This is a genomic window from Mesorhizobium sp. M0047, from assembly GCF_040323315.1.
GTDB lineage: Bacteria > Pseudomonadota > Alphaproteobacteria > Rhizobiales > Rhizobiaceae > Mesorhizobium.
Window position 1 is genome coordinate 1 of record NZ_JAMYUW010000002.1, and the last position, 226,006, is coordinate 226,006.

At 62.9% G+C, this 226,006-nt stretch carries 212 protein-coding genes, 2 tRNA genes and 1 pseudogene (1 of these 215 cut by a window edge); 104 read left to right on the top strand and 111 right to left on the bottom strand.

The genetic code is table 11. The features are described from left to right. Window positions 1–145: 145 nt before the first annotated feature. Window positions 146–1,783 (top strand): copper resistance CopC/CopD family protein, encoded by a 1,638-nt coding sequence (locus NKJ89_RS01775; RefSeq protein WP_352599364.1) that lies wholly within the window; start codon window positions 146–148, stop codon window positions 1,781–1,783. Window positions 1,784–1,925: 142 nt separating this feature from the next. Then, window positions 1,926–3,353: an NADP-dependent phosphogluconate dehydrogenase gene (gnd, locus tag NKJ89_RS01780; RefSeq protein ID WP_352599366.1), complete on the top strand. Its 1,428-nt coding sequence runs from the start codon at window positions 1,926–1,928 to the stop codon at window positions 3,351–3,353. Window positions 3,354–3,362: 9 nt separating this feature from the next. On the opposite strand, the gene NKJ89_RS01785 is transcribed toward gnd, so the two are convergent. After that, the gene (locus NKJ89_RS01785) at window positions 3,363–4,418 is read right to left on the bottom strand and encodes a LacI family transcriptional regulator (RefSeq protein WP_352599368.1); all 1,056 of its coding nucleotides are present in this window, start codon (window positions 4,416–4,418) and stop codon (window positions 3,363–3,365) included. A gap of 392 nt (window positions 4,419–4,810) precedes the next feature. Between NKJ89_RS01785 and NKJ89_RS01790 the strand changes: the two genes are divergently transcribed. From NKJ89_RS01790 to mgrA, 7 genes are all read left to right on the top strand, one after another. Next, window positions 4,811–6,049, top strand: a complete 1,239-nt coding sequence (locus tag NKJ89_RS01790) for an ABC transporter substrate-binding protein (protein ID WP_352599370.1) — start codon at window positions 4,811–4,813, stop codon at window positions 6,047–6,049. Between the two features lie 76 nt (window positions 6,050–6,125). Continuing rightward, window positions 6,126–7,013, top strand: a complete 888-nt coding sequence (locus NKJ89_RS01795; protein WP_023760791.1) for a carbohydrate ABC transporter permease — start codon at window positions 6,126–6,128, stop codon at window positions 7,011–7,013. After that, a complete protein-coding gene (locus NKJ89_RS01800) occupies window positions 7,010–7,948 on the top strand; it encodes a carbohydrate ABC transporter permease (RefSeq protein WP_352599372.1) in 939 nt (312 codons plus the stop codon). The genes NKJ89_RS01795 and NKJ89_RS01800 overlap by 4 nt, the downstream gene beginning before the upstream one ends. Before the next feature lie 5 nt (window positions 7,949–7,953). Further along, window positions 7,954–9,051 carry an ABC transporter ATP-binding protein gene (locus tag NKJ89_RS01805; protein WP_352599374.1) on the top strand — a complete coding sequence of 366 codons (1,098 nt, stop codon included), beginning with the start codon at window positions 7,954–7,956 and terminating at the stop codon, window positions 9,049–9,051. Between the two features lie 52 nt (window positions 9,052–9,103). Next, window positions 9,104–9,850 carry a sugar phosphate isomerase/epimerase family protein gene (locus NKJ89_RS01810; RefSeq protein WP_352599376.1) on the top strand — a complete coding sequence of 249 codons (747 nt, stop codon included), beginning with the start codon at window positions 9,104–9,106 and terminating at the stop codon, window positions 9,848–9,850. Window positions 9,851–9,861: 11 nt separating this feature from the next. After that, window positions 9,862–11,004: a Gfo/Idh/MocA family protein gene (locus tag NKJ89_RS01815; protein WP_352599378.1), complete on the top strand. Its 1,143-nt coding sequence runs from the start codon at window positions 9,862–9,864 to the stop codon at window positions 11,002–11,004. Window positions 11,005–11,117: 113 nt separating this feature from the next. Further along, the gene (gene mgrA, locus NKJ89_RS01820; protein ID WP_352599379.1) at window positions 11,118–12,164 is read left to right on the top strand and encodes an L-glyceraldehyde 3-phosphate reductase; all 1,047 of its coding nucleotides are present in this window, start codon (window positions 11,118–11,120) and stop codon (window positions 12,162–12,164) included. 82 nt (window positions 12,165–12,246) lie between these two features. Here mgrA and NKJ89_RS01825 read toward each other — a convergent pair whose 3' ends face one another. Further along, window positions 12,247–13,344: a S1 family serine peptidase gene (locus NKJ89_RS01825; protein WP_352599380.1), complete on the bottom strand. Its 1,098-nt coding sequence runs from the start codon at window positions 13,342–13,344 to the stop codon at window positions 12,247–12,249. A gap of 349 nt (window positions 13,345–13,693) precedes the next feature. Here NKJ89_RS01825 and NKJ89_RS01830 point away from each other — a divergent pair, with 349 nt between their 5' ends. Further along, window positions 13,694–14,788, top strand: coding sequence for a trypsin-like serine peptidase (locus NKJ89_RS01830; RefSeq protein ID WP_352599382.1), 1,095 nt, complete (start codon window positions 13,694–13,696; stop codon window positions 14,786–14,788). A 154-nt stretch (window positions 14,789–14,942) separates the two neighbouring features. Next, a complete protein-coding gene (locus NKJ89_RS01835; RefSeq protein WP_502904071.1) occupies window positions 14,943–16,766 on the top strand; it encodes an MORN repeat-containing protein in 1,824 nt (607 codons plus the stop codon). A gap of 150 nt (window positions 16,767–16,916) precedes the next feature. Here NKJ89_RS01835 and amrB read toward each other — a convergent pair whose 3' ends face one another. From amrB to NKJ89_RS01860, 5 genes are all read right to left on the bottom strand, one after another. Next, window positions 16,917–18,629: an AmmeMemoRadiSam system protein B gene (gene amrB / locus NKJ89_RS01840; protein WP_352599386.1), complete on the bottom strand. Its 1,713-nt coding sequence runs from the start codon at window positions 18,627–18,629 to the stop codon at window positions 16,917–16,919. Window positions 18,630–18,784: 155 nt separating this feature from the next. Beyond that, entirely contained in the window at window positions 18,785–21,811 is a 3,027-nt protein-coding gene (locus tag NKJ89_RS01845) for a hypothetical protein (RefSeq protein ID WP_352599388.1), read from the bottom strand. Window positions 21,812–21,813: 2 nt separating this feature from the next. Then, window positions 21,814–22,515, bottom strand: coding sequence for a DUF4760 domain-containing protein (locus NKJ89_RS01850; RefSeq protein WP_352599390.1), 702 nt, complete (start codon window positions 22,513–22,515; stop codon window positions 21,814–21,816). Continuing rightward, window positions 22,512–22,880: a hypothetical protein gene (locus NKJ89_RS01855; protein ID WP_352599392.1), complete on the bottom strand. Its 369-nt coding sequence runs from the start codon at window positions 22,878–22,880 to the stop codon at window positions 22,512–22,514. Before NKJ89_RS01855 ends, NKJ89_RS01850 begins: the two co-directional genes overlap by 4 nt. Window positions 22,881–22,999: 119 nt before the next feature. Further along, window positions 23,000–25,204, bottom strand: coding sequence for a caspase family protein (locus NKJ89_RS01860; protein ID WP_352599394.1), 2,205 nt, complete (start codon window positions 25,202–25,204; stop codon window positions 23,000–23,002). 264 nt (window positions 25,205–25,468) lie between these two features. Between NKJ89_RS01860 and NKJ89_RS01865 the strand changes: the two genes are divergently transcribed. Then, complete coding sequence (locus tag NKJ89_RS01865) at window positions 25,469–25,873, top strand: Fur family transcriptional regulator (RefSeq protein WP_023760778.1); 405 nt, start codon at window positions 25,469–25,471, stop codon at window positions 25,871–25,873. 32 nt (window positions 25,874–25,905) lie between these two features. Here NKJ89_RS01865 and polA read toward each other — a convergent pair whose 3' ends face one another. Next, window positions 25,906–28,863, bottom strand: a complete 2,958-nt coding sequence (gene polA / locus NKJ89_RS01870; protein ID WP_352599823.1) for a DNA polymerase I — start codon at window positions 28,861–28,863, stop codon at window positions 25,906–25,908. Window positions 28,864–29,278: 415 nt separating this feature from the next. Between polA and NKJ89_RS01875 the strand changes: the two genes are divergently transcribed. From NKJ89_RS01875 to NKJ89_RS01895, 5 genes are all read left to right on the top strand, one after another. Further along, entirely contained in the window at window positions 29,279–30,664 is a 1,386-nt protein-coding gene (locus tag NKJ89_RS01875; protein ID WP_352599396.1) for a M20/M25/M40 family metallo-hydrolase, read from the top strand. A 147-nt stretch (window positions 30,665–30,811) separates the two neighbouring features. Further along, window positions 30,812–31,432, top strand: coding sequence for a ribonuclease D (locus tag NKJ89_RS01880; RefSeq protein WP_352599398.1), 621 nt, complete (start codon window positions 30,812–30,814; stop codon window positions 31,430–31,432). A gap of 96 nt (window positions 31,433–31,528) precedes the next feature. Further along, window positions 31,529–31,729: a hypothetical protein gene (locus NKJ89_RS01885; RefSeq protein ID WP_023760775.1), complete on the top strand. Its 201-nt coding sequence runs from the start codon at window positions 31,529–31,531 to the stop codon at window positions 31,727–31,729. A gap of 370 nt (window positions 31,730–32,099) precedes the next feature. Beyond that, window positions 32,100–34,376 carry a transglycosylase domain-containing protein gene (locus tag NKJ89_RS01890; RefSeq protein ID WP_352599400.1) on the top strand — a complete coding sequence of 759 codons (2,277 nt, stop codon included), beginning with the start codon at window positions 32,100–32,102 and terminating at the stop codon, window positions 34,374–34,376. A 51-nt stretch (window positions 34,377–34,427) separates the two neighbouring features. Then, entirely contained in the window at window positions 34,428–35,180 is a 753-nt protein-coding gene (locus tag NKJ89_RS01895; RefSeq protein WP_352599402.1) for an SDR family NAD(P)-dependent oxidoreductase, read from the top strand. A gap of 13 nt (window positions 35,181–35,193) precedes the next feature. On the opposite strand, the gene NKJ89_RS01900 is transcribed toward NKJ89_RS01895, so the two are convergent. After that, entirely contained in the window at window positions 35,194–36,114 is a 921-nt protein-coding gene (locus NKJ89_RS01900; RefSeq protein WP_352599404.1) for a zinc-binding dehydrogenase, read from the bottom strand. 117 nt (window positions 36,115–36,231) lie between these two features. Here NKJ89_RS01900 and NKJ89_RS01905 point away from each other — a divergent pair, with 117 nt between their 5' ends. Next, window positions 36,232–37,032 carry an AraC family transcriptional regulator gene (locus tag NKJ89_RS01905; RefSeq protein WP_023760771.1) on the top strand — a complete coding sequence of 267 codons (801 nt, stop codon included), beginning with the start codon at window positions 36,232–36,234 and terminating at the stop codon, window positions 37,030–37,032. Here the strand turns inward: NKJ89_RS01905 and NKJ89_RS01910 are convergent. After that, window positions 37,029–38,813 (bottom strand): cation:proton antiporter domain-containing protein, encoded by a 1,785-nt coding sequence (locus NKJ89_RS01910; RefSeq protein WP_352599407.1) that lies wholly within the window; start codon window positions 38,811–38,813, stop codon window positions 37,029–37,031. The two genes, NKJ89_RS01905 and NKJ89_RS01910, sit on opposite strands and share 4 nt — an antisense overlap. Window positions 38,814–39,038: 225 nt before the next feature. Then, window positions 39,039–39,488, bottom strand: a complete 450-nt coding sequence (locus NKJ89_RS01915; RefSeq protein ID WP_023760768.1) for a baeRF12 domain-containing protein — start codon at window positions 39,486–39,488, stop codon at window positions 39,039–39,041. A 415-nt stretch (window positions 39,489–39,903) separates the two neighbouring features. On the opposite strand from NKJ89_RS01915, the gene cysG reads away from it, so the two are divergent. From cysG to NKJ89_RS01940, 5 genes are all read left to right on the top strand, one after another. Beyond that, window positions 39,904–41,355 carry a siroheme synthase CysG gene (gene cysG / locus NKJ89_RS01920; RefSeq protein ID WP_352599409.1) on the top strand — a complete coding sequence of 484 codons (1,452 nt, stop codon included), beginning with the start codon at window positions 39,904–39,906 and terminating at the stop codon, window positions 41,353–41,355. After that, on the top strand, window positions 41,352–41,657 hold the full coding sequence (locus NKJ89_RS01925; protein ID WP_352599411.1) for a DUF2849 domain-containing protein: 306 nt from the start codon (window positions 41,352–41,354) through the stop codon (window positions 41,655–41,657). Before cysG ends, NKJ89_RS01925 begins: the two co-directional genes overlap by 4 nt. Before the next feature lie 42 nt (window positions 41,658–41,699). Next, complete coding sequence (locus NKJ89_RS01930; protein WP_352599413.1) at window positions 41,700–43,370, top strand: nitrite/sulfite reductase; 1,671 nt, start codon at window positions 41,700–41,702, stop codon at window positions 43,368–43,370. Continuing rightward, a complete protein-coding gene (locus NKJ89_RS01935; RefSeq protein WP_352599415.1) occupies window positions 43,345–44,109 on the top strand; it encodes a phosphoadenylyl-sulfate reductase in 765 nt (254 codons plus the stop codon). Before NKJ89_RS01930 ends, NKJ89_RS01935 begins: the two co-directional genes overlap by 26 nt. 167 nt (window positions 44,110–44,276) lie before the next feature. Beyond that, the gene (locus NKJ89_RS01940; protein ID WP_023760763.1) at window positions 44,277–44,810 is read left to right on the top strand and encodes a DUF934 domain-containing protein; all 534 of its coding nucleotides are present in this window, start codon (window positions 44,277–44,279) and stop codon (window positions 44,808–44,810) included. Window positions 44,811–44,833: 23 nt separating this feature from the next. On the opposite strand, the gene NKJ89_RS01945 is transcribed toward NKJ89_RS01940, so the two are convergent. After that, entirely contained in the window at window positions 44,834–45,106 is a 273-nt protein-coding gene (locus NKJ89_RS01945; RefSeq protein ID WP_023760762.1) for a hypothetical protein, read from the bottom strand. Window positions 45,107–45,220: 114 nt separating this feature from the next. On the opposite strand from NKJ89_RS01945, the gene NKJ89_RS01950 reads away from it, so the two are divergent. Beyond that, the gene (locus tag NKJ89_RS01950; protein WP_136618515.1) at window positions 45,221–45,841 is read left to right on the top strand and encodes a DJ-1/PfpI family protein; all 621 of its coding nucleotides are present in this window, start codon (window positions 45,221–45,223) and stop codon (window positions 45,839–45,841) included. 130 nt (window positions 45,842–45,971) lie between these two features. On the opposite strand, the gene NKJ89_RS01955 is transcribed toward NKJ89_RS01950, so the two are convergent. Together NKJ89_RS01955 and NKJ89_RS01960 are read right to left on the bottom strand one after the other, a co-directional pair. Beyond that, window positions 45,972–46,994 (bottom strand): fatty acid desaturase, encoded by a 1,023-nt coding sequence (locus tag NKJ89_RS01955; protein WP_352599417.1) that lies wholly within the window; start codon window positions 46,992–46,994, stop codon window positions 45,972–45,974. 186 nt (window positions 46,995–47,180) lie between these two features. After that, entirely contained in the window at window positions 47,181–47,381 is a 201-nt protein-coding gene (locus NKJ89_RS01960) for a hypothetical protein (protein WP_352599419.1), read from the bottom strand. Window positions 47,382–47,618: 237 nt separating this feature from the next. On the opposite strand from NKJ89_RS01960, the gene grpE reads away from it, so the two are divergent. Continuing rightward, window positions 47,619–48,254 carry a nucleotide exchange factor GrpE gene (grpE, locus tag NKJ89_RS01965; protein WP_023760758.1) on the top strand — a complete coding sequence of 212 codons (636 nt, stop codon included), beginning with the start codon at window positions 47,619–47,621 and terminating at the stop codon, window positions 48,252–48,254. A gap of 116 nt (window positions 48,255–48,370) precedes the next feature. After that, the gene (locus NKJ89_RS01970) at window positions 48,371–49,003 is read left to right on the top strand and encodes a trimeric intracellular cation channel family protein (protein ID WP_352599421.1); all 633 of its coding nucleotides are present in this window, start codon (window positions 48,371–48,373) and stop codon (window positions 49,001–49,003) included. A 78-nt stretch (window positions 49,004–49,081) separates the two neighbouring features. On the opposite strand, the gene olsB is transcribed toward NKJ89_RS01970, so the two are convergent. From olsB to NKJ89_RS02000, 6 genes are all read right to left on the bottom strand, one after another. Next, entirely contained in the window at window positions 49,082–49,957 is an 876-nt protein-coding gene (gene olsB, locus NKJ89_RS01975; protein WP_023760756.1) for a l-ornithine N(alpha)-acyltransferase, read from the bottom strand. A 181-nt stretch (window positions 49,958–50,138) separates the two neighbouring features. Continuing rightward, a complete protein-coding gene (locus NKJ89_RS01980) occupies window positions 50,139–52,424 on the bottom strand; it encodes an ATP-binding protein (RefSeq protein WP_352599423.1) in 2,286 nt (761 codons plus the stop codon). 143 nt (window positions 52,425–52,567) lie between these two features. Continuing rightward, a complete protein-coding gene (acuI, locus tag NKJ89_RS01985) occupies window positions 52,568–53,557 on the bottom strand; it encodes an acrylyl-CoA reductase (NADPH) (RefSeq protein ID WP_023760754.1) in 990 nt (329 codons plus the stop codon). Window positions 53,558–53,612: 55 nt separating this feature from the next. Then, window positions 53,613–54,110 carry a signal peptidase II gene (lspA, locus tag NKJ89_RS01990; RefSeq protein ID WP_023760753.1) on the bottom strand — a complete coding sequence of 166 codons (498 nt, stop codon included), beginning with the start codon at window positions 54,108–54,110 and terminating at the stop codon, window positions 53,613–53,615. A 13-nt stretch (window positions 54,111–54,123) separates the two neighbouring features. Further along, window positions 54,124–54,981 (bottom strand): TrmH family RNA methyltransferase, encoded by an 858-nt coding sequence (locus NKJ89_RS01995; RefSeq protein WP_352599425.1) that lies wholly within the window; start codon window positions 54,979–54,981, stop codon window positions 54,124–54,126. Beyond that, complete coding sequence (locus NKJ89_RS02000; protein ID WP_352599427.1) at window positions 54,982–56,073, bottom strand: RsmD family RNA methyltransferase; 1,092 nt, start codon at window positions 56,071–56,073, stop codon at window positions 54,982–54,984. 136 nt (window positions 56,074–56,209) lie between these two features. Here NKJ89_RS02000 and NKJ89_RS02005 point away from each other — a divergent pair, with 136 nt between their 5' ends. The 3 genes from NKJ89_RS02005 to NKJ89_RS02015 all read left to right on the top strand — a co-directional run bounded on the left by NKJ89_RS02005 (window position 56,210) and on the right by NKJ89_RS02015 (window position 57,803). Beyond that, a complete protein-coding gene (locus NKJ89_RS02005) occupies window positions 56,210–56,899 on the top strand; it encodes a helix-turn-helix transcriptional regulator (protein WP_352599429.1) in 690 nt (229 codons plus the stop codon). Window positions 56,900–56,973: 74 nt separating this feature from the next. Further along, complete coding sequence (locus NKJ89_RS02010; RefSeq protein WP_352599431.1) at window positions 56,974–57,369, top strand: VOC family protein; 396 nt, start codon at window positions 56,974–56,976, stop codon at window positions 57,367–57,369. Continuing rightward, window positions 57,366–57,803 carry an EVE domain-containing protein gene (locus NKJ89_RS02015; protein ID WP_352599433.1) on the top strand — a complete coding sequence of 146 codons (438 nt, stop codon included), beginning with the start codon at window positions 57,366–57,368 and terminating at the stop codon, window positions 57,801–57,803. Before NKJ89_RS02010 ends, NKJ89_RS02015 begins: the two co-directional genes overlap by 4 nt. Here the strand turns inward: NKJ89_RS02015 and lhpI are convergent. From lhpI to sppA, 4 genes are all read right to left on the bottom strand, one after another. Continuing rightward, window positions 57,800–58,765, bottom strand: a complete 966-nt coding sequence (lhpI, locus tag NKJ89_RS02020) for a bifunctional Delta(1)-pyrroline-2-carboxylate/Delta(1)-piperideine-2-carboxylate reductase (protein WP_352599435.1) — start codon at window positions 58,763–58,765, stop codon at window positions 57,800–57,802. The two genes, NKJ89_RS02015 and lhpI, sit on opposite strands and share 4 nt — an antisense overlap. Window positions 58,766–58,802: 37 nt before the next feature. Then, window positions 58,803–59,159: a DUF1049 domain-containing protein gene (locus tag NKJ89_RS02025; RefSeq protein WP_352599437.1), complete on the bottom strand. Its 357-nt coding sequence runs from the start codon at window positions 59,157–59,159 to the stop codon at window positions 58,803–58,805. A 56-nt stretch (window positions 59,160–59,215) separates the two neighbouring features. Continuing rightward, the gene (locus tag NKJ89_RS02030; protein WP_006200394.1) at window positions 59,216–59,500 is read right to left on the bottom strand and encodes an integration host factor subunit beta; all 285 of its coding nucleotides are present in this window, start codon (window positions 59,498–59,500) and stop codon (window positions 59,216–59,218) included. Window positions 59,501–59,582: 82 nt separating this feature from the next. Then, window positions 59,583–60,539, bottom strand: coding sequence for a signal peptide peptidase SppA (sppA, locus tag NKJ89_RS02035; protein ID WP_023760746.1), 957 nt, complete (start codon window positions 60,537–60,539; stop codon window positions 59,583–59,585). A 404-nt stretch (window positions 60,540–60,943) separates the two neighbouring features. Between sppA and lptC the strand changes: the two genes are divergently transcribed. From lptC to ptsN, 6 genes are all read left to right on the top strand, one after another. Beyond that, window positions 60,944–61,657 carry an LPS export ABC transporter periplasmic protein LptC gene (lptC, locus tag NKJ89_RS02040; RefSeq protein ID WP_352599439.1) on the top strand — a complete coding sequence of 238 codons (714 nt, stop codon included), beginning with the start codon at window positions 60,944–60,946 and terminating at the stop codon, window positions 61,655–61,657. After that, entirely contained in the window at window positions 61,644–62,228 is a 585-nt protein-coding gene (locus tag NKJ89_RS02045; protein ID WP_352599441.1) for an LptA/OstA family protein, read from the top strand. Before lptC ends, NKJ89_RS02045 begins: the two co-directional genes overlap by 14 nt. Continuing rightward, window positions 62,228–63,046, top strand: coding sequence for an LPS export ABC transporter ATP-binding protein (lptB, locus tag NKJ89_RS02050; protein WP_023760743.1), 819 nt, complete (start codon window positions 62,228–62,230; stop codon window positions 63,044–63,046). Before NKJ89_RS02045 ends, lptB begins: the two co-directional genes overlap by 1 nt. A 201-nt stretch (window positions 63,047–63,247) precedes the next feature. After that, the gene (gene rpoN / locus NKJ89_RS02055) at window positions 63,248–64,774 is read left to right on the top strand and encodes an RNA polymerase factor sigma-54 (RefSeq protein ID WP_352599443.1); all 1,527 of its coding nucleotides are present in this window, start codon (window positions 63,248–63,250) and stop codon (window positions 64,772–64,774) included. 265 nt (window positions 64,775–65,039) lie between these two features. Further along, on the top strand, window positions 65,040–65,624 hold the full coding sequence (gene hpf / locus NKJ89_RS02060) for a ribosome hibernation-promoting factor, HPF/YfiA family (protein ID WP_352599444.1): 585 nt from the start codon (window positions 65,040–65,042) through the stop codon (window positions 65,622–65,624). Between the two features lie 104 nt (window positions 65,625–65,728). Then, window positions 65,729–66,193, top strand: coding sequence for a PTS IIA-like nitrogen regulatory protein PtsN (gene ptsN / locus NKJ89_RS02065; RefSeq protein WP_013529589.1), 465 nt, complete (start codon window positions 65,729–65,731; stop codon window positions 66,191–66,193). A gap of 64 nt (window positions 66,194–66,257) precedes the next feature. Here the strand turns inward: ptsN and NKJ89_RS02070 are convergent, their stop codons facing one another. Next, entirely contained in the window at window positions 66,258–66,512 is a 255-nt protein-coding gene (locus NKJ89_RS02070) for a BQ00720 family protein (RefSeq protein WP_023760740.1), read from the bottom strand. A gap of 65 nt (window positions 66,513–66,577) precedes the next feature. After that, window positions 66,578–67,003 (bottom strand): Hsp20 family protein, encoded by a 426-nt coding sequence (locus NKJ89_RS02075; protein ID WP_023760739.1) that lies wholly within the window; start codon window positions 67,001–67,003, stop codon window positions 66,578–66,580. Between the two features lie 316 nt (window positions 67,004–67,319). On the opposite strand from NKJ89_RS02075, the gene NKJ89_RS02080 reads away from it, so the two are divergent. Continuing rightward, window positions 67,320–68,261: a nucleoside hydrolase gene (locus NKJ89_RS02080; protein WP_352599446.1), complete on the top strand. Its 942-nt coding sequence runs from the start codon at window positions 67,320–67,322 to the stop codon at window positions 68,259–68,261. Between the two features lie 56 nt (window positions 68,262–68,317). Here NKJ89_RS02080 and NKJ89_RS02085 read toward each other — a convergent pair whose 3' ends face one another. The 8 genes from NKJ89_RS02085 to NKJ89_RS02120 form a co-directional block, all read right to left on the bottom strand. Then, window positions 68,318–68,932 carry a LysE family translocator gene (locus tag NKJ89_RS02085; RefSeq protein ID WP_352599448.1) on the bottom strand — a complete coding sequence of 205 codons (615 nt, stop codon included), beginning with the start codon at window positions 68,930–68,932 and terminating at the stop codon, window positions 68,318–68,320. Window positions 68,933–69,091: 159 nt separating this feature from the next. Continuing rightward, window positions 69,092–70,543: an amidase gene (locus tag NKJ89_RS02090; RefSeq protein WP_352599450.1), complete on the bottom strand. Its 1,452-nt coding sequence runs from the start codon at window positions 70,541–70,543 to the stop codon at window positions 69,092–69,094. 1 nt (window position 70,544) lies between these two features. Beyond that, window positions 70,545–71,450 (bottom strand): ribokinase, encoded by a 906-nt coding sequence (locus NKJ89_RS02095; protein ID WP_352599452.1) that lies wholly within the window; start codon window positions 71,448–71,450, stop codon window positions 70,545–70,547. 155 nt (window positions 71,451–71,605) lie between these two features. Further along, window positions 71,606–72,088 (bottom strand): hypothetical protein, encoded by a 483-nt coding sequence (locus NKJ89_RS02100; protein WP_023759630.1) that lies wholly within the window; start codon window positions 72,086–72,088, stop codon window positions 71,606–71,608. Beyond that, window positions 72,063–72,575, bottom strand: coding sequence for a hypothetical protein (locus NKJ89_RS02105; RefSeq protein WP_023759631.1), 513 nt, complete (start codon window positions 72,573–72,575; stop codon window positions 72,063–72,065). The genes NKJ89_RS02100 and NKJ89_RS02105 overlap by 26 nt, the downstream gene beginning before the upstream one ends. After that, window positions 72,542–72,934, bottom strand: a complete 393-nt coding sequence (locus NKJ89_RS02110) for a hypothetical protein (protein WP_352599454.1) — start codon at window positions 72,932–72,934, stop codon at window positions 72,542–72,544. The genes NKJ89_RS02105 and NKJ89_RS02110 overlap by 34 nt, the downstream gene beginning before the upstream one ends. A gap of 22 nt (window positions 72,935–72,956) precedes the next feature. Beyond that, on the bottom strand, window positions 72,957–73,427 hold the full coding sequence (locus NKJ89_RS02115; RefSeq protein ID WP_023759633.1) for a hypothetical protein: 471 nt from the start codon (window positions 73,425–73,427) through the stop codon (window positions 72,957–72,959). Window positions 73,428–73,649: 222 nt separating this feature from the next. Then, on the bottom strand, window positions 73,650–74,525 hold the full coding sequence (locus tag NKJ89_RS02120; protein WP_352599456.1) for a methylated-DNA--[protein]-cysteine S-methyltransferase: 876 nt from the start codon (window positions 74,523–74,525) through the stop codon (window positions 73,650–73,652). A gap of 113 nt (window positions 74,526–74,638) precedes the next feature. Between NKJ89_RS02120 and NKJ89_RS02125 the strand changes: the two are divergent. Further along, window positions 74,639–74,737: pseudogene (locus tag NKJ89_RS02125) on the top strand (class I SAM-dependent methyltransferase); the annotation flags it as partial. A gap of 34 nt (window positions 74,738–74,771) precedes the next feature. Here the strand turns inward: NKJ89_RS02125 and NKJ89_RS02130 are convergent. Next, window positions 74,772–75,266: a DUF2244 domain-containing protein gene (locus tag NKJ89_RS02130; RefSeq protein WP_352599458.1), complete on the bottom strand. Its 495-nt coding sequence runs from the start codon at window positions 75,264–75,266 to the stop codon at window positions 74,772–74,774. 22 nt (window positions 75,267–75,288) lie between these two features. On the opposite strand from NKJ89_RS02130, the gene nth reads away from it, so the two are divergent. Continuing rightward, window positions 75,289–76,083 (top strand): endonuclease III, encoded by a 795-nt coding sequence (nth, locus tag NKJ89_RS02135; protein WP_352599460.1) that lies wholly within the window; start codon window positions 75,289–75,291, stop codon window positions 76,081–76,083. A 17-nt stretch (window positions 76,084–76,100) separates the two neighbouring features. Here nth and NKJ89_RS02140 read toward each other — a convergent pair whose 3' ends face one another. Then, complete coding sequence (locus NKJ89_RS02140) at window positions 76,101–76,556, bottom strand: DUF2214 family protein (protein WP_352599461.1); 456 nt, start codon at window positions 76,554–76,556, stop codon at window positions 76,101–76,103. Window positions 76,557–76,754: 198 nt separating this feature from the next. On the opposite strand from NKJ89_RS02140, the gene NKJ89_RS02145 reads away from it, so the two are divergent. Together NKJ89_RS02145 and NKJ89_RS02150 are read left to right on the top strand one after the other, a co-directional pair. Then, entirely contained in the window at window positions 76,755–77,288 is a 534-nt protein-coding gene (locus NKJ89_RS02145; RefSeq protein ID WP_352599463.1) for a GNAT family N-acetyltransferase, read from the top strand. 184 nt (window positions 77,289–77,472) lie between these two features. Further along, on the top strand, window positions 77,473–78,573 hold the full coding sequence (locus NKJ89_RS02150) for an OmpA family protein (protein ID WP_352599465.1): 1,101 nt from the start codon (window positions 77,473–77,475) through the stop codon (window positions 78,571–78,573). 159 nt (window positions 78,574–78,732) lie between these two features. Here NKJ89_RS02150 and NKJ89_RS02155 read toward each other — a convergent pair whose 3' ends face one another. Further along, on the bottom strand, window positions 78,733–79,209 hold the full coding sequence (locus NKJ89_RS02155; RefSeq protein ID WP_352599467.1) for an NUDIX hydrolase: 477 nt from the start codon (window positions 79,207–79,209) through the stop codon (window positions 78,733–78,735). Between the two features lie 126 nt (window positions 79,210–79,335). Then, window positions 79,336–79,605, bottom strand: a complete 270-nt coding sequence (locus NKJ89_RS02160) for a hypothetical protein (protein WP_245266640.1) — start codon at window positions 79,603–79,605, stop codon at window positions 79,336–79,338. 155 nt (window positions 79,606–79,760) lie between these two features. Here NKJ89_RS02160 and NKJ89_RS02165 point away from each other — a divergent pair, with 155 nt between their 5' ends. Further along, window positions 79,761–79,973 (top strand): hypothetical protein, encoded by a 213-nt coding sequence (locus NKJ89_RS02165; protein ID WP_156938556.1) that lies wholly within the window; start codon window positions 79,761–79,763, stop codon window positions 79,971–79,973. Then, complete coding sequence (locus NKJ89_RS02170; RefSeq protein WP_023759644.1) at window positions 79,973–80,548, top strand: invasion associated locus B family protein; 576 nt, start codon at window positions 79,973–79,975, stop codon at window positions 80,546–80,548. Before NKJ89_RS02165 ends, NKJ89_RS02170 begins: the two co-directional genes overlap by 1 nt. Window positions 80,549–80,646: 98 nt before the next feature. On the opposite strand, the gene coaBC is transcribed toward NKJ89_RS02170, so the two are convergent. The 3 genes from coaBC to ubiE all read right to left on the bottom strand — a co-directional run bounded on the left by coaBC (window position 80,647) and on the right by ubiE (window position 84,631). Continuing rightward, window positions 80,647–82,116: a bifunctional phosphopantothenoylcysteine decarboxylase/phosphopantothenate--cysteine ligase CoaBC gene (coaBC, locus tag NKJ89_RS02175; protein WP_352599469.1), complete on the bottom strand. Its 1,470-nt coding sequence runs from the start codon at window positions 82,114–82,116 to the stop codon at window positions 80,647–80,649. A gap of 93 nt (window positions 82,117–82,209) precedes the next feature. Next, window positions 82,210–83,784, bottom strand: coding sequence for a 2-polyprenylphenol 6-hydroxylase (gene ubiB / locus NKJ89_RS02180; protein ID WP_352599471.1), 1,575 nt, complete (start codon window positions 83,782–83,784; stop codon window positions 82,210–82,212). 70 nt (window positions 83,785–83,854) lie between these two features. Continuing rightward, window positions 83,855–84,631 carry a bifunctional demethylmenaquinone methyltransferase/2-methoxy-6-polyprenyl-1,4-benzoquinol methylase UbiE gene (ubiE, locus tag NKJ89_RS02185; RefSeq protein ID WP_352599473.1) on the bottom strand — a complete coding sequence of 259 codons (777 nt, stop codon included), beginning with the start codon at window positions 84,629–84,631 and terminating at the stop codon, window positions 83,855–83,857. A 133-nt stretch (window positions 84,632–84,764) separates the two neighbouring features. Here ubiE and NKJ89_RS02190 point away from each other — a divergent pair, with 133 nt between their 5' ends. The 3 genes from NKJ89_RS02190 (at window position 84,765) to NKJ89_RS02200 (ending at window position 87,301) form a co-directional block, all read left to right on the top strand. Then, window positions 84,765–85,739 carry an adenosine deaminase gene (locus tag NKJ89_RS02190; RefSeq protein ID WP_023759648.1) on the top strand — a complete coding sequence of 325 codons (975 nt, stop codon included), beginning with the start codon at window positions 84,765–84,767 and terminating at the stop codon, window positions 85,737–85,739. A gap of 146 nt (window positions 85,740–85,885) precedes the next feature. Continuing rightward, a complete protein-coding gene (upp, locus tag NKJ89_RS02195) occupies window positions 85,886–86,515 on the top strand; it encodes a uracil phosphoribosyltransferase (protein ID WP_023759649.1) in 630 nt (209 codons plus the stop codon). A gap of 222 nt (window positions 86,516–86,737) precedes the next feature. Beyond that, entirely contained in the window at window positions 86,738–87,301 is a 564-nt protein-coding gene (locus NKJ89_RS02200) for a TIGR02281 family clan AA aspartic protease (RefSeq protein WP_352599475.1), read from the top strand. Here the strand turns inward: NKJ89_RS02200 and deoA are convergent, their stop codons facing one another. From deoA to NKJ89_RS02230, 6 genes are all read right to left on the bottom strand, one after another. Beyond that, a complete protein-coding gene (gene deoA / locus NKJ89_RS02205) occupies window positions 87,302–88,621 on the bottom strand; it encodes a thymidine phosphorylase (protein ID WP_352599477.1) in 1,320 nt (439 codons plus the stop codon). Beyond that, complete coding sequence (locus tag NKJ89_RS02210) at window positions 88,621–89,430, bottom strand: purine-nucleoside phosphorylase (RefSeq protein WP_352485547.1); 810 nt, start codon at window positions 89,428–89,430, stop codon at window positions 88,621–88,623. The genes deoA and NKJ89_RS02210 overlap by 1 nt, the downstream gene beginning before the upstream one ends. A gap of 13 nt (window positions 89,431–89,443) precedes the next feature. Then, window positions 89,444–89,836: a cytidine deaminase gene (gene cdd / locus NKJ89_RS02215; protein WP_352599479.1), complete on the bottom strand. Its 393-nt coding sequence runs from the start codon at window positions 89,834–89,836 to the stop codon at window positions 89,444–89,446. 63 nt (window positions 89,837–89,899) lie between these two features. Continuing rightward, window positions 89,900–90,871 (bottom strand): ABC transporter permease, encoded by a 972-nt coding sequence (locus tag NKJ89_RS02220; protein WP_352599481.1) that lies wholly within the window; start codon window positions 90,869–90,871, stop codon window positions 89,900–89,902. A 1-nt stretch (window position 90,872) separates the two neighbouring features. Continuing rightward, window positions 90,873–92,012, bottom strand: a complete 1,140-nt coding sequence (locus tag NKJ89_RS02225; RefSeq protein ID WP_352599483.1) for an ABC transporter permease — start codon at window positions 92,010–92,012, stop codon at window positions 90,873–90,875. Further along, the gene (locus NKJ89_RS02230) at window positions 92,009–93,541 is read right to left on the bottom strand and encodes an ABC transporter ATP-binding protein (protein ID WP_352599485.1); all 1,533 of its coding nucleotides are present in this window, start codon (window positions 93,539–93,541) and stop codon (window positions 92,009–92,011) included. The genes NKJ89_RS02225 and NKJ89_RS02230 overlap by 4 nt, the downstream gene beginning before the upstream one ends. A gap of 215 nt (window positions 93,542–93,756) precedes the next feature. Between NKJ89_RS02230 and NKJ89_RS02235 the strand changes: the two genes are divergently transcribed. Next, on the top strand, window positions 93,757–93,966 hold the full coding sequence (locus NKJ89_RS02235; protein ID WP_352599487.1) for a SlyX family protein: 210 nt from the start codon (window positions 93,757–93,759) through the stop codon (window positions 93,964–93,966). A gap of 24 nt (window positions 93,967–93,990) precedes the next feature. Beyond that, entirely contained in the window at window positions 93,991–94,374 is a 384-nt protein-coding gene (locus NKJ89_RS02240; protein WP_352599489.1) for a hypothetical protein, read from the top strand. A 16-nt stretch (window positions 94,375–94,390) separates the two neighbouring features. On the opposite strand, the gene NKJ89_RS02245 is transcribed toward NKJ89_RS02240, so the two are convergent. The 4 genes from NKJ89_RS02245 to NKJ89_RS02260 form a co-directional block, all read right to left on the bottom strand. Then, window positions 94,391–94,852 (bottom strand): GNAT family N-acetyltransferase, encoded by a 462-nt coding sequence (locus NKJ89_RS02245; protein WP_352599491.1) that lies wholly within the window; start codon window positions 94,850–94,852, stop codon window positions 94,391–94,393. Window positions 94,853–94,964: 112 nt separating this feature from the next. Next, the gene (locus tag NKJ89_RS02250) at window positions 94,965–95,954 is read right to left on the bottom strand and encodes a BMP family lipoprotein (protein ID WP_352599493.1); all 990 of its coding nucleotides are present in this window, start codon (window positions 95,952–95,954) and stop codon (window positions 94,965–94,967) included. Window positions 95,955–96,166: 212 nt separating this feature from the next. Then, window positions 96,167–96,826 carry a peptide-methionine (S)-S-oxide reductase MsrA gene (gene msrA, locus NKJ89_RS02255; protein WP_352599495.1) on the bottom strand — a complete coding sequence of 220 codons (660 nt, stop codon included), beginning with the start codon at window positions 96,824–96,826 and terminating at the stop codon, window positions 96,167–96,169. Window positions 96,827–96,859: 33 nt separating this feature from the next. Next, window positions 96,860–97,180: a hypothetical protein gene (locus NKJ89_RS02260; protein WP_352599497.1), complete on the bottom strand. Its 321-nt coding sequence runs from the start codon at window positions 97,178–97,180 to the stop codon at window positions 96,860–96,862. 403 nt (window positions 97,181–97,583) lie between these two features. On the opposite strand from NKJ89_RS02260, the gene NKJ89_RS02265 reads away from it, so the two are divergent. Together NKJ89_RS02265 and NKJ89_RS02270 are read left to right on the top strand one after the other, a co-directional pair. Continuing rightward, a tRNA-Ser gene (locus NKJ89_RS02265) sits at window positions 97,584–97,673 on the top strand. 174 nt (window positions 97,674–97,847) lie between these two features. Then, window positions 97,848–98,072 (top strand): alkylphosphonate utilization protein, encoded by a 225-nt coding sequence (locus NKJ89_RS02270; protein ID WP_352599825.1) that lies wholly within the window; start codon window positions 97,848–97,850, stop codon window positions 98,070–98,072. 536 nt (window positions 98,073–98,608) lie between these two features. On the opposite strand, the gene NKJ89_RS02275 is transcribed toward NKJ89_RS02270, so the two are convergent. Continuing rightward, complete coding sequence (locus NKJ89_RS02275; protein ID WP_352599499.1) at window positions 98,609–98,800, bottom strand: hypothetical protein; 192 nt, start codon at window positions 98,798–98,800, stop codon at window positions 98,609–98,611. An 88-nt stretch (window positions 98,801–98,888) separates the two neighbouring features. Here NKJ89_RS02275 and kdpF point away from each other — a divergent pair, with 88 nt between their 5' ends. The 7 genes from kdpF to NKJ89_RS02310 all read left to right on the top strand — a co-directional run bounded on the left by kdpF (window position 98,889) and on the right by NKJ89_RS02310 (window position 107,132). Next, window positions 98,889–98,978, top strand: a complete 90-nt coding sequence (kdpF, locus tag NKJ89_RS02280) for a K(+)-transporting ATPase subunit F (protein WP_023759665.1) — start codon at window positions 98,889–98,891, stop codon at window positions 98,976–98,978. A 19-nt stretch (window positions 98,979–98,997) separates the two neighbouring features. After that, window positions 98,998–100,701 (top strand): potassium-transporting ATPase subunit KdpA, encoded by a 1,704-nt coding sequence (gene kdpA, locus NKJ89_RS02285; protein ID WP_352599501.1) that lies wholly within the window; start codon window positions 98,998–99,000, stop codon window positions 100,699–100,701. 7 nt (window positions 100,702–100,708) lie between these two features. Beyond that, window positions 100,709–100,924 carry a hypothetical protein gene (locus NKJ89_RS02290; protein ID WP_352599503.1) on the top strand — a complete coding sequence of 72 codons (216 nt, stop codon included), beginning with the start codon at window positions 100,709–100,711 and terminating at the stop codon, window positions 100,922–100,924. Beyond that, window positions 100,921–103,014: a potassium-transporting ATPase subunit KdpB gene (gene kdpB / locus NKJ89_RS02295; protein ID WP_352599505.1), complete on the top strand. Its 2,094-nt coding sequence runs from the start codon at window positions 100,921–100,923 to the stop codon at window positions 103,012–103,014. The genes NKJ89_RS02290 and kdpB overlap by 4 nt, the downstream gene beginning before the upstream one ends. 75 nt (window positions 103,015–103,089) lie before the next feature. After that, a complete protein-coding gene (gene kdpC, locus NKJ89_RS02300) occupies window positions 103,090–103,659 on the top strand; it encodes a potassium-transporting ATPase subunit KdpC (protein ID WP_352599507.1) in 570 nt (189 codons plus the stop codon). A 54-nt stretch (window positions 103,660–103,713) separates the two neighbouring features. After that, window positions 103,714–106,443: a DUF4118 domain-containing protein gene (locus NKJ89_RS02305; RefSeq protein WP_352599509.1), complete on the top strand. Its 2,730-nt coding sequence runs from the start codon at window positions 103,714–103,716 to the stop codon at window positions 106,441–106,443. Then, entirely contained in the window at window positions 106,440–107,132 is a 693-nt protein-coding gene (locus NKJ89_RS02310) for a response regulator transcription factor (RefSeq protein WP_352599511.1), read from the top strand. The genes NKJ89_RS02305 and NKJ89_RS02310 overlap by 4 nt, the downstream gene beginning before the upstream one ends. A gap of 11 nt (window positions 107,133–107,143) precedes the next feature. Here NKJ89_RS02310 and NKJ89_RS02315 read toward each other — a convergent pair whose 3' ends face one another. The 7 genes from NKJ89_RS02315 to NKJ89_RS02345 form a co-directional block, all read right to left on the bottom strand. Then, a complete protein-coding gene (locus tag NKJ89_RS02315; RefSeq protein WP_352599513.1) occupies window positions 107,144–108,580 on the bottom strand; it encodes an MFS transporter in 1,437 nt (478 codons plus the stop codon). A 202-nt stretch (window positions 108,581–108,782) separates the two neighbouring features. Continuing rightward, on the bottom strand, window positions 108,783–109,280 hold the full coding sequence (locus tag NKJ89_RS02320; protein ID WP_352599515.1) for a DUF992 domain-containing protein: 498 nt from the start codon (window positions 109,278–109,280) through the stop codon (window positions 108,783–108,785). Between the two features lie 92 nt (window positions 109,281–109,372). After that, the gene (locus tag NKJ89_RS02325) at window positions 109,373–109,849 is read right to left on the bottom strand and encodes a DUF992 domain-containing protein (RefSeq protein WP_352599517.1); all 477 of its coding nucleotides are present in this window, start codon (window positions 109,847–109,849) and stop codon (window positions 109,373–109,375) included. A 204-nt stretch (window positions 109,850–110,053) separates the two neighbouring features. Continuing rightward, window positions 110,054–110,896 carry a tetratricopeptide repeat protein gene (locus NKJ89_RS02330; RefSeq protein WP_352599519.1) on the bottom strand — a complete coding sequence of 281 codons (843 nt, stop codon included), beginning with the start codon at window positions 110,894–110,896 and terminating at the stop codon, window positions 110,054–110,056. Window positions 110,897–111,036: 140 nt separating this feature from the next. Continuing rightward, entirely contained in the window at window positions 111,037–111,315 is a 279-nt protein-coding gene (gene rpsU / locus NKJ89_RS02335; protein WP_023810129.1) for a 30S ribosomal protein S21, read from the bottom strand. Window positions 111,316–111,638: 323 nt separating this feature from the next. Next, complete coding sequence (locus NKJ89_RS02340; protein ID WP_352599521.1) at window positions 111,639–112,025, bottom strand: SET domain-containing protein; 387 nt, start codon at window positions 112,023–112,025, stop codon at window positions 111,639–111,641. Between the two features lie 192 nt (window positions 112,026–112,217). Continuing rightward, on the bottom strand, window positions 112,218–112,586 hold the full coding sequence (locus tag NKJ89_RS02345) for a YrdB family protein (RefSeq protein WP_352599523.1): 369 nt from the start codon (window positions 112,584–112,586) through the stop codon (window positions 112,218–112,220). Window positions 112,587–112,805: 219 nt separating this feature from the next. Between NKJ89_RS02345 and NKJ89_RS02350 the strand changes: the two genes are divergently transcribed. From NKJ89_RS02350 to NKJ89_RS02385, 8 genes are all read left to right on the top strand, one after another. Continuing rightward, on the top strand, window positions 112,806–114,059 hold the full coding sequence (locus tag NKJ89_RS02350; RefSeq protein WP_127416521.1) for a sarcosine oxidase subunit beta: 1,254 nt from the start codon (window positions 112,806–112,808) through the stop codon (window positions 114,057–114,059). Further along, complete coding sequence (locus tag NKJ89_RS02355) at window positions 114,059–114,481, top strand: hypothetical protein (RefSeq protein WP_352599525.1); 423 nt, start codon at window positions 114,059–114,061, stop codon at window positions 114,479–114,481. Before NKJ89_RS02350 ends, NKJ89_RS02355 begins: the two co-directional genes overlap by 1 nt. An 11-nt stretch (window positions 114,482–114,492) precedes the next feature. Next, window positions 114,493–114,804: a sarcosine oxidase subunit delta gene (locus NKJ89_RS02360; protein WP_023759679.1), complete on the top strand. Its 312-nt coding sequence runs from the start codon at window positions 114,493–114,495 to the stop codon at window positions 114,802–114,804. Further along, complete coding sequence (locus NKJ89_RS02365) at window positions 114,801–117,794, top strand: sarcosine oxidase subunit alpha (RefSeq protein WP_352599527.1); 2,994 nt, start codon at window positions 114,801–114,803, stop codon at window positions 117,792–117,794. Before NKJ89_RS02360 ends, NKJ89_RS02365 begins: the two co-directional genes overlap by 4 nt. After that, window positions 117,787–118,371, top strand: coding sequence for a sarcosine oxidase subunit gamma (locus tag NKJ89_RS02370; protein ID WP_023759681.1), 585 nt, complete (start codon window positions 117,787–117,789; stop codon window positions 118,369–118,371). Before NKJ89_RS02365 ends, NKJ89_RS02370 begins: the two co-directional genes overlap by 8 nt. 58 nt (window positions 118,372–118,429) lie before the next feature. Further along, window positions 118,430–118,660, top strand: coding sequence for a hypothetical protein (locus NKJ89_RS02375; RefSeq protein ID WP_023759682.1), 231 nt, complete (start codon window positions 118,430–118,432; stop codon window positions 118,658–118,660). 77 nt (window positions 118,661–118,737) lie between these two features. Beyond that, window positions 118,738–119,523: a ThuA domain-containing protein gene (locus NKJ89_RS02380; RefSeq protein WP_352599529.1), complete on the top strand. Its 786-nt coding sequence runs from the start codon at window positions 118,738–118,740 to the stop codon at window positions 119,521–119,523. Window positions 119,524–119,571: 48 nt separating this feature from the next. Next, window positions 119,572–120,621 carry a Gfo/Idh/MocA family protein gene (locus NKJ89_RS02385; protein ID WP_352599531.1) on the top strand — a complete coding sequence of 350 codons (1,050 nt, stop codon included), beginning with the start codon at window positions 119,572–119,574 and terminating at the stop codon, window positions 120,619–120,621. Window positions 120,622–120,662: 41 nt separating this feature from the next. Here the strand turns inward: NKJ89_RS02385 and NKJ89_RS02390 are convergent, their stop codons facing one another. The 5 genes from NKJ89_RS02390 to NKJ89_RS02410 all read right to left on the bottom strand — a co-directional run bounded on the left by NKJ89_RS02390 (window position 120,663) and on the right by NKJ89_RS02410 (window position 124,314). Beyond that, window positions 120,663–120,911: a DUF680 domain-containing protein gene (locus NKJ89_RS02390; protein ID WP_352599533.1), complete on the bottom strand. Its 249-nt coding sequence runs from the start codon at window positions 120,909–120,911 to the stop codon at window positions 120,663–120,665. Window positions 120,912–121,058: 147 nt separating this feature from the next. Beyond that, window positions 121,059–121,703, bottom strand: a complete 645-nt coding sequence (locus NKJ89_RS02395; RefSeq protein WP_352599535.1) for a TetR/AcrR family transcriptional regulator — start codon at window positions 121,701–121,703, stop codon at window positions 121,059–121,061. Window positions 121,704–121,942: 239 nt separating this feature from the next. After that, entirely contained in the window at window positions 121,943–122,977 is a 1,035-nt protein-coding gene (locus NKJ89_RS02400) for a phosphotransferase family protein (protein ID WP_352599538.1), read from the bottom strand. Beyond that, on the bottom strand, window positions 122,974–123,459 hold the full coding sequence (locus NKJ89_RS02405; RefSeq protein WP_263495443.1) for a MaoC family dehydratase: 486 nt from the start codon (window positions 123,457–123,459) through the stop codon (window positions 122,974–122,976). Before NKJ89_RS02405 ends, NKJ89_RS02400 begins: the two co-directional genes overlap by 4 nt. Before the next feature lie 39 nt (window positions 123,460–123,498). Further along, a complete protein-coding gene (locus NKJ89_RS02410) occupies window positions 123,499–124,314 on the bottom strand; it encodes an SDR family oxidoreductase (RefSeq protein ID WP_352599541.1) in 816 nt (271 codons plus the stop codon). A 115-nt stretch (window positions 124,315–124,429) separates the two neighbouring features. Between NKJ89_RS02410 and NKJ89_RS02415 the strand changes: the two genes are divergently transcribed. The 5 genes from NKJ89_RS02415 (at window position 124,430) to NKJ89_RS02435 (ending at window position 129,313) form a co-directional block, all read left to right on the top strand. Then, complete coding sequence (locus NKJ89_RS02415; RefSeq protein ID WP_352599544.1) at window positions 124,430–125,671, top strand: acyl-CoA dehydrogenase family protein; 1,242 nt, start codon at window positions 124,430–124,432, stop codon at window positions 125,669–125,671. A gap of 283 nt (window positions 125,672–125,954) precedes the next feature. Continuing rightward, a complete protein-coding gene (locus tag NKJ89_RS02420; RefSeq protein ID WP_352599547.1) occupies window positions 125,955–127,118 on the top strand; it encodes a glycosyltransferase family 87 protein in 1,164 nt (387 codons plus the stop codon). Continuing rightward, window positions 127,111–128,100, top strand: a complete 990-nt coding sequence (locus tag NKJ89_RS02425; protein WP_352599549.1) for a glycosyltransferase family 2 protein — start codon at window positions 127,111–127,113, stop codon at window positions 128,098–128,100. Before NKJ89_RS02420 ends, NKJ89_RS02425 begins: the two co-directional genes overlap by 8 nt. Further along, entirely contained in the window at window positions 128,097–128,906 is an 810-nt protein-coding gene (locus NKJ89_RS02430; protein ID WP_352599552.1) for a ChbG/HpnK family deacetylase, read from the top strand. Before NKJ89_RS02425 ends, NKJ89_RS02430 begins: the two co-directional genes overlap by 4 nt. Beyond that, window positions 128,903–129,313: a GtrA family protein gene (locus NKJ89_RS02435; RefSeq protein WP_352599554.1), complete on the top strand. Its 411-nt coding sequence runs from the start codon at window positions 128,903–128,905 to the stop codon at window positions 129,311–129,313. Before NKJ89_RS02430 ends, NKJ89_RS02435 begins: the two co-directional genes overlap by 4 nt. Before the next feature lie 36 nt (window positions 129,314–129,349). On the opposite strand, the gene NKJ89_RS02440 is transcribed toward NKJ89_RS02435, so the two are convergent. The 3 genes from NKJ89_RS02440 to NKJ89_RS02450 form a co-directional block, all read right to left on the bottom strand. Next, window positions 129,350–132,481 (bottom strand): efflux RND transporter permease subunit, encoded by a 3,132-nt coding sequence (locus tag NKJ89_RS02440; RefSeq protein ID WP_352599556.1) that lies wholly within the window; start codon window positions 132,479–132,481, stop codon window positions 129,350–129,352. Further along, a complete protein-coding gene (locus NKJ89_RS02445; RefSeq protein ID WP_352599559.1) occupies window positions 132,478–133,641 on the bottom strand; it encodes an efflux RND transporter periplasmic adaptor subunit in 1,164 nt (387 codons plus the stop codon). Before NKJ89_RS02445 ends, NKJ89_RS02440 begins: the two co-directional genes overlap by 4 nt. A 193-nt stretch (window positions 133,642–133,834) precedes the next feature. Then, window positions 133,835–134,662, bottom strand: coding sequence for a MurR/RpiR family transcriptional regulator (locus NKJ89_RS02450; protein WP_023759697.1), 828 nt, complete (start codon window positions 134,660–134,662; stop codon window positions 133,835–133,837). A 234-nt stretch (window positions 134,663–134,896) separates the two neighbouring features. Here NKJ89_RS02450 and NKJ89_RS02455 point away from each other — a divergent pair, with 234 nt between their 5' ends. From NKJ89_RS02455 to NKJ89_RS02515, 13 genes are all read left to right on the top strand, one after another. After that, window positions 134,897–135,736, top strand: coding sequence for an N-formylglutamate amidohydrolase (locus tag NKJ89_RS02455; RefSeq protein ID WP_352599562.1), 840 nt, complete (start codon window positions 134,897–134,899; stop codon window positions 135,734–135,736). A gap of 53 nt (window positions 135,737–135,789) precedes the next feature. Further along, complete coding sequence (locus tag NKJ89_RS02460; protein ID WP_352599565.1) at window positions 135,790–137,352, top strand: amino acid permease; 1,563 nt, start codon at window positions 135,790–135,792, stop codon at window positions 137,350–137,352. Window positions 137,353–137,440: 88 nt separating this feature from the next. Beyond that, complete coding sequence (locus tag NKJ89_RS02465; RefSeq protein WP_352599568.1) at window positions 137,441–138,811, top strand: glutamine synthetase family protein; 1,371 nt, start codon at window positions 137,441–137,443, stop codon at window positions 138,809–138,811. 179 nt (window positions 138,812–138,990) lie between these two features. Next, window positions 138,991–140,379 (top strand): aldehyde dehydrogenase family protein, encoded by a 1,389-nt coding sequence (locus NKJ89_RS02470; RefSeq protein ID WP_352599570.1) that lies wholly within the window; start codon window positions 138,991–138,993, stop codon window positions 140,377–140,379. Window positions 140,380–140,420: 41 nt separating this feature from the next. After that, window positions 140,421–140,909 carry a DUF2569 domain-containing protein gene (locus NKJ89_RS02475; RefSeq protein WP_352599572.1) on the top strand — a complete coding sequence of 163 codons (489 nt, stop codon included), beginning with the start codon at window positions 140,421–140,423 and terminating at the stop codon, window positions 140,907–140,909. 33 nt (window positions 140,910–140,942) lie between these two features. Beyond that, window positions 140,943–142,115 carry an iron-containing alcohol dehydrogenase gene (locus NKJ89_RS02480; RefSeq protein ID WP_352599574.1) on the top strand — a complete coding sequence of 391 codons (1,173 nt, stop codon included), beginning with the start codon at window positions 140,943–140,945 and terminating at the stop codon, window positions 142,113–142,115. A gap of 242 nt (window positions 142,116–142,357) precedes the next feature. Beyond that, a complete protein-coding gene (locus tag NKJ89_RS02485; RefSeq protein ID WP_352599577.1) occupies window positions 142,358–143,464 on the top strand; it encodes an ABC transporter substrate-binding protein in 1,107 nt (368 codons plus the stop codon). A 63-nt stretch (window positions 143,465–143,527) separates the two neighbouring features. Continuing rightward, entirely contained in the window at window positions 143,528–144,442 is a 915-nt protein-coding gene (locus NKJ89_RS02490) for an ABC transporter permease (RefSeq protein WP_502904072.1), read from the top strand. Continuing rightward, window positions 144,439–145,230, top strand: a complete 792-nt coding sequence (locus tag NKJ89_RS02495) for an ABC transporter permease (protein WP_352599579.1) — start codon at window positions 144,439–144,441, stop codon at window positions 145,228–145,230. Before NKJ89_RS02490 ends, NKJ89_RS02495 begins: the two co-directional genes overlap by 4 nt. 11 nt (window positions 145,231–145,241) lie before the next feature. Then, window positions 145,242–146,306, top strand: a complete 1,065-nt coding sequence (locus tag NKJ89_RS02500) for an ABC transporter ATP-binding protein (protein ID WP_352599582.1) — start codon at window positions 145,242–145,244, stop codon at window positions 146,304–146,306. Window positions 146,307–146,593: 287 nt separating this feature from the next. After that, the gene (locus NKJ89_RS02505) at window positions 146,594–148,144 is read left to right on the top strand and encodes a cation:proton antiporter (RefSeq protein ID WP_352599584.1); all 1,551 of its coding nucleotides are present in this window, start codon (window positions 146,594–146,596) and stop codon (window positions 148,142–148,144) included. An 88-nt stretch (window positions 148,145–148,232) separates the two neighbouring features. Next, window positions 148,233–149,135: an endonuclease/exonuclease/phosphatase family protein gene (locus NKJ89_RS02510; protein WP_352599586.1), complete on the top strand. Its 903-nt coding sequence runs from the start codon at window positions 148,233–148,235 to the stop codon at window positions 149,133–149,135. Further along, the gene (locus NKJ89_RS02515; RefSeq protein WP_352599588.1) at window positions 149,132–149,977 is read left to right on the top strand and encodes an EamA family transporter; all 846 of its coding nucleotides are present in this window, start codon (window positions 149,132–149,134) and stop codon (window positions 149,975–149,977) included. The genes NKJ89_RS02510 and NKJ89_RS02515 overlap by 4 nt, the downstream gene beginning before the upstream one ends. Window positions 149,978–150,282: 305 nt before the next feature. Here the strand turns inward: NKJ89_RS02515 and NKJ89_RS02520 are convergent, their stop codons facing one another. The 13 genes from NKJ89_RS02520 to NKJ89_RS02580 form a co-directional block, all read right to left on the bottom strand. Beyond that, the gene (locus NKJ89_RS02520) at window positions 150,283–150,597 is read right to left on the bottom strand and encodes a Dabb family protein (protein ID WP_352599589.1); all 315 of its coding nucleotides are present in this window, start codon (window positions 150,595–150,597) and stop codon (window positions 150,283–150,285) included. Window positions 150,598–150,607: 10 nt separating this feature from the next. Then, the gene (locus NKJ89_RS02525; RefSeq protein ID WP_352599591.1) at window positions 150,608–152,236 is read right to left on the bottom strand and encodes a GMC family oxidoreductase; all 1,629 of its coding nucleotides are present in this window, start codon (window positions 152,234–152,236) and stop codon (window positions 150,608–150,610) included. A gap of 12 nt (window positions 152,237–152,248) precedes the next feature. Continuing rightward, window positions 152,249–153,010 (bottom strand): 3-ketoacyl-ACP reductase, encoded by a 762-nt coding sequence (locus NKJ89_RS02530; protein WP_352599593.1) that lies wholly within the window; start codon window positions 153,008–153,010, stop codon window positions 152,249–152,251. Further along, window positions 153,007–154,509, bottom strand: coding sequence for a GMC oxidoreductase (locus NKJ89_RS02535; RefSeq protein ID WP_352599595.1), 1,503 nt, complete (start codon window positions 154,507–154,509; stop codon window positions 153,007–153,009). Before NKJ89_RS02535 ends, NKJ89_RS02530 begins: the two co-directional genes overlap by 4 nt. A 5-nt stretch (window positions 154,510–154,514) precedes the next feature. Next, window positions 154,515–155,630 (bottom strand): ABC transporter ATP-binding protein, encoded by a 1,116-nt coding sequence (locus NKJ89_RS02540; RefSeq protein WP_352599598.1) that lies wholly within the window; start codon window positions 155,628–155,630, stop codon window positions 154,515–154,517. 4 nt (window positions 155,631–155,634) lie between these two features. Beyond that, window positions 155,635–156,579 carry a carbohydrate ABC transporter permease gene (locus NKJ89_RS02545; RefSeq protein ID WP_352599601.1) on the bottom strand — a complete coding sequence of 315 codons (945 nt, stop codon included), beginning with the start codon at window positions 156,577–156,579 and terminating at the stop codon, window positions 155,635–155,637. Next, window positions 156,576–157,532 carry a carbohydrate ABC transporter permease gene (locus NKJ89_RS02550; RefSeq protein ID WP_352599603.1) on the bottom strand — a complete coding sequence of 319 codons (957 nt, stop codon included), beginning with the start codon at window positions 157,530–157,532 and terminating at the stop codon, window positions 156,576–156,578. Before NKJ89_RS02550 ends, NKJ89_RS02545 begins: the two co-directional genes overlap by 4 nt. 89 nt (window positions 157,533–157,621) lie before the next feature. Further along, a complete protein-coding gene (locus tag NKJ89_RS02555; RefSeq protein ID WP_031260305.1) occupies window positions 157,622–158,875 on the bottom strand; it encodes an ABC transporter substrate-binding protein in 1,254 nt (417 codons plus the stop codon). A 58-nt stretch (window positions 158,876–158,933) separates the two neighbouring features. After that, window positions 158,934–160,445: an aldehyde dehydrogenase family protein gene (locus NKJ89_RS02560; RefSeq protein WP_352599605.1), complete on the bottom strand. Its 1,512-nt coding sequence runs from the start codon at window positions 160,443–160,445 to the stop codon at window positions 158,934–158,936. Window positions 160,446–160,454: 9 nt separating this feature from the next. Continuing rightward, window positions 160,455–161,231 (bottom strand): enoyl-CoA hydratase/isomerase family protein, encoded by a 777-nt coding sequence (locus NKJ89_RS02565; RefSeq protein WP_352599607.1) that lies wholly within the window; start codon window positions 161,229–161,231, stop codon window positions 160,455–160,457. Beyond that, entirely contained in the window at window positions 161,224–162,825 is a 1,602-nt protein-coding gene (locus tag NKJ89_RS02570; protein ID WP_352599609.1) for an acyl CoA:acetate/3-ketoacid CoA transferase, read from the bottom strand. The genes NKJ89_RS02565 and NKJ89_RS02570 overlap by 8 nt, the downstream gene beginning before the upstream one ends. Then, entirely contained in the window at window positions 162,822–163,838 is a 1,017-nt protein-coding gene (locus tag NKJ89_RS02575) for a Gfo/Idh/MocA family protein (protein ID WP_352599611.1), read from the bottom strand. The genes NKJ89_RS02570 and NKJ89_RS02575 overlap by 4 nt, the downstream gene beginning before the upstream one ends. Then, window positions 163,835–164,893, bottom strand: a complete 1,059-nt coding sequence (locus NKJ89_RS02580; RefSeq protein WP_352485531.1) for a LacI family DNA-binding transcriptional regulator — start codon at window positions 164,891–164,893, stop codon at window positions 163,835–163,837. The genes NKJ89_RS02575 and NKJ89_RS02580 overlap by 4 nt, the downstream gene beginning before the upstream one ends. Before the next feature lie 244 nt (window positions 164,894–165,137). Here NKJ89_RS02580 and NKJ89_RS02585 point away from each other — a divergent pair, with 244 nt between their 5' ends. After that, window positions 165,138–166,292: a dihydrodipicolinate synthase family protein gene (locus tag NKJ89_RS02585; RefSeq protein WP_352599613.1), complete on the top strand. Its 1,155-nt coding sequence runs from the start codon at window positions 165,138–165,140 to the stop codon at window positions 166,290–166,292. Between the two features lie 126 nt (window positions 166,293–166,418). On the opposite strand, the gene NKJ89_RS02590 is transcribed toward NKJ89_RS02585, so the two are convergent. Together NKJ89_RS02590 and cpdR are read right to left on the bottom strand one after the other, a co-directional pair. Continuing rightward, a tRNA-Val gene (locus NKJ89_RS02590) sits at window positions 166,419–166,493 on the bottom strand. A gap of 116 nt (window positions 166,494–166,609) precedes the next feature. Continuing rightward, window positions 166,610–166,972, bottom strand: coding sequence for a cell cycle two-component system response regulator CpdR (gene cpdR, locus NKJ89_RS02595; RefSeq protein ID WP_006199474.1), 363 nt, complete (start codon window positions 166,970–166,972; stop codon window positions 166,610–166,612). A gap of 162 nt (window positions 166,973–167,134) precedes the next feature. Here cpdR and NKJ89_RS02600 point away from each other — a divergent pair, with 162 nt between their 5' ends. Next, window positions 167,135–168,076, top strand: coding sequence for an N-formylglutamate amidohydrolase (locus NKJ89_RS02600; protein ID WP_352599615.1), 942 nt, complete (start codon window positions 167,135–167,137; stop codon window positions 168,074–168,076). Between the two features lie 392 nt (window positions 168,077–168,468). Then, window positions 168,469–169,242 carry a histidinol-phosphatase gene (gene hisN / locus NKJ89_RS02605; RefSeq protein WP_023759724.1) on the top strand — a complete coding sequence of 258 codons (774 nt, stop codon included), beginning with the start codon at window positions 168,469–168,471 and terminating at the stop codon, window positions 169,240–169,242. Between the two features lie 57 nt (window positions 169,243–169,299). On the opposite strand, the gene NKJ89_RS02610 is transcribed toward hisN, so the two are convergent. Continuing rightward, the gene (locus NKJ89_RS02610) at window positions 169,300–170,277 is read right to left on the bottom strand and encodes an alpha/beta fold hydrolase (RefSeq protein WP_023759725.1); all 978 of its coding nucleotides are present in this window, start codon (window positions 170,275–170,277) and stop codon (window positions 169,300–169,302) included. A gap of 471 nt (window positions 170,278–170,748) precedes the next feature. Here NKJ89_RS02610 and NKJ89_RS02615 point away from each other — a divergent pair, with 471 nt between their 5' ends. From NKJ89_RS02615 to NKJ89_RS02630, 4 genes are all read left to right on the top strand, one after another. Next, window positions 170,749–171,216 (top strand): Hsp20 family protein, encoded by a 468-nt coding sequence (locus tag NKJ89_RS02615; protein ID WP_023759726.1) that lies wholly within the window; start codon window positions 170,749–170,751, stop codon window positions 171,214–171,216. A 299-nt stretch (window positions 171,217–171,515) separates the two neighbouring features. After that, window positions 171,516–172,004 (top strand): Csu type fimbrial protein, encoded by a 489-nt coding sequence (locus NKJ89_RS02620; protein WP_352599617.1) that lies wholly within the window; start codon window positions 171,516–171,518, stop codon window positions 172,002–172,004. A gap of 67 nt (window positions 172,005–172,071) precedes the next feature. Further along, on the top strand, window positions 172,072–172,773 hold the full coding sequence (locus NKJ89_RS02625) for a fimbrial biogenesis chaperone (RefSeq protein ID WP_352599829.1): 702 nt from the start codon (window positions 172,072–172,074) through the stop codon (window positions 172,771–172,773). 171 nt (window positions 172,774–172,944) lie between these two features. Next, entirely contained in the window at window positions 172,945–175,155 is a 2,211-nt protein-coding gene (locus NKJ89_RS02630; protein WP_352599619.1) for a fimbria/pilus outer membrane usher protein, read from the top strand. Window positions 175,156–175,174: 19 nt separating this feature from the next. On the opposite strand, the gene NKJ89_RS02635 is transcribed toward NKJ89_RS02630, so the two are convergent. After that, complete coding sequence (locus NKJ89_RS02635; RefSeq protein ID WP_352599622.1) at window positions 175,175–176,104, bottom strand: Csu type fimbrial protein; 930 nt, start codon at window positions 176,102–176,104, stop codon at window positions 175,175–175,177. A gap of 146 nt (window positions 176,105–176,250) precedes the next feature. Continuing rightward, a complete protein-coding gene (locus NKJ89_RS02640; RefSeq protein ID WP_352599625.1) occupies window positions 176,251–177,300 on the bottom strand; it encodes a threonine aldolase family protein in 1,050 nt (349 codons plus the stop codon). A 487-nt stretch (window positions 177,301–177,787) separates the two neighbouring features. On the opposite strand from NKJ89_RS02640, the gene gltB reads away from it, so the two are divergent. After that, on the top strand, window positions 177,788–182,539 hold the full coding sequence (gene gltB / locus NKJ89_RS02645) for a glutamate synthase large subunit (protein ID WP_352599627.1): 4,752 nt from the start codon (window positions 177,788–177,790) through the stop codon (window positions 182,537–182,539). A gap of 140 nt (window positions 182,540–182,679) precedes the next feature. Then, the gene (locus tag NKJ89_RS02650; RefSeq protein ID WP_352599629.1) at window positions 182,680–184,134 is read left to right on the top strand and encodes a glutamate synthase subunit beta; all 1,455 of its coding nucleotides are present in this window, start codon (window positions 182,680–182,682) and stop codon (window positions 184,132–184,134) included. 30 nt (window positions 184,135–184,164) lie between these two features. Here the strand turns inward: NKJ89_RS02650 and NKJ89_RS02655 are convergent, their stop codons facing one another. Both NKJ89_RS02655 and NKJ89_RS02660 read right to left on the bottom strand, forming a co-directional pair. Continuing rightward, window positions 184,165–185,379: an SGNH/GDSL hydrolase family protein gene (locus NKJ89_RS02655; protein ID WP_352599631.1), complete on the bottom strand. Its 1,215-nt coding sequence runs from the start codon at window positions 185,377–185,379 to the stop codon at window positions 184,165–184,167. Window positions 185,380–185,456: 77 nt separating this feature from the next. Continuing rightward, window positions 185,457–186,677, bottom strand: a complete 1,221-nt coding sequence (locus NKJ89_RS02660) for a lytic murein transglycosylase (RefSeq protein ID WP_352599633.1) — start codon at window positions 186,675–186,677, stop codon at window positions 185,457–185,459. 208 nt (window positions 186,678–186,885) lie between these two features. Here NKJ89_RS02660 and galU point away from each other — a divergent pair, with 208 nt between their 5' ends. Next, window positions 186,886–187,788: a UTP--glucose-1-phosphate uridylyltransferase GalU gene (gene galU / locus NKJ89_RS02665; RefSeq protein ID WP_023759737.1), complete on the top strand. Its 903-nt coding sequence runs from the start codon at window positions 186,886–186,888 to the stop codon at window positions 187,786–187,788. A gap of 53 nt (window positions 187,789–187,841) precedes the next feature. Here galU and NKJ89_RS02670 read toward each other — a convergent pair whose 3' ends face one another. After that, window positions 187,842–189,635, bottom strand: a complete 1,794-nt coding sequence (locus NKJ89_RS02670; protein WP_352599635.1) for an outer membrane beta-barrel protein — start codon at window positions 189,633–189,635, stop codon at window positions 187,842–187,844. A 249-nt stretch (window positions 189,636–189,884) separates the two neighbouring features. Between NKJ89_RS02670 and NKJ89_RS02675 the strand changes: the two genes are divergently transcribed. After that, complete coding sequence (locus NKJ89_RS02675) at window positions 189,885–190,886, top strand: KpsF/GutQ family sugar-phosphate isomerase (RefSeq protein WP_352599831.1); 1,002 nt, start codon at window positions 189,885–189,887, stop codon at window positions 190,884–190,886. Window positions 190,887–190,890: 4 nt separating this feature from the next. Here the strand turns inward: NKJ89_RS02675 and NKJ89_RS02680 are convergent, their stop codons facing one another. From NKJ89_RS02680 to NKJ89_RS02740, 13 genes are all read right to left on the bottom strand, one after another. Beyond that, complete coding sequence (locus NKJ89_RS02680; protein ID WP_352599637.1) at window positions 190,891–191,355, bottom strand: NfeD family protein; 465 nt, start codon at window positions 191,353–191,355, stop codon at window positions 190,891–190,893. 76 nt (window positions 191,356–191,431) lie between these two features. Further along, window positions 191,432–192,382, bottom strand: coding sequence for an SPFH domain-containing protein (locus NKJ89_RS02685; protein ID WP_352599639.1), 951 nt, complete (start codon window positions 192,380–192,382; stop codon window positions 191,432–191,434). An 88-nt stretch (window positions 192,383–192,470) separates the two neighbouring features. After that, window positions 192,471–193,715 (bottom strand): NAD(P)/FAD-dependent oxidoreductase, encoded by a 1,245-nt coding sequence (locus NKJ89_RS02690; protein WP_352599641.1) that lies wholly within the window; start codon window positions 193,713–193,715, stop codon window positions 192,471–192,473. 63 nt (window positions 193,716–193,778) lie between these two features. Continuing rightward, window positions 193,779–194,843, bottom strand: a complete 1,065-nt coding sequence (hemH, locus tag NKJ89_RS02695) for a ferrochelatase (RefSeq protein WP_352599643.1) — start codon at window positions 194,841–194,843, stop codon at window positions 193,779–193,781. Window positions 194,844–194,979: 136 nt separating this feature from the next. Continuing rightward, window positions 194,980–197,028: a 5'-nucleotidase C-terminal domain-containing protein gene (locus NKJ89_RS02700; protein ID WP_352599645.1), complete on the bottom strand. Its 2,049-nt coding sequence runs from the start codon at window positions 197,026–197,028 to the stop codon at window positions 194,980–194,982. A gap of 217 nt (window positions 197,029–197,245) precedes the next feature. Further along, the gene (locus NKJ89_RS02705) at window positions 197,246–197,623 is read right to left on the bottom strand and encodes an Omp10 family outer membrane lipoprotein (protein WP_352599647.1); all 378 of its coding nucleotides are present in this window, start codon (window positions 197,621–197,623) and stop codon (window positions 197,246–197,248) included. Window positions 197,624–197,709: 86 nt separating this feature from the next. Continuing rightward, window positions 197,710–199,155 (bottom strand): homospermidine synthase, encoded by a 1,446-nt coding sequence (locus NKJ89_RS02710; RefSeq protein WP_352599649.1) that lies wholly within the window; start codon window positions 199,153–199,155, stop codon window positions 197,710–197,712. A 128-nt stretch (window positions 199,156–199,283) separates the two neighbouring features. Next, window positions 199,284–200,222, bottom strand: a complete 939-nt coding sequence (locus NKJ89_RS02715) for a heme-dependent oxidative N-demethylase family protein (RefSeq protein ID WP_352599651.1) — start codon at window positions 200,220–200,222, stop codon at window positions 199,284–199,286. Beyond that, window positions 200,219–200,506: a YciI family protein gene (locus NKJ89_RS02720; protein ID WP_352599653.1), complete on the bottom strand. Its 288-nt coding sequence runs from the start codon at window positions 200,504–200,506 to the stop codon at window positions 200,219–200,221. The genes NKJ89_RS02715 and NKJ89_RS02720 overlap by 4 nt, the downstream gene beginning before the upstream one ends. A gap of 14 nt (window positions 200,507–200,520) precedes the next feature. Continuing rightward, complete coding sequence (locus NKJ89_RS02725) at window positions 200,521–201,183, bottom strand: aminotransferase class IV family protein (RefSeq protein ID WP_352599655.1); 663 nt, start codon at window positions 201,181–201,183, stop codon at window positions 200,521–200,523. Continuing rightward, window positions 201,132–202,277, bottom strand: a complete 1,146-nt coding sequence (locus NKJ89_RS02730; protein WP_352599657.1) for an aminodeoxychorismate synthase component I — start codon at window positions 202,275–202,277, stop codon at window positions 201,132–201,134. The genes NKJ89_RS02725 and NKJ89_RS02730 overlap by 52 nt, the downstream gene beginning before the upstream one ends. Before the next feature lie 218 nt (window positions 202,278–202,495). Then, window positions 202,496–203,275: a helix-hairpin-helix domain-containing protein gene (locus tag NKJ89_RS02735; RefSeq protein ID WP_352599659.1), complete on the bottom strand. Its 780-nt coding sequence runs from the start codon at window positions 203,273–203,275 to the stop codon at window positions 202,496–202,498. Between the two features lie 360 nt (window positions 203,276–203,635). Then, complete coding sequence (locus NKJ89_RS02740; RefSeq protein ID WP_502904075.1) at window positions 203,636–205,468, bottom strand: M3 family oligoendopeptidase; 1,833 nt, start codon at window positions 205,466–205,468, stop codon at window positions 203,636–203,638. Window positions 205,469–205,643: 175 nt separating this feature from the next. Between NKJ89_RS02740 and NKJ89_RS02745 the strand changes: the two genes are divergently transcribed. Continuing rightward, complete coding sequence (locus NKJ89_RS02745) at window positions 205,644–207,179, top strand: sigma-54-dependent transcriptional regulator (RefSeq protein WP_352599661.1); 1,536 nt, start codon at window positions 205,644–205,646, stop codon at window positions 207,177–207,179. A gap of 367 nt (window positions 207,180–207,546) precedes the next feature. Beyond that, window positions 207,547–209,376 carry a peptidoglycan L,D-endopeptidase MepK gene (mepK, locus tag NKJ89_RS02750; RefSeq protein ID WP_352599663.1) on the top strand — a complete coding sequence of 610 codons (1,830 nt, stop codon included), beginning with the start codon at window positions 207,547–207,549 and terminating at the stop codon, window positions 209,374–209,376. Between the two features lie 209 nt (window positions 209,377–209,585). Here the strand turns inward: mepK and NKJ89_RS02755 are convergent, their stop codons facing one another. Further along, on the bottom strand, window positions 209,586–210,224 hold the full coding sequence (locus NKJ89_RS02755) for a 2-dehydro-3-deoxy-phosphogluconate aldolase (protein ID WP_352599665.1): 639 nt from the start codon (window positions 210,222–210,224) through the stop codon (window positions 209,586–209,588). Between the two features lie 259 nt (window positions 210,225–210,483). On the opposite strand from NKJ89_RS02755, the gene trhO reads away from it, so the two are divergent. From trhO to NKJ89_RS02770, 3 genes are all read left to right on the top strand, one after another. Beyond that, complete coding sequence (gene trhO / locus NKJ89_RS02760; protein WP_023759757.1) at window positions 210,484–211,404, top strand: oxygen-dependent tRNA uridine(34) hydroxylase TrhO; 921 nt, start codon at window positions 210,484–210,486, stop codon at window positions 211,402–211,404. Between the two features lie 120 nt (window positions 211,405–211,524). After that, window positions 211,525–212,262, top strand: a complete 738-nt coding sequence (locus NKJ89_RS02765; protein ID WP_023759758.1) for a tellurite resistance TerB family protein — start codon at window positions 211,525–211,527, stop codon at window positions 212,260–212,262. A 307-nt stretch (window positions 212,263–212,569) separates the two neighbouring features. Then, window positions 212,570–213,325, top strand: a complete 756-nt coding sequence (locus NKJ89_RS02770; protein WP_023759759.1) for an SDR family oxidoreductase — start codon at window positions 212,570–212,572, stop codon at window positions 213,323–213,325. Here the strand turns inward: NKJ89_RS02770 and NKJ89_RS02775 are convergent, their stop codons facing one another. Both NKJ89_RS02775 and NKJ89_RS02780 read right to left on the bottom strand, forming a co-directional pair. Continuing rightward, complete coding sequence (locus NKJ89_RS02775) at window positions 213,326–213,700, bottom strand: YciI family protein (RefSeq protein ID WP_352599666.1); 375 nt, start codon at window positions 213,698–213,700, stop codon at window positions 213,326–213,328. A 58-nt stretch (window positions 213,701–213,758) separates the two neighbouring features. After that, window positions 213,759–214,943: a pyridoxal phosphate-dependent aminotransferase gene (locus tag NKJ89_RS02780; RefSeq protein ID WP_352599668.1), complete on the bottom strand. Its 1,185-nt coding sequence runs from the start codon at window positions 214,941–214,943 to the stop codon at window positions 213,759–213,761. Window positions 214,944–215,026: 83 nt separating this feature from the next. On the opposite strand from NKJ89_RS02780, the gene NKJ89_RS02785 reads away from it, so the two are divergent. The 4 genes from NKJ89_RS02785 (at window position 215,027) to denD (ending at window position 218,032) form a co-directional block, all read left to right on the top strand. Next, window positions 215,027–215,713 (top strand): GNAT family N-acetyltransferase, encoded by a 687-nt coding sequence (locus NKJ89_RS02785; protein ID WP_352599670.1) that lies wholly within the window; start codon window positions 215,027–215,029, stop codon window positions 215,711–215,713. Window positions 215,714–215,740: 27 nt separating this feature from the next. Then, the gene (locus NKJ89_RS02790) at window positions 215,741–216,751 is read left to right on the top strand and encodes a cation diffusion facilitator family transporter (protein WP_502904073.1); all 1,011 of its coding nucleotides are present in this window, start codon (window positions 215,741–215,743) and stop codon (window positions 216,749–216,751) included. A 74-nt stretch (window positions 216,752–216,825) separates the two neighbouring features. Next, window positions 216,826–217,038, top strand: a complete 213-nt coding sequence (locus NKJ89_RS02795) for a hypothetical protein (protein WP_023759764.1) — start codon at window positions 216,826–216,828, stop codon at window positions 217,036–217,038. Window positions 217,039–217,054: 16 nt separating this feature from the next. Continuing rightward, a complete protein-coding gene (gene denD, locus NKJ89_RS02800) occupies window positions 217,055–218,032 on the top strand; it encodes a D-erythronate dehydrogenase (protein WP_352599672.1) in 978 nt (325 codons plus the stop codon). Between the two features lie 24 nt (window positions 218,033–218,056). On the opposite strand, the gene NKJ89_RS02805 is transcribed toward denD, so the two are convergent. From NKJ89_RS02805 to NKJ89_RS02820, 4 genes are all read right to left on the bottom strand, one after another. Continuing rightward, window positions 218,057–219,238: a nickel/cobalt transporter gene (locus NKJ89_RS02805; protein ID WP_352599673.1), complete on the bottom strand. Its 1,182-nt coding sequence runs from the start codon at window positions 219,236–219,238 to the stop codon at window positions 218,057–218,059. After that, window positions 219,235–219,903, bottom strand: coding sequence for a DUF1007 family protein (locus NKJ89_RS02810; protein ID WP_352599675.1), 669 nt, complete (start codon window positions 219,901–219,903; stop codon window positions 219,235–219,237). Before NKJ89_RS02810 ends, NKJ89_RS02805 begins: the two co-directional genes overlap by 4 nt. An 87-nt stretch (window positions 219,904–219,990) precedes the next feature. Then, the gene (locus NKJ89_RS02815; RefSeq protein ID WP_352599677.1) at window positions 219,991–220,890 is read right to left on the bottom strand and encodes a LysR family transcriptional regulator; all 900 of its coding nucleotides are present in this window, start codon (window positions 220,888–220,890) and stop codon (window positions 219,991–219,993) included. 2 nt (window positions 220,891–220,892) lie between these two features. Beyond that, on the bottom strand, window positions 220,893–222,089 hold the full coding sequence (locus tag NKJ89_RS02820; protein WP_352599679.1) for an amidase: 1,197 nt from the start codon (window positions 222,087–222,089) through the stop codon (window positions 220,893–220,895). Between the two features lie 540 nt (window positions 222,090–222,629). Here NKJ89_RS02820 and odc2 point away from each other — a divergent pair. Both odc2 and NKJ89_RS02830 read left to right on the top strand, forming a co-directional pair. Next, window positions 222,630–223,763, top strand: coding sequence for an ornithine/lysine decarboxylase (gene odc2, locus NKJ89_RS02825; protein WP_352599681.1), 1,134 nt, complete (start codon window positions 222,630–222,632; stop codon window positions 223,761–223,763). Window positions 223,764–223,859: 96 nt separating this feature from the next. Next, on the top strand, window positions 223,860–224,459 hold the full coding sequence (locus tag NKJ89_RS02830) for a GNAT family N-acetyltransferase (RefSeq protein WP_352599683.1): 600 nt from the start codon (window positions 223,860–223,862) through the stop codon (window positions 224,457–224,459). A gap of 95 nt (window positions 224,460–224,554) precedes the next feature. On the opposite strand, the gene NKJ89_RS02835 is transcribed toward NKJ89_RS02830, so the two are convergent. The 3 genes from NKJ89_RS02835 to NKJ89_RS02845 all read right to left on the bottom strand — a co-directional run. Next, complete coding sequence (locus NKJ89_RS02835; RefSeq protein ID WP_023759773.1) at window positions 224,555–224,839, bottom strand: SCP2 sterol-binding domain-containing protein; 285 nt, start codon at window positions 224,837–224,839, stop codon at window positions 224,555–224,557. 198 nt (window positions 224,840–225,037) lie between these two features. Beyond that, window positions 225,038–225,553, bottom strand: a complete 516-nt coding sequence (locus tag NKJ89_RS02840) for a hypothetical protein (protein WP_023759774.1) — start codon at window positions 225,551–225,553, stop codon at window positions 225,038–225,040. Window positions 225,554–225,638: 85 nt separating this feature from the next. Further along, a protein-coding gene (locus tag NKJ89_RS02845; protein WP_352599685.1) for a hypothetical protein crosses the window boundary here: on the bottom strand, window positions 225,639–226,006 show its 3' portion. It continues 58 nt past the right edge of the window; the window shows 368 of its 426 coding nt (coding positions 59–426); its start codon lies off the right edge, out of view; the stop codon is at window positions 225,639–225,641.

Below are 226,006 nucleotides of genomic sequence, written 5' to 3' on the forward strand. Positions count from 1 at the left end.
CCGCCGGGGCTCACCACCCCGGGCGGCCCCTCCTGCTGCTGCCCCCCCCAAAACCCCCCGCCCCCCCCCCCAGCGGCCCCAAAAAAAAACTCCCCCCCGGGGGCGCGCGCCCCAGCCCCCCGCCGCTATCTCTTGTGGCGGTGACATGAGCACGACATCCATTCTGCAGACGGCTTCCATGGCCGGCCACCGCGCCGGCCGGCTTGTCGTCGGCTTGTTGTCGCTGATCGTGTTTCTTGCCGTCATGGCAGGGCCGGATCAGGCCCTCGCCCATGCCGCGCTGATCAAGACCGATCCGGCCGACGGCGCAGTGCTGGAACAGGGGCCGGCACAGTTCTCGCTCACCTTCAGCGAGCCGGTCTCGCCCCTGGTGCTGACCCTTGTGCGGCCCGATGGCACGCCAGTTCCGCTGACTGCCTTCCGTCTCAACGACCAGACGGTCGAAATCGACAACCCGCAGGGGCTCGCACCCGGCACGCATGTCTTGAGCTGGCGCGTCATTTCCGCCGACGGCCATCCGGTCGGCGGCTCCCTGCTGTTTTCCATCGGCGCGCCAAGTGCGCCGCCGGCGGTGTCCGAAGCTGTTGACTGGTCGCTGCGATCGGCGATCTGGGTCGGCAAGGTCTTTCTCTACATCGGGCTCTTGCTCGGCGTCGGCGGCGCCTTTGCCCTCGCCTGGCTGGCCCGGGATGCCCACGCGGGACAGCGCTTCATCGCGGCTGCAATCTTGGGCGGGTTGATCGCGGCACCGCTGTCGCTCGGCTTGCAGGGGCTTGATGCGCTTGGGGCACCACTCTCCCGCCTGGCGCAACCGCTCATCTGGCGGATCGGGCTGGGCACCAGCTTCGGCTGGACAGTGCTGGTCGCACTGATCGCCCTGGGGCTTGGCCTGCTGTCGCTGGCCGGACCGCGCGTGGCATCCAGGCCATTTGCGCTGGCCGGCCTGACCGGCGTGGGTGTCGCGCTTGCCGCCAGCGGCCATGCCAGTGCCGCCGAGCCGCAATGGCTGACGCGGCCAATGGTGTTCCTGCACGGCGTAGGCATTGCCTTCTGGGCCGGCGCGCTGGTGCCGCTCGGCCTGGCGCTGAAGGGGCAATCGGCGGAGGCCGCGCCATTCCTACGTGCGTTTTCTAGGCTGATCGTGCCGGTAGTGGCCGCGCTAGCAGCTGCCGGTGTCGTGCTTGCCGTCATCCAGGTGCAAACGCCCTCGGCGCTGGTCAACACCGCCTATGGCTGGCTGCTGTTGGTCAAGCTCGGGCTGCTGGTCTTTCTCTTCACGCTCGCCGCCGTCAATCGCTGGAAACTCACTGCGGCGGCCGAGGCCGGATCGATGGAGGTGCAACGCAGGCTCTCCCACTCGATCGGCGTCGAACTGCTGATCGTGCTGGCTATCTTCGGCGTGGCCGCGGGCTGGCGTTTCACGCCGCCGCCACGGGCACTGGCGATCGCCGCGGCGCAACCGGCCTCGGTTCACATCCATGCGCTGCAAGCGATGGCCGATCTCAGCATCACGCCCGGCCATGCCGGACCAGTTGTCGCCTCGATGATCATCATGACCGGCGATTTCGGACCGCTCGACGCCAAGGAGGTGACGCTGGTGCTGTCGAAGCCCGATTCCGGCATCGAGCCGCTGAAGCGCGCGGCGACCAAGCCCGGCGACGGCAGCTGGCGCGTCGACAATCTCGTCATACCGGTGCCCGGCCGATGGACGGTGCGCATCGACATTCTGGTGTCGGACTTCGAGTTGGTAAAGATCGAGGCGCCAATCGACATCAGGCCCTGACCGCCAGGCGCTCTCAAGGCCAAACTCATCATGGTCTGCTGCAACACAATTCGGCAAGGCGGTTGACGCGACCCGAAAGGCCCGTCAATCATCCCGACAAAATTGCGGGCTGCAATCAACAAACCCGAAGGGTAGGAAAACGATGGAAAAAGCCGAAATCGGCCTGATAGGCCTTGGCACGATGGGCTCCAACCTGGCGCTCAACATCGCCGAGCACGGGCATCGCATCGCCGTCTTCAACCGCACCAGGGCGCGCACCGACGCTTTCGTCGAAAATGCCGGCGCGCTCAGGAGTAGGGTGGTGCCCTGCTACAGCCTGGAAGAGCTTGCCGCCGCCATCCGTCCACCGCGCCCGATCATCATCATGGTGCTGGCCGGCAAGCCGGTCGACGAACAGATCGCCGCCTTGCGCGGCGTGCTGTCGGCCAACGACATCGTCATTGATGCCGGCAATGCCAATTTCCGCGATACGATGCAGCGCTTCGCCGAGCTTTCCGGCTCGGACCTCACCTTTATCGGCATGGGCGTGTCCGGCGGCGAGGAGGGCGCGCGCCACGGACCGTCGATCATGGTTGGCGGCACGGAGGACTCCTGGAAGCGTGTCGAGAAGGTGCTGACCGCGATCTCCGCCAAGTTCAAGGACGAACCGTGCGCGGCATGGCTTGGCACGGACGGCGCCGGGCATTTCGTAAAGACCATCCACAATGGCATTGAATATGCCGACATGCAGATGATCGCCGAAATCTACGGCATTCTGCGCGACGGCCTTGGCATGGGACCTAAGGACATCGGCACGGTGTTTTCCAACTGGAACAAGGGCCGGCTCAATTCCTACTTGATCGAGATCACCGCCAAGGTGCTGGCCGCCGACGATTCCAAGACCGGCAAGCCGGTGGTCGACATCATCCTCGACCGTGCCGGCCAGAAGGGCACCGGCAAATGGTCGGTCATCGAGGCGCAGCAGCTCGGAATACCGGCGACCGCGATCGAAGCGGCGGTGGCGGCGCGCGTGCTGTCGTCTATCAAGGACGAGCGGCTGGCGGCGGAAAAGGCCTATGGCAATATCGGCGTGACCAGGATTTCCGGTGACAGGGATGCCTTGTTGAAAGACCTCGAACTGGCGCTGTTCGCAGGCAAGATATCAGCCTATGCGCAAGGTTTCGCTGTGATGAGCGGCGCCTCCAAGGAATTCAACTGGAACCTGCCGATGTCGACCATCGCCAAGATCTGGCGCGCCGGCTGCATCATCCGCTCGCAGATGCTCGACACCATGGCGGAAGCCTTCAGCAATGGCGGCGCCTCGACAAATCTTCTGATGGCGCCGGCCTTTATCTCATTGATGCAGGAGGCGCATCCGTCGCTGCGTCGTATCGTGGCAGGGGCATCGGAGGTCGGTTCGCCGGTGCCGGCGCTGTCTTCCGCACTTGCCTATTTCGACAGTTACCGCCAGGGCCGCGGCACCTCGAACCTGATCCAGGCTCAGCGCGACTTCTTCGGCGCGCATGGTTTTGAACGCGTCGACGATGCGGGCGCGTTCCACGGGCCGTGGGGCAGCGGAGCGGCTGGCTAGCATCGCGGGTTAGGCGGGCACTGGCGAGCTGAACGCCTGGACGTCGCCGGCGACGACAAGGCTCTGCAAAGAGCCTGGTGCGGCGCCGCCAATCAAGCCGAGCACCGAGCGGGCAAGTTCGGAGCCAGCCAACCGGAAATTCTCGTTGACGACCAGCAATTCCCTTCGGAACAGGTGCAGCAGGTCCGACGACTGCTTCGATACGACATCGACATCGCGGCCGAGCTTGAGACCGGCATCCTCGATGCCGGCGACGATGGCCAGCGTCGCCGCGGCGGCGCTGCTGACGAAGCCGTCCGGCCTGACATCACGGCGCATCACCTGAGCCGTCCTCATCCTGATCTGCTCGATCGTGTGATCGATGGAAACGGTGTTGAACGGAATTTCGTTGGCGCCGACCTCGCTTAGCGCATCGGCAAAGCCGTTCAACGTATGGCCATAGTAGGTCAGTCCGGGCGGTGGCGACAGAAGTGCCAGCCTGCGCCGGCCTATGCTCGCCAACCGGCGCACGGCTGCACTCGCGAACGCATGGTTGTCGAAGTCATGGTAGGGGTGCACGAGACCCATGTCGGTACGGCCATGCGTGGCAAAAGGCATGCCGTGCTCAAGCATATAGCGGGCGCGCGGATCGTTGGGCTGGGTGCGTGAGATGATGACGCCGTCGGCCGAGCCGGTCTCGACCAGATAGCGGATCGGCTCCATCGGATCCTGCGAGCGCGAATAGGGCGTAACGATCAGGTGATAGGGCGTTTCGGCGAGCACTTCCGAAACGCCGTAGATGATATCCGAGACGAAGCTCATGATCTCGCGATCGGTGTTGAGCACCAGGCTGATGACATTGGTCCGGCCGGTGCGCAGGCGCACGCCAGCGCGGTTCGGCCGATAGCCGATCTGCTTGGCAACGAGTTGGACGCGGCGCCTGGTTTCGGCGCCGATTTCCGGGGCATCCTTCAGGGCGCGCGACACGGTGGTGACGCCGAGCCCGGTCATGAAGGCAAGCGTTTTCAGCGTCGGTCGCCCCTGCGCCGACGCTTCCTCGTTCTTTTCCGTACGCCGTCTGTCCATTCGTCCCGCCCGTCAGGCGCATAGCAGCCGTAGGCCGGGCCGGCAATCATCGTCATTGCGATATGGTATGCGTTCCAGCCCAGCGAGGCTTCAATATACTGAAACGTTACAGATTGCCAATGTCGAGGTGCCGGCCACTCATGGCAAGGTAGACGCCCGCTTTGCGAAACCCACTGGGAATCCAGAAGAAATCGCCCTCGTCATCGGTTTTGCCGACTCTTACGCACCATTTTGGCATTTTGCACCGCAGCAAGCCATGTTGCAGTGCACATCTCATGCGAATTTGTTCGCCACTCGAAAAAATGTCGAACTCACTTGGTTCATGGGTTGCGCAGACCGCGCAATTCCCGTATCGAAAATCTGTAACGTTTCAGATTCTGGGAGGAACCGAAATGCGCTATAAACTTTTGACCGCTGCGCTGGCGGCGACAGCCGCACTGCAGTTCGCTGGTCCGGCCGCCGCAACCGACCTGGAGGTCACCCATTGGTGGACTTCAGGCGGTGAGGCCGCGGCTGTCGCCGAGTTGGCCAAGGCTTTCGACGCCACCGGCAATCACTGGGTCGACGGCGCCATCGCCGGCTCCGGCGGCACGGCGCGGCCGATCATGATCAGCCGCATCACCGGTGGCGATCCGATGGGTGCCACCCAGTTCAATCATGGCCGGCAGGCTGAAGAACTGGTTCAGGCCGGCCTGATGCGCGACCTCACCGATGTCGCCACCAAGGGCAAGTGGACGGAAGTCGTGCGGCCGAAGAGCCTGCTCGACAGCTGCACCATCGACGGCAAGATTTATTGCGTGCCGGTCAATATCCATTCCTGGCAGTGGCTGTGGCTGTCGAACGAGGCCTTCGAGAAGGCCGGCGTGCCATTGCCGAAGGACTGGAATGAATTCGTTGCGGCAGCGCCCGCGCTGGAGAAGGCGGGCATCGTCCCGCTCGCCGTCGGCGGACAGGCCTGGCAATCCTCAGGCGCCTTCGACGTGCTTCTGGCAGCGGTCGGCGGCACAGACACCTTCCTCAAGGTCTACAAGGACAAGGACGCGACTTTTGCCGCCGGGCCCGAAGTAGCCAAGGTCTTCAAGGCTGCGGACGATGCCCGCAAGATGGCAAAGAACACCAATGTGCAGGACTGGAACCAGGCGACCAACCTCGTCATCACCGGCAAGGCAGGCGGCCAGATCATGGGCGACTGGGCACAGGGTGAGTTCCAGGTTGCCGGCAAGACCGCAGGCAAGGACTATACGTGTCTGCCAGGGCTGGGGCTGAACGAAGTCATCGCCACAGGCGGCGACGCGTTCTACTTCCCGCTGCTGAAGGATGCCGACAAGTCCAAGGCGCAGGAGGTGCTGGCCGAAACGCTGCTCGATCCCAAGACGCAGGTTGCCTTCAATCTCAAGAAGGGTTCGCTGCCGGTACGCGGCGACGTCGATCTCAACGCCGCGAACGACTGCATGAAGAAAGGCCTCGCGATCCTCGCCAAGGGCGCCGTCATACCATGGACGGACCAGTTGCTTTCACAAGACACCCAGAAGCAGAAGGAAGATCTCTTCGCCGAATTTTTCGCCAAGCCGGACTTGACCGTGGAAGAGGCGCAGAAGCGCTTCGCCGCCCTCATCGCTTCGGCGGACTGACGTTGAAGTCTATTCACCTCGCTCCCGGCCGTAACAGGGCCGGGAGCGGACCGTCCTTACCCAGCCGGCTGACGACATGAGCAAGAGCGAACGCCCCAACCCGCTGTTCCGCAACCTCAATGCGAAGGTCGCCTCGATCCCGATGATCCTAACCGCGATGGCGGTTTTCGTCGGCGGTACCGTTTGGACGGTACTCTACTCCTTCACCAATTCGAAGCTCTTGCCGCGGCTGAATTTCGTCGGACTTGACCAATATTACCGGCTGTGGGCGACGCCACGCTGGCTGATCTCGATCGAGAACCTGCTAATCTACGGCGCGATCTCACTGGTGTTCTCACTGGTCGTCGGCTTCCTCCTTGCCGCGCTGCTCGACCAGAAGATACGCTTCGAGGACACGTTCCGGACCATCTTCCTCTATCCCTTTGCGCTCTCGTTCATCGTTACCGGCCTAGTATGGCAGTGGCTGCTCAACCCGGACTTCGGCATTCAGCATGTGGTGCGGGGGCTGGGCTGGGAGAGCTTCAGCTTCGACCCGCTCTACAATTCCAGCATCGTCATCTACGGCATATCGATCGCGGCACTCTGGCAAGGCACAGGGCTCATCATGTGCCTGATGCTGGCGGGATTGCGTGGCATTGATGAGGACATCTGGAAAGCCGCGCGGGTGGATGGGATACCGATGTGGAAAACCTATCTGTTCATCGTCATCCCGATGATGCGGCCGGTCTTCATCACCACGCTCGTCATCATCGCGTCCGGCATCGTGAAGGTCTATGATCTCGTCGTGGCCCAGACCAGCGGCGGCCCGGGCATCGCCTCCGAAGTGCCTGCCAAATACGTCTATGACTATATGTTCTTCGCCCAGAACCTCGGCCAGGGTTTTGCCGCCTCGACCATGATGCTGCTTTCGGTGGTGATCGTCATCGTGCCTTGGGCCTATCTCGAATTCGGGCGGCGCAAATGAACATTGCAAACACCACCGCTGAGACAAGCGTTGCCGCCGGCGCGCGCCGGGACATCATCGGCCCCTACGGCCCGAAGCCGCGCCGCATGATGTCGCGCCGCAACATCTTTCTCTACGGCACATTGTTTGTCATGGCGGCCTACTACCTGTTGCCGCTCTATGTGATGGTCGTCACCTCGCTCAAGGGCATGCCGGAGATCCGGCTCGGCAACATCTTTTCGCCGCCACTCGAGATCACCTTCGAGCCTTGGGTCAAGGCGTGGTCGACCGCCTGCACCGGCCTCAACTGCGACGGGCTTTCGCGCGGCTTCTGGAATTCGGTGCGCATCACCGTGCCGTCGGTGCTGCTGTCGATCGCCATCGCCTCGGTGAACGGTTACGCGCTGGCCAACTGGCGCTTCAAGGGCGCCGACACATTTTTCGTCATCCTGATCGTCGGCGCCTTCATCCCTTATCAGGTGATGATCTATCCGATCGTCATCATCCTGCGCGAGATCGGCCTCTATGGGAGTCTCAGCGGGCTGGTGATCGTCCATTCCATTTTCGGCATGCCGATCCTGACGCTGCTTTTCCGAAATTATTTTGCCTCGATGCCGGAAGAGCTGTTCAGGGCGGCGCGCGTCGACGGGGCAGGCTTCTGGGGCATCTTCCTGCGGATCATGCTGCCGATGTCGCTGCCGATCTTCGTCGTGGCCATCATCCTGCAGGTGACCGGCATCTGGAACGACTTCCTGTTTGGCGTCGTCTACACCCGCCCCGATACCTATCCGATGACGGTGCAGCTCAACAACATCGTCAACTCGGTGCAAGGCGTGAAGGAGTACAATGTCAACATGGCCGCCACCATCCTCACCGGGCTCGTGCCGCTCGTCGTCTACTTCATTTCCGGTAAGCTTTTCGTGCGGGGCATCGCCGCCGGCGCGGTGAAGGGATGACGGCGATGACGGCAGCCAACGGCACCAGCGTTTCTATCCAGGACCTGTCGCTGAATTTCGGTGTGGTGACTGTCCTGGAGACGCTCAATCTCGACGTCGCCGAGGGCGAGTTCATCGTGCTGCTCGGGCCTTCCGGCTGCGGCAAGTCGACCTTGCTCAACTGCATAGCCGGCCTGCTCGACGTTTCCGAAGGCCGCATCTTCATCAAGGGCAAGAATGTCACCTGGGAAGAGCCCAAGGACCGCGGCATCGGCATGGTCTTCCAGTCCTACGCGCTCTACCCGCAAATGACGGTAGAGAAGAACCTGTCCTTCGGCCTGCGTGTCGCCGGCACGCCGAAAGACGAGATCGCCAAGCGCATCGCACGGGCCGCCGAAATCCTGCAGATCGAGCCGCTGCTGCAGCGCAAACCGGCGGCGCTCTCCGGCGGCCAGCGCCAGCGCGTGGCGATCGGACGGGCGCTGGTGCGCGATGTCGATGTTTTCCTGTTCGACGAGCCGCTCTCCAACCTCGATGCCAAGCTGCGGGCCGAGTTGCGCGTCGAGATCAAGCTGCTGCATCGCAAGTTGCAGAACACCATGATCTACGTCACCCACGACCAGATCGAGGCGATGACGCTGGCCGACCGTATCGCGGTGATGAAGGGCGGCGTCATCCAGCAGCTTGATGCGCCGCAGACCATCTATAACAGGCCGGTCAACCGCTTCGTCGCCGGCTTCCTCGGCTCGCCGGCGATGAACTTCATCAACGGCCGTCTTGAAGACGCCGACGGCGGTTGGCGGTTCGTGGCCGACTCTCTCGAGATACCACTCGGCACTTATGACTTTGCCGGTCCTCCAGCCGCCGGCCCTGCCGTATTCGGTATCAGGCCCGAGCATGTCAGCCTCAACAGCGGCACGGGCTGGCCGTTCTCGACCGCCGCCAATGTCGAGGTGGTCGAACCGATGGGCTCCGACACGCTGGTCTGGCTGAAGCTTGCCCAGCAGAATTTCAGCGTCAGGGTGACCTCGGAACGCACGCCGAACAACGATGAGGCGGTAACGATCGGCTTCGATCCGATGCGGGCCTCGCTTTTCGACGCCGCAACCGGCAATCGCATCTAGCTCTCGACAACCATCCTTCCAGCGACAATCCCAAGCAAAACGGACAGAGACGATGAACTGGTCATTCCAACTTTACAGCGCCCGCAATTTCCAGCCCTGGGAAGGTGTGCTCGCCACGCTCGGCAAGCTCGGCTACACCCAGGTCGAAGGCTTTGGCGGCGTCTATGATGATCCCAAGGCCTTTCGCGCTGAACTCGACAAGAACGGGCTCGCCATGCCGACGGGACATTTCTCGATCGACGCGCTCGAGAACGATTTTGATGGCGTGCGCAAGATTGCCGACACGCTTGGCATCAAACTACTGATCTGCCCTTTTCTGATGCCCGATCAGCGGCCATCCGACGCGGCCGGCTGGCGCGGCTTCGGCGAGCGGCTGGCCAAGGTCGGCGACGCCGCGAAAAGGGCTGGCTACGGCTTTGCCTGGCACAACCATGATTTCGAGTTCAAGAAACTCGCCGACGGATCGGTGCCGCAGGATCTCATCCTCACGGCGGCGCCCGACATCAGCTGGGAGATGGACGTCGCCTGGGTGGTGCGCGGCGGCGATGATCCGCTGCCCTGGATCGATAAGCACGGCAAGCGCATCAGCGCCGTCCATGTCAAGGACATGGCCAAGCCGGGCGAGGGGCTGGATGAGGATGGCTGGTCGGATGTCGGCCATGGCATCATCGACTGGGCCGGCCTGATCAAGGTGCTGCGCGCCAAGACTGCCGCCCAATATTACGTCATGGAACAGGACAACCCCAACGACATCGAGCGCTTCGCCCGCCGCTCCATCGCAGCCGTCAAGACCTACTAGGAGCAATCAGCATGGCAAAGAAACTTGGCATCGGCGTCATCGGCTGCGGCAACATCTCGAAGGCGTATTTTTCACTGGCGCCGCTGTTTCGCGGCATTGAGATGCGCGCTTGCGCCGACATCAACATGGATGCGGCGAAGGCGCGGGCGAAGGAGTTCAAGCTGCGCGCCGAGACCGTCGACGGGCTGCTGAAGGCTGATGACATCGACATCATCGTCAACCTGACCATCCCGGCGGTGCACTACGAGGTGTCGAAGCAGATCCTCGACGCCGGTAAGCACGTCTATTCGGAAAAGCCGTTCGTGCTGTCGGTCGAGGAAGGACTCGACCTGAAGAAACGCGCCGAGGCGAAAGGCCTTCGCATCGGCTCGGCTCCCGACACATTCCTGGGCGGCGCGCATCAACTGGTCCGCGACTTGATCGACACCGGCAAGCTCGGCAAGATTACCAGCGGCACCTGTCACGTCATGGGCCACGGCATGGAGCACTGGCACCCCAATCCCGATTTCTTCTTCCAGCCAGGCGCAGGTCCGGTGCTCGACATCGGACCGTACTACATCACCAATCTGATCCAGCTGATCGGACCGGTGAAGCAGGTCGCTGCCTTCGCAACGACGCCGGCCAAGGAACGCACGATCAGTTCAAAGCCGCGCGCGGGTGAAAGGATTCCGGTCAACACGCCGACGACCATCCATGGCCTGCTGGAGTTCGAAAACGGTGCCGTGGTGACGCTCAACACCAGCTGGGACGTTTGGGCTCACGGCCATGCGCCGATGGAACTCTACGGTGAAGGGGGTACGGTGTTCGTGCCTGATCCAAACTTCTTCGGTGGCGACGTGCGCTTCACTAACTCGGCCAAGCCGGTCAAGAAGGTGCCGAAATGGTCGCATCCGTTCGGCGTTCCCAACGAAATGCATTCGCAAGGCATGATGGCCAATTACCGCACATCAGGCCTCGCCGACATGGCGGTGGCGATCGCGGAAGGCAGGCCGCACCGCTGCTCGATGGAACTGGCGCTGCATGCCGTCGATGTGATGACCGGCCTGCTGCGCTCCGGCGAAACCGGCAAGTTCGTCGCCATGCAGACCACCTGCGAACGGCCGGCCGCACTTGGCGTCAAGGAAGCGAAAGAGCTCTTGGCAAAGAAGAAGTAGGCAGCGCACCTCAACCCTCTCCCCGTTCCGACGGGGAGAGGGTAAGGGTGAGAGCGAAGCCTGCTCGCTGCGTTGCCGCGATGCCTGGCTTGCTTCCGTTTGAGGATTTTCCGATGCCCTACATGCCCGCCGAAACCCGCTACGAGAAAATGATCTACAATCGCTGCGGCCGCTCCGGCCTGAAGCTGCCGGCGATCTCGCTGGGGCTATGGCACAATTTCGGCAACGACACGCCGCACCGCACGAAGCAGGCGATCGCGCGCAAGGCCTTCGACCTGGGCATCACGCATTTCGACCTCGCCAACAATTACGGCCCGCCGCCCGGCTCGGCCGAGACCGCTTTCGGTGAAATACTGCGCACCGATTTCGCCGTCTACCGCGACGAGCTAATCATCTCGACCAAGGCCGGCTATGAGATGTGGGCCGGCCCTTACGGCGAATGGGGCGGGCGTAAATATGTGCTGGCCAGCCTCGACCAGAGCCTGAAGCGGATGGGACTCGACTATGTCGACATCTTCTATTCGCATCGTTTCGACCCGGATACGCCGCTGGAAGAAACCATGGGCGCGCTCGACCATGCCGTGCGCTCCGGCAAGGCACTCTATGCCGGCATCTCGTCCTACAATTCGCAGCGCACGCGCGAGGCCGCCGATATATTGAAGCAGCTTGGCACGCCTTGCATCATCCACCAGCCGAGCTATTCGATGCTGAACCGCTGGGTGGAGGACGACGGCCTGCTCGATACGCTCGAAGGGCTCGGCGTCGGCTCCATCGTGTTCTCGCCGCTGGCGCAAGGCATGCTCACCAACAAATATCTTGGCGGTATTCCTGATGGCAGCCGCGCCTCTCAGGGAAAGTCGCTGAAGACAACTTTCATCAACGACAAGACCATCGCCAGCATCAAGGCGCTCGACGCCATCGCCGGCAAGCGCGGGCAGACGCTGGCGCAGATGGCGCTGGCCTGGGTGCTGCGAAAGGGCAAGGTGACCTCGGCGCTGATCGGCGCCAGCCGGCCGGAGCAGGTCGAGGACTGTGTAGGCGCGCTCAAGGTGCTCGACTTCAGCGACGCCGAACTCGCCGAGATCGATACCTATGCGCGCGAATCCGACATCAATCTGTGGGCGGCTTCGGCCGAGCGCAAAGGTCCGCCGAGGAAATAAACCCGCTTGATAAGCCGGCAAAATAAAAACGGCGGGAACTCCCGCCGTTTTTCATGTGAACGCGAGGCAAGGTAGCCATGGTTCAGGGCGCCTTCGGCTTCTGAGCCGTGCCCAGCCCCGCCTTGGGTTTTGCAGGCGCGGAAGCAGAAGTTTTCATCTTCGCCTCGATCCAGCCGGTGTAGTTGGCCAGCCGGGTGTAAATACCATAAGCGTCCTTGTGGCCGCAGGCCGCACTGCCGTCAGCCGGGCCTTCGCCCCAGCTGACGATGCCGACCTGAACCGGGCCGCCGGTGCCGGTCATGAACAGCGGGCCGCCGCTGTCGCCGTTGCAGGCATCGCGCACGCCGCTCGTGGTGCCAGCGCAGATCATGTTGCCGGTCAGCGGGTCGGTCATGTCGGCGGCGATCGCATTGGCGGCCGCGTCGATGCCTTTTTCCGAATAGCGCATACGGTGGGACAGATCGCCAAGTGCTGCCTTCAGGTCATGCGCATAGATGGCCTTGATGCCGCTGTTGCAAGCGGTGTTCGGCTCTAGATCGAGGTCGGCAACCATCAGCGTAGTCGGGAAGGTGCCATCCTGCATCTTGCCCCAGCCGGTGACCGTTGTCTTGCCGGTATCGGGCGTTGCGTCATGGGTGACCTTGATGGTCGGCGCATCGGCCGGTTCAGCAAGCCGGAGCAGGCCGAGGTCGTTGTCGAGAGTCTGCTCGCTGTAGCCTTCGTTGACGATAACCTCCACCACCTTGTGGCGTTTACCCTCGCTTAGATCGGTGGCGCCGGTCAGCACGGTGACGCTCTCCGGCGAAATCGGTCGACTCTCGTCGTTGAGACAGTGTGCCGCCGTCAGCACCCATTGCGGTGCGATCAGGCTGCCGCCGCAGAACTGGGCATTGGCTTGCGAGACCGGGTTCTCGTCCAGCCTGTCGGTGGTGAGCAGCGCCACCTGAAATGGATAGGCGCCCTTTTTTGCCTGGTTGCCGCCATAGACGCGGTCGGCGCCGTCGGGGTTCTCCGCCGCGGCCTTCGCTCTTGCATCGGTCACCCTCTTCATTGGCGAAACCGCCGCTTCGGGCTTGGCGGCAGCTTCGTCCGCCTGCGTGGAGTTGGCGCCCGCAAGGGCGGCAGCGATGCCGAGCAACGACGCGGCGGCGATCGGCTTGAACCGATGGATAATGTGCACCTGAAATCCTCCTGAGACACGTTCCCGAACGAGCCAGCCCCGGTGCATGATCAACGAAACAGTCGCCGGCAAGCAGGCGTTGCTTCGCGGACCGCGTTCCCGTGCGGAACCCACTCAAAACCCTATAGCCCCCCACGGGCTACGTGGAAGCGATTTGTCATTCCAATGTTGTATTAATTTAGGCAATATATCTGTGCGGGGTGTCTTTGGCGGGGCCTTCGATAGACCGTATGGGGTGATGATCAGGTTCAGGCGCCGGTAATCAGGCCCGTTTTTCGGCTTCACCACGATCTCGACAATATTTCTATATCTTGATCCAGTCCTTGCTGACTTTTGGGAGAGTCTCACCATGACAAAACTGACAAACGTACTTATTGCGTCCGCATTGCTTTCCACCGCAATGTGGGTGGTGCCGGTTTTCGCCGCCGATCCTGGCTCGGCCAGTGCCGGCAATGGCGAAAGCATGCGAGACGTGATTTCAGGCGACTACAAGCCAGGGCGGGCAAAGCCAATCGCGCCGCCGAAGCTGACTGACGAGGACAGCCGCGCCGCGCCGCTTGCTGACGAAGCAACGGCTGTCAAATCCTATGGCATCGTCGGACGGTCCGCCGATGGCAAGGAGATCAAGATCGAGCCGAGCGAAGCGCTGAGGGATCTTATCATCAAGGAACTGAATGCTCCGGCCAATGGAAAAGACGGGGCTGAGCGGAAGACCGAGGATCCGGATCTCGGCGAAGGCGAAGCCGGCCGCCAGGTTTTCGGCACCGACGATCGAGAGCAGGTCAAGAACACCAAGACCTATCCGTTCTCGGCGATAGGCTATCTCGAAGCCAAGTCGGCGAAGACGGGCAGTTATGGCAGCTGTTCGGCAACGCTGATCGGCCCGCGCACGGTGCTCACGGCGGCGCACTGCCTCTACAGCCATGAGGATAAGGACTGGCTCTCCGAGTATCTGTTCGTGCCGGGCCTCAATGGCAGCACCGCCGATGACGCACCGTTCGGCGCCTTCGCCTTTGAAAGCGCCTATGTGCTGCAAGGCTTCATCGACAACTACCAGGGCTATTATGGCTCCGTGATCCCGTGGGATCTTGGCATCATCACGCTGAAGGAGGATGTCGGCACCAACCTCGGCTGGCTGGGCTACGCCAACTATGACGATCTCGGCGACTTCACGGCCAACCTCGTCGGCTATCCCGGCGACAAGCCAATGGGTACGATGTGGAAGGCAAACTGCGAAGTGCAGGCCGAGAACATCGCCCCGGAATATTTCCAGTATGATTGCGACACGTTCCCTGGATCGAGCGGCAGCTCGGTTTATGCCTATGACAACAACTCCAAGCAGCGCATCATCACCGGCGTCAACGTGGCGGAAAGCCCCGACGCGAACACAGCCGTTCGCTTAAACGCTGCCAACATCCAGTGGATCAACAGCCTGTATAAATAATCGCTGCGCATTCGCAGGGGAAAGGCGGCGGAGCAATCCCGCCGCCTTTTGCTTGGCGGCACTTCCGCTGCGGTTCTCTTGCACGAGGCTGGTTCGCCGACTACGCTTGAACGGCCAAGAGGTTGGCATCCAAAGGGGTTTTGGGATGGTGCGGGTGAAGGTAGTGTTGGCGATCGCGGCCGCGTCGATGCTGGTCGCATTGATGCTTTCGCCAGCCTTCGCCGATCCGGCCGCCGCACCAGCCGCTGGCGTCTGGGCGGAACGGGTGCAGATCCTCTACCAGGCAGACACGCGCTCCGTGCTGCGCAGGACGGTACGGGTGTGGGATTTCCATCCGGAAAAGGGCCTCGACTTCGTCTGGGAGCCGGCGGCGGGCCGGTCGCCTGACCGGACGATTGCCGAAGACGGCACCATCAACGGCAGGGGCAGGCTGGTGTGGCGAGTGCGTGGCTCGGCCAGCTATGATCCCAAAACCATCTATTCCAGCTATTTCGGTGACATCAGGCAAGGCCGCCCCGACGGGCAGGGCCGGCTCGAGCTGCGTTCGGGCGAGGTTTTCGATGGACATTGGCTCGCCGGAGAACTCAACGGCAATGGCGTCCATCTCGATGTGAAGGGCAACCGCTACGAAGGTCAGTTCGTTGCCGGCGTGCCGAATGGCGAGGGGCGGCTGCTGTCAAAGACGGGGGAGATTTTTGCCGGCTCATTTGTCGACGGGTTGAAGGATGGCAAAGGCCGCACGCGGCTGGCCGGAGGCACTGCCTACGATTCGCAATGGGCAAGGGGCAAGGAGGTCGGCGGCTCGCGCCCCGACGTGCTGGCCGACGCCAAAGTGGGCGGACTCCTCAAGGCGCAGACCGGCGGCGGCGATGCTGGCAAAGTCGAGATCGGCGTGGCCGTCGACCAGCGCATGACCCAGCAATCCGACATGCAATACCAGCATCTGGTGCGCGACGAGGACATCGCGATCTATCCGCAATCCGATCAGTACAATGACAGCTGGAGCGGCACCGGCCAGGTCGCCACCGGCAATGTCTATCAAGGCATGGATTGGGAGGACTCGCCGGCCTTTGCCGAAGTTGATCTCAAGACGTCCGATCAGTCCAAGGTCAAGCTCGACAGCCTGGAGATGAGGGTCGCCGCCAGCGATGCCTATCGTAAGCCGATGCTGTCGATATCGGAGCATTTCGGCTGCGTCGGCTTCAGGCCGGATTTCTCGATCGTCAACAATGGCTGGGGCGACGCCAAGGACATGAAGATGTCGATCCAGTTCACCGCGGTCGATGACGAGGGCAATCCGACCGGTGATCCCAGCCGCATGTTTACAAAGGACGTCGGCAGTTTCGGCGACGGGGTCGACGTGTCGGTCAAGAGCGTGCTCACGGAGGCCGGCGTCGATACGGCCAGCCTGGAGACGGGGCGTTTTCCCTGTCCTTCGGTAGACAGTCTCAATGTCTGCCGCAGCCAGCTGACCAACAAGATCAAATTCGGCGAGGTCGCTGACTATCTCGACAATGTCGAACAGGCGATGACGCTGAATGCGATCGGCAAGTTCGACTATTCCTGGGCGGATGACGAAGGTCATGTCTACCAGCAGAGCGAGCCGTTCCGCACCTCCATCACCATGGCGGTCTTTGAGACACCGGAATCAATGGCCGAATGCGGTGATGGCGGTGGCGGTACGCCGGAAGCCATACGTTACCAGAACATCGAGTTTCCGATCGGCAAGCACGACTACACAATCGCCATGCCGGTGCGCGGCAACAAGAAGATCAGCGCCTATACGGCGCGGCTGAAGATGTGGTCGTCAATGTCGTCGATCCACAGGTTCAGCATCGCCGCGCATTTCGCCGACGGCAGCGTGCGCGAGAGCAAGCCCGTAACCTTCTTCTATTTCCGCCCCAAGCAGTCGCTGTTCGAGACCAAGACCGAGCCGGCGGCCTGCTACTTGCCGCGCGATATGGTCGGCTGCGGCTAGGGTGCCTTGATATTCAGATGATGCCGGCCTGCAAACGGCAGCTTCCTGCGCTTCCGGTGCTCGCGTACAAAAAGTACGCTCCGCTCCGGTTCTCGGAACCTACCGTTTTCGACTCGGCCTGACCTGAATCTCAACACACCCTGGAAGCGTTCATTTTCTGCCCATCTCGAAATAGTTGGGCAGCGGGATGAGCCTGGTGAAGATCGTGCCCTGGGCAAAGACGCGCAGTTCCAGCATCGATCCCGATGACCGTTCGGCGCGCTGGTCGAACAGGAAATTGCCGAGCGAATAGACCTCCGCCACATCGCCGCCGGCAAGCGGGACGATCGCCTCACTCGACACATGTGGATGGCCGCCGACTATGACTGAAGCGCCGCGCAGGCGCATCTGGTCGGCAAGTATATCTTCCCGCTTCGACGGTGCGGTCTTGTATTCGCGGCCCCAGTGGACGAAGGCGACCACTGGCCGCTCGGCATCCTCGTGCAGCAGCCGGTCGAGCAGGGCAGGGATGAGCAGGTCGGTGTTCTTCGAACCGTTGGTGTCGATGTCGGTCAGGCCAACCAGGTCGATATCGGCAAGCGCCAGCGTCTCGCCCTGCCCGAAATGCGGAATGCCGGCTTCATCCAGGGCGCGCAGCGTCTCGGCGTAGCCTGACGGGCCGAGATCGTAGGCGTGGTTGTTGGCGAGACCGACGCCGGCGACATGCAGCCTCTTCAGCATGTCCACAGCCAGGCCCTCCGGCATTGCCAGCGTCATGTCGTCGATCGCTTCCGGAACGTTTGGCAGGATGACACCTTCGAGATTGATGATCAACGGCCGCGATCCGGTCAGCGCCAGAACGTTGCCGACGATGCGGTCGGCTACACCGTCACGAACCAGGATCTTCTTCATGGCGCGGCCGAAATTCACGTCGCCTGCGAGATAGTAGATCCTGTCCTTTGGCCGTGTCGGATTGTTGAAGCCCGGACCGAAGGCGCCGAACAGCGCAACGACATAGCTGGTGGTCCGCTCGACATAGTTCGAGGTGTGTTCCTGCGAATTCTCATTGGCGACGACCAGAGGTTGGGCGCCGAACAGCTCGCGCTGCAGCCTCGTCTGGATATAGAGCGCGCCGACGGAATCGGCATGATCGGGCTGGCGAAGTGCTGACAAGCCGTCGAGCGACCCGGCGGCCAGCAGGTTCAGCGACTGCTGGTCGAATCGTAGCGCGTCATGCTGCGGCAGATAGTGCGAGAAGTCGGTGGATTCGACGATGAGCGTGTCCTGGTCGACGATCGGCTTCAGCGCCTCGGCCAGTCTGTCCCAGTCGCCGCGCCGTGCCTTGACCGACATCGCCACGGGAACGATTTTCGCCTCCGGGAAATAGTGACGCAGGAACGGCAGCATGGCGCGTACGCCATGCTCCTTGTCGAACAGGCACGATTCCTTGACCATGTCGCCGTTCGTCTCAAGCCGACGCACGGCGTCGGTGTCGGCTGCGACCGGGCCAAGCACGGTGTCGAAGCCGCGCAGCGTGGTGGCGTAGAGCTTGTGCGTCTTGTGGAAGTGATCCGGCGACAGGATGATGATCCGTTTGTAGCGGAAACCGGACGCCGCCCGGAACCCCAGCGCCACCAGATCGGCGGCCAGCAGATGGTGCGGCACCGTGATGCCGGTCAGCCGCTGGTTGGACGGCTCGACATCGGCGACGTTGGCGATGGCCTCCTTGAACAGCGAGGCGTCGTCGTAGAAGGGCGGAAAGTTCTCGCTTCCGGGTGGACAGACGACCGGGGAAGCGAAGGTGGGGAGGGGCAGGAGAGTGATGGCGAAGATCAGCAGGATGCTGGCCGGCGCGCAGGCACCCCCCTCTGTCCTGCCGGACATTTCCCCCGCAAGGGGGCAGATTGGCAGCTTCTGCCTCGCGAGTTTTCTTGCAGCGCTGCAGATCAGCGTAAGCAGCCCTGACAGCAGATCTCCCCCCTTGAGGGGGAGATGGCCGGCAGGCCAGAGGGGGGTGCGTTGGCGCGGGCCTGGCCTCCTCATGGCTCGGCGAGCACAATGTTCTCCACGCCGCCGACGTAGTAGAACGGCTTCTGCTTCGAGGACGTCAGCCGCACCACCTCGCGAGAAATATAATCGGCAAGGCCGAACAGCGTGACGCCGCCGTCCGAAGTCCTGGCCTTACCGCGCAGGCCTTCGAGGATCGAATAGGTGAAGACGCCGTGGCCGAGCTCGGGCAGTTCGGCGGCGGTGTTGTTGGCGGCGGTGGCCGAGAACACGACAATGCGCGCATCCTGCGCGTCCTTTTCCAGGCGCGGGTTGAAGGCGTTGGCGGCATGGCAGGTGTCGAGCAGCATGAAGCGCATGCCCTTGGCGCGCTCGACCGATTTCTGGATGTCCGACCAGTCGACAAGCGAAGAACGCTTCCAGCGTTCGGCATCCTGTTTGCGGCCGTCGGTCGGGATGAAATAATAGTCTTCATCGATGTTGATGCCGTGGCCGGCGACGAAGATGATGGTGGTGTCGTGCTCGCCGGGCCTGTCGAGGAAGTCGGCGAGCTGGTCGTCGATCGTGTCGGAGTCGGGCTCCATGATGCCGTCGGCACTGGCGACTGCATAAGTCTGTCTGGCCTTGTCGGAGTTCTCGTCGAGTGCGTCGCGGTTGACCAGAACCAGCGTTTCCATGGATGAAAACAGCGGCGCTGATTTCTGGGAGATCACCTTGAGAAACTCGGTGGCATCATCGACGGGGTAGCGCAGGTCGCAGGCATGGCCCGAACAGGCATCGGTCAGGAACGGATATTTGTCGACCCCAATGACCGCTACATAGAGCTTGCCTTTGGCCTCGGTCTTCTCGGTCTTCCTCGCCAGTGCCGTCACGCTGCGTTCGGTCAGATAGCCATATTCGTTGGTGCCGGTGATGCGGATGGTGTTCTTGCCGTTCTCGACCGGTATCTCGACAATGGTGCTGTTGCCGTCCACCGAGCGCGCGGTGACATCGCCGACATTGCGACTGTTCGACAGGATCGAGAAGCCGGCGACATCGGTTCCAGCTTCCTTGGCGCCTGATATCTCGACGGCGACGTAGCCGTCGCGGACCTTGCTCTGGTCTTCCGCCAGACGGATGCCGAACTCCGGCGGCTTGCGCTGCAAAAGCTTCTGCAACTCGTTGTCGACGCCGGGCCGCATCTCCTCGACCGCCTGTTTGGCGCTGCGCAGGATAATTGCCCGGCGCACCATCTCGGGGCTCCAAAGATATTTCTTCAACTGCCCGGCGCGGATGAAGCGGCCTTCATGATCGCGGCCCTGGTTGACCTGCCAGCCGATCAGCTTGTCGCCCTCGTCGGAGGAATAATAGTAGCCCTGCGGCATCCAGACGATCCATTGCGAACCGGCGAAGAACATCGAGATGATCAGTTCGTGCGTCTTCAGGTTCCAAAGCCTCAGCGTCTGGTCGGCGCTGCCGGTCACCAGCAGGCCAGCCTTCTCCGAGGCGACCATGGCATTGATATCGGCCGTATGGCCGGTGTACTCGCCCGACACTTTCGCGGTCGCGGTTCTGTACTCGATCAGCGTGCCGTCATTGCCGCCGGTGATCAGGCCAAGACCTTTGCCGATCAGCGTGTAGGCGGAATGGACAAAGCCGTTGGTGGCGTCGTTTTCGATGCTGCGCACCAGCTTGCCGCCATTGGCAATCTCCAGCACAGCGTTTTCCAGTGCGTCCTTGCCGCCCGTCGCGGCGCGCAGCGACCACTGGCCGTCGACAAGGGCGGCGCGGTCGAACGAGCTTGGCTCCGTCAGCGGCTGCGGGTCCTCGAAGAAGCGTTCGGTGGTCGGCAGCACCAATTTGTTGTCCAGCGCGCCCTGCTGTTCGGGACAGGCCACGCGCTCGGGGCAAGGGTTGGCGTTGCCCCAGGCGACGACGTCGTTCGCCGCGTCGATGCCGACGGCGGTTACAGGTTCGCCCACTCCCTGCAGCAGTGCCTTGCGTTCGCCGTTCGCGGGATCCCAGACCTGGATGGCGTGGCGCGTGCCGCCGGCGGTTGCGACCAGCGAACCATCGGCGTTGGCGCCGCTGGCATAGACAGTGCCGTCATGGCCGGTATAGTCGAGCACCTTTTCGCCGGTGTCGGTGTTCCAGACGATGGAGCGGTGTGTGTCGGCGCAGCGGTAGCCGCAGGAGGCGATCAGCCGCGCATCCTTGGCGAAAGTCAGCGAACCGATGAAGAAATCCTGAGTCGGCATGGCGCGTGCCAGCGTGCCATCGGTCGCGCGCCAGAGCTGGACCTGCCCGTCCTTGCTGCCGGTGGCGAACAAGGCCCCGTCGGGCGAAACGGCCAGCGCCATCACGCTGATGTCCCGCAGCGGCTCGGCTACGTCGGGCAATGGGATCTCCTCGCCGTTCACGACGTCCCACAGCCGGATACCATTGTCGGTGGTCGTCGCGGCCAGTCGGGTTCCACCGGCGGCGAAGGCGAGCTTGTCGATGTGCCAGGAATCGGCGTCGAGCTTCTTGTCCAGTGACCAGCCGGTCGCGGATTTGTCGTCAAAGCGCCAGAGATAGACGATGCCGTCGGCGCCACCGGCAGCCAGCGTCTTGCCATCGGGAGAGAAGGCGAGATCATAGGTCGCGTAATCGGCGGCCTTGAGTACAGCCTTGATCTTGCCGGTGGCAAAGTCGAACAGCCTGATATCGCCATAGGGCGGCTTGTCGCCAAGGCTGGCGCCGAAATAGCCGCCTGCGGCAATCGTCTTGCCGTCGGGCGAGACCGCGATCGCGAAGATCTTGCCGTCGCTGCCATTGCCGAGATAGCCGCGGATAGTGCGCAGCGTCACGCCACTCCGCCAGTCCCAGATGCGGATGGTTTTGTCACTGGATGCCGAGACGATGTCTTCGCCATCGGGTGTGAAGGTGAGATCGGTGACTTGCGCGCTATGGCCGCCAGTGTCGAGGTCGAGGTGGAAATCCGGTGCGTCCTCGGCACGGGCAACCGAAGTCCCGATCAATGCTCCGCCCAGAGCCAGCCAGCGGCAGGCGCGCATCAGGCGGAGGTCGATTTTTCCCATCGCTATTTGACTTCGTCCGCAGGCGGCGCATTGCGCACATAGGTCTCGATTGCCGAGGCAAAAGCGGGTGAACCCGCCTTGCGCTGCTTGTCGACATAGCCGGCAAAATAGCTCCAGAACGAGACGGCATAGTCGCGGAAGTACGCGTCGGTCACCTTGCGCGAACACAGGTCGCCGTCGACGCAGAAGGATAGGCGGTTGAGGAAATAGACGATGCGGTCGAAATTCTCGCTGAAATCGGCGAGCGGCATGTCGCCGCCGGCGGCGGTCATGGCTTCGATGCCGATCCGCTGCCGGAACACCTGCTCCTCGGTAGGCGAGGGGTTGGCGCTGAGCAAATTGTCATATTTGGCATTGAGAGCCGTTAGACGATCTTTCAGCGCGCGCTGCGCCTGCTGGTAGTCTTTGTTTTCCCAAAGTTCGACCAGCGACATGGTCTGCTCGACGCGCTTCTGCTCCTGATTGGCCAGGAACTGATAGACCGAGAACATCAAGGTGAAGATGATGGCGAAACGCACCGCCATGCCCGACCAGGCATAGGCCAGCATGCGCCAGTCGCGGTCGGTGAAGGGATTGCTCTCCTTCTTGATCTCATGGCTGCTCGGCCACGGGAAACCCTCTGTGGTTTCCGGCAGTGGCGATTTCGCGGCAAGTGCCTTTGCGGGCACTGCTGTTTGCCTGGTGTTGCCCGCCGGTTTCTTCATCCGCAGCTGTCCAGTTCGATGGTGGCGGAGGGATCCAGCACGATGCCTGGCGCCTCCAGCTTCTTTTTCAGGCATTCCAGCTGCAGGCGCGAAATCATGAACTGCACGTCGGGCTCCACCGCTCCCTTGTTCGGTGACGGCAAGGCTTCGACGACGCCGCGCGAGGCGCAGTTGCTGAGATCGACGACAATGGCACCGCTGGCGCTTTTGACGATCTGGTCATATTGATCGAGAAAACACGTCGCCAGCTCCGAATTGGTGACGATCTGCTTGACGCACAGGCCGCAGGCCTCGTCCGCAGAGGCATTGGCGATCAGCAACAGGCAGCCGGCAAGGCCGGTCACTGTTCCACGCCAGGAAAACATAGAATTCTTCACAATCGGTCCTATCCGTTTCATCCGGCCGTCATGCACCAAGGCTGCGGCCGGGAATGTTCTCTTATCGCGTCGATGGCGCAAGGGTTGGCAGTCGCTCCGCCATCGGCTCAACCGCGCGGCACCGTCTCCATCGGGAAGATCATCACCGCGCCTTTAGGCCCGCCCTTGTCGGCAAGCCGCATCACCGAGCGGGTTGCAGGCGCCATGCCGAGATCGGTCAGCATGTCGGAGAAGCTGGCTGAGCCCATTCCGCGTGTCGCAGAGGCGACGCCGTCCTGTGCCAGGAAACTCAGGTCCTGCTTCTCGCTTTCCGGCGGTGCCTCGGTCAGAACCGCAATCATCCGTTCCATGCCGAAGCTGGTGTCGGTAAAGGCCAGCAGTCCCTCCTCTAGCATGGCTTGAGGGGCGAGGCGCTCGGCAACGATGTGGGTGATCGAATAATCGCTGCCGACATAGAGCACGTTGATGTCGACCTGAAGGTCCGAGCTGTTCTTGGCCAGCACATGCACTTCGTCGCCCGGCGAGACGCGCGGCACCACCGAAGCTTGCAAGGGTTCGAGGCCGTCCTTGTCGCGGCGTTTGACCTGGAACTGGACGTCGACGTCCTCGGGCTTGTAGTCGGAGGCCGCCGCCAGCCGCGAAAGCCCGGTGGCGCGGAAGATGGTGCGCAGGTTCCTGGCCGTTGCATCGACCAGCTTCTGCCGGTCGTCCATGTGGATGATGATCAGCGGAGGTTTGCTGCCGGCCTTCAATGTCACGTCGCCCGACGCGGGCAGGAACCACAGCGCCGGCTTGTCGGTCGCATCCTCGGCGGCGCCGGGAAGAGCATTCTCGCGCAGCACCGCAAGGCGGAGCTCGGCGCCTTTGCCGGGCTCGACCAGCTCGATGTTGAAACCCGTCTCCTTGGCTGTGGCCAGTTCGTCGAGAACCGAATTGACAAGCGCGGTCTCCGTCTCAAGTCCCTTGGCCACGGCAGGCCGCGCGACGACGAGCTTGTAGTCGACGGCGATCTCTGCCACCCGCGCATAGGCGTTGGCCGGAATGTCGGCGACCTTGAGCGCCGGCTTCTTGTCGAACTCGACCGGCTTGACGCGGCTTTCCAGGTTCTTTGCCGACAGCACTTCCAAAAATCCGATCGCGTCGGAAAGTGGGGACAGCGCCGAAGGCAGGATGGCGAGCTTGCTGCCGGGGGTGAGTCGGTGCAGCAGCCCGGCGCCGATCGTCGCCTCGCCATCCTTGATGACGACAGGCCACTGCATGACCGCGTCGGTCTTGTCGGTGCCGAACACACGGGCATCCAGTTCGCCTTCGAACAGCGGCGTTGGCCGGGTGCGGCTGTCGGCCGAATATTGCTGCAGCACGGCCTGGCCGAGTTGGCGGTAGGTGACGTTGGGATTCTCGGCCAGTTTCGACAGGATGGTGAAGGTGAACAGGCCAAAGCGCGGGGCATCCGTCGCGCCTTTGGGCAGCGGCATTTCGGGGGTCGTCTCCACCGTCTGCGCGGCGTAGAAGGCGACCAGCTTGCCCTTGGCGATTGGTTCGCCGCCGGTCGGGGTCAGGTTGAAGGCAGGCTTGCGCGTGCCTTTGTCGTCGATGCCACGCGAGCCAGCGGCCGATGTCACCTCGTCGTAGGCCTTGATCGCAGCCGCCCGTTCGGCCTCACTGCCGCCGACCAGTTCGGCAAACTCGACCTTGCGTTCCAACTCGTCATCGACCTCGACTGCCCGTGTCGCGGTGCCGGAGTGGCAGCAGTCGAACACGACCCAGACGAAGGCGCCCTTGTTTCGAATGGCGTCGAGTGCGGCGCCGATCTCGTTGTCGACCAGCGCATTCGGCACGCCGGCATCGCGGTTGATCCATTTGTCGATGTCGACCGGCAGGAAGATCTCGTCGAGCCCGTCGGTCTCGTCGCCCTTGACCATCTGCGGCTGCTGGGCGCCGTGACCGGACAGGTGCAGATAGACGAAATCGTCGCGCTGAACCTTGGCGGCAAGGTCGGCCAGAGCGGCCTTGATCGCCGCATGGGTCGGCAGGCCACTGGCGCCGGGGACATCCTTGGCGAGCAGCGTGACATTCTCGGGCGCGAACCGCACTGGGTCGGGCACGTTCTTCAGAAGATATTCGCGGACGAGCCCGGCATCGTTCTTCGGACCGACCAGCCAGTTCCTCTGCGGCAGAGCAGGATATTCGGTGCAGGCGACCAGCAGCGCATGGTATGTGCGCGATGCGGCCATGGTCCGGAACGACACCATGCCGGCCATCGTCAGCGCGGACGTGCCGACCAGCAGCGTCCGCCGCGTCAATTTGATCATGATTGCTTCCCCAAGCCCGATCGAATTCCCAAGTGACGCTATCCTTGCCGAGGATTTTGTCAGTATTTTGAATGTTGCATCGGAGAGCAACCCGCCTGTTATCCTGCTCCGATCGACAAGGCGCGGTTCTCGGCAGCCTTCCGGCGCAGAGATGCTGGAAACAGTAGCAAAAATGCCTGTTCGTCGCTATCTGGGTGGGACAGGGGTCGTTTGCGCGCGGAAATGATGCGCGAGCGACGCAAGACGCGAGTTGGATCAAGGACCATGGCGGCAAGGGATGTGCTGACGAAGAACCAGCTGTGCGTGCTTGAGAAGCTTGAGGCTGCCAGTGGCCCGCTCAGTGCCTACACCTTGCTCGACCAGTTGCGCGAGCGCGGTTTCCGCGCGCCGCTGCAGGTCTATCGGGCCCTCGACACACTGGTGAAGTCCGGTTTTGTGCATCGGCTCGAAAGCATCAACTCCTTCGTCGCTTGCGTCGAGCCGCATGATCACAGCCACTCGATGACCGCCTTCGCAATCTGCGACACATGCGGGCAAGTGACCGAAATGTCCGACCACGATGTCGGTCACCAACTGGACGAATGGGTGCGCTCCACCGGCTTCGCCGCCAAGAAGGCGGTGATCGAATTCCGCGGGACGTGTGCCAAGTGCCTGGCCGAAGCTGCTTGAAGGCTGGTCAGCCGTGAAGCATTTTCAAGAATCTAATGCGCCTCGTCCCAGTTGTTCGCCGCCCGCGCGTCGACATGCAGCGGCACCGACATCGACACCGCCGGCATCGCCGCATTCTCCATGACGTGACGGACAACCGGGATCGTTGCCTCGACTTCGGCTTCGACCGTCTCGAAGATCAGTTCGTCATGCACCTGCAACAGCATGCGAGCCGAAAGGCCTGCTTTTACCAGCGCCTCCTCCATGCGGATCATGGCACGGCGGATGATGTCGGCGGCGGTTCCTTGCAGGCGGGCGTTGATCGAGGCGCGCTCGTTGAAGGCGCGGAGGGAGGGATTGGACGATCTTATGTCCGGGTAATGGATGCGGCGCCCGAAGATCGTTTCGACAAAGCCGTGCTCGCGGGCATAGGCCTTGGTCTCTTCGATATAGTCGCGAATGCCCGGGAAGCGCTCAAAATATTTCTTGATGTAGTTGCCGGCTTCCTCGCGCGGGATCGACAGCTGGTTGGCGAGGCCGAAGGCCGAAATGCCGTAGATGATGCCGAAATTGATCGCCTTGGCGCGGCGGCGGACTTCCGAAGGCATGCCTTCGACCGGCACGTTGAACATTTCCGACGCGGTGATGGCGTGGATATCGGCGCCGTCGGCGAAGGCCTGCCGCAGTTGCGGTATTTCGGCGACATGGGCGAGGACCCGCAGCTCGATCTGGCTGTAGTCGGCCGAGACCAGCCGATGGCTCTTGTCGGTGATGAAGGCGGTCCTGATCTTTCGGCCTTCGGCTGTGCGCACCGGGATGTTCTGCAGGTTCGGATCGGAAGATGACAGGCGTCCCGTCGTCGTCGCGGCCAACGCGTAGGAGGTGTGGACGCGTTTGGTGTCGGGGTGGATGAAGCCTGGCAGCGCATCGGTATATGTCGATTTCAGCTTGATCAGCTGGCGCCAGTCGACGATCTTGCGTGGCAGTTCATGGCCTTCGGCAGCGAGGTCTTCGAGAAGCTGCGCCGAGGTCGACCACTGGCCGGTCTTGGTCTTGGAGCCGCCGGGCAGGCCCATGCGGCCGAACAGGATGTCGCCGAGCTGTTTTGGCGAACCGATGTTGATGCGCTCGCCGATGAGCTGGTAGATTTCCTCTTCGAGGCGAGCGGCGCCCTGCGCCAGTTCGCCCGACAGTCGCGACAGGATCTGACGGTCGACCGAGATGCCGCGCTGCTCCATGCGTGCCAGCACCGGCACCAGCGGCCGTTCCAGCCGCTCGTAGACCGATACAAGCCCCTTGGCGGCAAGCCGCGGCTTCAGCACCAGCCAGAGCCGCAGTGTCACATCGGCGTCTTCTGCGGCGTGAGCGGTCGCCTTGCCGATGTCGACCTGATCGAAACCGACGGAGCCCTTGCCCGAACCGGTCACGTCCTTGAGCTGGAGCGGAGTGTGACCGAGCCATTTCTCGGCAAGCGAGTCCATGCCGTGACCATGCGGGGTGCCGGCGTCGAGCACGTAGGAGATCAGCATGGTGTCGTCGAAAGGCGCGACATCGATGCCATAACGGCTCATGACGACGAGGTCGTATTTCAGGTTCTGCGCGATCTTGAGAACCGACTTGTCCTCGAGCAGCGGTTTCAGCACGGCCAGTGCCTCGCGTACGGAGATCTGGTTTTCGATCATCCCGCCGCCGAGCAGGTCACCGTTGCCGCTCTTGTGGGCAAAGGGAATGTATGCTGCGCGGCCGGGCGCCGTGGCGATGGACATGCCGATCAACTCGGCCTGCATCGGATCGGCCGACGTCGCCCTGACGTCGAAAGCGACACGGCCGGTCTCCATTGCCTCCGCGATCCAGGCTTTCAGGGCCGGGACATCGCGGATGCAGTGATACGTTGACGTATCGATCTTGCGGGTGGCCGCGCTCTCCAGCCGCAATGCGGCGAGCAGAGAAGGGGTGTCGCCTTGTTTTGACGTTTCTGTCGTTGCCGCTCCACTGGCCTGGCCAGGCTCGGCGCCGGACTCGGCTCGGGCAACAGCTGGCACTCCGGCCCCGACATCCGGGCCATGGGCATGATCGGCGCGCTCAACTGTCACCGCGACGGCCTGGACATCACCTGCCTCGGTGCCGGTCGCTTCCGCCACGCGGCGGGTGAGCGAGGTGAATTCCATAGTCTTGAGGAAGCCGATCAGTTTTGGGCCGTCCGGCGGGTGCAGCACGAATTCGTCCAGCCCCGCGGCCACCGGCACGTCGTTCATCAACGTCACCAACTGACGCGAAACACGTGCCTTGTCGGCGTTGGCGATGATCGATTCGCGCCTCTTGTCCTGCTTGATCTCGCCCGCGCGGGCAAGTAGCGTGTCGAGGTCGCCGAACTGCTCCAGCAGCTGTGCTGCCGTCTTCGGCCCGATCCCGGGTACACCAGGCACATTGTCGACCGAATCTCCGGTCAACGCCTGCAGGTCGACCATTTTCTCCGGCGGTACGCCCCATTTCTCGATGACCTCGGGAATGCCGATCTGGCGGTCCTTCATCGGGTCGTACATACCGACCGTGTCGCCGACCAGCTGCATCAGGTCTTTGTCGGAGGAGATGATGGTGGTGTCGCCGCCGGCCTCGCAGGCGAGCCTGGCATAGGTGGCGATCAGATCGTCGGCCTCATAGCCTTCGGTTTCTATGCAAGGCAGGTTGAACGCTCTGGTTGCCTGGCGGATCAGGCCGAATTGCGGGATCAGGTCTTCCGGTGGCGCCGAACGGTTGGCCTTATATTCGGGGTAGAGGTCATTGCGAAAGGTTTTCGACGAATAGTCAAAAATGACGGCGAAATGCGTCGGCACAATGCCTACATCGGTGTTACGGGCGTCGAGGACCAGCTTCCACAGCATGTTGCAGAAGCCGGAAACGGCGCCGACCGGCAGGCCGTCGGATTTGCGGGTCAGCGGCGGTAGCGCGTGATAGGCACGGAAGATGTAGCCGGAGCCGTCGACAAGGAAGAGATGATCGCCTTTTTTCATGTCGGCAGGGATAGCGCGGCGCGGCGGCTTGGTCCATGCCAAAGGCGGCTTCAGATACCGGTTCCGGCAACACCCTGACAGACCCGCTCCGGCCCAATCACGGCCATGTTACAAAACTGTAATCTTCGTGCCCTTGAATCGCCATGTTCAAAGACACAGATACAGAGCATCGGCAATTTTCGCCGAGTCCGGAGCAAGGCCCGTCCCCCGCCTATCCCGGACAACTGCGGCAGCCTATCCCCCCTCTCCGGGCTGCCGCAACGTTTCGAGTAGAAGGCCGCCGTGGCTCCCCCTCCACCACGGCGGTCTTTTTTACCTCGGACAGACATTTGCAGCCCGTGGTCCAATGATCGCGGGCTTTTCGTTTTCCTGTCCCGCCTTTACGGTTCCGGTTCTGAATCGAAAGGCTTCACACATGTCCGCAGTTTCCCCCGTTCTCGACCGTCTCGACAAGAATCTCGACCAGAGCCTCGAACGCCTGTTCGGCCTGCTCAGGATCAAGTCGATCTCCACCGATCCGGCCTATGCCGCCGACTGCCGCAAGGCGGCGGAATGGCTGGTGGCGGAGCTCAAGCTGATCGGCTTCGACGCCAGCGTGCGCGACACGCCCGGACACCCGATGGTGGTTGCGCACCACGACGGTCCGGCTGATACACCGCATGTGCTGTTCTATGGCCACTATGACGTGCAGCCGGTCGACCCGATCGAACTGTGGGAAAGCGATCCATTCGCGCCGGCGATCAAGGAGGTCGGACCGGATCACAAGGTGATCACCGGACGCGGCTCGGCCGATGACAAGGGCCAGCTGATGACCTTTGTCGAGGCTTGCCGCGCCTGGAAGCAGGTGCACGGCAATTTGCCTTGCCGCATCACCATCCTGTTCGAGGGCGAGGAGGAATCCGGCTCGCCGTCGCTGAAGCCGTTCCTCGAGGCCAATGCCGACGAGCTCAAGGCCGATTTCGCGCTGGTCTGCGATACCGGCATGTGGGACCGTGACACACCGTCGATCTGCGTCGGATTGCGCGGGCTGGTCGGCGAGGAGATCACGGTGAAGGCCGCCGACCGCGACCTGCATTCCGGCCTCTATGGCGGCGCTGCCGCCAATCCTATCCGCATCCTGGCCAGGTTACTGGCAGATATCCACGACAAGGACGGCCATATCACCATTCCCGGTTTCTATGACGGCGTCGAGGAAACGCCGTCGCAGATCCTGAAATCATGGGAGACGCTTGGCGAGACGGCCGAGACGTTCCTCGGGCCCGTCGGCCTGTCGATCCCGTCGGGCGAAAAGGGTCGCTCGGTGCTGGAATTGACCTGGGCGCGTCCGACGGCCGAGTTCAACGGCATTATCGGCGGCTACACTGGCAAGGGCTTTAAGACGGTGATCGCGGCGGAAGCCTCGGCGAAGGTATCGTTTCGCCTTGTCCATAAACAGGACCCGAAGAAAATCCGCGCCGCGTTCCAGAAGTTTGTCCAGGAGCGCATCCCGGCCGACTGTTCGGTCGAATTCCACCCGCATGGCGGCTCGCCGGCAATCCAGCTTTCCTATGACTCGCCATTCCTGGCCAAGGCCAAGAATGCGCTGTCCGACGAATGGCCGAAGCCGGCAGTGACGACGGGCAGCGGCGGCTCGATCCCGGTGGTCGGCGATTTTCAAACCTATCTCGGCATGGAATCGCTGCTGGTCGGGTTCGGCCTCGACGACGACCGCATTCATTCGCCCAACGAGAAATACGAGCTCAACTCCTTCCATAAGGGCCAGCGCTCCTGGGCGCGGATTCTCGATGCGCTGGCGCGCTGAGTGGCGAGAAAATCACGCTGAAGGGATGAAAATCAACTTTCTGTTGATTTTTCAGCGGATTGCGGCGAGGACGAGCCAACATCATAGCTCTCGGCGTCCTATGCCGTTAAAGGACGCCTGAGACTATAGGTTCGACCGGAGAAGACAATGGCCGACATCCGTTTCCACAAGAACGACCTGTCCGATCTTTCGCACTACAATGTCGGAGCGGTGGCTATCGATACCGAGACGCTCGGGCTCAACCCGCATCGCGATCGGTTGTGCGTGGTGCAAATTTCGCCCGGCGACGGCTCGGCCGACGTCATCCAGATCGCGCCCGGCCAGAAGAAGGCGCCGAACCTCGTCAGCCTGCTGAGGAGCCGCGGCATAACCAAGCTCTTCCACTACGGCCGTTTCGATATCGCGGTGCTCTACAACGCGTTCGGCGTGATGCCCGAGCCGGTTTTCTGCACCAAGATCGCCTCGCGGCTGACCCGCACCTACACCGACAGGCACGGGCTGAAGGATATCTGTTTCGAACTTCTCGGCGTCGGCCTGTCAAAGGCGCAGCAATCATCGGACTGGGCGGCCGAAACGCTTTCGCCCGAACAGCTCGAATATGCGGCATCCGATGTGCTCTATCTGCACCGCTTGCGCGATGTGCTGGCCGGGCGGCTGGCGCGAGATGGGCGGACAAAGGAGGCCGATGCCTGCTTTCGCTTCCTGCCGACGCGCGCCAAACTCGATCTGATGGGCTGGGACGAAGAGGATATCTTCGCCCATAGCTGACGGTAGTCGCGAACATCTGCCGATGGCCGGGTTTGGAACCGGAAGCAAGGCTGCCGCGTTTGTCGGCTCATCGTCGCCGGTTCAAAGGGGATGACATTGACGGACAGAAAGCCGATAGCGACCGCGCCGACCGACGGCTCCAAGATATCAATCACGTGGAAGGACAGCGACGGCGTCATCAACGAATCCATCGCTCAATACCGCGATGACGGCTGGTGGGTCTACACAGACAGTCATACGCAAAAGAAGGTTGAGCCGACCAGCTGGCGACCTGCCGCGAGCGAAGACGACGATTAGATCAGTTCACCGTTTCATGGAAACCGGCGAGTTGCTTGAACTCTTTGTTTGATGCAATCCCCTAGGGAAAGCGCCGCGCGCTTTCCCGGGAAAACCGCCTGGCGTCTTTTATCGTGAGCAGACCAACCGAAAGGGGTCGAGCTCAAGATCGACAACAAAGGTATTTCGATCCAGCAGAATTGACGGCATTGGGCCGGCGCCGACCTTCGCCTGCTGCCGCACGCAGCCGGCGCTGATGCGCGATTCAAGACGATCCGCGAGCAATTGAATCCATATTGCCTCGATTTTTCACGACTTAACCCGCCCTTAAATCGCCGCATCTACTCTTCAACCCGAATGCCATAGGCATCGGGGATATCAAGCACAGCTCATGGCGAACCGCAGAGACAGCCGCATCGAACCCAGTTTCGAGGGGCCGCCACAGGCGCGATCCTCGGCGGGTCTTTCGGTGAATGAGGAGGATCGCGTCGTGCCGAGCAATCGCAAAGCCTCCGCAAAGCGCAAGTCGGCCAAAGGAAAATCGTCGCGGGCCAAGCGCGGCGGAAGCCGGCGCGGCCTGTTCGGGGTGCTCGGCCGGCTGTTCTACTGGTGCTTCGTGCTTGCCATCTGGGGCGGCATCGCGGTGGCCGGCACCGTCGTCTACTACGGCGCCAAGATGCCGGCGGCGACGACATGGTCGATCCCCGACCGCGCGCCCAATATCAAGATCGTCTCGGCGGATGGCCAACTGCTCGCCAATCGCGGCATGAGCGGGGGCGAAGCCGTCGGCCTGCACGAAATGTCGCCCTATATCCCCGAGGCCGTCATCGCCATCGAGGACCGCCGCTTCTATTCGCATTTCGGCATCGACCCGATTGGCCTGACGCGTGCGATGGTGACCAACCTCATTGGCGGGCATTTCTCGCAGGGCGGCTCGACCCTGACCCAACAATTGGCGAAGAACCTGTTCCTGACTCCCGATCGCACGCTGGAACGCAAGGTGCAGGAGGTGCTGCTGGCGCTTTGGCTGGAGCACAAGCATACCAAGGACCAGATTCTCGAAATGTACCTGAACCGGGTTTATTTCGGTTCCGGCGCCTATGGCGTCGAAGCGGCCTCACGGCGTTATTTCGGCAAGAGCGCGCGAGATGTCACTTTGTCTGAAGCCGCATTGCTTGCCGGCCTGCTGAAGGCGCCTTCGCGGCTGTCGCCGGCACGCGATCCGAAGGCTGCCGAGGAGCGCTCGCAACTGGTGCTTGCCGCCATGCGCGACGAGGGCAAGATCAGCGCCAAGGAGCTGACCTCGGCGATGAGCGCGCCGGCAACGCGCGCGCCGTCCTACTGGACCGGGTCGGAGAACTACGTCGCCGACACCATCATGGAAGAACTTCCCGACCTGATCGGCGACGTGCGCGGCGATATCGTCATCGACAGCACCGTCGACCTGAACCTGCAGAAGCTCGCCGAACAATCTATCCGCAGGCTGATCGACGAAAGCGGCAAGAAGCTCAACGTCAGCCAGGGTGCGCTGGTGTCGATCGACGATTCCGGCGCGGTGCGCGCCATGGTCGGCGGCTACGACTATTCGACCAGCCAGTTCGATCGCGCATCCGAGGCGCGCCGCCAGCCGGGTTCGGCGTTCAAGCCGTTCGTCTATATGGCCGCCCTTGAAGCCGGCCGAACACCCGACAGCGTGCGCAACGACGCACCGATCAAGATCGGCAACTGGACGCCCGACAATTACCACGGCAAATATTTCGGCAAGGTGACGCTGGCAACCGCATTGGCTAAATCGCTGAATTCGGTCGCCGCCCAATTGACCATGGAGGTCGGGCCGGGCGCAGTTGTCGAGGCAGCGCACCGCATGGGCATCCAGTCCGACCTGCAGTCCAACACCTCGATCGCGCTGGGTACGTCGGAGGTGACCCCTCTGGAACTGACATCGGCCTATGTCCCCTTTGCCAATGGCGGCTACAAGCCTGACATCCATTTCATCCGCCGCGTAACGACCACCGAGGGCAAGGTGCTTTATGACAGCGGGGGCGACAGTGCGCCGCGTGTCGTCAAGCCAGAGATCGTCGGCATGATGAACTCGATGATGACGGGTACGGTCGAGATCGGTACCGCCCGGAAAGCGGCTTTCGCCTGGCCATCGGCCGGCAAGACCGGCACCAGCCAGAATTCGCGCGATGCCTGGTTCGTCGGCTACACTGCCAACCTCACCACCGGTGTGTGGTTCGGCAATGATGATGGCAGTCCGATGAAGAAAGTCACCGGCGGCGCGCTGCCGGCGCAGGCTTGGCACGAATTCATGGTCGCAGCCCACGAGGGCGTGCCGGTGCGGCCGCTGCCCGGCACCTGGACATCGACGCCGGCCGACACCATCGTGCCCGACGAGATACCCTCGGCAAACAACGCACCACCGGCGCCGGTTCCTTCCGCGTCGGTCGGCCAGCAGGCGCCGCAGGTGCGGCCAGCCGCGCCGGTCGCCCAGCAGCCAGCGCCGGTCCGCGCGGCGCGTCCCGCCCAGACCGTCGACGCCGATGGCTTGTCCATGCCGGAGGACGACGGCGCCACCGCATCGATCAAGCACCCGGTGCCACCAGGCGACGTTGGCGGTCCGCGCAAGAAGCGGCAGACCTCGATCCTCGATCTCCTTGGCGGCTGAGCGGCAACTCGCCGCTCGCCTCCGCGACGCGGTTCGGCTACACCTCCCAAAATGACTGAACTCGACTCCAGAAAGACTATCGTGCTGACCGGCGCCAGCCGCGGCATCGGCCACGCCACGGTCAAGCGTTTTTCGCGCGAAGGCTGGCGCGTCATCACCTGCTCGCGCCAGGCCTTCGCCGAGGACTGCCCGTGGCCGGCTGGGCCTGAGGACCACATCAAGGTCGACCTTGCCGATCAGGAGGATGTCGGCATCGCCGTCTCTGAAATCCGCCACCGGCTGGAAGCGCATGGCGGCCAGTTGCACGCGCTGGTCAACAATGCGGGCATCTCGCCGAAGCTCAAGGACGGCAACAGCCGGATGGACTCGATCGACACGCCGATGCATGTCTGGCGCGACGTGTTCCAGGTCAATTTCTTCGCGCCGATCATGCTGGCTCGCGGCCTGTTCAAGGAATTGGCGGCGGCCAAGGGCTCGATCGTCAATGTCACCTCGATCGCCGGAACCCGCGTGCATCCCTTCGCCGGCACCGCCTATGCGACATCGAAGGCAGCACTTGGCTCGCTAACGCGCGAGATGGCACATGATTTCGGCCCGCACGGCATCCGTGTGAACGCCATCGCGCCGGGCGAGATTGACACCGCGATCCTGTCGCCGGGCACGGACAGGATCGTCGAGACCATTCCGCTCAGACGTCTTGGCACCACTGCGGAAGTCGCCGACATCATCTTCTTCCTGTGCTCGCAGCAGGCGTCCTATGTGACGGGCTCGGAAATCCACATCAATGGCGGCCAGCACGTGTGACGAAACAGGGTGCTCATCCGGTTATGGTGAGAACTGCCTTGCCGCTGAAGCTGCGCTGTCGCAGTGCGTCCAGGGCGTGAGCAATGTCTGTCCACGGGATGGTAAGGGCCACCCGCGTTTCGAGCCGGCCAGCCACGACCAGAGCGAGCAGCGAGGCGATGTCCGCGCCAATGCCTGGACCTGACGTATAGTACGCAAAGGTTTGAAGCCTCGCGCCCTCATGATCCGGAACGAACTGGCGGAACCCGACCGGCGTGAGTTCGCCGCTGCTCGAACCGAACATGACGATGATCCCGCCAGGTGCGACGCGTTCGATGGCGTGTGCGAGGCTTTCGCCGCCCACCGACTCGGTGATCAGCGAAAACGGCCCCTCAGCCAACTCGATCGACTCGACGACGTGCGTAGCTCCCAAGCCGCGGAGATCGTCGCCGTGCCGGGCGGCGGCGATCGCAGTCACCGAGGCACCTTGCTCGCGGGCGATCTGGATCTGGAAACGGCCGACCGCACCGCTTGCACCGGTGACCAGGACCTGCTGGCCGGCCAGGTCGCCGCCATGGCGCAAAGTCCTCAGCGCCGTCGTGCCTGCGACCGGAAGCGTGGCTGCGGACACGAAGCTGACCTCATCCGGCAGGACCGCGAGGCGGTCGGTCGGGACGGCGACCCGTTCGGCCCATCCGGCCTGGTCGACCAGAGCCGCAACCCGGGCGCCCACGGCTGGCCCGGAGCCATCGGCTGCTGCCCGTTCGACAATCCCGACGATGTCCTGACCCGGGATCCAGCCGTTCGAACGGATGGCAAGCAGGCGCAGTTCGCCACGGTTCAACGAGGTCGCATGGACCGAGACAAGCGCCTCGTTCGGGGTCGGTTGAGGCTCGGCAAGCTCCGCGATCCTCAGTCCGGTCGCGCTGTCGGAAGAGATGACGAGGGCGAGCATGGTTCATACCTCATTGCTGCGTGGTGGACGCACCACTCATTCGCAAGTGGACCCTATCGATTTTTGCCTTTGAATAATTTAGATATGAAGGCAATTGATCGCTAAAAGCCGTCAACCATGAAGCAGCCTCTCAGCTACCCTTGGCTCGATTTCGATGTGGATGACCCTTCCGCGCCAGCGATTGCCGTGCGCGTCGACGTCCCCGGGACCAGAGCGGAAGTGCCCGCACATCGGCACCGCAAAGGCCAACTCGTCTTCGCGCTCGGAGGCGGTATCACATGCCACGTCCCAAGCGGCCTGTGGATGGTGCCACCTCATTGCGGGGTGTGGATTCCCGGCGACATGGAACACAGCAATGTCGCGACGGCCAACGCTCGGATCTTCTTCGTGTACATCGAGCCTGGAGCCGCCGATCTGCCGAACCGGTGCTGCACGTTCTCGATCTCGCCACTTTTGCGCGAACTGATCATCGAGCTGTCCGATGCTGTGCAGGACGATCGCGCGAGGGATGAGCTTTTGACCAAGACCCTGCTTACCGAATTGCCCCGCATGCCCGTCCAGCGGCTGCATCTGCCGATCTCATCCGAGCCGCGCTTGAAGCGGGTCGCCGAAGCGTTGGCGCAAGATCCTGCCGATCGCAGCACACTGGCAGAATGGGCCAATCGCGTTGCGCTCAGCGAGAGCAGTCTCGCCCGTCTCGTGGTGAAGGAGACGGGGCTGAGCTTCGGGCGCTGGCGCCAGCAACTGCACTTGATCGTCGCAATACGGGAACTGGCTTCGGGCGCCAGCGTGCAGCAGGTTTCGGGCGATCTCGGCTACGGGTCGGTCACGGCCTTCATCACCATGTTCAAGAAGGCGCTTGGGAAGCCGCCGGCAAAATATCTAAGCAGTGTCTTGCAGCATGGCGGCGCGGCTTAGGCAGTGGACGGTTCAGCCGCCTCCGGCTTGTGGCCAAGCACCTCTTCGACAATGCCCCGCGCGATCTCGCGCTCGCCCATGATCACCGTATCGGCGCCGAGCCCCTTGAGATGCTCGATCTCGGCGTCGGAATGGGCGCGGGCAATGACGTTGATGCCGGGATTGGCAGCGCGTGCCCTGAGCACGATCTGTCCGGCCTCGAAGGCATTGGGGATGGCTAGGATCAGCCGATTCGCCCCTTCGGGATTGGCGGCGGCGAACACTTCGACGTTGGCCGCATTGCCGGAGACGGTTTCTATGCCGTCGGCTTTCAGTCTGGCCAGTGTCTTGTCGGCATCCTCGACGACGAGGAAGGGCAGGGCGGCCTGTTTCAGCGCCGCACCGACGAGGCTGCCGACGCGGCCATAACCGATCAGGATGGCATGGTTGGTGAGACCTGTCCTGGCCGGCGGCCCGTTTCCTCCTTTCGTCGTGGCTGCAACCGAGGCCAATTGGCCCGGTTCCGTCGCCGGACCGACCGGCTTTGCCTCGGCCGGCGGTGCCGTCCTGGCGGCGCGCCGCCCCAGCCATGGCTTCATCCAGTCGATGGCCAGGAACATCAGCGGATTGAGGACGATCGACAGGATGGCGCCGGCGAGGATGAGGTCGCGGCCTTGTTCGGGCAATAATTTCAGCCCGACGCCGAGTTCTGCCAGGATGAAGGAGAATTCGCCGATCTGGGCAAGGCTTGCCGAGATCATCAGGGCGGTGGCCAAGGGATAGCCGAAGGCAACGACGATGATGAACGCCGCTAAAGATTTGCCGATGACGATGATGGCCAGCGTCGCCAGGATTGGCCAGCCATTGCTGGTCAGGCTGAACGGGTCGAACAGCATGCCAACCGAGACGAAGAACAGCACCGAAAAGGCATCGCGCAGCGGCAGCGATTCTTCCGCCGCGCGGTGGCTGAGCTCGGATTCGCTCATGATCATGCCGGCGAAGAAGGCTCCCAAAGCCAGCGAGACCCCGAACAGTTTTGCCGCGCCGAAGGCGACACCGAGCGCTATTGCGAGCACGGCCAGCCGGAACAATTCGCGCGATCCGGTGTGGGCGACGTAGTGCAGGATCCAGGGGATGACCCGACGGCCGACCACCAGCATGACGACGACGAAAGCAGCAACCTTGGCCAGCGTGATGCCGACGACGCCCCAGATGCCGTAGCTGTCCGGTAGCGAAAGCAAGCCGCTTGCATGGGCGTTCGCCTGCTCCTGGCCGCCGAGCACGCCGGCGAGCGCCGGCAGCAGCACCAGCGCCAGCACCATGGCCAAATCCTCGACGATCAGCCAGCCGACGGCGATGCGGCCGCGCTCCGTCTCGATCAGGCGGCGTTCCTGCAAGGCGCGCAGCAGCACCACGGTCGAGGCGACCGAGAGCGCCAGGCCGAAAACCAGCCCTGCGCCCATCGACCAGCCGAGCATCCAGGCAAGGCCGGCGCCGAGCGCTGTTGCAAAGCCGATCTGGACGATCGCACCGGGCACGGCGATGGCGCGCACCGACAACAGATCCTTCAGCGAGAAGTGCAGCCCGACGCCGAACATTAGCAAGATGACGCCGATTTCGGCCAGTTCGTTGGCAAGGCCGGCATCGGCGACGAAACCGGGCGTGTTCGGCCCGACCAGCACGCCGGCTACGAGATAACCGACCAGCGGCGGAATGCGGAAGCGGTTGGCGAGAGCGCCGAAGACGAAAGCCAGCCCCAGACCGGCGACGATTGTGGCGATAAGGGGCGTGTCATGCGGCATTGTCTATGGAGCGCCTTTCAAAAACCAGCGATATCGGATGGACACCGCCCGAAGCCGCCGCCTGTTTGCAATATGGCGGATCGGGTGTTGGCGAGGCAACCCGCAAATCCATGACATCGACGCTGCGGCCGCCAAGGCTTGACCGGCGGCTGAGGAAGCCGCCGGCCCCAATTTGAATTTCCTCGATGGTATTCCGCCTCGGTCCGGCGCAATTGCTCACAGCGATCAGGCTGCCTGCAGCAAGGCCTCGATTTCGAATAGGGCGTGGTTGGTCAGTGTCTTGGGAATTTCGGCGGTCACTTTGTCCGCGACTTCCTTGTGCAGCTTCTTGCGCATTGTCCCAAGCACCATCGGTGGTGCGACAAGCACGATCTCCTTGAACTGGCCGCTGTGCGCGAGCTTGTAGAGCCGGTCAGCAATGTCGTCGGCGAAACGCTCCTTGCCGATGCGGTGCCAGTCCGTTTCCTCGACCGCGCTGCGGTGTACGGAGGGACCATCATTGTATCGGCCCGGGCTATCACTGCCTTGCTCGCGGGTCGGCGGGTTGTTCTGTTCGATTTCCTGCACGACTTCGAGGTTCGGATATTTGCTGTCGCCGGCATTCCTCAGGAAAAGCGCTTTTTCGCCATCGGCCACCAAAACCCAGATGCCATGCTTCAGGTTGATCGTGCTCATGACAAGGCTCCTCTTTGGGTCGCCGCGGCATCTTGCGATGTGCCGCGGCCGGGTTTCGCGATCTGACGCGATGGGCCTTTGGGAACGCGTCTCTCAGGGGTAATGTTCCCGCCAGCATCCCTATAAACTTGGACATTCGGGCATCCAGTGCCGGCGGCTTTAATCTACTAAACTGGTAGAATTTAGAAAAACCTGATTTGCGGCATTGCTCGCCGGGTGCTAATACAGCTGGAAATCAAGGCCTGCGACAGGTGCTTGAATCCGCATCACCTGCCGATGAGGAATATTTTTCTCTTGGCCGAGATGCATTCAGAAAAGCGATTGCATCCCGACAGGCGATGCGCCAGTGCGTTCCTTCTGATTGATCGCGCTCGCGCGTAAAACTGCAAGCCTGTTCAGGATTCCGCTCGCGCCCATGCCGCACATTGCTCCCAAACTCAATGCCTTCCCGGTCTTCATGCGGGTCGAGGGCCAAGCCGTGGCCATCGTCGGCGGCGGCGAGGAGGCATTGGCCAAGGCACGGCTGATCGGACAGTCGAGTGCGGTCTTGCGCGTCATCGCGGAACATGCCGAGCCCGATCTCTTGACCTTCATCGCTCAGACCGGCACCCACCATTTTGCCGCCGCTTACGACGCGTCGCAGCTCGAAGGTGCGGTGATGGTGTTTGCCGCCAGCGGCAATGAGGAACTCGATCGCCGCGTGGCCTCGGATGCGCGCCGGCTGGGCATTCCGGTCAATGCCGTCGACCGGCCTGAGCTTTGCGATTTCTTCACCCCCGCGCTGGTCAACCGCGCGCCGGTCGCTATTGCCATCGGCACGGAAGGTGCAGGCCCGGTGCTTGCCCAAATGCTGCGTAGCCGCATCGACCGCATGCTGTCGCCGGCGCTCGGGCCGCTGGCAACGCTCGCGGCGTCGTTTCGCGGAGCTGCCGAAAAGCTGCTGCCGAGAGGCAACGCCCGCCGCCGCTTCTGGAATGATTTCTTTGCTGGTGCTCCTGCCCGTGCGGCTGAGGCGGGCGAGCTTTCGCAGGCGCGTGACGCTGCTGTCCATCTTCTGCTGTCGGATGCGCCGGCCTGCGGCCACATCGCCCTGGTCGGCGCCGGTCCGGGCGCCGAGGATCTTTTGACTTTGCGTGCCCATCGCCTGCTGATGGAGGCCGATGTCATCGTCCATGACGCGCTGGTGCCGGAGGATGTCGTTGCCATGGGCCGCCGCGATGCGGAGCGTCTGCCGGTCGGAAAACGCAAGGGCTGCCACACCAAGAGCCAGGCGCAGATCAATGCACTGCTGGTCGAGCTCGGCCGTGAAGGCAAGCGCGTCGTGCGGCTGAAGTCGGGCGATCCGCTGGTGTTCGGCCGGGCCGGCGAGGAGATGGCAGCGCTTCGCGATGCCGGCATCGCCTATGAGGTGGTTCCGGGCGTCACCGCGGCATTCGCCGCCGCAGCCGATTTCGAATTGCCGCTGACGTTGCGCGGAGTTTCCTCGTCAATGGTGTTCACCACCGGCCACGACCTCAAGGGCAATTCGCTACCCGACTGGGCCAAGCTCGCCATTTCGGGCGCCACCGTCGCCGTCTATATGGGCCGCTCGGTGGCGGCCGAAGTTGCCGGCCGGTTGATCGAGGCCGGTCTGTCGCCGGATACAGCAGTAGCCGTGGTCGAGAATGCAAGCCTTGCCAACCGACGCCGGTTCCACGGCACGCTTGCCGACCTGCCGTCGCTGGAAGCGCGCGCCGATCTTTCCGGCCCGGTCATGACCATCATCGGCGACGCGGTCGCCGGCGCCAACTTTGACCGGTCCGAGGCGCTCGCGGCACACAGACATGAAGGTGCGTCCAGTTCGGTCGCCCAAGGAGTTCAGTCATGAAGATTCTGACTGCCAACCGCCTGACCGACGGCATTGCCGTCTGGTACGCCGATGGCGGCTGGGCCGAGACGGTGGACCATGCCGACATCGCCCATGACAAGGCGGCCGAGGATCGCCTCGAGTTGATCGGCGCCAAGGCCTATGCCGCCAACGAAGTGGTCGATGTCAATTTGATCGATGCCGATGTCGTCAACGGCGTCGTCGCGCCGGTGCGGCTGCGCGAAAAGATTCGCGCCGCGGGCCCGACCATCCGCAACGATCTCGGCAAGCAGGCTGCCAAGCAGGCGACGTGGGCAGCTTAACAAGACACCAGGTATGGGCGGACGCGCCCTGAAAGACGAAGCATGTACCGTTACGATGAGTTCGACCACGATTTTGTGCAGGCCCGCGTCGCCGAGTTCAGCGACCAGGTCCAGCGCCGCCTAGCCGGCGAGATCACCGAGGACCAGTTCCGGCCGCTCAGGCTGATGAACGGCGTCTATCTTCAGCTGCACGCCTACATGCTGCGCATCGCGGTGCCCTATGGCACGCTGAACGGCAAGCAGTTGCGTATGCTCGGCCACATCGCTCGCAAATACGACAAGGGCTACGGCCATTTCACCACGCGCCAGAACATCCAGTTCAACTGGCCGGCGCTGTCGGACATCCCGGCCATCCTGGCCGATCTTGCAAGCGTCGAGATGCACGCCATCCAGACCAGCGGCAATTGCATCCGCAATGTCACCGCCGATCATTTCGCCGGCGCCGCCGCCGACGAGGTCGCCGATCCGCGCCCCTATGCGGAAATCCTGCGCCAGTGGTCGTCGGTGCATCCGGAATTCTCGTTCCTGCCGCGCAAATTCAAGATCGCGGTGACGGGGGCCGAGCGCGACCGCGCTGCCATCCAGACGCACGATATCGGCCTGCACCTGAAGAAGAACGCCGCCGGCGAACTCGGCTTCGCCGTCTATATCGGCGGCGGTCAGGGCCGCACGCCGATGGTCGCCCGCAAGATCCGCGACTTCCTGCCGGAAGCCGACCTTCTGTCCTACTGCACGGCGATCCTGCGCGTTTACAACCTCTATGGCCGCCGCGACAACAAGTACAAGGCGCGCATCAAGATCCTCGTCCACGAGACCGGCGTCGAGGAAATCACCCGCCAGGTCGAGGCCGAGTGGCGGGAGTTGAGGGATGCCGACCTGAAGCTGCCGGAAGCCGATATCCGCGCCATCCAAGCCTATTTCGCGCCGCCGGCGCTGACCGACCGGCCGGAAGGCGACCAGGCGGTCAAGCTGGCGCGACTGGATTCCAAGGGGTTCTCGGAGTGGCTCGACCAGAATGTCGTGACGCACCGCCATCCCGACTACGCCGCGGTGACGATCTCGCTCAAGGGAATCGGCGAGGTGCCCGGCGACGCTTCGGACAGCCAGATGGAAGCGGTCGCCGACATCGCCGAGACATACGCCTTCGACGAACTGCGTGTCAGCCATGAGCAAAACCTGATCCTGCCGCATGTGGCGCGCGCCGACCTCAAGGCGGTCTACGATGCGCTGGTCGGCATTGGCCTGGCGACGGCCAATTCCAACCTGATATCGGACATCATCGCTTGCCCTGGCCTCGACTATTGCGCGCTGGCCACGGCGCGCTCGATCCCGATCGCACAAGAAATCTCGCGCCGCTTCGCTTCGCTGGAGCGGCAGCGCGAGATCGGCGAACTGAAACTGAAGATATCCGGCTGCATCAATGCCTGCGGTCATCACCATGTCGGCCACATCGGCATCCTCGGCGTCGAGAAGAAGGGGTCCGAGCTCTACCAGGTTACGCTGGGCGGTTCGGCCGATGAGAACACCTCGGTCGGCGAGATCATCGGCCGCGGCTTCTCGTCGGAAGAAATCACCGACGCCATCGAGCAGATCGTCGAGACGTATCTCGGCCTGCGGCTCGACCCACAAGAGAAATTCATCGACGCCTACCGCCGTGTCGGTCCCGCGCCGTTCAAGGAGGCGCTTTATGCTGGCGAAGCCAAGGCCGCTTGACCGCATAGTCGCCGTCGACGATGGCGCCGCCGCCAAGGCGGCGGGACTCGATGCGCTTTACGGTCACCTTAACCCGCTCGAGATCATCGAACGCTCGGCCCGCGACCTGTTTCACGACGAGGTCGCTGCGGTGTCGTCGTTCGGCGCGGATTCGGCTGTGCTGCTGCACATGATCGCCAAGATCGATCGGGCGTTGCCTGTCATCTTCCTCGACACCGGCAAGCATTTCGAGGAAACGCTCGGCTATCGCGACGCGCTTGCCGCCGATTTCGGGCTGACCAATATAAGGGTGATCAAGCCCGAGGAAGCGGCGCTCGAACGGATCGATCCGACGGGCAATCTGCATCAGAGCAACACCGATGCCTGCTGCGACGTACGCAAGGTCGAGCCGCTGGCGCGTGGCGTTGCACCTTTCCGCGCCTGGTTCACCGGCCGCAAGCGCTTCCAGGCCGCGACACGGGCAGCGCTTCCGGTGTTCGAGGCCGTCGGTCCGCGCATCCGTATCAACCCGCTGGCGCACTGGACGACATCGGACCAGGCCGACTATATGCGCGCGCATGCGCTGCGCGAAAATCCGCTGGTTGCTTATGGCTATCTGTCGATCGGCTGCTTTCCATGCACGCAGCCGGTGCAGCCGGGCGAGGACGCGCGCAGCGGCCGCTGGGCTGGCCATGCCAAGACCGAGTGCGGCATTCACCTGTCGGGGCTGGAAGTGTCGCTGACCGACGCATCGCTTTAGGGTATGTTGATATTCAGGTAAGACCGGCCTGCAAAAGGCGGTTTCCTGCGCTTCCGGTGCTCACGTACTTCAAGTACGCTCCGCTCCGGTTCTCGGAAGCCGCCATTTCGGCATCGCCTGACCTGAACTCAACGCACCTTAAGCTTCCTTGAATCTTAGGAATTTTGATGACTGAACCGACGACACCGGAGATCCGGCTCTGGACCCCTGAGGGTTTTCGCGAGGATGAGTGGGCTCATGCCGAAAACGCGGACGCGCTTTCCGGCAACGGCCGCTTCATCCTGCCGCTGCAGGCGTTTCTCGATCTCGAGCCGGAGGTGCGCCGCTCGGCCAAGGAACGGCTCGGCGTCGTGCTGCAGCCGGGCGATCAACTCGAAAAGATCGCCGACCTGCTCGACCAACTCTCTCTGGTGGCACTGGCCTTCCCGGCCTTCAGCGATGGCCGCTCGTTCTCCAAGGGCGAGTTGCTGCGCAGCCGTTATGGTTTCGAAGGCGCTGTGCGGGCCACCGGGCAGGTGCTGGTCGACCAGTTGCCGCATATGCTGCGACTCGGCTTCGATGAGTTCGAAATTTCGAATCCGGTGCTGTTGAAGCGGCTGGAGGAGGGCCGCACCGGCGGGTTGGGGCTTTACTACCAGCCAGCCGCCGTGCCGGAGCCGAAGGGGTCGAAATATTCCTGGCGGCGCGCTCGCAACAGCTGACGCAACGGCAATTCCCGACGTCTTTACATCGGCTCCGATCGGGCTTCTCTGCGACTATCCGTACGGAAATATCCGCCGGGTGCGAGGAGGAGAGCATGGTTTTCGACTATGTCATTGCCGGCGGCGGTTCCGCCTGATCCGTGCCCGGCAGGCGTCATTGCGCTGTTGCCGGGCCGGCCATCGCCGAAAAGGCGGCGGATATGATCAAGGCGGCTGCCTGAAATTCTGGTCGAACCAACAATGCCGTTTTCGCTTTCTGCGAACGGTACTGCGGCGATGCTGATCACGATAGACATCAACTGGTCTTACCAATTGTGCGATTTACGCTTTCCCTTCCGCCGTCCTGACCTTAGGATAGGACCATTATTTCGTGATCCGAAATAAACATGGCCACAAGGGAGGAACCGGGAATGGCTGGCAAGAAGATACTGATGCTCGTTGGCGAGTTCAGCGAGGAATATGAGATTTTCGTGTTTGAACAGGCAATGCATGCGGTTGGCCATACGGTCCATGTCGTCTGTCCGGACAAGAAGGCGGGCGACATATTGAAAACGTCGCTGCACGACTTCGAGGGCCACCAGACCTACACCGAAAAGCTCGGCCACGATTACATTCTCAACAAGACGTTCTCCGAGGTGGACCCAGCCGGATACGATGCCGTCTATGCGGCGGGTGGGCGTGGCCCGGAATACATCCGCATCGACAAGCGGGTGCAGGCGCTGGTGCGGCATTTCCACGAGGCCGGCAAGCCGATCTTCACCATCTGCCATGGCGTGCAGATACTGATCGCTGTCGACGGTGTGGTGCGGGGCCGGGAAGTTGCCGCGCTGCATTATTGCGAGCCGGAAGTGACGCTCGCTGGCGGTATCTATATCGATGTCGCGCCGACCGGCGCCCATGTCGACGGCAATCTCGTTTCGGCCAAGGGTTGGCCGGGCCTCTCCAACTTCATCCGCGAATGCCTGAAGGTGCTGGGCACGGAGATCCGCCATGGCGAGATACTGATGCGCGACGAGCGCCAGGCGGCCTGATCCGGAATTTCTAAGGCTGCCGCGCGAACAGCGCGGCGGTCGTTCTATTTTTGTTTTGGCGCAATTCCCCGGGGAAAGTGGCAATGCGCTTTTCCCGGGAAAACCCGTTTCACACTTTTCCCGGAATTGCTTAGGCCGCCGCCCGTGCCTCGTGGAACGACACCAGTTTCCGGCGATTCTCGTCCCACAGCGCCAGTTTGACGCATTGCAGGCTTTCGAGCAGCGTGACGCGGCCGATGCCGCGCAGTTCCGGATAATCCCGCAGCACTTCCTGCAGCCGGTAGCACGGAACCTTGGCCGAGAGGTGGTGGACGTGATGGACGCCGATATTGCCGGTTAACCAGTTCAGCACCGGCGGCAGATCGTAGTAGGATGAGCCATGCAGGGCGGCGTGCTGGAATTCCCAGTCGGCGTCCTTTGCCCATTCCGTTTCCTCGAATTGATGCTGGACGTAGAACAGCCAGATGCCCGCCGAACCGGCGAGGATGACGATCGGCAGATGGACCACCAGGAACGCGCCAGGGCCGACGAACCAGATGAGGAGGGCTGCAGCAATCGCGATGCCAAGATTGGTGGTCATCGACGACACCCAAGGCGTCAGGCCGCCTCGCATCATGCCGACAGGCAGCCTCTGCTCGAAGATGAACAGCCAGATCGGCCCGAGCCCGAACATCACCAGCGGGTGGCGATAGAGACGATAGGCAAGGCGGCCTCGCCATGACATCTGCCGGTATTCGGCAACGGTGAGCGTCCTGATGTCGCCCATGCCGCGTTCGTCAAGATTGCCGGCGGTGGCATGGTGCGTCGCGTGAGCGCGCCGCCAGCAGTCGTAGGGCGTCAGCGTCAGAATGCCGAGCGCGCGGCCGATCCAGTCGTCCGCATAGCGATTGGCAAAGAAGGAGCCGTGACCGCAATCGTGCTGGATCATGAAGATGCGCACCAGAAACCCGGCCGCGGGAAGGATCAGCATCAGACCCCACCAATGGCCATAGGCGTAGGACGCCGAGGACAGTCCCCAGAGAATGGCGAATGGAATGAGTGTGATGGCGAGTTCGACAGCGCTGCGCCGCCTGTCAGGCTTCTTGTAGCGAGCGAGAATTTTCAGCCAGGCGCGCTTGCTGTTAGCGACCGCCTCAGGGGAAATCATGTTCATCACGAAGCATAGGCGGGGTGCCTCCCCGCCGCAAGCAAAGATCACGCGAAATTACTGCGCGTAATTGTCGCGTGGCCTGTCGGTCGAGCAACCGCAGCTCACCCGCTTGATGGTTCTCCCTCCGAGTGGCGGGCTCTCAAGATCATTCGGGGACCCCGAGGTTTGCTGCTAAGATTGGCGGTCGCGTTACCGCCGGCGCCGGCCGACGTCACTTTTCTCCGCTCCATCGAGGCGGTCGAGCAGTTTTCTGAATCGGTCAGGGATATCGCCCTCGGTGCGGAAGGCGGGCAAGGTGCGCATAAAGCGGTTGACCGCCTCGGCGCCAAACTGGCGTCTGACCTCGGCGGCGAGCCGTTCCGTCTTTTCGGCCTTTTTGCGGGTCGTCATCTCAAAATCCTATGTCGGCTTCGAAACTCCTCCAGCAAGAGAATGGTTCCAGCATCACGCATTTGTGGCAAGCAATGCCAGCTCTTAGGGTAAAATTTGAATTAAGATCGAAATGTCATGGGTCGTTGTGCGGGCTTGGCCGACGACGTCCACAATCGCTTACCCCTTGATTTTTGGCCGCCAAACCTCGATATCGGGCTCAAAATCCATATCATTCGAGATTGACGGGAAATGGCGATGAGCGACCAGGCAAAAGACGAACGCGCGCCCGATGAAGTCGAGGCGACCGAGGCCAATGCCGAGCGCACGGAAGGCAGCATCGACGGCGACTATGAAGCCCTTGTGCGGCTGCTGAAGGAAAATGAAGAATTGAAGGACCGCGCACTGCGCGTGGCGGCCGAAATGGAAAACCTGCGTCGACGCACGGCGCGCGACGTGCACGATGCGCGCACCTATGCGGTTGCGAATTTCGCCCGCGACATGCTGTCGGTCTCTGACAATCTGCGCCGTGCGCTGGACGCGATTCCGGCCGAGGCCAAGGCCTCGGGTGACGCCGGCTTCAAGGCGTTGATCGAAGGCGTCGACTTGACCGAGCGCGCCATGCTGTCGGCGCTGGAACGGCACGGGGTCAAGAAGCTCGCCCCTGAAGGCGAGAAGTTCGATCCCAATTTCCATCAGGCGATGTTTGAAGTGCCCAATCCGGATGTTCCGGCCAACACCGTGGTCCAGGTCGTGCAGCCGGGCTATTCGATCGGCGAGCGGGTTCTGCGCCCGGCCATGGTCGGCGTCGCCAAGGGCGGTCCGAAGTTTGCCGCCGCTGAAGCGCCGGTCGAGCCGGGACCGGTGAACGAGCAGGCTGAGAAAGACGCCTGAACGGACAAGCGAATAGGGAGTAGCGAGTAGCGAATAGGAAATACGCAAGAGTTGCTGCGCGGCTTCGTGCTATTCGCTACTCGCTATTCGCTACTCACTCTTTCATTGTTCGCTTCATGAACCCCATCGCGCTTCTCGACTATGCCGGTGTCGCCGTCTTCGCCGCGACCGGGGCACTTGCGGCTTCGCGCAAACAACTCGACATCATCGGTTTCCTGTTCCTGGCCAGCGTCACCGGGATAGGCGGCGGCACGCTTCGCGACGTCATCCTCAACCTGCCGGTTTTCTGGGTCGCCAACTCCAGCTATGTGATGATCTGCGCCGTGGTTGCCGCGCTGGTCTTCTTCGGCGCGCATCGCGTCGAATCGCGCTGGAAATGGCTGCTCTGGCTCGACGCCATCGGGCTCGCCGCCTTTTCGGTGATGGGCGCCGCCAAGGGACTGGCGATTACCGGTTCGCCGGTCGTCTCCGTCATCACCGGCGTGCTCACAGCCACCTCCGGCGGCATTCTGCGCGATCTCCTGGCTGGCGAGCCATCGGTGCTGCTCAGGCCCGAAATCTACGTCACAGCAGCCCTTGCCGGTGCCGGCCTCTATACACTTGGCGATCTTGCCGGGCTGCCGCCGCTCACTTCGGACCTCGCCGGTTTTGCCGCGGCGTTCCTTGTGCGTGGCGGCGCGCTCAAATTCGGCTGGTCGTTTCCGTCCTACAAGAGCCGACCCGGTCGGCGCCCGGAAGATATTCCGTGAAGGAGCGAATAGCGAATAGGGAGTAGCGAATAGGGATGGCAGCCCGCAGGATTGCGGCGTAATTCTCGCTATTCGCTATCACGCCGCGAAGCGCTGGGCTTCCCCGCCATAATAGTTGACGTAGCGGGCGCCGATTTCCTTGACCGGCATCACGACGAAGACGTCGACCGTCGAGAATTCGCGGTCGATGACGCAGCCATCGCCGATGCGGGCGCCAACGCGCAGGTAGCCCTTGACCAAGGGCGGCATCGCCGCGATCGCAGCCTTGGTGTTGACCGCCTCGATCGGCATCAGGTCCATCGAGCAGTAGCGCCCGGACACCGCGCGCACATCCCAGGCCGAATTCGTTCGGCAATGGTGGGCGAGGTAGGTGAGTGCCTCGGCATGCGCCGCCGGCACCGTGCCGTGGAAGGAAGCACAACCGGTCATCACACCGATTTCGTAGTGGTTGATGTAAGCCCAGATGCCTTGCCACAATGCCTCGATAGTGCGCTTTGAGCGGTATTCCGGCAAAACGCAGGAGCGGCCGAGTTCGAGAAAACGCTGGCCGGGGTGACGGGCGATGAGCTTGGTCAGCTCGAATTCACCTTCCGAATAGAACCCTCCGGCGGTGGCCGCGATTTCTTGCCGCAGCAGCCGATAGGTGCCGACGATGCGGCGATGTTCGGGGCCGGAAAGCGTGGTGTCCAAAACCAGCAGATGGTCGCAGAGCGGGTCGAACCGGTCGGCATCACGGCGGTCATGGGTCTGGAACAGGTCTTTTCTGGCGCCAAGTTCGTCGTAGAACACCCGGTAGCGCACTTCCTGCGCGGCCGCGATCTCGGCTTCGTTGCGAGCGAGTCGCACTTCAAGATTACCTATACGGCCCAGTGCTGCGCCCTTCATGACGCAATCGGCGTTACGTCCGGCAAGCAGCGCGCTGCTGGCGTTCGGCCGAGTGTCACATTCCGGCATAACTGTATGCACGAGTGATTCTCCTTCGAGCCATCCCTCTTGGCACGGGGATACGGTGTAGGTGCAACAGGATTGTGACAGTACCGTGATGCGGCCTTGCGGGCAATACTTCGTCGGCTGGCGAATACGATCAACCGGCTACGTTACGTGATCGCGTGGCGCGGATTGGACGGTGAAAAACTCAGGCCGCGACGACCTGTCCCTCGACGGCATTGACCAGCGCCTCAGGGTCGAGCGGCTTGGTGACAAAGCCGCTGGCGCCATGAGCCAATACCGCATGGCGGGTCTTTTCCTGGCTGTCGGCCGACAGTACCATGATCGGCACCGGCGACATTGCGGTTTCTTCCTCATGGCGGCGGATGGCGGCAATCGCGTCCAATCCGTCCATGACCGGCATGTGCAGGTCCATCAGAACCACGTCGAAGCGGTGGTTGTGCCCGGCGCCCGTGACAGCCTCGACGGCGGCCTTGCCGTTGCCGACCACTTTGACGCGATGCCCGGCCTTCAACAGCGTGGCGCGGGCCAGCATGGCGTTGATGTCATTGTCCTCGGCGATCAGCACCGACAGGCCCCGCTGTCGGTTGCTGACGGTGCGAAGTGTCGGCCCGCCACGCCTTTCCAGCTGCGGCTGGATGACGCTTGGGGCATGGCTGCTCAACAGCACGCGCAGAAGCGTTCCGCCGCGCACCGGCCTGGCCAGGAAAGTTGCGTAGCCGCTGGCGCGGAACTCGCCGAGCATACCGCGGTCGGTCGGCGCGATCAGCGTGATGGCCTCGCAGTGGGAAAAACCGCTCAGGCGCAGGCGCTTGAGCAGCCTTCCGTCGCTTTCTTCCATGGCCGCATCGACCAGAAGCGCATCGCAGCCGGCGGCGAAGGGTGCGGCTTGCGCGGCGGTGGTGGCGAGGTCGACCGCGCCGCCATTGGCGCGGATGGTGCGGGCGATGGCATCGGCCTCGACAGCGTTTTTCGAAAGGATCACCGCGCGCCTGCCCGAAAGCGCGTTTTGGCGGCCCTGCTGTGCCTCGGTGGCTGCTATCGCCGGGATCTCGAAGACGAACTCGGATCCCTGGCCGATCCGGCTGGACACCGAGATCGTGCCGCCCATGGCGGCCACCAGGCGTTTGGAGATGGCAAGGCCAAGACCGGCCCCGCCATGCGCACGCGTCGACGTGCCGTCGGCTTGCTCGAACTCCTCGAAAATGCGGTCCAGATCCTCATCGTGCAGGCCCGGACCGGTATCGGCGATGGTGAAGCAAATGCGGTCGGTGGTTTCGGTGCGCACACGCGCAACGCTCACCAACACGCCGCCGCTGTCGGTAAACTTGATGGCGTTGCCGATAAGGTTGAGCAGCACCTGCCTGACCCTGCCCGGATCGGCAGTGATCAACTGCGGCACGTCGGGTTCGACATAGCAGCCCAGCCCGATATCCTTGGCGAAGGCGCGCGCGGCCAGCAATTCGATGATGTTGTCGGCGATCTCGCGCACCGACATCGGCTGCGGCTCCGGGTCGAAGCGCCCGGCTTCGATCTTGGAGTAGTCGAGAAGATCCTCGATCAGGGCAAGCAATGCGCTGGCTGAGGTCGAGACGGCGCCGACATAGGTCTGCTGCTCCGGCGACAGGCTGGTGTCCGCCAGCAGCCTGGCCATGCCCATGATGCCGTTCATCGGCGTGCGAATTTCATGGCTGACGGTGGCGAGGAAGCGCGATTTGGCCTGGCTGGCGTATTCGGCCCGTTCGCGTGCGGTGATCAGCGAGGATTCGGCGCGTTTGCGGGCGGTGATGTCGCGGGCGATGGCGCGATGCGAAACGGCGCCGCTGTCCTTGTCGCGCACCGATAGTTCGATCCACGAAAACCAACGCGGGCCGCTGGGCGTATTGATGGCGACATCGGTGGAACTCAGGCATTCATGATCGGAAAAGGCGGCATCAGGGACGATGCCGACCTCGATGCCGAGTTCCGCCAGGGTCTTGCCTGCAAGGTCGCGCTGATCGGTTTCGACGAGATCGGCGAAGACCCTATTGGCATAGACGATGTAGCCGTCGCGGTTGCGATGAATGACGAGATCGCCGAGCGCATCGATCAGGCCGCGAAAGCGCTCATCACTCTCCTGCATTTCCCACATGCGATCGGCCAGCGTCTCGATCTCGGCGCGGCTGCGGGCGGTGGTTTGGTCAAGAAGGGCAGCGGTGCGGTGTTCGCTCCGCATCGAGTGCAGATGCAAGCCAATGCCGGCAAGGCCGGTTGCCAGCAATGCGACGCTGATGAAGATTGGTGCTCCGGTCAGATGCGCCAGGCCTGCCAGCACGATGATGGCGACGAAGGCCAGGAGCGGAAGCCCCTCGCGTCTGGCGGGCCCCGGCTCAGGCATCAGCGGTGGCGCGGCGACAAAGCGCCGCGCCGACGTCTGCACTGCATCGGCGTCGTTGTCAGTGTCCGCCTCTTGGCTGCCGGATTCCGCGATCATGCGAAATCCTTGCCAGACAGAGATTATGGAAAATTGCGGCGGATCGTTCGAATTTTAGCGGATGGGCCCATTTTGCAGCGGCTGCGGCGGATTTGCCATCAGGCGCGGCAATTCCGTCCGCCTTTCTCCGGCATTCGTGCGGTTCACATGTCCACGACGACGCGGCCGCGGATCTTGCCGTCAACGATATCGCGCGCGGCATCGATGATGCCGTCGAACCCGATGGTCCTGGACAGGCTGGCGAGCTTCTGCAGATCGAGGTCGGTGCCGATGCGCCGCCATGCTTCGAGGCGGACGACCTTCGGCGCCATTACTGAATCGATGCCGAGCAGCGAGACGCCACGCAGGATGAAGGGGGCGACGCTGGTCGGCAGGTCCATGCCGCCGGCCAGGCCGCAGGCGGCGACCGCACCGCCATAGGATGTCATCGAAAGCACATTGGCCAGCGTGTGGCTGCCGACGGCGTCGACGCCACCAGCCCAGCGCTCCTTGGCCAGCGGCTTTGCCGGCTGGGCAAGCTCCTCGCGCGATATTACTTCGGCAGCGCCAAGGTTGATCAAATAGGGGCTTTCGGCATTGCGGCCGGTGGAAGCAATGACATGATAGCCGAGACTGGACAGGATCGAGACCGCGACCGAGCCGACGCCGCCGGCCGCGCCCGTCACCACCACAGGGCCGCGATCGGGCAGAATGCCGTGCCGCTCCAGCGCCATGACGCAGAGCATGGCGGTGTAGCCGGCAGTGCCGACGGCCATCGCGTCATGAGGGCTGATGCCTTGCGGCAGCGGCACCAGCCAGTCACCCTTTACACGGGCGCGGCCGGCATAGGCACCGAAATGGGTTTCACCGACGCCCCAGCCGTTCAGGATGGCTTTGTCTCCAGCCCGCCAGTCGGGATGAGAGGACGAGATGACAGTGCCGGCGAAATCGATGCCCGGCACCAGCGGCCAGCGGCGGATCACCGGCGCTTTGCCTGTGATCGCCAGACCATCCTTGTAATTCACGGTCGTCGCCTCGACCGCGATGGTGACATCGCCTTCCATCAGGTCAGCTTCGGTGAGATCGGTCACGGTTACCGACTGCTTTTTCTCGGCGTCACGCGAAACGACGATGGCTTTGAAGGTTTCGGACATCTCTTTCTCCGCGTCTGCTTGGCGACATGAATTGTGCGGCGCCGGCCGCGTGAGGTCAATCTTTGGAAGACTTGGCGTTTGAAGGCTTTGGCTCGCGCCGCCAGCCGAACAGTTCGTCGAAGACGACCAGTGCCGCGCCGACCGAGATGAAGGCGTCGGCAAGATTGAAGACGGCGAAGGACCAGACCGGCGTGTGGAACAGGACGTAGTCGATGACGTGACCGTAGACGGCGCGGTCGATCAGATTGCCGAGGGCGCCGCCGACGATCAGCGCAAAGCCGGCGCGGGCAAGGATCTGGGACGGCGCGATCCGCGTCGCCAGGAACAGCACGAATGCGACGACCGCAAGCGAGATGACGATCAACCCGGTGTCGCCGAAGGACGAGAACATCGAGAAGGCGATGCCGGTATTGTAGGTGCGAAACAGCGCCAGGAAGGGCACCAGGTCGAGCTTTTCCTGAAAGGCGAGACCGGTCTCGACCAGGTGTTTTACCCACTGGTCCAGCGCTATGGCCGCGACGACGAGCAACGCGTAGGGAGACCACGATCTCACGGGTGGGCAACTTTCATTGCTGGTCCACGATTGGTTCGAGCTTCAGTGCGCCGCGCCGGATCTCGAACAACATGACGCCGGTGGCAACGGCCAGGTTGAGCGAATCGGCACGGCCCGCTTGCGGAATTCTGAGCAGCCTGTCGCAACTCGCAGCCAGGCTTTCGGGCAGCCCCTGCTGCTCGTTGCCCATCATCAGCAGCACGGGCCCGCGGGAAAAATCGACCGAGCGGTAGTCGACCGCGCCCTTCAGGTGGGTGCCGGCGACGAGGCCTGAAAAGCCGCCTCGCCAGGCAAGGAAAGCCTCGGTTGTCGCCTTGGCCACCGGCACGGCAAAGATCGAACCCATGGTGGCTCGAACCGTCTCCACGGAAAAAGGATCGGTGGTGTCGCCGACCAGGATGACGCCCTTGGCACCAACGGCATCGACGGTACGGATGACGGTACCGAGATTGCCTGGGTCGCGCACCCGGTCGAGCGCAACCCAGACATCGCCATTATCGGCGCGGACATCCTTCAGGGCCAGGAATCTTTGCGAAAAGACGCCGACCACCATTTGCGGATTGTCGCGACGGGTAATGGCGACCAGCACCTTTTCCGATACTTCGAGCACCATGCCGCCGGCGGCAACCGTGCGTGCGGCGACCTTCTCTACCGCCGCGTTGCCGCGCCCGGCCTTGGCGAAAACCAATGTCCTGATCTGCCAGCCGAGATCCAGCGCATCGATGACCAGCTTCAGTCCCTCGGCCATGAAAGCATTCTGCTGGTCGCGGAATTTCTTCAGGGCGAGCGCCTTGATATCCTTGACCAGCGGATTGGCGAGGCTGGTGACTTCCTTCACCTGCCCGGGTGCGCCTGCGTGCCGTTCGTTCATTCAGGCCACCCAACGCGAAAACAATGAGGTCGAAAGCGCCCGGCCGGCGGACTTTTCGCGGATGATCAGCTCGCCTGATTCGACTTTGCCGCCCATGCCGGCAAAGGTGTCGCGCATCAGGGCATGGATGGCGAAGAAGGAGGCGCGGATCGAATAGGCGGTCAGCACAACGGCAAGCGGCTTCCGGGTCAAGATCGCGCGGCATAGGTCGGTCAAATCAGGCAAATCCTCGAACAATTGCCAGACCTCGCCCTTGGGACCGCGGCCATAGGCCGGTGGATCGAACAGGATGATGTCGTAGCGGCTGCCGCGACGCTCCTCGCGCTCGGCGAATTTCACCGCGTCGTCGACGATCCAGCGTATCGGCTTGCTGCCGAGGCCCGCCATCTCCTGGTTTTCGCGAGCCCAGCCGATCGCCTTCTTCGAGGCATCGACATGGGTGACCTCGGCGCCGGCACGAGCCGCAACCAGCGAGGCAAGACCCGTATAGCCGAATAGGTTCAGCACCTTGACCGGCCGCTTCGCAGCCGCGATCAGCCCGGCCATGTGGTCCCAGTGAGAAGCCTGCTCGGGAAAGACGCCGACATGGCGAAACGAGGTGAAACGGCCGAGATAGTCGATGCCGTCATGTTTCATCGGCCAGGTCTCGCCGAGCGGCATCTTAGGGAAGCGCCAGCGGCCGATGCCTTCCTCGTCGACGTCACCGGTGAAGACGGCGTCGGCGCGCTCCCAGTCTTTTGCCGGCATGGCCTTTTGCCAGATTGCCTGACCTTCAGGCCGCACGATCCGGTAAGGGCCGTATTGTTCGAGCTTTTGGCCGGCGCCACTGTCGAGCAGCGCATAATCGGCATTAGGCGCCACTTCGAGGATCACCGGAAGATGCTCAGCGGGCAAGGTGCCGGCGCGGCGGGCAAGGACGCGTGGCGCCGATTTCGGCTCGGACCGGTTGCCCGCTTTCGCCTCATGCTGTTGGCGCGGCTGGGCGTCCGGTCCGGCAGGAACCTGGCCGGTACGCGGACGTGACACCTCCGCCGCACCCTTCGCGGATGGATGCGGACGGTTGTCGCGGCGTTTGTCGCGAAAAGACTTCAAGCAGGAGCAACTCCGAGCGGCGTGGCCGCTTTTGACATAGGGCAACCCGCTTCGCAACCAAGTCCGACGCGCCAGCCTCTTCAGTTTATGTCGGCCGGCGATGGACCAAAGTCAAAGAAACAGGCAAATCTGCCGGATGTCCCGCTCCGAACGCCTGCTCGACCTGATCCAGATGCTGCGCCGGCACCGCCGGCCGGTGAGCGGGCAGGCTCTGGCCGATGAGCTCGGGATTTCGATCCGCACGCTCTACCGCGACATCGCGACGCTGCAGGGCCAGGGTGCGCCGATCGAGGGGGAGGCGGGGCTGGGCTATGTGCTCAAGCCAGGCTTCATGCTGCCGCCGCTGATGTTCAGCGACGAGGAGATCGAAGCCATCGTGCTTGGCTCGCGCTGGGTCGCCAAGCAGCCGGACCAGCGTCTCTCGGCTGCTGCCGCCAACGCGCTGGCCAAGATCGCCGCCGTGCTGCCGGACGATCTGCGCGAGGATCTCGACGCGAGCACGTTGTTGGTCGGGCCTCCGGGCGCGGCCGTCGAGGGCATCGATCTCGGTATCGTGCGGCAGGCCATCCGCAACGAGCGCAAGCTCGGCTTCCTCTACCGCGACGCGGCCGGCGCCGCGTCCGAGCGCGTGGTCTGGCCGTTTGCCCTTGGCTTCTTCGACAAGGTGCGGGTGGTGGTGGCATGGTGTGAGATGCGCCAGGATTTCCGGCATTTTCGCGCCGATCGCATCGAAGCACTTCAGGCAACAGACTTGCGCTATCCGCGCCGCCGCCAAGTGCTGCTCAAGGAATGGCGGGCGACGCTCGACAAATCGCGCGGTCCATGACGGCTACTGCCAGAAACTGACAGTATGGCATCCTATGTTCGGCAGATCGAAACCCTGAACCTTGGAGAACGGACATGACCACCCCGAATTTCGTCATCCTCTATGTCGACCAGCCGCAGCAGAGCGGCGCCTTCTACAGTGCGCTGCTCGGCCGCGAGCCGGTCGAAAGTTCGCCCACTTTCGTGCTGTTCGTGCTCGATGCGGGTTTTAAGCTCGGCCTCTGGTCGCGCCACACAGTCGAACCGACACCGGCCGCGGCAGGTGGCGGCGCCGAGCTCGTCTTCGCGCTGGATACACCCGACGCGGTCGATGCCGCTCATGCCGACTGGTCGGGGCGCGGGCTGAAGATCCTGCAGACGCCGACCGACATGGATTTCGGCCGCACCTTCGTTGCGCTCGATCCCGATAATCATCGGCTGCGCGTCTGCTGGCTGTCCGACGGGGAACAGGCCAATGGAGGACAGAAATGAGAGCATACTGGATCGCCGTAGCCTCGGCTGAACATGTCAGGCGCGGCCGCCAGGTCGGCTTCATGCAGGTCAACCACGGCAAGGCGTCACCGCTGCGCCGGGTCCGGCCCGGTGATGGCATCGTCTATTATTCGCCGACCACCATTTTCGGCGAAAAGGACGGTTTGCAAGCTTTCACCGCGATCGGCACGGTGCGGGAAGGCGAACCCTATCAGGGCGACATGGGCGGCGGCTTCACGCCGTTCCGTCGCGATGTCGAGTGGGCAAAGGCCGAGGAGACGCCGATCAAGCCGCTGCTCGACAGGCTGGACTTCAGCGCGGGGAAGTCGAATTGGGGCTATCAGCTTCGGTTTGGCCTCTTCCCGATCAGCGCGCATGATTTTTCGCTGATCGCCGAAGCGATGGGCGCCAAAATGGCTGTATCGGCGAACTAGGGCTTGAGCACGTCATAGACCGCTATGCCGGCGGCAAGGTCTTCGAGCGCTGCGCCGACCGATTTGAACAGCGTGATCTCACCAGCGCTCTCGCGGCCTTTCTTCTGGCCGCGTGCGAGTTCATGCAGATCGGCGACAATGGCTTCCGGCTTCAATACGCCGGAGGCGAGCGGCTGGACGATGTCGCCAGCCTCCTTGGTGGCGCCGGCGCGGGTGTCGACAAAGACGCGGGCAAGCGCGATCGCGTCATCATCGCTTTCGCGCATCGTCGGCGTAAAGCCGCCGACTAGGTCGACATGTGTTCCCGGCCGCAACAGTGTGCCCTTGATCAGCGGCGTCGTCGTGATCGTCGCCGACGAGACGATGTCGGCCTGCTGAAGCTCGGCATCGAGATCGGTGGCGGCGCTGGCGGCGAAGCCTTCGGCCCGCAAATCGGCTGCGACCTTCTCGGCATTGGCCGGGGTGCGGTTCCAGATGCGGATGGATTTGATCGGCCGCACGGCGCTATGCGCCTTGGCGAGGAAAGGAGACAGCGCGCCGGCTCCGACCACAAGCAACTGCGAGGCATCGCCGCGGGCGAGATAGGAGGCCGCCAGCGCCGAAGCGCAGGCGGTGCGCCACTGAGTCAGCCGCTGGCCGTCGATCAACGCCTCGGGCTCGCCGGTGGCGCCATTGAGCAGGAGGTAGAGCCCCATCACCGCAGGCTTGCCGACGGCGTTGTTGTCGGGCGAGACGGTGACGATCTTGACGCCGACGTGACCACCAGCCGACGTTCCGACCGCGTTGAAATCGGTCCAGGCCGGCATCAAAAGCAAGGTGGAGGCCGCACCATCGGGCCGCTCGATCGTATGATGATGCCTGACCGGCTGCACCGCACCCTCGCGAAACGCCGTGCGCAGCGTCTCGACCAGTCCGGGAAAGGTCAGCGCGTGGTCAACCTCTGCGGCCGAAATGGTCAGCATGAAAAACTCCGTGGGGACAAAACCGCCGACGGGCGGTTCAAGTGGTCGGCTTCGGCAATGCCGCCCCTTGGGTCGATCCTTGGTCCGGGCCTTTCGCCGCCGCCGGCACGCGGCTGACCGCCTGGCGCAGGTTCTCGGCCTCGATGCCGCGCTGGCGCGCCAGCTTGCGATAGCGGCCCTGCTTGACCCAGGTTGCCACGCTGCCGACGATCATGCCGATGGCGAGGGCCAGGAACAGAAAGATGAACAGCGGCAGCGTCAGCGTCAGCTTCGGATTGCCGGGATTGAACGGATCCAGCGTGAAGGCAACCAGTTCGCGATTGGCAACGGCGAGTGCGATCAGGATGATCGCAAGGGGCACGAAGATCACGATGAGGACGAAGCGATTGAACATGATGTTTTCCGTCGGAAGCTGGCCTCTCCGAGAGGCCGTCTGGCGCAGACGCCCGCCTACTTGCCGCCGTTCAGCCTTTCACGCAGTTCCTTGCCGGTCTTGAAGAACGGCACCCATTTCTCCTCGACCTCGACGGATTCGCCGGTGCGCGGGTTGCGGCCGGTGCGGGCGGGACGGTTTTTCACCGAAAAAGCACCGAAGCCGCGCAACTCGACCCGGTTGCCTTCGGCAAGGGCGTCGGTGATTTCATCGAAGATCGCGCCGACGATGTTTTCGACGTCGCGTAGGAAAAGATGCGGATTGCGCGTGGCAATAATCTGCACAAGTTCGGACTTGATCATGAGACGGATCCCCGTGAAAGCAGTGCGGTCAAAATTATGAGGATGATTTTATTTGCTTTTTTCACTTGCCCCAAGCGGCATCTCAAGGGTGCCAGACGGAAACGAGACCGTCAAGAAACAAGCGGTCGGCGCCGAGTTCATGGATGATGTCGCCGCTGGAGGCCGGCAGGCCGAGCGCGCTGCCGATCGTCTGCGCCATCGCCTTGGAGAATAGGAAGCCGCCCCGCCGTCCGGTGTCTTTCCATTCGACGACCTCGAGTTTGGCATCGACGCCCTTGGTCGCCAGCCAGTTGACGGCTTCGGTCTCGCCGCCGACGGCGTCGATCAGTCCGTTGGCGACACCCTGGCGACCGGTGAAGATCGAGCCGTCGGCAAGTGCCAGCGCCTGTTCGCGGGTCATCTTGCGGCGCTCGGCAACGATGCCGACAAACCAGTCGTAGCTGTCGAGGATGAGCTTGCGGACCATGGCGCGCTCGTCGTCATTGGTCGCCTTGAAGGGAGAGGGCGCAGCTTTCAGCGGCGAGGATTTCACTTCCTCCAGCTTGACGCCGAGCTTGTCCATCAGGCCGCTGACGTCGGGATACTGGATCAGGACGCCGATCGAGCCGACGATCGAGGTCTTGCGGGCAACGATATGATCGGCGGCACTGGCGATCATATAGCCCGCCGATGCGGCGAGCGTGCCGACCTCGGCCACGACAGGTTTGTCGGCCGCCAGCTTGCGCACCTCGTCATAGATCGATTCACCGCCGACCGTGGTGCCGCCAGGCGAATCGATCGACAGGATCACGCCTTTCACCTTCGACGACAGGCGAATGGTTTCCAGCCGCTTGATCAGTTCCTCGTCCTCGGTGATCGTGCCTTCGATCTTGACCTTGGCGATATGGTCGACCACCGAGCCGCCGAAATCGTCGCCATAGAACCAGGCTGAAAGCGCGATCACCCCGAGGGCAACGATGCCGATCGCGGCAACGCGCCAGAATGTCAGCTTGCGCCGCAAGCGGCGGCGGTCGATCAGGTCGTCGGCTCTCGGTGCCATGGTCAGCCTTTCAGTCGGCGGGAGGAGACGCTTTTAGACCATGATCCTCCCATCGGGAAGCAATTCTCTTTTGTGCATGGCGAGACAATTCATTCAGCAGGGGGCGAGATGGCCACCCGCGTCGGCAATCGAGTAGGACGGCTAGACGGGCTCCCACCCCTTTCTGCTCACGTATTTGTGCAGTCGCCCCGAGGCGCGCAGCGCGACCGATGGCGGATATAATTTTACGCCGCGTGTCTGTTTCTGCTATGGAGAACGTGCGGTTGTGCGGATCTCGTTTTCATCTGTACAAGAGCGGCTGTCACATTTTTGCAGTTTTCGTGGGCTTGTGCTTGCTTGAAGGCGCCGGCGTCCCACCTATAGGCGGTGCTCGGGGCGGGCAGGGGTTTAGAAGAAAGCAGTGAATGTTAGCGCGACCGATTGAACCGACCAACGCCGAGATGGAGTTGGCTCCCCCGGCGGACGGCCGGACGCGCGGCGACGCTTTCGACCGCGCGCGGCGTCATTCGCGCCGCGTGCGCGTTCTCAAATTCGCCGTGCCGCTGGCTGCTGCACTGATCGCCATTGCTTTCCCGGTCTATTCCTATCTCGCCGCACCCGTCTCCGTCACGGTCCAGGCGGAAGGCACGGCCTTTTCCAACGGCAAGCTGGTGATGGCCAATCCCAAGCTAAACGGTTTCACCAAGCAGAAGCAGCCCTATTCGATGACCGCGCTGCGGGCCATTCAGGATGTCGGCACGCAAGGCATCATCGAACTGGAAGGCATCGATGCCAAGGTGCCGATCGCGCCTGACAATGTCGCTGCGATCAAGGCTTCGCATGGCACTTACGATCGTGACGGCAACACGATGAACCTGACCAGCGACGTGACGATCACCACAAGCGACGGCATGCAGGCCAATTTCAAATCTGTCTTCCTCGACATGGGCAAAGGCACTATGAAGACGGGAGATCCCGTCGATGTCAGCCGAGGCGGTTCGCGGATAACAGCAGATTCGATGTCGGTCCGGGACAATGGCAAGGTTCTGGTTTTCGAAAGCAAAGTGCGCGTCAATATCGCTTCCGCCGCCTTGAAGACGGCAGAGGGAAACAGCGGAGAAACCAATGCGGCTCAGTAGTTCGACGCGGCTCGCGGCTGCGACTTCAGCGTTGCTGCTGCTCGGACTGGCGCCGTCATTGGCGCAGACCACCAGCCAATCAGGTCTCAAGCTGTCCGGCGACAAACCGATCCAGATCGAAAGCGACAAGCTGGAAGTCCGTCAGGCCGACAGTGTCGCCATCTTCACGGGCAATGTCAGCGTCGTCCAGGGCCCGACATTGATGAAGGCCGGCAAGATGATGGTCTATTACGTCAAGGATTCCAACGCCGGCGGCAAAGGCACGGAAGCGGCCGGCGCGGCGGCGATGACCGGTTCGGCCAACATCGATCACATGGAGATATCCGACAAGGTCTACATCAAGTCGGATGCGCAGGTCGCGACCGGCGATCAAGGCAGCTTCGATATGAAGAGCCAGGTTCTGGTGCTTTCGGGCAAAAAGGTCGTTCTGTCGCAAAACGACAACGTCCTGGTCGGCTGCAAGCTCACTGTGCAGATGAAAAGCGGGCTGGCTCAGGTCGATCCATGCGCTGGTCAACGCGTCCAGATGTCGATCACCCCGCCGCCGAAATCGGGAGCGACGAACCCCTGATGGCCAGCCTGTCGTCGCTGACGGCGCGTCTTCCGGGACGGGCCGCCGGCAAGCTTTCGGCGCCGACCACGGTGACCGTCGATACGGGAAAGTTCAAGGGAACCCTGATCGCCAAGGGTCTGACCAAGAGCTACAAGGGCCGCAAGGTCGTCAGCGGCGTCACCATCGGCGTGCGCGCCGGCGAGGCCGTCGGACTGCTCGGGCCCAACGGCGCCGGCAAGACGACCTGTTTCTACATGGTCACGGGCCTGGTGCCTGTGGATGAAGGCACGATCGAGATCGATGGCTTCGACGTGACCTCGATGCCGATGTACCGTCGCGCCCGCCTCGGCATCGGCTATCTGCCGCAAGAGGCCTCGATCTTCCGCGGCCTCAATGTCGAGCAGAACATCCGCGCCGTGCTGGAAGTGGTCGAAAAAGACCGCAAGGTGCGCGAACGCAATCTCGACGAGTTGCTTGAGGAATTCCACATCAGCCATCTGCGCAAGTCGCCGTCCATGTCGCTCTCCGGCGGCGAGCGGCGGCGCCTGGAAATCGCGCGTGCGCTGGCGACCCGTCCGGCCTACATGCTGCTCGACGAGCCTTTTGCCGGTATCGATCCGATCGCCGTCGCCGATATCCAGCAATTGGTGCGCCACCTGACAGCGCGCGGCATCGGCGTCCTCATCACCGACCACAATGTGCGCGAAACGCTAGGCCTGATCGACCGCGCCTATATCATCCATGCCGGCCAGGTGCTGACCCACGGTCGGGCCGACGAAGTGGTTGCGAACGCCGATGTGCGGCGGCTTTACCTCGGCGAGGGTTTTACGCTCTGAGCGTGAAATTTGTTTCCTGACACGATTTTTTCGCACTCGCGGGGCTTTTTTCCTCGATTTTGAGCCGCGATAACGCTCAGGTAAGTGGGTTTTGCTAGCAATTGCCTTGACAAGCAAAAGCCGGGCCAGTTTCTAATGGCCGGCTGCAAAAATTGTTCTCCGGAAGTCCGGATGCGTAGACGAGGCGTTTGAAACCGAACCATGGCATTGGCGGCCAAACTACAGCTACGACAATCACAGTCGCTGGTGATGACGCCGCAGCTGATGCAGTCGATTCGGCTGCTGCAGTTCACCCATGTCGAACTCGAGCATTTCATCGACGAGGAAATCGAGCGCAACCCGCTGCTTGAGCGCGCCGAGCCGCAGGACGATGCCGCCGGCGAACAGGCGCAGAAGGTCGAGGCGGAGCCGCAGGCCACCACCGAAGGCGACTGGTTCGAAAAGGAAATGCAGTGGAGCGCCGAAGCGATTTCGGACAAGCTCGACACATCCCTGGAAAACCTGTTTCCCGACGACCCGGGAACCAGCGAGCGGCTCGGTCCCGACCTGACGGCGCAATGGAAATCGGCTTCCGGCAATGGCGCGAGTTCCTCATCCGAAGGTTTAGACGCCGGCGACATGGCGGCCGCGGCGATCACGATGCGTGACCATGTCGGCGAACAGGTCGCGCTTGCCTTTGCCGATACGACGGCACGGTCGATCGCCGCCGACCTGGCCGATGGCCTCGACGAGGCCGGTTATCTGCGCGCCGACCTGGCCGAGATCGCCGCCCGTATCGGTACAGACGCCGCCGCAGTGGGGAAGGTACTGGCGGTGTGCCAGACCTTCGAGCCGGCCGGCCTGTTTGCCCGCGACCTTGCCGAATGCCTGTCGCTGCAGCTTGCCGTGCGGGACCGGCTCGATCCGGCGATGACGGCGCTGATCGCCAATCTCGAACTCCTGGCGCGGCGTGATTTCCACGCGCTGAAACGGATCTGCGGCGTCGACGAGGAGGATCTGCTCGACATGCTGGCCGAGATCCGGGCGCTCGATCCCCGGCCCGGTATGGCATTTTCGGGTGGCGCCAGCGATGCGATCGTCGCCGATGTCGAGGTGCGTGCCGCCAATGACGGCAGCTGGACGGTAGAACTCAATGCCGAAACGCTGCCGCGCGTGCTGGTCGATCATATCTATTTCGCCCAGGTCTCGCCGCAGGCGAAGAATCAGGCCGAAAAGGATTTTCTGGCCGAATGCCTGCAAAACGCCAACTGGCTGACACGCAGTCTCGACCAACGGGCGAAGACGATCCTTAAGGTGGCCTCGGAAATCGTGCGTCAGCAGGATGCCTTCCTCGTCCATGGCGTGCGCCAGTTGAAGCCGCTCAACCTACGCACGGTGGCCGATGCCATCGGTATGCACGAATCGACGGTCAGCCGGGTCACCGCCAACAAATACATGCTGACACCGCGCGGCGTGTTCGAACTGCGCTACTTCTTCACCGCCTCGATCGCGGCGTCGGGCGGTGGTGACGCGCATTCCTCGGAAGCTGTGCGTGACCGCATCAAGCAATTGATCGATGAGGAAAAACCCGTCGACGTGCTGTCGGACGATGCGATCGTCGACATGTTGCGGGAGAGTGGCGTCGATATTGCCAGACGGACGGTCGCCAAGTACCGGGAAGGAATGAATATTCCCTCCTCGGTGCAGCGCCGGCGCGAGAAACGGGCAATGGCCAGCGCCGGGCGCTGACGCGGTTCGACTTTCCTCAGGCCAGCACTTCATTGACAAGCCGCGGTGAAGTGGCTAGAAGCCCGCCCGCATGAGACGGGCTAGATGCCTGCATGCGGATGGTCCGTCACGACGTTGGCCTCGGGACGGTCAAAAGGCGGCTTGTGATCAACCGGAAAGTTCGGATTTAAAATCGGCGCGAGTGACGCCGCAAAGCTTGTGCGCACGGATCACGAGTATAAACTCGGGCCAGTTTGAAGCCTGAGCAAGGAAGGTCAGTTTTCAGATGAATCTGCGCATATCGGGAAAACACATGGATATCGGCGATGCGTTCCGCACACGCATCAATGATCGTGTCGGCGAAGCGATCGGCAAATATTTCGATCGTGGCTTTGCCGGTCACGTCACGGTCATCAAATCGGGCTCGCGCTATTCGGCGGATTGCATGATCCGGCTGGATTCCGGCGCTTCGCTGCAGGCTACCGGCGATGCCCAGGATCCGACATTGGCCTTCGAGGCCGCGGCGGATCGTCTGGAGACCCGCCTTAGGCGCTACAAGCGGCGGCTGAAGTCGCACAGTTCGGGTGCCGCAAATGGCGAACCGACCGACATTGCCTACACGGTGATGGCGCCGCTTGCGGACGACGACGAGGAAATTCCGGAGAATTTTGCACCGGCTATCGTCGCCGAATCGACCATGACGCTGAAGACCATGTCGGTGGCGTCGGCGGTCATCGAGCTCGACAACAAGGACAGCCCGGTCTTCGTCTTCCGCAATGCCGGAAACGACCATCTCAACATCGTCTATCGCCGGCCCGATGGAAACATCGGCTGGATCGACCCGTTCACGACCAAGGTCGCACAAGCGTGACGACAAGGGTCGCACGGACGTGACGACCACGGTCGCACTGGGATAAGAGCCGGCCGCACGAGGGGTGGGGACTGGTGACGGCAGGCGAACAAGGGATTTCAAGCATGGATCTGAGCGATCTTATCAACGTTCCGGCGATACTGCCGGCGTTGAAGGCGAACTCCAAGAAGCAGCTGCTGCAACTGCTGTCCGAACGGGCAGCGGCGATTTCCGGCATTCCGGAACGGGAGGTGTTCGACACCATCCTGCAGCGTGAACGTCTGGGCTCGACCGGCGTCGGCAACGGCATCGCCATTCCGCACGGCAAGCTGGCCGGCGTGAAGCGCATCGCGGGAGTTTTCGCGCGGCTGGAGACGCCGGTGGATTTCGAGTCGCTCGACGATCAGCCGGTCGACCTGGTGTTCCTGCTGCTGGCGCCGGAAGGTGCCGGGGCCGATCATCTCAAGGCCTTGTCGCGCATCGCGCGGGTGCTGCGCGACGCCGACACTGTGGCCAAGATCAGGGGTACGCGCGACGCCGCGGCAATTCACGCGCTTTTGTCGGACACCCAGGCCTCACACGCGGCCTGAATTCAGGACGAAACCCTCGCAAGGGCCGCCACGGACGGCCCTGCTCGTTTCGATTGGGATCACCTCAGTGAATGGCGACCGTGGTCAGGTCGTTTTCCATGGCGCCGGCCAGTGCACGGTCACGCGCATCGGAAAGCAGGATCGGCTGACCATTGGCGGCAAACAGCGCCCACAGTTCCATGCCGGGCGCGATTTCGCCGAGGTTGGGGAACCGGCCGAGCAATTCGTCGCTCGAGACCTTTCTGAGATAAGCGACCGAGCCCTCGCCGAGATGCGCGAATTCGCCATTGGTCATGGTGATATTTTCAGTTCTGGTCATTTCAAAGCCTCCTTGGCGCGAGGACGCCGCTCAAGGCCATCCCGCATGAGAGCCATCGGTAAAGATTAGTCTTTCACCGATATATTTATTTTCCGTACCAGCCGTTCGGACTCCGGCCGATCGAGATCGATCGACAAAAGGCCGTTCTTCAGCTCCGCCGCGATCACCCGCATGCCGTCGGCTAGCACGAAACAGCGCTGGAACTGGCGCGCGGCGATGCCGCGATGAAGAAATTCGCGCTCGGTGTCGTCAGTCTGACGGCCTCGCACGACCAACTGGTTTTCCTCCGTTGTGACATCGAGATCGCTTTCGGCGAAACCGGCGACCGCCAATGTGATGCGTAACCTTTCGGTCTTGCCGTCGGCGCCGCTGAGGCGTTCGATGTTGTATGGAGGATAGCTGTCACCGGACTTCGCCAAACGTTCCAGGGTCTTTTCCATGGCGTCGAAACCAAGGAGAAGCGGGCTGGAAAAAGGCGTCATTCGGCTCATGTTACACTGTCCTCTCAAGAGCGACATCAAGTGGAAAAACCCAGATGGCATTTTTCCCGATGGCCTTGATATGGTCCGCCCCGCGACCAAGTTCAAGCCGTCAATAGACCCGCCCAAAAAGACCAGGTCGTGGACTCACAGGAATGATCGGCATGGCGCTTGAAACGGCGAGCAGATGCAGGGAGAAGCGCGCAGGCCGGGATTGTCTTCCCAGGTCGAGCGGTTCGACGTGGCAGCTCGCGGCCGCTTCGGCGTCGTTTGGATGTTTCGATCAGATCCATTCAAAGTCCATGGCCTCGCCAAACAAGGAATTGAAATGCCCCAATCACGCAAGATCATCATCGACACGGATCCCGGCCAGGATGATGCCGTCGCCATTTTGCTGGCGCTCGGCAGCTCCGAGCTGGAGATCGTCGGCATCACCGCCGTTGCCGGCAACGTGCCGCTGAAACTTACCGAAAAGAATGCCCGCAAGATCTGCGAGCTGGCTGGCCGCCCGGATATCAAGGTCTATGCCGGCGCTATCCGACCGCTGATGCGCGAACTGGTCACCGCCGAGGAAGTGCATGGCAAAACCGGTCTCAATGGCCCGCAACTCCCCGAACCGACGATGAAGCTGCAGGACCAGTATGCGGTCGATTTCATCGTCGAGACGCTGATGAAGGAAGAGAGCGGCACGATCACGCTTTGCCCGCTCGGTCCGCTGACCAACATTGCGCTGGCGCTGATCCGCGAGCCGCGCATCGCACCGCGCATCAAGGAAATCGTGCTGATGGGGGGCGGCTTCTTCGAAGGGGGCAACGTCACGCCGGCCGCCGAATTCAACATCTATGTCGATCCGCATGCCGCCGATGTCGTGCTTAAATCCGGCATTCCGATCGTGATGATGCCGCTCGACGTCACCCACAAGGCGCTGACCACCGCCAAGCGCACGCAGACTTTCCGTGCGCTCGGCACAAAGGTCGGCACCGCAACCGCGGAAATGCTGGAATTCTTCGAGCGCTTCGACGAGGAGAAATACGGCACCGATGGCGGACCCCTGCACGACCCCTGCGTCATCGCTTATCTTCTGAAGCCTGAACTCTTCAGGGGTCGCAACTGCAATGTCAGCGTGGAAACCGCCTCGGAACTGACCATGGGCATGACCGTGATCGACTGGTGGGGCGTCACCAAACGGCCGAAGAACGCCATGGTGATGCGCGACATCGACCATGATGGGTTTTTCGCCCTGCTGGTGGAGAGATTGGGGCGGCTTTAGGGCCCTCTTTGCCTTCTCCCCTTATGGGACCCACAAGGGGAGAAGGTGAGGCGGTCCTACTTCGACCGTGAGAACGCCAGCCACAGGCCGCCACCGACCATGAAGCTGCCGCTGATCCTGGACATGAGCTTGATGCGGCTGGCCGATAGCAGGCGTCCGGCGCGGCCGGCGGCCAGCGCATAGGTCGAATCCGACATGGCCGCGAAGATCATGGCGGTGAGGCCCATGACGGCGATCTGGAGCGAATAGTTGCCTTGTGGCGAAATGAACTGCGGAAAGAAGGCGCCGAAGAAAATCAGCGTCTTGGGGTTGCTGAGCGCCACCAGCAGACCCTGCAGGAAGAAGCCCCCGCGCGGCTTCTTGGCGGTCCCGTCAGCGTTCAACTTGCCCTTTGAGCGGAACATCTGGACACCCATCCAGATCAGATAGGCGGCGCCGATCAGCCGCACCCATTCGAACCAGTGGCCCATGCCCGAAATCAGCGTGTTAAGGCCGATGCCGACGATGGCGATCATCACGGCAAGCCCGGCCTGCGTGCCGGCGACATTGGCGAGACCGGCGCGGGTGCCATGGCGGATGCTGTTGGCGATGATCAGCGTGACCGTCGGACCGGGCACCAGGATGATGACGATGCAAGCGACGACATAGGCGGCGTAGAGTTCGAGCGACATGATTTTTCCCTGTTTGTTGGAGCATGATCTTTTCCGAAAACCGGTTCCCACTTTTCGGGATCATGCTCTAGGAATGCCGCCGATGCGGCGCAGCTGAGGATAATCAATGCATGGCAGCGCTGACGGTGCAAGCCGGTGCGCGAAACGCCGCGATGCTGCTCAGGCGCCGGCCTGCCAGGGCATCGTTGCCTCGTAGGCCGCCGCCGCCTTAAGCACGGCGAGATCGCCGCGCGGCCGGCCGATCAACTGCATGCCCATCGGCCGGCCCTTGTCGTCGAAGCCGACCGGCACGTTGACCGCCGGGCAGCCGCCCAGCGTGGCGAACGCCGATACCTGCATCCAGCGGTGGTAGCTGTCCATCGCGCGTCCGGCGACCTCACGGGGCCAATGCGTGCTTACATCGAACGGGAAGACCTGCGCGGTCGGCAGCGCAATGAGATCATAGCGGTCGAAGAGCGACAGCAGCGTTCGATGCCAGGAGGTGCGGATGACGGAGGCGGCGCGGATCTGCGGCGCCGTCAGCCGTATCGCGTTTTCCACTTCCCAGATGGCTTCGGGCTTGAGCAGGCGGCGTTTCGCGGGGTCGTCATAGTGTGTCTTGAGCGCACAGCCGCTGCTGGCTTGCCGCAGCGTCACGAAGGCCTGCCACAACGCTTCGAAATCGAAATCCGGCAGCAGGGGTTCGCTGGGGAAGGACGCATCCGCAAAGCGGCCAAGTGCTGCCTCGCACAGGCTGAGGATGCCGAGTTCGACCGGCAGATAACCGCCGAGGTCACCAAACCAGGCGATGCGGCCGCCAGTCGCTTTTGCTGCAAGCCCTCCGAGGAATGACGTCGGTTTCTCATAGGACAAAGGCGCCTGCGGATGGTAGCCCGCCTGCACATCGAGCAGCAACGCCATGTCGCGAACGCTGCGGCCCATCGGTCCGTCGACGCCCATCTGCGCATGAAAGACCTCGAAGTCCGGTCCGCCGGGAACAAGTCCCTGTGACGGGCGGAAGCCAAAGACATTGTTCCAGGCGGCCGGGTTGCGCAGCGAGCCGCCAAAATCGCTGCCATCGGCGACCGGCACCATGTCGAGCGCCAGCGCCACCGCCGCGCCGCCGCTCGAGCCGCCGGCTGTCAGGGCCGGATCGAAGGCGTTGAGCGTCGGCCCGAACACGGTGTTGTAGGTGTTGGAGCCAAGCCCGAATTCGGGGACGTTGGTCTTGCCGATGATGATGGCGCCGGCGTCGCGGATGCGTTCGACGAAGAAATCGTCGTCTTGCGGCACGAAGTCAGCGAAGATCGGCGAGCCGAAGGAGGTTCTGAGGCCCGTGGTCGAGGCGAGGTCCTTGATGGCGATAGGCAGGCCGAACAGCGCCCCGGTTTCGACACCTGCTTGCCGCCGGGCATCGGCCGCATCGGCTTCGCGCAGGATGTCGCCGCGATCGCGCAAAGAGACGATGGCGTTGACGAGCGGATTGACCGCCTCGATGCGGTCGAGGAATGCCGTGACCACCTCGCGCGCGGAAAGTGTCTTCCGGCGGATCGCGTCGGCGAGCTCGATGGCGGACAGGCGGCAGATGTCACCGGCCGGCGTCACGGCATGCTTTGTCCGAGGGCGCAGCATCTCAACGGGTTTCCTGCAGCGCCTGATCGACATCCTTGGCCAGCGGGATCGCCGGCTGAGCGCCCGGCTTCAGGCAAGCTAGCGAGCCGGCCGCGCCGGCGCGCGCCAGTGCCTGTTCGAGCGTAAGGCCGGACGACAGACCGGCGGCGAAATAGCCGCAGAACGTGTCGCCGGCACCGACCGTGTCGACAGGCGTGATCTTCAGTGCCGGAACGGTCAGGAAGTCGCTTGGCGTCGCCGCCATCACGCCGTCGCCGCCAAGCGTGACGACGATGGTGCGGCCGGTTTTCCCGGCAAAGTCGCGCATGCGCGCCGCCCGGTCGCGGCCTTGCAGTGACAGTGCTTCGCCATAGAGATCGAATTCGGTCTCGTTGGCGACGGCATAGTCCGCCTTGCCGAGAAAGCCGGCTGCTTCGCCCTGGAAGGGTGCTGTGTTGAGCACGGTGACGGCCCCGGCCGCTCTTGCCTGGTCGAGGGCGGCTGCGACGGTCGCCAGCGGAATTTCATGCTGCAGCAGCACGACATCGCCCTGTTTGAAAAAGGCCTTTGAGAGATCGCCGGGCACCACAGACGCGTTGGCGCCCGGTATCACGGCGATGATGTTCTCGCCGTCGTCGCCGACCATGATCAGCGCCGTGCCAGTCGAGGCGTGGGTCTCGGCGACGCCGGACAGGTCGACCTTGCCGTCGCGCAGCAGCGCCAGCGCGTCGGCAGCGAAGCTGTCCTTGCCGACGGCTCCCACCATGCGCACCGAGGCGCCGGCGCGCGCGGCGGCCAGCGCCTGGTTGGCGCCCTTGCCGCCGGGCGCGGTGGTGAAGGCCGAGCCGGCCACCGTCTCGCCGGGGCGCGGCAGGCGGTCGACATTGGCGATAAGGTCGAGGTTTATCGAGCCGATGACGATAATCAAGCAAGGCCTCCTGGCAGTACAAATTCAAAGTGTCGGAGCGTCCTCGTTGGTCCGCGCGGGCGAAGGTCGTTTCCAATCGTGCGCGAAAGCTAACCTGTAAGGCCGCAGCTTGCCAGACCGCGCGAAGGGTCCGCCTCGATTTGATGCGTCATGGCCTATTCACAGCGCACAGTGACCGCTCCCTGATAGTTGCCGGCGGGAAAGATACCGCTCGACTTGGTGGCGGTGAGGTCGACCTGCATGGTGTGAGTGCCGTTGACGACCCGTTGCGGCGCACTTCCGTTGATGTCGACCCCCGAGCCATCGAGGCGGAAGACTGAGGCGAAGGTCACGTTGGTGTCGCCGCCGCTCGGTGCGGACGTGAATGCGGCCGGCGCCGGCGCCGAAACCGAATAGCAGTCCAGCAGATTGAGCAAGGAGCACAGCAGTGAGTTTGCCACGATGGTGGCGCTGGCGCTGGATCCACCCGCCTGTTTGGAGCCCAGTATGCCGATAGCGGGATTTGCGGTCATTGTTCCCGACGTCCCGACCATGATGGTGCAGGTGCCGGTGATCGCCGCTTGCACCGGAAGGCAGAAGCCGGCAAATGCTGCCATCGCAAGCAGCGCACGGTTATTTCTTCTTCTTTTTCTTGCCATCGCCGTTTCCGGTCCTGATGCTCCAGCCTTCGTTTGCCCATCCGGGTGATGCGGCCGCGGGAGCGCTGGCGGCCACGCTCGCCGTCTGGCCGTCGGCGCCAAGGCCCATCTTCAGCAGTTTCAGTTCCAGTTGCAGGCGGTCGACCTCGAGTTCGTAGAGCCGGCTGCAGTCGACGCGCTTCGGCGTACGCCCGATCGGGATCACAACCCGGCCATAGGTGGCAACGCTGTTGTCCGACTGACTGTTACCTCTGATGACGCCGAGATCAACATAGGCGCCGGTGCCGGAGACTGCGGAACGGCAAGTGGTGCCGTCCGCGGCATGGACCTCGTCCTGGCCCTGGGGCAAGGTGACGCCGGGCAGGTTGAAACCGCTCTCGTTCTGGTTGAGGTTGTAGACATCCTCGGCCACCGCAGGCGAGATGCCCGCCGAAGCAGCCGCGAGCGCGACTATCAGGATTTGCGGCGCCCAAAGAACTTTCCGCATATCTGTGCCCTTATCTGCGTCTGTTGATTGGGGAAGGGGATGCTTTCGGTACAGATACGCACTTTACGCTCGGGGGCACCGTCGAAAGGCACGACCACAAGGACAGGACGTGAAGCCTGCGAAGCCAATTGGAAGACTTTCGGAGAGATCCTGGCGTCTACTGGCTGAAAATCCTGATCGTAGACGTGGATTTCGACCCGGATCTTCCGGTCATAGGGATTGGCGGGGAAAATGCGGACAGCGAAGGCGTCACTGAAGCTGTTGACCTCGCCACGCATCGGCGACATCGACTGGGCTTCGGCGGCAATGGGTGCCAATCCGACGGCCAGTGCCGTCGTCAGGATTCGAACATGTTTCAAGGACCCCTCCATCGCTACGGCGTCATTCGCAGCGCAGCGTTACCGTTGCCTGATAGTTGCCGGAGGCGAAGCGGTTGCTGCCACCCTTGGTGCCGGCGAGATTGACCGAGACGAGGTCGGCGCCGGGTGTTCCGATGCTGGTGGCCGAGCCGGTTTCAACGATAGAATGCGTGCCCGCAGCGGAGTAGGTCGGTGTCCAGGTCGTCGACGTTACGTCCGCCGAAGGTACCGTCGTCGTGGTGACCGGATCGACGCTGAGCGACACGCCTCCGGTTGTCGTCAGCGTCACGGTTCCGGCAGAACCGCCGCTGTTGTGAGAGCTGAGTGACTGCAGGTCGGGGCTGACTGTCATCGTGCCATTGGTGGCAATGACAAGCGTGCAGGTTGGCGTGATCGTGCCGTTGAAAATGACATTTTGCGTCGTGGCCAATACGGGTTGGTCAAGACAGGCAAACAGCATTGCTGCGCCGAGGGCGGCGCGAAACCATGTCATCGAGACCTCCTATCAATTCGGATCGCCCGAATTAATAGGGGTCATCATCACTTTGTCGTAGTTAATTTTGAGTTAACTGAAATAAATGCTAAAAACAACAAACAGGAAAACCGGAGGTTGCTCCCGGTTGCAAGAAATAAAATTGACGCGGATATCGCACTTATACTTGGCAATTTATCAGTATCTATATATCTCTCCGGCAAAGCTCGAAAAATCGATATTTCACGACATCTGTCCCGCTTCCCAGCCCAGGATAGCGCGCTTGCGCGTCAATCCCCAGTGATAGCCGGTGAGGTCGCCGGATTTGCCGATAGCGCGGTGGCAGGGAACCACGAAAGAGAGCGGGTTGGCGCCGTTCGCCGCACCGACCGCACGGCTGGCGGATGGCGCACCGATGCTGGCGGCAATCGAGGAATAGGTGCGCGCCTTGCCCATCGGAATCTTGAGCAGCGCCTCCCAGACGCGAACCTGGAAGTCGGTGCCGATCATGACGACATGCAGCGGCTGGTCGGGACGCCACAGCGTCGGGTCGAAGATGCGCGCGGCATAGGGGCCGGTGGCTGCCATGTCCTCGACGTAGATGGCGTTCGGCCAGCGGCTGGACATGTCGGCGAAGGCGGCACGTTCCTCGCCGGGGTCGCTGAAGGCGAGGCCGGCAAGCCCGCGGTCGGTGGCCATGATCAGGGCCGTGCCGAACGGCGAGGAATGGTAGCCGTAGCGGATGGTGAGCCCGGCGCCGCGCGTCTTGTAGTCGCCCGGCGACATCGCCTCGTGGGTGACGAAAAGGTCATGCAGCCGGCCAGGGCCCGACATGCCCAATTCGAACGAGGTTTCAAGCAGCGGCATGCCTGAATCGAGCAGCCTGCGGGCATGATCCAATGTCACCGCCTGCAGGAAGGCCTTGGGCGACAGGCCGGCCCAGCGGGTGAAGAGCTTTTGCAGGCCGGTCGGCGTCTCGCCGACCTCCTCTGCCAGCTCTTCTAGGGAAGGCTGATCGCGATAGTCGAGGCTGATCTTCTCTATGGCGCGGCGCACGATTTCGTAGTCGCTACCTTCAGGCGTGATGTCCTTTTTGAGGACCGCTGTGTGTGTGCTCATGGACTATCTCCTTGAGCCGGAATATCGCCCCTTGGGGCGGTGACCGCCACCCGAAACTTGCCTTCTGGCCGCGCATACCCAGATCGACTCGGATTTTGAGCCAGGAGTCGCTCATGGCTGGCGAAAAAGTAGCTCTCACCGGGGCCAAGGAAACCTTGCTGATTACGCTCTACGCCAAGGCGCTGGAGAGCCGGATGCCGGATTCGCTGCTCGGGGAAAGCGCGCAACGCTTTCCCCGGAGTTGCTTTAGCGCGCCTTGGCTGTGGCCAGCGCGCGTGAAAAGGCAGTGGCAAAGCTTTCTCGGGAGTCCGGGTCCAGGAAAGATCCGATCGGCACGTTCTGGCCTTGGCCTTCCACCGTCATCCTTGTGATGCCGATCTCGGCATGACGGGCGATTGAAAACCGCGTCCAGAACGGATTGAAGCGATGCGCTTCCGATCTACCGGATGGTGCCGTCTTGCGGATGTCGAGGCTGGTGCGCGAAACCGACACTTCCTCGCGTGCACGGGCGGCACGGTAGTTGAGGCGAAAGGCGATGTAGACACCGGCCACGTCGAGGCCGAAGAATCCGAACACCGGCCAGGCGCCGCGCGACAGGAAAAACGCGCCTGTCACCAGCCAGCCGAACAGCAGCGCGCCCATCAGGATGAAGAAGCCTGTCCGGCCCAGCGACCGGTGCGGGGTCAGCAGGGCGCGAAAGAATGGTTCGTCGGCCTGAAACGAGGCGTTTGTGTCGCTCATGGCAGGATATTATAGGAGGGAAATGGCGAGCCCCAAGTCCAAAGATTCTTCCATGTCCAAAAAAGAATTGCTGCCCGGCCGGCGCGAGGGGTCGAACGCCAAGCCGCGCCCGAAGCCGGTGCGGCGCACTTCGCGCTACAGCCCGGCGGAAGTGCACGAGATATTCCGGCGCTTTTCGATCCAGCGGCCGGAGCCGAAGGGTGAGCTCGAACATGTCAATGCGTTCACGCTGCTGGTCGCGGTGGTGCTGTCGGCGCAAGCAACCGACGCCGGTGTCAACAAGGCGACGCGGGCGCTGTTCAGGGCCGCCGATACGCCGCAGAAGATGCTGGCACTGGGCGAAGCCAAGGTCGGCGAGCATATCCGCACCGTCGGGCTCTGGCGCAACAAGGCCAAGAATGTGATTGCGCTGTCGCAGGCGTTGATCCGCGACCATGGCGGCGAGGTGCCCAACGAGCGCGATGAATTGGTCAAGCTGCCCGGCGTCGGGCGCAAGACCGCCAATGTCGTGCTCAACATGGCCTTCGGCCAGCACACGATGGCGGTCGACACCCATATTTTACGCCTCGGCAACCGGCTCGGGCTGGCCCCTGGCAATACGCCGGAACAGGTCGAGCAGGGGCTGCTCAAGATCATCCCGGACGAATATATGCGGCACGCGCATCACTGGCTGATCCTGCATGGCCGCTATGTCTGCAAGGCGCGCAAGCCGGATTGCCCAGCCTGCATCATCGCCGACATCTGCAAGGCAGAGGTAAAGACGACCGATGTGCCGGCACCGCTGGTCGAACTCGCGCCGCTCGCATTAACGGCATAACTCCCCAAACGGCGATTCTAATAGCCGTAGCCGCGCGCCATCGCCGCCGCGAAGACCGGGATGAGCAGGAAGATGAAGGCCTCGGCGCGGATGTAGCTCTTCACGGACACAAGCTCGGCCGCCGGCACCTGGAACGAGGGACTGGCGCTCGCCTGTCTGTTCCAGGAAACAAAGCGGATCGTCGGGATGATCGACAACAGGCCGACGACGGCAAACGCCGTCATCTTGGCCCAGAACACCCAGTTGTAAACGTAGAATTCCCAGCCCTTGAGGCCATAGAACACACGGCCGATGCCGACGACGATGATAAGCACGGCGATGATGCCATAGTGGCGGTCGATGCCTGCGAGCCGCTTGAGCGTCGCGGCGGCCAGATCGCCACGGGTCAGTACGAATTCGGCGCCGATGATCCCCGCCAGCGAAAACACCAGCACATGATGGGCAATGGCAAGCACAAGATCGGTGGTGTCCATGCTCTATCCCTTGGTTTGACGGCACCGCCGCGCCTAAAAGGGGAGGCGTCGGCAGGTGCTGAATCAGCCTGCGGTCAAAGTAACACCGTCGCGCGAAAATCCCAGCAGCGGCGCGTGGATGATGGCCCGTATCGCCCCTGGCCCTTGCACCGCGCCGGCTATTTGCTAAGCGCTGACTATCCGTGCGAGACAGATCTCATGAACAATCCACAAGCGACCAGCGCTCCGGTCATCGAGACGAAGCGAACCATCCTGCGAGCGCACCGGCTGGGCGATTTCGACACCTATGCCGCGATGTGGACCGAGCCCGTCGTCACCCGTTTCATCGGAGGCAAGCCGCGCACGCGCGAAGAGAGCTGGATGCGCTTCCTGCGTCACGCCGGCCTGTGGTCGTTGCTCGGCTACGGTTTCTGGGCAATCGAGGAGAAGGCGACGGGCCGTTTCATCGGCGAGGCCGGCTTTCACGATCTGAAGCGCGATATGGAGCCGTCCATCGAAGGCATTCCCGAGGCCGGCTGGGCGCTGGTTCCGACTGTTCACGGAGCAGGCTTCGCCACCGAGGTGGCAGGCCGCGTGCTGGCATGGGGCGAAGAGGCGTTCGGGCGGGCGAAGACCGTCTGCATCATCGATCCGGAGAACGCCGCTTCGCTGAGGGTTGCGGCAAAGTGCGGCTACCGGGAAGTGGTGCAGACCACTTACCATAACGCCCCGACCATCCTGCTGGCGCGGTGACCTTAGCGTCAGAGTCAGACCTCAGGTCGAATCGACCTGAGGTCTGAATCTGACGCTAAAGGGATAGAGCATGATGTCGCCCGAAAAACCGCTTCGCACTTTTCGGCATCATGCTCTCGGCGGCGTCATCGACTGGACATACCCGGTCTGCTAGCATCGATCATAGTGCGAAGGGGGATGATCGATGCGTGCATTCAAGACGATAGCCATGGTGTTTTTCTGGGCGGGGTTTGTTCTCGTGCTGACATTGCGGTTGGCCGCTGCCGACGCGACGGTGCCGACGGCCGATATCAAGGGCGCCGCCGACAACCATCTCGCCAAGCGCTACGAGGGCTCATTCATCGTCTCTTATGAGAAACTAGCCTTCACCGATTTCAGCGTGCCGCTGTCGCCACTTAAGCCGAGCGCCGACCCGGACGCGCGTGATGCGATGAACAATCGTGTCTTCGCACCTGACAAGAAGGCCGAGGTCGAAGGCGCCCTGACCCGCATTGCCTATGTGCTGCCGGCCGAGCGCTCGCCGCTCGAAGTGTTGCGCAACTATCAGGATGTGATTGCAGCAGCTGGCGGCGAAATCCTGTTCGAATGCAAGAAGGAGGAATGCGGCGGCGCTGCCGACCGTTCGTCGAGTGGCGGCGGTGGCGATATGAGCCTGACGATGTATTCCTTTCATGAGAGCGATCTGAAGGATGCAGCCTTCTCCAATGGCGCCTGCGCACTGACCTCCGGCATCAATGACCAGCGTTATTTCTCGGCCAAGGTGCCGCAGGAAGGCGGCGACGCCTATGTGACCGTGCAGACCTATTCGATGACCGGCGATCTCTACTGCAAGGAGCTCAACGGCCGCACCATGGCGATTGTCCAGGTGCTGGAACCCAAGGCACGCGACAAGAAGATGGTGGTCATCGAGGCGGCCAAGATGGCGGATTCCCTTTCCGCCACCGGCAGCATTTCGCTCTACGGCATCTTCTTCGACACCGACAAGGCCGACATCAAGCCGGAGTCGGAACCAACACTGAAGGAAATTTCGACGCTGCTGGCCAACGAGCCGAAGATGGCCGTGATCGTCGTCGGCCACACCGACAACCAGGGCGCCTTCGACTACAATCTCGACCTCTCGTCGCGACGGGCACAAGCGGTCAAGGCAGCGCTAGTGGCGAAATACGGCATCGACGGGGCGCGGCTCACCGCGGCCGGCGCCGGCATGATGGCGCCTGTCGCCAGCAATGATGACGACGCGGGCCGCGCCAAGAACCGCCGAGTGGTTCTGGTCAAGTTGAACTGAGCGAGCCTTACCAACGAGAAACGCGTTCTACGACAGCGCGTCCGCCGCGAGGCTCGCCTGCTCGAGCATGGAGGCGTCCGCGCGAAGGCGCGGGTGGCGCGGGCGGCGGCCGACAAGTGAGGCTCGGAGCTCTTTGCTCGGGGCCTGATTGATCTTGCTCTAGGCCTGATCGACCGCCACGGGCTGGGGGACCTTCAAGGTTTTCACCAGCGTCGAAAGGTCGGGTTCATCGATGAGCATGGCTGCGTCGGCCGGCGTCAGCCAGGCCCGCTGGCGTCGTTTTGCTTCCTGCCAGTCGCCCAGTTCCTCGGTCACTTCAAGCAGGTAGACGATGACGTCGACGCGGACAAAGCGGTTGGCCAGCCGCTTCCAGTAGGAATAGATGCCCGCCGGCTGCTTCAGCGTCTTGCCGAGCACGCCAGCTTCCTCCTGCGCCTCGATGGTCGCCGCCTTGCGTCCGTTCTTGCCTTTCATAGGCCATCCCTTGGGGACGATGAAGCGCCTGGTGGTTCGCGACGTGACTAGCATGACCTCGATATCGCCTCGCGCGTTCAGCCGAAAGGGAATAGCCGCCACCTGGCGGATCCTGTCGCCCTTCTTTGCCTTGCGGACGGCCTTTTTCTTGGGGGCTGCCATTCGTCATCCAGTCGATGCAATGCCGCATAGCCGCGACCAGGCATCGTTGCAAACCAAACATTTCGCTTGTGCCGCAGGGCACTCCGAATACATAAGTCGGCTAAATAAACGAAAAACGACTGGATGTCAGCGGCAATTGCGCACCGCGGTGGTGCCGATTATCTGCGTCTGGCAGCTTGGATTGAGTTGCTGCACCATCGGTGGCGGTTGCTGAACGATCTGGCGGTCCTGGGCGCGATACTGCTGCTGTTGCTGCTGGAATTGTTGGCGCTGTATCCTGTTTTCCAGAATTTGCAGGTCGTTCTGCCGAATCAACGCGTTGTCGCCGGCGGCGGAATCGATGGCTTGCGCGAAAGTGGGCAGGCAAGCGCCCACCAGCATTGCCGTGGCCAGCATTGCCGACCTGAAAATCATTGATGGTCGAAGTGCTAACATCCATTCATTCCCGCGCAAAAATCCTCGCCTTAATATAGGGCATCTGCCCGGCCGTGCCATATCCAGGCGCCGTTCCAAGCGACATCGGCTTGTCGACCGTTGGGTGACCCCGCTCGGTGGCGGAGAATCTGCCCGGCAACCCCGCATTGCACTTGACGGAGGCCGTCGATTCGCCGCTCTATCGGGTCGGCGTCAGCCTTGTGCTGGATGCGTCAATGGTGGCCGTCGGGTATGATGGCGCCTTCGGCGAAACGGTTAAACAGAACGCGATCAGCGCGTCTCTCAAGGTCAGCTTCTGGCCCGAGGCGGAGCCGGGCGGGAGGACTTGATGAGGAAGTACGCGTATCTCATGGCGATGCTGGGTGTTGCCTGTGCCATCGGCGTGCCGGCCGCGGCGGCGCAGACCAAGGGCGACAAGGTGGCGGCGCCGCCCGCCGCCGATGCGCCGCAGTTGCCTGGTGGAGCGTCCGCCCTGTCCGAAACCCATGGCGACTGGACCGTCAATTGCCAGATATCAGGCACGACCAAGATCTGCAGTCTGTCGCATCAGCAATTCAACAAGCAAACCAACCAGCGCCTGCTGGCGATCGAGCTGTCGAGCAAGACCGGCGAGGACGCCACGGGAACGCTTGCACTGCCGTTCGGGCTGGCGTTGGCCAAGGGGGTCAGTCTGTCCATCGACGACCAGAAGCTGGACGGCACCCTGGCATTCAACACCTGCCAGGTCGTCGGATGTCTGGTACCGGTGGCGCTCGATGCGACGGTCACGCCGCTGCTGAAGTCAGGCACCACACTGAAGATCGATGCCTTCGCGGCCGACACCGGACAGGCGGTGAGCTTTTCCATTCCGCTCAACGGCTTCGCCGGCGCGCTTGCCCGAACCGCGGAGCTTTTGACCAATTGACCGCAAAGGTCATGTGGAGCCGCAGGACCTGAAGCGCGGCGCTTGAAGGCGGTGCGTCGCCGCAGCAGAACGCAGTGGCCGGACGTCTTCGCGTCGGCTCAAACGACGATCGTTTTCAGCCTTTCGGCGATCAGGGCGGCGAGCCGCGCCGCCACTTCGTCCTTGCTCATCTCGGGCCATTCCTCGACGCCGGACTTCGATACGATCCGCACCCGATTGCGATCGCCGCCCATCACGCCTGAAGGGCCAACGCCGCTGGACTGCGACACGTCGTTGGCAACGATGAAATCGGCACCTTTCTTCCGCAGCTTGGCCTCGGCGTTGCGCAAGAGATCCTGTGTCTCGGCGGCGAAGCCGATCACAAGGCCGGGTCGCTGGCTGTGATGCCCAATCCCGGCGAGAATGTCGGGGTTCTCGATCATGCGCAGCACCGGCGGCCCTTCGCCCGCAACCTTCTTGATCTTCTCACCGGCCGAATTTTCGCTGCGCCAGTCGGCAACCGCGGCGACGAACACCGCCGCGTCGGCGGGCAGGAGTTGTTCGACCGCATCGCGCATCTCTTGCGCTCGTTCGACATGGATGGTCTTGACACCGGCGGGATCGGCAATGCCGACCGGGCCGGAGACGAGACGGACATCGGCGCCGAGTCTCGCCAGTGCCGCGGCGATGGCATGGCCCTGCTTGCCGGAGGAACGGTTGGCGATATAGCGCACCGGGTCGATAGGCTCATGCGTCGGGCCGGAGGTGACGATGATCTTGCGCCCCGACAGCGGCTTGGGGCCGACATCGAGCAGCGCCTCGATGGCGGCGACGATCTCCAGCGGCTCGGCCATGCGGCCTTCGCCCGCCTCGTTGCTTTCGGCCATCTCGCCCTTGGCCGGGCCGACGAAGGCAATGCCGTCCTTCTGCAGCGTCGCTCGGTTGCGGCGGGTGGCCGGATGCGCCCACATCCTGGGGTTCATGGCAGGCGCCATCAACACAGGCTTGTCGGTGGCGATGAGCACGGTGGAGGCAAGATCGTTGGCGTGGCCATTGGCAAGCTTGGCCATAAGGTCGGCGGTGGCGGGAGCCACCACCAGCAGATCGGCCTCGCGCGACAGCCTGATATGACCGACATCGTGCTCGTCCTGGCGGTCGAACAGGTCGGCGAAGACATGATCGGCGGAGAGCGCGCCGACCGACAGCGTGGTAACGAATTCCTGTGCAGCGGATGTCATAACCACCCGAACCGCAGCCCCACGCTCGCGCAGCCGACGTATCAGATCGAGCGCCTTATAGGCGGCGATGCCGCCGCCGATGATGAGCAGGATGCGCTTGCCGGAGAGACCGTGCTGCAGCCTCTTGCCTGCCGGTGCGTTAGCGGGGACCGCCGCTCCGTGCGCAATGGTCAGTTCGCGCAGCGTCTTCTCGATCTGGTCGATGCGACCCACCGGGCCGATCTGCCCATCAACGGCGGCACGGATCATCACCCGTGCCTGTTCTTCCATGGAGCGATCGTTCTCCGCCGCCAGCCGGCGCAGCAGCCCCTTGACCTCATCGTCTAGGTTGCGGATCGTGATGCTGGCCATGTGATTGCACTCGGCTGAGATGGGCGAATGCAATGATAGCAATGCAATCAAATTGGCGCAAATTGCAGCCTCGGAGTCCGAAGCGACTAAGTACTAGACGATCTTCCAAGCGATATAGACCAGCGCCAGCGCGATCACCCACAGCGCCAGACGGCCGGAGCGGCTGTAATGCGCCTCGGCCTTGCCGATGGCGCGCGCGGTGGTCTCGTCGAAGCGCAGGCCGTGCTCGGCCATCAGATCGATCTCGCGCGACAGGCGATCGGTGCGCGCCGCAAGCTCGGGCGCCTGGCGGGCGAGCGTCAGCAGCGCCTTGGCGCCGTCGCGCGCATCGAGCATCATGCCGCGCGGCCCGAGGTTACCGGCGATCCAGCCGCTTACCACCGGTTCGGCCGTCTTCCACATGTTGAAGGCCGGGTCGAGCGTGCGCGCGACACCTTCGACCACCACCATGGTCTTCTGCAGCAGGATCAGTTCCGGCCGCGTCGCCATGTCGAAGAGTTCGGTCACCTCGAATAGCAGCGTCAAAAGCTTGGCCATCGAAATGGTCTCGGCCGGCTGGCCATGGATCGGCTCACCGATCGCCCGGATCGCTTGCGCGAAGGCCGCGACATTGTGCTGGCGCGGCACGTAGCCGGCCTCGAAATGCACCTCGGCGACGCGCAGATAGTCGCGCACGATGAAGCCGTAGAGGATTTCGGCGAGGAACCGGCGCTCCTTCTTGCCGAGGCGTCCGGCAATGCCGAGATCGACGGCGACGATGGTGCCGTTTGCCTCGACGAAGAGGTTGCCCGGATGCATGTCGGCATGGAAGAAGCCGTCACGCAACGTGTGGCGCAGGAACGACTGGATGAGGTTGGCGGCGATCGCCTTCAGGTCATGGCCGGCGGCTTCGAGGCCAGCAATGTCGTTCATCTTGACGCCGTCGACCCATTCCATCGTCAGCACATCGCGGCCGGTGCGCTCCCAGTCGACAGATGGCACACGAAAGCCGGGGTCCTTCCTGGTGCTTTCGCCGAGCTCGGAAAGCGCGGCCGCCTCGAGGCGAAGATCCATCTCGATCTTGGTGGTCTGCGCCAGCGTCTCGGTGACCTCGACCGGCCGCAGGCGACGGGATGACGGGATGTATTTTTCCTGCAGGCGGGCGGCGAGGAAATAGCTTTCGAGATCCTGGAAGAAGCGGCGGCGCACGCCCGGCCGAATCACCTTGACCGCCACCTTGGTGGTAACGCCGTCATGGACCGCGTCGGCGGCATGGACCTGGGCGATGGAGGCGGCAGCGACCGGATCACCAAACTGCGAATAGAGATCGCCGATCTTGCGCCCGAGCGAAGCCTCGATAGCCGCGATAGCCTCGACCTTCGGGAAGGTGTGCATCTTGTCCTGCAACATGGCGAGATCGAGCGCCATGTCGTTGCCGACAACGTCGGGCCGTGTCGCCAGGAACTGGCCGAGCTTGACATAGGACGGTCCGAGCCGGACGACCGCCTTGGCCAGCCGGTCGCTGCGCTCATAGGCAAGCGCGCGTCGGCGGGTGAACAGCCGCGCCAGCCGCCAGCCGAATCTCGGCAGGCCGGACAGTTCGTCGCCCGGCAAGGCGGCAACGACGCCCTCGCGCATAAGCACCCAGCCGGCGCGCATAAGCCGAAATCCAGCGCTGGCGGTGCTCATGGCCGCGCTCGTTCTGCCGGCTCTTCGAACCGGCATAGCGCATGTCGAATGTGAAAAATGCGCCCCGGCCTCAAAGCTTCCAGCCCGAATGAAGCGCGGCAATACCGCCGGAATAGTTGCGGAAGGAAACGCGATCGAAGCCGGCGCGGGAAATCATCGTCGCGAAATTCTGCTGGTTGGGAAATCTGGCGATCGATTCGACCAGATAGGAATAGGGCTCGCCGTCGCCGGTCACCATCCTGCCGATCTTCGGAATGGCGTTGAATGACCAAGCTTCGTAGACCTTGTCGAGCAGCGGCATCTCGACTTCGGAAAATTCAAGGCACAGGAATCGCCCGCCCGGCTTCAACACCCGAAACGCTTCGCTGAGCGCGACATCGATGCGCGGCACGTTGCGAATGCCGAAAGCGATGGTGTAGGCGTCGAATGAGGCGTCAGGGAAGGGCAGTTCCTCGGCATTGGCCTCGACGAAATCGGTGTTGCCGGACAGGCCTTTCTTTTCGGCGCGATCGCGGCCGACGGCCAGCATCGAGCCATTGATGTCGAGCACCGTGACATGGGCATTGCCGTGGCTGGCATCGACGATGCGAAAGGCGATGTCGCCGGTGCCGCCGGCAACGTCGAGCACGCGCCAGCCGATCCTTTTTGGAGGATTGAGCCATGTCACCATGGCATCCTTCCACAGCCGGTGCAGGCCGGCCGACATCAGATCGTTCATCAGGTCGTAGCGGTTGGCGACCTTGTGGAAAACATCGTTGACCAGAGACTGCTTGTCGCCAGCTCCTACACGCTTGAAACCATAGGAAGTTTCCATGCCGCCCGTGGCCGTGGTTCTCTCAACTGACATTTTTTTGATCCGTCATAAAACCGGCGGGACCATAGCCGATCGATAGTGTGGGCGCTATTGTTTAAGGCGCGGTGTTCAGCCGCGCTTCCAGGTGGCGGTTTTCGAGACCTGGACTGACCGACGGGATGATTGAATGCCTTTGAAAGCGGAACTGCACTGCCACATCGAAGGGGCAGCGTCGCCAGAGCTAGTCATCCGCCAAGCGCAGAAATACGGCAAGGACACCTCGCCCTATATCCAGAACGGTTCGTTCGTCTGGCACGATTTCACGTCCTTCCTCGCCGCTTACGACTTTTCGTCCGATCTGTTCCGGACCGAGGAGGACTATGCGCGGCTGGCCGATCATTATCTGACCAGCCTTGCCCGCGACGGGGCTATCTATTCCGAGATATTCACCTCGCCGGACCATGCAAGGAAGGCCGGGCTTTCGCCCAAGGCCTATACCGACGCGCTTGGCGAAGGCATGGCGCGTGCCAAGGCAAAGACCGGCATCGAGGGCCGCATGATCGTCACCGGCGTGCGCCATGTCGGCGTCGAGTCGATCGAGCAGGCGGCGCGTTTCGCGGCGCGCTGCGAGCACCCGCTGGTCACCGGTTTCGGCGTTGCCGGAGATGAGCGCATCGGCGAGATGGATGACTATGTCAGGGCTTTCGAGATCGCGCGCGAGGCTGGGCTCGGCATCACTATCCATGCCGGCGAACTGACGGGCTGGGAGACCGTCCAGGCGGCGCTCGATCACATCCGTCCCTCTCGCATCGGCCATGGCGTGCGTGCCATCGAGAATCCGGATCTTGTCCGGCGCATTGCCGACGAGGGCGTCGTGCTCGAATGCTGCCCCGGCTCCAACGTCGCGCTCAAGGTGTTCGACAGTTTTGCCGACCATCCGTTTCCGGCGCTGCAGGCGGCCGGCTGCAAGGTGACACTCAATTCCGACGATCCGCCCTATTTCTGGACCTCGCTGAAGCGCGAATACGACATCGCGGCCGAGCATTTCGCGATGAACGAAAAGGCGCTGGTCGCCGTTACCCGGACCGCCATCGAAGCTGCTTTCGTCGACAAAAAAACCAAGTCAGCACTTCTTGCCCGGTTAAACAGCGCGGCACGCTGATTTCTGCCGACAAAACTGTGGTCGGGTTGGGCCAGGCGGTTCCTTGGCCGCCGCATTGTCGCTAGGGTTCGCTCAAGCAGCTTGAAGCGCGGCGCGTCTCATAAGGACCATGCGCGCACTTTCGGGCGCAGCATCAGGAGAACACCATGCAGGGCGTCACCGTCATCGATCATCCGCTTGTCCAGCACAAGCTGACAATCATGCGCAAGAAGGAGACCTCGACGGCCGGCTTCCGCCGGCTGCTGCGCGAAATCTCGCTGCTGCTTGGCTACGAGGTCACCCGCAACCTCGAACTGACGACGACGACGATCGAAACGCCGATGGAAACGATGGAGGCGCCGACGCTGGAGGGCAAGAAGCTGGTCTTCGCCTCGGTGCTGCGCGCCGGCAACGGCTTGCTGGAAGGCCTGCTCGACCTGGTGCCGGCGGCCCGCGTCGCCCATGTCGGTCTCTATCGCGATCACGAAACGCTGGAAGCGGTGGAATATTTCTTCAAGGCGCCGAGCGACCTCGCCGACCGTTTGGTGATCGTCGTCGATCCGATGCTGGCAACCGCCAATTCGGCGATCGCGGCGATCGACAAGCTGAAGGAGCGCGGCGCCACCAACATCCGCTTCCTTTGCCTGCTGGCGGCGCCCGAAGGCATCGAGCGCTTCACCAAGGCGCATCCTGACGTTCCCGTCTTCACGGCTTCCATCGACCGCCAGCTCAACGAGAAGGGCTACATCATGCCCGGCCTCGGCGATGCTGGCGACCGCATGTACGGGACCAAGTAGTACCAGGGCAACTTGCCTGGTACGATTTACCGAATGTTTACGCAAAGGCGCGGTTTTGGCGACCGTTAAAGCGGCAAAAACCATCCGGGCTTAAGGATCGGCTCTCACTACAGCGCCACGCGTTCATTCGGTGCGCAAAGGACGCCGTAGCACTTTTGATTTGTGCATGATCCTTTCCGAAAATCGACCCCGATTTTCGGGGTCATGCGGCGAGGCCGATCCATGCTGCGCAAACTTCTCATCCTTGGCGTTTTCGCCGGCACGTCGGCATCGATACCGATTGTGTATCAGTCGAATCCGCAACTCGTTGAAAGCCTGCTGAGATCGGCGGCACCGGGCAAACAAACGGTCGAAACCCAGCCTGACGTCAATTTGGCTTCGGTGCCCGACAAGCCGGCGGCGCCGCTGCCGATGGGCCGCAGGGTGGTCGTTGCGGCAGACGATCGCGGACACTTCTCGTCGGCCTTCAAGCTCAACGGACGTCAGATCGATGGCATGATCGACACCGGCGCCACGCTGGTCGCCATCAACATTTCGACGGCGCGCAGGATCGGCCTGTCGCTGAACCCTTCCGAGTTCACTCACGAGGTCAGCACCGCCAACGGCACCATCAAGGCAGCCGTGGCAGTGATCGACCGCCTGCAGATCGGCAGCATCACCGTCAACGACGTCCAGACCATCGTGCTCGACGACAAGGCGCTGCGCACCAACCTGATCGGCATGAGCTTCCTCAACCGGCTCGACAAATACCAGGTCGAGAACGGCACGCTGCTGCTTGTTCAGTAATTAGCCGCGCGGCAGAATCCGGCGGATGACCGACTTGTCGGCCGCTGGCTTCGAGGCCCCGATCGCGTAGGCCGAAAGCACGGCTGCCGCCGCAGTCTCCGCATCCGACATCGTGCGGGCATGGACCAGAGCCAAGGGCTCGCCGAGCCTGATCTCCGCTCCGACAGGCAACAGCCTGGTGATGCCGACCGCAGGGTCGACCTTGTCGTCCGGCCGCGTGCGTCCGCCGCCCAGGGCAACCACGGCGAGCCCGATGTCGCGGGTGGCAATGCCGGTGACGAAGCCGTTCGCGGTCGCCTTGACGGCAAATTCGGTCGCAGCCGGAGCGAGGTATTTTTCGGGCTTCTCGATGAAATCGGCGGGGCCGCCGAGCGCGGCCACCATGCGCGCGAACGTGGCGGCGGCACGGCCGCTGGCGAGCGTCTCGGTGGCGCGCCGCATGCCATCCTGGTTGGACGACACCAGTCCCGTCGACTGCAGCATTTCGGCGGCCAGCGCCAGCGTCACGTCCTCCAGCCGATGGTCACGAAACCGGCCGGTGAGGAAATCGACGGCATTGCGCACCTCGACGGCGTTGCCGGCGGCCGAGGCCAGCGGCTCGTTCATGCCGGTGATCAATGCCGAGGCCTTCAGCCCGGCACCATTGGCGATCTCGACCAGACTGTTGGCCAGAGCCGTCGCGTCGCGCGACTTTTCCATGAAGGCGCCGTTGCCGACCTTGACATCGAGCACCAGCGACTGCAGCCCGGCCGCCAGCTTCTTCGACAGGATCGAAGCGGTGATCAAGGGCACTGATTCGACCGTGCCGGTGACATCGCGGATCGCATAGAGCCGGCCGTCGGCGGGTGCGAGGTCGGCGGTCTGGCCGATGATGGCGCAGCCGGTTTCAAGCACCGCCTTGCGAAACATTGCGATGTCAGGCTGGCTGACATAGCCTGGGATCGCGTCCATCTTGTCCAGCGTGCCGCCGGTGTGGCCAAGGCCACGGCCCGATATCATCGGCACATAAGCGCCGCACGCGGCGACGATCGGCGCCAGCATCAGCGAGACATTGTCGCCAACGCCGCCTGTCGAATGCTTGTCGGTAACCGGGCCGGGCAGGTCCGACCAGTCGAGCACATCGCCGGAATCGCGCATGGCGAGCGTCAGAGCGACCGCTTCGTCTCGGTTCATGCCGTTGAAGAACACCGCCATGGCGAAGGCGCCGACCTGGCCGTCCGAAACGGCGCCTGATGTCACCCCTTCGACGAAGCCGGCGATCTCCTGCTCCGACAGCCTCAGGCCATCGCGCTTGCGGCGGATGATTTCCTGCGGAAGCATCAGCTCTCCAGCAGTCCGTCGCGGAACACGCGCTGCAGGATCGTTGCCAGCCGCGCGCCTCCAACCGGTGCCATGTCCTTGGTCTCCTGATGCGAAAGCTCGGCCCCGGTCATGCCGGCTGCCAGGTTGGTGATGACCGAGCAGGCGGCGACGCGCAGCCCGAGAAAGCGGGCGAGAATGACCTCCGGTACGGTCGACATGCCGACCGCGTTGGCGCCCATGATGCGCGCCATCCGGATCTCGGCCGGTGTTTCGAAGCACGGGCCGGAGAACCACATGTAGACGCCCGTGTGCAATGCGGTGCCGGTCGCCTTCGCCGCGTGTTCGAGCGCCCTGCGGATGCCGGCATCATAAGCTTCGGTAAGACCAACGAAGCGGCGGTCGCTGGGTTCGCCGATCAGCGGATTGCTGCCCGAGAAATTGATGTGGTCCGATATCAGCATCACCGATCCCGGCGGCATTTCCGGATCGACCGAGCCGGCGGCATTGGTGAGGATCAGTTTCGTGATGCCGATGCCGGCAAGCACTTCCAGCACCGGCCGCATCGCTGCCGCGTTGCCGTGCTCGTAATAGTGGGCGCGGCCGGACAGCATCAGCACCGGCACGCCGGCAAACAGCCCCGCCACCACTTCGCCGGCATGGCCGGTCACGCCGCTTCGGGGAAAACCCGGCAGCTTGCCATAGGAGATGCGGATCGGATCCTCGATCTGATCGACCAGCCCGCCCAGGCCCGAACCCAGCACAAGCGCCGTCAACGGCGCCAGGCCGTCCAGTCTTTCGATGAGATGATCCAGCGCCTTTTCCGTCATCACAGCCGCCTCTTCATTTCAAAATGTCGCCCCGGAAGCCGTAAGGCAGCATGTCGCCCATGGTCACGGTCTCGGCCACGCCGGCATCGTCGCAGAGATAGAGCTTGGTTTCGGGCTGGCAGAATTCGGCCAGCCGCTGTCGGCAGCCGCCGCAGGGCGAGCATTTGGCCATCCGCTCGGCGATGACGGCGATTTCCACGATCTTGCCGCGGCCGCCCATGATGTAGTGGCCGAGCGCGGTGGTCTCCGCGCACCAGCCTTCCGGATAGGAGGCGACCTCGATATTGGCACCGGCAAAGACGCGACCGTCCTCGGTGCGCAAGGCAGCGCCCACGGGAAACTTCGAATAGGGCGCGTAGGCCTTGGCCATGGCGGTCTTGGCGGCCTCGAACAGATCATGCGACATTCAGGTGTTCTCTCCGAGGATCATGTCCAAAACCCGGCGCTTGCGCCGAGCGGCGTTTCGACCTTAGCGTTCCTTGACGTAGGGGACGCCGCCGGCGCGCGGCGGGATCGCCTTGCCGATGAAGCCGGCGAGCAGGATGACGGTGAGGATGTAGGGCAGCGCTTGCATGAACTGCACCGGCACCTTGCCGATGATGGGCAGCGGCGAGCCTTGCAGGCGGATCGACAGCGCGTCGAGGAAGCCGAACAGCAAGCAAGCGAACATGGCGTTGACCGGCTTCCACTTGGCGAAGATCAGGGCTGCCAGCGCGATATAGCCCTTGCCGGCGGTCATATCCTTCACGAAGCCGCCATTTTGCACCATCGACAGATAGGCGCCGGCAATGCCCGTGAGGATGCCGGTGCAGATCAGCGCCCGGTAGCGCAGCCAGGCGACCGAAATTCCGGCGGTGTCGACGGCGGCCGGGTTCTCGCCGACGGCGCGCAGGCGCAGGCCGAAGCGGGTGCGAAACAGCACCCACCAGGTAAACGGCACCATCAGGAAGGCGAGATAGACCAGGATCGAGTGGCCCGACAGTAGCTCGGCATAGATCGGTCCGATGATCGGCACCTCGTGGATGGCATCGGCGCCGGGCCAGATGATGGCTTCGAAGCGTTCGCCCGGTTGCAGCGCCGGCGTGCGCCCGCCCTGCTGGAACCAGGCCTGGCCGAGAATGATGGTCGAACCAGCCGCGATGAAATTGATTGCTACGCCGGAGACGATCTGGTTGCCGCGATGGGTGATCGACGCAAAACCGTGGATCATGGCAAAGGCGACCGAGATCAGGATGGCCATGCCGAGGCCGAGGAAGGCCGAATGGAACACGGAAGCAGCAGCCGCACCGGCGAAGGCGCCGACCAGCATCTTGCCTTCGAGGCCTATGTCGAAGATGCCGGCACGTTCCGAATAAAGGCCGGCGAGGCAAGCGAGCAGCAGCGGCACCGAGAGCCGGATGGTCGAGTCCAGTGTCTGGACGATTGCGTTGAACACATCCATCTCAGGCACCCTTCCCCTTGATCGCTTCCATGCCGACCGACCTCGGGTTGAACGAGGCGAACAGCGCCTGGATGTAGGGCCTGAACATGTGCTCGAGAGCGCCGGCAAACAGGATCACCAACCCCTGGATGATGACGATCATGTCACGGCTGATCGCCGGCATCTCGAAGGCGAGTTCGGCGCCGCCCTGGTAGAGCATGCCGAACAGGATCGCCGCCAGCACGATGCCGACCGGGTGCAGGCGGCCCATCAGCGCCACCGCGATGCCGACGAAACCGGCGCCTGAAACAAAGTCGATGGCTACATTGTGCTGGTCGCCCATCACAGGATTGAGCGCCATCATGCCGGCCAGCGCGCCGGAGATCATCATGGCGGTGATGATGATGCGGGTTTCGGAAATGCCGGCATAACGCGCCGCCTTGGGGCTGTGGCCATAGGTGCGCATCTCATAGCCGAGCTTGGTGCGCCAGATCAGCAGCCAGACCAGGAAGGCCATGACCAGCGCCAGCAGGAAGGAAATGTTGAGCGGCGCCGATCGGATCTTGGCGCCGAACAGTTCGATGATCCAGTTGAGCTTCGGCAATTCCGCACCGGCGAAGAAGTTGCGCGTCTGCGGCGCTTGCGAGGCTGCCGGCTTCAACGGGCCGACCAGCAGGTAAACCATGATCGAGGCGGCGATGAAGTTGAACATGATGGTGGTGATGACGATGTGTGAACCGCGCTTGGCCTGCAGATAAGCGGGGATTAGTGCCCACAAAGCGCCCACGACTGCTGCCGCGACGATGGCCAGCGGAAAGGTCAACCACCATGGCAGCGTCGTGTCGAAGCTGAGGCAGACGACAGCAATGCCGAGGCCCGCTATGTAGGCCTGTCCTTCGGTGCCGATGTTGAACAGGCCGCAATGTGCCGCCACGGCCACCGAAAGCCCGGTGAAGATGAACGTGGTGGCATAGAAAAGGGTGAAGGCAATGCCTGTGCCCTTGCCGAAGGCGCCCTCGACCAGGATGACGGCGGCGCGCAGCGGGTTTTCGCCGACCAGAAGCACGACGAAGCCGGCGACCACGAAGGCAACGAACAGATTGATCAGCGGGATCAGGCCGTAGTCGGCCCAAGCCGGCAGCTTGGCGTAAGGCGTGCTCACTCTGCGGCCTCCTGGTGTTCGACGCCGGCCATCAGCAGGCCGAGTTCGCCTTCGGTCGCCTCCGGGCCGCGCTCGCCGACGATGCGGCCGGCAAACATCACCAGGATGCGGTCGGAGAGTGAACGGATCTCGTCCAGTTCGACCGACACCACCAGCACTGCCTTGCCCTGGTCGCGCATGGCGATCAGGCGCTTGTGGATGAATTCGATGGCGCCGACGTCGACGCCGCGCGTCGGCTGGCCGACGATCAGCACGCCGGGATCCTGTTCCATTTCGCGCGCGAGCACGATCTTCTGCTGGTTGCCGCCGGAAAAATTGGCGGTCTTGAGCCGGCAGTCCGTGGGGCGGATATCGTATTTGGCGATCTTGTCCTTGGCATCGTTGCGGATGGCATCGATGTTGAGGAAGGGGCCCTTCAAATAGCGCGGGTCGTCATGATAGCCGAGGATGGAATTCTCATTCTCCTCGAAGGCAAGCACCAGCCCGACGTGATGGCGATCCTCCGGCACGTGCGCGAGCCCGCGGTCACGCAATTCGCCAGGATCGGCGGCACCGGTCAGGTCGATCGGCTTGCCGTCGAGCATGACCGAGCCGGAGACGGCTCGCCTGATGCCGGAAATCGCCTCGAGCAGTTCGGATTGTCCGTTGCCGGCGACACCGGCGATCCCGACAATCTCGCCGGCCCTGATATCGAAGGAGATGTCGTCGACCATGGTGACGCCGCGTGTGTCCTTCACCGTCAGGTTCTTGACCGCCAGCTTGACGCCGCCGGCTTCCGCCTCGCCCTTTTCGACCCTCAGGAGCACGCGCCGTCCGACCATCAGCTCAGCCAGTTCCTCGACGGTGGTCTTGGCGGTCTCGCGCGTCGCCACCATCGTGCCCTGGCGCATGACCGACACGGTGTCGGTGATGTCCATGATCTCGCGCAGTTTGTGAGTGATCAGCACTACAGTCTTGCCCTGATTCTTCAGCTGCCTGAGGATGCGAAAGAGGTGGTCGGCCTCGGCAGGGGTGAGCACGCCGGTCGGCTCGTCGAGGATCAGGATCTCGGCGCCGCGATAAAGCGCCTTGAGGATCTCGACACGCTGCTGCAGGCCGACGGGCAGTTCCTCGATGACCGCATCGGGGTCGACTTCCAGTCCGTATTCGCGCTCCAGCCGCTCCAGTTCGGAGCGCGCCTTGGCGATGCTCTTCTTCAGCAGGGCATCGCTCTCGGCGCCGAGGATGACGTTTTCCAGCACCGAGAAGTTGTCGACCAGCATGAAGTGCTGATGCACCATGCCAATGCCGAGCGCGATGGCGTCATTGGGCGTCTTGATAGCCGTCGGCTGACCGCCGACTCGGATCTCGCCGCTATCGGCCTGGTAAAAGCCATAGAGGATCGACATCAGCGTCGACTTGCCCGCGCCGTTCTCGCCGACAATGCCGTGGATGGTGCCGCGCGCGATCTCCAGATTGATGTCCCGGTTGGCGCGCACGGCGCCAAAACTCTTGTTGATGCCGATCAGCTCGATTGCGGCTTGCGCCATGCAGCCTGTCCCACTCTTATTTTTTTATCGCTTGGTCAAAACGCCTAGCATGACGCTCCGCCCGTGCCAATTGGCCGGAGCAGGGCCACTCTCGACAAATCCCGGTGCGCTTGTCAATTTCCAACGTGGCCGGGGCCTTCACATTCGCTAATATGGCGAAGCCGAAATTCGCGTCACGGCGCAAAGGCTTTACGCTGCAAGACTGGGGATTTTGAATGACCATGCCCGCCGACCGGCTGACGACGCTGGAGATTCGCGCCGCCGAACAGGAGAAGACCATCGAGGAACTGTCCGGTCAGATTGCCGAGCAGTGGAAGGTGATCGAGCGCATGCAGCGCAAGCTCGATGCGCTGACCGAACGGTTCCTGGCGCTGGAGGAGCAGGCAGGAGACGAAGTGCCTGTAACCAAGCCGCCGCACTGGTGAGGAAAGAGGGGGAGGGTGCATGCCGTGGCAAGTGAAAGCGACCGCATCGCGCGGGCCGGCGACTATGTGCTCGGCCTGATGAACGACACGGAACGCGAACGGGCCGAGCGCGATCTGGAAATCGACCCGGCCTTCCGCGACGCGGTCGTGCAGCTTGCCGAACGCATGCATGTCTTCGACCATGCCGAACCTGAAGAGCGCTGGAAGCAGATCACGCAGCGCATCGGCGACCTGCCGCAGATGCGCAACTCAGGGCTCATCGATGCCGGGTCGCCAGCCGTGATCCAAAGCCTGTCGCAGCGGCCGCACGGCATCGGCTTGCACGCGTTTGGCGGCCGGCGCGGATTTGCCGTGGCTGTCGGCCTGATCGTGGCTTTTGCGCTGGGGTATCTGGCGGGCAAGTTCTAGGGGTTTATTTTCGGGATCACGCTCGCGGCCGGCACGACATCAGAGCCATCGTTTCGTTGTCCTGCCCAAAAACCTCAATCATGTTCCAGCCAAGGGCTGCGTAGAAATCACGTGCTTCCCATGTGTAGAGATAGAGCGTCTCGACACCCTGCCCAACTGCATGGGCTTCAGTCGCCCTGACCAGCGCAACGCCGGTTCCCCTGTTTCTGTGGCCACCATCGACAGCCAATCCTGCCAGCCATGGTGTCAGATCATGCGCCGGTTCCAGTTCGTGGCGGACCAGCAGGCACGAGCCAACCGCTACATCGCCGATCCGGGCCACGAATGCCGCCTCGAAGCCGTCACCGGCGAGCAGTTCGCGAAGGCCTGCCGCATCCTCTTCGAAAGTCCTTGCGGTCCCCTCGAAAAAGGTGGCGAGGCGCAGTCGCGCGATCGTTTCGACATCGCGCTCGGCCATGGGTTCGATTATCGGCTGCATCGTTGTCTCGAAATGGCATCCGTGGCGGAGCGGTGGCTATTTCGCTCGATCCGGTAAAAGACAAACCGCCAGGCTTGCGCCCGGCGGTTTGCAGATCATGGCAGGATGCAGCTCAATAGGGGCAGGCGTTGTCGGTGGTGTAGTCGTGCACCTGGATCTTGCCGGAGATGATGTCGGCTTTGGCCTTTTCGACGGCCGCCTTCATCTCGTCGGTCACCAGTGCCTTGTTGTTGTCGTCCATGGCGTAGTCGACGCCGCCTTCCTTGAGGCCGAGGTTTTGCAGGCCGCCCTTGAAGGTGCCGTTCTTGCCGTCCATGAAGGCGTTGTAGACGGCAACGTCGACGCGCTTCATCATCGAGGTCAGCACTTTGCCGGGCTGCAGGCCGTTCTGGTTGGAATCGACGCCGATGCCAAGCTTGCCGGCATCGGCCGCCGCCTGCAGCACGCCGACGCCGGTGCCGCCGGCCGCGGCGTAGACCACGTCGGAGCCCTGGTCGATCTGCGTCTTGGCGATCTCGCCGCCCTTGGCGGGGTCGTTCCAGGCGGCCGGCGTGTCACCGGTCATGTTCTGGATGACGTCCGTCGCGCCGGCCGCCTTGGCGCCGCCGACATAGCCGCATTCGAACTTGCGGATCAGCGGAATGTCCATGCCGCCGATGAAGCTGACCTTCTTCGACTTCGAAGCCATCCCCGCCAGGATGCCGACCAGATAGGAGCCTTCATTCTCCTTGAATACCAGCGAGCGGACATTGGGCAGATCGACGGCGTCGTCGATGATGGCGAAGTTGAGGTCAGGATATTCGGCCGCGACTTTCTTCAGCGCGTCCTCCCAGGCAAAGCCGGCCATGACGATCGGGTTGCGGCCGTCCTCGGCGAAGCGGCGCAGCGCCTGCTCGCGCTGCGAGGCGTTGGAAACCTCGAACTCGACATAGGCCGTGCCGGTTTCGGTCTTGAACTTTTCGGCGCCGTGGAAGGCAGCTTCGTTGAAGGATTTGTCGAATTTGCCGCCGAGATCATAGAGGATGGCCGGCTGGACATCCGCGGCGAAAGCCGGAAGAACCATTGCGGTTGCGGCCAGGAGGCCGAGAACGATACGTTTCATGTGATCCACACCCTGTCGGTTATTTTTTCCGTTATGCACCGCATGCCGGCCCGGTTCTCCGGCAGGCATACGGCGTCAGCCAGGAGTGTATTCCCCTCCCGCTCGGCGGCAATCTGGCACGGCCCGAAACAAAATTCACGCGGAATTTTGACCTTTTGGAAAAGCATGGCGAAGGCCAGCCGCCCAGCAGCTTGATCTTCGCGCCAAAGACCTCAGGCGGCGGTCGGAATGCCGTAAGCGACGCCCGTGCCTTTCAAGTTGCAAGTGCCGTAAGGGTTCTTCGCCAGATATTGCTGGTGATCGCCTTCGGCGAAGTAGAATTCGGTCGCCGGCGCGATCTCGGTGGTGATCCCGCCGTGGCCGGCGCCGCGCAGCAAAGCCTCATAGGCATCGCGTGAGGCGCTCGCCGCCTGCAGTTGCGCATCACTGAGCGTGTAGATTGCGGAGCGGTAAGTGGTGCCGACATCATTGCCCTGGCGCATGCCTTGCGTCGGGTCGTGGCTTTCCCAAAACAGCTTCAGAAGCGCGGCGTAGGAGACGATCCTGGGATCATGGACGACCATCACCACTTCGGCATGGCCGGTGAGGCCGGTGCAGGTTTCCTGGTGGGTCGGATTGGGCGTGATGCCGCCGGCATAGCCGACCGCCGTAACCCAGACGCCTTCGATCGGCCAGAACAGCCGCTCCGCGCCCCGGAAGCAGCCGAGCCCGAACATCGCCGTCTCCAGCCCCTCGGGATAAGGACCCTTGAGCGGTCTTTTCGAGACCTGGTGCCGTCGTGCGGTCGGGATCGCCCTGGTACGGCCCGGCAACGCCTCCGACGGCTTCGGCAGATTGAGCTTCTTGTTCAGCATGTCGCTGAGAAAGAACATGCGCGGCTTTCCTGAGTGAAACGCGGAAGGGAATCAGTTCGCGGCGAACCGTCCGCGCGGTTGCCGCCTGTAGCCGATCGCATAGAGCAGGAAGGCCAGCGCCGCGAACACGGCGAAGCCCGGCTGGTTGAGCACCCAGGCGACGGCGCCATCCCACAGCAGAGGGCCGGCCTTGGTTCGCACGAAGGTCTCGAATTCGGCCCGAGTGCCCGGCGAGACCGCCAGCCAACTGGTGTTGAGCGGCGTCAGCACCAGCGCTGACGCCGCCACGGTACGCGTCGCGTCGAGCACCGCCATGATGACGGAAATCGACAGGGCGACCATGGCGGCAAGACGAAAGATGAAGCGAAACATCAGCGACCTTCCTCCCGGGCCAGTCCTCAAGCTCCTCCCGAGGGCCTTCCGGCACGTTTCGAACGAGAGATAGAATGGGCCTGCCTACTTCGCAATCGTCCTACGCGAATTTGAAGTCCGCGCTTTGTCCGGTCGGCCCTATACCGCCGGCTTGCGTTTGCGCCGCGCTGGCGGCTTCGCGAAACGCTGTGTGGCCGGCAAAGCGAATAGACTGCCGTTATGGCTTGGCATTCGGCGCCGGATCGACTAGATGAGCCCCGCACCTGTTGCTTCGACGGCTCAGGTGCAGGGGAAGGGCGTTCGCTGGTTGGCGACGCTGGCGAGGAATTCAACGCCTCCGCCCCAAGGGAGGTGCATCTCCCCAACCCGCGTGGCGAAACCGGCCGACGCGACATGCATGGACGGAGAGGTGGCCGAGTGGTTGAAGGCGCACGCCTGGAAAGTGTGTTTACGGGAGACCGTAACGCGGGTTCGAATCCCGCTCTCTCCGCCAGCCCACAAAAATGGTAGAATCGGCTGATATCGTTGCGTTTCGAAGGCCCAATTCTGGGTGTCCAAATTCGCGGTGATCTTGACGGCTAGCAAGGGTGCATGCGTGAACGCCCACAAGCCGGTTTTGGAATTGTTGCGCGATCTGGTAGTGGTGATCCAAATCACAGGAGACGGCATGCCAAACGATGTAGTCGTGCGCGACAGCAATGGCGCTCAATTGAATGACGGCGATTCCGTCACGCTGATCAAGGACCTCAAAGTCAAAGGCACTTCGGAGACGATCAAGCGGGGCACGCTGGTGAAGAACGTTCGCCTCAACGGCAATCCCGGCGAGATCGAATGCAACACCAAGCAAGTGAAGGGCCTGGTGCTCAAAACCGAGTTCGTGAAGAAGGCGTGACCCTCAAGGCGGCAATCAAGATCCAGCTTCGGTAAATATCAATTCAACCGTCACGTCCCTGCCAAACAGCGCACAAGGCGGGGTGATTGTTGCTAATCGCCTCTGTCTGCTGCCTTCCGTCCAGCCCACCGGCTGCGAGCAGTACATCGTTCGATAGGGTGTGCCGTCACGGTCGGCTATTTCGCCTATATGGCCGCCAACCAAAAGCCGCCGGCCGATATGGCAGCGCTGGCAGCGTCGATACTCAAGTCCAGCGATGCTTCCCCGGAAATGCGGGAATGGGCCTCGGACGTCATAGGAATACAGAACGATATTGGAATGCCGGCCAAATCCATTCAGCAATGACGGCGCCTGCCATCGTTGTGGGTGGAAGCCACATCCCGGCCACGGAAAGCCTGGCTCGGCTTGCCTCCGGGCCCTTTCGGCGTTTTGGGCCGGCGGCACGATGACGCGCGCATGGCCGCCGTGACGGCCAGCCGGTAGAGCGTGCACGACGCACCGACCGTGACCCCCTGGTTGTCCCCAGGCCAAAACCTTTATGAAATTCCTATTTCTTTCCGCCCCATCCCGTCTCGAACCTTTATGGCGATCGGGTCCATATTCCCCTTGAGAAATACAACCGGCTCCGTCAGCGGCAAAGTGTGCGGCGAGCCGCTTTCACGATTTTGCGAACCTTTTCTCAAGGGTGCAAAGTACAGCCAGGCGCAAGGAACAAACACAATGGACATCGTTGCTCTCGGGATTGGGGTTTTGTTTTTCGCCTTGTTCTTCACCTACGTCAAAGCATGCGACAGAATTTGAGCTGAGGATAGGACCATGCTTCTCGACTACATCCTCAGCGGTGGCGTGACCTTGTTCCTGCTCGCCTACCTGACCTACGCGCTCGTTCGTCCTGAACGCTTCTGAAGGCACCGAAAGCACAGACATGACCCTGAACGGTTGGATACAGATCCTGGTCTATTGCGGGATCGTCATTTTGCTGGTGAAGCCGCTCGGCGGCTACATGCACCGCGTCTTCAACGGCGACCGCACACTGCTCTCGCCACTCTTCGGCCCGCTCGAGCGCGGGCTCTACCGCATTTGCGGAACCAGCGAACGCGAGGAGCAGCACTGGACCACCTACGCGGCGGCGCTGCTGCTGTTCAACCTTGCCGGCTTCCTGGTGCTTTATGTCCTGCAGCGCCTGCAAGGCAGCCTGCCCTACAATCCCGCCGGCATGACTGCGGTCGAGCCAGGTCTGGCCTTCAACACCGCCGCCAGCTTCATGACCAACACCAACTGGCAGAACTACGGCGGCGAGAGCACGATGTCCTACCTCGTGCAGATGGCTGGCCTGACCGTGCAGAACTTCTTTTCGGCGGCCACGGGCATCGCCATTGCCATCGCTCTGATCCGCGGTTTTGCCCGGGCTTCCGGCAAGTCGATCGGCAATTTCTGGGTCGATATGACCCGTTCAACACTCTATCTGCTGTTGCCGTTCAGCATCATGCTGACGCTGGTCTTTGTCTGGCTCGGCATGCCGCAGACGGTTGGCGCCTACGTCAACGCCACCACGCTCGAAGGGGCACAGCAGACCATCGCCGTCGGCCCGGTCGCTTCGCAGGTTGCCATCAAGATGCTCGGCACCAACGGCGGCGGCTTCTTCAACGCCAATGCCGCACATCCCTTCGAGAACCCCGACGCGATCTCCAACCTGATCCAGATGGTGTCGATCTTCGCCATCGGTGCAGCCTTGACCAACGTCTTCGGCCGCATGATCGGCAACCAGCGCCAGGGCTGGGCAATCCTGTCTGCCATGGGCGTCATGTTCATCGCCGGCGTCATCGTCTGCTACTGGGCGGAGGCCGCCGGCAATCCGCTGGTGCACGCGCTCGGCATCGACGGCGGCAACATGGAAGGCAAGGAGACGCGCTTCGGCGTCGCCTTGTCGGCGCTGTTTGCCGTCATCACCACCGCCGCCTCCTGCGGCGCCGTCAATGCCATGCACGGCTCCTTCACGGCGCTCGGCGGCATGATCCCGATCATCAACATGCAGCTTGGCGAAGTCATCGTCGGCGGTGTCGGCGCCGGTCTCTACGGCATCCTGATGTACATCGTCATCGCCGTCTTCGTCGCCGGCCTGATGGTCGGCCGCACGCCCGAATATCTCGGCAAGAAGGTCGAGGCCAAGGAGGTCAAGATGGCGATGCTGGCCATCCTGTGCCTGCCGCTGGCGATGCTGATCTTCACCGCCATCGCGGTCGTGCTGCCGACCGGTGTGGCGTCGATGGGCAATGCCGGCCCGCACGGCTTCTCCGAGGTTCTCTATGCCTACACGTCGGCTGCGGCGAACAATGGCTCGGCCTTCGGCGGACTCAGCGGCAACACGCCCTGGTACAACATCACCATCGGCATCGGAATGTTGATGGGCCGCTTCCTGGTCATCATCCCGGCGCTGGCCATCGCCGGCTCGCTGGTGGCGAAGAAGACGGTTCCGCCTTCCGCCGGCACCTTCCCGACCGATGGCCCGCTTTTCGTTGGGCTGCTGGTCGGCGTCATCCTCATCGTCGGTGGTCTGACCTTCTTCCCGGCGCTCGCCGTCGGGCCGATCATCGAGCACCTGGCTGGCATTCACGGGCAGACCTTCTGAGGCTGTCATGCCCTGGTTCAGCACCAAGCGCCGCAACATCAGCCACAGTGGCGATCACGGGAAGGAGGAGAGACCTCCTCCTTTCCCGACCCTGTCGACCTTTCTCGGCCTCGCGGCAGTCATGCTCGTCCTCTGGTTGCTGGTCTACGGGCCGCCGCACTTCCTTTCGGCATCCGATCATCCAGTGCCGTCCAACAACACCGAAGCCGGAGCTTCAAAATGAGCCGCTCGAAATCAGCAAGCATCATGGATGCCCGCATCCTGCTTCCCGCCATTGGCGGCGCCTTCCGCAAGCTTGACCCGCGCACGCTGGCCAGGAACCCGGTGATGTTCGTCGTCGCCGTCGTCTCGGCCCTCACCACGGTGCTGTTCGTCAAGGACCTGGTCACCGGCGGCGGCAATCTCGGCTTCACGCTGCAGATCATCATCTGGCTGTGGTTCACCGTGCTGTTCGCCAATTTCGCCGAAGCGGTCGCCGAAGGCCGCGGCAAGGCACAGGCGGATTCGCTGCGCAAGGCGCGCACCGAGACCCAGGCCAAGCTTCTGACCGGCGAAGACCGCACGAAATACAAACTTGTGCCCGGCACCAGCCTCAAGGTCGGCGATGCGGTGCTGGTCGAGGCCGGCGACATCATCCCGTCCGACGGCGAGGTGATCGAAGGCGTCGCTTCGGTCAACGAAGCGGCGATCACCGGCGAGTCCGCGCCGGTCATCCGCGAATCCGGCGGCGACCGTTCGGCGGTCACCGGCGGCACGCAGGTCTTGTCCGACTGGATCCGCGTGCGCATCACGGCGGCTTCCGGCCACACCTTCCTCGACCGGATGATTTCGCTGGTCGAAGGCGCGGAGCGCCAGAAGACGCCGAACGAGATCGCGCTCAACATCCTGCTCGTCGGCATGACGCTGATCTTCGTGCTGGCCACCGCAACGATCCCGAGCTTTGCGACCTATTCGGGCGGCTATATCTCGGTCACCGTGCTCGTCGCGCTGTTCGTCACCCTGATCCCGACCACGATCGGCGCGCTGCTGTCGGCCATCGGCATCGCAGGCATGGACCGCCTGGTGCGCTTCAACGTGCTGGCCATGTCGGGCCGCGCCGTCGAGGCTGCCGGCGACGTCGACACGCTGCTGCTCGACAAGACCGGCACGATCACGCTCGGCAACCGCCAGGCAACCGAGTTCCGCCCGGTCAAGGGCGTCACCGAGCAGGAACTGGCCGACGCGGCACAACTCGCCTCGCTTGCCGATGAAACGCCGGAAGGACGTTCGATCGTCGTGCTGGCCAAGGAGAAATACGGCATCCGCGCCCGCGACATGGCCACGCTGCACGCCACCTTCGTGCCTTTCACCGCCCAGACCCGTATGAGCGGCGTCGACATCGATGGCTCCTCGGTGCGCAAGGGCGCGGTCGATTCCGTGCTTGCCCATGTCAGCCAGTCGACGGTCGCCGCCCACGCGACGCGGCCCGGCAGCGATACCGTCCGCGACCTGCAGGCGATCGCCGACGAGATCGCCAAGTCGGGCGGCACGCCGCTGGCGGTCGAGCGCGACGGGCGCCTGCTCGGCGTCGTCCGCCTCAAGGATATCGTCAAGGGCGGCATCAGGGAACGCTTCGCCGAACTGCGCAAGATGGGCATCCGCACGGTGATGATCACCGGCGACAACCCGATGACGGCGGCGGCCATTGCCGCGGAAGCCGGCGTCGACGACTTCCTCGCCCAGGCGACGCCCGAGGACAAGCTGAAGCTGATCCGTGACGAGCAGGCCAAGGGCAAGCTGGTCGCCATGTGCGGCGACGGCACCAACGATGCGCCGGCCCTTGCCCAGGCCGATGTCGGCGTCGCCATGAACACCGGCACGGTCGCCGCCCGCGAGGCCGGCAACATGGTCGACCTCGACAGCGATCCGACCAAGCTGATCGAGATCGTCGAGATCGGCAAGGCGCTGCTGATGACGCGCGGCTCGCTGACGACCTTCTCCATCGCCAACGACGTGGCCAAGTACTTCGCCATCATCCCGGCGATGTTCGCTGCCTTCTACATAGCGCCGGGCCAAACCACCGGTCCGTTGCAGGCGCTCAACGTCATGCATCTGGCGACACCGCAGAGCGCCATCCTGTCGGCCATCATCTTCAACGCGCTGATCATCATCGCACTGATCCCGCTGTCGCTGAAAGGCGTCAAATATCGTGCCATCGGCGCCGGCGCGCTGCTCAGCCGGAACCTGCTCGTCTATGGCCTCGGCGGCATCATCGTCCCCTTCGTCGGCATCAAGGCGATCGACATGATCGTCACCGCGCTCGGCCTCGCCTAACTCTTTGTTTTAACGCAACTCCGGACGGAAAACCGTTTCACACTTTTCCTGGAATTGCTCTGAGGAAATATGTCCATGCTCACCCAGATAAGACCCGCGATCATCATGATCGTCTTCTTCACGGTGCTGACCGGCCTGATCTATCCCTTGGGCATGACCGGCATCGCCCAGGCGCTGTTCCCGCGCCAGGCCAATGGCAGCCTGATCGAAAAGGACGGCAAGGTCATCGGCTCCGAACTGATCGGCCAGGGCTTTGCCAGCGACCGGTATTTCCACGGGCGCCCCTCGGCTGCCGGCAGCAACGGCTATGACGCTTCCGCCTCCGGCGGCAGCAATTTAGGTCCGACCAATCCCAAGCTGATCGACCGCATCAAGGGCGATGCTGAAAAGCTGAAGGCGCAGAATCCGAGCCAGCCGGTTCCGATCGATCTGGTCACCACCTCCGGCAGCGGCCTCGATCCTGACATCAGTCCAGAAGCCGCGTACTTCCAGGTCGCAAGGGTGGCCAACGCCAGGGGGATCGACGAGGCCAGGATCAAGGCGCTGGTCGACGCCCGTGTCGAGGGCAGGGAGCTCGGCTTCATGGGCGAACCGGTGGTCAATGTGCTGGGTCTCAACCTTGCGCTGGACGCAGCGAAAGAGTGAATGGTTCGAGCCGGGGATCGACAGTATCCCCGGCTCCATCCATGATCGATCCTGATGCCGGACGACAGAAACAACGACACCAGACCTTCTCCCGACGCACTGCTCGATCATGCCGAGCGGGAAGGGCGCGGCCGTCTGCGGATATTCCTCGGCGCGGCTCCGGGCGTCGGCAAGACCTACGAGATGCTGATGTCTGGCCGCGCTAGGGTGGCCGACGGCGTGGACGTGATCATCGGCATCGTCGAGACGCATGGCCGCAAGGAAACGCTGGCCCTGGTCGAGGGCTATGAGGTCATTCCGCGCCGTAAGGTCGACTACAAAGGGCGCATCCTCGAAGAGATGGATATCGACGCCATCCTTGCCCGGCGCCCGGCGCTGGTTCTCGTCGACGAACTCGCCCACACCAACGCGCCCGGCAGCCGCCATCCCAAGCGCTATCTAGACGTTCAGGAAATCCTGACGCACGGCATCGACGTCTACACGACGCTCAACATCCAGCATGTCGAAAGCCTGAACGACGTCGTCGCCCAGATCACCAAGGTCAGGGTGCGCGAAACGGTTCCAGATTCCATCATCGACCAGGCCGATGATGTAGAGATCATCGATCTTACCCCCGACGACCTGATCAAACGGCTCGAGGAAGGCAAGGTCTATTTCCCCAACACCGCACGGCGCGCGATCGAGAACTATTTCTCATCAGGCAATCTGACGGCGCTCAGGGAGTTGGCGCTGCGCCGCACCGCGCAGCGCGTCGACGACCAGTTGCTGATCCATATGCAGGCGCATGCCATTCCCGGACCATGGGCAGCCGGGGAAAGGGTTCTCGTCTGCCTCGACGCGCGTCGGGGAGGAGCGGCCCGCGTCCGCTATGCGCGCAGGCTGGCCGACCGGCTGCGTGCCCCCTGGACCGCGCTGCATGTCGATAGCCCGCGCTTGGCCAGTATGCCCGAGGAGGACAAGGACCGGCTCGCAAACAACCTGCGCCTCGCCCAGCAGCTTGGCGCCGAGGTGACGACCATTCCGGGTCAGAATGTGGCGCAGGACATCGTGCGTTACGCGACGGCGAACAACTTCACCCACATCGTGGTCGGCAGGCCGACCCGGTCGCGCTGGCGGGAATTGATCGAAGGCTCGCTCACCTATGATCTCATCCGCAATGCCGGCGACATCAGCGTCCATGTCATTTCGGGAAACGAACGCGGCACCGAGGCGGCGTCGAGAAGCGTCAGGGCGGCGGACGAGCAGCGGCAGTTCGAGATCTGGCCCTATCTCAAGGCCACGGCCTATCTCATGGGCTCGCTCGCCTTCGCCGTCGTTCTCGACCAGTTTCTCGACGTTCGCAATCTGGCGATCATCTTTCTCATCGCGGTGCTGGCATCGGCGGTGACCGGTGGCCTGTGGCCGGCTCTGTATGCCTGTTTCGTCAGCGCCCTTGCCTTCAACTATTTCTTCCTGGAACCGCGCTACACGCTCACCATCCGTGATCCGGAAAGCATTGTCGCGCTCGGCGTCTTCCTGGTTGTCGCCGTTATCGCCAGCAATCTGACAGCGCGCGTGCAGCGTCAGGCGGTCGCCGCCCGCTCACGGGCGCGGGCCACCGAGGACATCTACCTCTTTTCGAAGAAGCTTGCCGGTGCCGGCACGCTCGACGACGTACTCTGGGCCACCGCTTTCCAGATCGCCTCGATGCTGAAGCTGCGGGTGGTGCTGCTTTTGCCGGAAGACGGAACGATAACCGTCAAGGCCGGCTATCCGCCCGACGACACGCTGGCCGAGGCCGACATCGCCGCCGCCCGCTGGGCCTGGGAGCACAATCGGGCCGCCGGACGTGGCGCCGACACGCTTCCCGGCGCCAAGCGCCTTTATCTTCCCTTGCGCACGGGGCGCACGGCACTCGGGGTCGTCGGCCTCGACAATGACAAACAGGGGCCGCTGCTGACGCCCGAACAACAGCGCCTGCTCGACGCGCTGGCCGATCAGGCGGCGGTCGCCATCGAGCGCATCCAGCTGGTCGCCGACGTCGACCGCGCCAAGCTTGCCGCCGAGGCGGACAGGCTGCGCTCGGCCCTTCTTACCTCCATCTCCCATGATCTGAAGACGCCGCTCGCAGCCATCATGGGCGCGGCCGGCACGCTGCGGGAATTCTCAGCCGCACTTCCCGAACAGGATCGCGCAGAGCTTTTGTCGACCGTGCTCGACGAATCCGAGCGGCTGAACCGCTTCATCGCCAATCTGCTCGACATGACCAAGATTGAGTCCGGCGCGATGGAGCCGAACTACGCCTTCCACTATGTCGGCGACATCGTCGGCTCCGCCCTGCAGCGGGCCAGGAAGATCATTGCCGAGCACAAGATCGAGACGGACATCACCTCGGATTTGCCGATGCTGAAGGTCGATCCCGTCCTGTTCGAGCAGGCGCTGTTCAATCTTCTTGACAATGCAGCGAAATACGCGCCATCCGGCTCGACGATCCGCGTTCAGGGCTGGACCGACAATGGTTCTGTCCTCCTGCAGGTCATGGATGAAGGGCCGGGCATTCCGGCCGGCGATCTGGAACGGATTTTCGACACCTTCTACCGGGTGCGCAAGGGCGACCAGGTTCGCGCCGGCACCGGTCTCGGGCTGTCGATCTGTCGGGGTTTCATCGAGGCGATGGGCGGGACGATCACGGCGGCAAACCGGACCGATCGCTCGGGCGCGGTCTTCACCATCAAGATGTCGAAGCCGGTCAACCCGACCGATCTCGACGCCTCTGCCACGGATGATGGGGGCGACTTGGAATGACAAACTCGAACGTCAGGATACTGGTCGTCGATGACGAGCCGCCGATCCGAAAGCTGCTGCGTGTCGGGCTCGGCAGCCAGGGCTACGCGATCAGCGAGGCGCCGAACGCCAAAGCGGCGATCGAACTGATGGAGACGGAGGAGCCGGACCTTGTCCTGCTCGACCTCGGCCTGCCGGGCATGAGCGGCCATGAGCTGTTGCGCAAATGGCGTGACGACGGTCTCGACATTCCGGTGGTCATCCTGTCCAGCCGCACCGACGAGGCCGGCATCGTCCAGGCTCTGGAACTCGGCGCCGACGACTATGTCACCAAACCGTTCGGCATGAACGAACTGGTCGCGCGCATCCGAGTGGCGCTGCGGCACAAATTCCAGCAACAGGGCGAGAAGCCTGTTTTCCAGACCGGCGACCTATCCGTCGATCTGGTCAAGCGCATCGTCAAGGTCGACGGCAAGGACGTAAAGCTCTCGCCGAAGGAATACGACATCCTGCGCATTCTCGTGCAGCACGCCGGCAGGGTGCTGACCCATCATTTCCTGTTGAAACAGGTCTGGGGCGATTCGACCGACGTGCAGTATCTCAGGGTCTATGTCCGGCAGCTCAGGCAGAAGATCGAGAAGACTCCCGACCAGCCGCGCTATATCACCACCGAGACCGGCGTTGGTTACCGCCTGCGCGAGGTCGAGTGAGCGGGCAAGGCCTAGCCGATGGCTTCCCGCGGCTGACCGAAGGGCGTGGTTGCCCGGAAGGCCGCTAGGCAGCCGACAATGCCGAGCGGCAGGAAGGCAAGAAACAACCAGGACGCGACATTCGCTGCCGCGTCGTGGTTCAAACCTTGCGAAAAGCCGCTGGCGTTGGCGACGATGCCGGCGAGTGCGGCACCCACGGCATAGCCGATCCGCTGCATGGTCGGCACTGCCGCCGAGGCGATGGTCTGCTCGCTTTCAGGCGCTGAGGCGACGATGACGCGCGTCAGGAAGGGCCATGAGACGCCGAAGCCGCCGCCCTGCAGCAGCGCGCAGATCAGGATCAGCGGGATGGAGCCTAGGGGTATCGTATAGGCAAAACCGGCAATACCGGCCGCGATCATCGCCGCGCCGCCGACGATGATCAGTCGCTCGCGCCGTGGCGGCGCGTTGGCGACCAGGATCGACAGGATCGACCAGGCGATCGATTCGGCGGCGATGATGTAGCCTGTGGTCAGCAGCGGAATGTCGTGCAGGCTGGTCAGCAGCAGAGGGCCGTAGACGCCGAAGGAACAGGTCGCCACCGAAAAGGCGGCAACCATGGTCATGCCGGCGCCGACCGGCGTGCGCCACGAGAATAGCCGCGCCGGAAAAAGCCGGGAGCGCGGCTTCAGCGCGTCGATGTAGAAGAACAGCACCAGGCCGACCAGCCCGAGGGCCATCAGCAGCGAGGAGCGCAGCAAGGCGATGTCGACGCCGGCCGAGGCGATCAGCACCACGGCGACGGCAAGGCAGCCCAGGGCTGCGAACGGGAAGGGCGGCGCCTTGCCTATGGTCGTCCTGGGTTTCGTCGCCTCCGGCGTGTCGAGCACGATGAAGCTTGCCAGCGCCATGGCGGTGCCGCCGAGGGTGAAGACACCGAAGGCCCAGCGCCATGACAACAGCTCGGTCATGATCGCGCCGAGCAATGGTCCGCTGAAGGCGGCGACGCCCCAGATCGCCGACATGATGCCGAAAAGCTGTGGCCAGATGGTGCGCGAGAACAGCCGCTCGACCGACACGAAGGCCAGCGACACCAGCGCCCCGCCACCAAGCCCCTCAATCAGCCGGCCGGCAAGGAACAGTTGCATGGAAGGCGAGGTGGCGCAGACCAGCGCTCCGGCTGCATAAAGCAGCGCGGCGACAACCATGTTGGTGCGCAGCGGGACATAGCTCACCAGCCGGCCGGCGGCCGCGCCGGCGACGATGGCGCCGAGTTCGTAGATCGCCAGCGACCAGCCGACGAGCTGCACGCCGGCCAGTTCGCCGACCATGGCCGGCATCACCGTGGCCACCATGGTTTCGTTGGTGGCGTGCAGCAGGATGCCGAGGCTGATGAAGCAGAAGCGCGCCAGGTCGCCGCTTGCCCACAATGCGCGCCAGTCGACCCTGTTTGTGCTGATTTCGGTCATTTCCACCCCTGCCTTCCATATCTTGAGGCCAGCGCAGGACGCCAGAAGCCAGTACAGGTTTCCGGCAGGACCATGCGCAGAGGAGCGAGTATCGCGCGCCGCATCGGGCGTGCTGCTCCGGTCGGGGCAGGCTTGTAAAACCTCAACCGGGGTTGAGCTCAATCGAATTTTTAGGAGATAGGATTGCGGTCCGGTGGCGCGGTCAATTCTCGGTGCTGCGCAGCTGGAACTGGCTGACGCCGATCGCGAGGTTCATGCCGGTCTGCGTCTGCAGGCTGAGCGGCTGCAAGGTGAAGGCCTGCGAGGATCCTCCGACCAGCAGATTGGCGCCGGCTCCGACGGCAGCCGTCACTTCGGCGCTGGCGCCGATATAGTCGCCGGCCAGCGCACCCGGGGCATAGATGTTGTTCAGCGGCGTCAGCACGATCCACTGCATGAACGTCTGCTTCGTCGTGCCGATGTCGAGGCCGTATTTGTTGACCGCGCCGAAATAGGCTTCCGGTGCGAAGCTCTTGTTGGCGGGGTTGAACGTGCAGCTCAAATCCTTGCTCGAGCCGAAAATGAAACCGGTGCCGCCGCCGATGGCGCAATCAAGCGTGCCGAGTTCTATCCCTTGGTCCCGCGCCCGCGCCGTCCCGGCGAGCAAAGTTGCGATCATCGCAGCGGCAATGGCTGTCTGCGGTATGGTTGCTTTGGGCATGGCGGTCCCCCTCAAAAACAAACGACGCGGAACCATCCTATCCGGTTCCGCGCCGCAAGGTGAGGGGTCGTGGAGCGCATGGCTCCCTGCATTCACTTGAACGAATGGATGAGCTGGAGCGAGGTCACGGCCACGGCAAGGTTGACGCCGGTCTGCGCCTGGACGCTGAGCGGCTCCAGCATGAAGGCGCTGTCCAGGCCGCCAACCAGCATGTTGGCGCCGCCGCCGGTCACGACGCTCGCCTCGGCGTTGACGCCGTAATAGCTGCCGGCGAGATCGCCTCCGTCGCGGTCGCGCGTTGCCGCCAGCACCGCCCAGACGAGCTGGCCCTGATGCGTCTTGCCGACATCCAGGCCGACCTTGGAGATCACGCCGGTGTAAACCTCGGACGGTCCGTGATGATGGGGGCGGAAGACGCAGGACACACCCTTGTTGGACGCGACGATGTAAGCGGTGCCGCCATCGATTGTGCAGTCAAGCGTGCCGAGTTGCAGCTTGCCGGCGCTGGCCGGGGCGACGGCAAATGCCGTCATGGCGAGGACAGCGGCGCAGGCGAGTTTCTTGATCATGGGAGGTCCTTTCGCAAATAGCTTTTTGACAACGGATTGGGTGGGCAGACCGTTCCGCTGAAAACTTGGCGCGAACAAGGCACGGGTCAACCCCTTGCTGCCGGGGTTAACGCACGGTTGCCGAAGTGCGTCTTTTCGGACACGCAAAGGATGCCGCGGCACTTGGATGCCACGCAGATTGTGTCGGAATGCTGCCGAAATCGATCAGCTGACGCGGGCGAGGCCGTCCTTGGCCGGCTGGTAAGCCGGGTTCAGGCGAACGGCTTCGCGGTAGGATTTCGCCGCCTTGGCCTTGTCGCCGCGCCGCTCGTAGATCAACGCCTGATTGGCCCAGGCTTCGGCATTGTTGCCGTCGAGCTTGATCGCCATGTTGAAGTCGGAGAAGGCGTTGTCTTCGTCGTTGGTTGCCAGATAGGAAAGGCCGCGGCCATTGTAGGGTTCGGCAGCGTCCGGCGCCAGCGAGATCGCCGTCGAGAAGTCCTCGATAGCGAATTTGTGCTGACCCTGGCTCTGATAGATCAGGCCACGATTGTGGTAGGCGCGCGCGTCGGTCGTGTCGAGCTGGATCGCCTTTTGGAAGTCGTTGAAAGCGTCCTGGGTGCGGCCCGCCTTGCGATAAAGGTTGCCGCGCCCAATGTAGGCGGCGTCATAGTTTGAATTGATCTGGATCGAACGGTTGTAGTCCTCGAGCGCGGCCGTCTGATTGCCGAGGAAGCGCTGGATGAGCGCGCGGTTCGAATAAGCCTGGAAGAAATTCGGGTTGAGTTGGATAGCCTGGTTGAAATCCTTGAGCGCCGCCTGGTACTGGCCGCCACGGCCATAGGCCGAGCCGCGCACGTTGTAGGCTTCGGGATCCTGGGGATTGCGCTGGATGACCGCCGACAGCGAGGAGATGTTCTCGCTCGACCCCTGCGCCTTGTCGATATTGTTGAATTCGCCGGTCGGGCCTGACGTCTGGCAGCCGGCAAGCGCCAATCCGGAGAGCAGGGCCACTGTCAGGGCAAAACCACGCAATGCGGTCCCGCGCTCCACGCTTGTTGCGTTCATGTCTGCCCTGTCCTCACTTCAAGCCGCGTCGCTCAGGTCCGGTTCCCCCTCCGGGCCGGGTCACAACCAAAACAAAAAGGTGGCGGCGATTCCGCATCGCGCCACCTCTGATATCCTTCGAAAAGGACGAAAAATTGGCGTTAGAACCGCGGCGGACGCGGAGCACCACCTGCACCGCCGGCGGCGCCAGCAGCAACGGGGCGCGGCGTCATCGGCAGCAGGCCTTCGCGCTGGGCGCGCTTGCGGGCCAGCTTGCGGGCGCGGCGGACAGCTTCAGCCTTTTCACGGGCGCGCTTTTCGGACGGCTTCTCGTAGTGACCGCGCATCTTCATTTCGCGGAAAATGCCTTCGCGCTGCATCTTCTTCTTGAGAGCGCGAAGCGCCTGATCAACGTTATTGTCGCGGACGAGTACCTGCACGGGCAATCCTGTCTTTCGGGTTTGATGTCAACAGGCAAGCGGCCATAGCCACTAGCCTCCGCGGCGGTTTACACCACGAATTGGGGCGGCTGATAGCAGAATCAGGCCGCGCTGTCCACAGTCGAAATGGAAGAATGGCGCCGAAGCCGAAACAAAAAACCCGCCTCATGGGCGGGGTCCCGGCGCAAATCAGCACCATACCCAAAACACTAGCATAGTTGCCGTCACGGGGCAAGCTATGGCCAAGTCGGCAAGGCAGTCGCTTCAGACGAAGGATGGCGGCCAAGCCGAGGCCAGCTTGCCTCCCACTCCCCAGCAGATCTCTATGCCGTTGCCAAATGCAGCCGCTCAAAATCCTCGAAAAACTCGCCGTAGTCGCAGGTGATCTCCTCGCCCTCGGCGATGTCGCGGGTCGCGGTGGCCCCGCCATACTGCGAAAAATCCGTGTTCGGGTTGGCCGAATGGTTCATGAAGCGCCCATTGTCGACCTCATAGACCATGAAGCCAGGCCGGTCCGGGCTCGGATAGGCATAGCGCTCGAGCAATTCCCTCAGAGGTGACGGTGCCGCCTCGTATTTGTCCATCGGGATCAACCGGTCGAAATCCGGATCGAGCCGCCAGATCGAAGCGCCTTTCCTGATCGGCTCGGCGGCGAACATGCCGACGCCCTCGATCGCGCTCGCAGCCACGTAGGTTCTGATCAGCATCATGTTGGCAGGACCCGTTTTGGCAAGAAGACCCGTTTCGAAACGGCATCGCCAAATCGCGTGGAAAAAGCAAGACCGGCGGTCTGCGTTGTGACTACGAACATGCGTCCTGGCCGCAAAAAAACTTCACGTCCCGTTGATCGACACGCCGCGCCTTCCTCGTCGCTCGCCAAACAGGGAGGCCAGTGGGGCGAATTATTGCCGCAACAACCACGCCAGGCGATCGAGCGAGAATGCGTAGCTGATGACGATCAGCAGGGCCATGGCGATGCCCGTGGTCGTTTGGCCGGCCAGATAGAACCCGACCGCGCCGCCGAACAGGATGACGAGTTCCAGCACCAGCCGCACCGCGCCCGGAACCCGCACAGGGGCGCGGCCCGACCGACTCGGATCATTGAGCACGGCGAAGGTTCCCCACAGCGCAGCAGCAACGAGCGGTGTGGCCAACGCAGCGACCCAGCGCCACCAATCGTGTGAGAGGCTCCAGCTGGCGATGCCGAGCCCGAGCAAGGCGGCAAGCTCCAGCAGGAAGCGCAACGTCAGATTCCACCAGGCATTGCCCATAAATAATCCTCCAGAGTCTCGCGACAGACAGTCTGACCGAACGGTGCCTTAGCTGCCAGATCGCATGCGGCTTTTTCGCCGTGGCGCAAAACGGCAAGCGCCGTCGCAAACAGCGCAAGGGTGGAAGCGCTGTTTCGCTAGTGATACACCTCGCGCGCCGGGATCGAATGAACGCCCGGCCGTTATTCGCGAGGCCTTTTCTGGGGCGAGGTTGGGACGTTGAAGAAATATTCGGTATTCGCCATCGCCCGCGAGGCCATGCGCGGCCACAAGGGCTGGGAGGAGCAGTGGTCCTCGCCTGAGCCCAAGAAGGAATACGACGTCATCATCGTCGGCGCCGGCGGCCATGGCCTTGCCACCGCCTACTATCTCGCCACGGTGCACGGCATCACCAATGTCGCGGTGCTGGAAAAGGGCTGGCTCGGCGGCGGCAACACCGGCCGCAACACCACCATCATCCGCTCCAACTATCTCTATGACGAGAGCGCCGGCATTTACGACCACGCGCTGAAGCTGTGGGATGGGCTGAGCCAGGAGCTCAACTACAACGTCATGTATTCGGCCCGCGGCGTCATGATGCTCGCCCACAACGTGCACGACGTCCAGGTGCTGAAGCGCCACGTCCACGCCAACCGGCTGAACGGCATCGACAATGAATGGCTGACGCCGGAGCAGGCGAAGGAATTCTGCCCGCCGCTCAACACCTCCAAGGATGCGCGCTATCCGGTTGTCGGTGCGGCGCTGCAGCGGCGCGGCGGTACGGCGCGCCACGATGCGGTTGCCTGGGGCTATGCGCGCGGCGCTTCGGCGCGGGGCGTCCACATCATCCAGAACTGCGAAGTCACCGGCGTCAAGCGGGCCGCCAATGGCGCGGTCATGGGCGTCGACACGACGCGCGGCTTCATCGGCGCCAAGAAGGTCGGCGTCGTTGCCGCTGGCCATTCCTCTGTCATTATGAACATGGCCGGCGTGCGCATGCCGCTGGAGAGCTATCCGTTGCAGGCGCTGGTGTCGGAGCCGGTCAAGCCGGTGGTGCCTTGCGTTGTCATGTCGAACACGGTGCACGCCTATATCTCGCAATCCGACAAGGGCGAACTGGTGATCGGCGCCGGTACCGATCAGTACGTCTCCTATTCGCAGACCGGCGGTCTGCACATATTGCAGCATACGCTCGACGCAATCTGCGAGATGTTCCCGATCTTCACGCGCATGAAGATGCTGCGCTCCTGGGGCGGCATCGTCGACGTCACGCCCGACCGCTCGCCGATCCTGGCCAAGACGCCGGTGCCTGGCCTCTACGTCAATTGCGGCTGGGGCACGGGTGGCTTCAAGGCGACACCCGGTTCGGGCCATGTCTTTGCCCACACAATCGCCAAGGACGATCCGCATCCGATCAACGCACCCTTCACCATCGAACGCTTCCGCACCGGCCGGCTCATCGACGAGGCGGCGGCGGCGGCGGTGGCGCACTGATGATGGCGCAGATGGCTGTAGCTATGCCGCTGATGCTGGCGGGGGAACAGGGGATGTTCCATTTTCCTTCGGCGGATGAAGTGCGGCTGCAGCCGATCAGTCGCGCCGACAACGAGGCCGACTGGCCATTTTCGGTCGACGATGGCACGCTGGCCTGCGTCTGGAGCGGCGGCCAGAGGGTGGTGATGTTCTTCGAGGGACGGTCCGAAGGGCTCGATGAGGACGAGACGTTCCAGCCACGTCAGGTCATCGTCACAACCGATCCGATGCAACTCACCCTCGGCAACATGGCGTCTCGCGATCTGTTTCGTCCCGCTGCAAGCGTGGAAGAGCGCATCCGGCTCGTCGCACCGTTCGCGACGTTGGGACAGAAGCTTTGCGATCAACCGGCGGGCGCCCGCGTCGGCCACGGCGAATTGTAGGAACCAGGACAATGCTTCTCATCCGCTGCCCTTATTGCGAGGAAGAGCGCCCGGAACTCGAGTTCCGCAACGCCGGCGAGGCGCATATCGCGCGCTCGGCCAACATGGCCGGTGAGAGCGACGACGATTTCGAGAAGTTCTTCTTCATCCGCTCGAACCCCAAGGGTATCATTTATGAGCGCTGGCGGCACATGCATGGCTGCGCCCGTTTCTTCAACGCCGTGCGCGACACCGTCACCGACAAGTTCGTCATGACCTACAAGGCTGGCGAGCCGAAACCGTCCAAGTTGCCCAAAAACTCCAACGAAGTGGTTGCCAAATGATCGGCGCGTTCCGCATTCCCGGCGCCGGTCGCTTCAAGCAGGCGAAGACCGCGCGGTTCAGTTTCGATGGCCAGTCCTATACCGGCATCGAGGGCGACACGCTGGCTTCGGCGCTGCTCGCCAATGGCGTCCATCTTGTCGGCCGCTCGTTCAAGTACCATCGTCCGCGCGGCATCCTGTCGGCGGGCGCCGAGGAACCGAACGCGCTGGTCGAGATCAAGCGCGACGCGGCACGCAAGACGCCGAACGTGCGGGCCACCGTGCAGGAACTCTATGACGGGCTGGACGCGCAGTCGCAGAACCGCTGGCCTTCATTGTCCTTCGACGTCAGCGCGGTCAACGACTTTGCTTCGCCGCTGTTTTCGGCCGGCTTCTACTACAAGACCTTCATGTGGCCGAAGGCTGCATGGAAGAGCCTGTACGAACCCAAGATCCGCGCCGCGGCCGGACTTGGCGTTTCCCCGGACCAACCGGACCCGGACCATTATTCGTCGCGCTATGCGCATTGCGAGGTCCTGGTGCTGGGCGGCGGCGCCGCCGGCATCGCGGCGGCGCTTGCCGCAGCCGAGACCGGCGTGCGCGTCATCCTTGCCGACGAACAGGCCGAGTTCGGCGGCAGCCTACGGTTCGAGAGCGGTGCGAAAATCGACGGCCAGGACGGCTTTGCCTGGGCTCAAGGTGCGGTGGCCAAGCTCGCCGCCATGGACAATGTACGCGTGCTCTCGCGCACGACGGCGTTCGGCTATTACGCGCAGAATTTCGTCGGGCTGGTCGAGCGTGTCAGCGATCATTTGAAGACTCCCGGCCACGATCTGGCGCGCGAGCGGCTGTGGCAGGTGAGGGCCAAGCGCGTGGTGCTGGCCTCCGGCGCCATCGAGCGTCACATGGTGTTCGCCGACAATGACCGGCCGGGCGTCATGCTGGCAGGTGCGGCGCGTACCTATCTCAACCACTATGGTGTTGCGGTCGGCAAGAATGTCGGCGTCTACACCGCCAATGATTCCGCCTATGCAGCGGCAATCGACCTCAAGAAAGCCGGCGTCAACGTGGCGGCGATCGTCGATTTGCGCGACAACCCGACCGGGCCGCTGATCGACGAGGCGAGGGCACTCGGCATCGAGGTCAATTTCGGCCGCGCGGTGATCCGCGCCGGCGGCAAGCTCAGGGTGTCGTCGATGACCGTGCAGCCGAAGAATGGCGGCGGCGAACGCACCATCTCGGTCGATGCGATCCTGATGTCGGCCGGCTGGACGCCTTCGGTGCATCTGTTCTCGCAGTCGCGCGGCAAGGTCGCCTTCAACGACGAGACCAAGCGCTTCGTGCCGGGCACCTATGCGCAGGACTGCGTCTCTGTCGGCGCGTGCAACGGCACCGACGGGCTGTCCGCGGCGGTCGACGAAGCCTATGCGGCGGGCGCCAAGGCGGCCAAGGATGCAGGCGCGAAAACCGCCAAGGGTACCAAGCCGAATGTCGATGCGTCGGAAAACTGGTCGCGCGGTATGCTGGGTGCGGCGCCCGGAGCCGGGCCGGACACGACGGTGAAAGCCTTCGTCGATTTCCAGAACGACGTCACCGCCAAGGATATCCGCCAGGCGGTGCACGAAGGCATGCGCTCGATCGAGCACGTCAAGCGCTTCACCACCAACGGCATGGCGACCGACCAGGGCAAGACCTCCAACATGCACGGCCTGGCGATTGCCGCCGAGACGCTGGGCAAGCCGATCCCGGAGGTCGGCCTGACCACGTTCCGGGCGCCCTATACGCCGGTGACCTTCGGCGCGATCGTCAGCCATGCTCGGGGTCCGCTGTTCGACCCGACGCGCAAGACTGCGATCCATCCCTGGGCCGAGGCGCAAGGCGCGGTGTTCGAGGATGTCGGCCAGTGGAAACGCGCCTGGTATTTCCCCAAGGCGGGCGAGGACATGCATGCCGCGGTCGACCGCGAATGCGTCGCGGTGCGCAAGACGGCCGGCCTGTTCGATGCCTCGACGCTGGGCAAGATCGAAGTGGTCGGTCCGGACGCAGCGAAATTCATGGAGCTGCTCTACACCAACCCATGGGAGAAGTTGGAGCCCGGCCGCTGCCGCTACGGCATCATGCTGCGCGAGGATGGCTTCATCTATGATGACGGTGTAGTCGGCAGGCTGGCGCCGGACCGTTTCCATGTGACGACGACGACCGGCGGCGCGCCGCGCGTCATGAACCACATGGAGGATTATCTCCAGACAGAGTTCCCGCATCTCAACGTCTGGCTGACCTCGATCACCGAGCAATGGGCCGTCATCGCGGTGCAGGGACCGAAATCCCGCGACATCATCGCTCCGCTGGTCGAAGGCATCGACATGTCCGACGAAGCGCTGCCGCATATGTCGGTGCGCGAAGGCAAGATATGCGGCGTGCCGACCAGGCTGTTTCGTATGTCGTTCACCGGCGAGCGCGGCTTCGAGGTCAACGTGCCTGCCGATTACGGGCAGGCTGTCTGGGAAGCGCTGTGGGCCGAGGGCCAGAAGCACGGCGCTGCCGCCTACGGCACCGAGACGATGCACGTCCTGCGCGCCGAAAAGGGCTACATCATCGTCGGCCAGGACACCGACGGCACGGTGACGCCGAACGATGCCGGTCTCGACTGGGCGGTCGGCAAGAAGAAGACGGACTTCGTCGGCATCCGCGGCTTGACGCGACCCGACCTTGTCGCGAAGGGCCGCAAGCAGTTGGTCGGCCTGAAAACCAAAGACCCGAAGGTGGTGCTGGAAGAGGGCGCGCAGATTGTCGAGGATCCGAAGCAGGCGATCCCGATGAAGATGATCGGCCATGTCACCTCGAGCTATTGGTCGGAAAATTGCGGCCGCTCGATCGCGCTGGCGCTGGTCGCTGGCGGACGCGACCGCATGGGCGACACGCTCTTTGTGCCGATGCCGAACGGCGCGATCGAAGTGGAGGTTGCCAGCATGGTGTTCTTCGACGAGACGGGAGGGCGCCTCAATGGCTAAGGCTGCTGCAAGAAAGACGGCACCGGTGACATCGCCTTCGGTAGAACGCCGTCCGGCGCTGGCCGGACGCAGCACGACCGGTATCGGCGTCAAGGTCGAGGTGCTGCCGCCGGCCGAGCGCATTTCATTGCGCGCACCGGAGGCCTCGCTTGCAGCGCTTTCCAAGGCGCTCGGCGTGACCTTGCCGAAAAAGCCGAAGACGTCCGCTTCGAAGGGCGGGCGAACCGCCTTGTGGCTCGGCCCCGACGAATGGCTGGTCATCGATGAGGCGGGCAAGGATCCGCTGGCCGATTGTGCTGGGGTTTCCGCCTTGCACTCGGCGGTCGGCATCTCGCATCGCAACATCGCTATCGCCGTGACGGGCACCGGGGCAGCAGCGACGATCAATGCGGGTTGCCCGCAGGACCTGTCGCCCGATGGCTTCCCGGTTGGAGCGGCGTCGCGAACCATCCTCGGCAAGACCGAGATCGTGCTGTTGCGCACGGCGCCGGACGCCTTCAGGGTTGAATGCTGGCGTTCCTTCTCGGACTATGTCTTTACTTTTTTGTCCGAGGGATCGCGCGACGCAGCGGTCTGAACCCGGAACGTTTGCAGGGCAGGCTCGTTCTGCATCCTCACGCCGAGGGAGAATGCCGATGCCGTCGAATTCCGCGCCCAAGTCGCCGGTCAAAAAGACGTCGGCCGTCCGTTCGCTCGAACAGGAGCGGCACGAAGCGCCGAGCGCCGAAGAGGAACTCGAGGAAGGCCTCGAAGACACGTTCCCGGCCAGCGATCCGGTGTCGATCACTGGATCGTCCATCTCGGGCGCTCCGGCAAAGCCGGGCCAGGCCAAGACCGTGCCCGGGCGCAAGAAGCGCAAGGCGTAGTTTTCCATCGGGCCAGGCGGCATCGGACCTTCTCAATCCCATTGGACATGCTACTTGAAGCGCTTTGGGAGATAAAAATGCCGACAAAAGCGATCGTCTGGGGCGAGAACGTCCACGAGCAGACCAATGCCGCCGTGCGCGACCTCTACCCCTTGGGCATGCATGGCACCATTGCCGCGGCGCTCAACCAGGACAAGGGCATCGAGGCGACCACCGCCACCTTGCAGGAACCCGAACATGGCCTGGGCGAAAAGCGCCTGGCGGCCGCCGACGTGCTGCTGTGGTGGGGCCATGCGGCGCATGGCGAGGTCAAGGACGAGATCGTCGAGCGGGTGCAGAAAAAGGTGTGGGAAGGCATGGGGCTGATCGTGCTCCATTCCGGGCATTACTCGAAGATTTTCAAGCGGCTGATGGGCACGCCCTGTTCGCTGAAATGGCGCGAGGCGGGCGAGCGCGAGCGCGTCTGGGCGATCAACCGCAGCCACCCCATCGCGCAAGGCATCGGCGAGTGCCTGGAGATCGGCGAGACCGAAATGTATGGCGAGCCCTTCGCCGTGCCGGAGCCGCTCGAGACGGTGTTCGTCTCCTGGTACGAGGGCGGTGAGGTGTTCCGGTCCGGGCTGACCTACCAGCGCGGCGCCGGCAGGATCTTCTACTTCTCGCCGGGCCACGAGACCTATCCAATCTATCACAACGAGGGCGTGCAGCAGGTGCTGCGCAATGCGGTGCACTGGGCGCGCAACCCGGCGCCGGCCTGGTCCGGCATCACCAATGCCCCGAACGTGCCGACGGATGCCGCCAAGGAGAAGATCGTCCAAAAAGGCCTGCGCCTGCATGCCGATGGCGACAGGGGTCTTGGCTGATCGGCGCGTGAGTCGATTGCGGCGTGAGGTGATTGGGGGCCTGAACTGATGCATCGAATTCTTCTGCTCGGCACGGGCGGCATCGCCGGGCATCATGTCGAGGAGTTCGCCGGGATTGCCGGCTGCGGCATCGTCGCCTGCGTCGATCAGGTGCCCGGCCGTGCGGCCGCGTTCGCCGCTGCCAGCAAGATCGGAGATTTCTTCGAGAGCCTGGAGGCGGCGGTCGCCTGGGGCCAGTTCGATGCCGCCATCAACGCGACGCCGGATGGTGCACATTTGGCGACGACGCTGGCGCTGCTTGCCGAGGGAAAGCATGTGTTTTGCGAAAAGCCGCTGGCGCCGAACCACGCCGACGCGCTGGCAATGACCGAAGCGGCAGAGGCAGCCGGGGTGGTCAACATGGTCAACCTGACCTATCGCAACTCACCGGCAATCCAGGAAGCGCGGCGCATGGTGCAGGCCGGCGAGATCGGCGAGCTGCGCCATGTCGAGGCGAGCTACCGACAGAGCTGGCTGATCAGCAAATCATGGGGCGACTGGCGGGTCGAGGACAAATGGCTATGGCGCCTGTCGAGCCGGCACGGTTCGACCGGCGTTCTCGGCGATGTCGGCATTCACATCCTGGACTTCTCTACGTATGGCGCCGGCCAGGATATCGTCAGCTTGCATGCCGATCTGGTCACGTTTCCGAAGGCCGAGGGCGAGCGCATCGGCGACTATGTGCTGGATGCCAATGACAGCGTCGCGATGACGGCGCGTCTCGATTCCGGCGCGCTCGCCACGATCGTGGCAAGCCGCTACATGACTGGCCATACCAACGATTTGTCGCTGGCCCTGCACGGCACCAAGGGCGCCATCAAGGTCGAGACCAATGGCAAGGAGTCGAACCTGTCGGCCTGCCTGGCTGGCGATGTCGATCTTCAGCGCTGGCAAACGCTGCCGCTGCCCAATGTCAAGCGTAACGCCCGGCGCTTTGCCGACGCGCTCGATGCAGGCCGAAACGGCGATCCGTCCTTCCGGCGCGCCGCCGACATGCAGAAACTGATAGACGCGGCCTTCGAGAGTTCAGCGGCCAAGCTGCCAATCCTGGTCGCCTGAAGCTGGCCGGCTTTCGCCGGCCGTACGCATTTCTGCGGAGCTTAGAACGAGCTCGGCACGATCCACGGGTCGATGCTGATGCCGAGCCGCGGGCCCTTGCCTTCAGCGGTGTTTTCCGTGGCGCCCTTCTTCTCGACCGAGCCGGTCGAGGCGCAATCGAGCTTCACGTCGGTCTTCGTGTCTACGCAGGTTGTAGCGGACGCATGCTTGACCATGTGGGGCGCGCTGGCGGCGAAGGCCGAGCCCGAAAGTGCCAGCACGGCTGCGAGGGTGAAGAGTGTCTTTTTCATAGTCTGTCTCCGTTTTCGACGGGTGAATTCTTGTCGTACATGTACGATGCACCGTACACATACGTCCGTCGATCGCGAAGTTCAAGATAAAACCGTACGCGTACGCTAAACTTTATGTTAACCAAGAATTCGAAAGGAAACTGGCGTTCAGCAGTTGACCGGTGTGTCGGTCAGCGGCGGCACGTTTTGCGTGCTGAGCGTGGCAAGCGTGAAATCGCACATGCGCTTCACGAAAGCCTGCGGATCGCCGAAGGGGTAGAACGGAAAGGTGATCAGCAGCGAGATCGTGCCGTGGCCGACTGCCCACAGCATGGTGGCGATGGCGCGCGGGTCGCCCTGCAATTTGCCGGCGGCCACGCAGGCCTCGACCCTGCTGATCAGCACCTTCATCGCCGGGTTGCCCTCTTCCATGTCCTCGTAGCTCCTGCCTTCCGGCAGCTTCGTCTTCTCGGTCATGAACACGGTGCGGTATTCGTTGGGATTGCCGAGCCCGAAGGCGGCATATTCGGTCATGACAGCCTGCAACGCCTCGATCGGATCGTCCGATGGGTGCTCCTCGATGCGGCGGGCTAGCGTCTCGAACGCATCCTCGGCGAGTGCGAACAGGATGTCCTGCTTGTCGGCGAAATAGGAATAGACCGACATCGGTGCGTAGCCGACCCGCTTGGCCAGCTTGCGGATGGTCAGGCCTTCATAGCCTTCCTCCTGAACGAGCTTGTGCGCGGCCTCGACCAGTTCGGAGCGCAGTTCGGCCTTTTGTTTCTCGCGGCGTGTCTGGACACTCGGCGGCAAGATCGGTCCTTTGTTCGGGTTGGTGCTGGCCAAATTATATACGCTGTACGAAAACGGACAAGGGCGTGACAGGTTCCCAAACGGCAACATGCCTCAGCTCTCGCCGAGGCTCGTCCATATCCGAGAGCATCAGTAGCGCGTCTTCAGCGGCAAAAGCGGCAAAGCTTTTCGCGACGCCCCGGCCAAGCCCGCCGGCGGCATCCGCGACCGGCATTGTTGCTGCGTCGAAGCGGCCATCGTCACGCCTCCTTGTCGATCAGTCGGGCAGCGAGATGCGAAAGCAGTTTCACCGCCTCGCCATAGGTTCTCGCCTTTTCGGGATTGGAGGCGTTGCCGTCCAGCGCCCGTTTGAAGACGCCCTGACAGATTGCCGCCAGCCGGAAGAAGGAAAAGGCGAGGAAGAACGTCCAGTTGCCGATACCACTGAGCCCGCGCCGCCGGCAGTAGCTGGCGACGTAATCCTCCTCGGAAGGCAGGTCGAGTGCGGCACGATCGATACCGCCCAGGCCGCGAAAATCCGAGGCGTGAGGCAGGCGCCATTGCATGCACTGATAGGCGATATCGGCAAAGGGATGGCCTGATGTCGACAGTTCCCAATCGAGCACCGCCACCACCTGAGGCCGATCGGAAGCGAAGATCAGATTGTCCAGCCGGTAGTCGCCATGCACCAGCGAGACGCTGCCGTCATCTTCGGGCATGTGCGTTTCCAGCCAGGCAATCAGCCGGTCCATATCGGCCACGGTGCCGGTCTCCGAGGCACGGTACTGGCTGGTCCAGCGCGCCAGCTGGCGCTCGAAGTAGTTGCCCGGCCGGCCGAAATCGCCGAGACCCACGGCCCCGACGTCGACATCATGCAGCGCGGCGAGGGTGTCGTTCATGGCATCGTAGATGGCGGCGCGTTCATCGTTATCGCCGGCCTCCGGCAGCGCCGGATCCCAGAAAATGCGGCCGTCGACGAAATCCATGACGTAGAACATACGTCCGATCGGCGAGTCCTCCGACGAGAGATGCAGCATCTCCGGCACGGGCACGGCGGTGCCGGCAAGCGCCTTCATCACCCTGAATTCGCGGTCGAGCTGATGCGCCGATTTCAGCAGCTGGCCCGGCGGCTTGGCACGCAGCACGTAACGGCCGCTTGCCGCCGTCAGCAGATAGGTCGGGTTCGATTGGCCGGATTTGAATTTTTCGATTGCGGCAAGCCCGGAAAAGCCCGGTATGTTCGCCTCGAGATAAGGCGCGAGCGCCGCCTGGTCGAGGACGTTCGGATCGCTCATGCCGTCTCGGGCTGGCGTTCGATCAAGGTCAGCGTCAACCAGCGTGCCGTCAGCGCCGGTTTCTTCGAGCCTTCGATCTCGATGGTCACGTCATGCGCCGTCTGCACCCAGCCCGACGGCCTGACCTTGACGTCGGCCAGCACGAAACGGGTGCGAATGCGCGCGCCGGTCTTCACCGGCGCCAGGAAGCGCAGCGAATCGAAGCCGTGGTTGACGCCCATCTTGCTGTTTTCCAGCGGCGGCATCGTCTCGAAGGTCATCGCCGACAACAGCGACAGCGACAGGAAGCCGTGTGCAATGGTGCCGCCGAAGGGCGTCTCGCGCATGGCCCGCTCCGGATCGCAGTGGATGAACTGGTGGTCGTCGGTGGCGTCGGCGAACTGGTCGATCATGCGTTGCGTGACCACCCGCCACGGCGACACGCCAACTTCCTTGCCGACATTGGCCAGAAGCACATCGAGACTGATCGGTTCCACGCTCACGTCCTCCAGTTCACCTCCGGCTTCTGTGGCCGGAAAATGTTATTCCTTGAACAGCGTCAGCCCATGCTGCACCGACTGTCCGCCGTCGATCGGCAGGACGGCGCCTGTGACGTAGCTTCCTGCACGGCTGCACAGATAGAGCGTTGCGCCGGCAATGTCATCCGGTGCGCCGATACGGCCGATCGGAACATGGTTTCCGACATGTCTGGCTTGTTCTTCCGTGCCGGTGGCAAACGCCGTCATCCGGCTCTGAAAGGGGCCGGGGGCGAAAGCGTTGACGGTGATGCGGCGGGCGGCGAACTCAAGCGCCAGGGTGCGTGTCAGATGGTGAACCGCGGCCTTCGAAGCCGTGTAGGAATAGGCGTCGTCGGCCAGCGGTTGCGTGCCCATCACCGAACCGAGATTGATGACCCTGGCCGGGTCGGCATCGCTGGCGGCGGCATCGAGCAGCGGTAGCAATTCACGGGTCAGATGGAAGACCGCGGTGACGTTGACGCCGAACACTTTCGCCCACGCCGAATAGGGAAAGCTTTCGAGCGGCGCGCCCCAGGAAACGCCGGCATTGTTGATCAGGATGTTGAGCCTGTCGGTCCGCGCCTTGACCTCGGCGACGAGTGCGGCAATGCCGGCCTCGCTGGAGACATCACCCGCAAACCCTTCGGCGCGGCCGGGTGCGCCAAGTCCATTCAGTTCGGCGGCGACCTTGATGCAGTCCTCGCCCTTGCGCGAAGCGATCATCACGCCGGCGCCGGCCTGCACCAGCGCCGTCGCCGCCATGCGGCCGATGCCGGTTGCGGCACCCGTCACCAACGCGGTCTTGCCGGCCACCGAAAACAGCTCGTCCAGATAGCTCATCACAGTCCTCCGCGCTCGGCGTGCGGGCAAACAGTTCGCGTTGACAAGGCTATCCGAAGTACAGTCATCCTTGCCACCGACAAAATGCCTGGCATCCATGAAGGGTTAGCGACCGATGACGGACATGAATCTCGGCATGACCGAGCGGCTGAAGCCGATCCACGCGCGCGTCGCGGCCATGGTGCGCGACGAGATCATGCCGCTCGACAAGGAATTTCTCGCCGAAGTGGGCAAGGAAGGCGATCGCTGGGTCCATACGGCGCGCCAGAGCGAGATCCTCGAAGGGCTGAAGAAGACCGCAAGAGCGCGCGGCCTGTGGAATTTCTGGCTGACCGGCTCGGAGCGCGGCTACGGCCTTTCCACGGTCGAATACGCCTATCTGGCCGAGGAGATGGGCAAGTCGCATCTCGGTGCGGAAACCTTCAATTGCTCGGCGCCGGACACCGGTAACATGGAGGTGCTGGAACGCTACGGCTCGGCCGATCACAAGAAAGCGTGGCTGGAGCCGCTGCTCGAGGGCAAGATCCGCTCGGCCTATCTGATGACCGAGCCGGATGTCGCCTCGTCCGACGCCACCAACATTGCCATGCGCTGCGAGCGGCAGGGCGACGACTATGTGCTGAACGGCGAGAAATGGTGGGCATCGGGCGCCGGCGATCCGCGCTGCGCCATCTACGTCGTCATGGTCCTGACCGGGGGCGACAGCGAGCCAAAGCACCGCCGCCATTCCATGATCCTGGTGCCCGCCGACACCAAAGGCGTCACCAAGGTCCGCGCCATGCAGGTCTATGGCGACGATGACGCGCCGCATGGCCATATGCATCTTCGCTTCGACAATGTGCGGATTAGGGCGTCGAACCTGATGCTGGGCGAGGGCAGGGGATTCGAGATCGCGCAAGGGCGGCTCGGCCCCGGCCGCATCCATCACTGCATGCGCGCCATCGGCCAGGCCGAGATGGCGCTGGAAATGCTGTGCCAGCGTTCCGTGCGCCGCGAGGCCTTCGGCCAGCCCCTGGCAAAGCTCGGCGCCAATTTCGACATCATCGCGGAATGCCGCATGGAGATCGAGATGGCCCGCCTGCTCTGCCTCAAGGCGGCGTGGATGATCGATCAGGGCGACGCGCGGGCCGCCGCTCCCTGGATCAGCCAGATCAAGGTGGTAGCGCCCCGCGTCGCGCTCAAGGTCACCGACGAGGCGGTGCAGATGTTCGGCGCGCAAGGCATCAGCCAGGACACGCCGCTGGCGCGGTCGTGGACGCATCTGCGGACATTGCGCCTTGCCGACGGGCCTGACGCCGTCCATCGCCGGCAGGTGGCGCGGACGGAGCTGAAGAAATACTCGCAGGAAAAGGTCTGAGCGCCGGTATCATCTTCCGGCGACCGCTTGCCGAGGCTATGGCGCGGAACTGGCCAGGCCCAACGGCAAGGTGTTCATCCAGCCTTGGCCCAATCGAAAGACGCGAGAAACTTGGACATGAGCCGGAAGGATGTCCGGTATCTGGCCGCTGCCCGGATCGTCGGCCCGCCGTTCCCGTCTTTCAACCCCCTATGCCACGCCGCTTTGTCCGTGATATGTCGCCGCCATCGAATTCCGGACGACGTGGGCAAGCGCCTGTTCCGGGCGGGTGTAGGGTGATTTGATGACGATATCCAAGCCGGTCTTCGACCGTTTGGGGTTCAGCCTGTGGATCGGCGTGTTCCTGGTCGTTCTTGTCCTGGTCCTGTGGTCGCCCTATACGCGCACGGTATGGAAGGCCTATATAGACGGCAGCGAGGCGCTTCTGGCCGGTCTGCCACTCTACGACACCCAATCCGAGATGGGGTATCTCTACGCGCCAGCCTTTGCCGCGCTGTATATTCCAATAGCCAAACTCGGTCCGCAGCTGGGCGGCGTGGTTTGGCACAGCCTTGGCTTTGCGGTGCTGACCTATGCCGCGATGCGACAGGTGCGCAAGCTCGGCGGCGGCGAATTGACGTGGCTGCTTTCTTTCGGTCTTTTCCTCGCCTTGCCGATGGCAGCGGGGGCGATCCGCAACGGCCAGGCGACGATCCTTTTGACCGGCGCCTGCTGGCTTCTCACCCTGTCGGCGCTGGAAGGGCGGCGGGCGGAGACGTTCTTCTGGGCTTCGATTGCCATCATCGCCAAGCCGACCGCGATCATCATGCTGTTGTTGGTGGGAGCCCTTCGGCTCCGGTTGATACCGGTTCTGGTGCTTTCTGTCCTGTTCGTCCTCGCCCTGCCCTACGCTTTCGCTCCCGCCGGCTATCTCAACGATCAGTATCGCGTCTTCGCCCAGATGCTGACCTCGATGGCCGTCGAGAACACCAGCCATTTCGTGCCGACTGATTTCACGGCGCCGTTCACCCGGATAGGGCTGCCCATTCCGGAATTCGGCGCCACGATCGTGCGCATCGTCATGGCCCTGTTCACGCTTTCGGCGGTCATCTGGTTCGACCGCAAGCTTGAACGCGGACCGGCGGGGCTGGCGATCTTCCTGACGGCCACTTTCTACATGTGCGTCTTCAACCCGCGCGTCGAGCCCAACACCTATGCAATGATCGCGGTACCCGCCGGTATCGCCATCGCGCTGTTGTGGCGCGAAGAGCGCGGCGGCGTTCTGGCCTCGGTGTTGTCGACGGTGCTGTTCGCGACCGGACTGACCGGCGTCGATCGCCATGTGCACGATTTGCTCTACCCCTGGTTCCGGCCGATCGCGGTTACGTTCATCGCGGGTTCGCTGATCTGGTGGTTCTGGGCCACGGCGCGGGTAAAGGTGGTGAATGCAGGGATCGCAAATGGCTGAATTGCGGCCGACACTCGACATCGTCGCGCCATTCTTGAACGAGGCGCAATCGGCATCGGCCTTCGCACGCCTGCTCGGCGAACTCGAAGCGGCCGTGGCACAGCGGTTCGGCATGACCGTGCACAAGATCCTGGTCGATGACGGCAGCCGTGACGATGGCGCCCAACGGTTTTCGCAGGCGCTGACGGGGTCGTGGGAGATCGTCCGCCTTAGCCGCAATTTCGGCAAGGAGGTCGCCGTGCTAGCCGGCCTCGATCGGTCGCGCGGCGACATGGTGCTGATCATGGACGCCGACCTCCAGCATTCCCTGGACATCAGCCTGAAGCTGATCGCCGAGCTGGTGGAACATCCTGATGTCGATGTCGTCTATGCACAAAACGACCGGCGCGAGGCGAGCTGGCGGCGCAGCCAGCTGGCCCGACTTTTCTACAGCCTGATCAACAGCAGCCAGCGTTTCGACATTCCAGCGAATGCCGGCGACTTCCGCGTCATGCGCGGCACCGTGGCGCGTGCGCTGACCAGCCTGCGCGACAAGCGTCGCTTCAACAAGGGCCTGTTTGCCTGGGCGGGCTTTCGCCAGAAGGCGTTGCCCTATTCGCCGGAGAGCCGGGCCAGCGGCACGTCGAAATGGAGCCGACTCAACCTGATCGCCTTCTCGCTGGAAGGCTTCACCTCATTTTCCGTCATTCCGCTGCGCCTGATTAGCCTCAGCGGACTGCTCGCGGCACTTGCGGGCGCGGTTTACGGGGCCAAGGTGCTCTTCGAGGTGATCTTCTACGGCATTGCCGTTCCGGGTTATCCCAGCCTGCTGGTCGCCGTCGTCCTGCTCGGCGGCCTCAACCTGACGCTGCTTGGCCTGATCGGCGAATATGTCTGGGTCACGCTCAGCGAAAGCAAGGATCGGCCGGTCTATCTCGTGCGCGATGTCGTTCGCAGTGAGGTCTCCGCCGACAGGCCGGTGGCAGGCGCTCTCGACACATGACGCGGCGCATCCGCCTGATCGCTGACGACTACGGCCTGGCGCCCGGCGTCTCCGATGGGATTCTCGATCTGCTCGATCGCGGCCGCCTGACCGGCACCAGCTGTATGTCCGGCTTTCCGGAATGGCCAAAGGAGGCGGCGCGCATAAAACCTCTTTGCGGCCATGTCGCGGTCGGGCTGCATCTCACCTTGACCGACCAGCCTGCCGTCACCGGCAGGTCGAGCCTGGCGCCGGAAGGCCGGCTGCCGCCACTCCGCACGCTGGCCTTGCCGATCCTACGCGGCCGCGTCAATGATCGCGATGTTCATGCCGAGCTCGACGCCCAATACAGCCGCCTCGTCGAAGCACTCGGGCGCCGCCCCGATTTCATCGACGGGCACCAGCATGTGCATTTCCTTCCCGTCGTGCGCAACTGGCTGCGCGCGCGTCTTGGCGAAGAGAGCGACAAGCCGGCGCTGCGCGGCGCCCCGGTCCTGACTGCGGCGCCGAAAGTCGCCGCGATCGCCGCGCTCGCTTCCGGCTTCAACCGGTCGATGCGGCGCGCCGGCTTTACCGTTTTCGAGCCGCTTGCCGGCATCTATGACTGGCGCCAACCCGATAAATTCGCTTCCGTGCTGCAGGCCGCCGTCGAGGCGTTGCCGGAACGCGGGCTGTTCATGTGCCACCCGGGCCATGTCGACGCGACACTGCGCGCGCGCGACCCGATGCGAGGCGTGCGCGAGGTCGAATTCGCGACCCTGGCATCGGATACGTTCGGCGCCAGCCTGGCCCGCGCCGGTGTCGCAATCATGGGTGGCAAGGGATGAGCGACGCCGAGCTGCCCCCGCGTTCGACCGGCAACAAGATCGTCCGCTTTGCCATTGTCGGACTTGCCAACACAGCCATCGACCTTGCCAGCTTCTTCCTGCTGCTCAAGCTGCAGATGCCGCCGCTGCCCGCCAACATCGCTGCCTGGTTCATCGCCGTCACCTTCTCATTCGCGGCGAACGGCTTCTGGTCGTTCGAGCGCAATCGAGCCATCCGGCTGCATGACGCGTTCCTTCGCTTCGCCTCGCTTGGGGGGCTGATTTCGCTCGGCGTCTCCAGCCTTTCGATCGCGCTGTTCGCAACGACCGTCGGAGTTTGGCCGGCAAAGATTTGCGGAGTCGTGATCGCAGCGGTGCTGAATTTCCTCGCCGCGCGCTGGTCGATCGAAGGCCGGGTGCTGAAATAGCGACGAAAGCCGCTCCTCGCTTTTCCCGGAATGTCGCTACTCGGCTGGCTCCGCATTGGTGTAGACGGCTTCCTCGAGCTCGCGCTTCAGCCGGGCCTCCTCATGGGTCTTCGGGGTGACGAAGCGGCCAAGCAGGAGATAGGCGACCGGCGTCAGGAATAGCGTCGAGACGGTGGCAAGCCCCAGTCCGCCGACGATGACCCAGCCGAGCGCGACGCGCGCCGCGGCACCTGCGCCGCTCGCCAGCACCAGCGGCAAGCCGCCGAGCACGGTGCAGATCATCGTCATCATCACCGGCCGCACGCGGATGATCGAGGCCTGCTCGATCGCCTCACGCACGCCAAGCCCGCGGTCGCGCAGTTGGTTGGCGAATTCGACGATCAGGATGCCGTTCTTGGCCATGACACCGACCAGCAGGACCAGGCCGATCTGGCTGTAGGCGTTGAGGGTGGTACCCGAGAAGAGCAGCGCGAAAATGGCGCAGGCAAGACCGAGCGGTACCGTCGCCATGATGATGACGGCGCTGACGAAGCTTTCGAACTGGGCGGCCAGCACCAAAAGGATGATCACCAGCGCGAAGCCGAAGATGGTGACCATGGCGCTGTTGGTCTCGCCCAGCGTCGCCGCCTCGGCCAGCGGCAGGATGCGGCTGCCGGGCGGCAACAGCGGCGTGGCGATCTCCTCGGCGCGGGTCAGCGCGGCGCCGAGCGCGAAGTCGCCGCCAAGGTTGGATGTGATGGCCACCGAAGGCTGCTGCTGTTCGCGCGACAGCGATGGCGGCACGGCACGCTCGGTCAGCGTGGCGATTGTCGACATCGGCACGAAGCGTCCGTCGGCCGTTTTCAGGAAAATGTTTTCCAGGTCGGTCGGGTCGTTGATCGGATTTGTCGTCGAGACCAGCTTCACACCATAGCTGCGATCGGCGATGTAGACGTCGACGACGTCGTTGCCGTCGAGCATGGCCTGCAAGGTGTTGGCCAGTCCAGTGATGTCGATGCCGAGGTCGGAGGCGCGCTCGCGGTCGATCGCGACGGCGAGTTGCGGCTGCGTCGGGTCGATCGACAGGCGCGGGGTCTGGAAGCGCGGATCCTTCTGCATCTCGGCGATGATCTTCACCGCTGCGTCACCGAGCGCCTTGCGGTCGTTGCCGACCAGCGCGAACTGCAGGCCGTTGCCGGCGCCGCGGATGCCGAGGCTGTTGGGCTGCACCGGGAAGATGCGCACGCTCGGCACCTGTTTGGTCAATCGGCTGATCTCGGCCATGATCTCCTGTTGGCTGCGGCTGCGCTCGTTCCACGGCGCCAGCGTCATCACCATGAAGCCGGAATTGTAGGAGCCGTTCTGGCCGGCATGCTCGAACGTGCTGCGGATCTCGCCTGAATCGCGCATTGGCTGGATCAGTTTCTCGATCTTCTGCATCTGCTGTGTCGTGTAGTCGAGGCTGACGCCCTGCGGGGCGCTGATACGCAGCAGCACGGCGGCGCGATCCTCGGTCGGCGTCAATTCCTGGCGAATGGTGCCGAACAGCGTGAAGGCGATGCCGGCAAACAGCACCGCGACCAGAAGCACGATCCACGGTGCATCGAGGCAGGCGTGCAGGCTGCGCTTGTAGGCAGTATTGAGCACGCCGCCGATGCGGGCGCCGACGCCGTGACCGCCTTCGTGGTGGAGGGATGCACTGGTCAGCATGCGCGAAGCGAGCATCGGGCACAGCGTCAGCGCGACCACGCAGGACAGAAGCACCGACATGGCAAGCACGAAGCCGAATTCGCGAAACAGGCCGCCGGTCTGGCCGGGCAGGAACGAGATCGGCACGAAGACGGCGACCAACGTCAAAGTGGTGGCAATGACGGCGAAAAACACCTCCTGCGCGCCGAGCACGGCGGCGGCGCGCGGCCCCATGCCTTCGTTGCGCCGTCGCACGATGTTTTCGAGCACGACGATGGCATCGTCGACGACCAGTCCGGTCGCCAGCACCAGGGCGAGCAGGGTCAGGATGTTGACCGAGAAGCCGGCCAGATAAATCGCGGCGATGGTGCCGATCATGGCGACCGGCATCGACAGCCCTGGGATCAGCGTTGCGCGCCAGTCGAGCAGGAAGACATAGATGACGAGCAGCACAATGGTCACCGACAGGCCAAGCGCGATCTCGACCTCGTGCACCGCGCCCTTGACGAAGACCGCGTCGTCGCTGGTGATCTTGATCGACATGCCCTTGGGCAGGTTTTGCTGCAATTTGGCGACGGCGGCCTGGACGCCGGTCGAGATGTCCAGCGTGTTCGATTCCGCCTGGCGGATGATGCCGACGCCAATGCCGGTCTTGCCGTCCGAACGTAGCGTGGTTTGGCCGACATCGGGGCCGAGCGTGACGGTGGCGACGTCGCGGATGCGTGTCGTGCCGCCGATAATGATGTTTTCGAACTCTTCCGGCGTGGTCACGTCGGCCGTCGTGCGGACGATCAGGTCCTGGTTGGTCGTGGTGATCGAACCGGCCGGCGAATCGAAGGCGACCGAGGCAAGCGCCGTCCTGAGGTCGGCAACCGTGAAGCCGAGGCTGGCCAGCTTGTTCTGGTTGACGTCGATGCGGAAGATCTTGTCGCAGTCGCCATAGACCTGGACATCGGCAACGCCGGGCACGGCGGCCAGTTCGTCCTCGATCTGGTCCTGGACCACCACCGTCATGTCCTGGATCGACATGTTGTCCGAGGTCACCGCCAATCGCATCACCGGTTCGGAATTGGCGTCGGCCTTGACGATGCGCGGCGGGTCGGCGGTGTCCGGCATCTGGTTGGCGACGCGGCCGACGGCATCACGCACGTCCGAGGCGGCAACGTCGAGATCGACACCGTCGTTGAACTCGATGGTGACGCGGCTCGAACCGAATGAGGAAGAAGACGAGATCGACTTGACGCCGGAGACGCGGGCGACGGCGCCCTCGATCGTGTCGGTCAATTCGCGATCGACGGTTTCTGCCGCCGCCCCTTCAAAGGCGGTGGAAACAGTAACGACCGCGCGATCGACGTCAGGTAGTTCACGGATCTCGACGCCATAGAAGGCGGCAAGGCCAGCAACGGCAATGAGGGTGTTCAGAACGAAGGCCATCACCGGCCTGCGGATGAACAGCGCAGTGAAGCCGGTATCGCTGGCTGCGTTGATGGTTCCGGTCATGAGCCCTCGGCCGCCTCCACGGCACGCTGCTCTTCGCCGGCAAGGCGGACGGTGCCGCCCTCGCTGACGCTCTGGGTGCCTTCGGTGACCACCATGTCGCCGCTGTCGATCTCGGCGTCGATCAGCACGGTCTCGGTGTTGCGCTGGATGATGCGCACGGGGACTCGCCTGGCTTTGCCGTCCTCGATCTGCCAGACATAGGCGCCGTCCGAACCCCACAGGATCGCCAGCGGGCTGACGGCCGGATAGGTCTGTCCCGGGAATTTCATGCTGATGGCGAACGACATGCCGGCGCGCAGGGAATCGGCCGGATTGGCGATCTTGGCCTTGACCAGAAGGGTGCGGCTCTTCTCATCGATGTGATTGTCTATGGCCGAAACCGTTCCGGTATAGGCATTGCTGGGATTGGCGATCGGCGTCGCCGTCAATTGCGCGCCGACCTTGACGGCGGCGGCGAAACGCTCCGGCACCAGGAAATCGACCAGAATGCTGGAGCGGTCGTCGAGCGTGGCGATCGCCGACTGGTTGGTCACGTAATTGCCGGCGGAGATCGGCAGGATGCCGACAGTGCCGGCAATGGGTGCCAGAATCGATCGCCGCTGCAGCGCAAGTTCCGCGTCCTGAAGCGCCAGCTTGGCGCCGGCCAAAACCACTTCGGCGTCGGCCACGGCAACCGGTGTCGCGGCGTTGGAAGCACGCAATGACTTGACGCGGTCGAGCTTGGCCTGCGCGTCCTGCAAGGCGAGCTTGGCGCGGTCCTGGGCGATCGTTTCGGTCTCGGAGTCGAGTGTCGCGATGATCTGTCCCTTGTCGACATGGCTGCCGGATTCGACCAGCAACTCGGCGAGGCGGCCGGAACTGTAGGGATTGACGGTCACGGAGGCGTTGGCACGACCGGTGCCGATTGCCTGCAGGCGATCGTTGATAACGGCCGACGTGGCCGCCAGGGCCACCACGTTCACCCGCTGGTTGCCACCTTCGCGGCCGATTGCCTGCTTCGCGTTGGCGGCGCCGCTTTCAGCCGGGGACGTTGCCGCATAAGCCCAGTCAATGCCCCAGCGTGCCAGCACGTCGTGAGCGCCCGGATAAAAGCGCAGCCAGGCGGATGCTGCCACCACCAGCACCACAAGCGCGAAAAATATCTGTTTCCAGGCGGCCATCGGCACTCCGGTTGGCAAAGCAATCCTTCCGTCTACCGGGTTTCCCGAAATGAAGCAGACGCAGCGAGGCTATTATAAGGCAAGAAGCCACCCCGATATCGCGTTTTTATGACAAGTCTCCAAGGCCGCGCACATTAAATATATGTAACATTTGAGAAAACATGCGTAACCTTTGGGGTCGTCGTTACATGCACTAACGCAGACTTTCCATCTCGCGAATGCGCTTGGCGCCCTCTGCTTCCAGTTGCCTGGTGACAGCGCCGATCAGCATTTCCGCAACGACGAAGAGGGCAGCGGAGGAATCCCACGCCGACGGCACGGCCGTTCGTCCAGCGATGACATGGCGGGCGAAACGCGCGATCGGCGACAGCCACTGGTCGGTGAACAGCACGATCTGCACGCCGCGCTGATGCGCCTTCTCGGCGAAGCGAGCGAGGCTGTCCTGGTAGCGCCTGATGTCGAAGATCACCAGCACATCGCGTTTGCCCATGTCGATCAGCCTGTCGCGCCACATGCTTTCCTGGCCGGCAAGGTGAAAGACATCGGGTTGAACGACGGCGAGGTGGGCGGCCATGTAGCGCGCCAGCGGATCGGTGAAGCGGCCGCCGATCAGGAATGTCTTGCCGCGCCGGTCGACGAGCCGGGCGGCGATGTCGGCAAGCTGCCCGTCGGACAGGTGCCTGAACGTCTCGCGCATATTGTCGAGCGTCGCTTCCAGCATTGGTGACACCGTGCCGCCGCCGGGCGAGGGCGGGTTGAGCGTCCTCGTCGCCGGAGACTGCAATTGCGCCGCCAGTTCGTCCTGCAGGCTCGACTGGAATTCCGGATAGTTCTGGAAGCCGAGCCGGGCAACGAAACGCAGGATCGTCGGCGAAGAGACACCGGCCGTGGCCGAGAATTCGGCAACCGTCTTCAAGCCGATCATCGGGTAACTGGCGATCAGCGTCTGGGCCGCGCGCCGTTCTCCGGCCGGCATCGTGCCGATGCGGTCGGCAATCAGTTCGGCAATACTGGAAATCATCTTTTCCCCACCCTTGGAGCGGGATGGTAAACCATTCCGCTCCGTCTGTTTGTCTTGGTCCCATTTCTGCGACGCCAAGTGATTCTACCTGGCTGCAAAACGCTTCGGCCTGGTCGAAGGTCTTTTCCGAAATCGCATTTGACAAAGTCGCCCAAACTGTATGAAATCATCCATAGGGACGCAATGACACAAAATACGTAACATACGATACAGCGTCCCCGGGGACAGCAGACTATGGAGAAAGCACGGCCCGCCAGCCTTGCAGCGTCTGATACCGTGAGGGTGACGAACCCCGGCGGATCGAGCCCTTTTGTGCTGACTTGCGATCACGCCTCGAACTTCCTTCCCGCTGAATTCGGCACGCTCGGCCTTGCCGCCGAGGACCTGTCGCGCCACATCGCCTGGGATCCCGGCGCGCTGCCGGTTGCCCGCCGCATGGCGGAGGCGCTCGATGCCACCCTGATCGAAACCCGTATCTCGCGTCTCGTCATCGACTGCAACCGGCCGCTCGACGCGCCCGACCTCATAATGAGTGTCAGTGTCAGCGAGAAAACCGTCGTTCCAGCGAACCAGGGACTCTCCGCCGACGAGCGGGAGGCGCGTGTAGCGCTCGCATGGCGCCCGTTCCATGACACTATCGAGAAGACGATCGAGGATCGGTTGGCGTCGGGCCGAGAGACGCGACTGGTGTCGATCCATTCTTTCACCCCGATCTTCAAGGGTAAGAATCGGCCCTGGCATATCGGCATCATCCATGACGAAGACCGCCGGTTGGCGGCGCCGCTGATATCGGCGCTGAAGCGGCTTGCCGGCGTCACCGTCGGCGTCAACGAGCCCTATTCGCCGGCCGACCGCGTCTATTTCACGCTGGAACGCCACGCGCGCTCGCGCGGCTTGCCTTGCGCGATGATCGAAATCCGCAATGATGAAATTTCCGGCGAGACCGGGCAGCGGAAATGGGCGGATCTGCTCACGGGCATTTTTTCGGATCTGGAGCCGGAGGAGGCAGGACAGACCAGATCGCATTCAGTCGGCCAGATCGCATTCAGTCGGAAAGTCAGTTCAATCGGCTAGCCAGAGCGAGATGAGATTGACGCATCTCGCTCGGAAACAACAGGGGACTTCCAATGATAGCACCGGGTTACACAGACATTGACAAGAAGGAGGACCTCAAGGTTCTCCACGGTATGGGCTATGCCCAGGAATTGTCGCGAAGCATGAGCCGCTTCTCGAATTTCGCGATCTCGTTCTCGATCATCTGCATCCTTTCGGGTGGCATCAATTCCTTTGCACAAGCCACTGGGTCGATCGGCGGCGCCGCGGCGGGCATCGGCTGGATCGTCGGCTGTTGTGTTTCGGCCTGCTTTGCCCTTGCGATGGCGCAGATTGCCTCGGCATTTCCGACCGCTGGCGGCCTCTATCACTGGTCTTCGATCCTCGGAAACCGCTTCACCGGCTGGCTGACCGCCTGGCTCAATTTGCTCGGCCTGATCACCGTGCTGGGGGCGATCAATATCGGCACCGCATTCTTCTTTGTCGGAACGTTCGGAAGCTGGTTTGGCATCACCGGAACGCCTGGCGAGATCGTCGGGTTCGTTACCTTCATCACGGTGCTGCAGGCGGTGTTCAACCATTTTGGCATCAGGCTCACGGCCATGCTGACGGATGCTTCGGGCTTCCTCATCCTGGGTGCGACGGCAGTACTGATCGTGGCTTGCCTGGTGTTTGCGCCCGCGATCGATATCACGCGGTTGTGGACATTCACCAACTATTCGGGCGACGCCGGTGGCGGTGTCTTCCCGCAGTCCGACTCCATGAGCTACCTGTTCCTGCTCTGCCTGCTTCTGCCAGTCTACACCATCACCGGCTACGACGCGTCAGCGCATACCTCCGAAGAAACAGAGAAAGCAGCACACTCGGTGCCGCAGGCGATCGTTTCGTCCGTGCTCTGGTCTTCGCTAATCGGTTGGGTGATGCTGTGCGCAATCGTTCTGGCAATCCCCGACCTGGCCGCCGGCGCCAAGCAGGGCTGGAACGTGTTCTTCGCCACCATGGACGCGATCATGCCCGTCTGGCTGAAGACGTTGCTGTATCTCGCAATCCTGATCTCGCAGTTCCTGTGCGGTCTGGCCACGGTGACCTCGGCTTCGCGCATGTTGTTTGCCTTCTCGCGTGATGGTGGCATGCCGTTTGGTTCCGCGTCGCTTGCCAAAGTCAGCCCGACCTGGCGCACGCCGGTCAACGCGATCTGGACCGCTGCGGTGCTTGAGATCATCTATGTCTTTCTTGCGCAGTTCATTTCGATCGGCGGCACCAACATCTACACCATCGTCGTCAATTCGACGCTGGTGTTCCTGTTCCTGTCGTTCATCATTCCGATCGTGCTCGGCATGATGACTTTCGGAACGGCGAAATGGCCGAATCCGGGCCCGTGGAACCTCGGCGCCGGGCTGTTCAAGCTGTTTTGCGTCCTGTCGGTTGTCGGCATGGCGATCATCTTCTACATCGCCATCCAGCCGCCGAACGACAAGGTGCTATACATCACCATTGGCTTCATTGGGCTGACCGCCGTGCTTTGGTTCGGTTTCGAGAACCGCCGCTTCCAGGGTCCACCGATCGGCGACCAGATTGCCAAGCGCAAGGCTGCCATCGCGGCCGCCGAACTGGCCGTCGGCGAAACCGGCTACTGACATCAACCATCATGGCCATGGCCGGCGTTTTTGCCGGCCATGGTTTCGTTAGCCCCTTTCAATCGTCAAGCGCTGGAGTGCCAAAGGAATGGCCGGAAATTTCTCGTTCGATCAATTGAAGAAAGCGGTCTCCAGCGGCGAGATCGACACGGTGCTGGCCTGCATCGTCGACATGCAGGGCCGACTGGCGGGCAAACGGTTCCTGGCGCAATACTTCGTCGATTCCGCGCACGACGAAACGCATGGCTGCAACTATCTGCTGGCCGCCGACATCGATATGGAGCCCGTGCCCGGCTACAAGGCGGCGAGCTGGTCGAAAGGGTATGGCGACTTCGTTATGAAGCCGGATCTGGCCACGCTTCGGCGCATTCCCTGGCTGGAAAAGACCGCACTTGTGATCTGCGACGTGCTCGACCACCACACGCATGACGACCTGCCGCACTCGCCGCGCGCCATCCTCAAGAAGCAGGTCAAGCGGCTGACGGAGCGCGGCTATATCGGCTATTTCGCTTCAGAGCTGGAATTCTACCTGTTCAACGAGACCTACGATTCCGCCCGCAAGAAGCATTGGCAGGGCCTCGACACGGCATCGCCCTATATCGGCGATTACCAGATCGGCATCACCACCAAGGAAGAAGGCGTCATGCGCCGGCTTCGCAACGAGATGGAAGCGGCCGGCATCCCGATCGAGAATTCCAAGGGTGAATGGGGTCCCGGCCAGGAAGAGATCAATGTGCGCTACGCCGAGGCGCTCGACATGGCCGACCGCCACGTCATCCTGAAGAACGGCGCCAAGGAAATCGCCGAGTCCGAGGGCAAGGCAATTTCGTTCATGTCCAAATACAATTACGGGCTCGCCGGCAATTCCAGCCACATCCACAATTCGCTGTGGAGCGCCGACGGCAAGACGCCGCTGTTCTTCGACAAAAATGCGGAGTGGACGCTGTCGACGCTCGGCCAGCAATGGGCGGCAGGCCAACTCAAATACGCCAACGAATTCACCTGGTTCCTGGCGCCTTACGTCAACTCCTACAAGCGCTTCCAGGCTGGAACCTTCGCGCCGACCAAGATCATGTGGAGCGAGGACAACCGCACCGCCGGTTTCCGGCTGTGCGGCGAGGGCACCAAGGGCATCCGCATGGAGTGCCGCATCGGCGGCGCCGACCTCAACCCCTATCTTGCCTTCGCGGCGCTGATCGCAGCCGGCCTTGCCGGCATCGACGAGAAACTGGACTTGCAAAAGCCGTTTGTCGGTGATGCCTATCAGGCATCTCGCCTGCCGGAGATCCCGAAGACGCTGCGCGATGCCACCGAGACGCTGACGAACTCGATGATGCTGAAGCAGGCGCTCGGCGAGGACGTGCTTGAACACTATGTCCACACCGCAAAATGGGAGCAGTTCGAATACGACCGCCGGATTACGGATTGGGAACTGCATAGAGGGTTCGAGCGGTACTAAGTACCGTTTCTCGGCGCCGCCCCTCACTCTTATCCTCTCCCCGTGTAGAGCGGGGAGAGGGGCCGCAAGCGCTGGGCCACGTCCCTTTCCCCGTCACAATCGGGAAAAGGGGCCGGCAGGCGGATGAGGGACAGCGCTAGACCACAAGATTTTCGTTACAGAATGCGAGGACTTACAAAATGACCGAAACGGTCAAACTCATATCCCCAGTCGATGGCTCGATCTATGCCGAGCGGCCGATCGCGACAGACCAGGCGGTGAGCGCCGCGGTCGAGCGCGCCAAAGCGGCTCAGGAGAAGTGGGCTGAGACGCCGATCGTCGAGCGCGGCAAGTACATGCTGGCGATGCTGGAAGCGCTGGTTGCGATGACCGACGAGATCGTGCCGGAGATCGCCTGGCAGATGGGGCGGCCTGTTCGTTATGGCGGCGAGTTCGGCGGCGTCAAGGAACGCACCAACTACATGGTCGAGATCGCCGAACAGGCACTCAGGTCAGTGCCGGCTTCCAATCCGAAGGATGGCTTCCGCCGCTATGTGAAGAAGGATCCGCTTGGCGTGGTCATGGTGATCGCGCCGTGGAATTATCCTTATCTCACCGCCGTCAACACCATCGTGCCGGCACTGATGGCCGGCAACGCCGTCATCCTCAAGCATGCGGCGCAGACTCTGCTGGTCGGCGAACGCTTCCAACAGGCGTTCGACAGAGTGGGGCTGCCCAAGGGCGTGTTCCAGAACGTCGTGCTGAACCACGCCCAGACAGAAAAACTGCTCGGCTCGGGCAAGATCGACCATGTCAACTTCACCGGCTCGGTCGGCGGCGGCCGCGCCATCGAAAAGGCGGCGGCGGGCACCTTCATGACGCTCGGCCTGGAGCTTGGCGGCAAGGATCCGGCCTATGTGCTGCCCGACGCCAAGATGGACCATGCGGTCGCCAATCTGGTCGACGGCGCCTTCTACAATTCCGGTCAATGCTGCTGCGGCATCGAACGCGTCTATGTGCACGAAAAGGTCTATGACGAATTCGTCGAGGGCTTCATCGCCGAGACGAAGAACTATGTCGTCGGCAATCCGCTCGACCAGGCGACGACGACGGGGCCGATGGCGCAGGCGCGCTTCGCCGACCTGATCCGCGAACAGAAGGCCGAGGCACTGCGCAAGGGCGCGGTGGCACACATCAACATGAAAGTGGCGAACGACAAGGCCGGCTCGCCCTATCTGGCACCGGAAGTGCTGACCAATGTCGACCATCAGATGAGCGTCATGCGCGAGGAGAGCTTTGGGCCGATCGTCGGCATCATGAAGGTGCGCAACGACGAAGAGGCGATCGCGCTGATGAACGACAGTCCCTACGGGCTGACGGCCTCGATCTGGACGCGCGATACCGAGCATGCGGTGGCGATCGGCAACCGCGTCGAAACCGGCACGGTGTTCATGAACCGCTGCGACTACCTCGACCCGGCGCTGGTCTGGACCGGCGTCAAGGACACCGGCAAGGGTGCCGGCTTATCCGCCATCGGCTATGACAATCTGACCCGGCCGAAATCATTCCATCTGCGCGAAGCCATCTGAGCTGCCTGAGTACCGAGCATTGGGCCACTCAAGGAGGAGAAATGTCTGAGATACAGCCGTCCGCACCATTGGCCCGTCAGGGGCCAGAGGGTATTGGCGGCTACCTCGTCATGCCGATGCTTGGCCTCATTTTCATGCCTCTGGTTGGTCTGGTTGTGTTCGAGCACCATATCGGCCTGTCCGAGTATTTTAGCCTACTAACCGGTGCGCAGCAGGTCTTTGTCGTAACGGAGATTTTCGGATATCTGGCGATCGCGGTCGCCTGCCCGCTGGGCTTGCTCGTTTTGCTGATTGGCAAGAGGCGGGCCTTTCCACGCCTTTACATCGTCTGGGCCGCCGTCAGTCCCGTCTCTATCCTGACCGATCTTGCCGCCGGGAGCATCCTTCTTGGCGATATCTTTGAGGCGCAAGGCGTGGCTTTGTTCGATGGAGAGGCGGCAAAGAATATTCAACACTCGATCGTCTATTCCGTAATCTGGATTCTATACATGCAGAAGTCCCGGCGGGTTCAGAACACTTTCACCCAATAGCCACCACTCACAATGTCCTGAAATCGAGAAAAAATGTCCAAGCTGATCTCCAAATGGAACTACCCCACCACCGTCCGCTTCGGCGCCGGGCGCATCAAGGAATTGCCTGAGGTGCTGTCGGCCACCGGCATCAAGCGGCCGCTGTTCGTCACCGATCCAGGCCTGGCGAAACTGCCGGTCGTCGCCTCGACGCTGAAGATCCTTGACGACGCCAAGGTTCCCTACGGCGTCTTTTCGGAGGTCAGGCCGAACCCGGTCGAATCCAATCTGACCGCCGGCATCGCCGTGTTCAAGAAGGGCAAGCATGACGGCGTCATCGCCTTCGGTGGCGGCTCGGCGCTCGATCTCGGCAAGCTGATTGCCTTCCAGGCCGGGCAGACCAGGCCGGTGTGGGACTTCGAGGATGTCGACGACTGGTGGACGCGCGCCAATTCGGATGCCATCGCGCCGATCATCGCCGTGCCGACCACCGCCGGTACGGGATCGGAGGTCGGCCGCGCCGGTGTCATCACCAATGAGGCGACGCACACCAAGAAGGTCATCTTTCATCCGAAACTTTTGCCGGCAATCGTCATCGCCGATCCGGAACTGTCGGTCGGCATGCCCGGCTTCATCACCGCCGGTACCGGCATGGACGCGCTTGCCCACTGCCTCGAAGCCTATTGCGCGCCGGGCTACCATCCGATGGCCGACGGCATTGCCGTTGAAGGTGTGAGGCTGGTCTTCGAGAACCTGCCGAAGGCTTTTGCCAACGGCAAGGATCTCGTTGCGCGCGCCCATATGATGAGTGCTGCCGCGATGGGCGCCACCGCGTTCCAGAAGGGGCTCGGCGCCATCCATTCGCTGTCGCATCCGATCGGCGCGCTCTACGATACCCATCACGGCATGACCAATGCGGTGTTCATGCCCTATGTGCTGGCCTTCAACCGGGAATCGATCGAGGAGCGTATTGGCCGGCTCGCCGCCTATTGCGGCATCAAGGGCGGCTTCGACGGCTTCGCCAAGGCGATCGTCAAGCTGCGCAAGGAATTGAAGGTGCCGCACGCGCTGCCGGGCCTGATCAAGGGGCTCGACATGGACAAGAAGCGCAAGGGGCTGATCGCCGACATGGCGGTGGTCGATCCGACCGCAGGCGGCAACCCGGTCAAGCTGACCAAGAAGGCGGCGCTGACGTTGCTCGAAAACGCCATCGCCGGCACGGTCTGAGGCTTTTTCCGCATCGCAAAGTGATTTGAAAAGGGGCTACAAAAACAAGGGGGAGGATGACGGGCAAGGCAGAAATTAGTTAGCCGGAAAAAGAATCGCGAAGCGATTGCTACAACCGGTTAAAAAGAGTTTACTTTTTCGCACTGCGAGCAGCCGGTTTCATAAAGCTTTCATCTGGCTGTCACATGAAAACGATACCGCATCGCAGGCGTCCAACGGCGTCAGTTCAACGGAGAGAACACATGTTCAAATTCACGGGGAAAGTGCTTTCCCTTTCGGCCGCGGCGCTTTTCGCGTCGACGGTGATTTCGTCCGCGGATTCGATGGACGATCTCGTCAAGGCCGCCAAGGCCGAAGGCCAGCTTACCACCATCGCGCTGCCGCATGACTGGTGCGGTTACGGCGACGTTATCGCCGGTTTCAAGGCGAAGTATCCGGAAATCACCGTCAACGAACTCAACCCCGATGCCGGTTCCGGTGACGAGGTCGAGGCGATCAAGGCCAACAAGGACAACAAGGGCCCGCAGGCGCCCGACGTCATCGACGTCGGCTTGTCGTTCGGCCCGTCGGCCAAGAAGGATGGCCTGATCCAGGCTTACAAGGTGTCGACCTGGGACTCGATCCCAGAGAGCGCCAAGGACGCCGAAGGGTTCTGGACCGGCGACTACTACGGCGTGCTGTCCTTCCAGGTGAACAAGGATCTGGTCAAGGAATCGCCGAAGGATTGGGCCGACCTGCTGAAGCCGGAATTCGCCAACTCGGTCGCTTTGGCCGGTGATCCGCGCGCGTCGAACCAGGCCATCCAGGCGGTATATGCCGCTGGCCTGTCGTCGGGTGCGGCTGCTGGCGAGGCAGCCGGCACCGCTGGCCTCGACTTCTTCAAGAAGCTCAACGCCGCCGGCAATTTCGTGCCGGTCATCGGCAAGGCCGCCACGCTCGCCCAGGGTCAGACTCCGATCCTCGTCACCTGGGACTACAACGCGCTCGCCGGCCGTGACACGCTGAAGGGCAACCCGCCCGTCGACGTCGTCGTGCCGAAGACCGGTGTCGTCGCCGGCGTCTACGTGCAGGCGATCAGCGCCTACGCGCCGCACCCGAACGCAGCCAAGCTCTGGCTGGAATACCTCTATTCCGACGAAGGCCAGATCGCTTGGCTGAAGGGCTATTGCCACCCGATCCGCTTCAACGATCTTGCCAAGAACAACAAGATCCCGGCGGACGTGCTGGCCAAGCTGCCGCCGGCTGAGTCCTATGCGGCCGCGGCGTTCCCGACGCTCGACGAGCAGGGCAAGGCGAAGGAAGCCATCACCAAGAACTGGGATGCCGTTGTCGGCGCCAACGTCAAGTAAGTTATGCCATGCCGGGCGGCCTCTGGGTCGCCCGGTCTTTCTCTCGAAGACGGTAGCCGGCGCATGACCGATATCTCAATGTCCGACCACGCTGTTACCGGCAAGACTGCGCCTCCCGCCGAAGCACGTAGCATGCGGCTGCCCACGCAATGGCTTGGTGTCGCGCCGTTCTTCATCTTCGCCATCATGTTCCTGATCCTGCCGACGCTGTATCTGATGCTAGGCGCGTTCCAGAATGAGGCGGGTGAATTCACCTTCGAAAATATTGCCGCACTGGCGCAGCCTTCGATCGTTGCCGCCTACTGGATTTCGATCAAGGTCAGCCTCGCTTCATCGCTGATTGGCGCCTTTGCGGGGCTGGCGATTGCCATTGCCATCGTGCGCGGCGGCCTGCCGGATTGGATACGCTCGGCGACACTGACGTTTTCCGGCGTGGCCTCCAATTTCGCCGGCGTGCCGCTGGCCTTCGCCTTCCTCGCCACGCTCGGCCGGCTCGGCCTTGCGACGGTGATCCTGAACACCCTGTTTGGCCTTAACATCTATGCGCATGGTTTCAACATCCTGTCATTCTGGGGCCTGACGCTGACCTATGTCTATTTCCAGATACCGCTGATGGTGGTCATCATCGTGCCAGCCATCGACGGGCTGAAGAAGGAATGGGGCGAGGCCGCCGCGACGCTGGGCGCGACCATGTCGCAGTACTGGCGCATGGTGGTCATTCCGGTGATCTGGCCGAGTTTCCTCGGCACCGTGATCCTGTTGTTCGCCAACGCCTTCGGCGCCATCGCCACCGCCTATGCATTGACCGGCTCGTCGCTCAACATCGTGCCGATCCTGCTCTATGCCCAGATCCGTGGAGACGTGCTGCACAATGCCCATCTCGGCTACGCCATAGCCTTCGGCATGATCGTCATTACCGGTCTTGCCAATGTTTTCTACATCTGGTTCCGCACCCGTTCCGAGAGGTGGCTCAAATGAAGGCTGGCAGGTTCTGGGCCTGGGTCGTCTTCGCGCTGGGCGCGGCCTATTTCTTCATTCCGCTGATTGCGACGGTGGAGTTCTCCATGCGCATGCGGCGTGGCGAGTACTCCTTGGACGCCTACAAGGTCGTGCTCGGCGATGCCCGCTTCCAGGCGACCTTCGGCTATTCGGTGCTCGCCGCCGTCTTCACCATCATTCTCGGCGTGCTCATCGTGGTGCCGGCTGCATACTGGATCCGGCTGCGCCTGCCGCAGTTGCGGCCGATCGTCGAGTTCATCACGCTGCTGCCGCTGGTCATCCCGGCCATCGTCATCGTCTTCGGCTACATCAGAATGTACGGGTCGAATTCGCCGCTGCCGTTCCTGGCGACCGATACAGGCACCAATGCCTTGCTGGTCATCGGCTATGCGACACTGGCGTTGCCTTATATGTATCGCGCCGTCGACACAGGGCTTCGCACCATCGACGTGCGTACCCTCACGGAAGCGGCACAGATCCTTGGTGCTGGTTGGGGGACGATCATCACCCGCGTCATCCTGCCCAATGTGCTGATCGCGGTGCTGTCGGGCGCCTTCCTCACTTTCGCTATCGTCATTGGCGAGTTCACCATGGCGAGCCTGCTCAATCGGCCGGCTTTCGGCCCCTATCTGCAGAATATCGGCGCCAATCGCGCTTATGAGCCGGCAGCGCTCGCCATTATCGCCTTCGCCATTACCTGGGGCTGCATGTCGCTGATCCAAATCCTGTCCCGCTTCGCGCCGAGATCGGCGAACCGCCCGAACTGAAAGTCAAAGCCATGGCCGACCCGTTCCTGTCCATCCAGCACGTTCGAAAATCCTTCGGCGCCACCACGGTGGTGGAGGACTTCAATCTTGACGTCGAGCGCGGCGAATTCGTCTCTTTCCTCGGCCCGTCCGGCTGCGGCAAGACCACGGTGCTGCGGATGGTCGCGGGCTTCGAGGAGCCGAGCGCCGGCAAGATCGTCGTCGGTGGCAAGGACATTACGAGGCTGAAGCCCAACCAGCGCAATGTCGGCATGGTGTTCCAGGCCTATGCGCTGTTTCCGAACCTGACCGTGGCGCAGAATATCGGCTTCGGCCTCAAGGTCGCGGGCATGCCCAGGGCGGACATCGATGCCCGTGTCGCCGAGATGCTCGACATCATCAAGCTCCCGCAGATGGCGGATCGCTATCCCTACCAGCTCTCGGGTGGCCAGCAGCAGCGCATCGCGCTGGCTCGCGCCATCGCGCCGAAGCCGAAGCTGCTGCTGCTCGATGAACCGCTGTCGGCGCTCGATGCCAAGGTGCGTGTGTCGCTGCGCGAGGAAATCCGCTCGATCCAGAAGAAGCTCGGCATCACCACCATCTTCGTGACGCACGACCAGGAAGAGGCGTTGTCGATCTCGGACCGCATCGCCGTCATGCATGGTGGCAAGGCCGAGCAGGTCGGCACGCCGTTCGAGATCTACAACCGCCCGGCAACCAAGTTCGTCGCCAACTTCGTCGGCACGCTGAACGTGCTGGAAGGCACCGTCACCGATGCCTTGGCAGGCACGGTGCGGGTCAACAGCGAAGAGGTCTCGCTCAAGGGCAAGCTCAACGGTTCCAAATCCGGTGACACGCTGTCGCTGGCGCTGCGCCCGGAAGCGATCTCGCTGGGCCGCCAGCCCGGCCGTGACTCCAGCCTTTCGGGAGAAATTTCCGAAGTGCATTTCCTCGGCTCGGTCATCCGGGTTCGCGTCGGCATCGGCGGCAGCACGGTCTCGCTCGACACGTTCAACAGCCCGGCAACGCCGCCCCCGGCAGTTGGCGAAAAGGCGGAGATTTCGTTCTCGTCGAGCGACATGCTGGTGCTGCACTAGGCTGTGCCGATATTCAGGTGAGGCCGACCGACAAATGCCGGTTTCCTGCGCTTCCGGTGCCTCACCTATCCCAGATTAATTACGCTCCGGTTCCAGGAATCATCATTTTCGACCCGGCGTGACCTCAATCTCGACACGACCTGGGCCCCTCCAAATAGAATGTTCTCGAGCCGGCGCGCTATCCATAGCTGCGACTCGCCTGAAGGCCGGCCGGCTCGCCGATCAAACATCCTGCGCTTGGCCGCTTTGCCACTGCCGCCAATTCCGCTTCACGGATATAACAAGCCATGGCTCTTTTCGAACTCACGCTTGTCCTGCTTTTGATCGCTGTCGCGCTGACGGCGCTGTCGCGACGGCTGGAGGTTCCTTATCCGTCCCTGCTGGCTTTGGCCGGGGTGGGCATCGCCTTCGTGCCGGGTGCGCCAATGATCGAAATCGATCCGGAACTGGCGCTTGCCCTGTTCATCGCCCCGGTGCTTCTCGACGCCGCCTATGACACTTCGTTACGCGACCTGAAGCGCTACCGGCTGTCGCTGGCACTGCTGGCACTTGGCGCCGTTGTCTTCACCACTGTGGTGGTTGCGTTCGTCGGCTGGAAGATGGCCGGTCTGCCGATAGCGGCGGCGATCGCGCTCGGCGCAATCGTAGCACCTCCGGATGCGGTGGCGGCATCTGCTGTGCTCGGACAATTCAAGGTGCCGCACCGCATCACCGCCATCCTGCAGGGCGAGAGCCTGCTCAACGATGCCACGGCACTGCTGATCTATCGGCTGGCGGTTTCGGCAGCGCTCGGCTCGATCATGCTGAGCAACGCCATTCCGACGATCTTGTTGTCAACAATAGGCAGCCTGGTTGCGGGTTATCTGCTTGGCCGCCTCTCGCTTATGACGCTCACCCGGATCGAGGATGCGGCGAGCAGCACGGTGGTGCAATTCGCCGGAACTTTCGGGGTCTGGATCCTCGCTGACAGGCTCGGCCTTTCGGCCATCATCACCATCGTGGTCTATGCCATGACCATCGCCCGCACCGCGCCGCGCCGCATGCCGGCCAGAAATCGCATCAGCTCCTATTCAGTTTGGGAAACGGCAGTCTTTGTCCTCAATGTATTGGCTTTCGTGCTGATGGGCCTGCAGGCGCGCACGATTGTTGGCAGGCTTGCCGGCGCGGGGCAGACTGATGCGTTCGTCCTGGCCGGTATCGTGCTTGCCATCGTCATCGTTTCACGTCTGATCTGGGTGCTGGGCTGCGGCGCGATCATCAGGTGGTTTGCCCGTTTCGGCAGCGCGGATCGTCAGCGGGACGCGCCATCGCTTCGCGGCGGCATGCTCATCGGCTGGTGCGGGATGCGCGGTCTGGTGACGCTTGCGGCGGCATTCGCCTTGCCGGCTGAGTTCCCCGCCCGCGACCCGATCGTGCTCGCTGCCTTCACGGTCGTGCTCGGCACGCTGGTGTTGCAAGGCATGAGCCTGAAGCCGCTGCTGCGCCTGCTGAACCTCGACCCGGACGAAACCGTTGCCCGCGAGGTTGCGCAGGCACGCGTTGTGGTGATGCAGGCCGCCCTCGATATATTGAGCGGCAAGACATCGGACGCGGCGGCCGCAGTGCGCGAGCAGTATGCCGCTCAACGCAAGATCGCCAAAAATCCTGACGATGCCCAGGCGGCGACCGAGTATGACCGCCTGCGCCTCTATGCCATTAAGAGCCAGCGTGACGCGCTGGAGGAACTGCGCCGCAACGGCACGATCGGTGACGAAGCCTATCACCGCCTGGAGGAAGAGATCGACTGGACCGAACTGGCTGCGTCGCCACCCGGCCGGTTCCAGCCGCTGACGACATAGCCGCTGGCCCAGCCCCGTCGCTCGCTCGGCACATTGCAACGCTATCGCCGAACGGCTACTGCCATCACAAAATTGAGCCGGATAAGCAATGAAGCTGGTCAGCTACAACATCCAGTACGGGTTCGGCGGCGACGGGCGCTACGATCTTTCGCGCGCAGCGCGCATCGTTGCCGGCGCCGACATCATTGCGCTGCAAGAGGTGGAGCGGCACTGGCAACGCAGCAATTTCGACGACCAGCCGGAGCTGCTTTCGCGCCTGCTGCCCGACTATCACTGGGTTTACGGCCCAGCTTTCGACATGGATGCCAGCGAGCAGCGCGACCGCCGCATTGTCAACCGGCGCCGCCAGTTCGGCACCATGGTGGTGTCGAAGCTGCCCATCGTCTGGTCGCGGCTGCATGCGCTGCCGATGCGCCGTACGCTGCGGCCGCTCAACACGCGCAATGCGGCACTCGAATGCATGATCCGCACGCCGGCCGGCCCGGTGCGGGTGTTGTCGCTGCATCTCGCCCATATCGCGGTCGAGGAGCGGCTGGAGCAGATCGATTACCTCATGGCCGCGCACCGCCGGGCGCCGTCCGATGGCGGGCCGTGGAGCGGCGTCGACGACGAGCCCACGCGCAACTGGACCAGCGGCGAAGCGGAGCCGGAGAACCCGCTGGCGGCGATCTGGATGGGCGATTTCAACATGGAACCGGGCAGTGCCGAATACCGCCGCATCGTCGGCAGCACGCCCTACCATCGCGGTGCTGCCTATCTTGACGGCTTCGTCGATGCCGCCGCCATTGCCAGCGAGCCGGCCGCGGATTTCCACACCCATGTGAAGAGCATCGACGGTAAGGTGGCAAAGCGGCGGCTCGACCATTGCTTCGTCGCCGGCATGTTTGCCGGGCGCGTGCGTTCGATCAGTGCCGACATCGGCGAGGTTGCGTCGGACCATTTCCCGCTGCGGGTCGACATCGATCTGGAAACGCCCGGCATCGCCCCATGACACTGTTCGTCTTCTTCGCGGTGCTTGCCGCCGCCGCCATGCATGCGATCTGGAACGCGCTGGTCAAGGTCCATCTCGACCGCTTCCTGTCGATCACGCTGATGACGCTCGGCATGGGCGCCGCGGCCCTGCTGGTGCTGCCCTTCGTTGAAGTGCCGAAGGCGGATGTGTGGCCCTACATCATCGCCTCGGTGTTTTTCCATATGGGTTACCGGACCTTCCTGATCGGCGCCTACAAGGCCGGCGACTTCGCCCAGACCTATCCGTTGGCGCGCGGCACCGCACCGCTGCTGGCGGCGCTTGGCGGCATGTTCGTCGTCGCCGAGGTTCCGGCCCCGCTTGCCATTCTGGGTATCTTTCTGTTGTCGACCGGCACGCTGGTGATGTCGTTTCGCGGCGGCGCCCATCTGGAGAGGCTCAATTTGCGCGCGGTCGGCTTTGCGCTGGCCACCTCGATCTTCATCGCCAGCTACACACTGTCGGACGGCAGCGGCGCACGGCTGGCCGCCACGGCGCAGAGCTATGCCGCCTGGCTGTTCATCTGCGATGCTTTTGGCGCCTTGGCTGTGTGCCTCATCTTCCGTGGGCCGAAGGCGCTGCCGGTGCTGGCGCGTGACTGGAAGGCAGGGCTGTTCACCGGCGTGCTCAGTGGCGCGGCCTACTGGATCGTCATGTGGGCGATGACCAAGGCGCCGATCGCCTCGGTGGCGTCGCTGCGCGAAACCTCGATCCTGTTTGCCATGATGATCTCGGTGTTCGCGCTCGGCGAGAAGATGACGGGCTGGCGCGGGGCCGCCGCGCTCAGCATCGTCGCCGGAGTCGTCGCGCTCAGGCTCGGTTAGTCCAGGTTTCGTCTCGCGATCACCCATTTAACCACTAGGTATGGGGCGACGAAACTAAGCACATCTACAAATGTGCCCCAATTTTTCGATTGCAGCGCGCTAGAGCCCCAGATTTGGTAACCCATGTTACCCAGGTAGAAGTTTGTTGGGTATACAACCGCTAAGCAGATTAAACCTGCAACAACGGCCCGCTTTGGCCCCAACTGATGGTACCATTCCGATTGTCTCACAATAGACTCTCCGGTTCGCCAGGTAGGAAATATCAGTGATGTTGCATAGTTTCGGGGGAACGTGAGCATCTTGTCTTAAGGAGCAATCCTCAGGTCGAAGACCATCAGTCCGTCGGTGCCGCCTTCGAGCGCCGCGACCAGTCTTGCGCCGGCGCGCTGATGGGCCTCGTGCACCAAATAGGCGTCGCGCGCGGCGGCATCGCGAAAGTCGATAGTGAAGCCGTGGGTGAAGCCGCGCGCGAACGGCTCCGGGCTGACATTGACGCTGAAATTTACCGCGTCCATGCCGTCGATAGCCTGTCGCAGTGCCTCGAGGTCGGCATGGATCGCCTTGCGTTCAGCGGCGGGTACATCGTTGCGGAATCTAGCGAACACACAGTGCCTGATCATTTCTTTGACCCTAAGCCGCCCGGTTTCCAGAGAACACGGCCGGCGGCAGCGGCTCACGGCCGAGGATCAGGTCGGCGCCCTTTTCGCCGACCATGATGGTCGGCGCATTGGTGTTGGAGGAGGGCACGCGCGGCATCACCGAGGCGTCGCAGACGCGCAGGCCTTCGATGCCGCGCAGCCGAAGATCCGGTGTCACCACAGCCATGTCGTCATGACCCATACGGCAGGTGCCGACCGGATGGTGGTCGGTCTTGGAACTGCGGCAGGCATAATCGAACAGCTCGTCGTCGCTGGCAAGAGACGGGCCGGGGAGCACCTCGCGCATCACATAAGGGGCGAGCGCCTTCTGCCGCATGATCTCACGCGCCAGTCTCAGCCCCTTGATGGACATGGCGCGGTCATAGGGATCGGACCAGTAGTTCGGATCGATCAACGGGTGGTCGGCGGGATCGGCACTTTTCAGCCGCACCGTGCCGCGCGAGCGCGGCCGCAGGAAGGCCGAGTTCAAGGTGACACCGGGGTTTTTCAGCTTCTCGACGCCGGCCTCGATGCCGGAACCCAAGCCGAGATGGAACTGGATGTCGGGCGAGGCGGCGGTCGGGTCGGCATACCAGAAGCCGCCGGTCTCGAACAGGCTGGAGGCCACCGGCCCCTTCTTCAGCAGCAGGTATTGCAGGCCGGCCCAGGCCGTGCGGTGCAGCTTGGCGTAGTTGTCATAAGTGTGGTCGCCGGTGCATTCGGCGATGACGAACAAATCGAGATGGTCCTGCATGTTGGAGCCGACGCCGGGCAAATCATGCACCGGCATGACGCCGACCGCCTTCAGATGGTCAGCCGGACCGATGCCCGATTGCATCAAGAGTTTCGGCGAGCCAATGGCGCCGGACGAGACGATCACCTCGCGCTCGGCGCGCAGGATTTTCTTCTCGCCGCCTGGTCTGTCGACAATTTCGACGCCGATGGCGCGGCCCTTTTCAACGACGATGCGCGTCACCAGCGCATCGGTCCTGACGGTCAGGTTCTTGCGCGCACGGATCGGTCTGAGATAGGCGACCGAAGCGGAGGAGCGCCTCGCGTCCTTCTGGGTCAACTGGTAATAGCCGACCCCTTCCTGGCTGGCGCCATTGAAATCCGGGTTGAAGGGAATACCCATCTCCTGGCCGGCGCGGAAATAGGCCTCGCAGATAGGCAGCGGCGAAATCGGGTTCGACACGCCAAGCGGGCCCTGGTCGCCGTGAAAGTCGTTGGCGTATCGCTGGTTGTTCTCGGCGCGTTTGAAGTAAGGCAGCACGTCGCGGTAGCCCCAGCCGGTGAGACCCTCTTCCTTCTCCCAGGCATCATAGTCGCGGGCATTGCCGCGCGTGTAGATCTGGGCGTTAATGGATGAGCCGCCGCCGACGACCTTGGCCTGCGTGTACCAGAAGACGCGGTCCTTCATGTGCCTCTGCGGCACGGTCGACCAGCCCCAGGAGGCAATGCCCTTGGTCATCTTGGCGAAGCCGGCCGGCATGTGGATATAGGGATGCCAGTCCTTGCCGCCGGCTTCCAGCAGCAGGACCGAATTTGCCGGTTCCTCGCTCAACCGGTTGGCCAGAACGCAGCCGGCCGGACCGGCGCCCACGATGATGTAGTCGGTCATGACACTGTCCACTTACAGCCGCGGCACGGAGAGCGCGCCGTCGACATTGATGATCGAGCCGGTCGAAAAGCCGAATTTGCCGCCGGCGAGCGCCGCCACCACTGCACCGATATCCGACGCTTCGCCCCAGCGTTTAGCCGGCACCAGTCCGCCGTCGATGAGCGCATCGTATTTAGCGGCCACGCCGGATGTCATGTCGGTGCGGATGATGCCCGGCCGCACCTCGAACACGCCGATGTTTTCGGGCGCCAGCCGCAACGCCAGGTTCTTCACCCACATCGAAAGCCCGGCCTTGGAGATGCAGTAGTCGGGCCGCTCGGGCGATGCCATTTCGGCGCTGACCGACGTGATGGTGATGATCGATTTTGTGTGGTCGCCCGGTGTAGCCAGCATTGCCTTGGCGACAGCCTGGCTGAGGAACACGGTGCCGCGCAGATTGATGCCCAGCGTGCGGTCGAAATTCTCCGGTTTGAGGTCCAGCAAATCACCGCGCACGGCAGCGCCGACGCCGGCATTGTTGACCAGGCAGTTGATGCGGCCGAAGGCGCGCGTCGCGGCATCGACAAGCGTGGTGTGGCTGGCGAGATCGGCGATGTCGCAAGGGACATAAGCGAATTTCGCGCCTCGGCCGGCAATATCAGTAGCAAGACCATCTGGCGCCTGTTCGGCAAGATCGGCGACCAGGATGTCGAAGCCGGCATCCGCGAGCGCCTCGGCGCAAGCAAGCCCGATGCCGCGCGCGCCGCCGGTGACGATGGCTGCCGGGCGGGTCATGCGGTCAACTCCATCTTGCGGATATGATCAGCCACGCGCAGCGCCTGCGCGGCGATCGACAACGCCGGGTTCACGGCGGCCGAGTTCGGCAGGAAGCTGGCATCGACGACGAACAGGTTCCTGTGGTCGAACGACCGGCAGAAGGGGTCGAGCGGCGCGGTCGCCGGATCGTCGCCCATCTTCACCGTGCCGCACTGGTGCGAAGGGGTGCGCTTGTCGAAAGGCCGCGACAGCACGATTGGATAGCCGCAAGCGCGAAAATTTTCGCGCATCACCTTGGTCAGTCCGTCGAGTGACTGCATGTTGGAGCGCCGCCATTGCATGACGATGTCCTTACCGTCGACCATGATGCGGCTTTCCGGATCGGGCAGATCCTCGCACATCAGGTACCAATCGACGGCGTGGCCGGCCATGAAATCGAGCGCGAATTTCGGCGCGAACTTTACATTGGCCCTTAGCATGTTGCCGTCGATCTTGCCGAGAAGCTGGACATTGCCGAGTGGCTTGCCGCCCTTGCCGTCGGACAGATAGTAGTCGTTCAGCATCAGCGTCTTCTGGTAGACGGCATCGTTGCGGCGGCGCAGGTCGATCGCCAGCATGGCGCTCGAATTGTGGTTCATGAAATTGCGGCCGACCTGGTCGGAGCGGTTGGCGAGGCCTTTGCCGTCTGGCGAGGGCGAGCGCAGCAGGATGACGGCGGAATTGACCGCGCCGGCAGAGAGAATGACCAGCTTCGGTGATACTTTCTTCGCCTCGCCGTCCTGCCGATAGTGGATAGTGGCGATGCTTTTGCCGTCGGGTGACGCTTCCAGGTACTCGACATAGCAGCTGGTCTCGAGCCGGATGTTGCTGTCCTTGAGTGCCGCTGTCAGTGGTCCCGTCTGCGCGTCGACCTTGCCCTGGCCGGTGTTTGGGAAAGCATCCCAGCCGGTCTTGCCTTCTTTCAGCCAGGTGTCGATGTCGACGCCGAGCGGCAGCGAGGCCGGATGCAGGCCGAGGCTCTTGAGTTCGGCGCGGGCGCGGGCAATCGGTGCCTCGTCGGGCACTGGCTTGTAGGCATACGGGAGCGAGTGGAACGGCTCTGTCGGGTCTTCGCCCAGCGTGCCACGCACGCGAAACAGCTGTTCGGCTTTCGAATACCAAGGCTCGAACTCCTCATAGGAAAACGGCCAGGCCGGCGAGACGCCGCCGAAATGCTCCATGGCGGCAAAATCTTCCCTGCGATAGCGGATCAGCACCGCGCCATAGAATTTCGAATTGCCGCCGACATAATAGTAGTTGCCGGGGTTGAAGGCAGCGCCTCCGGCCTCGCGCCACATCTCCTTCGGCCGGTAGTGGCCGTCGACGAAGATCGAACGCGTGTCACGCGCGTGCGGCGTCGCGGGCAACGGCACACCGCGTTCCAGCATCAGGATCGAGGCGCCGCTTCCGGCAAGGCCGCAGGCGATCGTTGCGCCGCCTATGCCGGAGCCGATGATGACGATGTCCGGATTTGTCATGGCCGTCAGCGAATGCGGCTCTCGGTCGCCGGATCGAAGAACACTGCCTTTGTCAGGTTGAAGGCGAGCGGCGTGTTGGTGCCCGGCTGGATGTTGGCGTCGGCACGCAGCCGAGCCACCACGCCCTTGCCTCCGAGATTGGTGACGGCGAAGGTATCGGAGCCCGCCGGTTCGACGACCTCGATATGGCAGTCGGCCGTGGCGATGTTCGAGGCGTTGCGTTCGGCGCCTTCCGGATCGGTCAGCGCTTCAGGGCGGACGCCGAAGATGATCGGCTTGCCCTGGAATGCCGACAGGCCGGCCGGTGCATTGGCGATCGGCAGGTTGATCGGCGCGCGCGCCTCGCGCTGGAGCACGACGGACAGCGCGTTGCCGTTGGTGCCAATCGTCGCCGGGATCAGGTTCATTGCCGGCGACCCCATGAAGTCGGCAACGAAAAGATTGGTCGGGTTGTTGTAGATTTCGGCCGGGGTGCCGAACTGCTGTACCTCGCCGTCGCGCATGACAGCGATCTTGGTCGCCAGCGTCATCGCCTCGATCTGGTCGTGGGTGACGTAGACGATGGTGGTGCCGGTGGTGGCGTGCAGGCGCTTGATCTCGATGCGCATGTCGACGCGAAGCTTGGCGTCGAGGTTGGACAAGGGTTCATCGAACAGGAACAGTTTGGGGTCGCGCACCAGGGCCCGGCCCATGGCGACGCGCTGGCGTTGGCCGCCGGAAAGCTGGCTCGGCTTGCGCTGCAGCAGGTGGCCGATCTGCAGCACCTTGGCTACCTTGTCGATCGCCTTCTGGCGCTCCGCCGTCGGCACGCCGCGCATCTCCATGCCGAAGGAGATGTTTCCGGCCACCGTCATGTTCGGGTAGAGAGCGTAGCTCTGGAACACCATGGCGATGTCGCGCTTGGAGGGATGCAGATCGTTGATCTGGCGGCCGTCGACGCGAATTTCGCCCGAGGTGATCGTCTCCAGCCCGGCGATGGTGTTGAGCAGCGTGGACTTGCCGCAGCCGGACGGGCCGACCAGCACCAGAAAGCCGCCTTTCTCGAGCTCGACATCGATCCCTTTCAGGATCTCGACCTGGCCGAAGCGCTTTCGCAGACCATCAATTTCCAGAAAAGCCATCAGATTATCCTTTGACGGCGCCGGCCATCAGACCGCGCACGAAATAGCGGCCGGCGAGCACATAGACGAGAAGGGTGGGCAGTGCCGCGATCATCGCGGCCGCCATGTTGACGTTGTATTCGACGACGCCTGTCGAGGTGTTGACGACGTTGTTGAGCGCCACCGTCATCGGCATTACGTCGCCGGAGCCGGCATAGGCGGAGGCGAACAGGAAGTCGTTCCAGATGTTGGTGAACTGGTAGATCACCGTCACCACGATGATCGGCAGTGAGTTGGGCAGCATGATGCGCCGGAAGATCTGGAAGAAGCTTGCCCCGTCGACCTGCGCCGCCTTGACCAGTTCGGTTGGGAACGTCTCGTAGTAGTTGCGGAAGAACAGCGTGGTGAAGCCGATGCCGTAGACGACGTGGACGAAGACCAGGTTGACTGTCGAATTACCGAGGCCGAAGCTCGTTCCGGTCGCATTCTGCAAAGTCACGCCGAAACGGCCGATGCTGCCAAGGATGGTCGCCATCGGCAACAGCACCGACTGGAACGGGATGAAGCAGGCAAACAGCATCAGCCCAAACACCAGCGTCGCCCCACGAAAGCGCCATTTTGTCAGCACATAGCCGTTGAGCGCGCCGAGCAGGGTCGAGATGATGACTGCCGGAACCACCATCTTGATCGAGTTCCAGAAATAGCCCTTCATGCCGACGCAGGTCAGGCCCGAGCAAACTTCGCTCCACGCCTTTATCCATGGGTCGATGGTCGGAGCTTGTGGCAGCGCCAGCATGTTGCCGTTCTGGATCTCTTCCATGGTCTTGAACGAGGTCACCAGCATGACGAACAGCGGCATCAGGTAGAACAGCGCAAACAGCGCCAAGAGCCCGTAGATGACGACGCGGTTGATGAGCTTGAAATTGACGCCGCCGGAAGCTTGGCGGGCGGGAGTGGTGACGGCGCTCATCGCGGCTTCTCCCTGAGTTCCGAATAGAGATAGGGCACGATGATGGCGACGATGGTCATCAGCATGATCACGGCGCTGGCCGAGCCGACGGCCATCTCGTTGCGCTTGAACGTGTACTCGTACATGAAATTGGAGGGCAGCCAGGCCGAGCCGCCGGGGCCGCCGCTGGTCAGCGCGACCACCAGATCGTAGGACTTGATGGCGAGATGCGCGAGCACGATGAAGGCCGACAGGAAGATCGGCCGCAGCAGCGGGATGACGATGCGGCGGTAGAGCTGGAAGGTGGTGGCGCCATCGATCTGCGCCGCCTTCATGATCTCGCCGTCGATGCCGCGCAGGCCGGCCAGGAACATCGCCATGATGAAGCCGGAGGCCTGCCAGACGCCGGCGATGACCACCGTGTAGATGACGAAATCCTTGTTCTTGATCCAGTCGAAATGGAAGCTCGTCCAACCCCATTGATGCAAGGTCTGCTCGAGGCCGAGGCCGGGATCGAGGAACCATTTCCAGGCAACCCCGGTGACGATGAAGGACAGCGCCATCGGGTAGAGATAGATCGGCCGCAGCACGCCTTCGCCGCGGATCTTCTGATCGAGCAGGATGGCCAGGAACAGGCCGAGCGCCAGGCAGATGAAGATGTAGAGAAAACCGAAAATGCCCATGTTGGTGATCGACGTGTACCAGCTCGATGGCGGGTCGGTGTCGAAGGTCCAGCCCCACAGCCGCTGATAAGCACGCGAGCCGGTGATGGCATAGGACGGGAAGGTCTTGGAATTGGTGAAGGACAGGTAGATCGTCCACAGGATGAAGCCGTAGACGAAGACGATGGTGATGGCGAAGCTCGGCGCCAGCACGATCTTCGGCAGCGCGTCCTGCAGGCGCGAGCGCACCGAGGCGCGCGGGCGTGCGTGCTCCGGCGTCAGCTTGATCTGGCTTGTCGCTACCGTGCTCATGAAGCTCCTCCCGTCGACGCGCGACCAACCGGTTTCGCGGATCGGAGCCTTCCCCACCGGAGCAGGGAAGGCGTTTTCTTGTGTTGCGCTTACTTGGCGTCGTCGATGGCCTTGACCAGTTCGGTCACGGCCTCGTCCGAGGTCTTGATCTGACCATGGACGAACTTGGAGACGACATCCTTATAAGCATTGGCGACCGCTGGAGGCGCGCCATAGCCCTGGGCCAGCGAACCGAACAGCGTGCCGCCTTCGTTGGCTGCCTTCAGGTCGGCGATGCCCTTCTTGCCGCAAGCGTCGAAGTCGGTGTCCGGAACGTCGGTACGAGCCGGAACCGAACCCTTGACGACGTTGAAGGCCGACTGGAAGCTCTTCGACAGGGTAGCGGTGGCCAATGCGATCTGGGCGGCCTTGCGGTCGTCCGGAACGTTGAACATGCCGAACATGTCGGAGTTGTAGATCACCGAGCCGTCGGTGCCCGGGAAGCGGTAGCACAGGAAGTCCGTGCCCGGGGTCTTGTTGGCGGCGTGGAACTCACCCTTGGCCCAGTCGCCCATGACCTGCACGAGGGCATCGCCCTTGATGACCATGGCGGTGGCAAGGTTCCAGTCGCGGCCCGAGAAGTTCGGGTCGACATAGGTGACGAGCTTGGCGAGATTGTCGAACGATTTCTTCATCGTGTCGGACTTGAGCGAAGCGTCGTCGAGATCGTTGAAGGCCTTCTTGTAGAACTCAGGTCCGCCGGTCGACAGCACGACCGAGTCGAACATGGTGGCTTCCTGCCAGTTCTGGCCGCCGAGAGCGAGCGGGATCACGCCTGCTGCCTTGGCCTTGTCAAGCAGGGCAACGAAGTCGTCGAAGGTCTTCGGCTCGGTGCCGCCGATCTTGTCCATGACGGCCTTGTTGATCCACAGCCAGTTGACCGAGTGGACATTGACCGGAGCCGCGACCCATTTGCCTTCGTAGACCGAGAACTTCTGCAGGGCTGCCGGAACGGACTTGTCCCAGCCTTCCTTCTTCGCCGTCTCGGTCAGATCGCCCATGACGCCGGCCGCCGCATAATCGAGCACGGTGTAGCCGAGCATCTGCGAGGCAGTCGGGTAATTGCCGGCCGCGACCATCGCCTTCAGCGCGGTCATGGCAGCGTCGCCGCCACCACCGGCCACCGGCACGTCTTTCCAGGCATAGCCTTCCTTGGCCAGGTCGCCCTTGAGGACGTTGAGAGCAGCCGCTTCGCCGCCCGACGTCCACCAATGCAGCATCTGGACTTCCTTGACGTCCGCGGCATGGGCCGCGAAAGCCAGACCCGATGCGAGAGCCGTTCCGATAAGCAGTTTGCGCAACATGTACTTCCTCCCTTGTTTCATTACACGACCGGTGGAGGCCCACCGGGTTCTTCTCAACTCAGCCGACCCACCATCCGGTGCGTTGGCCGCGATGAAACTGGATTGTCTTTTCCTCGGTATAGTCCTCGACGGCGCGTTTGCCGAGTTCGCGTCCGAGACCGGACTGCTTGTAGCCTCCGAAAGGCAGCTCGGGATAACCTTCCATGAATGTGTTCACCCAGACGGTCCCCGAACGCACCCCACGCGCTATCGACATGCAAGTGTCGATGCTGGCGCTCCACACGCCCGCCGACAAACCATAGGGCGTGTCGTTGGCGATGTGCAACGCCTTTTCAATCGATCCAAAAGTCAGCACCGAGAGCACCGGGCCGAACACTTCCTCGCGCGCAATCGCCATATCCTCGGTGACGCCGCGGATGATGGTGGGATCGAGGTATTGGCCGGCATTGGAGGCCAGCTGATTGCCGCCGCTGTAGACGCTGCTGCCTTCGGCCGCGGCTGCTGCCACGTAACCGGCGACCTTGGCCAAATGGTCGGATGAAATCATCGCGCCGACCTTGGTCTTGTCATCGAGCGGATCGCCGACCGTCACCCTAGCGGTGAGCGCCTTGACGGCGTCGAGAAAATCGTCGGCGATCGCCTCGTGCACGATCAGCCGGCTGCCGGCATTGCAGCATTCGCCGGCATTGAAGAAGCCGCCGAACACCGCCGCGTCGGCGGCCGCCTTGAGGTCGGCGTCGGGGAAAACGATCTGGCCGTTCTTGCCACCGAGTTCCATCGAGACTTTCTTCAGCGACTGCGCGGCCGAGGTCATCGTCATCCTGCCGACGCGGGTCGAACCGGTGAACGACACCATCTCGACCAGCGGATGGCTGACCATCGGGGCGCCGACATCGGCGCCGAGTCCTGCGAGGATGTTGACGACGCCGGCAGGAAGGCCGGCCTGCATCAGGATGTCGCCGAGCACGAAGGTGGAAGCCGAGGTCATTTCGCTCGGCTTGACCACCGCCGTACAGCCGGCGGCGAGCGCGAAGGGCAGTTTCTGGCTGACGATCAGGAAGGGGAAATTCCACGGCGTGATGATCGAGACGACACCGATCGGCTCGCGCAACACGACACCCAGCATGGCATCGCCGAGATTGGCGTAGGATTCGCCATGCAGCGTGCGGGCGAGCGAGGCGGCGTAGCGCCAGATGTCGACGGCGCCGCCGATCTCGCCGCGCGCCTGAGCAATCGGCTTGCCGGATTCCAGCGCGTCGAGCCGGGCGATGTCTTCGAGCCGCGCCTCGATCAAGTCGGCCGCCTTGAGCAGAATCGCGGCACGTTCAGCAGCCTTCATGCGCGGCCATGGGCCCGTTTCGAAAGCTTTGTGCGCAGCCTGCACAGCGGCTTCCACTTCGGCCTCGCCGGCCCGCGCATAGTGCGAGACGGTGAAGCCGTGGCCGGGGCTCTGGCGCGCAATCGTGCGGCCGTCGCGGGCATCGACATGCTTGCCGTCGATCAGCAGCTTGTACGCCTTTGGCGCCGTGGACGCCTCGACCGGCATGGAAATCTTGAGAGGTGCGTTCATGTGTTTCCTCTAGGATCTCGAAAAGGCCGGTTTGTGCTTGGCCTTGAAAGCGCCGACACCGGCCTTGAGATCGCCGGACATCGCGATGAAGCCGCTGGCCAGTGCTTCGGTAGCGGCCGCACTTTCCTCGCCTTCGGCGACAGCGATCATCAGCTTGGCGGCCTCCGTCGCCAGCGGCCCGCGCTCGGCGATCTTTTCGGCCCAGGTCCTGGCTTCGCCGTGGGCATTGCCGGTCTCGACCACCCGGTCGACCACACCCAGAGCCAGCGCTTCGGGCGCGAGCAAGATCTCGCCGCCCAGCGCCATGCGACGCACTGTCTGTGCACCGAAACGGCGCACCGCGCGCTGCGTGCCGGACCAGCCGGGCACCACGCCGATCGAGGTTTCCGGGAAGCCCAATTTCACCTGTGTTTCCGCGACGCGGAAATCACAGGCCACAGCCAGTTCCAGGCCGCCGCCCAGCGCATGGCCGGACAGGACGGCGATGGTCGGCTGCCGCAGCCGCGCCAGCCGGTCGAACACCCGGTGGCCGTAGCGCACCCAATGCACCTGGAAATCGGCCGCGCTCATCTGTGCCCACGCCTCGACATCGCCTCCGGCGCAAAAGCCCTTGCCCTCGCCGGAAAGCAGCACGACACGCACGCCTTCCGCCAACTCAGCCGCGTCGAGCGCCGCCTCCAGCGCGCGCAGCATCGGGATGTCGAGCGCGTTGAATTTCTCCGGCCGGCGCAACGTGACGGTGCCGATGGCGCCATCCTGCTCGAAGGTGACGAGACGTTCAGCCACGCGCGCCTCCGAGCGAGGCGCCGCCATTCAGCGACAGGCCTATCGGCTGGTCCAGGTAGAGCGCCTCTGGTGTCGTCTTGAGGTCCTTGGCAACGCCCAACGGAATTTCCGACTGCGCCAGCACATCGCGCTGCAGGTCGATGCCCGGGGCGAGTTCGGTGACGACCAGGCCCTCCGGCGTCAGCTTCATCACGCAGCGCTCGGTGACGTAGGTGATGTCCTGCCCTTGCGCGACCGCGCGCTTGCCCGAGAACGAGACATGCTCGACCTCTGCGACGACCTTCTTGACCTTGCCCTCCTGGTCGATGCGGATGCCGCCATCGGCCAATGAGAGCTTGGCGCCAGCGTTGAAAAACCCGGAGAAGACGATCTTCTTCGCCCGCGCGGTGATATCGACAAAGCCGCCGGCACCGGCGGTGACATGCGGCCGCGCCGAAAGCTTCGAGACATTGACTGAGCCATGGCGGTCGATCTGCAGGAAGGACAGCAGTGACGCATCGAAGCCGCCGGCCTGGAAATAGATGAACTGGTGCGGCGAGGGCATGAAGGCGTCGGCATTCGACGAGCAGCCGAACTTGAAATCGAGCAGCGGTACGCCGCCGACCGCGCCCTGTTCGATGACCCAGGTGACCTTGCCATGCTGGCCTTCCTCGAGAAGGATACGCGGCACATTGGCGGAAATGCCGAAGCCGATGTTGACGGCCATGCCGTCGCGCAATTCCATGGCGACGCGGCGCGCGATCACCTTCTGGATATTCATCTCCGCGTTGCGGAAACTCGACAGCGGCCGGAAGATCTCGCCCGAGATTGCCGGATCGTAAGGCGTCAGCGTCGTCTGCAACTGGTCGGGCGCGACGACGATATGGTCGACCAGCACGCCGGGCACGCGTACGTCATGCGGCTTCAGCGTGCCGTTCTCGACGACGCGCTTGACCTGCGCGATGACGATGCCGCCATTGTTGCGGGCAGCAAGCGCCTGCTCCAGCCCGCCGAGATAGGCGCCCTCATGCTCGTAGGTGAGGTTGCCGCGCTCGTCCGCCGTGGTGGCGCGGATGATCGAGACATCCGGCACGATGGAGCGGAAATAGAGCCATTCCTCGCCGTCGAACTGCTGCACGGAAACGATCGGCTCGCTGGCGGCGGCGTTCATGGCGCAGCCTTGGTGGCGGGGATCGGCGAAGGTGTCGAGACCGACCTTGGTCAGCACGCCCGGCCGCTTGGCGGCAGCCTCGCGGTGCATATCGAACAGGATGCCGGACGGCACGTTGTAGGCGGCGACCGAATTGTCGCCGATCATCTTCCAGATCTGCGGCGGTTCGGAAGAGGAGGGGCCGGACGGATAGGAACCGCACAAAGTCCGCTTCAGCAGGCCGGGCTTGGCCAGATGGTCGATACCCCTGACGCCATACATGTCGCCCGCGGCGATCGGATGCAGCGTGGTGATGTTCTTCGGATGGCCTTCCCCATCGAAGCGCTCGCCGATCGCGGCCAGCACGGCGTCAGGGCAGCCGAGGCCGCTCGACGAGGACACCGACACGACCATGCCGTCCTTGATAAGGCCGGCGGCTTCAGTTGCGGAAACGACCTTGCTCAATTCATGCTCCCGAGTTTCGGGTCGATCTTGACGGCCTTGCCGGAACTTGCCGATTGCAGCGCTGCTTCGGCAGCGGTCAGCGACCAGATGCCGTCCTCTCCGGTTGCGGCAGGCCGGCCCTCGCCACGGATCGCGGTGTGGAACTGGCGCACGGAGCGCGCATAAAGATCCTCGCGGTCGAAGCTCAATTCCTCTTCGCCTGCTGCCGTGCGCAGCAGCACCGAGCCGATCGGCTTCTGAGTCATCACGTTGCTGGCGATCAGCGACCCTTCCGAGCCGTGCACCTCGAAGCCGGTGCCGGCGAATTTGGTGGTGAAGCCCTCATGCGACTGCGCAATGACGCCCGATTTGAAGCGCCAGATGCACATGGCGCCATCCTCCAGCCCGCTGCCGGCCATGCCGGCCGACTGCGTGAAGCAGGAAACCTCGACCGGATCGTCGCCGAGCACGAAGCGCAGCGTGTCGGCATCATGCACGGTGATGTCGAGCACCACGCCGCCGCCCGCTTCGGGTTTGGTGATGCGCCAGCCCTGCAGATTCTCAGGCAGATGGACGGAATGGAAGACGCGCGCGGCAATCGGCTTGCCGATGCGGCCGGCGGCGATCGCCTCGCGCATGGTGCGGTGCGCGCCGGCGTTGCGCAGATGATGGTTGGTGCCGAGCACGACGCCGGCGGCCTTGGCGGCGGCAACCATCTTGCGGGCGTCGCTGCTGCTTAGCGCCAGCGGCTTTTCGCACAGCACGTGCTTTCCCGCCCTGACGGCGGCGAGCGCCTGCTCGAGGTGCAATTCATTGGTGGTCGAGATGTAGACGGCGTCGATATCGGCGCCGAGGAGGCCATCGAGCGTCGAAACGGCAAGCGGAATGTTGTTTTCCCCGGCATAGGCCATCGCGCGCTCGGGGCTGGCACTCATCACCGCCGCGATCTCGCCATCGCCTTGCGCGCGGATGGCGTTGATCATGAACTGTCTGGCGATCGTGCTGGCACCGATCAAGCCCCATTTGACGCTCATGCCGCGCCCCCCGAACCCGCGGGCCTGTTTCGGGTGCGGCGATCCGGGCCGCAGCTTTCCCTGACCACGAGATTGACCGCGCCGATATGGTCCTCGGCCCGCGTGGTGCGCGACTGGATCATTTTCAGCATGACATGCGCGGCACGTTCGCCCAGGCCCGCCGAGTCCACCGCGACGCTGGTCAGAGCCGGCATATGATGCTCGGCCTCGGCCACGTCGTCGAAGCCGACGATGGCGAAATCAGCGCCCGGCTCAAGCCCACGCTTGCGCAGCGCCAGCATCGCGCCAAAGGCGACGGCGTCATTAAAGCAGAGTGCCGCGGTCGGCGGTTCAGCCATCGCGAGAGCGGTCTCCAGGCACGCGATACCACCTCTGCGGCTGGTCTCGCCTTCGACGACAAGTGCGTCCCGGGCGGCGATCCCCTGCGTCTCACAGGCTTCGCGAAATCCGCCAAGCCGCTCATGATAGACCACCAGATCGGACGAGCCGCCGAAGAAGACCAGCCGGCGATGTCCCTTGCCGATCAGATGAGCGGTGGCGAGATAGGCGCCGCGATGATTGTCCGGCGCGATCACGGGGATGCGGCTTTCCGGCAGCCGGCGCATGGCGAAGACCACAGGCAGGCCCGCCGTTTCGATCCGCCGAAAGGCGCCCGGCGTCGTGCCGCGGGCCGGCGACACGATGAGACCGGCGACACCTTGCTCCATCAGCGATTTCAGCACTTCCTCCTGGCGCACCGGATTTTCAGCCGTGTTGGCGATGAATGGCACGATCCCGGCCGACTGGAAGACGCGTTCCATGCCGACCGCCAGTTCTGCGAAGAAAGGATTGGTGAGATCGTTGATGACCATGCCGATGACGTTGGAGTGAGCCTTGCGCAGGTTGGCGGCGCCGCGGTTGTAAACGTAACCGACATCGTCGATCGCCTTGCGAACTTTGCTTGCTGTCTCAGGCCGGATCAGCCCGCTACCCTGGAGCACGAGCGATACCGTCGATTTGGACACGCCTGCTTCACGGGCGATGTCGAATATCGTCGCCTTGGCCCGGCTGGCCATTCAGATGCATCCTCCCAATTTTATGATCACGTTTTATTGGAACGTTCTAATCATCGGTTGGATCTTGAGTCAACCCCAGATCTTTTCCCGGTCGGGAACGATCGATCGTACGTACTCCAATGTCATATTGTATAAGGCTTTTATCTGTTGCAATGCAGCATTTGCCTGTGAATGAACTCTGAATCCTAAAGGTTCTTGATTTATTGGAACGTTCCATTTATAGGCGCGGGAAAGGGAGAGATCGATGGACATTTCCTTGCCTGGCGAGGATGGCCGCAGTGCCCGCTACGCGCTTGCCGGCCAGCCGATGCAGCCGGTGATCGGCGCGCGGTTTACGCGCATCGCCTATGCCGCCGCACACGTCGTTGCCGATCCGCTTGCGATGACCGATCCGTGGTCCAGGCCGGTGGTCGACTGGGACAGGACGATGGCGTTCCGGCACCACCTGTGGCGGCTAGGCTTTCGCATCGCCGAGGCGATGGACACGTCGCAGCGTGGCATGGGTTTCGACTGGACAAACGCGCAGGAATTGATCCGCCGCTCGATCGCCGAGGCGCGTACCGTCGATGGCGCCGACCTGGCCTCGGGCGCTGGCACCGACCATCTGGCGCCGGCCGCTGCCAGAACGCTCGACGATGTCATCACCGCTTATGAGGAGCAGTTCGGTTTTATCGAAGGGCTGGGCGGCAAGGCGATCATGATGGCCAGCCGGGCGCTCGCGGCGACAGCCAAGGGCCCGGCTGACTATGTGCATGTTTACGACCGCATCCTCGGCCAGGCCTCCGGCAAGGTCATCCTGCATTGGCTGGGCGACATGTTCGATCCGGCGCTCAAGGGCTATTGGGGCAGCAGCGATTTCGAGGCCGCGCTCGACACCGTCGTCGCCATCATCGACCGCCACGCCGGCAAGGTGGACGGGATAAAAATCTCGCTGCTCGATGCCGGCAAGGAGGTCGCGCTCAGAAACCGCCTGCCGGACGGCGTCGTGATGTTCACCGGTGACGACTTCAACTACCCCGAACTGATCGCCGGCGACGAGCAAAGGCATTCGCATGCGCTGCTCGGCATTTTCGACGCCATCGCGCCGGTCGCCAATGCCGCATTGGCGAAACTGGCGGAGGGGAATCGCGCCGGCTATGACGCATTGATGGCGCCGACCGTGCCGCTATCGCGAAAAATCTTCGAGGCGCCGACCGAATATTACAAGGCCGGCATCGTCTTCATGGCCTGGCTGAACGGCCATCAGGACCATTTTGCGATGGTCGGCGGCATGCAATCGGCGCGCAGCATCCGTCACTATGCCGATATTTTCCGCCTTGCCGACCAGGCTGGGTTGCTGGCCGATCCGGACCTGGCGGTTGCCAGGATGAGGAGCCTCTGCGCCGTTGCGGGCGTCTGAGCTGGGACTGTCCCCTCGCGGAACCAATGTCCTGGCTTCTAACCCGGATATCATCTCACGCATGCCCGCTCTGGTCAGTGCCTGGACGGGCGCATTGCGCTCAAGCTCGCCAATGTCTGGATTGGATGGTGGGCGTGACAGGGATTGAACCTGTGACCCCTGCAATGTCAATGCAGTGCTCTCCCGCTGAGCTACACGCCCATCCGAAGTCGCGCATACACCATTTTTGATCCAGCGCGTCAATAGCAGGAAAAAGGAAAGAAGGCGTCGTCTCGCCGCAGTGGCGAAGAGGTGCGGCGCCTCGCTTGGAAAGCGGCTCAGGCCGCCTGAAGCATCTTCTCGACCTCGTTGACGAGATCGCGCAGATGGAATGGCTTCGACAACACCTTAGCGTCTTTCGGTGCCTTGGAATCAGGGTTCAGCGCAACGGCGGCGAAACCGGTGATGAACATGACTTTCAAATCAGGATCGATCTCGGTGGCCCGCCGCGCCAGCTCGATGCCATCCATCTCTGGCATGACGATGTCGGTCAACAGCAGCGAGAACGGCTCCTCGCGCAGCCGCTCATAGGCGCTGGCGCCATTGTCGAAATCGCTGACTTGGTAACCGGCGCGCTCCAGCGCCTTGACGAGGAACCGACGCATATCGTCGTCGTCTTCCGCCAGAAGAATGCGTGCCATGATGTCCCGTCCGAATCACCCGCCCGAGATTGCCGTTGGGCAAGCCCGTTAACCATCCTGTATATGAGGAGGTGAGGGTAAACATCAAGTGAACGCGGACGGCGATGATCCATATTTGCCCGGCGGCTCGACCCCTGAAATGCTGGACACGCGGCCAGCAAGGTGGCACTTTCACATCATGATGCACTGGTGTTGTCGGGTTCGTTCAAATTGAAGACGGCAGCCGAGGATTTTTCGGTCTTTCCGCCCTTCGAAATCCGGTCGGGCGCCGAGCAGCGCGTCCCCTTCCTCTTCAACTCACCGCATAGCGGCCGCTACTATCCCGAACGCTTCCTGGCCATGGCAAGACTGGATCGCAACGCCATCCGCCGGTCGGAGGACTGTTACGTCGATGAGTTGTTCGGCGGCGCCGTCGCGCTCGGCGCACCGATGCTGGCGGCGAATTTTCCGCGCGCCTATCTCGACGTCAACCGCGAGCCTTGGGAACTCGATCCGCGCATGTTCGCCGAGCCGGTGCCGTCCTTCTGCAACATCCGCTCGGCGCGGGTGGCCGGCGGACTTGGCACGGTGCCGAAACTGGTCGGCGAGGGGCTCGACATCTATCCCGGCCGCTTGCCTCTGGCCGAGGCGGTCGCCCGCATCGAGGCCGTCTACAAGCCTTATCATGAGACGCTGAAGCGGCTTTTGACCAGGACCCATGCGCGTTTCGGCTTTGCCGTGCTGATCGATTGTCATTCGATGCCGGCGAGCATTCGTGTCGGCGACAACGGCTTGCGGCCCGACTTCATCATCGGCGATCGTTTCGGCATCTCGGCCACCACGGCCTTGACCGAGGCCGCGATCGGCCTGCTCACCGCCATGGGCTATGCGGTCGCTCACAACAAACCCTATGCTGGCGGCTTCATCACCGAGCACTACGGTCGCCCGGCGCGCCATCTGCATGCGCTGCAGATCGAGGTCAATCGCGGGCTCTACATGAACGAGCGGACATTCGAGAAGGCCGCTGGCTTCGACGCGCTGGCCGACGATTTGACGCGATTTTCAGCTGACCTGATGTCGATGCCCGACCATCATTTCGTCGACCTGCCGCTGGCTGCGGAGTGAAGTTCGCCTTGTTGGTGCATGTCGTTGGCCCAAAACCGCTGCGCACCTCGGGTCAGGCCCGTGGGCACGCTTTTGGGCGACATGCCTTGGAAATCCCGGCGTAAAAAAAGACCGCATCGTTTGCACGATACGGTCGAAGTCTAGGGAGGAAACGCCCAAGGAGGGCATGGACAGGATAAGCTGTCCGAGAACAAGGGTATTGTGCGCTGCACAAATGTCAAGCGACCTTCAGGCTTTTTTAATTCACTGTGATGTGGAAATTGCGTTTCGAAGATGCTTGTGTGACATCCGGGCAACAGATGTCGTCGCGGAAAAATCATCGAACACCCTTGTTTTGGGACAAAATTGTCGGCAGAGCACGGCTCGGGCATGCCGCAATGCGGGAGAATCAGTTGGACATCAGCATCGATTTCATGCGCCGCATAGCGCAGGCGGCGGCGGCGGAGACCTTGCCGCGCTTTCGCAGCCAAGGCGCTGTCGCCAACAAGGAAATGGGCAGTTTCGACCCGGTCACCGAGGCCGATCGCGAGGCCGAGCGCGCTATCCGGACGCTGATATCGGCGCAATATCCCGACCATGGCATTCTCGGCGAGGAGCACGGCAGCGAGAACATTTCGAGCCGGCATGTCTGGGTGATCGACCCGATCGATGGCACGCGCGCCTTCATTTCCGGCCTGCCGGTATGGGGGACGCTGGTCGGGTTCACCGTCGACGGAGACGCCGTTGCCGGCATGATGTCTCAACCCTTCACCGGTGAACTGTTCTACGCCAACGCCTCGGGTTCTCACTATGAGGGTCCAGGTGGCTCGCGAAAACTGACAACCCGCAAGACGACGAAGCTGGCCGAGGCGACGCTGTTCACAACCACGCCGGCACTGTTCAAAGGCGAGGCGCGCAATCGCTACGACCAGTTCGAAAAGCAGATCCAACTCGCTCGCTACGGCGCCGATTGCTACGCCTTTGCCATGATAGCCTCAGGAAGCGTCGACATCGTCGCCGATCCCGGCTTGAAGCCTTACGACATCGTCGCGCTGATCCCGATCATCGAGAAGGCAGGCGGCGTCGTCACCACATTCGACGGCGGGCCGGCGGAACAGGGTGGCGATGTGCTGGCAGCGGCGACGCCGGAGCTCCATGCCGCGGCCATGGCCGCCTTACGCGGCTGACCGCTTCACGCTTTTCTCGAAATTGCCTCAGCGCGACCTGAACCAGTGATCGGCGCTTCAGGCAGTCGGGTCGTCGCTGCCGGGAATGAAGGCATCGAAGGCGGCGAGCAACTGCTCACGGTAGATGTCGGCTTCCTGCAGGATTTCGTGACGGGAACCGTCGATCATCAGCAGCGAACCGAGCCGCAGACGCCTGGCGTAGGCTTCCACGGCCTTGGTCGAGACGACCTGGTCGGCGCCGGCTGCGATTATCAGCAGTGGAATCTGGATCCGAGCCATGAAGTCGGGGTCGCTGACGGCTTCAGAGGCTTTCGCGGCTGCCCGCAGCCAACGGATCGTGGGTCCACCAAGTGCCAGTTGCGGGTACTCTTCGTAGATCCGCGTGTTGCGCCGATAGCGCACCGGGTCGCTCGTCAGCTTGTTGGTCTCGAACGGGGCCGTCACCTTCGGCCGCGGGCCCCAGGCGGCATAGAGCCGGCCGAGGCCGACAGCGCAGAATAACGAACAGACGCGGCGAACCGTCGATATCGAGACCGGCAGGTCGGGCAGCGTCAGGAATGGCGCGATCAGCACCATGCGCCGCACGCGGTTCATCATTGACCGTGCGGCAAGCAGCGTGATCAACGCCCCTGCCGAATGCGCCAGGATGTAGTACGGCCCTCGGCAATCGGGCAGCACGATCTCCTCGAAAAACTGTTCGAGGTCCGCGGTATAGTCGCGGAAGCGCTTGACATAGCCGCGCTGGCGATCGCGGATCAGCCGGTCGGAACCGCCCTGGCCGCGCCAGTCGAGGGTGGCGACGCCAAAGCCGCGATCGGCGAGGTCGCGGATGGTTTCGAAATATTTCTCGATGCACTCGTTGCGGCCAGACAGCAGGACCACGGTGCCCTTGATCGGGCGGGCGACCGCGCCGAACAGGCCGTAGCGGATCTTCTTGCCGTCGCGCGTGGTGAAGAAGCCGGCAGAGGCGTTTTCCGGCCGCGGATTGCCCTCAATTTCGTGAAAAAGGCGGTTGTCGTTGAAAAGATCCGTCATTCGGCGCTTCGTGCTTGGCGTCTCGCATGCCTGCCTGTGCCGGCCGGCTCTGCTAAGGTGATAGACGCCCATGCGCCAAAAGCAAAGCAATTCACGGCAACGGAGGCTGTAACGGGGAAGGCCGGAAGCCGCTTGAAAGCATGCTTCCGGCCCCTGTCGATCCGGGAGGAAGGGACGTTGACACCCGGTCGGCCTCGTCGCGGTGCCTGTCGGCGCCGCCAGTCCTTGATCCTGGAATGCACTTTAGCGCCGGCTGTCTGAACGCGCGCCGAAGCGCCGGTTCATCTGCCGTTCATCAAGGCATCAGCCACACGGTTTTTTGCCGCCGGATGTAATCTTGAAATGCATTCGATTGCTCCCCAAATGTCTGATGCGGCCGCCAATGTTGGGGTCGCTGGTCCAGCCGAAATGCCGCTCAAGGGTTTCGCACCGGCCAAACGCAAACCATGTTGCTCAACAGGAGAACACCTCATGCGTCACGTTGATTTTTCCCCGCTTTATCGTTCGACCGTCGGCTTCGACCGTCTCTTCACCATGCTCGATTCGCTTGCGCAGCCGGATGGCGCGCAGACCTATCCACCCTATAACATCGAGCGCACCGGCGAGGATTCCTATCGTATCTCGATGGCGGTTGCCGGCTTCTCGGACGAGGAAATCTCGATCGAAGCCCATCGGAATGTGTTGACCGTGAAGGGTGAGCGCAAGGACGAGGGCACCGGCGAAGGGTCCGAACTGCTCTATCGCGGTATCGCCTCGAGGGCTTTCGAGCGCCGCTTCCAGCTTGCCGATCACGTCGAAGTCGTCGGCGCCGCGCTGAAGAACGGCCTGCTCTTCGTCGACCTCAAGCGCAACATTCCCGAGGAACTGAAGCCCCGCAAGATCGCGATCACCTCGGCTCCGGCCAAGGCCAAGCAGATCGAGGCCAAGACCGCCAATTAAACCTGCAGCCTCCCAAGGCAAAGGCGGCGCCGAAAGGCGTCGCCTTTTTTTATATCAGTTCGCTCGACGAGAGGCCGGAACTGCGTAGTCGTTGACTTGAGGGTGATCGCGCTCGCCGGATGGGGCGACCAAAGGATTTCGCGGGAAACGAGCGCAATTGCTACTTTAGCGTTATCTAAATAAGTAATCCCTTTTTAACCAAGTTCGAACATATTTAGCTCGGCCAGTCCACAGGCCCCGGAGCCTCCAACGCCCGTTTCACCTTCTTTCCGGAACCATCGAAAAAGGACTCTCGACGAATGTGGCGAAGAAAATCGGTAGCGTGCCTGGCGATCCTGGCGCTTCTCGGCGCCGAGGCACGCGCGACGACGACGACATTAAACATGACCGTGCAGATGACAATCACCGCATCCTGCACCATTGGCAGCGCATCGACGCTGAACTTCGGCTCATCGGGCATCATTGCAGCCAATGTCGACCAGACATCGACGGTTCAGGTTCAATGCACGAATACGACCCCCTATAATATTGGTTTGGACGCCGGCACTGGATCGGGCGCGACGGTTGCCGCGCGCAAGATGACCAATGGCGCCGCCACTGTCACCTATTCTCTTTACAGCGACAGCGGCAGAACGACCGTCTGGGGAAACACAATAGGAAGCAATACGGTCTCTTCGACGGGTACCGGATCTTCACAAAGCTTTACCGTGTATGGACGCGTGCCAGCGCAATCGACGCCTGCGCCAGCCCTTTACACAGATACGGTGACGGTCACCGTCACTTACTAGGTCGGCCGCATCGACGGTCGACATCTGGGGGTTGCAAATGAATTTGGCAAGGCTGACTTTGGCTTTGATGGGAGCATTGTTGTTCCGCGGTGCGGTGGCGCACGCGGAATCGCTTCAAGTGCAGCCTGCTCTCGTCGATGTCGTCGCTCCCGGCTCGGCGTCGACGATCATGCTGCGCAATGACGGGCAGACGCCAAGCAACGTGCAGATTCGTGTTTTTCGCTGGTTGCAAGCTGATGGCCAGGAGAGCCTGCTGCCCACGCAAGATGTGGTCGCCTCACCTCCGGGCGCTACGCTTCAGCCGGGTGCCGACTATGTCGTTCGCATCGTGCGCGTGGCCAAGCGGCCGATTGCCTCTGAGGAGGCCTATCGCCTCCTTGTCGACGAGCTTCCGGACGCCAGCCGGGCCAAGACCGGCACGGTTAGATTGTTGGTTCGCCACTCGATCCCGGTCTTCTTCAGCTCGCCGGAAAGAACGCCGCCGGCCGTGGACTGGACCGTATCGAAGCAGGACGGCAGGCTGATCGTGTCGGCCCACAACAAAGGCGGTACACGCTTGCGTGTCTCCGCACTCTCGCTCAGCGACGCGGGCGGACACAAGATCTCGTTCGGGGGAGGGCTCGTCGGCTATGCGCTCGGTCAGTCGACCATGCGATGGACGGCGCCGGCTGGCGGGCGCAAATTCGCCGCGAAGGGATCGATCTCGATCGCCGGTCAGGGAAATGATGGCGCGATCGAGGCCATAGCGCCGGTTGTCGCCGCGCCGTGAATCCGGCTTGCTTGCTGGCCATGTCGATTCTGATCGCTGCACTGACGCAGTCCAATCAGGCAGCCGGAGCGGTCCAGCAGCTTCAACTCGAAGTCTTCATCAACGACGCCCCAACCAATCAGATCGCGGCATTCATTTCTACCGACGGGCAGCATATCGGCGCCACGCCTGATGAGCTGCAGGCATTGGGGCTGGATCTGGGCAAGGGTCGATCCACCGCCACAACCATCATGCTCGAGTGTCCAGGGCCTGACTTACCGCTACGAGGCGGCGCAGCAGCGTATTTTCCTGACCGTAGGTAACGGCCTGCGCGGGACGATATCCTATGACGCCGCGCCCGATCGCGAGGCATCGCCTGACGTGCACGCGGGGTTTGGCGGCGTCCTCAACTACAATCTGTTCGCGGCGTCACGACAGGAGCCGGACGCAAGCGGCTTCTCCTTCAGCGGCGTGTCCGCAACCCTGGACGCCAGGGCCTTTTCGCCGGTCGGCACGTTTAGTCAGTCGGCGATCATGCGGCTGACGGACAACGGACGGACCGATGCGCTGAGGCTCGACACCGCCTATACTTATTCCGACCCGGCGAAGCTGGTGACGTATCAGGCTGGCGATGTCATCTCCGGTGGTTTCGCCTGGACCAGGCCGATCCGCGTCGGCGGGCTTCAGGTGCGCCGCAATTTCGGGCTTCGCGCCGACCTGATCACGCAGCCGCTGGCCTCGGTGAGCGGCAGCGCGGCGGTGCCGTCGACGGTCGACGTCTACGTCAACGACTTGAAAACCTATTCACACCCAGTCGACACGGGTCCGTTCCAGATCACCGACGTTCCCGTGACCACGGGCGGCGGGCAGGCCCTTGTCGTGCTGCGCGATGCCGCCGGCCATGAAACGCGCACGAGCGTACCGTTCTACGCCTCACCCAGTTTGCTGAGGCCGGGCCTCTTCGACTTTTCGCTGGAGGCTGGCATGCCAAGGCTCGGGTATGCGACGACGTCGGATGCCTACGCCGTCAATCAGCCCGTCGTGTCGGCAAGCCTGAGAAAAGGCATCTACGACTGGTTGACGCTGGAGAGCCATGCGGAGGCCGGCAAGGATCTGGTCAATGGCGGAATAGGCATGGCGATGCGAACCGGCTCGCTTGGCGTCGCCTCGTTCGCGCTGGCCGGCAGTCATGGCCGGGCCGGCAACGGCCTGCAGGCCTATGCCTCCTACGAGATCAGGATCGGGACCCTCAGCGTCAATGCCAGTTCGCAGATGACGCTCGGTTCCTATGACGATCTCGCCTCGGTGACCGACCGGCTTCAGGATAGCGAAGCGCCCAGTCACGCGTTCTTCAATCTATCGTCGTTCGATCCGGAAGCGACGGACGCGGTGGCCAGATCCAGGCCGCCCAAGAGGGTGAACAGCATTTCCGTCGGAACGCCACTGTCCTTCGACAGCGGCAGCGTCAGCGCAAGCTACATCGACCTGACATCGGCCGGCGGCGAGAGCTCCAAGGTCGTCACTGCGTCCTACTCGCGCACGCTGCCTTTCGGCTACCTCAACGCCACGGCCTTCGCTGAGCTTGGCGGGCGAAGGAGCGCCGGTCTCTTCGCCGGACTGTCGATGCCGATCGGCGGCGATGCAATGGCATCGACGGCTGTCTCGGCCGGCAAGGACGGGCTCGACATGATTGCCGACGTGAGCAAGCCGCTCGGCGAGGAACCGGGCAACGTTGGCTGGCGGACAAGCCTTAGCCAGGGCGGATCCGCGGAGGGCTCCGCGGCGATTGCCTATCGCTCTTCCCATGGCCGTGCCGATGCCGCCGTCGGCCGTTCAATCTCGGGCACCACGGCGACAGCCCAGTTCGATGGGGCAATCGCAACGATGGGATCCGGCGTCTTCCTGACGGACCGCATCGACGACAGTTTCGCCGTCGTCGAAACAGGCGTGCCCGATGTCGGCGTGTTGTACGAGAATCGACCGGTGGGGGTTACGGATGGCAAGGGCCGGCTGCTGCTGCCGGGCCTGCGCTCCTATCAGAAAAACAGAATCGCCATCGATACCACCAACCTGCCGATCGATGCCGATGTATCCACAACGCAGGATGTCATCGCGCCGGCCGACCGGGCCGGTGTACGGGCCGATTTCCGGATTCGCACGAATGTGGACGCCGCAGTCCTGGTCCTGTCAGGCCCGGACGGACAGCCGCTCATGGCGGGGTCGCACGGCACGATCAACGGCAAGCAGGACTTCGTCATCGGCTATGACGGGCGTGCCTATGTCGAGGGGCTGGCGCGCAAGAACACTGTCGTGGCCGAAACCGCCAGCGGTACGTGCAGTGCTGCGTTCAACTATACGCCGAAGACAAACGCGCAAGTGGTCGTCGAGATTTCCTGCCGTTGATGCCGGCGGTCGCCGGATGTCAGTAGGTGACGGTGACGACGACCGTGTCGGTGTAAGTTCCTGGCGCGGGGGTCGTCTGTGCGGGCGCCTCGGCATATACGGTGTAGGGCTGGTCCAACCCGGTGCCGGTGCCGCTGGCGGTGTCGGTGCCGATCGTGTTCCCCCAAACCGTAGCCATGCCGCTGTCGCGGTAAAGCGAATAGCTGACGAGCTTGGTGCCGCTCGTCATCTTCCTGGCGGCGATTGTAGCTCCGGAACCCGTTCCCGCACTGAGTCCGATAGAGTAAGGCGTCGAATTGGTGCAGCGGACGGTGACCGAACCTGTCGAATCGACATTCGACGCCAGTACCCCGACGGAGCCAAAATTCACGTTGGTGGCCGAGACGTTGCAGTTCGCGTTGATTGTCGCGGTCCAGGTGGAGCCGCTTGAGACGGCTTGTCGGCTGCCTGTCGGGCACGCCGTTGCCGTCACGTAGTCGTAGCCAATCGCCGGCGCGGAGGTCATGGTCCAGATGTATGATCCGGGTCCGGCGGTGGTCTGGTTCGCGGCCACCCTGCCATAAACCGTCAGCGTGGCATTGGCGCTACCGGAGAAGCCCATGTTGAGATCGTAGGTCGTTCCGATGGGATGGAGGGCATAGGCCGTCGTGGCCAGGCCCCAGGATCCCCAGATCGTCGTTCGCGCCGCGTCGCTGTAGAGCTCATGCACCAATCGTTGGGTGCCCGACGCCAGCCGGCGATTGCCGGCCGTGTTGGTCTGGCCGGGCGAAAGTTCGACGCACAGGCGCACGGTCGAGAAGATCACGCCCGAGCAGCTGATCGAGAAGGTCGCAGTCGTGTCGTCGACGGCACCACTTAGGATATCGACAGCGCCGTACGACCCGCTGACGGCAGTGACGGAGCAGCTCTGGGACCAAGCCCCTTGCAAGCTGGAAACGAGAAATATCATGACCAGCACCGCCCGTAGCCGCACTGTCCAGTGTAGCGCACGGCGTAGCGGTCTCCCGAAACCCGATCCCTTGCCAACCATTATGTCTGCCTATCACGGCCCAGGCTAATTCGAAACGGGCTCCGAGCTCTTTCGGGAGAAACCTATCAGGCGAGCATGAGGCCAAACCGGTCGACGTCTTCCGCGGTCGTCGCGAAGCTGGTGACGAAGCGATAGAGCAGCTCGTCCCCACTGATGTGGCCGTCAAAGCCATGTGGCCTGTGCCAGTCGTAGAAGGCAGCGCCGGCTGCCTGTAGCCTTTCGGCCTCGGCTTTCTTGATCACTGCGAACACCTCATTTGCCTGCGGCAACCATGCCAGCTTGGCCGTGGCCGAATCCTCGATCGCCGCGGCAAGGCGCGCGGCCATGGCGTTGGCGTGGCGGGCGGTGTCCAGCCACAATCCGTCCTTGAAATAGGCCTCGAACTGCGCGGCGACGAAGCGCGATTTCGAAAACAGCTGGGCGGCGCGTTTACGCAGGAAGGCCAATTCCTTGGCGCGATCAAGATCGAATAACACGATTGCCTCGGCGCACCAGCAGCCGTTCTTTGTGCCGCCGAAGGAGAGGATGTCGACGCCGCGTTTCCAAGTCATTTCGGCAGGCGTGGTGTCGAGCGCGACCAGCGCGTTGGCAAAGCGGGCGCCATCCATGTGCAGGGGCACCGAATGTTGTTTGGCGATCGCCGAGATCGTCTCGATCTCATGCAGCCCGTAGACGGTCCCGACCTCGGTCGACTGGGTGATCGAAACAGCCATCGGCCGTCCCCAATGGACGATTTCGGGCGCAAAACGGCCGATGGTCCGTTCCAGATTGTGCGGGTCGACCTTGCCAAGCGCGCCGTCGATCTCATGCAGGCGCGAACCGCCGGAAAAATATGACGGCGCGCCGCATTCGTCCTCGATGACATGCGATTCGCGGTGGGCGAAGGAGATGCCGCCAGGCTTGTTATAGGCGGTCAGCGCCAGAGAGTTGGCGGCAGTGCCGGTTGCGACGAAGAACACCGCGACCTCTCGTTCGAAGATCTCATTGAAGCGCTGATAGACTGCTTGGTCGAGCGCACCGTCGCCATAGGCGGTGGAAAAGCCGCCGGCATTGGCCGACAGGCCAGCAACGATATTGGGATGGGCGCCTGCCCAATTGTCGGAAGCGAAGAACATGCATCTGCCTATGTCTAGGGAAATCGGGTTTTGGGGAAGTCAGCCTGAAGTTGACCGGTTTCGCATGCTGATCGCAAGGGGGCTGGGCGCCGAAAAATCGGTAAAGCCAGCCAGCCGACAGAAGAGAGATTGGCGACTGAACCTTACGTTTCTCCCCGGCTTCACGTAATTTTCTGTCGCAAGAGGCCCAAGTTTTTTGTGAATCGGTCTTGTATGCGTTCGGGATTTCTGTCATAAAAATTTAGGACAGTAGTGCTGTCTTATTTTGTCGCACAAAACGAGCTGGATTGGCGTATCATTTGGGCCTCTCCGGCTGTTGCTGCGAGCGACAGGTGGACGGCCCCGATTTGGCCTGTACGAATACGAACCATGCGGAAAGCCGCCTGGTCCGGTAAGAATTTCGCAAGACGTGCCGCAAGGATCAGGGTGAGCCAAGCGCTTGCCGAGGCAAACCAGCGCCCGAGGGGCTGGGAACGGAGGACAGGAGATGACGGACATGACGCAATCTGCGACGAACGGCCAGGCCGCGCAGACGAAAGCGGCAACCGTCAATAATAAGTCCATCACCAATATCGGCCGATCCAACATTGGTCGCACCGTCAACGGCTTTTCTGCCCGAGGTCTCTACGACCCGCGTAACGAGCATGACGCCTGCGGTGTCGGCTTCATCGTCAACATGAAGAGCGTGAAGTCGCATCAGATCGTCAAGGACGGACTTGCCGTGCTCGAAAACCTGACGCATCGCGGCGCCGTCGGCTCGGATCCCTTGGTCGGCGACGGCGCCGGCGTGCTGGTACAGCTTCCCGATCGTTTCTTCCGCGAGGAAATGGCGGCCCAGGGCATCGACCTGCCACCGGCGGGCCAGTACGGCGTCGGACACTGGTTCATGCCGCAGGATGCGGCACTTCGCGCCCATGTCGAGGACATCATTGCCGAATCGGCGCAATCCGAGGGGCTTCCGCTCATCGGTTTCCGTGACGTGCCCGTCGACAATTCGTCACTGTCGAAGGCGGCTGATATCGTGGCGTCGGAGCCATTCCATCGGCAGATATTCATCGGCCGCACGCCAGACATTACCGACGACGAGGAGTATGAGGCCAGGCTCTATCTGCTGCGCAAGGTCATATCCGGCCGGATCTATGCCGAGAACGACAACAAGGACATCGGCGCCTATTGCGTGTCGCTGTCGGCGCGCACCATCGTCTACAAGGGCATGTTCCTGGCCTACCAGGTCGGTGCCTATTACAAGGACCTCAAGGATCCGCGCTTCGAGACCGCGCTGATCCTCGTCCACCAGCGCTTCTCGACCAATACGTTCCCGTCCTGGAAGCTGGCGCATCCCTATCGCATGGTCGCCCACAATGGCGAGATCAACACCGTGCGCGGCAACAACAACTGGATGGCAGCGCGGCAGGCTTCGGTCGATTCCGAACTGTTCGGCAACAACATCTCGAAGCTTTGGCCGATCTCCTATGACGGTCAGTCCGACACCGCCTGCTTCGACAATGCGCTCGAGTTCCTGTTCCAGGGCGGGTATAGCCTCAGCCACGCTATGATGATGCTGATCCCGGAAGCCTGGGCCGGCAACAAGCTGATGGATGCCGACCGCAAGGCCTTCTACGAATACCATGCGGCCCTTATGGAGCCGTGGGACGGACCGGCGGCGGTCGTCTTCACTGATGGCCGCCAGATCGGCGCTACGCTCGACCGCAACGGATTGCGCCCGGCGCGCTACATCGTCACCGACGACGACCGCGTCATCATGGCCTCGGAAGCCGGCGTGCTGCCGGTGCCGGAGGAGAAGATCGTCAAGAAATGGCGTCTGCAGCCCGGCCGCATGCTTCTGATCGACCTGGAGAAGGGGCGTATCGTCTCCGACGAGGAGCTCAAGTCGGAAATCGCGGCCAGGCATCCCTACAAGACCTGGCTCGCCAACACGCAGCTCATCCTGGAAGATCTGAAGCCGGTCGAGCCGCGCGAACTGCGTAGGGACGTCAGCCTGCTCGATCGCCAGCAGGCGTTCGGCTACAGCCAGGAAGATACCAAGCTGTTGATGTCGCCGATGGCGACGACGGGCCAGGAAGCGGTGGGCTCGATGGGTACCGACACGCCCATCTCGGCCATGTCGGACAAGTCGAAGCTGCTCTACACCTATTTCAAGCAGAACTTCGCCCAGGTCACCAACCCGCCAATCGATCCGATCCGCGAGGAACTGGTGATGAGCCTGGTGTCCTTCATCGGGCCGCGGCCGAACATCTTCGACCTGGTCGGCAATTCGCGCCGCAAGCGGCTTGAGGTTCGCCAGCCGATCCTGACCAATGGCGATCTCGAAAAGATTCGCTCCATCGGCCACACCGAGGACCGCTTCGACACCAAGACGATCGACATCACCTATGGCTCCGCCGAAGGGGCGGCAGGCATGCAAGGTGCCATCGACCGCCTGTGCGAGCGGGCGGAGGCGGCGGTCGCCGGCGGCTACAACATCATCATCCTGTCGGACCGCCAGGTCGGGCCGGACCGCATCGCCATCCCGGCGCTTTTGGCGACGGCCGCGGTCCATCATCACCTGATCCGCAAGGGGTTGCGCACCTCGGTCGGCCTCGTCGTCGAATCCGGCGAGCCGCGCGAGGTGCATCATTTCTGCTGCCTTGCCGGTTATGGCGCCGAGGCGATAAACCCGTACCTCGCCTTCGACACGCTGCTCGACATGCACAAGCGTGGCGAGCTGCCGAAGGAAGTGGACGCCTACGAAGTTGTCTCGCGCTACATCAAGTCGATCGGCAAGGGCATTCTCAAGGTGATGTCCAAGATGGGCATTTCGACCTACCAGTCCTATTGCGGCGCCCAGATATTCGACGCCGTCGGACTGAAGACCGATTTCGTGCAGCGATATTTCACCGGCACCGCCACGCTGATCGAAGGTGTCGGACTGGACGAGATCGCGACCGAGACGCTCAGCCGCCACAATGACGGTTTCGGCAATGACCCGGTGCTGCGCAACAGCCTCGAGGTCGGCGGCGAATATATGTTCCGCATGCGCGGCGAGGCGCATATGTGGTCGCCCGACGCGGTCGCCACATTGCAGCACGCCGTGCGCCAGGGATCGTGGGAGACGTTCAAGGACTATTCCGCCCAGATCGACAGCGAGACGGCCCGCGCACAGGCCATTCGCGGCCTGTTCAGGATCAAGCTGGCCGAGGAAACCGGCCGCAAGAAGGTCGCGCTCGACGACGTCATGCCGGCGGCCGACATCGTCAAGCGCTTCTCGACCGGGGCGATGTCGTTCGGCTCGATCTCGCGCGAAGCGCACACGACGCTGGCGCGTGCCATGAATCAGATCGGTGGCAAGTCGAACACCGGCGAGGGCGGCGAGGAGGCCGACCGCTATCTGCCGTTGCCTGGCGGCGGCAAGAATCCCGAACGCTCGGCGATCAAGCAGGTCGCCTCGGGTCGTTTTGGCGTCACGGCCGAATATCTCGTCAATTCTGACATGATGCAAATCAAGGTGGCGCAGGGCGCCAAGCCCGGCGAGGGCGGCCAACTGCCCGGCCACAAGGTCGATGCCACCATCGCCAAGGTCAGGCATTCGACGCCGGGCGTCGGCCTGATCTCGCCGCCGCCGCATCACGACATCTATTCGATCGAGGATCTGGCGCAGCTGATCTACGACTTGAAGAACGTCAATCCGGCCGCCGACGTGTCAGTCAAACTGGTGTCGGAAGTCGGCGTCGGCACGGTTGCGGCGGGCGTCGCCAAGGCGCGCGCCGACCACATCACCATCTCGGGCTATGATGGCGGTACCGGCGCCTCGCCGCTGACCTCGCTCAAGCATGCCGGCAGCCCGTGGGAAATGGGTCTCGCCGAGACGCACCAGACGCTGGTTTTGAACGGCTTGCGGTCACGCGTTGCGCTGCAGGTCGACGGCGGCTTGCGCACCGGGCGCGACGTCATCGTCGGCGCGCTGCTCGGCGCCGACGAGTTCGGCTTCTCGACCGCGCCGCTGATCGCGGCCGGCTGCATCATGATGCGCAAGTGCCATCTCAACACCTGCCCGGTCGGCGTCGCGACGCAGGATCCGGTGCTGCGCAAGCGCTTCAAGGGCACGCCTGAGCATGTCATCAACTTCTTCTTCTACGTTGCGGAAGAGGTCCGCGGTCTGCTCGCCGAGATGGGCTACACCCATATCGACCAGATCATCGGCGACACCGACCTTCTGGAAAAGCGCGACCTGATCGTGCACTGGAAGGCGCGCGGGCTCGACTTCTCGAAGATGTTCTTCAAGCCGGATGCGCCGCATGAAGCGGTGCACTGGACCGAGCGGCAAAAGCATCCGATCGACGACGTGCTCGACCGCAGGCTGATCGAACTGGCCAAGCCGGCGCTCGAAAGCAAGCAGCCGGTCAAGATCGAGGTCGACATCCGAAATGTCGACCGCTCGACCGGCGCCATGCTGTCGGGCGAAGTGGCCAAGCGTTTCAAGCACAAGGGCCTGCGCGAGGACACGATTTCGGTGAAGCTGACCGGCACCGCCGGCCAGTCCTTCGGCGCCTTCCTGGCGCGCGGCATCTCGTTCGAGCTTGTCGGCGCAGGCAACGACTATGTCGGCAAGGGCCTGTCGGGCGGACGCCTCGTCATCCGGCCGCCAGAAGAGGCCAAGATCGTCGCGGCTGACTCCATCATCGTCGGCAATACGGTGCTCTATGGCGCGACCGAGGGCGAGGCCTATTTCGCCGGTGTCGCCGGCGAGCGTTTCGCGGTGCGCAATTCGGGCGTGGCTGCCGTCGTCGAAGGCGTCGGCGATCATGGCTGCGAGTACATGACCGGCGGCATCGTCGTCGTCATCGGCCAGACCGGCCGCAACTTCGCCGCAGGCATGTCGGGCGGCGTCGCCTATGTGCTCGACGAGGCGGGCGATTTCGCCGAGCGCTGCAACATGGCGATGGTCGAGCTGGAACCGGTTCCGGAAGAAGACGATTTGATGGAAAGGCTGCTGCATCACGGCGGCGACCTCGACCACAAGGGACGCGTCGACGTGTCAGGCGACATGACCAGCCATGACGAGGAGCGGCTCTATCAGCTGATCTCGAACCATGTGCACTACACTGGTTCGGTGCGCGGTCGCGAGATCCTCGACGACTGGACGACATTCCGGCCGAAATTCCGCAAGATCATGCCGGTCGAATACCGCCGCGCGTTGATCGAGATGGAACGCATGCGCATGGGCGTGGCGGCGGAATAGACTTGGGATTGCCGGGAGGCTCAGGTCTCCCGGCCTATCTTCATCGACAGTTTGACCTCGTGCGAAAGGTTGCCACGGCTGCCTCAAGAGGTTAACGGGTGCGGCGAAAACCGCACCATCTGGACAGCAGGAACTGGACTATGGGCAAGGTAACAGGCTTTCTTGAAATAGACCGGCAGGTACACAAGTACCAGCCGGCCTCCGACCGCATCCGGCATTTCCGTGAATTCACGCTGCCGATGTCGGACAAGGAGGTCGAGAAACAGGCCGCGCGCTGCATGGATTGCGGCATTCCGTTCTGCCATGGGCCGACCGGCTGTCCGATCCACAACCAGATCCCCGACTGGAACGACCTCGTCTACAATGGCGACTGGGACAACGCGATCCGCAACCTGCATTCGACCAACAATTTCCCGGAGTTCACCGGCCGCATCTGCCCCGCGCCCTGCGAGGAAGCCTGCACGCTGAACCTCGAGGACATCCCCGTTGCCATCAAGACGGTCGAGCAGGCGATCGCCGACAAGGCCTATGAAACCGGCCACATCAGGCCTTATCCGCCGGAGAAGAAGACCGGCAAGCGTGTCGCCGTCATCGGCTCCGGCCCCGCCGGCATGGCGGCTGCCCAGCAGCTCGGCCGCGCCGGCCATGACGTCCATGTCTATGAGCGCGAGAGCCGGCCCGGCGGGCTGATGCGTTACGGCATTCCCGACTTCAAGATCGAAAAGCACTATATCGACCGCCGCATCGAGCAGATGCAGGGCGAGGGCGTCACCTTCCACTGCGGCGTCAATGTCGGCGTCGACAAGCCGGTTGCCGAGTTGCTCGCCGAACATGATGCCGTGCTCTATTGCGGCGGGTCGGAAACGCCGCGTGCGGCCGGAATTCCCGGCGACGATCTCGGCGGCGTGCATGACGCGATGCCCTATCTGGTGCAGCAGAACAGGCGTGTCGGCGGCGAACCGATCCAGTCTGTGGCGTGGCCGTCGCATCCGATCATCGCCGGCGGTCAGCATGTCGTCGTTGTCGGCGGCGGCGATACCGCGTCCGACTGCGTCGGCACCGCTTTCCGCCAGGGCGCGGTGCGCGTCACCCAGCTCGACATCCGTCCGCAACCGCCGGAGAAGGAAGACAAGCTTTCTGTCTGGCCCTACTGGGCGACCAAGATGCGCACCTCGTCCTCGCAAGCGGAAGGCGCGGAGCGTGAATTCCAGGTGGCGACACTCGAATTCATCGGCGAGGAAGGCCAGTTGACCGGCGTCAAGTGCTGCGAGGTCGACGAGAAGCGCAAGCCGATCCCCGGCAGCGAATTCGTCATACGCGCCGATCTCGCCTTCATCGCTATCGGTTTTGCCGGACCGGCGAAGGTCGGCGTGGCGACGGAGCTGAACGGTAAGATGAAGATCGTCACCGACAACCGCCGCTCCAGGAATGTCGAGGCCAACGACCGTGACTACAGGACCAGCGTCGACAGGCTCTATGCGGCCGGCGACGTGCGCCGCGGCCAGTCATTGGTCGTCTGGGCGATCCGCGAGGGCCGCCAGGCGGCACGATCGATCGACGAGGCGCTAATGGGGTCGAGCGTTCTGCCGCGCTGAGCCAAACGGCCTCAGAGCCGCTCTGCGACACTAACGACTGATCGCGGTCGTGGTGTCGGTCGCGGTGGTAGCCTTCGGCGGCCAGGAGAAATCGTCGGCGCGGCCGGGCGAGGCGTTTGGTGCCTTGCCCTCGATTATTAGCTTTTCACCCGGCAGGTCCGGATTAGCCTTCGCTAGCGGTGCCGCGCCAAGCAGCTCGGTGCCGCCATCGAGTGCCGGATCGCTGAGCAGCATCGGTGCGGTTCGGTCGATGACAATGGGGGCCGCGGCCGGCGCCGGCGCCTCCACGGGAGCGCCTGCGGGGGCAGATGCCGTGACCGCGCTCCCCGGCGCGGTCAGTCCGAGGATCTTCAACAGCGGCTTTTCGGTATAGAAGGCGAGCTTGCGCTTGCCTGCCTTCGAAACGTTGATGCCGTCATCGGCGCGCAGTCGCACCGGCTGGCCGTTGATGTCGGGGCCGCTGGTGACGAAGGCACCGTTCTCATCGACGAAGCCGTCCCAGATATCGACGAATTCGCCACCATGGCTTTCTGCCGCCTGACGGTAGATGTCGTTGAAGGCAAGCATGTCGGAAGTCATCTTCTGTACCCGAAAGGCCGGCATGCCGACCCAAAGGAAAGGCACCTTGGTCTCCGTAATGGCTTTGCCGAACGCGTCGGCGCGACGCTCGTATTCCTTGGTCCAGTTTTCGGACCGCGGCAGTTCGCGAATGTCGCCGATTTTCATCTGTTGGCGGTCGTTGGAGCCAAGCATGACGATCACGGCGGCGGGTTTTTCGGTTTCGATCAACGACTTGATCTGTTCGGGCCAGTTGTAGAAGTCGTCGCGCACGAAGCCGGACGAACCATTGCTGCGCACGACGATCCTGACGCCGGCATTCTCGGCAAAGGCGGTGTCGAGGCCTTCAGCGAGACCGGCCGCCATGAAGTCACCGACCACCAGGACGGCGCGGGCGTCCGGCGCCTTTTCGACCACAGGGGTTTCCGGTTCCGCGGGCGGGCGGGGCGCGCGGGGTTTTTTCACCATCGGCCTGGGCCTTGCCTTCTGGATATCCTGCGGCGGCTCGAATCGCTCGCTGCGGCGCGGGAACAGAAGGTCGCGCAACGACCAGCCGCGGTCTTGCTGCTCCTGCGCCATTGCAGGTGCGTGAAAGACGCCGGCCACACCGACGGCGAGCACGATTACGGCCAGAATGAGCACCGGCATGCGACGAACAAGCCCTGCGATGCGCGCAGCCGAAGCCAATCGTTTCCTCCATCCCTTGGCAGATTGCTACAGCGTCCTTTGCGCGCCCGAAGGGCCGCGCGGCACTGCATGCGGCTCTATTTCTGCCGGAGCCACTTCAGCACTTCCATGCTCGGATAGCCATCCTGGGTCAAGCCGGCGCTGGCCTGGAAGGCCATGATGGCTGACTTCGAGCCGTCGCCGATCTTGCCATCGAACTTGCCGTCGTAGAGGCCGTGCTGGGAAAGCCGCTTCTGCAGCTCTTGCCTTTCCTCGAAGGTGAGCTTGGTGAAAGGCCGCTTCCAGTCCTGCACGAGACCGCTGGAGCCGGCGATCTCGTCGGCAAGAAGACCGACGGCAAGCGCATATTTGTCGGCGTTGTTGTAGGCTTTGATGACGGAGAAATTCTTGATCATCAGGAAAGCCGGCCCGCTACGGCCGTCCGGCACTTTCAGCGTTGCCTTGTCGGAGCCGTTCTTGAACGGCTTGCCGTTGGCCCTGACCACGCCGAGAGCCTGCCATTGCGACAGCGTCTTGGAGCCGCCGGGAAGCTTGCCGGCGGGCAGGACAACCTCATAGCCCCAGGTCTTGCCGGCCTGCCAGCCATTCTTCTCCAACAGGTTGGCGGCGGTCGCCAGCGCATCGGGTATCGAATTCCAGATGTCGCGCTTGCCGTTGCCGTCCATGTCGACGGCATAGTGCAGATAGCTGGTCGGGATGAACTGGGTGTGGCCCATGGCGCCGGCCCACGATCCGCTCAGATGGCTTTCGTCGATATCGCCGGTCTGCAGGATCTTCAGCGCGGCGATCAGCTGGGTGCGGGCGAATTTCGCGCGCTTCGGATCGGCATAGGCCAAGGTCGCCAGCGAGCGGACCACGTTGCGCATGATGTCGTCGCGCTTGAGGATTTCGCCATAGTTCGATTCCATCGACCAGATGGCCAGCACGATGTGGCGGTCGACGCCGAACCTTGACTCGATCCTGTCCAGCCACGGCTTCCATTTCCTGGCCATCTGCTGGCCGACCGAGACCGACTGGTCATGGACGCGGTTGTCGAAATAGTCCCAGGCAGGGGCGGTGAATTCAGGCTGCGTGCGCGCCTTTTCCAGAACCACCGGGTCAATATCCCGGATGTCCCTGAAGGCCTGGTCGTAGAGGGCGCCGGAAACGCCGCTCTGCACGGCGGTGGCGCGGAAGCCGGCAACCCATTGCCGGAAGCCGGCATCGGCGAAAGCGGGGCCAGGCATCAGCAGGGCGAGCGAGAGGCTGGCTGCCGCTATGACGCTGGTAAAACGTTTTGCGGCATTGCGAACGGACATCTTTTCCTCCTTCTCTGTCTCAGGAAGACCATTCATCGCCGAACCAGGTTAGGAATTAGTTTACCATAGGCGCCGCCGGGAACGAAAAGACGTCTCGAAGCTTTCCGGCGATCGCTCTAGCCCTGTCGCCCAGTAATCCTCAATTCCGGCGTGAAAATGTCTTGCAACGGGGATTGCGGAGCTAGCCATCAAGCGGATAATTGACTGCATGAAGAGAGTTCGCAAGGCAGTGTTCCCGGTCGCCGGTCTCGGCACGCGGTTTCTCCCGGCCACCAAGGCCGTCCCCAAGGAAATGCTGACCGTCGTCGACCGACCAGTCATCCAGTATGTGGTGGATGAAGCGCGCGAGGCAGGCATCGAGCATTTCATCTTCGTCACCGGCCGCAACAAGGCCGTCATCGAGGACCATTTCGACATTCAGTTCGAGCTCTACGACACGCTGGCCCAGCGCGGCAAGGACGACCAGCTCGCCCGCCTGCAACGGCTGCAGCCGGCGCCGGGGCAGACCAGCTTCACCCGCCAGCAGGTGCCGATGGGGCTCGGCCACGCCGTCTGGTGCGCCCGCGAGCTCGTCGGCGACGAGCCGTTCGCGCTTTTGTTGCCCGACATGATCATGCAGTCGGAGAAGAGCTGCATGAAGGCAATGGTCGAGCTCTACGAGGAAACCGGCAACAACATCATCGCCGTGCAGGAATGCGATCCCGCCGAAGCCCACAAATACGGCATCGTCGGCCGTGGCGAGGACACGCATCACGGCTTCCGCATCACCGAGATGGTAGAAAAGCCGAAGACCGGCACCGCGCCGTCCAATCTCTACATCAACGGCCGCTACATCCTGCAACCCGAGATCTTCAATATCCTCGAAGGCCAGGAAAAGGGCGCCGGCAACGAGATCCAGCTCACCGACGCGATGCTGAAGTTGGAAAAGCAGCAAGCCTTTTATGGCTACCATTATCAGGGCCGCACGTTCGATTGCGGGTCGCCGGAAGGTTTTGTCGAGGCCAATGTCGCCTTCGCACTGTGGCGCAGCGACATGAACGGGAACATGGCCGGCGTGATCCGCACACTTCTCGATGAGATAAGACCATCGGAGCGGCTCGGGGTCGCTTAAGGCTGTCGAGCTAGCGACATATCGCTTTGCCAGACTGCGCCTGGCTAGCTTTCCTATCTCTGCAGTTTTACACCGAGGAAGATGCTGTTGGCGGTGTAGTCGCGGCCCGGTAAATTGCTGGTCAGCTGTTCGGTCCTCACCCTTGTCGTCAGGCCGGCATAGCGGTTCAGCCACCAGGTCAGGCCCGCCTCGGCGCTCCAGATCCTGTCGTGGCCGTCGATGCCGACATAGTCACGCCAGTCCAGGCCCAAAGCCGCATTTCCGGTGAGGTTGGCGCGAATCTGGCGTTCGGCGGTCAGGCGGCCGGAATAGAGGATATCGCCGCTTTCATTGGCTGTGGTCGTGGGCTCGACGGTGGTCCGCCCGGTCAGGCCGATCGTGGTGCCGCGTTCGGGCGACCATTTGAGGTCGGCGTTGACGGTGGCACCCGAAATCGCATCCAGGTCTTTGTCATCGATCGCTTCCCTGAGCCAGCCGGCCGAGAATTCACCCGACAATTTCTCACCCATATCGAGCGCAAGGCCGGCGCGGGCGCCTAGCCGCGTCGACGAGCGCTCGAAGCCTTCATTGTCGATGCGTTGATCATAAGCCCGACGGCCGACCTCGATTTCGGTGAAAGGGGTGAGGGCGGGGGAGATCTCGTAGCCGGTGCGCAAGGTCGCGGTGTAGAGCGTGGAGTCTCGATCCTTCTGGGACAGCGAGGTGCCGTTCGAAAGCTTGGCGTCGCCGTAGAAGTCGTGCGAGACCGCACCGGTCAATGTGTACTGCATCTTGCCGATGTGTTTTTCGACGGCGAGGCTGCCGTTGACGGTCTGCCGCAGCGGCTGCTTGCTGACGCCCGCGATGGCGTCAGGCGAGGATGCCGATTCCGGTACGGCCTCGTAGCCGAGCTTGGCAATGGCGCGCAGTTCATTGTCGAGGTCGACATTGAGCTGGCCTTCGATGCGCCCTTGCTCGTTGTGAACGGGGTAACCCGAGACGGTCTCGCGGAACAGGCCATAGCCGTCGATCGTGGCGGAGTTCTCGCGCCAGTCGGAGGCGGCGGAAAAGCGCAGCGCCGTCTCGGACAGCAGTGCCGGCTTGCCGGCATTGCTCGAATCGCCGTTCGACGTGGCGGTCAGGCCCTGTTCGATCGTCGGCCGGATGACGAAGGAGCCCCATTTGACGCCGGTGGCGGCGAACGGGTCATCCTCCGGCTTCTTTTTCTGGCCTTCGATGGCATCCGTGCGTTTTGCGCCTGGGTCGAGCTTCTGCTTGTCGGCGCTGTCGATGGTGAGGGCGCGACGGTTGGCCGTCTCCTCATCGGGGGTGTCAGCGCTGTCGCTGGCGTCCGTCGTGGAGGCGGTCGTGGAAGCAGTGATGTCGGTGGCTGTTGCCGTCGACTTTTTTTTCTTTCTAGACTTGTCCGCAGCCTTGTCCTTGGTCTGGTCAGCCGCATTCTGCCCGGCGGTCGACGAGCGACGGCGAGGCTTCTGCGGCGCTTGAATGCCGGCAGGGGTGTCGCCGGTGGCCTCCGGCGGACCGAAAATACTGCCGTCCGCGGTTGCATCGGCGGCATCGGTGTCGTCAGGCACAGCGCCGGCGCTGGCCGGCAGATAGGTGCGGGCCGACGCGTCGTCCTGCGCGGCGTTGGTCTGCGCCTGACCCTGCGCTGCTTGGGCTAGCTGCCTCGCCTTGCGCTGCTGGTCGGACAGGATCGCCGATTCCGAAACCTCGCCGCGCAGTTCCGTTTCCTGGGCATGGAGCGCCGTTGGGCGCAGCAGGGCAAACATGCTGGTCGCCAGCAGCAACGCGCAGGCCGCCTTGCCCTTTCGTCCTGTCGATTTTTCTGGCTGGACCCGGGACATCGCCACCACTGCTTGCGCGGCGCACGCGCGCCATACTTACCGAACCGTAAATGGGGATGGTTAACGGAGGGTTGAGGAGGCAGGCCGCTGGCCGCCCGAAGTGCTGATTTCCCAAGGGATTCATACCGCTCGCGTTAAGCCGTTGTCTCGATGCCCGTCGCTATCGCAAACCGCCGCAAACATTCGGACGACATGCCTGCGGCCATTTCCGTTGGACAGCGCTCCGGCAAAGCGCTAATCGCATCAGCCATGCATGCGGGATCTCCTGACAACAAGCCTTTGGACAGGCAAGCGGCGATCGCTTCGGCGCTGAGGACGGTGGCGACGGAACAAGCTGGTGTCGCAGCCCTTGCCGAGGCCCTCGAGAACGGATTGGCCGGGCCTTTCTGCCAGGCCGTCGACATGATCGCCGGGGTTGAAGGCCGCCTCATCGTCACCGGCGTCGGCAAGAGCGGCCATATCGGTTCGAAGATCGCAGCGACGCTGGCCTCGACCGGCACGCCGGCTTTCTTTGTCCATTCCGCCGAAGCCAATCATGGCGATCTCGGCATGATCGCCAGGGACGACGCCATCATCGCCATGTCGTGGTCGGGCGAGAGCAAGGAATTGATGGGCATCGTCGCCTATTCCAGGCGCTTTTCCATTCCGCTTATCGCCATAACCGCCGGAGAGACATCAGCGCTGGCGCGGGCGGCGGATGTGGTGCTGCTTTTGCCGCGCGCGCCGGAGGCCTGCCCGCACGGCCTGGCACCGACGACGTCGACGCTGCTGCAACTGGTAATGGGTGACGCGCTGGCGATTGCTCTCCTTGAAGCACGTGGCTTCACGCCGGACCATTTCCGAACCTTTCACCCGGGCGGCCAGCTCGGCGTCAACCTGACACAGATCCGCGAGATCATGCATGTCGGCGACAGGCTGCCGCTGGTGGTCACGGGCACCGGCATGCAGGACGCTATCCTGGAACTGTCGCGCAAGGGATTTGGCTGCGTGGCGATCACCGACGCCGACGGTGCGCTTGTCGGCATCATCACCGATGGCGACATCCGCCGTCATATCGGCAGCAATCTGCTGGCGATGACGGTGGATCAGGTGATGACGAAAGGACCGAAGACGGCGGCGCCAGACACATTGGTGGCAACGGCGCTGCAGACGATCAACAATTCAGCCATCACCAGCCTGATGGTGGTGGAGGGCCGGAAACCAGTCGGCCTCATCCACCTGCACGATCTCTTGCGGATCGGCGCGGCCTGAACGTTCAGACGGGCTCCACTGTCAGTTCCAGATCGGCGTCGGCGGCACCCGTCACGCGCACTTGCGTACCGGCCGGCAGATCCGGACCGGAGACACGCCACAACGTGTCGCCCAGCTTGATGCGGCCACGTCCATCCCGGATCGGTTCGGCAAGTGTCGCCATACGGCCGACCATTTGCGCGCCGCGGCGGTTGAGCAGCGGCTGGTCGGTCGGGTCATTGCGACCGCCGACCAGCTTCTTGCCGATATAGGCCGAGACCAGCGACAGCGCCAGGAAGGCGAGGACCTGAACCTGCCAGGTCCAGAAACCGGTGTCCCAGATCAGTAGCGATACCGCGCCGATGATCAGGGCGGCGATGCCGATCCACAGCATGAAGATACCTGGCGCGATGATTTCCATCACCAGCAGGGCGAAGCCGAGAACCATCCAGTTCCACGGGCCAAGTTCGGAAATGATGCGGTCGATCATGGGTGTGTTTCTTCTTGTTTGAGTATGACGTTTTCCGAAAACCGATTTCCACTTTTCGGGTCATGCTCCTACGGTCTCAGTTGTCGCCTGGGCGCACGACTGGCGGGCGTGCGGCCAGCCTTTGCGCGCCGGACGTGCCTTCGCTGCGGAAGACTTCCTTGGCGATCTCGCCAATGCCACCGAGCGAGCCGATCAGCGACGACGCTTCGAACGGCATCAGTACGATCTTGCTGTTGGTGGCGGTTCCGATCTTACCCAATGCCTCGGTGTATTTCTGGGCAACGAAGTAATTCAGCGCCTGCACGTCGCCCTTGGATATTGCTTCCGATACCACTTGCGTGGCGCGAGCTTCCGCCTCAGCCGAACGTTCGCGGGCCTCGGCGTCGCGGAAGGCGGCTTCCTTGCGGCCTTCGGCTTCGAGGATCTGCGACTGTTTGAGGCCTTCGGCTGCGAGGATCTGCGCGCGCTTGTTACGTTCCGCCGTCATCTGCCGGCCCATCGATTCGATGAGGTTGGCCGGCGGGTTGATGTCCTTGATCTCGACGCGCGTGATCTTGATGCCCCATGGATGCGCTGCTTCGTCGACGACGCGCAGCAGCCGCTCGTTGATGGCGTCGCGGTTCGACAAAAGCTCGTCCAGATCCATCGAACCCATGACGGTGCGGATATTGGTCATTGTCAGGTTGAGGATGGCGTTCTGCAGACCCGCAACCTGGTAGGCGGCCTGAGCCGCATTGAGGATCTGGTAGAAGGCGATGCCATCGACACCGACGATAGCGTTGTCGCGGGTGATGATTTCCTGGCTTGGAACGTCAAGCACCTGCTCCATCATGTTCATCTTGGCGCCGACGCGGTCGACGAACGGGAAAATGAAATTGAGGCCCGGGCTCAGTGTCTTGGTGTAACGGCCAAAGCGCTCCACCGTATAATTGTAGCCTTGCGGGATCGTCCTTATGCCTTTGATCAGAAGCACCAATACCAGAAGGGCAAGTGCACCAACCGCAATATCGAAACCACTGAAATCCATTTGGCTCTCCCTCGGACCAAGGCCGCACAAGCCATTCTCGCGCAGCCGACTTCACCAAAGGCTTAAGTGTATTTCAGACGCGTTACAATCAGGTGATGATGCATTGTTTGTCGGGTTGCGACTTACGGTTGAAAGAAAACAGTCTTGCATCCGTGTCGTCCCGCCCATTGATCGATGCCGAGACAATCTCGGAGGCGATCTGCGAGAAGATGATGCCATTGCCGCTGTAGCCCATCACGGCATGGATGCGAGGGTGTCTGGGAATGGTGCCGATATAGGGCAGGCCGGTGGTCGTGGTGCCGAAAGAACCAGTCCAGGCGAATTCAGGCCTGGTGTCGAGATGCGGAAATATCCGGCCAAGTTTCTCGGCGATGCGTGCGCTCTTGCCGCCGATCAGCTCGTCGCGCCGCGCCTCGTCGACAAAATCCTCGTCCTCCCCGCCGCAGATAACCCGGCCGTCGGCCGTCGCGCGCATATAGAGGTAAGGGTCCGACGCCTCCCAGATGAAGGCTGCCTGCCGCCAGATATTTCGCGCTTGCGGTCGTGTCGCGATAGCCCAGGTCGAGCGGATCTGGTGGGTAGTCGCCGGCACGATGTCGACCAGTTCGTAGCCGGTGGCAAGCACGACATGTTGTGCGGTGATGGCCGGGCCGTCCCTGGTTGCGACCACTACCGCGTCGGCGCTGTCCATGATCGCCGTCGCTTCGGCGGGGGCGTAGAGACCTGCCTTGCGCTTGAGGGCCTTGAGCAGCAGCCAGGCCGTCAGCTTGCGCGGGTCGAGCGCTATGTTGCCATGGCTGAGGATGGCGCTGTTGCGATCGATGCCGAATTTTTCCGCCAGCCGCGCTGGTGTAAGATAGGCCGCGCCGATGCCGGCTTGGCGCCGCGCGTCGGCCTCGTCACGCAGTTGCGATGGGCTGAGCAAGGTGCCGGCCAGGTAGAGGGACGGCGTGCGGCTCATACCACAATTGATGCCGAGTTCGGCGATGCGGGCAGCAAGATTGGAAATGGCGAGCCGCGAGCGTCGCCAGGCCTGGTTCGCCGCGGCGCTGCCGATTATCTTTGAGAGCGTCGAAAGCGGCTGATCGAGCTCGAATTGCACGAGCGCAGTGGTCGCGGATGTCGAGCCTTTCAGCGGACCGCGCCGGTCGATGCAGATCACCGCATGGCCTTGCGCCGTCAGGGCCTCCGCCATCATGGCTCCGCTGATACCCATGCCGACGATCAGCACATCCGTCTTGACGTCCCGGGTCAGGCTGTCCGTCGGCACCGCAGGCGCGCGATAGGCGGACCAGACGGGCCGGCCGGTTCTCAGGTCGAGCTTGCGAGGCATCGAATTCTCCGGAGGGCGCGCCTTAACGCCCCGGAGCTTGTGTTGTTCCGGTTCAGATTTGCTTTAGACCCAGCCGGACAGTTCGCGCCGCACCATCGCTTCGACCACCGCCATGCCCTCGGCGCTGTCGTTGAGGCAAGGGATATGGGCGAAGTTCTTGCCGCCGGCATGATGGAAGCTCTCGGCCGCCTCGCGGCCGATCTCGTCCAGCGTCTCGATGCAGTCGACGGAAAAGCCGGGATTGACGATGGCGATCGATTTCACGCCGTCCTTGCCGAGTTTCTCTACCGTCTTGTCGGTATAGGGCTGCAGCCATTCCTGCGCGCCGAAGCGCGACTGGAAGGTGATAATCAGTTTCTTGTCATCCCAGCCGAGCCGCTCACGCAACAATCGCGTCGTCTTCTGGCAATGGCAATAATAGGGATCACCCTTCTCGAAATAGGGTTTAGGGATGCCATGATAGGAGGTGATGACCACCTCCGGGTCGAAATCAAGCGTCGCCAGATGCTGCTCGATCGAGCGCGCCAGCGCTTCGATGTAGACCGGTTCGTCATAGTAAGGGGGCACGCTGCGGATGGCCGGCGCGCGGCGCATCTTCATCAAGGCGCGAAACAGCTGATCGTTGGCGGTTGCCGTGGTCGTCGCCGAATATTGCGGGTAGAGCGGGAATGAAAGAATGCGGTCGCAGCCTTGGTCGACCAGACGCTGGGCAACGCTTTCGGTCGAAGGATTGCCATAGCGCATCGCCCAATCGACGACGACATCGGGCAGGTCGCGCAGCGCTTCGGCCAACTTCTCGCCCTGGGCTCGGGTATAGGTGCGCAGCGGCGACTCGTTCTTCTCCCGGTTCCAGATCCGGGCATAGTTGGCGCCCGAGGTCTTCGGCCGCCTGGTGAGCACCAGCCCATAGAGGATCGGATACCAGATCGCCCTGTTGAGCTCGATGACGCGTGGGTCCGACAGGAATTCTCGGAGATAGCGCCACATCGACTTGAAATCAGTGCCATCAGGCGTGCCCAGATTGACCAGCATGATGCCGATCTTGCCCGCCTTGACCGGCGGATGTCCTGCGGGCAACGGGCCAAGTGCCTTAGCGGCCTTGGGATCGACGGGGGTGGATAGCGTCATAGGGGGTCTCCGGGAGACGCGAACCTAACCATCTTGTGCGCTCTTTCAATGCAGCGTCTGGCCGCACCTTAGCCTGAAAACGAAAAGCCCGCCCCGGTTAACGGGGGCGCGGCGGTGTCCACGCGTCGAAGCTCGGTTATTTCGGCGGGATGGCCAGGGTCGCGCCGACCGGAAGCCGACGCGGCTGGTAGCCCTTGTTGGCGTTCGAAATGACTTTCCACTTGATGCCGTCGCCATAGGCCTTCACCGCCAGATCCCAGTAGGTGTCGCCGGCAACGATGACATGGCTGCTTTCGGCCGGTGCGGCCTCGGCGGGCTTCGCCGGTTCGATCGGTGCCGGTGCCGCAGGGGCAGGAGCAACTTGAGCCGGTTTTGCCGGTTCGGCCGGCGCTGGCGGCGAGGCTGGCGCCGTCTCACTCGATATGGCCGGCGGAGTGTTGGCGATATCGCCCGAGTTGGCCGGCAATTCAGGCATTGAAGGTGCGGCATCCGCAGGCTTGGCAGCTTCAGCCGGTGCGGGTGCCGGGGTCGCCGGAGCTGCTCCGGCCGGCTTGGCTGGTTCGGCCGCGGGTGCGGCCGCGATCTCGGTGATGCGGCCGTCGAGCTTCGGCGTGTAGGGTCGATGGGCGCCGAGATAGTCGGCAACCACCTGTTCGAGGCCTGGACCGTAATCGTAGGCGTTCTTCGCCTTGTCGGCGAAGACCTTGTAGCCGTCGCCGCCCTGGCGGACATAATTGTTGGTGGCGACTATGTAGTCCTTGTCCGGATTGAGCGGCGTCCAGGCGCCGCCTTCCATGACCTCCACCGATTTGACGCGGCCGGCATTGGGTGCGGCGGACTTGTCGAAGGCGTATTTCAGGCCGGCGACCTGCGGGAAGCGCCCGGCGCCGTCCTCGACTTGGCTGAGGCCGTTCTCAAGACCGGCCACCAGGTCCTTGCCGGAAATCTGGAAGGTTGCCAGCGTGTTCTGGAACGGCAGCACCGTCAGCACCTCGCCCATGGTCACAGTGCCCTTGTCGATCGATGCGCGCAGGCCGCCGCCATTGGAGATGACGATCTCGACGCCCTGTCCCTTGACGCGGTCCAGGATGGCGTCGGAGACGAGGTTGCCCATCGCGCACTCGCGCGTGCGGCAGCTCTCGCGGCTGCCGTCGATCACGTCGGTCGTCTCGGCCACTTCCTTGTTCTTCAGCGCCTCGATCGGCGCGCCAAGCTCCTTGATGCGGGCGAGCACGGCCGGATCGGGCGTGATCGACTTGTCAAGATAAATGGGGTCGCCGCTGGCCGATTTGACGACGCCATTGTCGTCGAACACCACCTTGAACTCGCCGAGATATTTCGAATAAGACGCCGCCTGCACGACCGGCACCTTGTAGCCGTCCGGGTTGTCAACCATCGTCGGGTAGGGGCCTTCAGCCTTGGGGTCGGTGTTCGACAGCAGCGAATGGCTGTGGCCGCCGACGACGACGTCGATGCCCGGGATTTTTGCAATGACATCGCGCTCGCGCTTGTAGCCGATATGGGTCACGGCGATGATCTTGTTGACGCCCTCGCCCTTCAGCTTCTCGACCTCGGCGGTGATCGACTTGACGTCATCCTCGATGGCGACGTTGGGACCGGGGGAGGCGAGTTCCGGCGTGTCGTTGGTGATCGCGCCGATGATGCCGATCTTCTGGCCTCCGACCTCGACGACGATCGACGGCTTGACCCGGTCGCCGAGCTTGGATTGCGCATTGGCCTTCACATTGGCACCCAGCACCGGAAATTCGATCATGTCGAGGAACGGCGCCAAGGCCATTTCGCCGTCGTCGAATTCATGGTTGCCGAGTGCCATGGCGTCGAACTTCATCTGGTTGAGGAACTCGCCTTCGACCTTGCCCTTGTAGGTCGTGTAGAACAGCGAGCCCTGGAAATTGTCGCCGGCGCTGAGCAGCAGCACGTTCTGGCCAGCCAGCTTCTTTCGCTCCTGGGCGATCGCGGTGATCAGCCGGCCCGCGCCGCCGATGCACTCGCCCTTGGTCTCCTCGTCGGCCGAGCAGGTCGACTCGTATTTGTTGTTGCCTTCAATGCGGCTGTGCCAGTCGTTGATGTGCAAGATGTTCAAAGTGTAGTCGGCAAAGGATGCGCCGGCCGACAGGCCGAGTGCTGAGGCGGACAGGGCGGCAACGGCAGCAAGCTTCTTCATCTTCGTCTCCCGGAAAGCTGATCAGAGGCCTTTAACGCTCTTGCTTGACTGGAACATAACAGTCGGCGCTTTGACCATGTTCCCATCGCGTTCCGGACGAGGCAAGTGGAAATCCCGATGAGGTATTGTCGGGACAAAACTTGCGCAATACGCAGTCGCAAGCAAAGGACGGCGGCCGTTGACCGCCGTCCTTGCTTGAAGTCTGATCTGCGTTGGCTTAGCTGCGGCGCGTAAACACGAAGTTCTTGCCAGCAGCATCCGTACAGTTGAGCTGGTTGATAGACACCATCAGGCAGTTGGTGCTGATCGGCGTATGGCGGATCAACGAGGTGCCGCTGATCTGGAGCGAGGTGGCGCCGGTCATGGTGTAGCTGCCCTCAGCAAAGGGCTCCCCGGTTTCGGCGGAAACCGTCTTGTACATTCCGCCGCTGAATGTCGAAACTGCCTTGCCCGTACCATCGACCCAGGCGCCCTCGACGCCTTTCGGCGCGGCTGCCATCGGCGGCGCCTCGGGACCGCCAGTCGTACAGGCGGCGAGCACCGTCACAAGGGCGGCCGCCACGCCCGTCGAAAGCATTTTGCGCGCGATTGTCATCTCAAAAATCCTCTCCTCAGTCCGCATCCCTTCAATCGCCCGATTTCCGGGCGATTGCAAGGCAGCGCGGTATGCCCTGCGGGGCGCTATCGGACTAGGATGTTGCGGAACTGCCACGGGTCGTTCCGGTCAAGATCTTCCGGGAACAGGCCGGGGCGGTTATCGAGCGGCGTCCAGTCCGTGTAGTGGCCCTCGACCGGCCCGAGATACTGCGACTGCACTTCCAGGCAGCGCTTGTAGTCCATCTCGTCGGCCTCGACGATGCCGGCCTCCGGGTTTTCCAATGCCCATACCATGCCGGCGAGAACCGCCGAGGTGACCTGCATGCCGGTGGCGTTCTGATAGGGTGCCAGCTTGCGCGCCTCTGCGAGCGAGAGATGCGAGCCGTACCAGTAGGCATTCTTGTCGTGGCCGTAGAGCAGCACGCCGAGCTCGTCGACGCCGTCGACCAGTTCGTTCTCGTCGAGCACGTGGTGCACAGGCTGGGCCTTGCCGGCGGCGCCGAACATCTCGTGTAGCGACAGCACCGCATCATTGCAGGGATGGTAGGCATAGTGGCAGGTCGGCCGGTAGTGCACCTTGCCCTTCTTGCCGCGTACGGTGAAGAAATCGGCGATCGAGATCGCCTCGTTGTGGGTGACCAGGAAACCGTACTGCGCGCCGGGCGTCGGGCACCATGAGCGCACGCGCGTGTTGGCACCGGGCTGCTCCAGGTAAATCGCGGCCTTGGAGCCATGCTTGTGCTTCTTGGCGTTCTTCGGCATCCACTTCTCATGCGTGCCCCAGCCGAGCTCGGCAGGCTGCAGGCCTTCGGAGATGAAGCCCTCGACCGACCAGGTGTTCCAAAACACATTCCTCGGCTTTGGCTTCTTGGCGCGCTGGGTGTCGCGCTCGGCGATGTGGATGCCCTTGACGCCAGCCTTCTTCATCAGCTTGGCCCAGCCCTCGCGATCGTCCTGCGCAGGCTCTGAAAACGCGAGGCCAAGATCGGTGGCGAGATTGACCAGCGCCTGCTTGACGAACCACGAGACCATGCCGGGGTTGGCGCCGCAGGTGGAGATCGCCGTCGCGCCGCCGGGCTTGTCGTGCTTCTCCTGGATCATCGCCTCGCGGAGCGCATAGTTGGTGCGGCTGGCGTTGTCGGCCTCGGCATCGAAATAGAAACCGAGCCATGGCTCGACGACGGTGTCGATGTAGAGCACGCCGAGCTTGCGGCAGAGCCGCATCAGGTCCACCGAGCCGGTATCGACCGACAGGTTGACGCAAAAACCCTGGCCACCGCCATTGGTCAGAAGCGGCGTCAAGAGCTCCTTGTAGTTCTTCTTGGTCACCGCTTCCTGGATGAAGGCGATGCCGCGATCGTCGAGCAGCTTGCGGTCGGTGTCGCGCGGGTCGACGACCGTCATGCGCGACTTGTCGAACTGGAAATGGCGCTCGATCATCGGCAGCGTTCCCCGGCCGATCGAACCAAAGCCGATCATCACGACAGGGCCGGTGATTTCACCGTAAACGGGCCAGTTTTCGGTCGCCATTTTATCGAACACTCCTTCAAAGCCCAGGAAACTGGGAACACGCACACAAAACCGGGCATCTTTGCCCGGCGGCCATGCGCTACATCACAGATCATTGTCACAAACCAGCGAAAAGCGCCAACCAGCGGCTAGCCGTCATTGGCCATGTGGTTAAGGACTGAGATCAGCCGGTCGCGGTCTGCGGTCAGGCCCTTGTAGTCGAGCTGGGCGAGATCGAGCGCCTCGAGTTGCGCGGCGAAAGATACAGCCAGCGCTGCCCGATCCGCGTGCCGCGCGAGGACGGCGAGCGGGTCGAGATGGATGCGGATGGTGAACAGGACATCGCGTGCGACAGGCAGTCTTCGCAATGTCTGACGCTCGACGCGGATGAAGGCATGGGCGTCGATATCGCCGTCGGGAAAGCGCGACGGCCGGTTGGTGGCGCGGTCGATGCGCTGCAGGTCGGAAAGCGGATGGTAGAGCGCGTCGCCCGACTGGATCGACCAGTTGTAGCGCTCGACGGCCTGCCCCTGCAGACCGTCGAACATGCGGTTGATCAGCTCGGCCGGACGTGTGCCCGGGCCGAAACCCGGCACCGGGGCGTGGATGTCCTGCAGCGGCTTGCCGAACTTCTCTAGAAGCGACCAAGAAGAGGGAAAGCACAGCGAACCGGCTACAAGCCGCCAGCCGCTGTCGCTGCGGCGCATCAGGATCAGGTCTTCCTGGACCAGCAGCGAAGCCCTGACCAGCGGCGCATCGCCGAGACCGGAAGGAATGGAAGGATGGTTCGCGGCATCAACGGCCTCGATGCCCGCATCGGTGCGGTGATAGATGCCGGGAAATCTCCCGGGCAGATACGCGCGCAGCAATTGGAGCACTTCCTGCTGGGCGTCCCGCGTGCCGTCCTCCTCGACAAAGACGCGCTCGGGGATTTCCGCGTAGAGCCGGCGCTTCTCGGCGAGATAAGGCAGCAGATGATCGTCGACCTCGATCCAGTTCGCCGGATCGAGCGGCTTCAGCCCGATGCTGAAGAGTTTCGACGAACCGTCATAAGGCGTGTGGGCGGGCAGCACCTCGGCCAAGCTCATGCTTCCTTGAAATGATCGAGGCCGGCGGCGGTCATCCTCGCCAGGAATTCGGTGACATCATAATCGGCCGCGCCTGCCTTGGCGAAAGGGTCGGCGGCCAGCTCGGCGTCGAGCACCTCGCGCGGGCACCGTGCGATGATGATGCCGCCGGTCCTCGGCTTCTTCGGCCCGGAGGCAACGAAGATGCCGTCCGCATAGCAGGCCTTCAGCCATTCCACGTGCGCCGACTGCAAGCGATCGATTTCGATCAGCGGCACCTTGTAGTTCAGCGAGACGACAAACATTGTTTGGGCTTCTCTCAGGTAAGCTTGGCCGGAATCAGTCCGCGTAGCGAATTGCCGACGAACAGCGCCCTGGCTGATTTCAAATCGTCCAAGCTGTAGATCGCTTCTCGGGCGCGGCCTTCGTCCAGAAGCTCCGCGCGCAATACGCCAGGCAGCAGGCCGCAGTCGAGCCGGGGCGTCGCCAGCATGCCGTCCCCAAGATCGACAAAGACGTTGGTGATGGTGCCTTCACAGATTTCGCCGCGCTCGTTAGCCAGGATCACCTCGTCGGCCTGGGTGATAAGATATTCAGCGCGGGCATGGGTGTAGAGCTGCCGCCGGCTGGTCTTGTGGCGCAGCAGCGTATCGTGCGAATCGAGCCTCGTTCGCGCCAGCCGGAGCGTCCAGACCTTGTCGGCGGCGAGCGGTTCGTAGGGTTGTGCCGAGGTGGTCACCTCGCCGTCGCGCGACAGGACGAGGCGGGTGCGCAGGGCAACGACGGACCCACTGACAGCGCTGCTCAATGCCTCGCCGACCTTGCCCGGATCATAGCGGAAACCGAGCTCCACCGCCGAACTGTAAAGGCGGGCGAGATGGCGCTCCAAGCGCAGGAAGCCCGAGCCGGGTTCCCAGCGCATGGTCTCGATCAGGTGGAAATCGGCGGTGTTCCCGTCGCGAAGCGCGCTTTCAGCAGACACTCCTGATACTCCTCCTGCGCCGTCGAATCGAAGACGACACCGCCACCGACATTGTAGACGGCCTCGCCGCCGGAAAAGAGTGAGATGGTGCGGATCGCCACGGAAAAGCGCATCGCGCCGCCGGGCGCGATCCAGCCGATGGCGCCGCAATACACATCGCGCGGTGTTCCCTCCAGATCGCGCAGGATTTCCATGGCGCGGATCTTTGGCGCGCCGGTGATCGAGCCGCAAGGAAACAGCGCCGCGAAGATCTGACGGATGGAAAGACCCGGCAGCAGTTTGGCCCTGACGTCGCTCACCATCTGGTGGACCGTCGGATAGGTTTCGATGCGGAACAGCGTCGGGACGTCGAGCGTGCCGACCTCGCTGATCAGCGAGATATCGTTGCGCAGAAGATCGACGATCATGCGGTTTTCGGCCTGGTTCTTCTCGTCGTTGCGAAGGAAGATCTTCTGCCGTTCGTCCTCGGCCTTGGTCTCGCCGCGGGGCGCCGTGCCCTTCATCGGATGCGTCTCGATCATGCCCCCGGCGTCGATTTCGAAAAAGAGTTCCGGCGAGCGCGACAGCACGATGGGTTCACCGAGCGCGACGAGCGCACCATACTTTACCGGCTGGCGTTCGGTCAGCGCATCGAAGGCGGCCAGCGGGTCGCCCGACCACTGCGCATGCACCGGAAAGGTCAAATTGCCCTGATAGCAATCGCCCTGCCTGATGTGCTGGTGCAGCCGCGAGAACCGCTTCTCGTAATCCTTAGGCGACCACGTCGCGCGGGCGTCAAAGATCGGGCCATTGGTCGCCACGGTATTGCGCGGCGGCACCGCCTCTTCAACTGGCGCATCGAAAACACCAAGGCACACGAGTGGAGCGCGGCGGCCGTCAGGCAGCAAGGGAACGAGCTTCGGCTCGAGCAGATACCCCGCCTCGTAGGAGAAATAGCCGGCAAGCCATTTGCCAGCGTCGTGCGCGGCTTGCGCAGCTACCAGCGCCGGCAGGAAATCGTTTGCCTCATGCGCCACGATGACGTCGGCCGGCCGGTCGAAAACGAGCTGGCGCGCGCTTTCGTCGTTGCGGAAAATTGCGGCGGGCAGGGACATGGGACTCGGATGCTGCGGTCAATGAAGCCGTCGATCGCTCTATATGGGGGGCCGCTCGCGCGCAATCGAGGGAACGGCACGCTGCCACTCAAAGCCGACCTTGGGCCGACCTTTGAGCCGACCATCGGGTCGACTCCGGGCCAACCCAGAGGCCAAAAAAGCAAACGGCGGCGCCTTATTGGCGCCGCCGTTTGCAATCTTCAGCTATTGCCTGACAATCAGGTGTTGCTGGCGGTTCCAGCAGTTGGAAACTGCTTGGCGAATTCCTTCTCGTTGCCGGCCGCGAGCAGCTTCGCCTGCTCGATCCAGCGCTCGCGTGCGATGCGGCCGTCGAAATTCATCACGTCCTCGATCCGCTTGATATCGGCGGCTGTCCAGCCGGCGATCTGGGCGAAGCTGGTGATGCCTTGCGCCTTGAGCAGCTTCTCGTTGACCGGCCCAATGCCGATCAGCCGGCGCAGGTTGTCGGGTTTGCCAGATGCTGGCTTGGCCGGTGCCGGTGCGGCTTTCCTGGCTGGGGCTGCCTTTGGTGCGGTCGAACTCCTGGCTGCCGAGGTCGCCGCTGCCGGCTTGCTCGCCGCGGGCTTGACCGCAGGTTTCGACGCTGCCGCCTTTGGCGCCGCCGATTTCGCAGCCACTGCCTTTGCAGGGGCTGCCTTTGCGGCCACAGGCTTGGCAGGCGCCGGCTTTGTGGGCGCGGATTTGGCCGTCGAAGGGGGCGACATCAGGGCCGAGGGGGCGGCGTTTGTCGTGGCACTTGCAGCGGGCGTCGCCTGCGCGTCACGCAGCCGGCGCTCAAGGTCGGCGCGAGTCTTGCCGCATGCATCGAGTTCACCGGTCAGTCGGTCGCTGTCGGCGCGCAGCCTGTCGCGCTCGCTGCGTGTGCGGTCGATGTCGCCACGCAAGCTCTCCAACTCACCGCGGAGGCGGCCCCACAGGAACCAGCCCACAAGCACGCCAACCAGGAATGCCAGGAGCATGTAGAAAAAAGTGCCCATTGTCTCTCTCCAGTCAGATCCGTCTGCCGTGGGTCATGACCTTCGGCGAAGGACTACTCGATGGTGGTTCCGCGGTTCGCAGAACAGCCGGCTTCGGTTCGAGCTGTCAGCAATCGGCCTTGCTTGCCATGGCCAACGGCCATCGTCGCGTTCGCCTGAGCGCTACGGCCGGCTGAGATCTTTCCTCGCCGATCCGCATGCGCTCCGGCTGAGCTTGGAGCGAAGGCTATCATAGAGCTTATGGAAAGCTATCTGAAAACTTCGATGGAGAGTACTTCAAGAACAGATATTTGGAGCAAGAATACAGCGATACCAACATGCATTCGATCTAAATTGTTGGCGACGCCTGAGGGCCGCATTTCAAGTGTCGAGCACTTCCAGCTCGTCGATCAGGCCGCTGATGACGCCAAGCCCGATCTGCCAGAAGGCGGGGTCGGTGGCGTCAAGGCCGAAGGGTGCCAGAAGCTCCGAATGATGCTTGGTGCCGCCGGCGCGGAGCATTTCGAAATACTTGTCCTGAAAGCCGCGCTCGGCGTTCTGATAGACGGCATAGAGCGAGTTCACCAGGCAATCGCCGAAGGCGTAGGCATAGACATAGAAGGGCGAATGGATGAAGTGCGGGATGTAGGTCCAGAACACCTCGTAGCCTTCGCGCAGCTTGATCGCCGGACCCAGGCTTTCGGCCTGCACTTCGAGCCAGAACTGGCCGAGCCTGTCGGAGGTCAGCTCGCCGTTCTTGCGTTCGGCGTGCACCTTGCGCTCGAATTCGTAGAAGGCGATCTGGCGCACGACCGTGTTGATCATGTCCTCGACCTTCTGGGCGAGCATGGCCTTGCGCTCGCGCCTGTCGGTGGTCTGGTCGAGCAGGGAGCGGAAGGTCAGCATCTCGCCGAAGACGGATGCCGTCTCGGCCAGCGTCAGCGGTGTCGAGGCCATCAGCGCGCCCTGGCCGCTGGCCAACACCTGATGCACGCCATGGCCAAGTTCATGCGCCAGCGTCATCACATCGCGCGGCTTGCCCATGTAGTTGAGCAGCACGTAGGGATGCGCCGACGGCACGGTCGGATGCGCGAAGGCGCCGGGCGACTTACCCGGACGCACCGGCGCGTCGATCCAGTTGCGGTCGAAGAAGGTTCGCGCGATCTCCGCCATGTCGGGCGAAAAGCGCTGATAGGCGGACAGCACGGTGTTCCTGGCCTCGTCCCAGCCGATGATCGCCTGAGGCGTGTCCGGCAACGGCGCGTTGCGGTCCCAATGGTTCATCGCTTCCATGCCCAGCCAGCGCGCCTTCATCGCATAATAGCGGTGCGACAGGCGTGGATAGGCATCGCGCACAGCGGACGCCAGGGCATCCACCACGCTGCGCTCGACGCGGTTTGCGAGATGGCGTGAGTCGGCAATGTCCTCGAAGCCGCGCCAACGGTCCGATATTTCCTTGTCCTTGGCCAGCGTGTTGGTAATCAGCGTGAAGGTGCGCAAATTCTTGCGGAAGGTCTTGGCCAGCGCCTCGGACGCCCGGCGACGCACCTCGCCATCGGCGTCCTGGAGCCGGTTCAGCGCCGGCTCCAGCGTCAGTTCCTCGCCGTCGATGTCGAAGCGAAGATCGGTCATCGTCTCGTCGAACAGTCGGTTCCAGGCACCGCGTCCGGTGATAGATTTTTCGTGGAAGAGCTGCTCGACACGGTCCTCGAGTTGGTAGGGCTTGTCTTTGCGCAGATCGAGCACCCAAGGCCGGTAGTGGCCGAATGCCGGATCGCCGGTGAGCGCGCCTTCGATGGCGGCATCGTCGATCAGGTTGAGTTCGAGCGCGAAGAACAGAAGGTGCGCGCTGGCGTCGGTCATCTTCTCCTGGATGTCGCCATAGAGCTTGGCGCGCTGCGGGTCGGCAGTGTTGCCGGCATAGACCAACCCCGCATAGGAGACGATGCGGCCGATCAGTTCCTCCAGTGCCTCGTAGGCGACAAGCGCCTCGCCCAGCCTGCCTGCGCCCCCGCGCTCTGCCTCGGCGGCCAGCGTGCCCTTCCAGCGGCTCTCGAAGCTGATCGCATCGGTGGCGGCCTTGGCGATGTCGCGCTTCAGTTCCGGCGCGTCCATGCCGGCATAGAGGTCGGCAAGATTCCATTCCGGCAGGTCGCCAAGCTCGGCCGCGCCCTGACCGGACGCTGGTGCCGCAAGCTGCCGAGCAGAAACCATGTGCCCAGAGACCATGTGCATTGCCGACACCTTCCGTGGCCAAGATTCAGGGGGAAACGAGAAGCCGGTCAAATCCTAAGGAATTCATTCACCGGGTTTTTTGAAACCTTATTTAGAACCCTGTGCCAAGATGGTCCACAGGGCAGAATTCCTCGGGCGGGCAGTCATACCAGTCATGACAGGTTCCATACTCATAGTCGATGACGATCCCGTGCAGCGCCGGCTGCTCGAAGCGGCGGTGACACGGTTCGGTTACACGGCCATCGTCGTCGATGGCGGCGCGGCTGCTCTCGATGTCCTCGACGGGCCCAGCGCCCGCGAGGTTTCGGTGGTCATCCTCGATCTGGTCATGCCCGGTCTCGACGGCATCGGCGTGCTGAAGGCGATGCGCGAGCGCGACATAAATGTCCCGACGATCGTGCAGACCGCCCAGGGCGGCATCGAGACCGTGGTCTCGGCGATGCGCCACGGCGCCTTCGATTTCGTCGTCAAGCCGGCGTCTCCGGACAGACTGCAGGCGTCGATCGGCAATGCGCTCAAGGTCGAGGCCGTCGAGGGCGAGGTCAAGCGCACGTCGCGCCGGCGCAGCGGCCTTCTGACCTTCAAGGACATGATCACGCACAGCCCGGCCATGGACAGGGTGATCCGCCTTGGCCAGAAGGCGGCGGTATCCAACATTCCGATCCTGATCGAGGGCGAGTCCGGCGTCGGCAAGGAGCTGGTGGCGCGCGCCATCCAGGGCAGCGGCGACCGCCGCTCGAAACCCTTCGTCACCGTCAATTGCGGCGCCATTCCCGACAATCTGGTCGAATCGATCCTGTTCGGCCACGAGAAGGGCTCGTTCACCGGCGCGACCGACAAGCACACCGGAAAATTCGTCGAAGCGCATTCAGGCACGCTGTTTCTCGACGAGATCGGCGACCTGCCGCTCGACGTTCAGGTCAAGCTGTTGCGCGCCGTGCAGGACGGCGAGGTCGACCCGGTCGGCGGACGCTCGACCGTCAGGGTCGACATCAGGCTGATTTCGGCAACGCACCGCAACCTCCTGCAGCAGGTTAAGGACGGCAAGTTCCGCGAGGATCTGTTCTATCGGCTGAACGTATACCCGATCTTCGTGCCGCCGCTGCGCGACCGCCGAGACGACATCCCCTACCTGGTCACCCATTTCATGGACAAGGTGGCGCCGGCCGATCCGCGTCATCGCCTGCACGGCATTTCGGCCGCGGCGCTCGCCGTGCTGCAGGCCTATGACTGGCCCGGAAACATCCGGCAGCTCGAAAATGCCGTCTTCCGGGCTTCGGTGCTCTGCGAAGGCGATTTGCTGACCACGGAGGACTTCCCGCAGATCCGGGCGCAGGTGGAAGGCACCGTCAACCTCGACACCGACGGCGATGCGCTGTCGCCGTCCTTGCCTCCGGAGGGGGACGAAGAAGAAGCCTTGCCCGGCGAGGTTAGCCCAGCAACCGAGTCCGATCCGCCGGCCAGGTTGCCGTCCCGCTTCGGCACGTTGCGGGCGCTCGACGATCGCGGCAATGTACGCGCTCTGGCCGATGTCGAATTCGAGATGATCAAGCTCGCCATCGATCACTACAACGGCCAGATGAGCGAAGTCGCCCGCCGACTCGGCATCGGCCGCTCGACGCTCTATCGCAAGCTCAAGGAATACGGCATCGACCCCGAGACCGGCCGGGTCGACCGGCTCGCTTCCTGAGGCGCAAGCTCGGCACCAGTCTGCAATGCCACAACAGGCCGTATACCGGCCGTTGGCGGATTGTGGCGGGCCCATGGACAGCGCTGTTCACGCATTAAGGCTAACGGTAACAGATCGTGTTCCACGCAAAGGCGGAAACATGATCTAAACCAGTGGTTTACCAAGAAACCCCGTGTACAATTTTGGGCGGGATATCGCCACGGTGTTACCGCATTTCGACTTCAATAAGCGATGATTAACCATTAGGATCGATATTCGGATGTGATCACGACACATCCGTTTGGACAAATCCGGGGACAAACGGCAGCCTGCAGGGCCTTTTGATTTGGACAGAATCGAACGACACACAAACGGGCGGCACCATCAAGTGAACGTCTGGCCGAAGTGGCTGGCGGCATTGATTGTCGCACTTGGTTTTGTTGCCGCGGCTGCGACCGGAGCTAGCGCCGAAACACGTTCGCTGAAGCTCTATCACCTCCATACACACGAGAAGGCCGAGATCGTCTACAAGCGCAACGGCCGCTACGTCCCGGAGGGTCTCAGGAAGATCAACATCATTCTGCGCGACTGGCGTCGCAACGAGCCGACCAAGATGGATCCGCGTCTGCTCGATCTGGTCTGGGAAGCGTACCGGGAAGCCGGCGCCACGGACTACATCCAGGTCGTCTGCGGCTATCGCTCGCCGTCGACGAACTCGATGCTGCGCAGCCGCAGCCGGGGCGTCGCCGAGAAGAGCCAGCACATGCTCGGCAAGGCGATGGATTTCTACATTCCCGGCGTGCCGCTGAAGAAACTGCGCAATATCGGTCTCAAGATGCAGGGCGGCGGCGTCGGCTACTATCCGTCTTCCGGTTCGCCGTTCGTCCATATGGATGTCGGCAATGTGCGCCATTGGCCCGGCATCAGCCGCCAGGAACTGGTCAGCCTGTTCCCCAATGGCAAGACGCTGCATGTGCCGAGCGACGGCAGGCCGCTGCCCGGCTTTGAGCAGGCACTCGCCTCTTACAAGGCGCGCAAGGGTTCGGGCTCGCCGGCCATCGAGTTGGCCAGCGCTGGTGGCAGCGGCAAGAAATCAGGCGGGTTCCTGTCGGCCTTTTTTGGCGGCGGCGACGACGAGGCCGACGACAGCGCCGATGTCGAAACCGCTTCGGCTGCACCTCCGCCCAAGGCGAGAAACCTGAAGCCGGCCGAGGCAGCAAAGACCAGCAACCTGCCAGGCATCGCCATCGTGGCGCCGGAGAACGCGCAGCGCGCCGAGATTCCGCAGGTGACCGAGGAGCAGGCCCCCGAGCCTGAACAGGACACGCCGGAGACGATCATAGCGGCATTGCCTGCACGCAGTATTCCGTTGCCTGATTTCGCACCGCGGCCGAAGGCCGATGTCGGCGCTCAGCCGCCTGAAAGCGTTCCTTTTGGGATGGCGGATGCGACAGCCACCACCGAGCAGGCCGTGGCGACCGCACATGCGCCGGCTACTGTTCCTTTCGGCATGGCCGATGCAACGGCTTCGGCTGATCCGGCCCAAATTGCCGTCAACAACATACCGTTGCCGACATGGCGCCCCGACGCTTCTCTGCCAGCCGCTCTGGCTGCGTCCCCCAGCAAGACCGTGCTGATGGCGTTGGCCGATACGGCTGAGCACAGCAAGACCGCGACCGACGCGTTCTCGGTGCTGCCGACGGCGCGCCCCGAGATGGCCCGGCCGGACGCGGTCAAGGCCGTTCTCGACGAGGCCAATGCCCAGGTCGGCGCGGCCGGCGAATACCAGGTTGCTTCATTGTCCGAGTCCGAGCCGCGTTCGGCCTTCAACGATCCGTCGGGTAATGATGCCGCATCGCCGCGCGAGGCTGTCGTTGTCCGCCCGGCCGGCTCCGATCCGGTCGCCGCGATCGGTGCCGGCGTGAAAACCACCCGCAAGGAATCGAGAGCCACCGCGCGCGACCTGAAGCCAGGCCCCAAGGCCATGGTGGTTGCCGCCGCACCGCAGGCCGCCCGCTGGGCGCTGACCAGCGGCGAGCATGTCGCCACCGTCTCGAGCGCGACGACGGCGCCGGGCTACGCCTACAGCATCGTGCACACGGCGCCGAGCGAGGTCTACACGGCCGGCTTCCAGCAGAACAACCAGATGGCTGATGCCAACCGCTTTACAGGCAACGCGGTCAAGTTCCTCTCGGTCGCCCGCTTCCAGACCAAGTGAGCGATCAGCCAATCGACAAAGCCACGCTGGGCAACCTGCGCGGCTTTTTGCTGCGAGACCAGCCGCTATGCCGCTGCCATCGGCGGATCACTCCGGTGTGACATCGCAGTGATCGCGGATGGCTCGAAACCTGCGACGGACCCTGCTCGCAGCAGGAACGCAACCCGGTCGACGGAAGCCGGCCGGGTTTTCATGCGGCGACGAAGGCCTTACTTCGCCAGCTTGCTTGCCGCACGCGCCAGGGCTTCGATCTCGTCCCACTTGCCGGCCTTGACCATTTCGTCGGGCGCCACCCAGGAGCCGCCGACGCAGATGACATTGGGCAGGCTGAGATAGTCGGCCGCGTTCTTGCCGGTGATGCCGCCGGTCGGGCAGAATTTCACATCGGCGAGCGGCGAGGCGAAGGCCTTCAGTGAAGCGATGCCGCCCGACTGCTCAGCCGGGAAGAATTTCAGAAAGCGCAAGCCGGCTTCCCGTGCGGCCATGATCTCGCCGGGCGTGATGGCGCCGGGCAGCAGCGGAACATCGCTGTCGGCGGCTGCCGCGAGAAGCTCGCGGGTGATGCCGGGGCTGACGATGAATCGCGAGCCTGCGCTCGCTGCCTCTTCGAACTGCCTGATATCGAGAATGGTGCCGGCGCCGACGATGGCCTCCTCGACCTCACCAGCCACACGCCGGATCGCCTCCAGCGCGTCGGCGGTCCTCAGCGTGATCTCGATCGCCGGCAGGCCGCCGCGTGCCAGGGCGCGGGCCAAGGGCACGGCATCAGCGACATTGGCGATCTTCAGCACCGGGATGACCGGCTGGCCGTTTAGGAGCGACAGGAGGTTTTCGGTCTTGCTGGGCATCTGTCTCTCCGTATCCTAGCGCATGTCGCCCCAAAGGGATCCCGGCTTTGGGAAAACGACATCCATAAAACAAAGACCTAAAGCGCGTCGTATGAATTGGTTTCGGCGCGACGCGCTTGAGGGCAATTCAACCGATTAGCAGACGGGTGTTTTTCTGTCCATGAAACGAAGCGTGTCGCGAGGTCACGCGCGGCCGATACTTGGCTGGATTCCGGAGCTGCCTTGAATCGGCTTGCGGGAGCGTTTAGTGGCTTCGGCCATGACATCACTTCAACCCTTTCGCGTTGCGGCGCTCTACCGGTTTGCCCGGCTCGACGCCTTCGAGGAGTTGCGCGCGCCGCTCGCTGCCTTCTGTTGCGGGCGCGGCATCAAGGGCACACTGCTTCTGGCGCATGAGGGTATCAACGGCACCGTGGCCGGCAGCGAAACGGCGATCGGCGAACTGATCGATTATCTCGAAGCCGTCGAAGGGCTCGCCGGCCTCGAGGTCAAATACAGCGTAGCCGCGGAAATGCCGTTTCATCGCATGAAGGTGCGGCTGAAGCGCGAGATCGTCACCATGGGCATCGCCGATATCGATCCGGCGACGAGCGCCGGCACCTATGTCGCGCCTGCCGACTGGAATGCGCTGATTTCCGAGCCCGACACTGTCATCATCGACACGCGCAACGCCTATGAGGTATCGATCGGCACCTTCAAGGGCGCAATCGACCCTGCTACCGCCAGCTTTCGCGAGTTTCCGGCCTGGGTGGAAGCACACCGGGCGGAGTTCGAAGGCCGCAAGGTCGCGATGTTCTGCACAGGCGGCATACGCTGCGAAAAGGCGACCGCCTACGTCAAATCGCTCGGCTTCGAGGACGTGTTCCACCTCAAGGGTGGCATCCTCAAATACCTCGAGGAGGTTCCGTCCGAACAGAGCCTCTGGCAAGGCGAGTGCTTCGTCTTCGACGAGCGCGTTTCTGTGTCGCACGGCCTCGCCGAGGGCGAGGCGGAACTCTGCCGCGCCTGCCGCCATCCACTGACGCCGAACGACCTGACATCGCCCAAATTTGCCGCCGGTGTTTCGTGCCCGCATTGCTTCGATGCGCGTTCGGACGAGGACCGCCAGCGCTATGCCGAGCGTCAGCGGCAAGTCGAGCTTGCGCAGGCGCGGGGCAGGGATCCGCACATCGGATCCTAGTTTGGCTCTGTTATCGACAGCCGCAAGGCGACGGTTTGTCATTGTAATGCAAGGATCCGGGACCTACGTCTTCGACGTTCGAAACCTGCCCGTTCGGCCGGGCAATCCTGGAGGCACTGAATGTTCGATCCCAAGAAGCTTCTCGACGATCTGCTCGGCTCGCAAATCCCGGGCACCAGTGGCACCGTTCGCGACAAGGCGGGCCAGGCCGTGCAGATGGCCAAGGACAATCCGCTGGCCGCTGGAGCGCTCGCTGCAGTGCTGCTCGGAACCGGTGCCGGCCGCCAGGTGACGGGTACCGCGGTGAAGCTCGGTGGATTGGCCGCGATCGGCGGGCTCGCCTACAAGGCTTACCAGAACTACAAGGCCGGCAATGCTCCGGCCGAGGCGCCGGCAGGCGGCGAACCTGAATTGCTGCCGCCGCCCAAGGACACCGCCTTCCACCCGTCGCAGGCGCCGCAAGGCGAGGACGAATTCACGCTGACGCTGGTGCGGGCGATGATCTCGGCAGCAAAGGCCGACGGCCATGTCGACGATGACGAGCGCCAGAAGATCGCCGGCAAGCTCAGTCTTTCGGGCATCGGCTCCGACGCCGAAAAATTCCTGATGGCGGAGCTGGCGAGCCCGCTCGACCTCGACGCGCTGGTGGCAGGCGCCCAGACCGATGCGCAGAAGCTCGAACTCTACACGGCATCGCGCCTGACCATCGATCCCGACACACGCGCCGAGCGCGGCTACCTCGACCTGCTGGCCGGCCGGCTTGGCCTGCCGGATGCGCTGGTCGATCATGTCGAGGCGACAGTTTCGGCAGCCAAGGTGCCGGCCAAGGCCGGAACTTCACCCAATCCGCGCTGGTAGGCCAAAACGGCACAGGTGGCTTGTCTGGCGTTAACCTTTCGTTAACCCAGCAAGCGCATCATTCTAACCAGTTGGATCGGCTTTCCTCCTCCCAAGCCCGGTCCAGATCAGGGCGGTCGCCAATGACCGCCCTTTTTGTCGGCACGATCTGCTCGCCCGAGCATGATCTCGAGCAAAATCGGATCCCAATTTTCGGATCATGCTTTGTGCTTCGGCTTGCCATCGCCGCCGTCATTTGCGATCCCTTTGCTTCGTGCGCAAACCCGGAAAATAGCGCGAGCGCGCGTCGCTTCGGAGGACAATAGCCATGACCGTAAAAAGAACCGCCATCGTCACCGGCGCCGGCACCGGCATCGGCAAGAGCGTCGCTACGGCGCTGCTCAAGGCCGGCTGGAACACGGTGTTTTGCGGGCGCCGCAAGCCGGTGCTGGATGCCGCGGTCGCCGAGGCTGGCCGCACCGATGCCAAGGCATTGGCGGTTGCCTGCGATATCAGCAAGGCCGGCGAGGTCGACGATCTGTTCGAGACGGTGGCGGCGGCCTTCGGCCGCGTCGACCTGCTCTTCAACAATGCCGGCATGGGCTACAAATCGACGCCCATCGACGAGATCCCGGTCGAGGTGTGGAACGATATCGTCGGCGTCAATCTCACCGGTTCGTTCTTGTGCGCTCGCGCCGCCTTTGGCGCCATGCGCAAGCAGCGCCCGATGGGCGGCCGCATCATCAACAATGGCTCGGTGTCGGCCTACGCGCCGCGCCCGGGCTCCGTGCCTTATACCGCGACCAAGCATGCCATCACCGGGCTGACCAAGACGCTGGCGCTCGACGGAAGGCCCTACGACATTGCCTGCGGCCAGATCGACATCGGCAACGCACTGACCGACATGGCGCAGCCGATGACGGTCGGCGTGCCGCAGGCCAACGGCTCTATCGCTGCCGAAGCGGTGATGGACGTTCAGCACGTTGCCGACGCCGTTGTCCACATGGCCAGCCTGCCGCTCGACGCCAATGTGCTGTTCATGACGGTGATGGCGACCAAGATGCCGTTCGTCGGGCGTGGGTAGTTATTTCCCGGCCAACGCCACGCCCGGCAGGTAGAGCGCGATTGGACGGATTTCGTAGACGGCGGTCGGATTAACGCGGCGCAGGTCGCGGGCGATAACGATCGCATCGTCACGTGTCGCGCAGTCGACCACATAGAGACCGAGAAGCTGTTCCTTCGTCTCGGCGAACGGCCCGTCAAAAATGGTTCCGTCGCCCGGTCCACGCAAGGTGCAGGCCGACTGGGTCGCCCCAAGCCGCGCCGATGGGCCAAGATTGCCTTCCCGGTAAAGCCGATCGTTGATTTCGAGCAGGTCGGCCATCAATGCCGCGTCCTGCTCCGGCGTCAGCGCGGTGATGGCTCCTTCCACATGGTAGGCGAGGATGGCGTAAAACATCGAGTCACCTTCTGTCGTGATTGCAAACATCCAGCGCCGGTCGCAAGGCCCGACAGCCTCACTTGGCCAGGAACGCTCCGATCCGCTCCAGTGCCCGCAAGATGTTCTCCTCGGAGTTGGCGTAGGAGAGCCTGATATAGCCTTCGCCGAGAATGCCGAAATCGGGGCCGCCAATCAATGCCACGCCGGCCTCGTCGAGCAGGGCCGAAGCAAGCTTCTTTGCTTTCCAGCCGGTCTTCGAGACGTTGGGGAAGGCGTAGAACGCTCCCTTGGGCGTGATGCAGGATATGTCAGGCAGGGCGTTCAATCCCTCGACCACGATCTTCCTGCGGCGGTCGAAGGCGCGCATCATCTTGTCGACGTCGTCCTGCGGGCCGTCGATGGCCGCGATGCCGGCAAACTGGCTCGGCGCGTTGACGCAGGACCAGCAATTGACCGCGAGCTTGCGCACCTTGTCGTAGAGGTGAGCGCCCTTGTCGCCATTCGGCCAGATCGACCAGCCCATGCGCCAGCCGGTCATAGCCCAGGTCTTCGACCAGCCATTGAGCACGATCAGCCGGTCGCGGATCTCGGGAAAGCCAAGCAGAGAGCAATGCGTCTCGCCGTCATAGGTCATGACGTCGTAGATCTCGTCGGAGAGGATGGCGACCTGGGGATGCGCCTCCAGACCCTTGACCAGTTTCTCGATCTCGGCCCGCGGCGTGACGCCGCCGGTCGGATTCGCGGGCGAATTGAGGATCAACAACCTGGTCTTGGAGGTGATCAGCGCCAGCGTTTCCTCGGCGGAGAAGGCAAAGCCGTTTTCCTCGCGCATCGGCACTGGAATAGGTGCTGCACCGGTGAACTCGATCATAGAGCGATAGATCGGAAAGCCGGGATCGGGATAGAGGATCTCGGCGCCAGGCTCGCCGAACATCAGGATCGCGGCGAACATGGTCGGCTTGCCGCCGGGCAGGATCATCACCGCTTCGGGCGACACCTCTACGCCGGTGGTGGTCAGCGTGCGCCGCACCACCGCCTCGCGCGTCGCCAAAAGGCCATTGGCCGGCGTGTAGCCGTGATGGCCGTCGCGCAGCGCCTTGATCGCCGCCTCGACGATGTGCTGCGGCGTCTTGAAGTCGGGCTGGCCGATGCCGAGATTGACGATGTCGCGGCCTTGTTGGGCCAGTGCTGTGGCCCTCGCGAGCACGGCAAAGGCGTTTTCCTCGCCGAGACGGTCGAAGGCCGAAATCGTGTGGAGCATTTTTCCCGTCCGTGTGGTTCTTACTGTTGGGTCGCGTTTTTGTGAGCCTCAGGCCGCAAAAGTCAAACGGATTGGAGCTTTCGGTGTCGGAAAATCTCAAAGACTGGCAACCGCGCCCGCGGCCCGAACGCAAGGCCATCGACGGCCGGTATGTCCGGCTTGAGCCGCTGAGCGCTGCAAAACACGGCGACGGTCTCTATGAAGCGTCGTCCGTATCCGATGTCGATGGGCGCTTCGCCTGGCTGCCCGACTATCCGCCGGAGACCCGTGCCGCCTTCCAGCCATGGCTGGACAAGGTGGAGGCCAGCGAGGATCCGCTGTTCTTCGCGGTTATCGACAAGGCCAGCGGCAAGATCGCCGGGCGCCAGACACTGATGCGCATCGATCCGGCCTACGGCGTCATCGAGATCGGCAACATCTACTGGGGACCAATCATCTCGCGCAAGCCGGCGGCGACTGAAGCGCAGTTCCTGTTCATGAGATACATCTTCGACGAGCTCGGCTATCGCCGCTACGAATGGAAATGCAACAACCGCAACGAGCCATCTAAGCGGGCGGCAGAACGGTTCGGCTTCAAGTTCGAGGGCATTTTCCGCCAGCATCTCATCGTCAAGGGTGAAAACCGCGATACGGCATGGTATTCGATCGTCGACAAGGAGTGGCCGGCCTTGCGCAAGGCCTATGAAGCGTGGCTCGATCCGGCTAATTTCGATGGCGACGGCCAGCAGAAGCGACGGCTTGAGGATTTTCGCGCGCAGTTCGGTGCGTGAGATCAGGCGCGTAACGGGAGTTTGCCATTGGCCCACACCCACGATCACAGCGGGCATGATCACACCGGGCGCGATCACACTGGGCACGATCACATTGGCCACGATCATGGGCCCGGTCATGTGCATGGCTCGACCGACAAGAAACGCGTGCTTACCGCGGCCTGCCTGACTGGCGGCTTCATGGTCGCCGAAGCGCTCGGCGGCATCCTTACCGGCTCACTGGCATTGTTGGCCGATGCTGGCCACATGCTCGCCGATTCGATCGCGCTCGGCCTTGCCTGGTATGCGTTTCATCTTGCGGGGCGTCCGGCGACCGTGCGCCTCACCTATGGCTTCGGCCGGGTCAAGACGCTGGTGGCCTATACCAACGGCATCGCCATCTTCGTCATCGCGCTGTGGATCGTCTACGAGGCTTGGAGGCGGCTGCAGGCACCGGCTCCGGTGCTTGGCGGCCCGATGCTGATGGTCGCGATCCTCGGGCTGCTGGTCAATATCGGGTCCTTCCTGGTGCTGCATGGCGGCGATCGCGAGAACCTGAACATGCGCGGCGCCATCCTGCATGTGCTGGGCGACCTGCTCGGCTCAGCCGCCGCCATCGCGGCTGCGTTGGTCATCCTGGCGACCGGCTGGACGCCGATAGACCCGATCCTGTCGGTCCTGGTCTCGCTGCTGATCCTGTATACGGCATGGTCGCTGATGCGCGCAGCCGCCCATGTCCTACTCGAGGGCGTGCCGCCCAGCCTCGACCGCGATCTCATCGCCATGGACATCGAAGCGACGGTCCCCGGCGTCCGCGAAGTGCATCACATGCATGTCTGGTCGCTCGACGGGACCAGCAACATGGCGACGCTGCATGCCTGTCTCGACGAGGGCGTCGACGCGCACCAGGCGGTCAGCGCCGTCAAGAAGCGGCTTGCCAGCGAGCACGGCATCAGCCATGCCACCGTGGAACCGGAATTCGGACAGTGCGCCGACGATAGCCACGGGCACGACCACGGGCACGGGCACGCTGCCGCGCATCACGACCACCGTCACTAGGACCGATTGGTCCTGCCTCAGGAGCTCCAAACCTTGAAAACCAGCTTGATGAACGCCCACTGCCCGGACGCGGCATGATGGACCGCGACACCAGGAATGCGGCCATCGCAGCGGTGTGGATCATGCTTCTGTTCGGCATAGGCGCCTACTATCTGCCGACCATGATGCTGGCGCTCGGCAGCCTTTCGACCGTGCTGGCCGGCGCCTTTGCCATCGTCTTCGTGCTGGCGTTCTTCTCGGTGTTCTGGCTGCGGGCCCGCAACCAGCGCAAAAACCAGGGTAAATAGGCAAGGGATTTTCGACATGCGCATTCTGATCACCGGCGCCGCGGGTATGGTCGGCCGCAAGCTCATCGCCCGGCTGGCCAAGGACGGCGCGTTGCGCGGCGGCAAAATCACCGCGCTCGACCTGCACGATATCGTGCCGCCGCAGGCACCTAGCATGGACGGCGTCAGCATCACCCTCCACACCGGCGATCTTGCCGAGGCGGGTGCCACTGAGCGCCTGGTCGCATCGCGCCCCAATGTCGTCTTCCATCTCGCCGGCATCGTATCCGGCGAGGCGGAGGCGAATTTCGAACTCGGCTACCGCGTCAATCTCGATGGCACGCGCGCGCTGTTCGATGCCATTCGCCTGGCGGGCTTTGCACCGCGCGTCGTCTTCACCTCGTCGATCGCGGTGTTCGGCGCGCCGTTCCCGGATGTCATTCCGGACGACTTCCATCCGACGCCGCTGACCTCCTACGGCACCCAGAAGCAGATGAGCGAAGCGCTGCTGGCCGACTATACCAGGCGCGGCTTCTTCGATGGCATCGGCATCAGGCTGCCGACCATCTGCGTGCGGCCCGGCAAGCCGAACAAGGCGGCGTCCGGCTTCTTCTCCGGCATCATCCGCGAACCGTTGAGCGGCCACGAGGCGATCCTGCCGGTGCCGCGTTCGGTCGTGCACACCCACGCCAGCCCGCGTTCGGCGGTCAATTTCCTGATCCATGCTGCGGAGATCGATGGCGCCGCTGTCGGGCCGCGCCGCAACCTGACGATGCCCGGCGTCGCGGTCACCGTTGGCGAGCAGATCGAGGCGCTGGAACGCATCGCCGGGCCGAAGGTGGCAAGCCTGATCCGCGAGGAGCCGGACGAGACGATCTGGGCCATCGTCAAGGGCTGGCCGACAAGGTTCGAAGCGCGACGGTCGAGGGAGCTCGGCTTTGTCGCCGAAAAGAGTTTCGACGAGATCATCCGCGCTCACATCGAGGATGAACTCGGCGGCAAGATCGCGAGTTAAACCCGCAGCACTACGGTGGGGATATCATCCGCCGGTCGCCAGGCTCGCCGACAGCAGCAACAGCCCGAACAGGAAGACGAAGGCCGCGCCGCCGATCTCGACGATCGAGTGGATGCGGTTGCCCATGCGGCCATCGCCAGCGAAGTACACCGCCCAGTTCTTTGCCGTCACCGCCAGTGTCGCCAGCGCCGAGACGGTGATGGCAGTGCCCAGCGACATCGCCAGCACCGACAGCAGGCCGCCGAGCCAAAGTCCGTTGAGAAGCGCGAAGCTGAGCACGATCAGCGCGCCGGAGCAGGGGCGGATGCCGACCGCCGCCACCGCCGACCATGCCGTGCGCCAGTCGAAGCGATCGCCCGACAGCAGCGCCGGATCGGGTGCATGCGAATGGCCGCAGGTGTCGCAGACCTCGCCTGCCGCGTGATGCGCATGATCGTGTTTGCCATGATCATGCGCATCGTGATCGTGATGATCATGCGAATGGCCATGCGCATGGTCATGATCGTCATGCACCTGCAGCGCATGCGAATGGGCATGCGCCGAATGGCTGTGACCGGCATGCGAATGACCGGCATGCGAATGCCCACCATGAGAATGGCCGGCGTGCGCCGCCGACAGGCTGTAGGCGGGGCCTTTGCCAAACAAGCGCAGGACGGCAGGGCCGAGCTTGCGCCACAGCAGCCAGGCGCCAAACAGGGTGACGAAGACAAAGCTCATGATCTCCATGAACCAGGCCGCGTCCGTCATCGTCACGGAGGTGCCGCGCAGGACGAAATAGGCTACCCCCATCACCGCGACCGCCGTGAGGCCCTGCAGCAGCGCCGAGACGAAGGACAACAGGATGCCGCGCCGCAGCGCCACTTCGTTGGCGACCATGTAGGACGAGATCACCGCCTTGCCGTGGCCCGGGCCGGCGGCGTGGAAGATGCCGTAGGCGAAGGACAGGCCGACGAGTATCCAAATCTTGCTGCCGTCCTGGCGCATCGCCTTCATTGCCGTCGCCAGCGCGCGATAGAATTCCTGCTGCCGCAGATTGATCCACATCAGTATGTGGGCGAAGGGGCCGGTGCTGGGCGCGATGCCGTCATTGACGCCGATGCCGAGCGAACTCTGGGCATGGGCGGAGTTGGCGAGATGCATCATGACGACAGTGGCGGCCAACAGGCCGAATGCCAAACGCAGGGACGGTTTCGTCACCGGCTTCATCCTTCTGGCTGACAGGTCAGTTCGAGCTTTGTGGCGAAGATCTTGCTCATGTCGGTGCCTGTCGGATCGTTGAAGAAGGCATCGGTGAGGGTCTTCTGGTTTTCTTTGATGGCCTCGTCCGGGTCCGGACGGATCACCTTGCTGGTGCAGTTCGACGGCAGGCCTTCAACCGTGATGTTGGAATCGTCGGTGAAGTCGATCGCGGTGTAGAACGTCGGATCGTAGACTCCGATATCTATCTTGCCGTTGAGCTTGATCGGCACTTTCGGCTCGGACTCGAACAGGATGATCAACTGGTCGTTGTCGAAATTGGCCATCAGATGCGGCGGCGGCGTCATCGCCACGTCCTTGCCGTCGACGGTGACGAGCTGGAAATAGTTGAATTCGGCCAGCGAGGCGTGGACGGTGTCGGCGACCTCCTTCAGCTCCTTGTCGTCGAGCTTCAGGTCGGAGTTCTTGTCGAACTCCATCATCACCGTGCTGGAGAAGAGATCGTCGAAGCGCCAGAGATGCCGCAACGCTTTCACACTTTGGTGATCCGGGGAGAGGATCACGTCCAGGCGGGCCTCGGCGAAGACGTGCGGGTGCACCTCAGCCGGTCCGGTGGCGGCAATGGTTGCCGCCAAGGCCGAAGCCAGCATGATTGCGTGCCGTTTCAGGTGCATTCTCAGTCGCGATTCCATGGGCCTCGGAGTGATGTCGAGAGTTATCAGAAAGGGGGCGAAATTGGAACCGGGACTCGACTGAATGGGTCAGGCAGCTTCACGCGTCCTGAACCACTGCACCAGGAAATCGACGAAAACGCGAACCTTGGCGGGCAGGTAACGGCGGTGCGGGTAGACGGCGAATATGCCGCCGCCCGGCAGGATACGGTCATCCATCACCGACACCAGCCGGCCGCTCTCGAGGTCGGGCGCGGCGATAAAATCCGGCAGGACGGAAAACCCCAACCCGGCCACGGTCGCCGCACGCGCCGTCATCGGGCTGTTGACCTCGATGGGACCCGACACCGAAACGCTCATCGGATCGCCATTGTCGCCCTTGAACGGCCAGTTGCTCAATCCGCGGCCATTGGTGTCGACGATACAGGGCATGCGGCTAAGATCCTGCGGCCGCGTCGGCATGCCATGCTTGGCGATCAGTTCGGGAGAGGCACAGAGCTTTACAGAAAATGGCGCCAGCCGCCTGGCGATCAGCGACGAGTTCTCGAGCCGCGAGATGCGTACCGCGAGGTCGAAGCCTTCCTCGACCAAATCGACGAAGCGGTCGTCGAGCTGGACGTCGAGCACGATGTCGGGATGCTGCTTGGCGAAATCGATCAGCGACTGGCCGACCGGCGCGTCGGCGAAGGTGCGCGGCGCCGACAGCTTGATCCGGCCACGCACGTCGCCGGAGGATTCGCGCACGGCGTCGGCCAGGCTGTCGACCTCCCGCACGATCTCCGAGGCACGCCGGTAATAGGTGTGGCCGGCCTCGGTCATGGAGAACTGGCGCGTGGTGCGGTTGAGCAGCAGCGCGCCGAGTTCGTCCTCCAGTTCGCGCACATATTTCGACAAAAGGGCCTTGGAACGGCCGATCTTGCGTGCCGCCGCCGAAAAGCCTTCGGCCTCGACCACGTCGATGAAGGCACGCATGCGTGTCAGTGTGTCCATGGTCAGGCCTTTCGTGCGGCGTCGAGAAGTTTCCGGCCGAGCCGTATCAGGGCAATGTCGCTGCCGGAAGGGCCAAGCAGCGACAGGCCGAACGGGGCGCCGGCGACCGAGCCGATGGGCAGGGTGATCTGTGGAAAACCGGACAGGCCGGCCAGGCACAGAAGTTGAAGCGCCCGTTCGCGATAGGCCTGGAACTGCTCCGGCGTGCTGTCCACGTAGGGAGCTGGGCCCGGCACCGTCGGCAGGATGAGGAAGCCGTCCTTGCCCAGCAGGGCACTCAGTTCGTCGCGAAAGGTCAGCCGTCGCGCCTTTTCGGCTTGCGCTGTCTTGTCGTCGACGGCACGGCCGAAGCCGAAGCGTTCTTCGACACCGGGACCGAGGTGGCGCTCGCCACTGGTGATCCATTCGCCATGCACCGCCCAAGCCTCCCTGGCCTGCAGCCGGCGAAAGCACCAGTAGAGTTCATCGGGAGACGAGGTGAAGCGCACTGCCGACATCGCCGGCGCACCGAATACCGTACTCGCCAGTGCCTTCATTCGGGTATATTCGGCAAGCGCCGGGCGGGCGACCATCGCATCCAGCCAGTCCAGCGCCAGCGGCCGGTCGAGTATGTGCTGGTGCGGGTCGCGGCCGAGCAGCAGCCTGCCAACGGTCTCGTAGGTCTCGATGTCGTCGGCGAACCAGCCGAACGTGTCGAAGCTCGGGGCCAGCTTCATCGTGCCATCGAGCGAAATGCGGCCATGCGTGGTGCGCAGCCCGATCAGTCCGCAAAAACTCGCCGGCGCGCGGATCGAGCCGCCGGTGTCGGAGCCGGTGGCGATATCGGCAAGCCTGCCCGCCACCGCCGCCGCTGATCCCGATGACGAGCCGCCGGTGACACGGTCGGGCGCGGCCGGGTTCACCGGAAACGAAAAATGCGCATTCTGGCCGAACAGCGCGAAGGCAAGTTCGTCGGTCTGGGTCTTGCCGACGAAGCGCGCCCCGGCATCGAGAATCATCTGCACGGCCGGCGCCGTGCGCGAGGCGGCGGGGCTGTCTGCGAATTTCTGCAAGTTGCCGCAACCGGTGCGGTACCCGGCGACGTCGTAGATGTCCTTGACGGCCAGCCGCAAGCCGGCCAGAGGGCCAGTTTCGGCATGCGCCACCGGCATCTGGCGAAGGTCGAGAAAGGCGTTTAGAGGGCCGTGCGTGCCTGTCATCGTTCGCTATCCGGATACGGTTGGCGCAGCATTGTTCGATGCCAGGAATTTTACAACCTGGAATACGATTTTTATTGATTGTGAAATCGTTCAACCTTATATCGCGCTTGCCCAAAGTCGCACGTGCCTGTGGGTGTCCGCCGATCCTCGAATGGTGAGGGAAATCGGTAAGGTAACTGGAGCTAACCCCTCCAGTCGGTCTAGCGGCCAACCGCAAGCCCGAGGACACCTTGAAGCAACGACGGTGCGGGCCTTTCTGGTGTTCTGCCGGTTGTCCAAAGACCGGGGTTACTGAAGAGGCACACCTTCATTGCCGGCAGTGCGGACGGGTCTCCCATCCAAGCCAAGGCAGACAAAGCGAACCGAGGCCGGGCAAGGCCAAGGTTCACCGCCGCGAGACGGCGTTTCATGGTTCCGGGGTCTCCACCGGCTGGTTCCATGGATTTCCGTCCCGCCTTTGTCCACCGCGTGTTCGCGAGGCCAACAGCCCGCGTCCCGCAGCCTTATTGCGCGCCGAAAGGCGCTGATGGAGAGACCCCGATGGCCACCCAGCGCATCCTTGACTTCCTCGCCACCCGACGTCCGTCCGGCCCTTGCCTCGTTGTCGACCTCGATGTCGTGCGCGACAATTTCCGAGCCTTCGAGAAGGCGCTGCCCGATTCGAAAATCTACTATGCGGTGAAAGCAAACCCGGCGCCGGAAATCCTGCGCCTGCTTACTGCGATGGGCTCGTCTTTCGACACCGCTTCCGTTGCCGAAGTCGAGATGGCGATGGACGCCGGTGCGCCGGCGGACCGCATCTCCTTCGGCAACACCATCAAGAAAGAACGTGACATCGCACGCGCCTACCAGCTCGGCATCCGCCTGTTCGCGGTCGACTGCGTCGAAGAGGTCGAGAAGATCGCCCGTGTCGCTCCAGGCTCCCGCGTGTTCTGCCGCGTGCTGACCGATGGCGAGGGCGCCGAGTGGCCGCTGTCGCGCAAATTCGGCTGCGTGCCTGCGATGGCCGTCGACGTGCTGCGCCATGCCAAGGGGCTCGGCCTCGATGCCTATGGCGTGTCGTTCCATGTCGGCTCGCAGCAGACCGACCTGACCGCCTGGGACCGCGCGTTGGCCGATGCCAAGGCGGTGTTCGCGACGCTCGCCGAGGAAGGCATCGTCTTGAAGATGGTCAACATGGGCGGTGGTTTCCCGACGCGTTATCTGCGTGACGTGCCGGCAGCACAGGCCTATGGCCAGGCGATATTCTCGGCGCTGCGCAAGCATTTCGGCAATGCCATCCCGGAAACCATCATCGAGCCGGGCCGCGGCATGGTCGGCAACGCCGGCGTCATCAAGTCGGAAGTCGTCCTGATCTCGAAGAAGGCCGCCAACGACAATGTGCGCTGGGTATTCCTCGACATCGGCAAGTTCGGCGGCCTTGCCGAGACGATGGATGAGGCTATCCGCTATCCCCTCGTCACCCGCCATGACGGCACAGAGACCGCACCTTGCGTGCTCGCCGGCCCGACCTGCGATTCGGCCGACGTGATGTACGAGAAGACGCCGTACCCGTTGCCGCTGTCGCTGACGATCGGCGACGAGGTGCTGATCGAAGGCACCGGTGCCTACACGACCACCTACTCGGCGGTCGCCTTCAACGGCTTCGAGCCTCTCCGATCCTACGTGATCTGACGGTTCGAAAGAGCCGGTCAGATCATCCCAGATGGGCGTCCGTCGTCCACCCGGGCTCGCCTGTGGAACAACCTCCGCTCGTGAAGGATCGCGGAAATGGATATTGCAAATTTCATTGTTGAAGGCGCTCCGTGCGAAATCTCCCCCTCGAGGAGGGAGAGTGCCATTGCCATCGTTGCCGAAACCGCGGCCGACGCTGCCGCGCGTGAAGCGCTGTTGGATGAGGCCATGGGCTCTAAGCGGCGGAAAAAATCATCGGAGAAGCTGCGGCGTGGCCGGCGGCCATCGGAAGGCCTGGCCTTCGTCGCCCGCGATGCGGCGGGCGGCGTGGCCGGCACCGTGCGGCTGTGGGATGTCACGTTGGGCGAGGGCGGCCCGGCAGCGCTGCTGCTTGGACCGCTTGCCGTCGATCCGTCGCTCAAGAGTGCCGGCATCGGCTCGGCACTGATGCGCCATGCCGTTGCCGAAGCAGCGCGTCTTGGCCACGCGGCGATCCTGCTGGTCGGCGATGCGCCCTACTATGAACGCTTCGGCTTCTCGGCCGCCAGGACCGGTTCGCTTGCCATGCCGGGACCCTATGAGCGGCACCGCCTGCTGGCCCTGGAACTGGTGGAAGGCGTGCTCGACGGCGTGCACGGCACGCTGAAGGCGGCCGGCCGCACGCTGAAGGCGCAGGAACTGACATCGGCGGCCTGAGCCACGAAGCGCCAGCAACTCATGCAAAAACGCCGCCCGAAAAGGCGGCGTTTTTTTCGCGATTGGTGGGCGCCGCCTTGGGCGGCTGCATGTTTTCAGCCGATCAACTGGCTGAGCGCCATGGCGACGGTCATGTCGCCTTCGACCTTTATCTTGCCGGTCATGAAGGCCATGGTCGGGTTCAGGTCGCCAGCGATCAGCGAATCCAGGTCGTCGATCGAAAGCTTGATGGTGCAATCGGCGGGCGCGTCGGTGGTTGAAATTGTCGCGCCGTCGATGACGATGACGCCGTCGCTGCCGGTGTCGAATTTCACGGAACGATCGAACCCGCTGCTTGCCACGCGCGACTTGATCTTCTCGGCAATCTCCTGAACGCTCACGCTGTTCTCCTTGTCTGGTTGCATCTGTCTCGCAACGGCGCTTCGATCCGGCCGAAGCCCATGCCGCGGTTTCGCGATCACGGTCGCTGGCGCATATAGCTTTGGGTTGACGTTTACGTCAACGCGGATTCCGGTGGCTGGTTCCTGCGCTGGCGGCAGGTGGGGCCCGATGTGATCGGAACCCGTGGGCAGGGCAACTCAGTGTTCCTTGAAAGCCTTGGTCATTTCCGCGGCCGTCTCGCTTTTCTTGCGACGCAGCCAGTTGTCACGGATTTCGTCCTTCGACAGGAAATTGACCTGATCGATCAGAACCTCATGCACCAAAGTGGCGCCGACACGCGTGTTGACGGTATCGCGGATCGCGGCGCGGAAGGCATCGAGATCGATCGTCGCCTTGTTGGTGAAGTCAATCTGAGGATTGGAATAGAGGTAGGAATAGACCTGGTCGGTGATCAGCGCTTCCGCCGGAATGGACAGCTTCTTTATCTGCTCGGGTTCGACCGTGTAGACGAGCTTTGTCAGGAAATAGCCGCCGATCTGCGAATCGCGGATCAGCGGCACCGAGATGATATCGGTCTTGACGTAGTCGAGGCCTCCCAGCATCGGCTTCGGCGTTTCGCCGACGCCCTTTTCGCCCGCAGCCTGGAACGAATAGAACACCGCGCCGAGCGTTGCGGCGCAGATCCAGACCGCGATCGCGATGACCTTGATCATCGGGCCCCGTCATTGACTTGCGATGGCAACGCGGCGCTGCCCTCCTGCATGAGCAGGGTCGCCGATGCGTTCCTTGAGTCCCGCATCATGCCTTTGCCCAGCCGAATTCGCCGGCCGAATAGGTGCCGTCGGTTTCCGCGCGCTGGATGGCGTGCCGCAGCAGGTTGGCAACTTCGTTGACCGCGCTGAGGTGCGCCAGGATCGCCGCCTCGTTCTTCGCCAGCTTGTGGCGCAGCCGGGTCAGGCCCTCGCGGTGCTGTTCGAGAAATTCGGCTTCGCTGCCGCCCTTCATGGCGCGGGTCAGTTCATAGAGGTAGCGGCTCTTGCGGGCGTTCGATGCCTTGAGATCATAATCGGTGGCGTTGCGAATGCCGGCCGTCTCTTCCTCGACCACGTCCTCGATGCGGCCGATGATGGCGGCGAGGTTGCCAGGCCGCGCGAACGGGATCGGGG

Excerpts from the sequence above, each read along its gene's own strand:
- NKJ89_RS01775 (WP_352599364.1), top strand. The coding sequence starts at position 146 with ATGAGCACGACATCCATTCTGCAGACGGCTTCCATGGCCGGCCACCGC.
- gnd (WP_352599366.1), top strand. The coding sequence starts at position 1,926 with ATGGAAAAAGCCGAAATCGGCCTGATAGGCCTTGGCACGATGGGCTCC.
- NKJ89_RS01785 (WP_352599368.1), bottom strand. The coding sequence starts at position 4,418 with ATGGACAGACGGCGTACGGAAAAGAACGAGGAAGCGTCGGCGCAGGGG.
- NKJ89_RS01790 (WP_352599370.1), top strand. The coding sequence starts at position 4,811 with ATGCGCTATAAACTTTTGACCGCTGCGCTGGCGGCGACAGCCGCACTG.
- NKJ89_RS01795 (WP_023760791.1), top strand. The coding sequence starts at position 6,126 with ATGAGCAAGAGCGAACGCCCCAACCCGCTGTTCCGCAACCTCAATGCG.
- NKJ89_RS01800 (WP_352599372.1), top strand. The coding sequence starts at position 7,010 with ATGAACATTGCAAACACCACCGCTGAGACAAGCGTTGCCGCCGGCGCG.
- NKJ89_RS01805 (WP_352599374.1), top strand. The coding sequence starts at position 7,954 with ATGACGGCAGCCAACGGCACCAGCGTTTCTATCCAGGACCTGTCGCTG.
- NKJ89_RS01810 (WP_352599376.1), top strand. The coding sequence starts at position 9,104 with ATGAACTGGTCATTCCAACTTTACAGCGCCCGCAATTTCCAGCCCTGG.
- NKJ89_RS01815 (WP_352599378.1), top strand. The coding sequence starts at position 9,862 with ATGGCAAAGAAACTTGGCATCGGCGTCATCGGCTGCGGCAACATCTCG.
- mgrA (WP_352599379.1), top strand. The coding sequence starts at position 11,118 with ATGCCCTACATGCCCGCCGAAACCCGCTACGAGAAAATGATCTACAAT.
- NKJ89_RS01830 (WP_352599382.1), top strand. The coding sequence starts at position 13,694 with ATGACAAAACTGACAAACGTACTTATTGCGTCCGCATTGCTTTCCACC.
- amrB (WP_352599386.1), bottom strand. The coding sequence starts at position 18,629 with ATGTCCGGCAGGACAGAGGGGGGTGCCTGCGCGCCGGCCAGCATCCTG.
- NKJ89_RS01845 (WP_352599388.1), bottom strand. The coding sequence starts at position 21,811 with ATGGGAAAAATCGACCTCCGCCTGATGCGCGCCTGCCGCTGGCTGGCT.
- NKJ89_RS01850 (WP_352599390.1), bottom strand. The coding sequence starts at position 22,515 with ATGAAGAAACCGGCGGGCAACACCAGGCAAACAGCAGTGCCCGCAAAG.
- NKJ89_RS01855 (WP_352599392.1), bottom strand. The coding sequence starts at position 22,880 with ATGTTTTCCTGGCGTGGAACAGTGACCGGCCTTGCCGGCTGCCTGTTG.
- NKJ89_RS01860 (WP_352599394.1), bottom strand. The coding sequence starts at position 25,204 with ATGATCAAATTGACGCGGCGGACGCTGCTGGTCGGCACGTCCGCGCTG.
- NKJ89_RS01865 (WP_023760778.1), top strand. The coding sequence starts at position 25,469 with ATGGCGGCAAGGGATGTGCTGACGAAGAACCAGCTGTGCGTGCTTGAG.
- polA (WP_352599823.1), bottom strand. The coding sequence starts at position 28,863 with ATGAAAAAAGGCGATCATCTCTTCCTTGTCGACGGCTCCGGCTACATC.
- NKJ89_RS01875 (WP_352599396.1), top strand. The coding sequence starts at position 29,279 with ATGTCCGCAGTTTCCCCCGTTCTCGACCGTCTCGACAAGAATCTCGAC.
- NKJ89_RS01880 (WP_352599398.1), top strand. The coding sequence starts at position 30,812 with ATGGCCGACATCCGTTTCCACAAGAACGACCTGTCCGATCTTTCGCAC.
- NKJ89_RS01890 (WP_352599400.1), top strand. The coding sequence starts at position 32,100 with ATGGCGAACCGCAGAGACAGCCGCATCGAACCCAGTTTCGAGGGGCCG.
- NKJ89_RS01895 (WP_352599402.1), top strand. The coding sequence starts at position 34,428 with ATGACTGAACTCGACTCCAGAAAGACTATCGTGCTGACCGGCGCCAGC.
- NKJ89_RS01900 (WP_352599404.1), bottom strand. The coding sequence starts at position 36,114 with ATGCTCGCCCTCGTCATCTCTTCCGACAGCGCGACCGGACTGAGGATC.
- NKJ89_RS01905 (WP_023760771.1), top strand. The coding sequence starts at position 36,232 with ATGAAGCAGCCTCTCAGCTACCCTTGGCTCGATTTCGATGTGGATGAC.
- NKJ89_RS01910 (WP_352599407.1), bottom strand. The coding sequence starts at position 38,813 with ATGCCGCATGACACGCCCCTTATCGCCACAATCGTCGCCGGTCTGGGG.
- NKJ89_RS01915 (WP_023760768.1), bottom strand. The coding sequence starts at position 39,488 with ATGAGCACGATCAACCTGAAGCATGGCATCTGGGTTTTGGTGGCCGAT.
- cysG (WP_352599409.1), top strand. The coding sequence starts at position 39,904 with ATGCCGCACATTGCTCCCAAACTCAATGCCTTCCCGGTCTTCATGCGG.
- NKJ89_RS01925 (WP_352599411.1), top strand. The coding sequence starts at position 41,352 with ATGAAGATTCTGACTGCCAACCGCCTGACCGACGGCATTGCCGTCTGG.
- NKJ89_RS01930 (WP_352599413.1), top strand. The coding sequence starts at position 41,700 with ATGTACCGTTACGATGAGTTCGACCACGATTTTGTGCAGGCCCGCGTC.
- NKJ89_RS01935 (WP_352599415.1), top strand. The coding sequence starts at position 43,345 with ATGCTGGCGAAGCCAAGGCCGCTTGACCGCATAGTCGCCGTCGACGAT.
- NKJ89_RS01940 (WP_023760763.1), top strand. The coding sequence starts at position 44,277 with ATGACTGAACCGACGACACCGGAGATCCGGCTCTGGACCCCTGAGGGT.
- NKJ89_RS01945 (WP_023760762.1), bottom strand. The coding sequence starts at position 45,106 with ATGTCTATCGTGATCAGCATCGCCGCAGTACCGTTCGCAGAAAGCGAA.
- NKJ89_RS01950 (WP_136618515.1), top strand. The coding sequence starts at position 45,221 with ATGGCTGGCAAGAAGATACTGATGCTCGTTGGCGAGTTCAGCGAGGAA.
- NKJ89_RS01955 (WP_352599417.1), bottom strand. The coding sequence starts at position 46,994 with ATGAACATGATTTCCCCTGAGGCGGTCGCTAACAGCAAGCGCGCCTGG.
- NKJ89_RS01960 (WP_352599419.1), bottom strand. The coding sequence starts at position 47,381 with ATGACGACCCGCAAAAAGGCCGAAAAGACGGAACGGCTCGCCGCCGAG.
- grpE (WP_023760758.1), top strand. The coding sequence starts at position 47,619 with ATGAGCGACCAGGCAAAAGACGAACGCGCGCCCGATGAAGTCGAGGCG.
- NKJ89_RS01970 (WP_352599421.1), top strand. The coding sequence starts at position 48,371 with ATGAACCCCATCGCGCTTCTCGACTATGCCGGTGTCGCCGTCTTCGCC.
- olsB (WP_023760756.1), bottom strand. The coding sequence starts at position 49,957 with ATGCCGGAATGTGACACTCGGCCGAACGCCAGCAGCGCGCTGCTTGCC.
- NKJ89_RS01980 (WP_352599423.1), bottom strand. The coding sequence starts at position 52,424 with ATGATCGCGGAATCCGGCAGCCAAGAGGCGGACACTGACAACGACGCC.
- acuI (WP_023760754.1), bottom strand. The coding sequence starts at position 53,557 with ATGTCCGAAACCTTCAAAGCCATCGTCGTTTCGCGTGACGCCGAGAAA.
- NKJ89_RS01995 (WP_352599425.1), bottom strand. The coding sequence starts at position 54,981 with ATGAACGAACGGCACGCAGGCGCACCCGGGCAGGTGAAGGAAGTCACC.
- NKJ89_RS02005 (WP_352599429.1), top strand. The coding sequence starts at position 56,210 with ATGTCCCGCTCCGAACGCCTGCTCGACCTGATCCAGATGCTGCGCCGG.
- NKJ89_RS02010 (WP_352599431.1), top strand. The coding sequence starts at position 56,974 with ATGACCACCCCGAATTTCGTCATCCTCTATGTCGACCAGCCGCAGCAG.
- NKJ89_RS02015 (WP_352599433.1), top strand. The coding sequence starts at position 57,366 with ATGAGAGCATACTGGATCGCCGTAGCCTCGGCTGAACATGTCAGGCGC.
- lhpI (WP_352599435.1), bottom strand. The coding sequence starts at position 58,765 with ATGCTGACCATTTCGGCCGCAGAGGTTGACCACGCGCTGACCTTTCCC.
- NKJ89_RS02025 (WP_352599437.1), bottom strand. The coding sequence starts at position 59,159 with ATGTTCAATCGCTTCGTCCTCATCGTGATCTTCGTGCCCCTTGCGATC.
- NKJ89_RS02030 (WP_006200394.1), bottom strand. The coding sequence starts at position 59,500 with ATGATCAAGTCCGAACTTGTGCAGATTATTGCCACGCGCAATCCGCAT.
- sppA (WP_023760746.1), bottom strand. The coding sequence starts at position 60,539 with ATGGCACCGAGAGCCGACGACCTGATCGACCGCCGCCGCTTGCGGCGC.
- lptC (WP_352599439.1), top strand. The coding sequence starts at position 60,944 with ATGTTAGCGCGACCGATTGAACCGACCAACGCCGAGATGGAGTTGGCT.
- NKJ89_RS02045 (WP_352599441.1), top strand. The coding sequence starts at position 61,644 with ATGCGGCTCAGTAGTTCGACGCGGCTCGCGGCTGCGACTTCAGCGTTG.
- lptB (WP_023760743.1), top strand. The coding sequence starts at position 62,228 with ATGGCCAGCCTGTCGTCGCTGACGGCGCGTCTTCCGGGACGGGCCGCC.
- rpoN (WP_352599443.1), top strand. The coding sequence starts at position 63,248 with ATGGCATTGGCGGCCAAACTACAGCTACGACAATCACAGTCGCTGGTG.
- hpf (WP_352599444.1), top strand. The coding sequence starts at position 65,040 with ATGAATCTGCGCATATCGGGAAAACACATGGATATCGGCGATGCGTTC.
- ptsN (WP_013529589.1), top strand. The coding sequence starts at position 65,729 with ATGGATCTGAGCGATCTTATCAACGTTCCGGCGATACTGCCGGCGTTG.
- NKJ89_RS02070 (WP_023760740.1), bottom strand. The coding sequence starts at position 66,512 with ATGACCAGAACTGAAAATATCACCATGACCAATGGCGAATTCGCGCAT.
- NKJ89_RS02075 (WP_023760739.1), bottom strand. The coding sequence starts at position 67,003 with ATGAGCCGAATGACGCCTTTTTCCAGCCCGCTTCTCCTTGGTTTCGAC.
- NKJ89_RS02080 (WP_352599446.1), top strand. The coding sequence starts at position 67,320 with ATGCCCCAATCACGCAAGATCATCATCGACACGGATCCCGGCCAGGAT.
- NKJ89_RS02085 (WP_352599448.1), bottom strand. The coding sequence starts at position 68,932 with ATGTCGCTCGAACTCTACGCCGCCTATGTCGTCGCTTGCATCGTCATC.
- NKJ89_RS02090 (WP_352599450.1), bottom strand. The coding sequence starts at position 70,543 with ATGCTGCGCCCTCGGACAAAGCATGCCGTGACGCCGGCCGGTGACATC.
- NKJ89_RS02100 (WP_023759630.1), bottom strand. The coding sequence starts at position 72,088 with ATGGCAAGAAAAAGAAGAAGAAATAACCGTGCGCTGCTTGCGATGGCA.
- NKJ89_RS02105 (WP_023759631.1), bottom strand. The coding sequence starts at position 72,575 with ATGCGGAAAGTTCTTTGGGCGCCGCAAATCCTGATAGTCGCGCTCGCG.
- NKJ89_RS02115 (WP_023759633.1), bottom strand. The coding sequence starts at position 73,427 with ATGACATGGTTTCGCGCCGCCCTCGGCGCAGCAATGCTGTTTGCCTGT.
- NKJ89_RS02120 (WP_352599456.1), bottom strand. The coding sequence starts at position 74,525 with ATGAGCACACACACAGCGGTCCTCAAAAAGGACATCACGCCTGAAGGT.
- NKJ89_RS02130 (WP_352599458.1), bottom strand. The coding sequence starts at position 75,266 with ATGAGCGACACAAACGCCTCGTTTCAGGCCGACGAACCATTCTTTCGC.
- nth (WP_352599460.1), top strand. The coding sequence starts at position 75,289 with ATGGCGAGCCCCAAGTCCAAAGATTCTTCCATGTCCAAAAAAGAATTG.
- NKJ89_RS02140 (WP_352599461.1), bottom strand. The coding sequence starts at position 76,556 with ATGGACACCACCGATCTTGTGCTTGCCATTGCCCATCATGTGCTGGTG.
- NKJ89_RS02145 (WP_352599463.1), top strand. The coding sequence starts at position 76,755 with ATGAACAATCCACAAGCGACCAGCGCTCCGGTCATCGAGACGAAGCGA.
- NKJ89_RS02150 (WP_352599465.1), top strand. The coding sequence starts at position 77,473 with ATGCGTGCATTCAAGACGATAGCCATGGTGTTTTTCTGGGCGGGGTTT.
- NKJ89_RS02155 (WP_352599467.1), bottom strand. The coding sequence starts at position 79,209 with ATGGCAGCCCCCAAGAAAAAGGCCGTCCGCAAGGCAAAGAAGGGCGAC.
- NKJ89_RS02160 (WP_245266640.1), bottom strand. The coding sequence starts at position 79,605 with ATGCTGGCCACGGCAATGCTGGTGGGCGCTTGCCTGCCCACTTTCGCG.
- NKJ89_RS02170 (WP_023759644.1), top strand. The coding sequence starts at position 79,973 with ATGAGGAAGTACGCGTATCTCATGGCGATGCTGGGTGTTGCCTGTGCC.
- coaBC (WP_352599469.1), bottom strand. The coding sequence starts at position 82,116 with ATGGCCAGCATCACGATCCGCAACCTAGACGATGAGGTCAAGGGGCTG.
- ubiB (WP_352599471.1), bottom strand. The coding sequence starts at position 83,784 with ATGAGCACCGCCAGCGCTGGATTTCGGCTTATGCGCGCCGGCTGGGTG.
- ubiE (WP_352599473.1), bottom strand. The coding sequence starts at position 84,631 with ATGTCAGTTGAGAGAACCACGGCCACGGGCGGCATGGAAACTTCCTAT.
- NKJ89_RS02190 (WP_023759648.1), top strand. The coding sequence starts at position 84,765 with ATGCCTTTGAAAGCGGAACTGCACTGCCACATCGAAGGGGCAGCGTCG.
- upp (WP_023759649.1), top strand. The coding sequence starts at position 85,886 with ATGCAGGGCGTCACCGTCATCGATCATCCGCTTGTCCAGCACAAGCTG.
- NKJ89_RS02200 (WP_352599475.1), top strand. The coding sequence starts at position 86,738 with ATGCTGCGCAAACTTCTCATCCTTGGCGTTTTCGCCGGCACGTCGGCA.
- deoA (WP_352599477.1), bottom strand. The coding sequence starts at position 88,621 with ATGCTTCCGCAGGAAATCATCCGCCGCAAGCGCGATGGCCTGAGGCTG.
- NKJ89_RS02210 (WP_352485547.1), bottom strand. The coding sequence starts at position 89,430 with ATGACGGAAAAGGCGCTGGATCATCTCATCGAAAGACTGGACGGCCTG.
- cdd (WP_352599479.1), bottom strand. The coding sequence starts at position 89,836 with ATGTCGCATGATCTGTTCGAGGCCGCCAAGACCGCCATGGCCAAGGCC.
- NKJ89_RS02220 (WP_352599481.1), bottom strand. The coding sequence starts at position 90,871 with ATGGATGTGTTCAACGCAATCGTCCAGACACTGGACTCGACCATCCGG.
- NKJ89_RS02230 (WP_352599485.1), bottom strand. The coding sequence starts at position 93,541 with ATGGCGCAAGCCGCAATCGAGCTGATCGGCATCAACAAGAGTTTTGGC.
- NKJ89_RS02235 (WP_352599487.1), top strand. The coding sequence starts at position 93,757 with ATGACCATGCCCGCCGACCGGCTGACGACGCTGGAGATTCGCGCCGCC.
- NKJ89_RS02245 (WP_352599491.1), bottom strand. The coding sequence starts at position 94,852 with ATGCAGCCGATAATCGAACCCATGGCCGAGCGCGATGTCGAAACGATC.
- NKJ89_RS02250 (WP_352599493.1), bottom strand. The coding sequence starts at position 95,954 with ATGAAACGTATCGTTCTCGGCCTCCTGGCCGCAACCGCAATGGTTCTT.
- msrA (WP_352599495.1), bottom strand. The coding sequence starts at position 96,826 with ATGTTCTTTCTCAGCGACATGCTGAACAAGAAGCTCAATCTGCCGAAG.
- NKJ89_RS02260 (WP_352599497.1), bottom strand. The coding sequence starts at position 97,180 with ATGTTTCGCTTCATCTTTCGTCTTGCCGCCATGGTCGCCCTGTCGATT.
- NKJ89_RS02270 (WP_352599825.1), top strand. The coding sequence starts at position 97,848 with ATGCCAAACGATGTAGTCGTGCGCGACAGCAATGGCGCTCAATTGAAT.
- NKJ89_RS02275 (WP_352599499.1), bottom strand. The coding sequence starts at position 98,800 with ATGTCCATTGTGTTTGTTCCTTGCGCCTGGCTGTACTTTGCACCCTTG.
- kdpF (WP_023759665.1), top strand. The coding sequence starts at position 98,889 with ATGCTTCTCGACTACATCCTCAGCGGTGGCGTGACCTTGTTCCTGCTC.
- kdpA (WP_352599501.1), top strand. The coding sequence starts at position 98,998 with ATGACCCTGAACGGTTGGATACAGATCCTGGTCTATTGCGGGATCGTC.
- NKJ89_RS02290 (WP_352599503.1), top strand. The coding sequence starts at position 100,709 with ATGCCCTGGTTCAGCACCAAGCGCCGCAACATCAGCCACAGTGGCGAT.
- kdpB (WP_352599505.1), top strand. The coding sequence starts at position 100,921 with ATGAGCCGCTCGAAATCAGCAAGCATCATGGATGCCCGCATCCTGCTT.
- kdpC (WP_352599507.1), top strand. The coding sequence starts at position 103,090 with ATGCTCACCCAGATAAGACCCGCGATCATCATGATCGTCTTCTTCACG.
- NKJ89_RS02305 (WP_352599509.1), top strand. The coding sequence starts at position 103,714 with ATGCCGGACGACAGAAACAACGACACCAGACCTTCTCCCGACGCACTG.
- NKJ89_RS02310 (WP_352599511.1), top strand. The coding sequence starts at position 106,440 with ATGACAAACTCGAACGTCAGGATACTGGTCGTCGATGACGAGCCGCCG.
- NKJ89_RS02315 (WP_352599513.1), bottom strand. The coding sequence starts at position 108,580 with ATGACCGAAATCAGCACAAACAGGGTCGACTGGCGCGCATTGTGGGCA.
- NKJ89_RS02320 (WP_352599515.1), bottom strand. The coding sequence starts at position 109,280 with ATGCCCAAAGCAACCATACCGCAGACAGCCATTGCCGCTGCGATGATC.
- NKJ89_RS02325 (WP_352599517.1), bottom strand. The coding sequence starts at position 109,849 with ATGATCAAGAAACTCGCCTGCGCCGCTGTCCTCGCCATGACGGCATTT.
- NKJ89_RS02330 (WP_352599519.1), bottom strand. The coding sequence starts at position 110,896 with ATGAACGCAACAAGCGTGGAGCGCGGGACCGCATTGCGTGGTTTTGCC.
- NKJ89_RS02340 (WP_352599521.1), bottom strand. The coding sequence starts at position 112,025 with ATGATGCTGATCAGAACCTACGTGGCTGCGAGCGCGATCGAGGGCGTC.
- NKJ89_RS02345 (WP_352599523.1), bottom strand. The coding sequence starts at position 112,586 with ATGGGCAATGCCTGGTGGAATCTGACGTTGCGCTTCCTGCTGGAGCTT.
- NKJ89_RS02355 (WP_352599525.1), top strand. The coding sequence starts at position 114,059 with ATGATGGCGCAGATGGCTGTAGCTATGCCGCTGATGCTGGCGGGGGAA.
- NKJ89_RS02360 (WP_023759679.1), top strand. The coding sequence starts at position 114,493 with ATGCTTCTCATCCGCTGCCCTTATTGCGAGGAAGAGCGCCCGGAACTC.
- NKJ89_RS02365 (WP_352599527.1), top strand. The coding sequence starts at position 114,801 with ATGATCGGCGCGTTCCGCATTCCCGGCGCCGGTCGCTTCAAGCAGGCG.
- NKJ89_RS02370 (WP_023759681.1), top strand. The coding sequence starts at position 117,787 with ATGGCTAAGGCTGCTGCAAGAAAGACGGCACCGGTGACATCGCCTTCG.
- NKJ89_RS02375 (WP_023759682.1), top strand. The coding sequence starts at position 118,430 with ATGCCGTCGAATTCCGCGCCCAAGTCGCCGGTCAAAAAGACGTCGGCC.
- NKJ89_RS02380 (WP_352599529.1), top strand. The coding sequence starts at position 118,738 with ATGCCGACAAAAGCGATCGTCTGGGGCGAGAACGTCCACGAGCAGACC.
- NKJ89_RS02385 (WP_352599531.1), top strand. The coding sequence starts at position 119,572 with ATGCATCGAATTCTTCTGCTCGGCACGGGCGGCATCGCCGGGCATCAT.
- NKJ89_RS02390 (WP_352599533.1), bottom strand. The coding sequence starts at position 120,911 with ATGAAAAAGACACTCTTCACCCTCGCAGCCGTGCTGGCACTTTCGGGC.
- NKJ89_RS02400 (WP_352599538.1), bottom strand. The coding sequence starts at position 122,977 with ATGAGCGATCCGAACGTCCTCGACCAGGCGGCGCTCGCGCCTTATCTC.
- NKJ89_RS02410 (WP_352599541.1), bottom strand. The coding sequence starts at position 124,314 with ATGAGCTATCTGGACGAGCTGTTTTCGGTGGCCGGCAAGACCGCGTTG.
- NKJ89_RS02415 (WP_352599544.1), top strand. The coding sequence starts at position 124,430 with ATGACGGACATGAATCTCGGCATGACCGAGCGGCTGAAGCCGATCCAC.
- NKJ89_RS02420 (WP_352599547.1), top strand. The coding sequence starts at position 125,955 with ATGACGATATCCAAGCCGGTCTTCGACCGTTTGGGGTTCAGCCTGTGG.
- NKJ89_RS02425 (WP_352599549.1), top strand. The coding sequence starts at position 127,111 with ATGGCTGAATTGCGGCCGACACTCGACATCGTCGCGCCATTCTTGAAC.
- NKJ89_RS02430 (WP_352599552.1), top strand. The coding sequence starts at position 128,097 with ATGACGCGGCGCATCCGCCTGATCGCTGACGACTACGGCCTGGCGCCC.
- NKJ89_RS02435 (WP_352599554.1), top strand. The coding sequence starts at position 128,903 with ATGAGCGACGCCGAGCTGCCCCCGCGTTCGACCGGCAACAAGATCGTC.
- NKJ89_RS02440 (WP_352599556.1), bottom strand. The coding sequence starts at position 132,481 with ATGACCGGAACCATCAACGCAGCCAGCGATACCGGCTTCACTGCGCTG.
- NKJ89_RS02445 (WP_352599559.1), bottom strand. The coding sequence starts at position 133,641 with ATGGCCGCCTGGAAACAGATATTTTTCGCGCTTGTGGTGCTGGTGGTG.
- NKJ89_RS02450 (WP_023759697.1), bottom strand. The coding sequence starts at position 134,662 with ATGATTTCCAGTATTGCCGAACTGATTGCCGACCGCATCGGCACGATG.
- NKJ89_RS02455 (WP_352599562.1), top strand. The coding sequence starts at position 134,897 with ATGGAGAAAGCACGGCCCGCCAGCCTTGCAGCGTCTGATACCGTGAGG.
- NKJ89_RS02460 (WP_352599565.1), top strand. The coding sequence starts at position 135,790 with ATGATAGCACCGGGTTACACAGACATTGACAAGAAGGAGGACCTCAAG.
- NKJ89_RS02465 (WP_352599568.1), top strand. The coding sequence starts at position 137,441 with ATGGCCGGAAATTTCTCGTTCGATCAATTGAAGAAAGCGGTCTCCAGC.
- NKJ89_RS02470 (WP_352599570.1), top strand. The coding sequence starts at position 138,991 with ATGACCGAAACGGTCAAACTCATATCCCCAGTCGATGGCTCGATCTAT.
- NKJ89_RS02475 (WP_352599572.1), top strand. The coding sequence starts at position 140,421 with ATGTCTGAGATACAGCCGTCCGCACCATTGGCCCGTCAGGGGCCAGAG.
- NKJ89_RS02480 (WP_352599574.1), top strand. The coding sequence starts at position 140,943 with ATGTCCAAGCTGATCTCCAAATGGAACTACCCCACCACCGTCCGCTTC.
- NKJ89_RS02485 (WP_352599577.1), top strand. The coding sequence starts at position 142,358 with ATGTTCAAATTCACGGGGAAAGTGCTTTCCCTTTCGGCCGCGGCGCTT.
- NKJ89_RS02490 (WP_502904072.1), top strand. The coding sequence starts at position 143,528 with ATGACCGATATCTCAATGTCCGACCACGCTGTTACCGGCAAGACTGCG.
- NKJ89_RS02495 (WP_352599579.1), top strand. The coding sequence starts at position 144,439 with ATGAAGGCTGGCAGGTTCTGGGCCTGGGTCGTCTTCGCGCTGGGCGCG.
- NKJ89_RS02500 (WP_352599582.1), top strand. The coding sequence starts at position 145,242 with ATGGCCGACCCGTTCCTGTCCATCCAGCACGTTCGAAAATCCTTCGGC.
- NKJ89_RS02505 (WP_352599584.1), top strand. The coding sequence starts at position 146,594 with ATGGCTCTTTTCGAACTCACGCTTGTCCTGCTTTTGATCGCTGTCGCG.
- NKJ89_RS02510 (WP_352599586.1), top strand. The coding sequence starts at position 148,233 with ATGAAGCTGGTCAGCTACAACATCCAGTACGGGTTCGGCGGCGACGGG.
- NKJ89_RS02515 (WP_352599588.1), top strand. The coding sequence starts at position 149,132 with ATGACACTGTTCGTCTTCTTCGCGGTGCTTGCCGCCGCCGCCATGCAT.
- NKJ89_RS02520 (WP_352599589.1), bottom strand. The coding sequence starts at position 150,597 with ATGATCAGGCACTGTGTGTTCGCTAGATTCCGCAACGATGTACCCGCC.
- NKJ89_RS02525 (WP_352599591.1), bottom strand. The coding sequence starts at position 152,236 with ATGACCGACTACATCATCGTGGGCGCCGGTCCGGCCGGCTGCGTTCTG.
- NKJ89_RS02530 (WP_352599593.1), bottom strand. The coding sequence starts at position 153,010 with ATGACCCGCCCGGCAGCCATCGTCACCGGCGGCGCGCGCGGCATCGGG.
- NKJ89_RS02535 (WP_352599595.1), bottom strand. The coding sequence starts at position 154,509 with ATGACAAATCCGGACATCGTCATCATCGGCTCCGGCATAGGCGGCGCA.
- NKJ89_RS02540 (WP_352599598.1), bottom strand. The coding sequence starts at position 155,630 with ATGGCTTTTCTGGAAATTGATGGTCTGCGAAAGCGCTTCGGCCAGGTC.
- NKJ89_RS02545 (WP_352599601.1), bottom strand. The coding sequence starts at position 156,579 with ATGAGCGCCGTCACCACTCCCGCCCGCCAAGCTTCCGGCGGCGTCAAT.
- NKJ89_RS02550 (WP_352599603.1), bottom strand. The coding sequence starts at position 157,532 with ATGAGCACGGTAGCGACAAGCCAGATCAAGCTGACGCCGGAGCACGCA.
- NKJ89_RS02555 (WP_031260305.1), bottom strand. The coding sequence starts at position 158,875 with ATGTTGCGCAAACTGCTTATCGGAACGGCTCTCGCATCGGGTCTGGCT.
- NKJ89_RS02560 (WP_352599605.1), bottom strand. The coding sequence starts at position 160,445 with ATGAACGCACCTCTCAAGATTTCCATGCCGGTCGAGGCGTCCACGGCG.
- NKJ89_RS02575 (WP_352599611.1), bottom strand. The coding sequence starts at position 163,838 with ATGAGCGTCAAATGGGGCTTGATCGGTGCCAGCACGATCGCCAGACAG.
- NKJ89_RS02580 (WP_352485531.1), bottom strand. The coding sequence starts at position 164,893 with ATGGCCAGCCGGGCCAAGGCGACGATATTCGACATCGCCCGTGAAGCA.
- NKJ89_RS02585 (WP_352599613.1), top strand. The coding sequence starts at position 165,138 with ATGGACATTTCCTTGCCTGGCGAGGATGGCCGCAGTGCCCGCTACGCG.
- cpdR (WP_006199474.1), bottom strand. The coding sequence starts at position 166,972 with ATGGCACGCATTCTTCTGGCGGAAGACGACGACGATATGCGTCGGTTC.
- NKJ89_RS02610 (WP_023759725.1), bottom strand. The coding sequence starts at position 170,277 with ATGACGGATCTTTTCAACGACAACCGCCTTTTTCACGAAATTGAGGGC.
- NKJ89_RS02615 (WP_023759726.1), top strand. The coding sequence starts at position 170,749 with ATGCGTCACGTTGATTTTTCCCCGCTTTATCGTTCGACCGTCGGCTTC.
- NKJ89_RS02620 (WP_352599617.1), top strand. The coding sequence starts at position 171,516 with ATGTGGCGAAGAAAATCGGTAGCGTGCCTGGCGATCCTGGCGCTTCTC.
- NKJ89_RS02625 (WP_352599829.1), top strand. The coding sequence starts at position 172,072 with ATGGGAGCATTGTTGTTCCGCGGTGCGGTGGCGCACGCGGAATCGCTT.
- NKJ89_RS02630 (WP_352599619.1), top strand. The coding sequence starts at position 172,945 with ATGAGCTGCAGGCATTGGGGCTGGATCTGGGCAAGGGTCGATCCACCG.
- NKJ89_RS02635 (WP_352599622.1), bottom strand. The coding sequence starts at position 176,104 with ATGATATTTCTCGTTTCCAGCTTGCAAGGGGCTTGGTCCCAGAGCTGC.
- NKJ89_RS02640 (WP_352599625.1), bottom strand. The coding sequence starts at position 177,300 with ATGTTCTTCGCTTCCGACAATTGGGCAGGCGCCCATCCCAATATCGTT.
- gltB (WP_352599627.1), top strand. The coding sequence starts at position 177,788 with ATGACGGACATGACGCAATCTGCGACGAACGGCCAGGCCGCGCAGACG.
- NKJ89_RS02650 (WP_352599629.1), top strand. The coding sequence starts at position 182,680 with ATGGGCAAGGTAACAGGCTTTCTTGAAATAGACCGGCAGGTACACAAG.
- NKJ89_RS02660 (WP_352599633.1), bottom strand. The coding sequence starts at position 186,677 with ATGTCCGTTCGCAATGCCGCAAAACGTTTTACCAGCGTCATAGCGGCA.
- galU (WP_023759737.1), top strand. The coding sequence starts at position 186,886 with ATGAAGAGAGTTCGCAAGGCAGTGTTCCCGGTCGCCGGTCTCGGCACG.
- NKJ89_RS02670 (WP_352599635.1), bottom strand. The coding sequence starts at position 189,635 with ATGTCCCGGGTCCAGCCAGAAAAATCGACAGGACGAAAGGGCAAGGCG.
- NKJ89_RS02675 (WP_352599831.1), top strand. The coding sequence starts at position 189,885 with ATGCATGCGGGATCTCCTGACAACAAGCCTTTGGACAGGCAAGCGGCG.
- NKJ89_RS02680 (WP_352599637.1), bottom strand. The coding sequence starts at position 191,355 with ATGATCGACCGCATCATTTCCGAACTTGGCCCGTGGAACTGGATGGTT.
- NKJ89_RS02685 (WP_352599639.1), bottom strand. The coding sequence starts at position 192,382 with ATGGATTTCAGTGGTTTCGATATTGCGGTTGGTGCACTTGCCCTTCTG.
- NKJ89_RS02690 (WP_352599641.1), bottom strand. The coding sequence starts at position 193,715 with ATGCCTCGCAAGCTCGACCTGAGAACCGGCCGGCCCGTCTGGTCCGCC.
- hemH (WP_352599643.1), bottom strand. The coding sequence starts at position 194,843 with ATGACGCTATCCACCCCCGTCGATCCCAAGGCCGCTAAGGCACTTGGC.
- NKJ89_RS02700 (WP_352599645.1), bottom strand. The coding sequence starts at position 197,028 with ATGAAGAAGCTTGCTGCCGTTGCCGCCCTGTCCGCCTCAGCACTCGGC.
- NKJ89_RS02705 (WP_352599647.1), bottom strand. The coding sequence starts at position 197,623 with ATGACAATCGCGCGCAAAATGCTTTCGACGGGCGTGGCGGCCGCCCTT.
- NKJ89_RS02710 (WP_352599649.1), bottom strand. The coding sequence starts at position 199,155 with ATGGCGACCGAAAACTGGCCCGTTTACGGTGAAATCACCGGCCCTGTC.
- NKJ89_RS02715 (WP_352599651.1), bottom strand. The coding sequence starts at position 200,222 with ATGAGCTTGGCCGAGGTGCTGCCCGCCCACACGCCTTATGACGGTTCG.
- NKJ89_RS02720 (WP_352599653.1), bottom strand. The coding sequence starts at position 200,506 with ATGTTTGTCGTCTCGCTGAACTACAAGGTGCCGCTGATCGAAATCGAT.
- NKJ89_RS02730 (WP_352599657.1), bottom strand. The coding sequence starts at position 202,277 with ATGTCCCTGCCCGCCGCAATTTTCCGCAACGACGAAAGCGCGCGCCAG.
- NKJ89_RS02735 (WP_352599659.1), bottom strand. The coding sequence starts at position 203,275 with ATGGGCACTTTTTTCTACATGCTCCTGGCATTCCTGGTTGGCGTGCTT.
- NKJ89_RS02740 (WP_502904075.1), bottom strand. The coding sequence starts at position 205,468 with ATGGTTTCTGCTCGGCAGCTTGCGGCACCAGCGTCCGGTCAGGGCGCG.
- NKJ89_RS02745 (WP_352599661.1), top strand. The coding sequence starts at position 205,644 with ATGACAGGTTCCATACTCATAGTCGATGACGATCCCGTGCAGCGCCGG.
- NKJ89_RS02755 (WP_352599665.1), bottom strand. The coding sequence starts at position 210,224 with ATGCCCAGCAAGACCGAAAACCTCCTGTCGCTCCTAAACGGCCAGCCG.
- trhO (WP_023759757.1), top strand. The coding sequence starts at position 210,484 with ATGACATCACTTCAACCCTTTCGCGTTGCGGCGCTCTACCGGTTTGCC.
- NKJ89_RS02765 (WP_023759758.1), top strand. The coding sequence starts at position 211,525 with ATGTTCGATCCCAAGAAGCTTCTCGACGATCTGCTCGGCTCGCAAATC.
- NKJ89_RS02770 (WP_023759759.1), top strand. The coding sequence starts at position 212,570 with ATGACCGTAAAAAGAACCGCCATCGTCACCGGCGCCGGCACCGGCATC.
- NKJ89_RS02775 (WP_352599666.1), bottom strand. The coding sequence starts at position 213,700 with ATGTTTTACGCCATCCTCGCCTACCATGTGGAAGGAGCCATCACCGCG.
- NKJ89_RS02780 (WP_352599668.1), bottom strand. The coding sequence starts at position 214,943 with ATGCTCCACACGATTTCGGCCTTCGACCGTCTCGGCGAGGAAAACGCC.
- NKJ89_RS02795 (WP_023759764.1), top strand. The coding sequence starts at position 216,826 with ATGATGGACCGCGACACCAGGAATGCGGCCATCGCAGCGGTGTGGATC.
- denD (WP_352599672.1), top strand. The coding sequence starts at position 217,055 with ATGCGCATTCTGATCACCGGCGCCGCGGGTATGGTCGGCCGCAAGCTC.
- NKJ89_RS02805 (WP_352599673.1), bottom strand. The coding sequence starts at position 219,238 with ATGAAGCCGGTGACGAAACCGTCCCTGCGTTTGGCATTCGGCCTGTTG.
- NKJ89_RS02810 (WP_352599675.1), bottom strand. The coding sequence starts at position 219,903 with ATGCACCTGAAACGGCACGCAATCATGCTGGCTTCGGCCTTGGCGGCA.
- NKJ89_RS02815 (WP_352599677.1), bottom strand. The coding sequence starts at position 220,890 with ATGGACACACTGACACGCATGCGTGCCTTCATCGACGTGGTCGAGGCC.
- NKJ89_RS02820 (WP_352599679.1), bottom strand. The coding sequence starts at position 222,089 with ATGACAGGCACGCACGGCCCTCTAAACGCCTTTCTCGACCTTCGCCAG.
- odc2 (WP_352599681.1), top strand. The coding sequence starts at position 222,630 with ATGGCCACCCAGCGCATCCTTGACTTCCTCGCCACCCGACGTCCGTCC.
- NKJ89_RS02830 (WP_352599683.1), top strand. The coding sequence starts at position 223,860 with ATGGATATTGCAAATTTCATTGTTGAAGGCGCTCCGTGCGAAATCTCC.
- NKJ89_RS02840 (WP_023759774.1), bottom strand. The coding sequence starts at position 225,553 with ATGATCAAGGTCATCGCGATCGCGGTCTGGATCTGCGCCGCAACGCTC.